This window comes from Mesorhizobium sp. M7D.F.Ca.US.005.01.1.1 (assembly GCF_003952545.1).
GTDB classification, from domain to species: Bacteria; Pseudomonadota; Alphaproteobacteria; order Rhizobiales; family Rhizobiaceae; genus Mesorhizobium; species Mesorhizobium loti.
Genome location: NZ_CP034453.1, coordinates 4,637,256 through 4,861,072 on the forward strand (window position 1 = coordinate 4,637,256; position 223,817 = coordinate 4,861,072).

227 protein-coding genes, 3 tRNA genes, 2 pseudogenes and 1 riboswitch (2 of these 233 cut by a window edge) are annotated in these 223,817 nt (G+C 62.6%); of the genes and pseudogenes, 117 read left to right on the forward strand and 115 right to left on the reverse strand.

Features of this window, described 5'->3' with window-relative positions; translation table 11 throughout:
• Together EJ076_RS22405 and EJ076_RS22410 are read left to right on the forward strand one after the other, a co-directional pair.
• Positions 1–360, forward strand: the 3' portion of a protein-coding gene (locus EJ076_RS22405) for a GNAT family N-acetyltransferase (protein WP_164548705.1). The gene continues 159 nt to the left of window position 1, outside the view; 360 of the gene's 519 nt are visible here — the last part of the coding sequence; its start codon lies off the left edge, out of view; it ends in the stop codon at positions 358–360.
• Complete coding sequence (locus tag EJ076_RS22410) at positions 357–1,385, forward strand: histone deacetylase family protein (protein ID WP_126069293.1); 1,029 nt, start codon at positions 357–359, stop codon at positions 1,383–1,385. Before EJ076_RS22405 ends, EJ076_RS22410 begins: the two co-directional genes overlap by 4 nt.
• Before the next feature lie 15 nt (positions 1,386–1,400).
• Here EJ076_RS22410 and EJ076_RS22415 read toward each other — a convergent pair whose 3' ends face one another.
• The 3 genes from EJ076_RS22415 to EJ076_RS22425 all read right to left on the reverse strand — a co-directional run bounded on the left by EJ076_RS22415 (position 1,401) and on the right by EJ076_RS22425 (position 4,392).
• Entirely contained in the window at positions 1,401–2,666 is a 1,266-nt protein-coding gene (locus tag EJ076_RS22415; protein WP_126069294.1) for a cysteine desulfurase-like protein, read from the reverse strand.
• Positions 2,667–2,718: 52 nt separating this feature from the next.
• Positions 2,719–3,786, reverse strand: a complete 1,068-nt coding sequence (locus tag EJ076_RS22420) for an aldo/keto reductase (RefSeq protein WP_126069295.1) — start codon at positions 3,784–3,786, stop codon at positions 2,719–2,721.
• A 117-nt stretch (positions 3,787–3,903) separates the two neighbouring features.
• The gene (locus tag EJ076_RS22425; RefSeq protein ID WP_126069296.1) at positions 3,904–4,392 is read right to left on the reverse strand and encodes a hypothetical protein; all 489 of its coding nucleotides are present in this window, start codon (positions 4,390–4,392) and stop codon (positions 3,904–3,906) included.
• Positions 4,393–4,789: 397 nt separating this feature from the next.
• Between EJ076_RS22425 and EJ076_RS22430 the strand changes: the two genes are divergently transcribed.
• Complete coding sequence (locus tag EJ076_RS22430) at positions 4,790–4,954, forward strand: hypothetical protein (protein ID WP_109669696.1); 165 nt, start codon at positions 4,790–4,792, stop codon at positions 4,952–4,954.
• Between the two features lie 59 nt (positions 4,955–5,013).
• Here EJ076_RS22430 and EJ076_RS22435 read toward each other — a convergent pair whose 3' ends face one another.
• Positions 5,014–5,520 carry a DUF1993 family protein gene (locus tag EJ076_RS22435; protein ID WP_109669693.1) on the reverse strand — a complete coding sequence of 169 codons (507 nt, stop codon included), beginning with the start codon at positions 5,518–5,520 and terminating at the stop codon, positions 5,014–5,016.
• A 138-nt stretch (positions 5,521–5,658) separates the two neighbouring features.
• Here EJ076_RS22435 and EJ076_RS22440 point away from each other — a divergent pair, with 138 nt between their 5' ends.
• A complete protein-coding gene (locus EJ076_RS22440; RefSeq protein WP_109669690.1) occupies positions 5,659–6,711 on the forward strand; it encodes a DUF1176 domain-containing protein in 1,053 nt (350 codons plus the stop codon).
• Positions 6,712–6,740: 29 nt separating this feature from the next.
• Here EJ076_RS22440 and EJ076_RS22445 read toward each other — a convergent pair whose 3' ends face one another.
• Genes EJ076_RS22445 through EJ076_RS22475 form a run of 7 tightly spaced genes read right to left on the reverse strand, consistent with a single transcriptional unit; the run spans position 6,741 to position 13,082 of the window.
• On the reverse strand, positions 6,741–7,631 hold the full coding sequence (locus EJ076_RS22445) for an alpha/beta hydrolase (RefSeq protein WP_126069297.1): 891 nt from the start codon (positions 7,629–7,631) through the stop codon (positions 6,741–6,743).
• Positions 7,632–7,663: 32 nt separating this feature from the next.
• Complete coding sequence (locus EJ076_RS22450; protein WP_126069298.1) at positions 7,664–9,274, reverse strand: molybdopterin-binding/glycosyltransferase family 2 protein; 1,611 nt, start codon at positions 9,272–9,274, stop codon at positions 7,664–7,666.
• The gene (locus EJ076_RS22455; RefSeq protein WP_126069299.1) at positions 9,271–9,975 is read right to left on the reverse strand and encodes an XdhC family protein; all 705 of its coding nucleotides are present in this window, start codon (positions 9,973–9,975) and stop codon (positions 9,271–9,273) included. Before EJ076_RS22455 ends, EJ076_RS22450 begins: the two co-directional genes overlap by 4 nt.
• Before the next feature lie 6 nt (positions 9,976–9,981).
• Entirely contained in the window at positions 9,982–10,320 is a 339-nt protein-coding gene (locus tag EJ076_RS22460; protein WP_056594403.1) for an XdhC family protein, read from the reverse strand.
• A gap of 60 nt (positions 10,321–10,380) precedes the next feature.
• Positions 10,381–11,625, reverse strand: a complete 1,245-nt coding sequence (locus tag EJ076_RS22465) for a VWA domain-containing protein (protein ID WP_126069300.1) — start codon at positions 11,623–11,625, stop codon at positions 10,381–10,383.
• 3 nt (positions 11,626–11,628) lie between these two features.
• The gene (locus EJ076_RS22470; RefSeq protein WP_023810354.1) at positions 11,629–12,558 is read right to left on the reverse strand and encodes a MoxR family ATPase; all 930 of its coding nucleotides are present in this window, start codon (positions 12,556–12,558) and stop codon (positions 11,629–11,631) included.
• A complete protein-coding gene (locus tag EJ076_RS22475; RefSeq protein ID WP_126069301.1) occupies positions 12,555–13,082 on the reverse strand; it encodes a flavin reductase in 528 nt (175 codons plus the stop codon). Before EJ076_RS22475 ends, EJ076_RS22470 begins: the two co-directional genes overlap by 4 nt.
• A gap of 179 nt (positions 13,083–13,261) precedes the next feature.
• Between EJ076_RS22475 and EJ076_RS22480 the strand changes: the two genes are divergently transcribed.
• Both EJ076_RS22480 and EJ076_RS22485 read left to right on the forward strand, forming a co-directional pair.
• A complete protein-coding gene (locus EJ076_RS22480) occupies positions 13,262–14,335 on the forward strand; it encodes an ABC transporter substrate-binding protein (protein WP_126069302.1) in 1,074 nt (357 codons plus the stop codon).
• Positions 14,335–15,360: a P1 family peptidase gene (locus tag EJ076_RS22485; protein ID WP_126069303.1), complete on the forward strand. Its 1,026-nt coding sequence runs from the start codon at positions 14,335–14,337 to the stop codon at positions 15,358–15,360. The genes EJ076_RS22480 and EJ076_RS22485 overlap by 1 nt, the downstream gene beginning before the upstream one ends.
• Positions 15,361–15,374: 14 nt before the next feature.
• Here EJ076_RS22485 and EJ076_RS22490 read toward each other — a convergent pair whose 3' ends face one another.
• Positions 15,375–15,629: a DUF2171 domain-containing protein gene (locus EJ076_RS22490; RefSeq protein WP_013532118.1), complete on the reverse strand. Its 255-nt coding sequence runs from the start codon at positions 15,627–15,629 to the stop codon at positions 15,375–15,377.
• 129 nt (positions 15,630–15,758) lie between these two features.
• Between EJ076_RS22490 and EJ076_RS22495 the strand changes: the two genes are divergently transcribed.
• From EJ076_RS22495 to purB, 3 genes are all read left to right on the forward strand, one after another.
• Positions 15,759–16,484, forward strand: coding sequence for a DUF2259 domain-containing protein (locus tag EJ076_RS22495; protein WP_126069304.1), 726 nt, complete (start codon positions 15,759–15,761; stop codon positions 16,482–16,484).
• 107 nt (positions 16,485–16,591) lie between these two features.
• Entirely contained in the window at positions 16,592–17,005 is a 414-nt protein-coding gene (locus tag EJ076_RS22500) for a hypothetical protein (RefSeq protein ID WP_109669836.1), read from the forward strand.
• Between the two features lie 59 nt (positions 17,006–17,064).
• Positions 17,065–18,372, forward strand: a complete 1,308-nt coding sequence (gene purB, locus EJ076_RS22505; RefSeq protein WP_126069305.1) for an adenylosuccinate lyase — start codon at positions 17,065–17,067, stop codon at positions 18,370–18,372.
• A gap of 76 nt (positions 18,373–18,448) precedes the next feature.
• Here the strand turns inward: purB and EJ076_RS22510 are convergent, their stop codons facing one another.
• The gene (locus tag EJ076_RS22510) at positions 18,449–19,261 is read right to left on the reverse strand and encodes a VOC family protein (protein ID WP_126069306.1); all 813 of its coding nucleotides are present in this window, start codon (positions 19,259–19,261) and stop codon (positions 18,449–18,451) included.
• A 249-nt stretch (positions 19,262–19,510) separates the two neighbouring features.
• On the opposite strand from EJ076_RS22510, the gene EJ076_RS22515 reads away from it, so the two are divergent.
• Positions 19,511–20,065, forward strand: coding sequence for an alpha/beta hydrolase (locus tag EJ076_RS22515; protein WP_126071115.1), 555 nt, complete (start codon positions 19,511–19,513; stop codon positions 20,063–20,065).
• Positions 20,066–20,071: 6 nt separating this feature from the next.
• Here the strand turns inward: EJ076_RS22515 and EJ076_RS22520 are convergent, their stop codons facing one another.
• Both EJ076_RS22520 and EJ076_RS22525 read right to left on the reverse strand, forming a co-directional pair.
• On the reverse strand, positions 20,072–20,845 hold the full coding sequence (locus EJ076_RS22520; protein ID WP_109669658.1) for an HpcH/HpaI aldolase/citrate lyase family protein: 774 nt from the start codon (positions 20,843–20,845) through the stop codon (positions 20,072–20,074).
• A 170-nt stretch (positions 20,846–21,015) separates the two neighbouring features.
• On the reverse strand, positions 21,016–21,336 hold the full coding sequence (locus EJ076_RS22525; protein ID WP_126069307.1) for a DUF1476 domain-containing protein: 321 nt from the start codon (positions 21,334–21,336) through the stop codon (positions 21,016–21,018).
• Positions 21,337–21,610: 274 nt separating this feature from the next.
• Here EJ076_RS22525 and purC point away from each other — a divergent pair, with 274 nt between their 5' ends.
• The 7 genes from purC to EJ076_RS22560 all read left to right on the forward strand — a co-directional run bounded on the left by purC (position 21,611) and on the right by EJ076_RS22560 (position 25,431).
• Positions 21,611–22,405 carry a phosphoribosylaminoimidazolesuccinocarboxamide synthase gene (purC, locus tag EJ076_RS22530; protein ID WP_056594372.1) on the forward strand — a complete coding sequence of 265 codons (795 nt, stop codon included), beginning with the start codon at positions 21,611–21,613 and terminating at the stop codon, positions 22,403–22,405.
• Between the two features lie 43 nt (positions 22,406–22,448).
• Positions 22,449–22,691 (forward strand): phosphoribosylformylglycinamidine synthase subunit PurS, encoded by a 243-nt coding sequence (purS, locus tag EJ076_RS22535; RefSeq protein ID WP_027028126.1) that lies wholly within the window; start codon positions 22,449–22,451, stop codon positions 22,689–22,691.
• Positions 22,692–22,709: 18 nt separating this feature from the next.
• Entirely contained in the window at positions 22,710–22,964 is a 255-nt protein-coding gene (locus tag EJ076_RS22540; RefSeq protein WP_126069308.1) for a hypothetical protein, read from the forward strand.
• The gene (gene purQ, locus EJ076_RS22545) at positions 22,961–23,629 is read left to right on the forward strand and encodes a phosphoribosylformylglycinamidine synthase subunit PurQ (protein ID WP_126069309.1); all 669 of its coding nucleotides are present in this window, start codon (positions 22,961–22,963) and stop codon (positions 23,627–23,629) included. Before EJ076_RS22540 ends, purQ begins: the two co-directional genes overlap by 4 nt.
• An 87-nt stretch (positions 23,630–23,716) precedes the next feature.
• Positions 23,717–24,382 carry a glutathione S-transferase family protein gene (locus tag EJ076_RS22550; protein ID WP_126069310.1) on the forward strand — a complete coding sequence of 222 codons (666 nt, stop codon included), beginning with the start codon at positions 23,717–23,719 and terminating at the stop codon, positions 24,380–24,382.
• Complete coding sequence (locus EJ076_RS22555; RefSeq protein WP_126069311.1) at positions 24,379–24,786, forward strand: hypothetical protein; 408 nt, start codon at positions 24,379–24,381, stop codon at positions 24,784–24,786. The genes EJ076_RS22550 and EJ076_RS22555 overlap by 4 nt, the downstream gene beginning before the upstream one ends.
• A gap of 3 nt (positions 24,787–24,789) precedes the next feature.
• Positions 24,790–25,431, forward strand: coding sequence for a Pr6Pr family membrane protein (locus EJ076_RS22560; RefSeq protein ID WP_126069312.1), 642 nt, complete (start codon positions 24,790–24,792; stop codon positions 25,429–25,431).
• A 2-nt stretch (positions 25,432–25,433) separates the two neighbouring features.
• Here the strand turns inward: EJ076_RS22560 and EJ076_RS22565 are convergent, their stop codons facing one another.
• On the reverse strand, positions 25,434–25,685 hold the full coding sequence (locus EJ076_RS22565; RefSeq protein WP_126069313.1) for a DUF1127 domain-containing protein: 252 nt from the start codon (positions 25,683–25,685) through the stop codon (positions 25,434–25,436).
• 93 nt (positions 25,686–25,778) lie between these two features.
• On the opposite strand from EJ076_RS22565, the gene EJ076_RS22570 reads away from it, so the two are divergent.
• Positions 25,779–27,197, forward strand: a complete 1,419-nt coding sequence (locus EJ076_RS22570; protein WP_126069314.1) for a PLP-dependent aminotransferase family protein — start codon at positions 25,779–25,781, stop codon at positions 27,195–27,197.
• A 76-nt stretch (positions 27,198–27,273) separates the two neighbouring features.
• Here the strand turns inward: EJ076_RS22570 and EJ076_RS35285 are convergent, their stop codons facing one another.
• Positions 27,274–27,438 carry a hypothetical protein gene (locus EJ076_RS35285; protein ID WP_164548706.1) on the reverse strand — a complete coding sequence of 55 codons (165 nt, stop codon included), beginning with the start codon at positions 27,436–27,438 and terminating at the stop codon, positions 27,274–27,276.
• 186 nt (positions 27,439–27,624) lie between these two features.
• On the opposite strand from EJ076_RS35285, the gene purL reads away from it, so the two are divergent.
• From purL to EJ076_RS22595, 5 genes are all read left to right on the forward strand, one after another.
• Positions 27,625–29,856, forward strand: coding sequence for a phosphoribosylformylglycinamidine synthase subunit PurL (gene purL / locus EJ076_RS22575; protein WP_126069315.1), 2,232 nt, complete (start codon positions 27,625–27,627; stop codon positions 29,854–29,856).
• A 46-nt stretch (positions 29,857–29,902) separates the two neighbouring features.
• Positions 29,903–30,424 (forward strand): hypothetical protein, encoded by a 522-nt coding sequence (locus EJ076_RS22580; protein ID WP_126069316.1) that lies wholly within the window; start codon positions 29,903–29,905, stop codon positions 30,422–30,424.
• Positions 30,425–30,558: 134 nt separating this feature from the next.
• The gene (locus EJ076_RS22585) at positions 30,559–30,792 is read left to right on the forward strand and encodes a BolA family transcriptional regulator (protein ID WP_010909092.1); all 234 of its coding nucleotides are present in this window, start codon (positions 30,559–30,561) and stop codon (positions 30,790–30,792) included.
• 183 nt (positions 30,793–30,975) lie between these two features.
• Positions 30,976–31,311, forward strand: a complete 336-nt coding sequence (gene grxD, locus EJ076_RS22590) for a Grx4 family monothiol glutaredoxin (protein ID WP_006332883.1) — start codon at positions 30,976–30,978, stop codon at positions 31,309–31,311.
• Between the two features lie 171 nt (positions 31,312–31,482).
• Positions 31,483–32,751 (forward strand): multidrug effflux MFS transporter, encoded by a 1,269-nt coding sequence (locus EJ076_RS22595; protein ID WP_126069317.1) that lies wholly within the window; start codon positions 31,483–31,485, stop codon positions 32,749–32,751.
• A 528-nt stretch (positions 32,752–33,279) separates the two neighbouring features.
• Here EJ076_RS22595 and EJ076_RS22605 read toward each other — a convergent pair.
• The 3 genes from EJ076_RS22605 to rpsD form a co-directional block, all read right to left on the reverse strand.
• Positions 33,280–34,107 (reverse strand): inositol monophosphatase family protein, encoded by an 828-nt coding sequence (locus EJ076_RS22605; RefSeq protein WP_126069319.1) that lies wholly within the window; start codon positions 34,105–34,107, stop codon positions 33,280–33,282.
• Positions 34,097–34,990, reverse strand: a complete 894-nt coding sequence (gene ttcA, locus EJ076_RS22610) for a tRNA 2-thiocytidine(32) synthetase TtcA (protein WP_126069320.1) — start codon at positions 34,988–34,990, stop codon at positions 34,097–34,099. The genes EJ076_RS22605 and ttcA overlap by 11 nt, the downstream gene beginning before the upstream one ends.
• 146 nt (positions 34,991–35,136) lie before the next feature.
• Complete coding sequence (gene rpsD / locus EJ076_RS22615; protein WP_023759539.1) at positions 35,137–35,754, reverse strand: 30S ribosomal protein S4; 618 nt, start codon at positions 35,752–35,754, stop codon at positions 35,137–35,139.
• 378 nt (positions 35,755–36,132) lie between these two features.
• Here rpsD and EJ076_RS22620 point away from each other — a divergent pair, with 378 nt between their 5' ends.
• A complete protein-coding gene (locus EJ076_RS22620; protein WP_027042433.1) occupies positions 36,133–36,330 on the forward strand; it encodes a hypothetical protein in 198 nt (65 codons plus the stop codon).
• A 98-nt stretch (positions 36,331–36,428) separates the two neighbouring features.
• Here EJ076_RS22620 and EJ076_RS22625 read toward each other — a convergent pair whose 3' ends face one another.
• On the reverse strand, positions 36,429–36,617 hold the full coding sequence (locus tag EJ076_RS22625; RefSeq protein ID WP_126069321.1) for a DUF3008 family protein: 189 nt from the start codon (positions 36,615–36,617) through the stop codon (positions 36,429–36,431).
• A gap of 164 nt (positions 36,618–36,781) precedes the next feature.
• On the opposite strand from EJ076_RS22625, the gene EJ076_RS22630 reads away from it, so the two are divergent.
• Positions 36,782–38,161: an RNB domain-containing ribonuclease gene (locus tag EJ076_RS22630; protein ID WP_126069322.1), complete on the forward strand. Its 1,380-nt coding sequence runs from the start codon at positions 36,782–36,784 to the stop codon at positions 38,159–38,161.
• A gap of 23 nt (positions 38,162–38,184) precedes the next feature.
• On the opposite strand, the gene murI is transcribed toward EJ076_RS22630, so the two are convergent.
• On the reverse strand, positions 38,185–38,973 hold the full coding sequence (murI, locus tag EJ076_RS22635) for a glutamate racemase (RefSeq protein WP_126069323.1): 789 nt from the start codon (positions 38,971–38,973) through the stop codon (positions 38,185–38,187).
• The gene (locus EJ076_RS22640; protein ID WP_164548708.1) at positions 38,966–39,880 is read right to left on the reverse strand and encodes an RNA methyltransferase; all 915 of its coding nucleotides are present in this window, start codon (positions 39,878–39,880) and stop codon (positions 38,966–38,968) included. Before EJ076_RS22640 ends, murI begins: the two co-directional genes overlap by 8 nt.
• A gap of 237 nt (positions 39,881–40,117) precedes the next feature.
• Between EJ076_RS22640 and EJ076_RS22645 the strand changes: the two genes are divergently transcribed.
• Together EJ076_RS22645 and EJ076_RS22650 are read left to right on the forward strand one after the other, a co-directional pair.
• Positions 40,118–41,329 (forward strand): NADP-dependent isocitrate dehydrogenase, encoded by a 1,212-nt coding sequence (locus tag EJ076_RS22645; protein WP_126069325.1) that lies wholly within the window; start codon positions 40,118–40,120, stop codon positions 41,327–41,329.
• Between the two features lie 12 nt (positions 41,330–41,341).
• On the forward strand, positions 41,342–41,968 hold the full coding sequence (locus EJ076_RS22650) for a glutathione S-transferase family protein (RefSeq protein WP_126069326.1): 627 nt from the start codon (positions 41,342–41,344) through the stop codon (positions 41,966–41,968).
• Here the strand turns inward: EJ076_RS22650 and EJ076_RS22655 are convergent.
• The 3 genes from EJ076_RS22655 to recA all read right to left on the reverse strand — a co-directional run bounded on the left by EJ076_RS22655 (position 41,927) and on the right by recA (position 46,732).
• A complete protein-coding gene (locus EJ076_RS22655) occupies positions 41,927–42,604 on the reverse strand; it encodes a PhzF family phenazine biosynthesis isomerase (RefSeq protein ID WP_245462860.1) in 678 nt (225 codons plus the stop codon). The two genes, EJ076_RS22650 and EJ076_RS22655, sit on opposite strands and share 42 nt — an antisense overlap.
• A gap of 65 nt (positions 42,605–42,669) precedes the next feature.
• Positions 42,670–45,339 carry an alanine--tRNA ligase gene (gene alaS, locus EJ076_RS22660; RefSeq protein ID WP_126069327.1) on the reverse strand — a complete coding sequence of 890 codons (2,670 nt, stop codon included), beginning with the start codon at positions 45,337–45,339 and terminating at the stop codon, positions 42,670–42,672.
• 295 nt (positions 45,340–45,634) lie between these two features.
• Positions 45,635–46,732, reverse strand: coding sequence for a recombinase RecA (gene recA / locus EJ076_RS22665; protein ID WP_057145834.1), 1,098 nt, complete (start codon positions 46,730–46,732; stop codon positions 45,635–45,637).
• A gap of 281 nt (positions 46,733–47,013) precedes the next feature.
• Between recA and EJ076_RS22670 the strand changes: the two genes are divergently transcribed.
• Positions 47,014–47,958, forward strand: coding sequence for a carbohydrate kinase family protein (locus EJ076_RS22670; RefSeq protein WP_126069328.1), 945 nt, complete (start codon positions 47,014–47,016; stop codon positions 47,956–47,958).
• A 75-nt stretch (positions 47,959–48,033) separates the two neighbouring features.
• Entirely contained in the window at positions 48,034–48,951 is a 918-nt protein-coding gene (locus tag EJ076_RS22675; protein ID WP_126069329.1) for a pseudouridine-5'-phosphate glycosidase, read from the forward strand.
• Positions 48,952–49,187: 236 nt separating this feature from the next.
• Here the strand turns inward: EJ076_RS22675 and EJ076_RS22685 are convergent, their stop codons facing one another.
• Entirely contained in the window at positions 49,188–49,511 is a 324-nt protein-coding gene (locus EJ076_RS22685; RefSeq protein ID WP_126069330.1) for a TfoX/Sxy family protein, read from the reverse strand.
• A gap of 91 nt (positions 49,512–49,602) precedes the next feature.
• Between EJ076_RS22685 and EJ076_RS22690 the strand changes: the two genes are divergently transcribed.
• Entirely contained in the window at positions 49,603–50,100 is a 498-nt protein-coding gene (locus tag EJ076_RS22690; protein ID WP_126069331.1) for a GFA family protein, read from the forward strand.
• 33 nt (positions 50,101–50,133) lie between these two features.
• On the opposite strand, the gene sufA is transcribed toward EJ076_RS22690, so the two are convergent.
• The 7 genes from sufA to EJ076_RS22725 all read right to left on the reverse strand — a co-directional run bounded on the left by sufA (position 50,134) and on the right by EJ076_RS22725 (position 57,217).
• Positions 50,134–50,514 (reverse strand): Fe-S cluster assembly scaffold SufA, encoded by a 381-nt coding sequence (gene sufA / locus EJ076_RS22695; RefSeq protein WP_013532156.1) that lies wholly within the window; start codon positions 50,512–50,514, stop codon positions 50,134–50,136.
• A gap of 100 nt (positions 50,515–50,614) precedes the next feature.
• Positions 50,615–51,007, reverse strand: coding sequence for an SUF system Fe-S cluster assembly protein (locus EJ076_RS22700; RefSeq protein ID WP_126069332.1), 393 nt, complete (start codon positions 51,005–51,007; stop codon positions 50,615–50,617).
• A gap of 21 nt (positions 51,008–51,028) precedes the next feature.
• Complete coding sequence (locus EJ076_RS22705; RefSeq protein ID WP_126069333.1) at positions 51,029–52,273, reverse strand: cysteine desulfurase; 1,245 nt, start codon at positions 52,271–52,273, stop codon at positions 51,029–51,031.
• 4 nt (positions 52,274–52,277) lie between these two features.
• Positions 52,278–53,546, reverse strand: a complete 1,269-nt coding sequence (gene sufD, locus EJ076_RS22710) for a Fe-S cluster assembly protein SufD (RefSeq protein ID WP_126069334.1) — start codon at positions 53,544–53,546, stop codon at positions 52,278–52,280.
• Positions 53,547–53,565: 19 nt separating this feature from the next.
• Entirely contained in the window at positions 53,566–54,321 is a 756-nt protein-coding gene (sufC, locus tag EJ076_RS22715) for a Fe-S cluster assembly ATPase SufC (RefSeq protein ID WP_126069335.1), read from the reverse strand.
• Between the two features lie 27 nt (positions 54,322–54,348).
• On the reverse strand, positions 54,349–55,866 hold the full coding sequence (gene sufB / locus EJ076_RS22720) for a Fe-S cluster assembly protein SufB (protein WP_109669585.1): 1,518 nt from the start codon (positions 55,864–55,866) through the stop codon (positions 54,349–54,351).
• Between the two features lie 187 nt (positions 55,867–56,053).
• Positions 56,054–57,217: a cysteine desulfurase family protein gene (locus tag EJ076_RS22725; RefSeq protein ID WP_126071116.1), complete on the reverse strand. Its 1,164-nt coding sequence runs from the start codon at positions 57,215–57,217 to the stop codon at positions 56,054–56,056.
• A gap of 238 nt (positions 57,218–57,455) precedes the next feature.
• On the opposite strand from EJ076_RS22725, the gene EJ076_RS22730 reads away from it, so the two are divergent.
• The 3 genes from EJ076_RS22730 to EJ076_RS22740 all read left to right on the forward strand — a co-directional run bounded on the left by EJ076_RS22730 (position 57,456) and on the right by EJ076_RS22740 (position 59,610).
• Complete coding sequence (locus EJ076_RS22730; protein WP_013532163.1) at positions 57,456–58,130, forward strand: alpha/beta hydrolase; 675 nt, start codon at positions 57,456–57,458, stop codon at positions 58,128–58,130.
• Between the two features lie 21 nt (positions 58,131–58,151).
• Positions 58,152–58,802 carry an FMN-binding negative transcriptional regulator gene (locus EJ076_RS22735; protein WP_126069336.1) on the forward strand — a complete coding sequence of 217 codons (651 nt, stop codon included), beginning with the start codon at positions 58,152–58,154 and terminating at the stop codon, positions 58,800–58,802.
• Between the two features lie 163 nt (positions 58,803–58,965).
• Positions 58,966–59,610: an ankyrin repeat domain-containing protein gene (locus tag EJ076_RS22740; RefSeq protein ID WP_126069337.1), complete on the forward strand. Its 645-nt coding sequence runs from the start codon at positions 58,966–58,968 to the stop codon at positions 59,608–59,610.
• A 142-nt stretch (positions 59,611–59,752) separates the two neighbouring features.
• On the opposite strand, the gene EJ076_RS22745 is transcribed toward EJ076_RS22740, so the two are convergent.
• Both EJ076_RS22745 and EJ076_RS22750 read right to left on the reverse strand, forming a co-directional pair.
• Positions 59,753–60,559, reverse strand: a complete 807-nt coding sequence (locus EJ076_RS22745; RefSeq protein WP_245462861.1) for a phosphatase PAP2 family protein — start codon at positions 60,557–60,559, stop codon at positions 59,753–59,755.
• 90 nt (positions 60,560–60,649) lie between these two features.
• A complete protein-coding gene (locus EJ076_RS22750) occupies positions 60,650–62,293 on the reverse strand; it encodes a glycosyltransferase family 39 protein (RefSeq protein ID WP_126069339.1) in 1,644 nt (547 codons plus the stop codon).
• Between the two features lie 287 nt (positions 62,294–62,580).
• On the opposite strand from EJ076_RS22750, the gene tyrS reads away from it, so the two are divergent.
• Positions 62,581–63,837 carry a tyrosine--tRNA ligase gene (gene tyrS, locus EJ076_RS22755; RefSeq protein WP_126069340.1) on the forward strand — a complete coding sequence of 419 codons (1,257 nt, stop codon included), beginning with the start codon at positions 62,581–62,583 and terminating at the stop codon, positions 63,835–63,837.
• Here tyrS and EJ076_RS22760 read toward each other — a convergent pair whose 3' ends face one another.
• Positions 63,838–67,218: a DUF3971 domain-containing protein gene (locus tag EJ076_RS22760; RefSeq protein WP_126069341.1), complete on the reverse strand. Its 3,381-nt coding sequence runs from the start codon at positions 67,216–67,218 to the stop codon at positions 63,838–63,840.
• 95 nt (positions 67,219–67,313) lie between these two features.
• Between EJ076_RS22760 and EJ076_RS22765 the strand changes: the two genes are divergently transcribed.
• Both EJ076_RS22765 and EJ076_RS22770 read left to right on the forward strand, forming a co-directional pair.
• Complete coding sequence (locus tag EJ076_RS22765; RefSeq protein WP_126069342.1) at positions 67,314–67,781, forward strand: peroxiredoxin; 468 nt, start codon at positions 67,314–67,316, stop codon at positions 67,779–67,781.
• Positions 67,782–67,925: 144 nt separating this feature from the next.
• Positions 67,926–69,230, forward strand: coding sequence for a M23 family metallopeptidase (locus EJ076_RS22770; RefSeq protein ID WP_126069343.1), 1,305 nt, complete (start codon positions 67,926–67,928; stop codon positions 69,228–69,230).
• A gap of 82 nt (positions 69,231–69,312) precedes the next feature.
• On the opposite strand, the gene EJ076_RS22775 is transcribed toward EJ076_RS22770, so the two are convergent.
• Both EJ076_RS22775 and EJ076_RS22780 read right to left on the reverse strand, forming a co-directional pair.
• The gene (locus EJ076_RS22775) at positions 69,313–70,521 is read right to left on the reverse strand and encodes an amidohydrolase (RefSeq protein ID WP_245462862.1); all 1,209 of its coding nucleotides are present in this window, start codon (positions 70,519–70,521) and stop codon (positions 69,313–69,315) included.
• Positions 70,522–70,531: 10 nt separating this feature from the next.
• Positions 70,532–71,710, reverse strand: a complete 1,179-nt coding sequence (locus EJ076_RS22780; RefSeq protein WP_126069345.1) for a M24 family metallopeptidase — start codon at positions 71,708–71,710, stop codon at positions 70,532–70,534.
• A gap of 220 nt (positions 71,711–71,930) precedes the next feature.
• On the opposite strand from EJ076_RS22780, the gene EJ076_RS22785 reads away from it, so the two are divergent.
• The 6 genes from EJ076_RS22785 to EJ076_RS22810 all read left to right on the forward strand — a co-directional run bounded on the left by EJ076_RS22785 (position 71,931) and on the right by EJ076_RS22810 (position 77,276).
• Positions 71,931–73,097: an ROK family transcriptional regulator gene (locus EJ076_RS22785; protein ID WP_109669563.1), complete on the forward strand. Its 1,167-nt coding sequence runs from the start codon at positions 71,931–71,933 to the stop codon at positions 73,095–73,097.
• Positions 73,094–73,858, forward strand: a complete 765-nt coding sequence (locus tag EJ076_RS22790) for an ATP-binding cassette domain-containing protein (RefSeq protein ID WP_109669560.1) — start codon at positions 73,094–73,096, stop codon at positions 73,856–73,858. Before EJ076_RS22785 ends, EJ076_RS22790 begins: the two co-directional genes overlap by 4 nt.
• Before the next feature lie 39 nt (positions 73,859–73,897).
• Positions 73,898–74,938 (forward strand): sugar ABC transporter substrate-binding protein, encoded by a 1,041-nt coding sequence (locus EJ076_RS22795; RefSeq protein WP_057145852.1) that lies wholly within the window; start codon positions 73,898–73,900, stop codon positions 74,936–74,938.
• A 147-nt stretch (positions 74,939–75,085) separates the two neighbouring features.
• A complete protein-coding gene (locus EJ076_RS22800) occupies positions 75,086–76,081 on the forward strand; it encodes an ABC transporter permease (protein ID WP_126069346.1) in 996 nt (331 codons plus the stop codon).
• Positions 76,082–76,094: 13 nt separating this feature from the next.
• A complete protein-coding gene (locus tag EJ076_RS22805) occupies positions 76,095–76,865 on the forward strand; it encodes an SDR family NAD(P)-dependent oxidoreductase (RefSeq protein ID WP_109669558.1) in 771 nt (256 codons plus the stop codon).
• Between the two features lie 183 nt (positions 76,866–77,048).
• Positions 77,049–77,276, forward strand: coding sequence for a hypothetical protein (locus EJ076_RS22810; RefSeq protein ID WP_126069347.1), 228 nt, complete (start codon positions 77,049–77,051; stop codon positions 77,274–77,276).
• A gap of 30 nt (positions 77,277–77,306) precedes the next feature.
• Here the strand turns inward: EJ076_RS22810 and EJ076_RS22815 are convergent.
• Positions 77,307–77,382, reverse strand: a tRNA-Val gene (locus EJ076_RS22815).
• A 216-nt stretch (positions 77,383–77,598) separates the two neighbouring features.
• Between EJ076_RS22815 and EJ076_RS22820 the strand changes: the two genes are divergently transcribed.
• A tRNA-Asp gene (locus EJ076_RS22820) sits at positions 77,599–77,675 on the forward strand.
• Positions 77,676–77,777: 102 nt separating this feature from the next.
• Positions 77,778–78,257, forward strand: a complete 480-nt coding sequence (locus tag EJ076_RS22825; RefSeq protein WP_245463105.1) for a Gfo/Idh/MocA family oxidoreductase — start codon at positions 77,778–77,780, stop codon at positions 78,255–78,257.
• Positions 78,258–78,640: 383 nt separating this feature from the next.
• Here EJ076_RS22825 and EJ076_RS22830 read toward each other — a convergent pair whose 3' ends face one another.
• The 5 genes from EJ076_RS22830 to EJ076_RS22850 all read right to left on the reverse strand — a co-directional run bounded on the left by EJ076_RS22830 (position 78,641) and on the right by EJ076_RS22850 (position 83,344).
• Complete coding sequence (locus EJ076_RS22830) at positions 78,641–79,762, reverse strand: ABC transporter permease (protein ID WP_126069349.1); 1,122 nt, start codon at positions 79,760–79,762, stop codon at positions 78,641–78,643.
• 3 nt (positions 79,763–79,765) lie between these two features.
• Positions 79,766–80,527, reverse strand: coding sequence for an ABC transporter ATP-binding protein (locus EJ076_RS22835; protein WP_206438731.1), 762 nt, complete (start codon positions 80,525–80,527; stop codon positions 79,766–79,768).
• Positions 80,496–80,870 carry an ABC transporter substrate-binding protein gene (locus EJ076_RS35290; protein ID WP_164548709.1) on the reverse strand — a complete coding sequence of 125 codons (375 nt, stop codon included), beginning with the start codon at positions 80,868–80,870 and terminating at the stop codon, positions 80,496–80,498. Before EJ076_RS35290 ends, EJ076_RS22835 begins: the two co-directional genes overlap by 32 nt.
• 249 nt (positions 80,871–81,119) lie before the next feature.
• Complete coding sequence (locus tag EJ076_RS22845; protein ID WP_126069351.1) at positions 81,120–82,328, reverse strand: sulfotransferase; 1,209 nt, start codon at positions 82,326–82,328, stop codon at positions 81,120–81,122.
• A complete protein-coding gene (locus EJ076_RS22850) occupies positions 82,328–83,344 on the reverse strand; it encodes a type III polyketide synthase (RefSeq protein ID WP_245462863.1) in 1,017 nt (338 codons plus the stop codon). The genes EJ076_RS22845 and EJ076_RS22850 overlap by 1 nt, the downstream gene beginning before the upstream one ends.
• A 345-nt stretch (positions 83,345–83,689) precedes the next feature.
• Between EJ076_RS22850 and EJ076_RS22855 the strand changes: the two genes are divergently transcribed.
• A complete protein-coding gene (locus EJ076_RS22855) occupies positions 83,690–84,394 on the forward strand; it encodes a class I SAM-dependent methyltransferase (RefSeq protein ID WP_126069353.1) in 705 nt (234 codons plus the stop codon).
• On the forward strand, positions 84,394–85,563 hold the full coding sequence (locus EJ076_RS22860) for an NAD(P)/FAD-dependent oxidoreductase (RefSeq protein ID WP_245462864.1): 1,170 nt from the start codon (positions 84,394–84,396) through the stop codon (positions 85,561–85,563). Before EJ076_RS22855 ends, EJ076_RS22860 begins: the two co-directional genes overlap by 1 nt.
• A 117-nt stretch (positions 85,564–85,680) precedes the next feature.
• Here EJ076_RS22860 and greA read toward each other — a convergent pair.
• Positions 85,681–86,123 (reverse strand): annotated as a pseudogene (gene greA, locus EJ076_RS22865) (transcription elongation factor GreA).
• A gap of 307 nt (positions 86,124–86,430) precedes the next feature.
• Positions 86,431–86,817: pseudogene (locus EJ076_RS22870) on the reverse strand (ATP-binding protein); the annotation flags it as partial.
• A 323-nt stretch (positions 86,818–87,140) separates the two neighbouring features.
• Here EJ076_RS22870 and EJ076_RS22875 point away from each other — a divergent pair.
• Genes EJ076_RS22875 through EJ076_RS22885 form a run of 3 tightly spaced genes read left to right on the forward strand, consistent with a single transcriptional unit; the run spans position 87,141 to position 91,684 of the window.
• Positions 87,141–88,565, forward strand: a complete 1,425-nt coding sequence (locus EJ076_RS22875) for a family 16 glycosylhydrolase (RefSeq protein WP_109669532.1) — start codon at positions 87,141–87,143, stop codon at positions 88,563–88,565.
• A 12-nt stretch (positions 88,566–88,577) separates the two neighbouring features.
• A complete protein-coding gene (locus tag EJ076_RS22880; protein ID WP_245462865.1) occupies positions 88,578–90,362 on the forward strand; it encodes a type I secretion system permease/ATPase in 1,785 nt (594 codons plus the stop codon).
• Between the two features lie 2 nt (positions 90,363–90,364).
• Positions 90,365–91,684: an HlyD family type I secretion periplasmic adaptor subunit gene (locus EJ076_RS22885; RefSeq protein ID WP_126069355.1), complete on the forward strand. Its 1,320-nt coding sequence runs from the start codon at positions 90,365–90,367 to the stop codon at positions 91,682–91,684.
• A gap of 296 nt (positions 91,685–91,980) precedes the next feature.
• Here EJ076_RS22885 and rbsK read toward each other — a convergent pair whose 3' ends face one another.
• Genes rbsK through ugpC form a run of 3 tightly spaced genes read right to left on the reverse strand, consistent with a single transcriptional unit; the run spans position 91,981 to position 94,453 of the window.
• Positions 91,981–92,910 (reverse strand): ribokinase, encoded by a 930-nt coding sequence (gene rbsK / locus EJ076_RS22895; protein ID WP_126069356.1) that lies wholly within the window; start codon positions 92,908–92,910, stop codon positions 91,981–91,983.
• 4 nt (positions 92,911–92,914) lie between these two features.
• Positions 92,915–93,367 (reverse strand): RbsD/FucU family protein, encoded by a 453-nt coding sequence (locus EJ076_RS22900; RefSeq protein WP_056594238.1) that lies wholly within the window; start codon positions 93,365–93,367, stop codon positions 92,915–92,917.
• 27 nt (positions 93,368–93,394) lie between these two features.
• A complete protein-coding gene (gene ugpC / locus EJ076_RS22905) occupies positions 93,395–94,453 on the reverse strand; it encodes a sn-glycerol-3-phosphate ABC transporter ATP-binding protein UgpC (protein WP_126069357.1) in 1,059 nt (352 codons plus the stop codon).
• Between the two features lie 295 nt (positions 94,454–94,748).
• Between ugpC and EJ076_RS22910 the strand changes: the two genes are divergently transcribed.
• The 3 genes from EJ076_RS22910 (at position 94,749) to EJ076_RS22920 (ending at position 98,534) form a co-directional block, all read left to right on the forward strand.
• Positions 94,749–96,413, forward strand: a complete 1,665-nt coding sequence (locus EJ076_RS22910; RefSeq protein ID WP_126069358.1) for a sugar ABC transporter substrate-binding protein — start codon at positions 94,749–94,751, stop codon at positions 96,411–96,413.
• Between the two features lie 90 nt (positions 96,414–96,503).
• Positions 96,504–97,610 (forward strand): sugar ABC transporter permease, encoded by a 1,107-nt coding sequence (locus EJ076_RS22915; RefSeq protein WP_126069359.1) that lies wholly within the window; start codon positions 96,504–96,506, stop codon positions 97,608–97,610.
• A 6-nt stretch (positions 97,611–97,616) separates the two neighbouring features.
• The gene (locus EJ076_RS22920; RefSeq protein WP_126069360.1) at positions 97,617–98,534 is read left to right on the forward strand and encodes a carbohydrate ABC transporter permease; all 918 of its coding nucleotides are present in this window, start codon (positions 97,617–97,619) and stop codon (positions 98,532–98,534) included.
• Between the two features lie 253 nt (positions 98,535–98,787).
• On the opposite strand, the gene EJ076_RS22925 is transcribed toward EJ076_RS22920, so the two are convergent.
• Both EJ076_RS22925 and EJ076_RS22930 read right to left on the reverse strand, forming a co-directional pair.
• Positions 98,788–99,531, reverse strand: a complete 744-nt coding sequence (locus EJ076_RS22925; RefSeq protein ID WP_109669512.1) for a creatininase family protein — start codon at positions 99,529–99,531, stop codon at positions 98,788–98,790.
• 3 nt (positions 99,532–99,534) lie between these two features.
• A complete protein-coding gene (locus EJ076_RS22930) occupies positions 99,535–100,101 on the reverse strand; it encodes an SIS domain-containing protein (RefSeq protein ID WP_126071119.1) in 567 nt (188 codons plus the stop codon).
• Between the two features lie 177 nt (positions 100,102–100,278).
• On the opposite strand from EJ076_RS22930, the gene EJ076_RS22935 reads away from it, so the two are divergent.
• On the forward strand, positions 100,279–101,301 hold the full coding sequence (locus EJ076_RS22935) for an aldo/keto reductase (RefSeq protein ID WP_126069361.1): 1,023 nt from the start codon (positions 100,279–100,281) through the stop codon (positions 101,299–101,301).
• A 143-nt stretch (positions 101,302–101,444) separates the two neighbouring features.
• Here EJ076_RS22935 and EJ076_RS22940 read toward each other — a convergent pair whose 3' ends face one another.
• From EJ076_RS22940 to clpP, 4 genes are all read right to left on the reverse strand, one after another.
• The gene (locus EJ076_RS22940) at positions 101,445–101,717 is read right to left on the reverse strand and encodes an HU family DNA-binding protein (protein WP_006201846.1); all 273 of its coding nucleotides are present in this window, start codon (positions 101,715–101,717) and stop codon (positions 101,445–101,447) included.
• A 296-nt stretch (positions 101,718–102,013) separates the two neighbouring features.
• Entirely contained in the window at positions 102,014–104,425 is a 2,412-nt protein-coding gene (gene lon, locus EJ076_RS22945) for an endopeptidase La (RefSeq protein WP_109669508.1), read from the reverse strand.
• 306 nt (positions 104,426–104,731) lie between these two features.
• Positions 104,732–106,006: an ATP-dependent Clp protease ATP-binding subunit ClpX gene (gene clpX / locus EJ076_RS22950; RefSeq protein WP_023759839.1), complete on the reverse strand. Its 1,275-nt coding sequence runs from the start codon at positions 106,004–106,006 to the stop codon at positions 104,732–104,734.
• 297 nt (positions 106,007–106,303) lie between these two features.
• Positions 106,304–106,933, reverse strand: a complete 630-nt coding sequence (gene clpP, locus EJ076_RS22955) for an ATP-dependent Clp endopeptidase proteolytic subunit ClpP (RefSeq protein WP_109669506.1) — start codon at positions 106,931–106,933, stop codon at positions 106,304–106,306.
• Between the two features lie 329 nt (positions 106,934–107,262).
• On the opposite strand from clpP, the gene EJ076_RS22960 reads away from it, so the two are divergent.
• The gene (locus tag EJ076_RS22960) at positions 107,263–107,856 is read left to right on the forward strand and encodes a hypothetical protein (RefSeq protein ID WP_126069362.1); all 594 of its coding nucleotides are present in this window, start codon (positions 107,263–107,265) and stop codon (positions 107,854–107,856) included.
• Positions 107,857–107,874: 18 nt separating this feature from the next.
• On the opposite strand, the gene EJ076_RS22965 is transcribed toward EJ076_RS22960, so the two are convergent.
• A complete protein-coding gene (locus EJ076_RS22965; protein ID WP_126069363.1) occupies positions 107,875–108,978 on the reverse strand; it encodes an FAD-dependent oxidoreductase in 1,104 nt (367 codons plus the stop codon).
• Positions 108,979–109,081: 103 nt separating this feature from the next.
• On the opposite strand from EJ076_RS22965, the gene EJ076_RS22970 reads away from it, so the two are divergent.
• The 3 genes from EJ076_RS22970 to EJ076_RS22980 are packed head-to-tail and all read left to right on the forward strand — an operon-like array spanning position 109,082 to position 112,162.
• Positions 109,082–110,332, forward strand: a complete 1,251-nt coding sequence (locus EJ076_RS22970) for a cytochrome P450 (protein WP_126069364.1) — start codon at positions 109,082–109,084, stop codon at positions 110,330–110,332.
• 24 nt (positions 110,333–110,356) lie between these two features.
• A complete protein-coding gene (locus tag EJ076_RS22975; RefSeq protein ID WP_126069365.1) occupies positions 110,357–111,424 on the forward strand; it encodes a hypothetical protein in 1,068 nt (355 codons plus the stop codon).
• A 21-nt stretch (positions 111,425–111,445) separates the two neighbouring features.
• Complete coding sequence (locus tag EJ076_RS22980; RefSeq protein ID WP_126071120.1) at positions 111,446–112,162, forward strand: transporter substrate-binding domain-containing protein; 717 nt, start codon at positions 111,446–111,448, stop codon at positions 112,160–112,162.
• Between the two features lie 14 nt (positions 112,163–112,176).
• Here EJ076_RS22980 and EJ076_RS22985 read toward each other — a convergent pair whose 3' ends face one another.
• The 7 genes from EJ076_RS22985 to EJ076_RS23015 form a co-directional block, all read right to left on the reverse strand.
• The gene (locus EJ076_RS22985) at positions 112,177–112,527 is read right to left on the reverse strand and encodes a cupin domain-containing protein (RefSeq protein WP_109669495.1); all 351 of its coding nucleotides are present in this window, start codon (positions 112,525–112,527) and stop codon (positions 112,177–112,179) included.
• A gap of 6 nt (positions 112,528–112,533) precedes the next feature.
• Positions 112,534–113,814, reverse strand: coding sequence for an O-acetylhomoserine aminocarboxypropyltransferase (locus tag EJ076_RS22990; RefSeq protein WP_024504598.1), 1,281 nt, complete (start codon positions 113,812–113,814; stop codon positions 112,534–112,536).
• 159 nt (positions 113,815–113,973) lie between these two features.
• A complete protein-coding gene (locus tag EJ076_RS22995; RefSeq protein WP_126069366.1) occupies positions 113,974–114,495 on the reverse strand; it encodes a CoA-binding protein in 522 nt (173 codons plus the stop codon).
• A complete protein-coding gene (locus EJ076_RS23000; RefSeq protein WP_126069367.1) occupies positions 114,482–115,246 on the reverse strand; it encodes a GNAT family N-acetyltransferase in 765 nt (254 codons plus the stop codon). Before EJ076_RS23000 ends, EJ076_RS22995 begins: the two co-directional genes overlap by 14 nt.
• Positions 115,243–116,025 carry an AAA family ATPase gene (locus tag EJ076_RS23005; protein WP_126069368.1) on the reverse strand — a complete coding sequence of 261 codons (783 nt, stop codon included), beginning with the start codon at positions 116,023–116,025 and terminating at the stop codon, positions 115,243–115,245. The genes EJ076_RS23000 and EJ076_RS23005 overlap by 4 nt, the downstream gene beginning before the upstream one ends.
• The gene (locus tag EJ076_RS23010; RefSeq protein ID WP_126069369.1) at positions 116,025–116,447 is read right to left on the reverse strand and encodes a VOC family protein; all 423 of its coding nucleotides are present in this window, start codon (positions 116,445–116,447) and stop codon (positions 116,025–116,027) included. Before EJ076_RS23010 ends, EJ076_RS23005 begins: the two co-directional genes overlap by 1 nt.
• Before the next feature lie 2 nt (positions 116,448–116,449).
• Entirely contained in the window at positions 116,450–117,271 is an 822-nt protein-coding gene (locus tag EJ076_RS23015; protein ID WP_109669481.1) for an enoyl-CoA hydratase, read from the reverse strand.
• Positions 117,272–117,420: 149 nt separating this feature from the next.
• Here EJ076_RS23015 and EJ076_RS23020 point away from each other — a divergent pair, with 149 nt between their 5' ends.
• The 3 genes from EJ076_RS23020 to rpsI all read left to right on the forward strand — a co-directional run bounded on the left by EJ076_RS23020 (position 117,421) and on the right by rpsI (position 119,049).
• A complete protein-coding gene (locus tag EJ076_RS23020) occupies positions 117,421–117,885 on the forward strand; it encodes a PaaI family thioesterase (protein ID WP_126069370.1) in 465 nt (154 codons plus the stop codon).
• 215 nt (positions 117,886–118,100) lie between these two features.
• Entirely contained in the window at positions 118,101–118,565 is a 465-nt protein-coding gene (rplM, locus tag EJ076_RS23025) for a 50S ribosomal protein L13 (RefSeq protein WP_013532205.1), read from the forward strand.
• Position 118,566: 1 nt separating this feature from the next.
• Positions 118,567–119,049, forward strand: a complete 483-nt coding sequence (rpsI, locus tag EJ076_RS23030) for a 30S ribosomal protein S9 (RefSeq protein ID WP_023810272.1) — start codon at positions 118,567–118,569, stop codon at positions 119,047–119,049.
• Between the two features lie 168 nt (positions 119,050–119,217).
• On the opposite strand, the gene EJ076_RS23035 is transcribed toward rpsI, so the two are convergent.
• Positions 119,218–120,117 (reverse strand): LysR family transcriptional regulator, encoded by a 900-nt coding sequence (locus tag EJ076_RS23035; RefSeq protein WP_109669478.1) that lies wholly within the window; start codon positions 120,115–120,117, stop codon positions 119,218–119,220.
• A gap of 91 nt (positions 120,118–120,208) precedes the next feature.
• On the opposite strand from EJ076_RS23035, the gene EJ076_RS23040 reads away from it, so the two are divergent.
• Positions 120,209–121,081: an aldo/keto reductase family oxidoreductase gene (locus tag EJ076_RS23040; protein ID WP_109669475.1), complete on the forward strand. Its 873-nt coding sequence runs from the start codon at positions 120,209–120,211 to the stop codon at positions 121,079–121,081.
• A 51-nt stretch (positions 121,082–121,132) separates the two neighbouring features.
• Here EJ076_RS23040 and EJ076_RS23045 read toward each other — a convergent pair whose 3' ends face one another.
• Both EJ076_RS23045 and EJ076_RS23050 read right to left on the reverse strand, forming a co-directional pair.
• Positions 121,133–122,191: a glycerophosphodiester phosphodiesterase family protein gene (locus EJ076_RS23045; RefSeq protein WP_109669472.1), complete on the reverse strand. Its 1,059-nt coding sequence runs from the start codon at positions 122,189–122,191 to the stop codon at positions 121,133–121,135.
• Between the two features lie 172 nt (positions 122,192–122,363).
• On the reverse strand, positions 122,364–123,572 hold the full coding sequence (locus EJ076_RS23050) for an acyltransferase (RefSeq protein WP_126069371.1): 1,209 nt from the start codon (positions 123,570–123,572) through the stop codon (positions 122,364–122,366).
• 124 nt (positions 123,573–123,696) lie between these two features.
• Between EJ076_RS23050 and speB the strand changes: the two genes are divergently transcribed.
• The 4 genes from speB (at position 123,697) to EJ076_RS23070 (ending at position 126,901) form a co-directional block, all read left to right on the forward strand.
• Positions 123,697–124,704, forward strand: coding sequence for an agmatinase (gene speB, locus EJ076_RS23055; RefSeq protein WP_109669467.1), 1,008 nt, complete (start codon positions 123,697–123,699; stop codon positions 124,702–124,704).
• Between the two features lie 30 nt (positions 124,705–124,734).
• Positions 124,735–125,661: an N-acetyl-gamma-glutamyl-phosphate reductase gene (gene argC, locus EJ076_RS23060; RefSeq protein WP_126069372.1), complete on the forward strand. Its 927-nt coding sequence runs from the start codon at positions 124,735–124,737 to the stop codon at positions 125,659–125,661.
• Positions 125,658–126,500, forward strand: a complete 843-nt coding sequence (locus EJ076_RS23065) for an aminoglycoside phosphotransferase family protein (RefSeq protein ID WP_206438826.1) — start codon at positions 125,658–125,660, stop codon at positions 126,498–126,500. Before argC ends, EJ076_RS23065 begins: the two co-directional genes overlap by 4 nt.
• A gap of 83 nt (positions 126,501–126,583) precedes the next feature.
• Positions 126,584–126,901 carry a hypothetical protein gene (locus tag EJ076_RS23070; RefSeq protein ID WP_109669458.1) on the forward strand — a complete coding sequence of 106 codons (318 nt, stop codon included), beginning with the start codon at positions 126,584–126,586 and terminating at the stop codon, positions 126,899–126,901.
• A gap of 39 nt (positions 126,902–126,940) precedes the next feature.
• On the opposite strand, the gene EJ076_RS23075 is transcribed toward EJ076_RS23070, so the two are convergent.
• A complete protein-coding gene (locus EJ076_RS23075; RefSeq protein ID WP_126069374.1) occupies positions 126,941–128,032 on the reverse strand; it encodes a COX15/CtaA family protein in 1,092 nt (363 codons plus the stop codon).
• Between the two features lie 198 nt (positions 128,033–128,230).
• Between EJ076_RS23075 and EJ076_RS23080 the strand changes: the two genes are divergently transcribed.
• Complete coding sequence (locus tag EJ076_RS23080; protein WP_109669806.1) at positions 128,231–128,446, forward strand: DUF2842 domain-containing protein; 216 nt, start codon at positions 128,231–128,233, stop codon at positions 128,444–128,446.
• Between the two features lie 16 nt (positions 128,447–128,462).
• Here EJ076_RS23080 and EJ076_RS23085 read toward each other — a convergent pair whose 3' ends face one another.
• Positions 128,463–129,521, reverse strand: coding sequence for a polysaccharide deacetylase family protein (locus tag EJ076_RS23085; RefSeq protein ID WP_109669456.1), 1,059 nt, complete (start codon positions 129,519–129,521; stop codon positions 128,463–128,465).
• A 91-nt stretch (positions 129,522–129,612) separates the two neighbouring features.
• Here EJ076_RS23085 and EJ076_RS23090 point away from each other — a divergent pair, with 91 nt between their 5' ends.
• Together EJ076_RS23090 and EJ076_RS23095 are read left to right on the forward strand one after the other, a co-directional pair.
• Complete coding sequence (locus EJ076_RS23090) at positions 129,613–130,836, forward strand: GNAT family N-acetyltransferase (protein ID WP_109669453.1); 1,224 nt, start codon at positions 129,613–129,615, stop codon at positions 130,834–130,836.
• Between the two features lie 4 nt (positions 130,837–130,840).
• Complete coding sequence (locus EJ076_RS23095; protein ID WP_126069375.1) at positions 130,841–131,677, forward strand: GNAT family N-acetyltransferase; 837 nt, start codon at positions 130,841–130,843, stop codon at positions 131,675–131,677.
• Between the two features lie 49 nt (positions 131,678–131,726).
• Here EJ076_RS23095 and EJ076_RS23100 read toward each other — a convergent pair whose 3' ends face one another.
• Positions 131,727–134,003 carry an exopolysaccharide transport family protein gene (locus EJ076_RS23100; RefSeq protein WP_126069376.1) on the reverse strand — a complete coding sequence of 759 codons (2,277 nt, stop codon included), beginning with the start codon at positions 134,001–134,003 and terminating at the stop codon, positions 131,727–131,729.
• Between the two features lie 258 nt (positions 134,004–134,261).
• Between EJ076_RS23100 and EJ076_RS23105 the strand changes: the two genes are divergently transcribed.
• From EJ076_RS23105 to EJ076_RS23140, 8 genes are all read left to right on the forward strand, one after another.
• Positions 134,262–134,825 (forward strand): polysaccharide biosynthesis/export family protein, encoded by a 564-nt coding sequence (locus tag EJ076_RS23105; protein WP_109669803.1) that lies wholly within the window; start codon positions 134,262–134,264, stop codon positions 134,823–134,825.
• Between the two features lie 10 nt (positions 134,826–134,835).
• Positions 134,836–135,966, forward strand: a complete 1,131-nt coding sequence (locus EJ076_RS23110; protein ID WP_109669446.1) for a glycosyltransferase family 4 protein — start codon at positions 134,836–134,838, stop codon at positions 135,964–135,966.
• A gap of 95 nt (positions 135,967–136,061) precedes the next feature.
• A complete protein-coding gene (locus tag EJ076_RS23115; RefSeq protein ID WP_126069377.1) occupies positions 136,062–137,597 on the forward strand; it encodes an undecaprenyl-phosphate glucose phosphotransferase in 1,536 nt (511 codons plus the stop codon).
• A complete protein-coding gene (locus EJ076_RS23120; protein ID WP_126069378.1) occupies positions 137,594–138,862 on the forward strand; it encodes an O-antigen ligase family protein in 1,269 nt (422 codons plus the stop codon). The genes EJ076_RS23115 and EJ076_RS23120 overlap by 4 nt, the downstream gene beginning before the upstream one ends.
• 56 nt (positions 138,863–138,918) lie before the next feature.
• A tRNA-Pro gene (locus EJ076_RS23125) sits at positions 138,919–138,995 on the forward strand.
• A gap of 114 nt (positions 138,996–139,109) precedes the next feature.
• Entirely contained in the window at positions 139,110–139,679 is a 570-nt protein-coding gene (locus tag EJ076_RS23130; protein WP_126069379.1) for a hypothetical protein, read from the forward strand.
• A gap of 471 nt (positions 139,680–140,150) precedes the next feature.
• Positions 140,151–140,651, forward strand: coding sequence for a hypothetical protein (locus EJ076_RS23135; RefSeq protein ID WP_126069380.1), 501 nt, complete (start codon positions 140,151–140,153; stop codon positions 140,649–140,651).
• 5 nt (positions 140,652–140,656) lie between these two features.
• Positions 140,657–140,992 (forward strand): hypothetical protein, encoded by a 336-nt coding sequence (locus EJ076_RS23140; protein ID WP_126069381.1) that lies wholly within the window; start codon positions 140,657–140,659, stop codon positions 140,990–140,992.
• Between the two features lie 416 nt (positions 140,993–141,408).
• On the opposite strand, the gene EJ076_RS23150 is transcribed toward EJ076_RS23140, so the two are convergent.
• Both EJ076_RS23150 and EJ076_RS23155 read right to left on the reverse strand, forming a co-directional pair.
• On the reverse strand, positions 141,409–141,870 hold the full coding sequence (locus EJ076_RS23150; RefSeq protein WP_126069383.1) for a YbaK/EbsC family protein: 462 nt from the start codon (positions 141,868–141,870) through the stop codon (positions 141,409–141,411).
• Positions 141,871–142,063: 193 nt separating this feature from the next.
• A complete protein-coding gene (locus EJ076_RS23155; protein ID WP_126069384.1) occupies positions 142,064–142,345 on the reverse strand; it encodes a helix-turn-helix transcriptional regulator in 282 nt (93 codons plus the stop codon).
• A gap of 282 nt (positions 142,346–142,627) precedes the next feature.
• On the opposite strand from EJ076_RS23155, the gene EJ076_RS23160 reads away from it, so the two are divergent.
• The 5 genes from EJ076_RS23160 to bmt all read left to right on the forward strand — a co-directional run bounded on the left by EJ076_RS23160 (position 142,628) and on the right by bmt (position 146,174).
• The gene (locus EJ076_RS23160) at positions 142,628–143,242 is read left to right on the forward strand and encodes a hypothetical protein (protein ID WP_126069385.1); all 615 of its coding nucleotides are present in this window, start codon (positions 142,628–142,630) and stop codon (positions 143,240–143,242) included.
• Between the two features lie 198 nt (positions 143,243–143,440).
• Positions 143,441–143,638, forward strand: a complete 198-nt coding sequence (locus EJ076_RS23165) for a hypothetical protein (protein ID WP_126069386.1) — start codon at positions 143,441–143,443, stop codon at positions 143,636–143,638.
• 228 nt (positions 143,639–143,866) lie between these two features.
• Positions 143,867–144,829, forward strand: coding sequence for an ATP-grasp fold amidoligase family protein (locus EJ076_RS23170; protein ID WP_126069387.1), 963 nt, complete (start codon positions 143,867–143,869; stop codon positions 144,827–144,829).
• Between the two features lie 29 nt (positions 144,830–144,858).
• Positions 144,859–145,047: a hypothetical protein gene (locus EJ076_RS23175; protein ID WP_206438732.1), complete on the forward strand. Its 189-nt coding sequence runs from the start codon at positions 144,859–144,861 to the stop codon at positions 145,045–145,047.
• A 104-nt stretch (positions 145,048–145,151) separates the two neighbouring features.
• On the forward strand, positions 145,152–146,174 hold the full coding sequence (gene bmt, locus EJ076_RS23180) for a betaine--homocysteine S-methyltransferase (RefSeq protein WP_164548712.1): 1,023 nt from the start codon (positions 145,152–145,154) through the stop codon (positions 146,172–146,174).
• Between the two features lie 16 nt (positions 146,175–146,190).
• Here the strand turns inward: bmt and EJ076_RS35295 are convergent, their stop codons facing one another.
• From EJ076_RS35295 to EJ076_RS23195, 3 genes are all read right to left on the reverse strand, one after another.
• Positions 146,191–146,472 carry a hypothetical protein gene (locus EJ076_RS35295; protein ID WP_164548713.1) on the reverse strand — a complete coding sequence of 94 codons (282 nt, stop codon included), beginning with the start codon at positions 146,470–146,472 and terminating at the stop codon, positions 146,191–146,193.
• Positions 146,473–146,681: 209 nt separating this feature from the next.
• A complete protein-coding gene (locus EJ076_RS23190) occupies positions 146,682–148,820 on the reverse strand; it encodes a von Willebrand factor type A domain-containing protein (protein WP_126069388.1) in 2,139 nt (712 codons plus the stop codon).
• A gap of 2 nt (positions 148,821–148,822) precedes the next feature.
• A complete protein-coding gene (locus EJ076_RS23195) occupies positions 148,823–149,383 on the reverse strand; it encodes an RNA polymerase sigma factor (protein ID WP_126069389.1) in 561 nt (186 codons plus the stop codon).
• Positions 149,384–149,539: 156 nt separating this feature from the next.
• On the opposite strand from EJ076_RS23195, the gene EJ076_RS23200 reads away from it, so the two are divergent.
• The 6 genes from EJ076_RS23200 to EJ076_RS23225 are packed head-to-tail and all read left to right on the forward strand — an operon-like array spanning position 149,540 to position 151,885.
• Positions 149,540–149,863: a metalloregulator ArsR/SmtB family transcription factor gene (locus EJ076_RS23200; protein ID WP_126069390.1), complete on the forward strand. Its 324-nt coding sequence runs from the start codon at positions 149,540–149,542 to the stop codon at positions 149,861–149,863.
• Positions 149,860–150,270, forward strand: coding sequence for an SRPBCC domain-containing protein (locus tag EJ076_RS23205; RefSeq protein ID WP_109669419.1), 411 nt, complete (start codon positions 149,860–149,862; stop codon positions 150,268–150,270). Before EJ076_RS23200 ends, EJ076_RS23205 begins: the two co-directional genes overlap by 4 nt.
• A 56-nt stretch (positions 150,271–150,326) precedes the next feature.
• Complete coding sequence (locus EJ076_RS23210; protein WP_126069391.1) at positions 150,327–150,548, forward strand: hypothetical protein; 222 nt, start codon at positions 150,327–150,329, stop codon at positions 150,546–150,548.
• 11 nt (positions 150,549–150,559) lie between these two features.
• Positions 150,560–151,003, forward strand: a complete 444-nt coding sequence (locus EJ076_RS23215) for a DUF1801 domain-containing protein (RefSeq protein WP_126069392.1) — start codon at positions 150,560–150,562, stop codon at positions 151,001–151,003.
• Positions 151,004–151,042: 39 nt separating this feature from the next.
• Positions 151,043–151,435: a VOC family protein gene (locus tag EJ076_RS23220; protein WP_126069393.1), complete on the forward strand. Its 393-nt coding sequence runs from the start codon at positions 151,043–151,045 to the stop codon at positions 151,433–151,435.
• Positions 151,436–151,477: 42 nt separating this feature from the next.
• Entirely contained in the window at positions 151,478–151,885 is a 408-nt protein-coding gene (locus EJ076_RS23225; RefSeq protein WP_109669409.1) for a DUF1801 domain-containing protein, read from the forward strand.
• A 36-nt stretch (positions 151,886–151,921) separates the two neighbouring features.
• Here EJ076_RS23225 and EJ076_RS23230 read toward each other — a convergent pair whose 3' ends face one another.
• The 6 genes from EJ076_RS23230 to EJ076_RS23255 all read right to left on the reverse strand — a co-directional run bounded on the left by EJ076_RS23230 (position 151,922) and on the right by EJ076_RS23255 (position 158,512).
• On the reverse strand, positions 151,922–153,100 hold the full coding sequence (locus EJ076_RS23230; RefSeq protein ID WP_126069394.1) for an NAD(P)/FAD-dependent oxidoreductase: 1,179 nt from the start codon (positions 153,098–153,100) through the stop codon (positions 151,922–151,924).
• A gap of 109 nt (positions 153,101–153,209) precedes the next feature.
• The gene (locus EJ076_RS23235; RefSeq protein WP_126069395.1) at positions 153,210–153,947 is read right to left on the reverse strand and encodes a dienelactone hydrolase family protein; all 738 of its coding nucleotides are present in this window, start codon (positions 153,945–153,947) and stop codon (positions 153,210–153,212) included.
• A gap of 106 nt (positions 153,948–154,053) precedes the next feature.
• Positions 154,054–155,358 carry an MFS transporter gene (locus tag EJ076_RS23240; RefSeq protein WP_126069396.1) on the reverse strand — a complete coding sequence of 435 codons (1,305 nt, stop codon included), beginning with the start codon at positions 155,356–155,358 and terminating at the stop codon, positions 154,054–154,056.
• Positions 155,355–156,032 (reverse strand): FadR/GntR family transcriptional regulator, encoded by a 678-nt coding sequence (locus EJ076_RS23245; RefSeq protein ID WP_126069397.1) that lies wholly within the window; start codon positions 156,030–156,032, stop codon positions 155,355–155,357. The genes EJ076_RS23240 and EJ076_RS23245 overlap by 4 nt, the downstream gene beginning before the upstream one ends.
• 120 nt (positions 156,033–156,152) lie before the next feature.
• Positions 156,153–156,848: a 4Fe-4S dicluster domain-containing protein gene (locus EJ076_RS23250; protein WP_126069398.1), complete on the reverse strand. Its 696-nt coding sequence runs from the start codon at positions 156,846–156,848 to the stop codon at positions 156,153–156,155.
• 89 nt (positions 156,849–156,937) lie between these two features.
• A complete protein-coding gene (locus EJ076_RS23255) occupies positions 156,938–158,512 on the reverse strand; it encodes a trimethylamine methyltransferase family protein (RefSeq protein ID WP_126069399.1) in 1,575 nt (524 codons plus the stop codon).
• A gap of 275 nt (positions 158,513–158,787) precedes the next feature.
• Here EJ076_RS23255 and EJ076_RS23260 point away from each other — a divergent pair, with 275 nt between their 5' ends.
• Positions 158,788–159,486: a B12-binding domain-containing protein gene (locus EJ076_RS23260; RefSeq protein ID WP_126069400.1), complete on the forward strand. Its 699-nt coding sequence runs from the start codon at positions 158,788–158,790 to the stop codon at positions 159,484–159,486.
• Between the two features lie 85 nt (positions 159,487–159,571).
• Here EJ076_RS23260 and EJ076_RS23265 read toward each other — a convergent pair whose 3' ends face one another.
• On the reverse strand, positions 159,572–159,709 hold the full coding sequence (locus EJ076_RS23265) for an entericidin A/B family lipoprotein (RefSeq protein ID WP_109668437.1): 138 nt from the start codon (positions 159,707–159,709) through the stop codon (positions 159,572–159,574).
• Positions 159,710–159,773: 64 nt separating this feature from the next.
• Here EJ076_RS23265 and EJ076_RS23270 point away from each other — a divergent pair, with 64 nt between their 5' ends.
• Positions 159,774–160,406, forward strand: a complete 633-nt coding sequence (locus tag EJ076_RS23270; RefSeq protein WP_109667798.1) for a DUF1638 domain-containing protein — start codon at positions 159,774–159,776, stop codon at positions 160,404–160,406.
• On the opposite strand, the gene EJ076_RS23275 is transcribed toward EJ076_RS23270, so the two are convergent.
• Positions 160,403–161,326 (reverse strand): NAD(P)-dependent oxidoreductase, encoded by a 924-nt coding sequence (locus EJ076_RS23275; RefSeq protein WP_126069401.1) that lies wholly within the window; start codon positions 161,324–161,326, stop codon positions 160,403–160,405. The genes EJ076_RS23270 and EJ076_RS23275 overlap by 4 nt on opposite strands.
• Before the next feature lie 114 nt (positions 161,327–161,440).
• On the opposite strand from EJ076_RS23275, the gene EJ076_RS23280 reads away from it, so the two are divergent.
• The 7 genes from EJ076_RS23280 (at position 161,441) to EJ076_RS23310 (ending at position 168,263) form a co-directional block, all read left to right on the forward strand.
• Positions 161,441–162,016: a DUF4893 domain-containing protein gene (locus EJ076_RS23280; RefSeq protein WP_126069402.1), complete on the forward strand. Its 576-nt coding sequence runs from the start codon at positions 161,441–161,443 to the stop codon at positions 162,014–162,016.
• A gap of 94 nt (positions 162,017–162,110) precedes the next feature.
• On the forward strand, positions 162,111–162,893 hold the full coding sequence (locus tag EJ076_RS23285; protein ID WP_126069403.1) for a formyl transferase: 783 nt from the start codon (positions 162,111–162,113) through the stop codon (positions 162,891–162,893).
• Positions 162,894–163,096: 203 nt separating this feature from the next.
• The gene (locus EJ076_RS23290; RefSeq protein WP_109667807.1) at positions 163,097–163,399 is read left to right on the forward strand and encodes a virulence factor; all 303 of its coding nucleotides are present in this window, start codon (positions 163,097–163,099) and stop codon (positions 163,397–163,399) included.
• A complete protein-coding gene (locus tag EJ076_RS23295) occupies positions 163,392–164,018 on the forward strand; it encodes a methylenetetrahydrofolate reductase C-terminal domain-containing protein (RefSeq protein WP_126069404.1) in 627 nt (208 codons plus the stop codon). The genes EJ076_RS23290 and EJ076_RS23295 overlap by 8 nt, the downstream gene beginning before the upstream one ends.
• Positions 164,015–165,106, forward strand: a complete 1,092-nt coding sequence (locus tag EJ076_RS23300) for a methylenetetrahydrofolate reductase (protein ID WP_109667811.1) — start codon at positions 164,015–164,017, stop codon at positions 165,104–165,106. The genes EJ076_RS23295 and EJ076_RS23300 overlap by 4 nt, the downstream gene beginning before the upstream one ends.
• A gap of 81 nt (positions 165,107–165,187) precedes the next feature.
• Entirely contained in the window at positions 165,188–166,162 is a 975-nt protein-coding gene (locus EJ076_RS23305; RefSeq protein ID WP_057142966.1) for a methyltetrahydrofolate cobalamin methyltransferase, read from the forward strand.
• The gene (locus EJ076_RS23310) at positions 166,113–168,263 is read left to right on the forward strand and encodes an ASKHA domain-containing protein (RefSeq protein WP_126069405.1); all 2,151 of its coding nucleotides are present in this window, start codon (positions 166,113–166,115) and stop codon (positions 168,261–168,263) included. Before EJ076_RS23305 ends, EJ076_RS23310 begins: the two co-directional genes overlap by 50 nt.
• Positions 168,264–168,299: 36 nt before the next feature.
• On the opposite strand, the gene EJ076_RS23315 is transcribed toward EJ076_RS23310, so the two are convergent.
• Entirely contained in the window at positions 168,300–169,331 is a 1,032-nt protein-coding gene (locus EJ076_RS23315; protein WP_245462866.1) for an acyltransferase, read from the reverse strand.
• Positions 169,332–169,621: 290 nt separating this feature from the next.
• Between EJ076_RS23315 and EJ076_RS23320 the strand changes: the two genes are divergently transcribed.
• Together EJ076_RS23320 and EJ076_RS23325 are read left to right on the forward strand one after the other, a co-directional pair.
• On the forward strand, positions 169,622–169,807 hold the full coding sequence (locus tag EJ076_RS23320) for a hypothetical protein (RefSeq protein ID WP_109667815.1): 186 nt from the start codon (positions 169,622–169,624) through the stop codon (positions 169,805–169,807).
• A gap of 232 nt (positions 169,808–170,039) precedes the next feature.
• A complete protein-coding gene (locus EJ076_RS23325; RefSeq protein WP_126071122.1) occupies positions 170,040–170,993 on the forward strand; it encodes an alpha/beta hydrolase in 954 nt (317 codons plus the stop codon).
• A gap of 38 nt (positions 170,994–171,031) precedes the next feature.
• On the opposite strand, the gene EJ076_RS23330 is transcribed toward EJ076_RS23325, so the two are convergent.
• Positions 171,032–171,931 (reverse strand): LysR substrate-binding domain-containing protein, encoded by a 900-nt coding sequence (locus EJ076_RS23330; RefSeq protein ID WP_013531163.1) that lies wholly within the window; start codon positions 171,929–171,931, stop codon positions 171,032–171,034.
• Between the two features lie 221 nt (positions 171,932–172,152).
• Here EJ076_RS23330 and EJ076_RS23335 point away from each other — a divergent pair, with 221 nt between their 5' ends.
• From EJ076_RS23335 to EJ076_RS23350, 3 genes are all read left to right on the forward strand, one after another.
• Positions 172,153–172,338 (forward strand): hypothetical protein, encoded by a 186-nt coding sequence (locus EJ076_RS23335; RefSeq protein WP_109667819.1) that lies wholly within the window; start codon positions 172,153–172,155, stop codon positions 172,336–172,338.
• A 337-nt stretch (positions 172,339–172,675) separates the two neighbouring features.
• Positions 172,676–172,810 carry a hypothetical protein gene (locus EJ076_RS36060; RefSeq protein WP_013531161.1) on the forward strand — a complete coding sequence of 45 codons (135 nt, stop codon included), beginning with the start codon at positions 172,676–172,678 and terminating at the stop codon, positions 172,808–172,810.
• Positions 172,811–173,155: 345 nt separating this feature from the next.
• Entirely contained in the window at positions 173,156–174,094 is a 939-nt protein-coding gene (locus EJ076_RS23350) for a GlxA family transcriptional regulator (RefSeq protein WP_348271741.1), read from the forward strand.
• Between the two features lie 19 nt (positions 174,095–174,113).
• On the opposite strand, the gene EJ076_RS23355 is transcribed toward EJ076_RS23350, so the two are convergent.
• The 15 genes from EJ076_RS23355 to EJ076_RS23430 form a co-directional block, all read right to left on the reverse strand.
• The gene (locus EJ076_RS23355) at positions 174,114–174,899 is read right to left on the reverse strand and encodes an ABC transporter ATP-binding protein (RefSeq protein WP_109668442.1); all 786 of its coding nucleotides are present in this window, start codon (positions 174,897–174,899) and stop codon (positions 174,114–174,116) included.
• Positions 174,896–175,669 carry an ABC transporter permease gene (locus EJ076_RS23360; protein ID WP_109667826.1) on the reverse strand — a complete coding sequence of 258 codons (774 nt, stop codon included), beginning with the start codon at positions 175,667–175,669 and terminating at the stop codon, positions 174,896–174,898. The genes EJ076_RS23355 and EJ076_RS23360 overlap by 4 nt, the downstream gene beginning before the upstream one ends.
• Positions 175,670–175,760: 91 nt before the next feature.
• Positions 175,761–176,711, reverse strand: a complete 951-nt coding sequence (locus tag EJ076_RS23365; protein WP_109667828.1) for an ABC transporter substrate-binding protein — start codon at positions 176,709–176,711, stop codon at positions 175,761–175,763.
• A gap of 165 nt (positions 176,712–176,876) precedes the next feature.
• Positions 176,877–177,221, reverse strand: coding sequence for a peptidase inhibitor family I36 protein (locus EJ076_RS23370; RefSeq protein WP_126069406.1), 345 nt, complete (start codon positions 177,219–177,221; stop codon positions 176,877–176,879).
• A 182-nt stretch (positions 177,222–177,403) separates the two neighbouring features.
• A complete protein-coding gene (locus EJ076_RS23380; RefSeq protein WP_164548714.1) occupies positions 177,404–178,252 on the reverse strand; it encodes a DUF1194 domain-containing protein in 849 nt (282 codons plus the stop codon).
• Between the two features lie 92 nt (positions 178,253–178,344).
• The gene (locus EJ076_RS23385) at positions 178,345–180,906 is read right to left on the reverse strand and encodes an FAD-dependent oxidoreductase (RefSeq protein ID WP_126069408.1); all 2,562 of its coding nucleotides are present in this window, start codon (positions 180,904–180,906) and stop codon (positions 178,345–178,347) included.
• A 156-nt stretch (positions 180,907–181,062) separates the two neighbouring features.
• Positions 181,063–181,821 carry an FkbM family methyltransferase gene (locus EJ076_RS23390; RefSeq protein WP_109667835.1) on the reverse strand — a complete coding sequence of 253 codons (759 nt, stop codon included), beginning with the start codon at positions 181,819–181,821 and terminating at the stop codon, positions 181,063–181,065.
• Positions 181,818–183,050: a glycosyltransferase 87 family protein gene (locus EJ076_RS23395; protein ID WP_126069409.1), complete on the reverse strand. Its 1,233-nt coding sequence runs from the start codon at positions 183,048–183,050 to the stop codon at positions 181,818–181,820. The genes EJ076_RS23390 and EJ076_RS23395 overlap by 4 nt, the downstream gene beginning before the upstream one ends.
• A gap of 24 nt (positions 183,051–183,074) precedes the next feature.
• Complete coding sequence (locus tag EJ076_RS23400) at positions 183,075–184,505, reverse strand: aspartate aminotransferase family protein (protein ID WP_245463106.1); 1,431 nt, start codon at positions 184,503–184,505, stop codon at positions 183,075–183,077.
• Positions 184,506–184,609: 104 nt separating this feature from the next.
• Positions 184,610–185,617, reverse strand: a complete 1,008-nt coding sequence (locus EJ076_RS23405; RefSeq protein WP_126069411.1) for an NAD(P)-dependent oxidoreductase — start codon at positions 185,615–185,617, stop codon at positions 184,610–184,612.
• Positions 185,614–186,048, reverse strand: a complete 435-nt coding sequence (locus EJ076_RS23410) for an EamA family transporter (protein ID WP_109667844.1) — start codon at positions 186,046–186,048, stop codon at positions 185,614–185,616. The genes EJ076_RS23405 and EJ076_RS23410 overlap by 4 nt, the downstream gene beginning before the upstream one ends.
• A gap of 124 nt (positions 186,049–186,172) precedes the next feature.
• A complete protein-coding gene (locus EJ076_RS23415; protein ID WP_126069412.1) occupies positions 186,173–187,525 on the reverse strand; it encodes an FAD-binding oxidoreductase in 1,353 nt (450 codons plus the stop codon).
• A 2-nt stretch (positions 187,526–187,527) separates the two neighbouring features.
• Positions 187,528–188,961: a UbiA family prenyltransferase gene (locus tag EJ076_RS23420; protein WP_126069413.1), complete on the reverse strand. Its 1,434-nt coding sequence runs from the start codon at positions 188,959–188,961 to the stop codon at positions 187,528–187,530.
• Positions 188,962–189,186: 225 nt separating this feature from the next.
• Positions 189,187–189,450 (reverse strand): hypothetical protein, encoded by a 264-nt coding sequence (locus tag EJ076_RS23425; protein ID WP_056596396.1) that lies wholly within the window; start codon positions 189,448–189,450, stop codon positions 189,187–189,189.
• A gap of 156 nt (positions 189,451–189,606) precedes the next feature.
• Entirely contained in the window at positions 189,607–192,093 is a 2,487-nt protein-coding gene (locus EJ076_RS23430) for a mechanosensitive ion channel family protein (RefSeq protein ID WP_126069414.1), read from the reverse strand.
• 245 nt (positions 192,094–192,338) lie between these two features.
• Here EJ076_RS23430 and EJ076_RS23435 point away from each other — a divergent pair, with 245 nt between their 5' ends.
• The 5 genes from EJ076_RS23435 to EJ076_RS23455 all read left to right on the forward strand — a co-directional run bounded on the left by EJ076_RS23435 (position 192,339) and on the right by EJ076_RS23455 (position 199,150).
• A complete protein-coding gene (locus EJ076_RS23435) occupies positions 192,339–193,598 on the forward strand; it encodes a sarcosine oxidase subunit beta (protein WP_126069415.1) in 1,260 nt (419 codons plus the stop codon).
• Positions 193,599–193,667: 69 nt separating this feature from the next.
• Positions 193,668–193,964, forward strand: a complete 297-nt coding sequence (locus EJ076_RS23440) for a sarcosine oxidase subunit delta (RefSeq protein WP_126069416.1) — start codon at positions 193,668–193,670, stop codon at positions 193,962–193,964.
• The gene (locus EJ076_RS23445) at positions 193,961–196,954 is read left to right on the forward strand and encodes a sarcosine oxidase subunit alpha (RefSeq protein ID WP_126069417.1); all 2,994 of its coding nucleotides are present in this window, start codon (positions 193,961–193,963) and stop codon (positions 196,952–196,954) included. Before EJ076_RS23440 ends, EJ076_RS23445 begins: the two co-directional genes overlap by 4 nt.
• A complete protein-coding gene (locus tag EJ076_RS23450) occupies positions 196,947–197,534 on the forward strand; it encodes a sarcosine oxidase subunit gamma (RefSeq protein ID WP_126069418.1) in 588 nt (195 codons plus the stop codon). Before EJ076_RS23445 ends, EJ076_RS23450 begins: the two co-directional genes overlap by 8 nt.
• Positions 197,535–197,707: 173 nt before the next feature.
• Entirely contained in the window at positions 197,708–199,150 is a 1,443-nt protein-coding gene (locus EJ076_RS23455; RefSeq protein ID WP_126069419.1) for an MFS transporter, read from the forward strand.
• Positions 199,151–199,188: 38 nt separating this feature from the next.
• On the opposite strand, the gene EJ076_RS23460 is transcribed toward EJ076_RS23455, so the two are convergent.
• Positions 199,189–199,893 carry a nitroreductase gene (locus EJ076_RS23460; RefSeq protein WP_164548715.1) on the reverse strand — a complete coding sequence of 235 codons (705 nt, stop codon included), beginning with the start codon at positions 199,891–199,893 and terminating at the stop codon, positions 199,189–199,191.
• A 171-nt stretch (positions 199,894–200,064) separates the two neighbouring features.
• On the opposite strand from EJ076_RS23460, the gene EJ076_RS23465 reads away from it, so the two are divergent.
• From EJ076_RS23465 to EJ076_RS23495, 7 genes are all read left to right on the forward strand, one after another.
• Positions 200,065–200,661: an XRE family transcriptional regulator gene (locus EJ076_RS23465; RefSeq protein WP_245462867.1), complete on the forward strand. Its 597-nt coding sequence runs from the start codon at positions 200,065–200,067 to the stop codon at positions 200,659–200,661.
• A 104-nt stretch (positions 200,662–200,765) separates the two neighbouring features.
• Positions 200,766–201,116, forward strand: a complete 351-nt coding sequence (locus EJ076_RS23470; RefSeq protein ID WP_126068667.1) for a transposase — start codon at positions 200,766–200,768, stop codon at positions 201,114–201,116.
• Entirely contained in the window at positions 201,095–201,913 is an 819-nt protein-coding gene (locus EJ076_RS23475) for an IS3 family transposase (RefSeq protein ID WP_245463093.1), read from the forward strand. Before EJ076_RS23470 ends, EJ076_RS23475 begins: the two co-directional genes overlap by 22 nt.
• Before the next feature lie 99 nt (positions 201,914–202,012).
• Complete coding sequence (locus tag EJ076_RS23480) at positions 202,013–204,466, forward strand: FAD-dependent oxidoreductase (RefSeq protein ID WP_126069421.1); 2,454 nt, start codon at positions 202,013–202,015, stop codon at positions 204,464–204,466.
• On the forward strand, positions 204,463–205,368 hold the full coding sequence (locus tag EJ076_RS23485) for a homocysteine S-methyltransferase family protein (protein ID WP_126069422.1): 906 nt from the start codon (positions 204,463–204,465) through the stop codon (positions 205,366–205,368). Before EJ076_RS23480 ends, EJ076_RS23485 begins: the two co-directional genes overlap by 4 nt.
• A complete protein-coding gene (locus tag EJ076_RS23490) occupies positions 205,361–206,542 on the forward strand; it encodes a pyridoxal phosphate-dependent aminotransferase (RefSeq protein ID WP_126069423.1) in 1,182 nt (393 codons plus the stop codon). The genes EJ076_RS23485 and EJ076_RS23490 overlap by 8 nt, the downstream gene beginning before the upstream one ends.
• Positions 206,539–208,989, forward strand: coding sequence for an FAD-dependent oxidoreductase (locus tag EJ076_RS23495; protein WP_126069424.1), 2,451 nt, complete (start codon positions 206,539–206,541; stop codon positions 208,987–208,989). Before EJ076_RS23490 ends, EJ076_RS23495 begins: the two co-directional genes overlap by 4 nt.
• 82 nt (positions 208,990–209,071) lie before the next feature.
• On the opposite strand, the gene EJ076_RS23500 is transcribed toward EJ076_RS23495, so the two are convergent.
• Genes EJ076_RS23500 through EJ076_RS23530 form a run of 7 tightly spaced genes read right to left on the reverse strand, consistent with a single transcriptional unit; the run spans position 209,072 to position 215,628 of the window.
• A complete protein-coding gene (locus EJ076_RS23500; RefSeq protein WP_126069425.1) occupies positions 209,072–209,659 on the reverse strand; it encodes an NAD(P)H-dependent oxidoreductase in 588 nt (195 codons plus the stop codon).
• Positions 209,659–210,240 (reverse strand): NAD(P)H-dependent oxidoreductase, encoded by a 582-nt coding sequence (locus EJ076_RS23505; RefSeq protein ID WP_164548716.1) that lies wholly within the window; start codon positions 210,238–210,240, stop codon positions 209,659–209,661. The genes EJ076_RS23500 and EJ076_RS23505 overlap by 1 nt, the downstream gene beginning before the upstream one ends.
• A complete protein-coding gene (locus EJ076_RS23510; protein ID WP_126071124.1) occupies positions 210,240–211,643 on the reverse strand; it encodes an FAD-binding oxidoreductase in 1,404 nt (467 codons plus the stop codon). Before EJ076_RS23510 ends, EJ076_RS23505 begins: the two co-directional genes overlap by 1 nt.
• Positions 211,643–212,944, reverse strand: a complete 1,302-nt coding sequence (locus EJ076_RS23515; RefSeq protein WP_126069427.1) for a cytosine deaminase — start codon at positions 212,942–212,944, stop codon at positions 211,643–211,645. Before EJ076_RS23515 ends, EJ076_RS23510 begins: the two co-directional genes overlap by 1 nt.
• Before the next feature lie 4 nt (positions 212,945–212,948).
• Positions 212,949–213,800 carry an ABC transporter permease gene (locus tag EJ076_RS23520; protein WP_109667888.1) on the reverse strand — a complete coding sequence of 284 codons (852 nt, stop codon included), beginning with the start codon at positions 213,798–213,800 and terminating at the stop codon, positions 212,949–212,951.
• On the reverse strand, positions 213,787–214,611 hold the full coding sequence (locus tag EJ076_RS23525; RefSeq protein ID WP_126069428.1) for an ABC transporter ATP-binding protein: 825 nt from the start codon (positions 214,609–214,611) through the stop codon (positions 213,787–213,789). Before EJ076_RS23525 ends, EJ076_RS23520 begins: the two co-directional genes overlap by 14 nt.
• Before the next feature lie 12 nt (positions 214,612–214,623).
• Positions 214,624–215,628 carry an ABC transporter substrate-binding protein gene (locus EJ076_RS23530; protein ID WP_109667892.1) on the reverse strand — a complete coding sequence of 335 codons (1,005 nt, stop codon included), beginning with the start codon at positions 215,626–215,628 and terminating at the stop codon, positions 214,624–214,626.
• A 265-nt stretch (positions 215,629–215,893) separates the two neighbouring features.
• Between EJ076_RS23530 and EJ076_RS23535 the strand changes: the two genes are divergently transcribed.
• Complete coding sequence (locus tag EJ076_RS23535; protein ID WP_126069429.1) at positions 215,894–216,277, forward strand: RidA family protein; 384 nt, start codon at positions 215,894–215,896, stop codon at positions 216,275–216,277.
• A 54-nt stretch (positions 216,278–216,331) separates the two neighbouring features.
• Positions 216,332–217,135 carry a creatininase family protein gene (locus EJ076_RS23540; RefSeq protein ID WP_126069430.1) on the forward strand — a complete coding sequence of 268 codons (804 nt, stop codon included), beginning with the start codon at positions 216,332–216,334 and terminating at the stop codon, positions 217,133–217,135.
• Here the strand turns inward: EJ076_RS23540 and EJ076_RS23545 are convergent, their stop codons facing one another.
• Complete coding sequence (locus EJ076_RS23545; RefSeq protein WP_126069431.1) at positions 217,136–217,645, reverse strand: tyrosine phosphatase family protein; 510 nt, start codon at positions 217,643–217,645, stop codon at positions 217,136–217,138.
• On the reverse strand, positions 217,642–218,688 hold the full coding sequence (cobD, locus tag EJ076_RS23550; RefSeq protein ID WP_126069432.1) for a threonine-phosphate decarboxylase CobD: 1,047 nt from the start codon (positions 218,686–218,688) through the stop codon (positions 217,642–217,644). The genes EJ076_RS23545 and cobD overlap by 4 nt, the downstream gene beginning before the upstream one ends.
• On the opposite strand from cobD, the gene cbiB reads away from it, so the two are divergent.
• On the forward strand, positions 218,687–219,655 hold the full coding sequence (gene cbiB / locus EJ076_RS23555; RefSeq protein ID WP_126069433.1) for an adenosylcobinamide-phosphate synthase CbiB: 969 nt from the start codon (positions 218,687–218,689) through the stop codon (positions 219,653–219,655). The genes cobD and cbiB overlap by 2 nt on opposite strands.
• Positions 219,656–219,689: 34 nt before the next feature.
• On the opposite strand, the gene cobO is transcribed toward cbiB, so the two are convergent.
• From cobO to EJ076_RS23575, 4 genes are read right to left on the reverse strand one after another with little or no spacing between them, the layout of a single operon-like run.
• Positions 219,690–220,304 (reverse strand): cob(I)yrinic acid a,c-diamide adenosyltransferase, encoded by a 615-nt coding sequence (gene cobO, locus EJ076_RS23560; RefSeq protein WP_109667906.1) that lies wholly within the window; start codon positions 220,302–220,304, stop codon positions 219,690–219,692.
• Position 220,305: 1 nt separating this feature from the next.
• A complete protein-coding gene (gene cobU / locus EJ076_RS23565; RefSeq protein ID WP_126069434.1) occupies positions 220,306–220,821 on the reverse strand; it encodes a bifunctional adenosylcobinamide kinase/adenosylcobinamide-phosphate guanylyltransferase in 516 nt (171 codons plus the stop codon).
• On the reverse strand, positions 220,814–221,626 hold the full coding sequence (locus tag EJ076_RS23570; RefSeq protein WP_126069435.1) for a CbtA family protein: 813 nt from the start codon (positions 221,624–221,626) through the stop codon (positions 220,814–220,816). Before EJ076_RS23570 ends, cobU begins: the two co-directional genes overlap by 8 nt.
• A 15-nt stretch (positions 221,627–221,641) precedes the next feature.
• Positions 221,642–221,821: a CbtB domain-containing protein gene (locus tag EJ076_RS23575; protein ID WP_109667912.1), complete on the reverse strand. Its 180-nt coding sequence runs from the start codon at positions 221,819–221,821 to the stop codon at positions 221,642–221,644.
• Between the two features lie 35 nt (positions 221,822–221,856).
• Positions 221,857–222,054: riboswitch (cobalamin riboswitch) on the reverse strand.
• A gap of 139 nt (positions 222,055–222,193) precedes the next feature.
• Here EJ076_RS23575 and EJ076_RS23580 point away from each other — a divergent pair.
• A complete protein-coding gene (locus tag EJ076_RS23580) occupies positions 222,194–223,369 on the forward strand; it encodes an aromatic ring-hydroxylating dioxygenase subunit alpha (RefSeq protein WP_126069436.1) in 1,176 nt (391 codons plus the stop codon).
• Between the two features lie 7 nt (positions 223,370–223,376).
• Here the strand turns inward: EJ076_RS23580 and EJ076_RS23585 are convergent, their stop codons facing one another.
• Positions 223,377–223,817 carry the end of an MFS transporter gene (locus EJ076_RS23585; protein ID WP_126069437.1) on the reverse strand. It continues 759 nt past the right edge of the window, so only the last 441 of its 1,200 coding nucleotides appear in the window; its start codon lies beyond the right edge, outside the window — the gene reads right to left on this strand; its stop codon occupies positions 223,377–223,379.

The window sequence follows — 223,817 nt, forward strand, 5'->3', positions numbered from 1 at the left end:
AAGCCCGCCTTCTCGACCCTGATCGCCGAAGTGGATGGGGAATTTGCCGGCCTGTGCCTGCATTTTCCGATCTTTTCGACCTGGATGGGGCGGCCTGGCGTCTATGTGCAGGATCTCTATGTCGAGGATCGGTTCCGCGGCCGCAAGATCGGCGAGCGGCTGCTGCGGCACGTTGCGGCGCAGTGCCGAAAGGAAGGTGGCGTCTATCTCCGGCTGTCCGTCGACACCGACAATGAAGGTGCCAAGGCCTTCTACGAGAGGCTGGGCATCGCCTGGTCGAGCTACGAGCAAACGCAGAAGATCATCGGCGAGGCGTTCTTTGCGTTCGCCGACGCGGCCGAAAATGGGGATCAGGAATGAAAGCCTTCTATGCCGAGGAACAGAAGCGCCACGACCCCAAGGCCTTTCTTTCGAGCGGTGCGGCACAGCCCAATCCGGAAAAGCCGGAGCGCGTCGAGAGATTATTAGCCGGCGCATTATCTGCAGGTTGCACAATCGAGCGGCCTCGGGATCACGAGCTCGGTCCTGTCTCAGCGGTGCACACGCCGGAATATCTGGATTTCCTCGAGCACATCTACACGCGCTGGCAGCGCATCGAAGGCGCGTCGGCTGAAGTGATCCCGAACATCCATCCGATTGCGCGCAACGGCTCCTATCCGGCCTCGGCGGTCGGCCAGGCCGGTTATCACATGGCCGACACCGCTTGCCCGATCTCGGGCGAAACATGGCAGAGCGCGCTGTGGAGCGCCTGGAGCGCGGTGGACGCGGCCGAGGCGGTGACGTCAGGCGCGCCGGCCGCCTACGCTCTGTGCCGCCCACCTGGCCACCATGCCTTCGCCGACGTCGCCGGCGGCTTCTGTTTCATCAACAACTCGGCCGTTGCCGCGCAGGTCTTGCGCAGGACGGCGTCGCGCGTGGCGATCCTCGATGTCGACTTGCATCACGGCAACGGCACGCAAGGGATCTTCTATATGCGGCCGGACGTACTCACCGTCTCGCTGCATGCCGATCCGGTGCGCTTCTATCCGTTCTTCTGGGGCCATGCCGACGAGCGCGGCGAAGGCCCCGGCCTCGGCTACAATTTCAACCTGCCACTGCCGCGCAAATCCGCCGACGCGGCGTTTCTCGCAGCGCTCGAGGTGGCGTTCCAGCGCATCCGTGCCTTTTCGCCGGACGCGCTGGTCGTGGCGCTCGGCCTCGATGCGTTCGAAGGCGATCCGTTCGGGGGGCTTTCGGTGTCGACGCCTGGCTTCTCGCGCATTGGCGAGGCCATCGCCAAGCTCGGCCTGCCGACGGTCATCGTCCAGGAGGGCGGCTACCTCTGCGACGAACTCGGTGACAACCTCACTGCGTTCCTCACCGGCTTCGGCGGCAAGACGCGATGAATGCTCAAGCCAGCGTCAGGAGCGCTGCTGCCTGAGCATGGCGATAACCCGGTGCACACTCTCCAGCGTCTCGTCGATTTCGGCTGTAGTGTTGTAGTGGGCAATGCCGATGCGCACGACGCCATGCTCGGCCGGAATGCCCAATTGGTGGACGATCTCCCAGGCGTAGTTGTGCCCCGACCACAGGAAGATGTTTTCGGCATTCATCTGCCGAACGATCGTCTCCGGCACGATACCGTCGACGGTGAAGGAAACCGTCGGCACGCGCTCGCTGAGCCGCTTCGAATCGGTGATGCCGTGGATGGTCAGACCTGAAATGTCGGAGAGGCCGTCGATCAGCTGTTGCGCCAGCGGGTTTTCATAGGCGATCGAAACCGCAAACGCCTTGGCAATCTTCTGCCTTCTTGAACCGCCCTCGCCTGCCGCCGCGCCAAGGTCGGCAAAGTAGTCGACCGCGGCGGTGAGCCCGGCCATCAGCTCGATCTGCGGTGTACCCAGTTCAAACCGCTCCGGCAGGCCATTGGACGAACAGCGGCATTTGTAGGGCTGCAAGTCATCGATGACGTCGCGCCGTCCCCACAAAATGCCCATGTGCGGACCGAAGAATTTGTAAGCCGAACAGATCAGGAAATCGCAGCCGAGTTCCCGAACATCGATCAAACCGTGCGGCGCGAACTGCACGGCATCGACATAGACCAGCGCGCCGGCGTTCCTGGCGATGGCGGTCAGCGCCTTCACGCGATTGATGGAACCGGTCAGGTTGCTGGCGTAGTTCAACGCAACCAACCGTGTCTTCTCGGAAAGCAGACCAGCCAGAGTCGCCTCTTCGACCTGCCAGCTCTTTTCGTCGAACGGCAGCCAGCGCACGACGAGGCCGAGGTCCTCGGCCAGCTGCAGCCAGGGCGATACGTTGCCCTCATGGTCCATGCGGGTGAGGATGATCTCGTCGCCGGGCTTCATCGTGCGGCCGAGCGTGCGCGACATGTGATAGGTCAGCGTCGTCATGTTGGCGCCGATGATGATTTCCTCGGGGCTTGCGGCGCCAAGGAAATCGGCCATTGCCTGATGCGCCTCATCGACGACAGCTTGCGCGGCAATCGTCGTTTCGAAATAGCCGCCAAGATTGGCATTGGTGGTCAAGAGACAGCGCGACACGGCCTCGGCGACCGCCTTTGGCACCTGCGTCCCGGCTGGGTTGTCGAGATAGATGCGGCGGCGGCCATTGTCGGCCAGGGACAGCGCCGGAAATCGTTCGCGGACCAGCTCTATCGGAAAATTCATGATTGCCCGGCTCCCTTGTAATAATTGAATAATCGGCCGCAGCCAATCCCGTTCAAGGACAGGGATTGCCGACCCGCTGGTGGATCGCGTCCACCGCTTTCTGCATCTCTTCGGTCCAGACGATTTCGACGGAAGACAGCGCCATGTCGAGCTGCGAAAGCGTCGTCGCGCCGATGATGTTGGAGGTCACGAACGGCCGGCTCGAGACATAGGCATTGGCAAACAGAGCCGGCTCCAGGCCAAACGAGCGCGCCAGCTCATTGTATTCGAGCTGTGCTTCGGCGGCGTTAGGCGTCTCGTAGCGCTGGCCGCGATTGAACAGCTGTGAGCGCGAGCCCTGCGGGCGCGCGCCATGGTCGTATTTGCCGGTGAGGTAGCCCTGCGCCAGTGGCGAATAGGGGAGCAACGACACCTGCTCGCGCTCGCAGACCTCGGCAAGATTCACCTCGAAGGTGCGGTTGACGAGATTGTAGGCGTTCTGGATCGACGCGACGCGGGGTCCGATCCCTTTGTCAGCCTCCGCAAGGAACCGCATCACACCCCAGGAACTCTCGTTCGACAGGCCGAAATGGCGGATCTTTCCGGCCTTCACCAGTTCGTCGAACACGGCGAGCGTCTCGGCAATCGGCGTTTCGTCAGCCGGAGCGCCGACAGAATCGGCGCGCGGCGATACGGCGCCGACGCGCGTCGGGTTAGCGCCCCAGGGAATGTCGCGTTCGGGCCAATGGATCTGATAGAGGTCGAGATAGTCGGTGCCGAGCTTGGCCAGTGACTTGTCGACGGCGTCAAAAATATCGGCGCGCACCAGCTGCGATGGCCTGTCGCCGCGAAACCAGCGGTTGGCCGTGCGGCCAACAACCTTGGAGGCCAGGATCACCTTGTCGCGGTTGCGATTGGCCTTCATCCAGCTGCCGATGATCTTTTCGGTCCGCCCTTGTGTCTCGGCCTTGGGCGGGATCGGGTAGAGCTCGGCAGTGTCGATGAAATTGACGCCGCGCGAAAAGGCCAGGTCCATCTGGGCGTGGCCCTCGGCCTCGGTGTTCTGCTGGCCCCAGGTCATGGAGCCCAGGCAGATCTGGGTAACAAGAAGATCGGTCCGACCGAGACGGCGCTTGTGCATGGAATTCTGCTCCGGAGGGAAAGCGTGCGCGGTAGCGCGGGAGGAAGCGCATCTATAGGCAAAGCAGAGGCGCTCTCCAAGCCTCGGCAGACCGACTTTTGCGTGAACCAGCTGCGTTTAGCGGCGAGCGCCGGCCAGCGCGCGGCGCTTCGCTTCGTCGATCAGCATGTTGGCCACCTGCATGCGGATCATGGCGCGCTGGCGCAGATGCGGGGCGACACGGTCGGGATGGTTGGCAAAGGCAAAGCTGCGGCGCATGCGGCTGAAGTCAGCGATCTGCTTGGGCTGGTTGAGACCAAGTTCAACCGCGATGGATTCGGGATCGATTGGCGGCAGCTTTTCCTCGGGCTTTGGTTCTTCGCCGGCGAGAGCCAGCCTGGCGTGTTCGAGCAAGGCGGCGAATTCGGTCGCCAGATCAGCACCCGCCTCGCGATATTCGGTGGCAAAGCCGCTGCCCGAAACCTTGATGCGGCCGGAATGGAGTTCATCGGCCACCGAGAGATAGTCGAACGGGATGGATGGACGAGCGCCGGCCTCTTCGCCCTCGATCTCGTCATCCCCAATTCCGTCGCCCTTGTCGGAAGCGACGAAGAGGTCGTCGAGCAACGAAGCGAAATCCCGCTTGGCGCCAGTAGCGATGTCAGCCTCCCTTGCCCGACCGTGCAAGCTTCAGAGCATAGAGCCGGCTCGTTAAAAATGCATGCCACCGATCTTAACGAATTTAGCCGTTGCGCGGGTTCGCCGCTTCAACCTCCTCAATCCCAAAAACAAAAAGCCGGACTGCACTTTCATGCAGTCCGGAATTCGCCAGGAGTGGCGAGGAAAAACCGGCCATGTAGCCAGCATTCGAGGCTACGGTGCGCGGCGCGCAAAAGTTTCGATCGATTCAGGAAATGGCGAAAAAAATTCGCCAAGACATGGCAGGCATGCAAATGCTGCACTGCACAATTGTCACGATTCACCTATACTGGCTGGCGTGGAGGACCAAACTGGAGCCTGAATCATGGGTTTCTTCACTGAAATGTTCGCACGGCCGCGCCCGCAGGAGCATCTGAGATACCGCTCGGCGCTCGCACTGCTCCATGCAATGAGCAATGCCGACCGCGCCGACATCGGCATCAAGCCGGCCGATTTTCCGCGCATCGCCCGCGAAATGTCCATTCGCTAACTGCCATCGGAGTCGTCAGATGTCCCGGATCAGTCCGGGACATCTCGAAAAGTCAATCCTCAGCGCGCTCCCAGGAACGTCGCCTTGCCCAACGGCACGCCATTGTGGCGAAGGATGTCGTAAGCCGTGGTGAGGTGGAAATAGAAGTTGGGCATGGCCACATGCAGCAGATACTGCATGCCAGGCATCGAACTTTCGCGTCCGCCAAGCTTCAGCTCGATGATCTTGTCGTCGGAGCCCTCGAACTCGGCCGCCGAAAACGTCGTCAGAAGGTCCAGGGTCTTCGTGATGCGTGCCTGGATATCGGCGAAACTCGCCTCATTGTCCTCGTATCTCGGCACTTCGCGACCGGCGAGCCGGGACGGCGCGCCCTTGGCGTGATCAGTGGCGATCTGCACCTGCCGGGTCAGAGCGTACATGTCGGGCGCCAGCCGAGAGGTCAAAAACACCTGCGGATCGATCTTGCGGTCAAGCGCATTCTGTTCGGCGGTCGCCAGCACATTGGAAAGTGCTTTCAGCCTGGCTGAAAACACAGGCACGGATGCCTCATACATCGATATCGTCACGTCAAATCTCCTGCCCGGCCGAACGCCGGCGGACGCGACGTAGCGCCTTCGCGCAGGATTTTTCAAGACTGCCGACGCCGCGTCACCACGTTGCCGCAATCGCCAGAGTAGAATCTGCCCATCGAGCGGAGATTCCCGATGAGACGCGCCCTTTTCGCAGCGACTGCCTTTCTCTCCCTTGCCCCGATCGGCCAGACGGCATTGGCCGCCGAAGATGCACCCGAAGCGCCTTATGTCGACGACCGGTCGAGCGCCGATGCGGTTGTCCGTTCGCTCTACAGCGCCATCAGCCGGCACGAATTCGCCCGTGCGTGGGGGTATTTCGGCGATACAAAGCCGGCAAAGGATTTCGACAGTTTCGTCAAGGGTTATGACGGCACTGACAAGGTCGAGGTCGCCACCGGAGCTGTCTCCGACGAAGGTGCGGCCGGCAGCATTTTCTACAACGTCCCCGTCGCCATCCGCGCCACCGACAAGAGCGGCGGCGAAAAGGTGTTTGCTGGCTGCTATACGCTGCGCCAGGTGAATGCCCAGATCCAGGCGGCTCCGCCCTTCGATCCGATCCACATCGAAAAAGGCGCGCTGAAACCCTCCACCGCCGATTTCGAGGAGGCGCTGCCGCCTAGCTGCGGCGACGGCCCACCACCGCCGAAGAAAGACACCGCACTGGAGCAGGCCAAGAAAGCCTTTCTGGCGACCTATGGCGACCAGTGCGACAAGCAGTTCCTCGCCGATGAGCCGACCGTTTTTTCGATCAAATACAAGGACAAGGATGCGCAGCCCGGCGATCCCGACAAGGAGACACGGCTGTTCCATTTTTCCTGCTCGGCCGCGGCCTACAATGAAAGCTCGATTTACTACATGACCGACGACGTCTCGGGCGTGCAGCAATTGCAGTTCGCCGAACCCAAGATGGACATCCGCTACGAAAACAATGACAGCGACGGCAAATTGCTGGGCATGACTATCGTCGGTTTCCAGACGTCCGGCTGGGCGGTCAATTCCGACTATGACGAGGCTGCCCACACGATCACCACGTTCAACAAGTGGCGCGGCGTCGGCGATGCGTCCGACGCGGGGACGTATCTGTTTAGCAACGGCAATTTCTCGCTGGTCCAGTACGACGTCGATGCGTCCTATGACGGCGAGCAAAATCCGCAGACGGTTGTCGACTACAACACCGCGCCTTGAGCGCCACACGGACTTGCCGGCAGCACCGATCAGGGCGCCTTCGACAGCATCCAGTTGAGCGTGCCGCGCCAGTCGGTCATGCGGATCGGCGTGCCGTGGGTACCGGTTTCGAAGCGAACGAAACGGGTCGGATAGGTCTTCGATTTGGCCAGGATCGAGCGAAAGAACGCCTCCTGGTTTGCCACTGGAAAGACCACGTCGTGGCTGCCCTGGCCGAAGAAGACCGGGACATGGCGCCTGAAGGCGGGGCTGGCGAGGAAACTCTCATCCCAAAGCGAGCCGAGCAGCAGCAGCCCATTGATGCGCCGGCCGGTGTCACTGCGGGCGGCAAGCTTCCAGCACAGCGCACCGCCCATCGAGCCGCAGGCGACGAAGATCTTCGCACCGGGCGATTGTTCGGCATAGTGACCGATCAGCGCCGCCACCTGCGCCGCTCCCGTATCGCCGAAATCGGTAAAATCCGGGCTGAGATAGAGGCCGCCATTGCCGGCCATCAAATTCTTCAGCCGGTTGAAATTGCCGCCGAAGGTGAAGTCGTCGACGCCTTGCTTGCGGCTGCCGCCCTGCCCGTGCAGGTAAAGCACGATGATGCCGGCGCCCTCGGTCTTGCCGACCGCAACATGCCTGACATCGCCGGCATCGGTCTTCAGGAGCAGATCCTGCTGCACCTTGCGAACGCTGGTGTCGGTGTATTGGGCGTTCACCCGGCGCTCGGGCACCTGGTCACGCTGGTTGATGTCGCGCATCTCGCGGTAATCGATGACGGTGTAGGCACCGTTGGCGTCTGACGACAAAGTGGCTGGATAGGCGAAGAGATCGTCCTTGAAGGGTTTTAAGGACGGCGTCTGACTTAGTGCGACCGACGGCAGCAGCGTGGTCGCGACTACAAAGGCACAGAAAAATTGGCGGCAAAAAAACATGCCCAAGGCATGCGTAATTCGGCTTGGGTTTGTCAATCCTGCAGCACGCCGCCGGCGCCTTCCAGCGCCTCGCGTGTATCGACATCGACAGACGCCGCCGCGCCGATCTCGACATCGATGACATCGAGCCCTTCGGTCTCGACCAGATGGCGTGCCCCGGTGTCGCCTTCGAGATGGGCGATCGCCGGAAACAGCGAACGCGGCAAAAGCACCGGGTTGCCGCGCTTGCCGTCATGCGAGGCGCGGACCACCGAATTGCCGCCGGCCTTGCGGAATGTATCGATCAACCTGTCGAGGTCATCGGACGTGATATCAGGCATGTCACCGAGAACGATCATCACACCGGCGGAATCGTCGGGCAGATAGGCAATGCCGGCCTTCAGCGAAGTGGAGAGGCCCTCGGTAAAATCGGGATTGTCGGCGAAGGTCACATCTAGGCCCGCCAGCGCCGTGCGCACCCGCTCGCGCTGGTGGCCGGTGACGACAATCGTGCTAGACGCCTTCGAGCCGAGTGCCCGCTCGGCAGTGCGGCGCACCAGCGGCTTGCCGTCGAACAGCGCCAGCAGCTTGTTCGGCCCGCCCATGCGGCTCGACCGTCCCGCCGCCAGAAGCACGATGCCAACCTTGAGCTGGCTTTTGACCGGCAGCGGTTCGCGCGGCTGCGGCCGTGTCGGGATTTCCATCAGCAGCCCGCCGACCCCCATGCCGGCAATATCCCTGGCGGTCACGTCGAGGCCGGCGATCAGCCTGTCGAGCACCCAGTCGAAGCCGTTCTCCTTGGGACTGCGGGCGCAGCCGGGTGCGCCGATGACGCGCTTGCCGTCGAGTGTACCCAGCACCAGCAGACTGCCGGGATCGACCGGCATGCCCGCACGGATGACGGTACCACCCGCTTTCTCGATCGCGGCCGGAACGACATCGGCGAAATCGCTCATTGCCGAGGCGCCGAAGATCACCACCATGTCGTTGTCGCGCGCCAGTGACGCCGCGGCCTCCGCGACGGGCGCGATCTCATGCGGCGTGCGGCGCTCCGCCGTCAGCCTGCCGCCGGTGCGCGCCAGCCGCGCTTCGGTGACGCGCAGTGTCTTGTCCAGCACACTTGGCTTGATGCCCGGCAGAACCGTCTGGATGACGCCGACACGCACCGGCTTGTAGGCATTGACGGCAAAGATCTCACCACCGGCGCAGATTTTTGTCGCCGCGTCGACCAACGCCGAACTGACCGCGAAGGGAATGATCTTCACCGTCGCGACCATCTGGCCCTTCTCGACCGGTGCATGCTGCGCCAGTGTGGCGATGGTGATGGCCGGATCGATGGCATTGATGGCATCGATCATAGCGGCATCGACCGTGAAGATGCCCGACGCTTTGGCATGGAGATTGACCCGCCCGGTCGCGGCCGACCTGGCCTCGATGCCGCGAAAGGTCATGCTTTCGGCTATTCGTTGAGCGGCGGCATCCTCGCCGAGGTCGTCGGCGGCCAGTACGGCTGCAACGACCTGCGAAATGCCGGCGGCCCGCAGCAGCGCCACATCTTCGGCGCTCAGCCTGTGCGCCTTGCGAAAGCGGCGTTCACCGGCGGTGGTGGCGTGCGCCAGCACCGCGCCTTCCGCCATCTCGACCGGGATCGGGCCGAATTTCACGCGACGGCGCCTTTTGCGTCCAGCCCGCGCGAACGGAAGGCGAGGATCGCTTGCGCCAACACCGCAACGGCGATCTCGGCCGGGCTGGCAGCACCAATATCGAGCCCGATCGGCGCATGGATACGGGCGATCTGGTCAGTGGTTGCGCCCAGCGCCAGCAGGCGTTCGACCCGCTTGGCGTGCGTCTTGCGGCTGCCCAGTGCGCCGACATAGAAGCAGTTGGCATCGAGCGCTGCTTTCAGAGCGAAATCATCGACCTTCGGGTCATGGGTGACAGCGACAAGTGCGGTGTAGCTGTCGAGCGGCTGGCGCTTCAGCACATCCTCCGGCCATTCGGCATGAAGCGCCACGTCAGGGAAGCGGTCCGGCGTGGCGAAGGCGGTGCGGGGGTCGATTATCTCCACGGGATAGCCGGCGATTTTCGCCATCGGCGCCAGCGCCTGGCTGATATGGACAGCGCCAATCACCACCAGACGCGGCTGCGGCAGATGCGCGTTGAGAAAGAAGGTTCGACCCTCTGCTTCGACCGATCCGGAATTGCCGGTGCGGAATGCTTTCGCGATGGCAGCGCCGAGATCGCCGGCGACCTGGTCGCCCTCGCGCACGATGCGGTCGCGACCATCACCAAGGTCGGTGACAAGGATCGCCGCGCGGCGGGCACGGCGTTCGGCATTGAGCGTTTTCAGCGCGTAGGGGTCCATTCGAGATCAGCCCAGCCTTTCCACGTACACCTTGATGCGGCCACCACAGGACAGGCCGACCTGCCAGGCGGTTTCGTCGGCGACACCGAACTCCAGCATCCTGGCCTTGCCGCTGTCGATGACGTCGATGGCCTCGGTGACAACAGCGCCTTCGACGCAGCCGCCCGAAACGGAGCCGTGGAAATTGCCGTCCGCGTCGATGACCAGATGGCTGCCTACAGGTCGGGGCGCCGAACCCCAGGTCTCGACCACTGTCGCGATGGCCACGTCCTTGCCGTCCTTCATCCAGCCTTCCGCGATGATCAGCGGATCGCGGGCCTCATCCAGATAAATGCTGTTTTCCATGACCGTTTCTCTAGGAGTCTGTTTTTCTTGAGGATCCGTTTTCGGATTGGAAAGATATGGTTATGCGGCGTGCCTCGCGCCAGCGTCCAGCCATCGGCGCGGATCGACGGATTGTATCGATTTCTTGTCCAGCGACGCGCAGAGATCGGCGAGCGCATCGAGATTGTGCACCGAGCGGAACTCGTCGACATGCGGCAGCATCGCCTTGACGCCACGGGCGCGCGCCTGGAAACCGTCGAAGCGCAGCAATGGGTTCAGCCAGATCAACCGCCGGCAGGATTTGTGCAAGCGCTCCATTTCCTCCGACAGGCCGCCGACATCGTCACGCTCCAACCCGTCGGTGATCAGAAGCACGACCGCGCCCTGCCCCAGCACGCGGCGCGACCATATCAGGTTGAACTCGGCCAGTGTGTCGCCGATGCGGGTGCCGCCCGACCAGTCCTTGACCGCCGCCGAACAGTCGGCAAGTGCGGCATCCGGGTCGCGATGGCGCATCTGCCGGGTCAGGTTGGTCAGCCTTGTGCCGAAGACGAACGTGTGCACGCGCCGGCGTTTTTCCGTGAGCGCGTGCAGGAAATGCAGGAAAATGCGCGTGTATTGGCTCATCGAGCCGGAAATGTCGGCCAGCACCACCAGCGGCGGATGAACTTCGCGCGGTGAGCGGAATTTTGGCAGGATCAGTTCGCCGCCGGTGCGCGCGGCCGAACGCATCATGGCGCGCGGATCGATGCGGCGCCCATGCGCATCGGCCTTGAAGCGCCGCGTCCGCACCATGTCGAAAGGCAGCCGCAGTTGCGCGATCGCCTTTTTCGCGTCGGCCATTTCGGCGGCGTTCATCTGGGCAAAATCCTTGGCCCGCAGCACCTCGTTGCCGGAGAAGGTGAAGCGGGCGTCGACCTCGATCTCGGGGATTTCTTGGCGCGGCTGGTTCTTCTGGTGGCCTTCGAACATCGCCTGACTGACGCGGTTTTCGGCCGTGCGGGGTTTTTGCTTTTCCCTGACATCAGGCGCCACCGGCGAAAACATCGCCAGCATCTTCTCGATCAGTTCGCGCGACTTCCAGAACAGCCGGAAGGCCTCGTCGAAAGTGGCGTGATCCTCATGCCTGGACACCAGCACGGCGTGCAGCGTCCAGTAGAAATCGTCGCGCGACCCTATGCCGGCGACCAGCACCGCCTCGATGGCATCCTTGACCGAGGCCGGCCCGACCCGCATGCCGGCCTTTCGCAAGGTGCGGGCGAAATAGACGATGTTGTCGGCGATCCGCCCATCCGCCGTCGCTTCTTTCGGTTCGGGGCGCGGCATCGCCTACTCCGCCGCCGAAAGCTCGGCCTTCACCTCGTTGAGGATGCGCCGGCCTTCGCCCTGTTCGATGCGGGCAATGTCGTCCTGGTATTTCAACAGCACGCCGATCGTGTCGGACACGGTTTCCGGATCGAGCGCCACCTTGTCGAGCTCGGTCAGCGCGCCGGCCCAATCGATGGTTTCGGCGACACCCGGCACCTTGAACAGCTCGATCTGGCGCAGCTTCTGGATGAAGGAGACCACTTCGGCCGAAAGCCGCTGGTTGGCCTGCGGCACCTTGCGGCGCACGATCTCCAGCTCGCGCTCGGCATTGGGATAGTCGACCCAGTGATAGAGGCAGCGCCGCTTCAGCGCATCGTGGATCTCTCGGGTGCGGTTGGTGGTGATGATGACGATCGGCGGTTCTTCCGCCTTGATGGTGCCGAGTTCGGGCACCGTCACCTGGAAGTCGGACAGGATTTCGAGCAGGAAAGCCTCGAACGCCTCGTCGGTGCGGTCGAGCTCGTCGATCAGGAAGACCGGGGCGGCGCCCGTCTTGCCGGTCAGCGCATCGAGCACCGGGCGGCGGATCAGGTATTTTTCGGAGAAGACGTTGCGCTCCATGGCGGAGCGCTCGACCTTGCCGGCTGCCTCCTCCATGCGGATCTCGATCATCTGCGCGGCGTAGTTCCACTCATAGACGGCGGACGAGACGTCGAGGCCTTCATAGCATTGCAGGCGGATCAGCCGGCGGCCGAGCGCCTGCGCCAACACCTTGGCGATCTCGGTCTTGCCGACGCCGGCCTCGCCCTCGAGGAACAGCGGCCGCTTCATGCGCAACGACAGGAACAGCACGGTCGCCAGCGACCGGTCCGCCACATAGTCCGCGCCGGTCAGGAGATCGAGCGTCTCGTCGATCGTCCGCGGCGCGGCGCGCGGTTTCAGCTCGGTCATTCTTTCTCCGTGAACGCCGCCGCTCCGCTTTCCAGTACGTGGTAGCCGCGGGCGTGGTAGATCAGCGGCCGCAAATTATCGCCCATCCGCAGGCCTGTCACCTTGCCAAAAAGCACACGATGGGTGGCCAGGTCCTTGGTGTCGATCAATTCGCAGTCGAACACGGCGAGCGCGCCCTTCAGCGTTGGCGCGCCAGTGGAGATCACGTCCCACTCGCCGAGCGCGAAGCGCTCCTCGACCGGCAGGCCGGTGATGCCGGAAAAGCCGACCGACAACGGCTCCTGGTGCGAAGCCAGCGTGTTCAAGGCAAATTTGCCGTTTTTAACGAACGGCTCGTTCTTGGCATTTTCGCGGTTGAGACAGACCAGAATGGTCGGCGGGGTATCCGACACCGAACAGGCCGCGATCACCGTCGCGCCGCGCTTGCCGGCCGGCCCGTCGGTGGTGACCACATGGACGTGGCCGGCAAAATGGCTCATCGCGTCGCGATAGGCCTGCGGCCCAATGTCGTTCTTCTTCAGCACCGTATTTCTTCCATGGTCAGGATCCTACCGACATATATGGCCAGACATAGCCCGCCACAAGCGAAGTGCCTGAGCTATATCCCGAAATTCGCGTGTTGCACCAAGGCCGGGCAGCCTTTAGGTCTTGGCGGCAATAGTGCCAGGACCTTAGAACCGGCACGGAGGACTTCATCGCTCGAATGCGACCCAGGACAAGAACAATAGCGGCGCTGTTCTGGCTGTTCATGGCCAGCGCCGCCAGCGCCCAGACGCTGCTGGTCGGCGTCGCCGCGCCCCTGTCGGGACCATCGGCCATTCTCGGCAAGCAGATCGAGGCCGGCACCGGTCTGGCGGCCGAAGCGAACGGCATCGCACTCAAGACCGTAGATGACGCCTGCACCGCCGACGGCGGCGCTGCGGCGGCCAGGGAATTCGTCGCGGCCAAGGTCAATATCGTGGTCGGCTTTCTCTGCACCGAGGCGATCGAGGCAGCGATGCCGATCCTGAAGGACGCCAACATTCCGGTCATAACCGTTGGCGTGCGAACCGAAAGCCTGACCGACCGCCGCGCCAAGACCGGCTGGCCGGTCTATCGCCTCGGGCCGCGCGGCGACGATGAGCGCAACACTGTCGCCTCTGCCCTCACCCATCTGTGGCAGAACGAGCTGTTCGCCATCATCGACGACGGCACCATCTATGGCCGTGAAATCGCCGAAACGTTGCGGGCTGCGGCCGAGCAGGCGGCGCTGAAACCGGTATTCACAGACACGTTCCGGCCACAGCTCGACAATCAGATCGGCATGATCGGTCGGCTGAAGAAGGCCGGCGCCACGCATGTTTTTGCCGGCGGCGACGGCGACGACATCGCTATCATGGGCCGCGATGCCGCACAGCTCCAGGCCGGTATCGTCTTTGCCGGCGGCGAAAATCTCCGCACACCGCCGGGCGATGTGCCTTATGCCGTGGGCACACTGATGATCGCACCGCCGGAATGGGCCGATGTCGCCGACCCCAAAGTTCTGGCGGCCTTTGCCACGCAGAAGATCGTGCCTGACGGCTATACGCTGCCCGCCTTTGCGGCGGTCGAAATCGCCAAGGCGGCGGCAGGCTTGTCTGAAAGCTCGGGCAAGCCGCTGGCTGAAGCCCTGACCGGACAGGATTTCACCACTGCGATCGGGCCGATCCGCTTTGATGCGAAAGGCGATCTCAGCCAGAGCCCCTATCGCGTCTTCCGCTTCGACGGCACACGCTTTGCGCCCTTGGAAAGCAACTGATGTTTCGCACCGGCCCGCGCAACCTGATCACCGACGTTGCCGGCCTGCGCGTCGGCAATGCGTCGGATGCCAGGCTGAAATCAGGCGTCACGACGATCCTTTGCGATGGGCCGACGGTGGCGGGCGTCCAGATCCTGGGCGGTGCGCCGGGCACCCGCGAGACCGATCTGCTCGAGCCGCACAATTCGGTCGAGGTGGTGCACGCCGTGGTGCTTTCTGGCGGCTCGGCTTTCGGCCTCGACGCGGCATCCGGGGTGCAGGCGGCGTTGCGCGAACGCGGCATCGGCCTGGAGGTCGGCGGTTTTCGCGTGCCGATCGTGCCATCGGCGATCCTGTTCGACCTGCGCAATGGCGGCGACAAGGATTGGGGCCGTTATCCACCCTACCGTGAGCTTGGCTATGAAGCAGTGCAAACCGCCACCGTCGATTTCCAACTCGGCACGATCGGCGCCGGCACCGGCGCGCTCACTTCGGGGCTGAAGGGCGGCCTCGGCTCCGCCTCGACGTTGCTGGACAGTGGCATCACCATCGGTGCGCTGGCCGCCGTCAATCCGACCGGTTCGGTAACCGTTAGCCGAACCCGCCATTTCTGGGCGGCGCCGTTCGAAATCGGCGACGAATTCGGCGGGCTTGGCTATCCCTCGCCTATGCCGGACGACGCGAAGCAGATTCTTTTGAAATATCGCGACAAGCATTTTGGCAGGCAGATGGAGACCGGCGGCAACACCACCATCGCCGTCATTGCCACCGATGCGGTTCTCACCAAGGCTGCCGCCAAGCGCCTGGCGATATCGGCGCATGACGGGTTCGTGCGCGCCATCTGGCCGACACACACGCCGGCCGACGGCGACCTTGTGTTCGCGCTGGCGACAGGCACGAGCGGCATCGAACTTTCCGCCGACGCGGCAATCGACCTTTACGCCGCTGCCGGTGCCACGATGGCGCGTGCCATCAGCCGCGGCGTCTATGCAGCAACGCCTGCCGAAAACGATCTGTTTCCGGTCTGGTCGTCACGCTTGGGGTGACGCGAAGGGGTTGATCAGACCGGATCGGACTTTTCTTCCTCGAACGTCACCGCGACATCGGAATTCGCCGACAGCCAGACCTTTTTGCCATCGACCTCGGCAATCAGGCTCAGGGGAATGTAATGGTGATGGCCCTTGTGAGCGCCCTCGCCGCTATCGGCCTTGGTCAGCTTGATGCGCTGGCCGTCGACCTTGTCGACGGTGCCGACATGCACGCCGTCGGCGCCGACGACTTCCATATGCTCACGAATTTTGCTGGTGTCGGTCATGGTGGTTCTCCATTGGGACTGCCGACATTAACAAATGACGGGCCGATTGGATGCATCGGCTTTCGCACTGCACGACGTTTTGATTTCGTCGTGCTAGGGGATTTGAAACGATCACGGGGGTGAAGACCGATGCGAATGCTCTTTCTGTTTGCCGTTGGCTTGCTTGCACATTTTGCGACCTCGATCGCCGCACGTGCCGGCGATGTCGCCGAGCTTGAAATCCTCGGCTTCACCAAGGACGGCGGCGTCTTCGCTTTCGAGGAATATGGCGTGCAGGATGGATCGGGCTTTCCCTATGCCAACCGCTACTACATCGACACCAGCACCGACAGCTTCCTCAAGGGCACGCCGATCCGGGTCCGGCTCGAGGACGAGAATGCCAAACTGGACGCGGCGCGCCTTCAGGCCCGGCAAAAAGGCGAAGCCATTGTCAGCCAGGCCGAGCTGAGCGCCAACCGCGGCATCACTGCGGGTTTCAACCCGGTGACCGAGCTTTCGGCCGATCCGCACCGGATGGCGGTCAACCCGCGCCCGATCTTTTCGCCGGTAGACCCACCGCTCGAGTTCCGCCTCGATGAGGTCGGCATGAACAACACCGATGGTTGCGAGAGCCAGGGCGAGATCAATGGTTTCCGGCTGCTGCGCATAGAGGCGCAGGATGGCGGCACCACCAAGCTGCTGCACGAGGACAAGGCGATACCGAAAAGCCGGGGTTGCCCGAACGGCTATCGCATCGGCGCCGTGCAGACCTTTTCAATCGACAGTCTGAGCACCTATGCGGTGCTGATCGCGGTGCGCCAATACGGCTTCGAGGGGCCGGACTTTCGCTGGATCGCGGTGACCGGCCGGCTGTGACACCGCTTGTTCAACCCGCCAGGCGCGATCGTGCGCTGAACCGCCTTCGCCACGCGATACCGACGCCGCGCACAGCGTTTTTCGGCGCCTTATTGTGGGCGGTGACGATGGGCGCCAGCGCGCTCGTCACCCTGTTTTTGGACGACTGGGAGACACCGGCGAAAATCCGCATTGTCACCTTGCTGTTCGCCGTGGGAGCTGCGCTGGCCTTTCCGATTGGCCTGTTTGCGGCGCGGCTGGTGTCGCAGGGAAGGCGCTGGGAAGTCGCCTTCGCGGCGGCGTTCGTGTGCCTCGCCGCGGCGACGATCGGCCTGACCGGCGGGCTGTTTGCCTTGCAGTACCGCTCCTACTATGCCGAGTGGCATGCACCTGCTTTCACCCACACCTGGGCCCTCCAGTTCGTCTTCACGACGTTGATCGCGCTCTATCAGTTCGTCGTGCTGGGCATCCGGCTTTATTTTCCGCTGGGTTTCGTCGCGTTGTTTGCCGCGGGCGTCTGGTTTGCGCGCCAGCAGCGTTGAGCATTTTGCCCGCCTCTGTTAGGACGCGGGCAAACTTCTCGATACGTCAGGACTGACCGATGATCCCTCGCTATTCCCGGCCGGAAATGGTCGCCATCTGGTCGCCCGAAACCCGGTTCCGCATCTGGTTCGAGATCGAAGCCTATGCGTGCGATGCATTGGCCGAACTCGGCGTCATCCCCAGGGAAGCGGCAAAAACCATCTGGGAAAAGGGCAGTGCGGCAAAATTCGATGTCGAGGCGATCGACGAGATCGAGCGCGTCACCAAGCATGACGTCATTGCCTTCCTCACTCATCTTGCCGAATTCGTCGGGCCGGATGCGCGCTTCATCCACCAGGGCATGACGTCTTCCGACGTTCTCGACACCTGCTTTGCCGTGCAGCTTACCCGCGCCAGCGACATCCTGCTCGCCAACATCGACGGCCTGCTTGCAGCACTGAAGCGCCGTGCCTTCGAGCACAAGGACACCGTCACCATTGGCCGCAGCCACGGCATCCATGCCGAGCCGACCACCTTCGGCGTCAAGCTGGCGCAGGCCTATGCCGAGTTCTCGCGGTGCCGCGAACGCCTGGTGCATGCGCGCGAAGACATCGCCACCTGCGCGATTTCGGGCGCGGTCGGCACCTTTGCCAACATCGACCCCTATGTCGAGGAACATGTGGCGGCAAAGCTTGGCCTGAAGCCCGAGCCGGTGTCGACGCAAGTGATTCCGCGCGACCGCCATGCCATGTTCTTCGCCACGCTCGGTGTCATCGCCTCGTCGGTCGAGCGGCTGTCGATCGAAATCCGGCATTTGCAGCGCACCGAAGTGCTGGAAGCGGAAGAGTATTTTTCGCCGGGCCAAAAGGGTTCATCGGCAATGCCGCACAAGCGCAACCCGGTGCTGACCGAAAACCTCACCGGCCTTGCCCGCATGGTGCGCTCCATGGCGCTCCCGGCGATGGAGAATGTGGCACTCTGGCACGAGCGCGACATCTCGCATTCCTCGGTCGAGCGCATGATCGGGCCGGACGCCACGGTGACGCTCGATTTCGCGCTGTCACGGCTGACCGGCGTCATCGACAAGCTGCTCGTCTATCCCGAGAACATGCTGAAGAACATGAACAAGTTCCGCGGTCTCGTGCATTCGCAGCGCGTCATGCTGGCGCTGACGCAGGCCGGCCTGTCACGTGAAGACTCCTACCGGCTGGTGCAGCGCAACGCCATGAAAGTTTGGGAGCAAGGCGCTGATTTTCTTGAAGAACTTTTGGCCGACAAGGAAGTGATCGCAGCGCTGCCGGAAGCCGAAATCCGCGAGAAATTCGACCTGGGCTATCACACCAAGCATGTCGACACGATCTTCAAGCGGGTGTTCGGGGAGGCCTGAGACACGTCCGGAATAAAAAGAGGTCCGCAGGCCATAGCCGGCGGACCTCTTTTTTGTTTGATGTTCCGGAGGCCGGTCAGGCCTTGCCGGGAACAGCCCTGATCACCGTGCCCCAGGGATCTTCACGGGTTACCGGGCTCGTCACATTGTCCGAACGCATTTCGACCCAGGCCAGACCAGACCGGGTGGAATCGCGGCGGCCGGCGCCCGAACTCTGCCAGGCGTTGGCGCCGATGTGATGGTGATAGCCGCCCGACGACAAGAACACCGCCTGGCCGCCATATTTGGCCATCGTGTCGAAGCCGAATTCCTGGTTCCACCAGGCTTCGGCGTCTTCCGGCCTGCCGACGCGCAGGTGGACATGGCCGACAATGCTGTTTTCCGGCGCGCCCTGCCAACCAGCGTCACCCGCCGGTACTTCGGCAACGACGGACGGGATGTTCAGCCGCTCCGTCGCCATGGCTATCTTGTCGCCATTCCACTTCCAGTCCTTGGGAAGGCGATCTGCATAGATCTCGATGCCATTGCCTTCGGGATCGGTCAGATAGAGCGCTTCGCTGACCAGATGGTCGGAAGCGCCCTCGATAGCGATCTTGTCTGATATGGCGTGGTTGATCCAGCGGCCGAGATCGGCGCGGCTGGGCAGCAGGAAGGCTGTATGGAAGAGGCCGGCGCTACGCGGATCATCCGGCTTGGCCGAAGGATCGGCCTCGATGACCAGCAGCGGACGGTTGGCGGCGCCCAGCGTGATCGCACCATCGGCGCGGCTCAACTCCTGCAGACCAACAACTTTGCGATAATATGCGGCAAGACTTTCGGCGTCGCGTGCCTTCAACCCGACGCGGGCAACGCTGACCGGGGTGGTGGCGGCAAAAGGCAGTTCACTCATCAGATGCTCCGTTCGACCGGCTTGCGATGAAACTCCCAGGGCGAGAAGCCCCGCGCCGCCAATCATTGTACGTCGTGTCAGTTCCAAAGTCAGGGTTCCCGCACACGGCTGTTTCTTTTCCTGACCACAGATCGTCCATCGGCATCGTTCACACAAGACGCGAAGAAGCGAACATCGTGTTCACTATTGTGATCAAGAGCGCTGTTCGTGCCCGTTGCACGAAGCGGCGCTGCTCGCTATCTCAGCGTCATGAAGGTTAGAGACGCAGATATTCTCATCGTGCCGGGTTACACCAATTCCGGCCCCGATCATTGGCAGAGCCGATGGCAGTCGAAGCTGTCGACGGCGCGCCGCGTCGAGCAAACGGAATGGTCGAAGCCGGTGCGTGAGGACTGGACGGCGAGCGTGGCCAAGGCCGTCAACGAGGCCGAGAAACCGGTCGTCCTGGTCGCGCACTCGCTTGGTGTCGCCGCGGCGGTGCAAGCCATTGCGCAGTTCAGGAAGCCGGTTGCCGGGGCCTTCTTCGTGGCGCCGCCCGATGTCGCCAATCCCAAGGTCAAGCCGAGGCATCTGATGACCTTCGGTCCCTACCCGCGCGAGCCGCTGCCTTTTCCATCCATCGTCATCGCCAGCCGCAACGACCCGTTCTGCGCCTTCGATGTCGCCGAGGACATCGCCGGGGCGTGGGGCTCACTGTTCATCGATGCCGGCGAGACCGGTCACCTCAACGCGGATTCGGGCTTCGGGCCGTGGCCCGAAGGTTCGATGACCTTCGCCAAATTCCTGACGGATCTGAAGGCCTGAGCGTCTTCAGGAGTCGATCGAATCCCTGACGCTCTTGATCAGGGTTTTTGCGCCGAGCCCGATCAGCGCGTGTTCCGAGCCCATGGCCAGCAGGCGGTAGCCCATCGACACGACACGGCCGGCAATTGCCGGCTCGACGACATAGATCGCGGCGTGCTTTCCGGCCTTGCGGGTGCGCTCGGCGACCGAAGCCACCGTCTCCATCATGCTTTCCAGCGTCGAATTGATCGTGGCGCCATTGCTCCAGGCGATCGAGAAATCCGATGGTCCGAGGAAGATGCCGTCGATGCCCGGCGTGTCGAGGATGCCATCGAGCGCATCAAGGGCCGCCCGCGTCTCGACCATGGCGAAAGCCATGGTGCGCTGGTTGGAGTCGCGCAGCCAGTCGGCCTGGTCGCCCTTGCCGTGGCGCGGAAAAGCGTAGGTTGGCCCCCAGGAGCGCTCGCCGAGCGGTGGATATTTCATCGCGGCCGCGAACAGTTTTGCATCGGCAACCGAGTTCACCATCGGAGCGATGACAGCCTCGGCGCCGAAGTCGAGCGCGCGGCTTGCCATGTCGAAACGGCCGACGGGAATGCGCACCAGCGCCGGCTTGCCGGCAGCGAGCACCGGCACCAGGCCACGCAGCACGCTGTCCTCGTGATGACCGCCATGCTGCATGTCGAGCGTAACGGCGTCGAAACCCTGCTTGGCGACGATTTCGACGGTCAAGGCATCCGGCACACCGGACCATGCGGTGAACAGCGTTTCATCGGCGGCAAGGCGGGACTTCAGGGACATGGACTCTTTCCTCGTTAACATCAGCAGTTTCAGCCGGAAACCGCGGCAAAGGCAAAGAAAAACCGCCCGGATAGGCCGGGCGGTCGATTGGTCCAGTCATTCTTTGTCTGTCGCAGGTTCTCTGTCGCAAAAACCGTGGGACACTTTTGCGGAACCGGCTTTGGCCCGGATCAGGTGTTCTTGATCTGCTCGATCGCCTGCGCCATCAGCTCGTCCATGGTGCGGCGGATCTGATGGTCAGACTGGTCGACGCCGGCCGCGTCGAAATCCTTGCGGATCTTGCGGAACACGTCGTGGTCGCCGGCTTCCTCGATGTCGGAAATAACCACTTCCTTGGCATAGGCGTCGGCGTCGGCGCCCGACTTTCCGAGCTTTTCGGCGGCCCACAGGCCGAGCGCCTTGTTGCGGCGCGCCGAGGCTTTGAACCGAAGTTCCTCGTCGAAAGCAAATTTGCGCTCGAAGCCCTCTTCGCGGTCTTTCATGCTGCTCATGGCGTCCCTCCGGGTCAAATTCGATTCGTTGGCAGTGAATATGTGTGTTGCCAAAGCACAAACCAAAAGGTCGCGGGCCGGTCAATACGCTTCATCGCATGCTGCGCTGCGGCATTTCAGTCCCGAAAGCGGTTGATTGGAAGGATTTGCCGATTGAGCAAACGATGTGATTGGGATAGACCCGGCATTGAACCCCACCGTAGCCGCACTATTTCAGGCAGACGGACAGAAAATGGTCTGATACCGCCTGTCCGAAACCCCAGAGAAAAATCAGATGAAAAATCGCCGCCGCATTTATGAAGGCAAGGCCAAGATCCTCTATGAGGGACCCGAACCGGGCACGCTTATCCAGTTCTTCAAGGATGATGCAACCGCGTTCAACAAGAAGAAGCATGAAGTCATCGACGGCAAGGGCGTCCTCAACAACCGCATTTCCGAGTACATCTTCAACCATCTCAACCGCATGGGCATCCCGACCCATTTCATCCGCCGGCTGAACATGCGCGAGCAGCTGATCAAGGAAGTCGAGATCATTCCGCTCGAAGTGGTGGTGCGCAATGTTGCCGCCGGTTCGCTGTCCAAGCGCCTCGGCATCGAGGAAGGCACCGTTTTGCCGCGCTCGATCATCGAATTCTATTACAAGGCCGATGCGCTCGACGACCCGATGGTTTCGGAAGAACACATCACCGCCTTCGGCTGGGCGAGCCCGCAGGAAATCGACGACGTCATGGCGCTGGCCATCCGTGTCAACGACTTCCTCTCCGGCCTGTTCATGGGCGTCGGCATCCAGCTCGTCGACTTCAAGATCGAATGCGGCCGCCTGTTCGAGGGCGACATGATGCGCATCGTCGTCGCCGATGAAATTTCGCCGGACTCGTGCCGGCTGTGGGACGTGGCGACGCAGGACAAGCTCGACAAGGACCGTTTCCGCCGCGACATGGGCGGCCTTGTCGAGGCCTACCAGGAAGTTGCCCGCCGCCTCGGCATCATGAACGAGAACGAGCCGCCGCGCCCGACCGGCCCTGTGCTTGTCGCCTCGACCGAAGGCATCAAAGGCAAGCCGCACTGATTGCGGCTTGCAACCCGATAGTCAGAACAGGAGCATGTCCAGCGTGATCAAGGCCCGCATTACCGTCACCCTTAAGAACGGCGTGCTCGACCCGCAAGGCAAGGCGATCGAACACGCATTGTCCGGCCTGGGCTTCGGCGGCGTCGGCGCGGTGCGGCAGGGCAAGGTGTTCGACGTCGAGCTGGCGGAAAGCGACAAGGCCAAGGCCGAAGCGGACCTCAAGGCCATGTGCGACAAGCTGCTGGCGAATACGGTGATTGAGAATTATAGTGTGACACTTACCTGAGGTTGTGTCGGAGGCACTATGCCGGAAGTCACGAATGAATTGATGTTCGAGCTTCTGAAGCGCGTGCATCACGAAATCGGTGAGCTTCGTCAGGATGTCTCCGAGACGAAACGGGAATTGAATGTGATGCGGGGTCACATGGTGGCCACGCAAAGCGACATTCATAACGTTTATGGCATTCTCGCCCGACAAGACGAGCGCCTTGAACGCATAGACAGACGTCTGGACCTGCGCGAACTCGCCGAAACACAGAGGCCTTACGAACCGAAATGAAATCAGCCGTCGTCCTCCTGCCTGGCCTCAACCGCGACCGCGATATGATCGCCGCCCTGACCAAGATTTCCGGAAAGCCGCCGGTCACCGTCTGGCAGACCGACACCGAAATCCCCGATGTCGACCTGATCGCCATTCCGGGCGGTTTTTCCTTCGGCGACTATCTGCGCTGCGGCGCGATTGCCGCGCGCATGCCGGTCATGCGGGCGGTTGCCGAAAAGGCGGCGCAAGGCGTTACGGTCATCGGCGTCTGCAACGGTTTCCAGATCCTGGTCGAGGCCGGCCTGCTGCCGGGCGCCTTGATGCGCAACACCTCGCTGAAATTCGTCTGCCGGCAGGTGAAGCTCGAGATCACCAATGCCAACACCATGTTCACCCGCCGTTATCAGCCGGGTCAGATCATCCGTTCGCCAGTCGCGCATCATGACGGCAATTATTTCGCCGATGCCGACACACTTGCCCGCCTCGAAGGCGAAGGCCAGGTGGTCTTCCGCTATGCCGACGGCACCAATCCCAACGGCTCGATCAACGACATTGCCGGCATCGTCAACAGCCAGGGCAACGTGCTCGGCCTGATGCCGCACCCGGAAAACCTGATCGAAGCAGCCCATGGCGGCACGGACGGCCGTGGACTGTTCGAAAGTGTCCTCGGCATCGCTGCCTGACGTCATCGAAGCGAACAGCTTGAAAACAGCCGGACATTCCTGTCTCTTTATCAGGGCAAGTCCGATTCATTGGGGAGAGAGACGGTCATGAAACTCTATTCGCGGCCGTTGTCGCCCTACTCGTCGATCGTGCGGGCACTAGCCTACATCAAGGATGTGCCGCTCAAGATCATCGCGCCGCCACCGGGTTTTCCGATCCCTGAAGCGTTTCGCGCCATCTCACCGATGAACCGGATTCCGGTGCTGATCACCGGTTCGGGCGAAACCATCGTCGAGTCGGTGGTCATCGCCGAATATCTCGAGGAACGGTTTCCGGAACCGGCGCTGCTGCCGCCCGACTCCAAGGACCGTGCGCTGGTGCGCATGTTCGCCCGCATCACCGATCTCGATGTGCTGACCCCAACTATGAAGCTTTTCGAACTTCATTTCGGGCCGAAGCGAAACACTGTCGAGATCGACGCCCAATTCGCCCGCCTGCATCACGGGCTGGCGGCTATCGAGGCGCGCATGGCGCAAGGGCCTTTCGCGCTCGGTGACGACATCAGTTTCGCCGATGCCTGGCTGACACCGACACGGTTCATCTTCAACAATTTCCGCGCCATGACAGGGCGCCACGACCTGCTCGACGCCTATCCCAAATTCGATGCCTATGAGCAGATCGCCTCGCAGCACCCGGCATTGTCGCGGGTGTGGGGCGAGATGACCGACGGTTCGAAGATCTTTCTGTCCGAACTTGAGATGGGTGCCGCTTGATCAGGAGCAAGACGATCGCGCTGGTTGCCGCGGCCGGTTTCGCCTTGGTGTCCTGCCAGTCGACCCCGAAGAGCACGCCAGTCCCGTCAGGCAAAAGTGCAGCGCTTCTGGCCATGGAACAAGTGGCGATAGCGGCCCACAAATGCTGGATCGCTAGCAAGGACCCGGCCTTCAAACAGTATCAGATGGCCAACGAACTGAATTCGTTCAGCGGCACACCGCGTTTCCTGCTGGTGCCGGCCAAGCACTATGGCGGCAAACCGCTGCTGGTCGTGCAGGCGCAAGGCAATTCAAGCCGCGTCGATGCCTTCGGCCCGCTGATGAACGACCCGCTCGGCGCCCGCATCGGCTCTGACATCGCCCGCTGGCAAGCCGGCAATCCGGCCTGCGCCGCGACAGCCTAGCCCATGGGCCGGTTCCTGCAGATCGCGGGTCTGGTCATCGGTCTGGCCGGGCTCGTCCTGCAGTTCTGCATCACCATTCCGGCGTCGATGGAAGCCGGTCGAAGCCTGCTTGGCTCCATCGTCTTCCTGTTCAGCTTCTTCACCATCCTGACCAACATCGGCGCGGTGCTGGTGCATACGTCGCTGCTGTCGCCCTCTGGCTATGCCTGGCTGCCGGCCTTCGCCGGGAGACGGATACGGGCCGGCGTTGCGGTTTCGATCACGCTGGTCTTCATCATCTATGCCACGGTGCTGGCACAACTCTGGCAACCGCAGGGACTGTTCCTGCTCTGCGATGTCCTGCTGCATTATGTGACGCCGGTGCTGTTCGTGCTGTGGTGGCTGATATCAGGCGCCGACGGCAGGACACGCTGGAGCGACATTTCCTGGTGGGTGCTCTATCCCATCGCCTATCTGATCTATGCGCTGGCGCGGGCGCCGCTTGCCGGCGAGGTGCCCTACCCGTTCCTTGACGTCGCCAAGAACGGCGCAGCCAGCGTCGCGATCTCGGCGCTGGCCATCACTGGACTTTTTCTCGTGCTGTGCGTGGTCGCCGTCCTTGCAGACCATGGCATTGCACGCACCAGGGCTCCAAAACTCCGCTAGCTTCAGTCCCAGAACGGCCTGATGCCCTCGAGGTGGGCATCGCAGCGCGAAATGCCGATATCCTTGAGCTGGTCGTCGGTCATTTCCAGCAGCGCCAGCCGGCTGCGGCGGCGCTCCAGCAGGTTGTCGATCCATCTCGCCAGCGATCTGACCAGGCGCACCAGACGGCTGACAAAGCCGCGCTGACCCGATGGGCGTGTCGATTGGCCTGATAACGCGGCGCCCGAATGACGAATTGTCGCGATTGTATTCATTTTCTTTCTACCAGAATTCTAAATTGCACCCTTTTTGGCACGCGATTGATATGTATTGACTCAGAATTCGACGCAATATAGAAAATTGTCACCATGACAAATTGGCTTCCAGATCTCACTGCCGGCTCCGGCCCGCTGTATCAGCGGCTGGCGGATTCCATCGAAACGGACATCGATCGGGGCGTGATCGATGCCGGCGCAAAGCTGCCGCCGCAGCGCGACCTCGCCTACGACATCGGCACCACCGTCGGCACCGTCGGCCGGGCCTATCAATTGCTGCGCGAGCGCGGGCTGGTCAGCGGCGAAGTCGGACGCGGAACCTATGTGCTCGGCCAGCGCGCCGATGGCGCAAAACCGGACTTCCTGGCTCCGGACGTCAGCGGCGAAGGCATACGCACGATCGATGCGCCGCGCGGCGAGCTGCGTTTCGACAGCATGGCGGCGCCCGACGTCGGCCAGGGCGCTGATGTCTCCGGTGTCCTGTCGCGCGTGGCGCAGGACCATCCACATGAGATTTCAAGCTACGTCAGGGATTTTCCCGACCGCTGGTACGAAGCCGGCGCCCGTTGGCTGTCGCGCAATTCGTTTCACCCAAATGCCGACGCCATTGTCCCGACGCTCGGCACCCATGCCGCGGTGATGGCAGCGATCGCCGCGCTGACCACGCCGGGCGAATATGTCGCCTTCGAGCACCTCACCTATTCACAGATTTCCCGCAGCGCCGGTCTGATCGGCCGGCGGACGGCCTTGGTGGCATCGGACGATGAAGGCATCGATCCCCAGGATTTCGAGCGCGTCTGCGCGCAAAAGCATCCCAAGATGATCTTCCTGATGCCGACGGTGCAGAATCCGACACTGGTGACCTTGTCGGCGGCGCGCCGCGAAGCAATCGCGCGCGTCGCACGCGAATACAATGTCGTTCTCATCGAGGACGATCTCTATGGCCACCTCACCGATGATCCGACGCCGTTGCTGGCCGAGTATGCCCCTGAACGCACCATTGTCGCCGGCGGCCTGTCGAAGTCGGTCGCGGCCGGTGTGCGCGGCGGCTGGCTCTCCTGCCCGCCCGCCTACCGCCACCGCATCCGTGTCGCCCACAAGATGATGACCGGCGGGATGCCCTTCCTGCTGGCGGAGCTGAATGCCCGCTTGGTGCTTTCCGGTCAGGCCGGCGATATCCGCAAGCGCAGCATCGCCGAAATCAGCGCCCGCATCGCGATCGTGCGCGAGACTTTGGCCGGCTTCGCGTTCAAGTCGCACGACAAGGTGCCCTTTGTCTGGCTGACTTTGCCCGACCCGTGGCTTTCCGGCACCTTCAAGAATGCTTGCCTCGAGCACGGGGTGCTGATCAATGACGAGGACCAGTTCAAGGCCGGTCGCTCCGAGCAGACTTTCCACGGCATCCGCTTCGGCATTTCACAGCCGAGACAACGCAAGGATATCGCCGAAGGCGTCGCGGTGATCCGGCGTCTGCTGGATGAAGGCCGCGCCGGCTACGACAGCTTCTCGTGAGAGAACTCGCGACTGACAGGCCTATCATTTCTTATGCGTCGGCTTGGCGCAGAGCAGCCCCTGCATGGCTCTCAGATCAGCCCTCTGCCTTGAAGTTCTTGGCTTCCTTCTCGGCGTTGTCTTTCCCGTGCTTCTCAGCCAGCTCCTTGGCCTGCCCAGGTGAAACGTCGGTGGTCTCCGCGATATGCATAGCCTCCTTGTCCGAGAGGCGATTGTCTTTCTTGCCCTGCTTGGTGGCCATGGTCCAAATCTCCTGATTGGTTGGAGACCTAACGGCCGGAATGTCATCCCGTTCCTCAATGGCGGTGCAGAAGCCGTTCCTTGTAGCTTTCCATTGTTTTTCAGCATTCGATGGGGTGTATTGGCTCCCAAGCTTGCGATAAGACGGGACTCAAAACCCCAACGCCCCGGACACAAATCGCCGCCCATGACCATTTCCAATTCCGTGCCGATCACCCCCGAGCTCATTGCCGCGCACGGGCTGAAGCCCGACGAGTATCAGCGCATTCTCGATCTTGTCGGCCGTGAGCCGAGCTTCACCGAACTCGGCATCTTCTCGGCGATGTGGAATGAGCACTGCTCCTACAAATCCTCGAAGAAGTGGCTGCGCACGCTGCCCACCACCGGCCCGCGGGTTATCCAGGGGCCGGGCGAGAATGCCGGCGTGGTCGACATTGGCGACGGCGACTGCGTCGTCTTCAAGATGGAGAGCCACAACCACCCGTCCTACATCGAGCCCTATCAGGGTGCTGCGACCGGCGTTGGCGGCATCCTGCGCGACGTCTTCACCATGGGCGCGCGGCCGATCGCGGCGATGAATGCGTTGCGCTTTGGCGCGCCTGACCACCCCAAGACCAGGCATCTCGTTTCGGGCGTGGTCTCCGGTGTCGGCGGCTATGGCAACGCCTTCGGCGTGCCGACGGTCGGCGGCGAGGTCAATTTCGACGCCCGCTACAACGGCAACATCCTGGTCAACGCTTTTGCAGCGGGCCTGGCCAAGACCGACGCGATTTTCCTGTCGGAAGCCAAGGGCGTCGGCCTGCCGGTCGTCTATCTCGGCGCCAAGACAGGCCGTGATGGCGTCGGCGGCGCCACAATGGCCTCGGCCGAATTCGACGACAAGATCGACGAGAAGCGCCCGACCGTGCAGGTCGGCGACCCCTTCACCGAAAAATGCCTGCTGGAAGCCTGCCTCGAACTGATGGCCTCGGGCGCCGTCATTGCCATCCAGGACATGGGTGCGGCCGGCCTCACCTGCTCGGCGGTCGAAATGGGCGCCAAGGGCGACCTCGGCATCGAGCTCGATCTCGACAAGGTGCCGGTGCGCGAAGAGCGCATGAGCGCCTACGAAATGATGCTTTCGGAAAGCCAGGAGCGCATGCTGATGGTGCTGCGCCCGGAAAAAGAAAAGGAAGCCGAGGCGATCTTCCACAAATGGGGGCTCGACTTCGCCATCGTCGGCAAGACCACCGACGATCTGCGCTTCCGCGTGCTGCACCAGGGCGACGAGGTCGCCAACCTGCCGATCAAGGATCTCGGCGACAAGGCTCCGGAATATGACCGGCCATGGGTCGAGCCGAAGAAGCCGGCGCCGCTGGCCGCCAATGACGTTCCACAGGCCGATGTTGCCGATGCGCTGCTGAAGCTGCTCGGCGGTCCCGACCTGTCCTCGCGCCGTTGGGTCTGGGAGCAGTATGACACGCTGATCCAGGGCAATTCGCTGCAGCTTCCCGGCGGCGATGCCGGTGTGGTCCGGGTCGAAGGCCATGCGACCAAGGCGCTCGCCTTCTCCTCCGATGTGACGCCGCGCTATTGCGAGGCTGATCCCTATGAGGGCGGCAAGCAGGCGGTGGCCGAATGCTGGCGCAACCTGACCGCCACCGGCGCTCTGCCGCTGGCTGCCACCGACAACCTCAATTTCGGCAATCCGGAACGGCCCGAGATCATGGGGCAGCTGGTTGGCGCGGTGAAAGGCATCGGCGATGCCTGCCGCGCTCTTGGCTTCCCGATCGTCTCCGGCAACGTCTCGCTCTACAACGAGACCAACGGCCAGGGCATTCTGCCGACACCGACCATCGGCGGCGTCGGCCTGATCGCCGACTGGTCGAAGATGGTGCGGACTGGCTTTGCGGCGCCAGGCCAGATGATCCTGCTGGTTGGCGCGCCCGCCTCCTGGGGAACGCATCTTGGCCAATCGGTCTATTTCAGGGACATCCACGGCCGCACGGATGGCCCGCCGCCGCCGGTCGACCTTGAGCATGAAAAACGCGTCGGCGACCACGTGCGTTCGCTGATCGCATCCGGCATCGTCACGGCGGCGCATGATGTTTCCGATGGCGGCATCGCCGTGGCTCTGGCCGAAATGGCGATGGCGTCAGGTATCGGCGCCACCGTTCCCGGGCTCGTCGGCACTGACCCGATCCCGGTCTGGTTCGGCGAGGACCAGGGTCGCTATTTGCTGACGCTGTCGATCGACCCGCATGGCGATGAATGGGACTCCATTCGCAAGCAGCAGAGCGAACTCGGCATCTTCGCGCCGTGGATCGGCTCAACCGGCGGCAGCGTGCTGAAGCTTGGCGAGGCGCGGTCAATCCCGGTCAGCGAATTGACCGGGGCCCACGAAGGCTGGTTCCCGCGCTTCATGGATCAGGCCAGTTGACGAGAGCATGATCCCGAAAAGTGGGAACCGGTTTTCGGAAAAGGTCATGCTCAATCACAGGAAACTGGCCGCCCGGGCGCTGCTTGCAGTCGTTTTCTGGCCGTCGCTGTTCTTCTTCTGGTTCCTCGGGCCGTTCGTCTTTTTCCTGCTGTCGACGACCTCGAGCGAGGTTTGCGCCCGGCTGGAAACGCGCGTGCAGTTTCTTGCCGCGGCCAACGGCGCCATCCCGATGCTGGCGCTGCAGAACCTCATCTACGCGGTCCCGATCGTCTGCCTGGTGCTGTGGGGCCGCCTCGCGCCGGATCCGGCACGGGCAAGGCATATCGTCACCTGCATCAAGCTTTTTGCCAGCGCGGCAGTCGTCGGGGCGTTGTGGGAGTACGGCTCGTCACTTGTCTGCGACGGTTACGGACAACCGTTCTTCTCGACCGCCTGGCAGATGACGAGTTATCTTCCCATCGTCAGCCTGGCTGTCAACGTTCCGCTCTATGTGCTGGCCTTCAGCCTTGGTCGCGCTTTCTCGACGCGCGAGGACGTTGCCGAGGATGAAGCAAGCCCACCGGCCTAGGTCTTCCCTGAAGTTCCCGGAACCGTCTTGCCCTTGGCGGGACAGAACGGCTTCAATCCGGACCGGAAAGGCTTTAGGCTCGCCCGACTCTCATCTTATGGCCGGCTACCGGCCGCTCGAAACAGGATTTTGCCATGGCAATGGATGCCCACGACATCGAAAAACTGATCAAGGACGGCATTCCGGACGCCAAGGTGACGATTCGCGACCTCGCCGGCGACGGCGACCATTATGCGGCCGAGGTGGTGGCCGAGAGCTTTCGGGGAAAAAGCCGCGTCCAGCAGCACCAGATGGTCTATGACGCGCTGAAGGGCAATATGGGCGGGGTGTTGCACGCACTCGCCTTGCAGACCAGCGTTCCTGACTGACCCGCAACGGACGTAGACTGCAACCACGCGAATCAGTGTTGCGACAGCCGCTTGGCCCAACACGGCCCATCCTTTGCGCCATTTCAGCCACGGCACGGCTAATGTCTTGTTTCGAGCAATCGTTGGGTTTATTTGAAGGGATATGTTTCGAGCCTGACTCCCACAGGCGGCAAAGGATATTCCATGAGCGGTATCAACGACTACATCGACAACGAAGTGAAGGGCAACGACGTCGTCCTTTTCATGAAGGGCACGCCCGGTTTCCCGCAATGCGGATTTTCCGGCCAGGTCGTCCAGATCCTCGACTATATCGGCGCCGACTATAAAGGCGTCAACGTTCTGGACTCCGCCGAACTGCGCCAGGGCATCAAGGAATATTCCAACTGGCCGACGATCCCGCAGCTCTACGTCAAGGGCGAATTCGTCGGCGGCTGCGATATCATCCGCGAGATGTTCCAGGCGGGCGAACTCCAGACATTCCTGGTCGAAAAGGGCGTCAGCGTCAAAGGCGCCGCCTGATTTCTGTTTTTCGTGCATGTCGTCTGCCTGAAACAGCCGTACAGTTTCGGCGACGTGCACCAAACGCCAGGGCAGCCCCACCTCGGCAATTTTTATGTCCTGAACCCAGGACCAAGACGAGCCAATGCGCCGGCCCGCCGGCGCATTTTCGTTTGAAAGATCGGACTTGCCGTGGACCAGCAAAAATCAGCGCCGCAATCGGCAAGCAAACTGCCTATTCCACGCTGGGAGTTCATCGCGTTGTGCGCGGCGCTGATGGCGCTGAATTCGCTGGCCATCGACATCATGCTGCCGGCTCTGCAGCAGATCGGCGCCTCGCTCGGCGTCGAAAATGAAAACCACCGGCAGTACGTCATAACGGCCTACATTCTGGGCTTCGGCGGCGGCCAACTGTTCTTCGGACCGATCTCGGATCGCTTCGGCCGTCGCGCACCGCTGGTCGCCGGGCTGGTGATCTATGTCGCCGCGGCCGCGGCGGCCGCCGTTGCACCAAGCTTTGAAACACTTCTACTGTGCCGGGCCGTGCAAGGTATCGGTGCGGCCGCGACCCGCGTCATCGCCGTCTCGATCGTGCGCGACACATTCGACGGCCGGCGCATGGCCGAGGTGATGTCGCTGATCTTCATGGTGTTCATGGCGATACCGGTCATTGCTCCCGGCATCGGCCAGTTCATCATGCTGTTTGCGACCTGGCATTGGATCTTCGTCACCATGGCCGTCGGTGCGCTCGTCGTCTCGACCTGGTCGCTGCTTCGCCTGCCTGAAACACTGCACCCCGAACATCGCCGACCGCTGAGCGTGAACTCGATTGTCGGTGGCTTTCGCATCGTGCTCACCAACCGCATTGCCATCTGCTATGCCTTCGCCAGCACCTTCGTTTTCGGCGCCATGTTCGGCTTCATCGCCTCGGCGCAGCAGATCTATGTCGACATATTCAACGTCGGCGAGATGTTCCCGGTCATCTTCGCCGGGGTTGCCGGCGTGCTTGCTTTCTCCAACTTTCTGAACTCGCGCCTTGTCGGCCGCATCGGCATGCGCCGTCTGTCGCAGAGCGCGCTGCTGCTGTTCCTGGTCATCAGCCTTGCCTGGCTGGTCGTTTCGCTGGAAATGAAGATGCCGCTGTGGCTGTTCATCGCCTTTTTTGCCAGCGCCATGCTTCCGTTCGGTGCGCTCGGCGCGAATTTCAACGCGTTGGCCATGGAGCCGCTCGGCCAACTGGCCGGCACGGCGTCGTCCATCCTGGGTTTCATGCAGACGTTTCTCGGCGGCATTCTCGGCACGCTGATCGGTCAGGCTTTCAACGGCACGGTAACACCACTGGCGGCCGGCTTCTGCAGCGTCTCTGTCGCAGCGCTGCTGATGATCTTCATCGCCGAGCGCGGCAAGATGTTCCAGCCACAGAACCCGCCCGTTCTAGGGCACATCACCGACTTGCACTAAATTGTTGTTTTGCGCATGTCGTTCTCCCAAAACCGACGCCACTTTTGGGCGACATGCATCAGGACGAACCTTCAAGGGCTGCCGTGAAGCGAGGCGCAAGCATACGCCCCGCGATTGCTCCACCCATGCTGTCCGAAAAGGGCAATGGCAAAGCGTCATCGAGTGCCCTGAGGATTGAAGCCACGAAGGCCCTGCTGAGCTGGGCATCGCTCCCCAGGTCGGAATATGTGGCGCGAGGCTTGCCGATCAGTGTGCCGTTGCGGCGAAGCGAGAACCGCAGCGTCAGGGACATGCCCGCGGTTCCGGGCGGCGGCTTCCAACAAGCATAGATAGCGTCCGACATCTCCTTTATCGTGTCGACGGGGTCGGGACTGCGGCAAGTGCGCTCCTGCGAACTTGCTTCGTGGGAGCTGGCAAACAGGGCGGCGGCAAGAGCCGCCGCGACAATTGCGAACCGAGGTTTCATTCGAGAGCCTCCGGATTTGCGTGAGATTGCATCGCGCTTTCAGCTGGCCGCAGGAATTGATCCTATTGCGCCCAGAGCTCGCGGCGCAATTCGTCCCAGCTTTCCCGATCGGGCGCGACAAGCAGGCCGCCGCCGAGATGCGAGGGCAGATAGCCGCTGCCGTCGAAGCGCGCGGCATGGCCGCCGGCCTCGGCATGGATCAGCACTCCGGCCAGATGGTCCCACGGCATCAGCTTGTTGTAGACGACGAAGTGGGCATGGCCGCTCGCCAACAGGCGATATTCGTGCGCCGCGCAGCGATAGGCGAATTGCGACAGGATTTTGGTCTGGTTGCGCGCCAGCCGCGACCGCTCCGGCTCGGGCATATATTGCCAGGAGACAGAGCCGGTCATTTCCGAGATCGGCGCGGGTGCTGCGACATGCACCCTCTCGATGCTGCCATGCGCATGCCGGATATGGCTGCCGGCGCCTCTTGCGCCGATCAGCCAGTCCTTGCCGACGGGATCGTGGATGATCCCGGCAACGGTCTCGCCCTTGATCACGACCGCCAGCATGACGCCGAACAAAGGCACGCCGGAGGCGAAGTTGAAAGTGCCGTCCACCGGGTCGATGACGAAAGCCAGATCGGCATCGCCCAACCCGTTCAACAGCGCTGGATTGTCGGAACAGGCCTCCTCGCCGACGACCATCGCCGAGGGGTAGCGCTCGCGCAGCCTGGCAGTGATGAGCCGCTCGGCGTTGACGTCGGCCTCGGTCACCAGGTCGGCGGCCGAGGTCTTCTGGCGGATGTCACCCTCGCCCAGCCGGCGAAAGCGCGGCATGATCTCGGCTTTTGCCGCATCGGACAGAAGGCCAGCGAGCCAGTCGATCGCAGTGTCGTCAAATGTCATCGGATATGTCTAGCCTTGTGCTGAGGGTCTCGTTGAGCGCCGCGAAATCGAACAGTTTTCTGTCAAGCAGATGCGAGGGCCTGCTGTTGGACAGTGCGCGTAGCATCGTGTCCTTGCGACCGGGCATGCGCTTTTCCAGGTCCTCGAGCATCGCCTTCATGGCGTTGCGCTGGAGACCTTCCTGGCTGCCGCAAAGATCGCAGGGAATGATCGGGAACTGCATTGCGGCAGCGAATCTTTCGAGGTCGACCTCGGCGCAGTAGCTCAACGGCCGCAGCACCATGACGTCGCCCTCGTCGTTGAGCAGCTTGGGCGGCATGGCGGCGAGACGGCCGCCATGGAACAGGTTCATGAAGAAGGTTTCGAGAATGTCCTCGCGATGGTGGCCGAGCACCAGCGCCGAGCACCCCTCCTCGCGCGCAATGCGGTAGAGATGGCCGCGCCTGAGACGCGAGCAGAGCGAGCAATAGGTGCTGCCCGCAGGCAGCTTGTCGGTGACGACGGAATAGGTGTCCTGATACTCGATGCGATGCGGGATGGCGTATCTGTCGAGATAGTCCGGCAGGATATGTTTGGGGAAATTCGGCTGGCCCTGATCGAGATTGCAGGCCAGCAGATCGACCGGCAGCAGCCCACGCCATTTGAGGTCGAGCAGCACGGCGAGCAGACCGTAGGAATCCTTGCCGCCCGACAGCGCGACCAGCCAGCGCTGGCCGGGCTTCACCATCGAGAAATCCTCGATCGCCTGTCGGGTCAGCCGCAGCAGCCGCTTGCGCAATTTGTTGAACTCGACCGAGGATGGCACATCGGCAAACAGCGGATGAAAGCCGCCCTCGATGTCGCTGGCTGGTTCAAGCGATTCGGCGTCTGGCAGCATGTTCATGGCGTCAGTTCCAAAATCCGGGAGCAACGACTGTCCGGCGCTTCGTTGCGCCCGGAATTAGCGGAGATGGCCGACAAAGAAAAGGCAGACAAAGAAAAGGCCGCCTCGACGGGCGGCCTTTGCATGGTATCGCAAAACGCGTTCGCTTAGCGCGAATAGAATTCGACGACCAGGTTCGGTTCCATCTGCACGGCGAACGGAACGTCCGCCAGGCCGGGGATGCGCGAGAAGGTCGCGACCATCTTGTTGTGATCGGCTTCGATGTAATCCGGCACGTCGCGTTCGGCCAGGCCGACCGCTTCGAGAACGATGACCAGCTGCTTCGACTTTTCGCGCACTTCGACGACATCGCCCGGCTTGCAGCGATACGAGCCGATGTTGACGCGCTTGCCGTTGACGTTGACGTGGCCGTGGTTGACGAACTGACGGGCGGCGAAAATGGTCGGCACGAACTTGGCGCGGTAGACGACCGCGTCGAGACGCGACTCGAGCAGGCCGATCAGGTTCTCCGAGGTGTCGCCCTTGCGGCGATCCGCCTCTTCATAGACCTTGCGGAACTGCTTTTCCGAAACGTCGCCATAGTGACCCTTCAGCTTCTGCTTGGCGCGCAGCTGCAGGCCGAAATCGGAAAGCTTGCCCTTGCGGCGCTGGCCATGCTGGCCGGGGCCGTATTCACGCTTGTTGACCGGGGACTTCGGGCGGCCCCAGATGTTTTCGCCAAGACGGCGGTCGATCTTGTACTTCGCGGATTCGCGCTTGCTCATCGCATTCCCTTTTCAAAACAACACACCCGGAACCTCATGGCCCGGGTGAAGGAAACGCGCCCTCCTCTGGCCCCCGTTTTCGAGACCTGACAGGGTTTTCCCACGCAACGCGGCGGAAAACCCACGGGACACGTCATTTCAAACAAGATAGTAGAATTGAGTTTCCACGCATCTTGCGCACATAAAGAAAACCACCGGGCATTGCGGCCCGGTGTTGGCGCGCTGATTAAACGGAGATTTAACCGGTGTCAAGCTTGTGGCTGGCGCGGCGCAACGCAACCCTATAGCGTTCACGACGTTGATGCGATGCCGGATGTGGCGGGAGGTTTGCGCCAACGGCACCAGGAAGGGATCTGGAGCTTGAGGAGTCCAATGAGCATGAAGAAGTTCTTCCTTACCTTGGCAGGCGCCGCGGTGCTTGCAGGTTCGATGGCGGTGGCGCCCGAACCGGCGATGGCGCGCCATTGGCATGGCCACAAACAAGTCTGCCGCATCATCGTCAAGAAGAGAGTGGTGTGGCGGCACGGCCATCGCAGGGTGATCGTCGAGCGGATACGGCGCTGCCATCGCTGGTAAGGCAAAACATTTGCCCGGAGATTCTGCTTAAGGAAACAAGGCCCGCAGTTCCGCTGCGGGCCTTGTTTCCTTGGGCCGGCGTTTCGCGAATGACACACTCAGTCTTTCGACTTCTTTTCCGGCAGCCCTTTGCGCTTGGTCTCGGCGAATTCCTCGAGCTGCTTTTCACTCATGGATTCGTACATTCCTCTGGAAGCGCCTTTGAGCTCGCTCTTTTTCGTCTCGCCGCGCTTGGCGGAGAGTGCGGCGCCGGCGGCTTTCTGCTGAGCTTTCGAGGTGGCTGGCATGGCGGTTTCTCCTTTGCTGTCAGGAGAAACGCGAGGCTTCGGCGGTGGTTCCAGCGCCGGCGATCCAGTCCCTCAGCCGGCTGTGCCAGCCCATCAGGCGGCCGGCTTTGGCGATTTTCGTTGGCAGCCTTCCCGCCTCCAGAGCCCTGGTGTAGGACGGCTGAATGAAATCACTGACCGATCCCTCGCAAGCACTCTCCACCGGCCTCGCGAAAATCCGCACCGAATTCCACGTGCCGGATGGATTTCCGGTAGCCGTAATGGCCGCCGCGGAGGCGGCGGCCAAACGTTTGCCCAACCAGCATGCCGATCGAACTGATATACCCTTCGTCACGCTCGATCCGGCAGCCTCCACCGATCTTGATCAGGCGTTTTCAATCGAGGCGAGCGGCAGCGATCTTCTGCTGCATTATGCCATTGCCGACGTAGCCTGGTTCGTCGAAGACGGCGACGCGATCGATCTCGAGGCCTGGACGCGAGGCGAGACGCTTTACTTGCCGGACGGCAAGGCCGGTCTATATCCGCCGGCACTTGCCGAGGGTGCGGCGAGCCTGTTGCCGGATGGACCGCGTCCAGCTGTCATCTTCACCGTTCGGGTCGCTGGGGACGGTCTGGTGAAATTGGACGGCGCGGAGCGGGCAATCATCCAAAGCCGCGCGAAGCTCGCCTATGACAGCGTGCGGGCCTCCGATGTCCCGGCCGGCTTTGCCGAAATGGCGCGACGCATGGCGATGAACGAAAAGGGTCGTGGCGCGTCCCGCGTCGACCCGCCCGAGCAGGAGGTGGAAAGGCTGGCCGATGGCACATTCCGGCTTTCGTTCAGACCGCTGCTGCAATCCGAGCAAGACAACGCCGCGCTTTCGCTGGCCGCCAACATGGCGATTGCCGATGCCATGCTTGCGCACCATACCGGGTTGTTCCGTGTGATGTCGGAGCCAGATGCTTTCAAGGTGCAAAGACTGCGCAACGCGGCACAGGCTCTGGGACTGTCTTGGCCGGCCTCCACCAGCTTGCGTGACTATCAGCGAACCCTTGACCCGGCCGATCCGCAACAGGCGGCGCTGATGCTGGAAATCCGCCATGCAAGCCCCGGCGCATCTTACCAACCCTACAAAGAGGGGGTTGTCCCCTGGCATGAGGCGATGGCTGCGACCTATGCTCATGCAACGGCGCCGCTCAGGCGGCTGGCCGATCGCTACGTCGTGCGCTGCGCGCTGGCGATCGCCAACGGCCAGCCCGTGCCGCAGGCCGTCACCGATGCGTTCGCTGGACTGCCGAAGGTGATGGGGCGTGCGGATGCCAGCGCTTCGCAGATCAACCATGCGGCCATCGACCTTGCCGAGGCGGTCATGCTCAGGGGACGCGAGGGAGAGACGTTCAGAGCCGTCGTGACCGACGTCAACCATGGCGTGCGCGTCCAACTTGCCGACATGCCTATCGTGGCCAACCTGAAGGCCTCCGGGCTCGAACAGGGTGATGGCCTGACTCTAAGGTTGGTCTCGGCCGATCCGGATCAACGCAGCATCGTGTTCGAACCTGCCTGAACGGCAGACGGTCCGGTCACGGCCTAGCGCACGACCAGTCCAAAGCCCTGCATCAGCCGGCTGGTTGCGAAGTCCACCTTGCCGGAGGTAAAGACGGCGATGTCGGGCTCGCCCATCGGCAGCGGTCGATCGACCGGCGCCAGCAGCGACATGGCGCGGCGGGCGATCGCTTCGGCCGGGTCGATCCAGTCGACCGGCCAGGGCGCGGTCTTGCGCATGCGATTGGCCAGGAACGGATAATGGGTGCAGCCGAGTACGATGATGTCGGTGCGGGCGCCGTCCTTCTCGACAAAGCATGGCGCGATCTCCTCGCGCACGATCTCCTCGTCGACGAACCCCTGGCGCATATAGATTTCGGCCAGCGGCGCCAGCCGGTCCGAGCCGACCAGCCGCACGTGGCATTTCTGCGCCCATTTGCTGATTAGGTCGCGCGTGTATTGACGCTTGACCGTGCCAGGCGTCGCCAGCACCGAGACGAGCCCGGAGCGGGTGCGTTCCGCCGCCGGCTTGATCGCTGGAACCGTGCCGACAAAGGGATGACCGGGGAATTTCTGGCGCAACGCGTCAATCACCAGCGTCGACGCCGTGTTGCAGGGAATGACCGAAATCTCGGGCCGGAATTTCTCCAGCAGCATGCCGAACAGCCCAAGGATATGGGCGTTAAGGGCCGGCTCCTCCCAGGCGCCATAGGGGAAAGCGGCATCGTCGGCGACGTAGACAAAGCGACGGTCAGGCATCAGCACCCGCGCCTCGCGCAGCACAGTAAGCCCGCCGATGCCCGAATCGAACATCAGGATCGGCCGCTCAGTCATTGTCGGTTCCCTTGCCGCCCAGCGGCGGCGTGTCACTGTCGTCACCATTGGCGGCGTCACCATTGGCGGCGGGCGGCTGGCGACCCACTTCCGCCTTGCGGGCACGCGCGGCGGCCGCGGGCAGGCGCCGTGGATCATCGCCAGGGGAACCATCGCCGCGCGGCATCGCCGGCGAAAACCGGTCGAGCGACGAGATGATGCCGCGCAGCACCTTCAACTCCGGTTCGGCAAAACCGGCGCGCGTCAGCACAGCGCGCAGATTGTCGATCATTTTCGGCTTCTTCGGTGCCGGCCGGAAATAGCCGCGCGCTTCCAGGGCGCCTTCGAGATAGGCGAACAGACCGTGTAGCTCTTCCTTGCTTGCCGGCTTCATGTCCGGACCGGAAAAATTGGTCTTCGTCTCGTCTTCCAGGCCGGACTTCATCCACTCGTAGGACATCAGCAGCGCGGCCTGGGCAATGTTGAGCGAGGAGAAATCGGGATCGACCGGAAAGGTCACGATCTCGTCGGCAAGGCCGACCTCGTCGTTGTAGAGACCAAAACGCTCGCGCCCGAACAGGATGCCGGTGCGCTGGCCCATTGCGTGACGGGTCCGCAGCACCCTGCCCGCTTCCACCGGCCCGCGCACGGATTTGAAGCCATCGCGTTGCCTGGCCGTGGTGGCGAAGACAAAGTTCAGGTCGGCGAGCGCCGAGGCCAGATCGTCGAAGACGGTGACGGCGTCGATGACATGATCGGCGCGGCTGGCCGCCGCGCGTGCCTTCTCGCTCGGCCAACCGTCACGAGGGTTGACGAGACGCAGCTCCGACAGACCGAAATTGGCCATGGCGCGCGCGACCATGCCGATGTTCTCACCGAGCTGCGGCTCGACCAGGATGATCGCCGGGCCGGTGGCTGGAATGGTCATGGCGTCTTCAGTGGCTGGCATGATTGTCAATGAACTGCTGTTTGCGGCATTTCAGCGTCCCCTGCCATATTCAGCCGCGAAAATGAAGCATTCGCAAATGATGGAGGCCAGGGCCTCACATTCGTGACCGATCGCCGTTTGCGTGGCCAAAAACGCTTTGATATACGGGCGGCATCTCCCGGTCGAACGCCACGTGGGCAAGGCCGTCCTATTTCCCAGCAACGAGGCATTCTTTCCATGGCGAAGATCAAGGTGGCGAACCCGGTCGTCGAACTCGACGGCGACGAGATGACCCGTATCATCTGGCAGTTCATCAAGGACAAGCTGATCCACCCTTATCTCGACCTGAAGCTGGAATATTACGACCTCGGCATCGAGCATCGTGACGCCACCAACGACCAGGTGACCATCGATTCGGCCAACGCCATCAAGAAATACGGCGTCGGCGTGAAATGCGCGACGATCACCCCCGACGAGCAGCGCGTCGAGGAGTTCAAGCTGAAGAAGATGTGGAAGTCGCCGAACGGCACCATCCGCAATATCCTCGGCGGCACCATCTTCCGCGAGCCGATCATCATGAAGAACGTGCCGCGCCTGGTGCCTGGCTGGACCAAGCCGATCATCGTCGGCCGTCATGCCTTCGGCGATCAGTACCGCGCCACCGATTTCCGCTTTCCCGGTAAGGGCAAGCTGACGATCAAGTTCGTCGGCGAGGACGGCAAGGTCATCGAGCATGACGTCTACGACGCACCGGGCGCCGGCGTCGCCATGGCCATGTACAATCTCGACGACTCGATCCGCGAATTCGCGCGGGCCTCGCTGAACTACGGCCTGCTGCGCAACTATCCGGTCTATCTGTCGACCAAGAACACCATCCTCAAGGCCTATGACGGCCGCTTCAAGGACATCTTCCAGGAAGTCTACGAGGCGGAATTCGAGGCCGAGTTCAAGTCGAAGAAACTGTGGTACGAGCACCGCCTGATCGACGACATGGTGGCCTCCGCCCTGAAATGGTCGGGCGGCTATGTCTGGGCCTGCAAGAACTATGACGGTGACGTCCAGTCCGACACGGTCGCGCAAGGCTTTGGCTCGCTCGGCCTGATGACCTCGGTGCTGATGACGCCGGACGGCAAGACGGTGGAAGCCGAGGCCGCGCACGGGACCGTCACCCGCCACTACCGCCAGCACCAGAAGGGCGAGGAAACCTCGACCAACTCGATCGCCTCGATCTTCGCCTGGACGCGTGGTCTCGCCCACCGCGCCAAGCTCGACGACAATGCCGAGTTGAAGCGCTTTGCCGAGACGCTGGAAAAGGTCTGCATCCAGACGGTCGAGTCCGGCTTCATGACCAAGGACCTGTCGCTGCTGATCGGCCCCGACCAGCCCTGGCTTTCGACCTCGGGTTTTCTCGACAAGATCGACGAGAACCTGCAGAAGGCGATGGCCTGACCGGCAACCGGCATGGGCAAGCCCACCGTCTACGGGGCGGATTACAGCGTCTATGTACGCATCGTCCGCCTCGCCCTCGCGGAAAAAGACATCGACTACGAGCTTGTGCCGGTCGATGTCTTTGCTGCCGAGGGCATTCCCGCCTGGTATTTCGAGCACCATCCGTTCGGTCGCATCCCGGCGTTCTCGTATGACGGGTTTCGGCTCTTCGAGACGAGCGCGATCGCGCGCTATGTCGACGAGGCTTTCGCAGGACCAGATCTCCAGCCAACGGACGCTCGCGCCCGCGCAACCATGAACCAGATCATCGGCATGCTCGACGCCTATGCCTACAGGTCGATGGTCTGGGATGTCGCCGTCGAGCGGCTGGAGAAGGAGGCGCCCGACGAGACGCTGATCGCCAACGGGCTTTCACAGGCGAGCAAAGCGCTTCAGACACTCGCCTCGCTGAAAGCGCCGGGGCCGTGGCTGTTGGGCGATCGGCTGACACTGGCCGATCTGCACGCAGCGCCGATCATCGGTTATTTTCTCAAAGTCAGTGAAGGGCAAAAGCTGCTGGCCGAATTTCCTGAAATCCAGGCTTGGTGGGACCGGATTTCAGCGCGCGCCAGCTTTGCCGCGACCACTCCGGCGGCCTGAGCCCACCTTCATTCCGGAAGGTAGATTTCCGCCTTCATGAAGGTCTTGGCGCGACCCAGGATCAGCACACGATCTCCGGCCAGGTCGCACAAAAGGTGCCCGCCGCGCTCCAAGCGGATGAAAGGCGCCGATCCTGAGCAAATCGGGAACGAAAGACCGCACGGACTGCTCATCGGCAAACTCGACGAACAGGTTCTCGAAATTACGAAAGCCTGCAACCGGATGCGGGGACAAAATATCCCGCAGCGCCGATACGGTTTCGCCATCGACAGGTTGCGGCGGAAAACAGGGCAGGTCGAGCTGATAGGCGCCCTGCCGCTGGGAGACCCGCAACTCGCCTACCCGTGTGGCAAAGGCCATGTCGTCAGCCACATTGTGTTGCGAAGCCAACACATGGGCAGTCGCCAGCGTGGCATGGCCACAGAAGTCGACTTCGTGAACCGGCGTGAACCAGCGCAAATCCCAGCCCTTGCCATTGCGCCGCGCAAAGGCGGTCTCGGCCAGATTGTTCTCGTTCGCGATGGCCTGCATGACATCGTCCGCCAGCCAGTCCTCCAGGATGAGGACGGCGGCGGGATTACCCTGAAAGGCCCGGTCGGCAAAAGCGTCTACCTGATACATGATCAGCGTGGGCACGGCACCCTCCAGATGTCAGCCAGGCAGCCGGCTGTCAGGCCGGCCACGCTTCGAGGGGTGCTGGTTTACGCCGCCTCGCTGATCGCAGCCCTCACCGCCGCAATCGCATCATTGGCCTTGGAAGCATCGGGGCCACCGGCCTGCGCCATATCGGGCCGACCGCCGCCGCCCTGCCCGCCCAGTGCGGCGGAGGCGACGCGCACCAGGTCGACGGCGCTGAAGCGGCCGACGAGATCGTCGGTGACGGCGACCACAACACTCGCCTTGTTGTCCTCACCGGCGCCGACGAAGACGACGACGCCGGAACCGAGCGAACTCTTGCCAGCATCGGCCAGCGGCTTCAAATCCTTGGGCGAGACCCCGGAGACCGCCTTGCCAAGGAAGCCGACACCGGCCACGGTCTCGTTCTCCGACGGCGCACCAGCGGCAGCACCGCCGCCCAGCGCCAGCTTCTTGCGCGCTTCGGTCAGTTCCTTTTCGAGCTTCTTTCGCTCATCGAGCAGCGCCTCGACACGCGCCGGCACGTCGGCCGGCGAGATCTTCAGTGTCGCGGCGACCGATTTCAGACGCCGGTCCTGCTCATCGAGATGCCTGCGCGCGGCTTCGCCGGTCAACGCCTCGATGCGGCGTACGCCGGCGGCGACCGCACTGTCCGACACGACACGCACCAGGCCAATGTCGCCGGTCGCCCTGACATGCGTGCCGCCGCAGAGCTCGACCGAATAGGGCCGGTTGGCCTTGGCGCCATGCACGCCGGTGCCCATCGACACGACGCGCACTTCGTCGCCATATTTCTCGCCAAACAGCGCCATGGCGCCTTCGGCGATGGCATCGTCGACCGACATCAGGCGCGTGGACACCGGGCTGTTCTGGACGACGATCTCGTTGGCCATGCGCTCGACCTCTTCGAGATCCTCTGGCGAAATGGGCTTGTTGTGCGAGATGTCGAAGCGCAGGCGCTCCGGCGCCACCAGCGAACCCTTCTGCGCGACATGGCTGCCCAGCACCTCGCGCAGCGCCTCATGGATCAGATGCGTCGCGGAATGGTTGGCGCGCAGCCTGGTGCGGCGCGCGTGATCGACCTTCAACTCGACGGCGGCGCCCGTCTTGACGGTGCCGCTGGCCACCTTGCCGACATGGACGAACAGCCCATCAGCCTTCTTTTGCGTATCCGAAACCTCGATCGAAAAACCTTCGCCTGAAATGATACCGGTGTCGCCCATCTGGCCGCCGGACTCGGCATAGAACGGCGTCTGGTTGACGACGATCGCCACCGCGTCGCCCTTGCCGGCGCTGTCGACAGTCTTGCCGTCCCGGACAAGCGCCTGGATGATGCCTTCCGCAGCTTCAGTCTCGTAGCCGAGGAACTCGGTGGCGCCTGCCTTCTCGCGCACGGAGAACCAGACGGTCTCGGTGGCCGCGTCGCCAGACCCGGCCCAATGCTTGCGCGCCTCGGCTTTCTGCTGCTCCATCGCATTGGTGAAGCCGGCAAGATCGACCGAGATGCTGCGCTGGCGCAGCGCATCCTGTGTCAGATCGAGCGGGAAGCCGTAGGTGTCGTAGAGCTTGAAGGCCGTTTCACCGTCCAGCATGTCGCCGGCATGCAGCGTTTCCGTCGCCTCGGAGAGCAGGCCGAGGCCGCGCACCAGCGTCTTGCGAAACCTGGTCTCCTCAAGCTTGAGGGTCTCGGTGATCAACTGTTCGCCGCGCAGCAATTCAGGATAGGCCTGGCCCATTTCGCGCACCAGCGCCGGCACCAGCTTCCACATCAGCGGCTCGCTGGCACCGAGTAACTGCGCATGGCGCATGGCGCGGCGCATGATGCGGCGCAGGACATAGCCCCGGCCTTCGTTCGACGGCAGCACGCCGTCGGCCACCAGGAAGGAGGACGAGCGCAGATGATCGGCAATGACGCGGAAGGACGCGACCGTCTCCTTGTCGGGACCATGCCCGATGGCGGACGAGGCCGCGTCGATCAGATGACGGAACAGATCGGTCTCGAAGACGCTTTCCACCCCCTGCAGGATGGACGCCATGCGCTCCAGGCCCATGCCGGTGTCGATCGACGGGCGCGGCAGGTCGATGCGCTCCTCCTTCGTCACCTGTTCATACTGCATGAACACCAGGTTCCAGAACTCGAGGAAACGGTCGCCATCCTCCTCCGGGCTGCCGGGAGGTCCGCCCCAGATGTGTTCGCCACGGTCGATGAATATCTCCGAGCACGGCCCGCAGGGTCCAGTATCGCCCATTGCCCAGAAATTGTCCGAGGTCGCGATGCGAATGATGCGATCGTCCGAAAACCCGGCGATCTTCTTCCAGATGCCGGCCGCCTCGTCGTCCGTGTGATAGACGGTGACCAGCAGCTTGTCCTTGTTCAGCCCGAACTCCTTGGTGATCAGGTTCCAGGCAAGCTCGATGGCGCGCTCCTTGAAATAATCGCCAAAGGAGAAATTGCCGAGCATTTCGAAAAAGGTCAGATGGCGCGCGGTATAGCCGACATTGTCGAGATCGTTGTGCTTGCCGCCGGCGCGAACGCTCTTCTGGGCGGTCGAGGCGCGCGAATAGGGCCGCTTCTCCAGGCCGGTGAAGACGTTCTTGAACTGCACCATGCCGGCGTTGGTGAACATCAGCGTCGGGTCGTTGCGCGGCACCAGCGGGCTCGACGCGACGATCTCGTGACCCTCCTTGCGGAAGTAGTCGAGAAATGTCGACCGGATTTCGTTCACGCCACTCATGAATGCTGCCTTTTCGGAAGAGCCGCCGGCAAACCGACGGAAATGGGCTCTGCGTTTTAGAAGATAGGACTTGGCCTTTTAGCCGCCGCGCTTCACCCTGTCCAGAAACACGGAATTGGTCCAATCCATGGCCCCTGCCGGCAGTTCGAACCCGCTTGGTTTTGCCGCCAAAACGCAAAACCGCCGGCACTGGGCCGACGGTTTCGAAACGCAATACTCGGAACTCGATTACATAAGCCTGAGATAATAGAACGCGATTATGGCCGAACTCCGGCCGGCATCGCGCACGAAGCTGTTACATCGCGCCGGATTCTTCCTCGAAACCGTCGTCGCCACCTTCAGAGCCGCCATTCTCAAGGAACTTCTCGGCGATCAGCCCGGCATTCTGCCTGAGCGCCAGTTCGATCTCGCGCGCGGTGTCGGGGTTATCACGCAGGAACAGCTTGGCATTCTCGCGACCCTGGCCGAGACGCTGCGAATTGTAGGAGAACCATGCGCCCGACTTCTCGACCACGCCGGCCTTGACTCCGAGATCGACCAGTTCGCCGGTCTTGGACACGCCTTCACCATACATGATGTCGAACTCAACCACCTTGAAGGGCGGTGCCAGCTTGTTCTTGACCACCTTGACACGGGTCTGGTTGCCGACGACCTCGTCGCGGTCCTTGACCGAACCGATGCGGCGGATATCGAGGCGCACCGAAGCGTAGAATTTCAGCGCGTTGCCGCCGGTGGTGGTTTCGGGCGAACCGAACATGACGCCGATCTTCATGCGGATCTGGTTGATGAAGATGACCATGGTGTTGGAGCGCGAGATCGAGGCCGTCAGCTTGCGCAGCGCCTGGCTCATCAAGCGGGCCTGCAGGCCGGGCAGCGAATCGCCCATCTCGCCTTCGATTTCGGCGCGTGGCGTCAACGCCGCGACCGAATCGACCACCAGCACGTCGATGGCGCCGGAGCGCACCAGCGTGTCGCAGATTTCCAGCGCCTGCTCACCAGTGTCGGGCTGCGAGATCAGGAGGTTTTCAAGATCGACGCCGAGCTTGCGGGCATAGACCGGGTCAAGTGCGTGCTCGGCATCGACGAAGGCGCAGATGCCGCCCTTCTTCTGAGCTTCGGCCACGGTGTGCAGGGCCAGCGTCGTCTTGCCCGAGCTTTCCGGCCCGTAGATCTCGACGATGCGGCCGCGCGGCAGGCCACCGACGCCAAGCGCGATGTCGAGCCCAAGCGAGCCGGTCGGCACCGTTTCGATCTCGACGACCTGCTCGTTCGCGCCGAGCCGCATGATCGAGCCCTTGCCGAAAGCCCGCTCGATCTGCGACAGCGCCGCATCCAGAGCCTTTGATTTGTCCACTGCCTTATCCTCTACAAGCCGCAAAGAATTCTGAGCCATGATACATCACCCCTTGGTCGTCAATGAAGGCCGGACAATCCGTAATCCCTGCCATTTTGTACCTTTTTTGTTCTCGTTTGGCAAGAGGGGTCAAATATCTGAAAAACAATCAATATCCAGATTTGTTCTTTTTTTGTCTCACGATTTCGTTTCACGATGCATCCCGCATTGGGCCAGACGGCTCGATTGTTTCGATCTGCCGAATCGCTGCCTTGCATGCGAAGCTTCGTCACGCAGCCTAGCGCTTGTGCGGCTGGAATAACAAAGGTCATATCGCCGGCATGCTGAAATCCGCGAAAATACTGGCCGTAGGCGGCGCCCATATCGACCGGCGCGGTCAGGTGTCCGGCCCCTACGTGCCTGCCGCCTCCAATCCCGGCACGATGCGCGAGGATGTCGGCGGCGGCGTCTTCAACGCTTTGCGCAGTGCGGTGCTTCGTGGCGTCTCCGCGTCGCTCATGTCGGTGCGCGGCGGCGATGCCGCCGCAGACACCGTTTCGCGAGCCATTGCCGAGGCAGGTATTGCCGACCTGTCCGCGGTGTTCCTCGACCGCACCACGCCGAGCTATACGGCGCTGATCGACCGCGAGGGCGAGCTGATCGTCGGCTTTGCCGACATGGCGCTCTATGACCTGGCGTTTCCCAAGCAGATCAGGCGCTCCAAGGTACGGGAGGTGATTGCTGCCGCCGATGCCGTCTTCTGCGACGCCAACCTGCCGACGGCGGCACTGGAGCGGCTGGTTTCGCTTGCCGCCGGCAAACCCGTCTTCGCCATTGCCATTTCGCCGGCCAAGATCGTGCGTTTGAAGCCGGTGCTTGGCGATCTGGCCGTCGTCTTCATGAACCGGCGCGAAGCGATCGCGCTGGCAGACCTGGACGCTGCGGCTTCTCCGCAAGACATCGTCGACGGGCTGAGACGCGCAGGGCTCAAAAGCGGCGTGGTGACGGCGGGCGGTGGCCCCATGCTGGGCTTCGATGAAGCCGGCGCCTTCTCGATCCTGCCGCCGCCGCCAAGAAAGGTCGCTGACGTCACCGGCGCCGGCGACGCGCTGGCGGGCTCAACCGTCGCTGCCTTGCTGCGCGGCCTGTCGCTGCGGGTCGCCCTGCGCGACGGCATTGCCGCGGCGACGCTTGCCATCGAAAGCGCCAACGCCGTTCCGGATTTCACCACGGCGAGCTTCGCGGAAGCGTTGGCTCTTGTGCCGGATGCGCAGGAAGTGGCATGAGACCGGCAAATTCATAGCGCCGCAGTGTTGCCGAGCGTCCCGATGGACGCGCCGCACTCCGGATTGGAGATCAAGATGACCCCAGAGACCGCCCGCCCCTTCATCGACATCCACGCGCCGGTGGCACAGGCCCTGGCCGCCGGTCGGTCGGTGGTGGCGCTGGAAAGCACCATCATCACCCATGGCATGCCCTACCCCGACAATGGCGCCATGGCGGCCGATGTCGAAAAGATCATCACCGATGGCGGCGCCGTGCCGGCGACGATCGCCGTGGTTGGCGGGCGCATCAAGATCGGGCTTTCGGACGGCGAACGCGAATCGCTGGCGATGACGGGCGACGCCATGAAGCTGTCGCGCGCCGATCTCGGTTTTGCCGTGGCGCAAGGGCGCACCGGCGGCACCACCGTCGCCGCCACGATGATCGCGGCCCATATGGTGGGCATAAAAGTGTTCGCCACCGGCGGCATCGGCGGCGTGCACAAGGGCGCCGAAAAGAGCTTTGACATTTCCGCCGATCTCGACGAGCTGGCGCGCACCCCGGTCATTGTCGTGTCGGCCGGTGCCAAGGCCATCCTCGACATCGAAAAGACGCTGGAGGTGCTGGAGACGCGCGGCGTGCCGGTGATCGGCCATGGCTGCGAGACGATGCCGGCCTTTTGGTCGCGGCATTCGCCATTCCGCGCGCCGCTAACCCTGCACAGGCCGGAAGAGATCGCGCATTTCTACCAGACGAGGGCAGCGCTGGGGCTCGCCGGCGGCATGCTGATCGCCAATCCGGTGCCTGAGAACCACGAAATCCCGGCTGAAGAGATGGCCGGCTACATCGAAGCCGCGCAAAAGGCCGCCGAGGCGCTCAAGGTGACCGGCAAGGCGGTGACGCCGTTCCTGCTGTCGAAAATCCTCGAACTGACCGGCGGCCGGAGCCTGAAGACCAACATCGCGCTGGTGGAGAACAATGCGCGGCTGGCGGCAAAGATCGCGAAGGCGCTGTAGGGAGGGAAGTTCGACTACAGCCGGCGCAAAGCTAAAAGCGAACGCCGCGTTCCGTCACGCCCCCCTCTGTCCTGCCGGACATCTCCCCCTCAAGGGGGGAGATTGGCAGCTTCGGCATTCAGCTCACTTCTTCACCGCTGAAGGTTGGCGAACGCCGCGATGACATCCGATCTCCCCCCTTGAGGGGGAGATGTCCGGCAGGACAGAGGGGGTGCCTGTCCCTCCAATGTTCCGAATTATTTCCCCGCCCGCCGCCCCGCCTCATAGGCCCGGCGCGCCCAGACAGTCATCTCGTCGGGATCATCGAAAGCGCTGTCGGGAATGCTCCAGTAGGGCATGGCCACCAGCTTGCCGTGGCGCGAGCCGGTATAGGTCCATTGGGTGCAGCCGGCTGCCTCAAACTCGGGCGCGCTTTGCTCGTCGGCCTTCAGCATCAATTCGCCACGCAGCACGATGGCGACGATGACACCGTCGAAATAGATGCCCTTGCCGCCGAACAGTTTTCGGATGCTGACTGGGCCCAGGCCTTCAAAGAGTTCGGCGATGCGTTCATTGTCCATGCCGCGATCATGTCACCAGCATTTGGCCTTGTCATCGCCGCAACCAAAATCATGCTGACAGGTTGAGAGCCATCCGTCGGAGTTTTTCATCATGCCGCTTCTGCTAAAAGGGTCCTGCCGCTGCAACGCCGTGCGTTTCGAGGTGGAGAGCCACACGCCGGCGCCATTCATGCTGTGCTACTGCTCGATCTGCCGCAAACAGCAAGGCGGTGGCGGTTTTGCCATCAATCTCGGCGCCGACAGCGCGACGTTGAACATCAGGGGCAAAAGGAGCCTTGGCGTCTACCGGGCTGAGATCGAGGATGACGAGCATCCGCGGTGCGAGATCTCGACCGGTGAACGCAATTTCTGCCGCAAATGCGGCTCGGCGCTGTGGCTCTACGATCCGACCTGGCCGGAGTTGGTGCATCCCTTCGCTTCGGCGATCGACAACGACCTGCCTATTCCGCCGAGCCGGGTGCACCTGATGCTGAAATACAAGGCGAACTGGGTCGAACCGGTGGTTGGCAAGCACGACAAGGTCTTCGACGTCTATCCCGAGGAATCGATCGCCGACTGGCACAAGCGGACGGGCATGTGGGTGGAGTAGCGTTCTTCGCCCCGTTTACAGGGCGAAGGAAGATCAAGCGGAAGCGCGTGCCTCTGCCAGCGCCTTCAGGTCGGCTGGCTTCAGTTCGACGGATTCGCCGCAGCCACAGGCCGAGCTCTGGTTCGGATTGTGGAAGGTGAAGCCGGTGCGCAGCGTCGTCTGCTCGAAATCCATCTCGGTGCCGAACAGGAACAGGGCAGCCTCGGGCGCCACATAGACATGCGCGCCGTCGCGCTCGATGTGGTCGTCCTTGGTGTTGGGCTCGGTCACCAGATCGACCGTATATTCCATGCCGGCGCAGCCGCCCTTCTTGATGCCGAGGCGAATGCCGTGCGCGTTGTCGCGGGTGGCGACGATCTCGCGCACCCGGTCGGCGGCCTTTTCGGTCATCGTGATGACGGCGAAGCGTCCCATTCTTTTTCCTTCCATTCCATGCAGGTTCAAGGCCTGCCGAATGATTCCTCACCTAAAATGGTGAAGTTTTACCACTGGCGCAAGTGTGCCAGGCTCGACGCTAGTACCAGCCCACCGCGACCTGCGCCTCTTCCGACATGCGGTCGGCCGACCAGGGCGGGTCGAAGGTCATGTTGACCTCGACGCCGGAAACGCCTTCGACGGCGCCGACGGCGTTCTCCACCCAGCCGGGCATTTCGCCGGCGACAGGGCATCCGGGCGCGGTCAGCGTCATGTCGATCTTGACCGAGCGATTGTCCTCGATGTCGATCTTGTAGATGAGCCCAAGCTCGTAGATATCGGCCGGGATTTCCGGATCGTAGACGGTCTTCAGCGCCGAGACGATGTCGTCGGTCAGCCGCGCCAGTTCGTCGGCTGGAATGGCTGATCCCGAAACCAGCGCATTGGGCGCGGTTTCCGGAGTGGTCTCGGCTGCGATGCTCACATCATCCATGGTCGTCACCCAAAAAAATCGTCATCCGAAGAATTTGCGCGCTTTTTCAAGCGCCTCGGCCAAAGCGTCGACTTCGGCCCTGGTATTATACATGCCGAACGATGCTCTGCATGTGGAGGTTACACCAAAACGTTTCAACAGCGGCTGGGCGCAATGGGTGCCCGCCCGCACCGCAACGCCCTGCCTGTCTATCACCATCGACACGTCATGGGCATGAATGCCTTGCAGTTCGAACGAGATGATGGCGCCCTTGCCGGGCGCATCGCCGAAGATGCGCAGCGAATTGATAGCGCGCAGCCGCTCATGCGCGTAATTCTTGAGGTCTTCCTCGTGGGCTGCAATGCGCTCGCGGCCGACGCTTTCCATATAGTCGAGCGCAGCACCGAGCCCGATCGCCTGCACGATCGGCGGCGTACCGGCCTCGAAACGATGCGGCGGCTCGTTGTAGGTGACGATGTCTTCCGTCACCTCCTCGATCATCTCGCCGCCGCCCATGAAGGGTCGCATACCCTGGAGAATGTCCTTCTTGCCGTAGAGCACGCCGATGCCCGAGGGGCCGTAGACCTTGTGGCCGGTGAAGACGAAGAAGTCGCAGTCGAGAGCCTGCACGTCGATCGGCATATGCACAGCGCTCTGGCTGCCATCGACGAGGACGGGAATTCCACGCGCATGCGCGATGCGCACGATCTCCTTGATCGGCGTCACCGTGCCCAGCGCATTCGACATCTGCGTGATGGCGACAAGTTTCGTGCGGTCGGTCAGCCGCTTCTCGAATTCCTCGATGTGGAAGACACCGAGATCGTCAACCGGCACCCAGACCAGTTTCGCGCCCTGCCGCTCGCGGATGAAATGCCAGGGAACAATGTTGGAGTGGTGCTCCATGATCGACAGTACGATCTCGTCGCCCTCGCTGATGTTGGGCATGCCATAGCCATAGGCGACCGTGTTGATGGCCGAGGTCGTGTTCGAAGTGAAGATGATGTTGTCGGTGCTGGGCGCGTTGAGAAAACGGCGCACCGTCTCGCGGGCCTTCTCGTAGGCATCGGTCGCCGCATTGGACAGGAAATGCAGGCCGCGATGGACGTTGGCATATTCCTGGGAATAGGCGTGCTGGATGGTGTCGAGCACAACCTGCGGCTTCTGAGCCGAGGCGCCATTGTCGAGATAGACCAGTGGCTTGCCATAGACTTCCCGCGACAGGATCGGGAAATCGCGGCGGATCGCCTCGACGTCGTAGAAATCTCCGATCTTGCCCGGTGCGTTCATCACTTCACCCGTGTGCCACAAACCAGTCGTCGAGCCGCGCTTCCAGCGCCTCGACGATCATCTCGTCGTCCAGTTCCTCGATCACCTCGGCGACGAAGGCTTTCACGAGTAGCCCCCGCGCGGTCTTTTCGTCGACGCCGCGCGCCATCAGGTAGAACAGATGGTCGTGGTCGATTTCGGTGACCGTGGCGCCATGGCCGCAGACGACGTCGTCGGCGAAGATTTCCAGCTCCGGCTTGGTCGAGAACTCACCATCATCCGACAGGAGCAGCGTGTTGCAAGCCATCTTGGCGTTGGTCTTCTGCGCATATTGATGGACGTTGATGCGGCCCTGGAAGACGCCGCGCGCCTTGCCCGTCACCACGTTGCGGATGACTTCCGTCGAGGTCGTGTGCGGCACCGCGTGGTCCAGCACCATGGTCACGTCCGTATGGGTGTCGCCGGCCAGAAGGTTGATGCCGCGCAGTTTGAAGTCGGCGCCTTCGCCGGTCGTCCTGATCACGATCTCCTGGCGCACGAGCTTGCCGCCGGCATTCATGAAGAACACGGTCAGCTTCGAATTCTTGCCGAGATGCGCCTTGAACTGCGCCAGATGCGTTGCCGTTTCCGGCTGTTCCTGCACGATCAGCCACGTCACCTCGGCGCCCTCGCCCAGCACGAGCTGGCTGACCGAGCTGACCAGAGCAGCCCCGTCACCTGTCTGGCGCTCGACGATAACGGCCTTGGCGCCAGCGCCGACACGCACTGGCAGGCGCACATGGGTCTGGCCGCCTGCCTGCAGGTTCTGCAGTTCGATCGGCTTTTCGAGTTCCGCACCATCAGCGATATCGACAAAATACCCGTCGGCGACGAAAGCCGTGTTCAGTGCGCCGATGGCGTCGTCGCTGCCATAGGGATCGAGCCCCGGCGCGATGCTGCCGTCGGTCAGCTTTTCCGACAGGCGCTGGAAGGTGACGCCTTCAAGAGCCGGCACCTTCGCGTCGGACTTGCCGTTCAGGATCGACACCACGGTGGAGCCGTCGACGATCGGTGCAATGGCCTTGGCCATGGCGGCCGGATCGAAGTCCGGCACCGCATTCAACAGCCGGCGCAGGTCGGTGTAATGCCAGGATTCGACACGCCGCGTCGGCAGGCCGTGCTTGATCGTCTCGATGGCGTCGTCGCGCTTCAGCATCACCGCGCCGTCGCCCGGCAGCAGCGACAGCCGGTCGCCGAACGCGTCGATCAACGCTGTTTCGGCCGGTGTCCGCTGCGGTTGTGTGTGCATGTTCATCGGTATTACCTCTGGCATCTCACGCGGCTTCGCCGATCACGCCGGCATAGCCATTGGCCTCGAGGTCGATCGCCAGCGACTTGTCGCCCGACTTGATGACCTGGCCCTTGTAGAGCACGTGCACGGTGTCGGGCACGATGTGTTCGAGCAGGCGCTGGTAGTGGGTGATGACCAGGAACGCCCGGTCCGGCGCGCGTAGCGCGTTGACGCCGTCCGAAACGATCTTCAGCGCATCGATGTCGAGGCCGGAATCGGTCTCGTCGAGCACGCAGAGCTTCGGCTCCAAGAGCTTCATTTGCAGGATCTCGGCGCGCTTCTTCTCGCCGCCGGAGAAACCGACATTGAGCGGCCGCTTCAGCATCGCCATGTCCATGCTCAGCGATGCGGCTGCTTCCTTCACCCGCTTGAGGAATTCCGGGATCTTCAGCGGCTCCTCGCCACGCGCCTTGCGCTGCTCGTTCATCGCCACTTTCAGGAATTCCATGGTCGCAACGCCCGGTATCTCCATCGGATACTGGAAGGCGAGGAAAATGCCTGACGTTGCGCGCTCGGCCGGATCCATTTCGAGGATCGACTGGCCGTTGTAGAGGATGTCGCCCTCGGTCACTTCATAGTCCTCGCGGCCGGCGAGGATGTAGGACAGCGTCGACTTGCCCGAGCCGTTCGGCCCCATGATCGCGGCGACCTCGCCGGCTTTCACCGTCAGGTTCAAGCCACGGATGATTTCGGTGCCGTCATCGACGATGCGGGCGTGCAGGTTTCTGATTTCAAGCATTCTTTTGTTTCCTGAATATTTGCCCGGTCAGCCGACCGAGCCCTCAAGGCTAATCCCGATCAGCTTCTGTGCCTCGACGGCGAATTCCATCGGCAGTTGCTGAATGACGTCCTTGACGAAGCCGTTGACAATCAGCGCGATCGCTTCCTCTTCAGGGATGCCGCGCTGCATGACGTAGAATTTCTGGTCCTCGGAAATCTTCGACGTCGTCGCTTCGTGCTCGAACTGCGCGGTCGAGTTCTTGGCTTCCATGTAGGGCACGGTGTGCGCGCCGCACTGGTCGCCGATCAGCAGGGAATCACAGTTGGTGAAGTTGCGGGCGTTGGTCGCCTTGCGATGCGCGGAAACCTGGCCGCGATAGGTGTTCTGCGAGAAGCCGGCGGCGATGCCCTTGGAGATGATGCGGCTCGACGTGTTCTTGCCGAGATGGATCATCTTGGTGCCGCTGTCGACCTGCTGATAGCCGTTCGACACGGCGATCGAATAGAACTCGCCCGAGGAATCGTCGCCGCGCAGGATGCAGCTCGGATATTTCCAGGTGATCGCCGAACCGGTCTCGACCTGGGTCCACGAGATCTTCGAGCGGTCGCCGCGGCAGTCGCCGCGCTTGGTGACGAAATTGTAGATGCCGCCTTTGCCCTCTGCGTCGCCGGGGTACCAGTTCTGCACCGTCGAATATTTGATCTCTGCATCGTCGAGCGCCACCAGTTCAACGACGGCGGCATGCAACTGGTTCTCGTCGCGCTGCGGCGCCGTGCAGCCTTCGAGATAGGAGACGTAAGCCCCCTCCTCGGCGATGATCAGCGTACGTTCGAACTGGCCGGTGTTCTTCTCGTTCATGCGGAAATAGGTCGACAGTTCCATCGGGCAGCGCACGCCCTTGGGCACAAAGACGAACGAGCCGTCGGTGAACACGGCCGAATTCAGCGTCGCGTAATAATTGTCGGAAGTCGGCACGACCGAGCCGAGATATTTCTTCACCAGCTCCGGATGCTCGCGGATGGCCTCCGAGATCGAGCAGAAGATGACGCCGGCCTGCGCCAGCTCCTTCTTGAAGGTGGTGACGACGGAGACGGAATCGAACACGGCATCGACGGCTACGCGGCCCGACTTGTAGACATTGTCGCTGACTTCCTCGAGCTCCGAAGCGTCGGTCTTCTGCACGCCGGCGAGGATTTCCTGCTCCCGCAGTGGAATGCCGAGCTTCTCGTAGACCTTCAAGAGTTCGGGATCGACATCGCTCAGCGAGGTCGGGCCGGGCGTGCTCTTGGGCGCCGCGTAGAAGTAGATGTCCTGGAAATCGATCTTGGGATAGTGGACGCGCGCCCAGGTCGGCTCGTCAAGCGTCAGCCAGCGGCGATACGCTTCCAGACGCCATTCCAGCATCCAGGACGGTTCGTCCTTCTTGGCCGAAATGAAACGGATGATGTCTTCGCTGAGGCCCTTGGGGGCCTTATCGACAGCGATTTCGGTCTGGAACCCGTATTTGTATTGGTCGACGTCGATCTTTCGGACCCGATCGATCGTGTCCTGCACAGCAGGCATATGCGTTCTCCATCCACGCCGGGGTCAAGGCCCGACAGTTTTCAAACTATGGCACCGCCAAAACGAACCCCAAAAAGGCGCTCGCGGCAGCGTAAGTTTCATATAGTGCGTCTCGACCGGAAATTCACCCGGCCAGCATGAAACGCACGGCTCTACCAGGCCGAAAGGCCCGAAATTGTCCAACCGCTCATGCGGCTTTTTCTCTGTCCGCCCTACGCGCGGCAATCCCCGCCAACGCGACGCGGAAAAGCTCGATGTCTTCCGCACCGGTCGCTGGACCGATCGACACGCGCAAGGCGCCAAGGCTGTCACCGTATCCCATGGCTTTCAGCACATGGCTCGGCCCGACCTTGCCCGACGAACAGGCGGAGCCGGCCGACAGCGCCACACCGGCCAGATCGAAGGCGATCTGCGCGGTTTCAGCTTTGACGCCCGCAATAGCGAAGAATGTCGTGTTGGCAAGCCTTGGCGCACCGGTTCCAAAGATTTCCGCGTCCGGCACCAGCGTTTTCATGATGGCCTCGATCTCGTCGCGGCGATGGCGCACCGCATCCATGGCCTGCAGTCCGGCAAGCGCCTCGCGTGCCGCGGCGCCAAAACCGGCAATGGCGGCGAGGTTTTCGGTGCCGCCGCGATGGCCCTTTTCCTGGCCACCGCCATTGATCAGCGGCTTCGGCATCATCAGATCGGAAGCGGCGACGATGGCGCCGACGCCCTTGGGACCGCCGATCTTGTGCGAAGATAGTATCAGATAATCGGCGTAACCCGCTGATAGATCGATCGAAACGCGGCCCGCGGCCTGGACCGCGTCGACGACAAGGATGCCGCCCGCAGCCTTGACGATCCCGGCGATGCGATCGATCGGCTGGATGACGCCGGTCTCGTTGTTGGCGGCATGGATGGCGACCAGCGGCAGGCCATCGGCCTTGTCATGGCGGCCGAGCGCCGCAGCCAGGGCACCGAGATCGGCAATGCCATTGGCATCGACGCCGATCCGCGTCACCTGTGCCGCCGGAAAGCGTCCGCCGTTCAGCAGGCAGGGATGGTCTGCCTCGGACACGTAGAGCCGGCTCATGCGCACAGTGCCGCGCCCCATCTGCCAGTCGGGTGCAAGCAGCGTCGAGGCGGCTTCCGTCGCGCCGGAGGTGAAAACGACATGCTCTGATTTGGTGTCGACCAGTGCCGCGACGTCACGCCTGGCGGTCTCGATCAGGCGGCGTGCGGCGCGCCCTTCGGCGTGGACCGATGACGGGTTGGCGGCGACATCAAGCGCCGCGACCATAGCCTCGCGGGCCGCGGCAAGCAGCGGTGCACTGGCATTATAGTCGAGATAGGCGCGTATTGCGGCCATTTTCGTCCAGTTGGTCCTGCTAGAAGCCATTCCGCTGTCGTATCGCGTTATTTCCTTGAAATTCCAAGGCGAGCCGTCCTATTTACGCGGCTTGCGGCGCGGGTGGCCGGGCTCGATGTCTTGCCACTCAGTTTTGAACAATTCTAAACTAGCTTCTAAGAAGACGCTCGCCCTGCGTCAAGGCCAGAGGAAGACACGTTCCGGGCGCCGCGCATTCGTATACCAAGTGGAGTATTTCATGCCTGAGGTCATTTTCACCGGTCCTGCCGGCCGCCTGGAGGGACGTTATCAGCCTTCCAAGGAAAAGAGCGCGCCGATTGCCATCGTCCTGCACCCGCACCCCCAGTTCGGCGGCACGATGAACAACAAGATCGTCTACGACCTCTTCTATATGTTCCAGAAGCGGGATTTCACCACGCTTCGCTTCAATTTCCGCGGCATCGGCCGCAGCCAGGGCGAGTTCGACCATGGCACCGGCGAGCTGTCGGATGCCGCCGCAGCGCTGGATTGGGTGCAGTCGCTGCACCCGGATTCCAAGAGCTGCTGGGTTGCCGGCTATTCCTTCGGCTCCTGGATCGGCATGCAGCTTTTGATGCGCCGGCCGGAGATCGAGGGCTTCATCTCGATCGCGCCGCAGCCTAACACCTATGATTTCTCGTTCCTGGCGCCCTGCCCGTCCTCGGGCCTGATCATCCATGGCGATGCCGACAAGGTGGCGCCGCCGAAGGATGTGCAGGGCCTGGTCGACAAGCTGCACACGCAAAAGGGCATCACCATCACGCAGAAGACCTTGCCCGGCGCCAACCATTTCTTCTCCAATGACGCCGACCTGCTGCTCGAGGAATGCGCTGATTATCTCGACCGCCGGCTGGCCGGTGAATTGTCGGATCCGCGCCCGAAGCGGTTGAGATAAGCAAAGGACGAAGCGGCGGCGATGTACCAGCCTCCTCATTTCAGGGAAACGCGGCCGGAGATCCTGCATGGGTTGATCCGGACGCATCCGCTGGGCCTGTTGGTTTCCAACGGGCCCGAGGGGCCGGTCGCCAACGCCATCCCGTTCCTGCTCGACGCGGACGTTGGGCCGAACGGCCGGCTGCGCGCCCATCTGGCGCGGGCCAACCCGCAATGGCGCCTGTTGGCCGACAATCCGGCTTCACCCGTGCTGATCGTCTTCCAGGGCAGCGACGCCTATGTGACGCCGTCCTGGTACGAGACCAAGCGCGAGACCGGCAAGGTGGTGCCGACCTGGAACTATGCCATCGTGCAGGTGCGCGGCACCGTGAAGGTGATGGATGACCAGGCCTGGCTGGCGCAGCAGATCGCCGATCTGACCGTGTCCCAGGAAGGCGCTCGCGCGGCACCCTGGGCGGTGACCGATGCGCCGGCGCCGTTCATCCAGTCGCAGATCAAGGGCATTATCGGGCTGGAAATCGAGATCAGCGAAATCCACGGCAAGTGGAAGGTCAGCCAGAACCGGCCTGTGGCCGATCGCGTCGGCGTTGCGCAAGGGCTCGAAAGCGAGGAGCACTCGTCGCCCGACATGGCCGGCCTGGTCAGATCCTATGGCGGGCTGGACGGCAATTAGCGCCAAGATCTGAGGCTTGGTACCCGGTGTGACGCTCCTCCATCGATCTCCGTAGATCGGCATCGACGCGTCGAGGTTTTGGCGGCAAGCGAACCCAACGAAGTTCTGAGGAGGGTGGTGAGCCGCCGTTGCTGGAGATACACTTCGCCGCGAATTCCGAACCGTGGACTTGAAGCAGGCGATGATTGATGACGCTGAACTCGTGCGCCTGATGAAGGCAATCGCATCGGCTGACGGCACGGTGGTGTTTGGCTTGCTGAACGCCTTTCCTGCCCTCGCCAAGGCGACCCTGAAAGAGGGCGCGATGGGCACGGCGACAGATCCCTTTCTGACCGAGATTAAGCACTACGTTTATGCTGGCGACACTGCGCTTCACGTCGCGGCGGCGGCCCATTGGCCTGAGGTTGCGCGCGCGCTAATCGGCCTTGGCGCAGACGTCACGGCGGGAAACCGACGGAGTGCGACGCCGCTTCACTACGCGGCCGATGGAATTCCGGGGTCGCCCAAGTGGAATCCGGTTCGCCAATCCGCGACCGTCGCCTTGCTGATCGCGTCAGGGGCCGATCCGAACGCCGTCGATCAAAACGGCGTCACGCCTTTGCATCGCGCCGTTAGAACTCGCTGCGCGGCAGCGGCGAGCACACTCCTTGACGGCGGCGCCGACGCTCTGCTCAAGAACGGGAATGGTTCGACGCCAATGTTTCTTGCGACGCGGCCGACCGGCCGCGGCGGCAGCGGCTCCCCAGAGGCAAAGGCGCAGCAGGCGGAGATCATCCGACTGCTTGAGCGCTATGGCGCGACGCCATAGACGCAATACCTTGTCTCAGACTGATCCTAGACTGCCCGCTATGGGCCGCGAACGGCCAGCGGCGCCCCCCGCCAGGAAGCCGCTATCTACGAGCCGGCGAAATTGCCTGTTTCGACGGGTAGCAAGCGTCTGATTTTAACCACTAGGCCCTGGCAGCGGGGTCTGCCCGTTTCACGTCGCCAAACCATACCAAGCGAAACGTCTTCTTGCGGGCCGGCAATCCCGACGGCATCGGCCGAAAGATGAAGCCGAGCCGGGCAAAGACCAACCCGCAAGCAAGCGCGAAAGCGCAGCCGAGGCCAAAGCCGGCGACGGTGTCGCTGGGATAGTGCGCGCCGACGAAGACCCGCGTCGAGGCGATGCAGGCGGTGACCGCCAGGGCGATGTACCAGCGCCTTGGGAACAACAGCAGGGCGACCCCGAACACGGCGCCCATTGTCGTTGCATGGCCGGACGGGAAGCCGGCGAAGCGTGCATCAAAAGCGAAGGGATGCAGCGACAACACCCCGAAATCATTGAAATACATCGGCCGAGCCCGGCCGATCGCGTATTTCAGCACATTGACGGCGAGGCCGGACAGGCCAACGGCGCCCAGCACCAGAAAAGCCAGGCAGGTCCAGTTGTAGGCGAGCATCAGCGAACGCCTTGAAAGGCTTCGCCAGTCCGTCAGGTTGGCGGCGACGAGCAGAAGCGCCGACGGAATGAGATACCAGCCACCCAGGCCGAACTGCGTGAAAAAATCGGCCAGATGGACGAACCCCGGCGACCATTGGTCGCGAAGCATTCCAGCCGGGGTGTCGAGGCGGACAAATGCCGCCGCCGTCAGCAAAATCCACACCAGCACCCAGACCGACCACAAAATGTTCGGGTATCTGGCGGGGCGAGCGGCAAAGCGCTTTCTTGCGATCTGGATCGTATCGCGAAAATTGTCGACCGATCGGCGCCCCACTCCAAGGAGCATAGCGGAAACGGAAGGACGCGATTTCACCAGCATTTGAAATTCGACCGCATTGTTGCCGTCATGGGCATCGACGAGCCGTCATGGGGCCACACGATAAAGGCCGAGCGACAGTTTGTCTCCCGACGAATAGTTGAGGCCGTCGACTTCGGCAACGCGGGTCGCCGACTTGCCTTGCGCCGCCAGCAGGCCATTCAGTTTCTGCTCGTCCCCGATTTGTGCCAGCGCCAGAGCGCAGGCCGGATCGCCAAGCAGATGTTTGGCAACGCCATCGACATCGGTCAGGACGGTCTTGGTGCCCACCAGGAACACCAGGCTCGGCTCGTGATATTCAGCCGAGGCGAGCACCGAGGTGTCGCAAGGCTTGTTCGCTTTGACCGCAGCCTCGATCGCCGGGCTCAGCCAGATCGGCTTCAGCGAAGGCGCGATGACGCCGAACAACAGCCCATAAGTGATGCCGGCACAGACCGCGATGGCGCCGATGCGGCGCAGCGGCACTTGCAGCTGCCGCGAAAAGGCGAAATAGCCCGCCCCCAGTGCCGCCGCGGCTGCCGGAATGCTCCACCAGGAGAAGGCGCCGGTAAGGTAGATCGGCGCTCCGATGCAGACCGCCGCCAGACCCAGGCTGACCACGGCAAGACCGAAGGCGGTCGACCACCACAACCAATCCTGCCAGCGCCTGAGCGGCGCATTCGCCTCCTGCGGCGGCAAAGTCAGAAGCCAGCCGATCAGCAGCGCCATGCCGGGATAGGCAGGCAGGACATAGTGCGGAAGCTTGGTCGGGATCAGTTCGAACACCAGCCAGAACGGAATGTACCAGGCGAGGCAGAAACGCAGCCGCGGATCGTCGCGCAGCCGGTTGAGGGCCTGGAGCCCGGCGCCGACCGCGATCAGCCCGAAGGGCCACATGAACAGCGAATAGGTCAGCATGTAGAAACCGGGCGGCAGTCCGTGCGATTCCTCGCCAGACGCCACCTTGGCCACCATGTCCTTGCCGACGGCATCCTGGAGAAAGGCGCCGCCGCTCTTCCAGGTGATGAGGACGACCCAGGGCAGCACGATGAGCAGCACCAGGGCGACACCGCGCACGAGCTTCAGCTTCAGGAGCCAGCGCCAATCACGTTCGAAGGCAAACAGCGTGGCGACCGTCAGCACCGACAACAGCGGGGCCACCGGCCCCTTGATAAGTATCCCCAAGCCTTGGGCCGCCCAGAATATCCACGGCAGATGGCTGGCTACCGGTTCGTTCCGGCGCGCTGCCAGATAGATCTGGGCGAGCGCGCCTTGCGCCGCCACGCAACAGGCCAGCAGCATGGCGTCGGTCTTGGCGTCGCGCCCCTCGAAGGCGGTGGCGAAGATCGCCGCCATCATCAGGCCGGCGGCGAGACCTGCATTGGCCCCGAACAGCTTCGTGCCCGTCCAGGCGATGCCGACGACGGCCAGGGCAATGCCAAACATGGAGACGAGGCGGTAGACCCAGATCGGCGCCGCCGCCCCCTCGCCGCTCAGCGCCACGGCCACCGATTGCAGCCAGTAGATGCCGATCGGCTTCTTGTAGCGCGAGGCATCCTGAAAACGGATGTCGACATAGTCGGAGGTTTCGACCATCTGCTTGGTGGCCTGGACAAAACGCGACTCGTCGCGGTCGACCGGTGGAAGGCTCATCAGCCCGCCGAAAGTCATCAGCAGGCTGAACAGAAAGAGGATGAGATAGTTCCTGTTCATCGCGGAGCTTTCCGGATCTGATCTGCGGGATGGCCCCGTCGCGGCGCTTCAGGCCCTGCCCTGCGCGGCGCCTCAATACGCCAGCCAAAAGAATGAGGCAAGAAGTGGCCTGGCCATCCCCGCACGCCGCGAAACCGGAAACCACTTTTGCCGATCGCTGGACCTTTGTCTGGCGCGCGATCAGACGCAAAACCGGAAACCACTTTTGCTGATCGCGCTTGGATGCTAAACGCCCGCGTTCATGCACGCCTGAGCCACAGCGGCCGGGCGCTTTCGGGAAAGAAACAATGTCCGCCTTCAAATCCGACTTCCTGCGCACGATGAGCGAGCGCGGTTTCATTCACCAGACTTCGGATGATGCCGGCCTCGACGCAATCTTCGCCAAGGAGACGGTGACGGCCTATATCGGCTTCGACGCGACCGCCAAGAGCCTGCACGCCGGCTCGCTGATCCAGATCATGATGCTGCACTGGCTGCAGCAGACGGGTCATCGGCCGATCGCGCTGATGGGCGGCGGCACCTCGATGATCGGCGATCCGTCGTTCAAGGACGAGGCGCGCAAGCTTTTGACCCCGCAGGACATCGACGACAACCTTGCCGGCATCCGCCGCAACTTCATGCCCTACCTCAAATTCGGCAGCGGTCCCAACGATGCCATCATGGTCAACAACGCCGACTGGCTGATGGAGATCAACTACGTCAATTTCCTGCGTGATGTTGGCCGCCACTTTTCCGTCAACCGCATGCTGGCCTTCGATTCCGTCAAGCTTCGGCTCGATCGCGAGCAGTCGCTGTCGTTCCTCGAATTCAACTACATGATCCTGCAGGCCTATGATTTCGTCGAGCTTTACAAGCGTCTCGGCTGCCGGCTGCAGATGGGCGGCTCCGACCAGTGGGGCAACATTATCAACGGCATCGATCTCGGCCGCCGCATGGAGGACGCGCAGCTTTATGCACTGACCACGCCGCTTCTCACAACCTCGTCCGGCGCCAAGATGGGCAAGTCTGCCTCGGGCGCGGTCTGGCTCGATGCGGAGATGCTGAGCCCTGAAGATTTTTACCAATACTGGCGCAACACCGAGGATGATGACGTCTCGCGCTTTCTGAAACTTTATACCACTTTGCCAATGGATGAGATTGCAGAACTATCAAAGGCTAGTGGCGCTGAATTAAACGACGTAAAGAAAAGGCTCGCCCGCGAGGTAACCGCATTGCTCCACGGCCGCGAGGCAGCAGAGAAAGCCGCGTCGCTTGCGCAGAAAGTTTTTGAAGAGGGAGGTTACTCCCTCAATCTCCCCACTCTTGAATATCCGCATGATATGTTCGTAAGAGGCATCGGAATATTGACAGCCAACGTTGAACTTGGTTTCGCAACATCCAACAGTGAATCAAGGAGGCAGGTCGCAAACAATGCAATTCGCATCAACGATAATCTAATTACAGATGAAAAATACATCATAACGGTAAAAGATTTAAACAATGACGGCGTTGTAAAAATATCTAACGGCAAGAAAAAGCATAAACTCCTTAGGGATAAAGGATAATTACCGGTACTCGAAGATCGACCTGAATATTCCAGGCGCGATCACCGACAGCGGATTGACGTCCAGCAGCGGCTTGTTGGCATTGCCTTTGAGCCGGTAGGTGACGCCGATCAGGCCACGGTCGCGGCCATTGCCGAGCAACGCGCCAACGATGGGCAATTCGCCGAAGATGCGATTGAGGCCATAGACCGGCATGAAGGTGCCGGTCATGTCCATGTTGTTGTTCTGGTCGTAGAGCGTGCCCTGGAACGTCGTGCCGATGCGGGGGCCGCGCAGCACGCCATTGGCGATTTTCAGGTAGCCGCTGCCCTTGTCGATCTCGGCGTAACCGCGTTCGAACTTCACCCGCGACGTGTCCAGCTTGCCCTTGACCGCCTGATTGAGGCTGCGGTTGTCGCCGGCCGGCGTGGTCGAGACAATGGAGGCCAGCTTCGGTTCGTTGACCACGAAAAAGTTGCTGGTGTCGACCTTGCCCTTCAGCGATCCGTCGCTCGGTCCCGCCAGCGCCAGGGTGATCGCTCCGCCTTCCATATGCTCGTAGATGTTGAGGAACCTGAGGATGGCGCCAGCGTCCGCGGACTGCATGTTGAGCGCGCGCTGGCCAGCGCCAGTGGTGTTGCTGATGCTGATCGCAGCGCCCGAACTTGCCGTGGCGCTGACCTTCAGCCCGTTCACCCGCGATCCGACCGCGCTGTAGTCGAGCTTCAGATTGGACAATTGCTCGTCGTGGAAACCGGTCAGCTGATCGACATCGGCGCTGACGGAAATGGCATCGGAACCGGTCGTCTTGGTGGCCGTGTCGACGTCCGAGGTGAACTGCTTGATGAGCGAGCGTGCATCCAGCGCGCTGCCTGATATGTCGACCGCATAGCCCTTGCCGGATCGCTTCACGGATACCGCAACGTCGTCGCCCCTGTTCAAGGTGACCTTGCTGAACCGCGCCGACGACAGCGCGCCATTGACCAGCACGATGCTGCCGTCGATGGAGAAGGTCTTTCCGTCGAGATTAAAGTCGGACAGCGTCGTGGTGTCGCCGGACTTGGTCATGACGAAGGTGACATTGGCGGGAACCCCTGCCCCCTTGCTCCAACCCGCCCAGGGAATGTCCAGCCTGGCATTGGTCAGATCGGCCGAGACGTTCTGGTCGCCGCTGCCGCTCTTGTCGATAGCGACCTTCACCGTTCCGCCAAGCAGCGGCTTCAAGCCGGGCATGGCGGCGGCGCGGATCTTGTCGTCGAGCACCAGGGTCACCTTGCGGCTGCGCGCCGGCCCGTCATCCCTGAGCGGCTCGATCAGATCGAGTTCGGCCGGAATGCCGTTCAGCAACGCCTTGGCGGAGATCACCGCCTTTGCAGGGTCGACCGTGATCGAACCGTCTGCATCCGTCACGACCTGCCCCTCGAAAGGCTTGGCCAAGGACATACCGGTGTAGTCGAGCGACACCAGCCAATCGAGTTTCGAACTGTCGACGCCGGACTGCAGCGGAATATCCGCCTTGACGTGGCCGGTGACGCTGCCCGACAGCTCTTCCGGCAGAATGCCGACATGGCGCATGGCGTTGATCGGCTCGTAGGATGCGAGCTCGGCAACAGCGGATGCGTCGCCATCGACGTCGATGTCGAGCGCGCCGACGACCGGCGGGCGGTTGGCCGCCTTGACCGTCAGCGTGCCATTGCTGGCTGCCACGGTGCGACCGCTGGGCATATAGACGGTACCCGAGGACAAGGAGATATCGACATCGTTGCCGTGGAAGCCGACGACGCCAACCGCATCGCGTATCGGCGGGATGCGGCCGGCGGTGTCGAAGCGCGATCCCTCGATCTGGAAGCGGCCGAACACCTCGTCGGCGGACAGCGGCACGCCGTTGCCCAGGCGGCCCGGCACGACCTGGAACTGGAGGTTGGCGTCGACGACGCGGCCGCCGAACAGATTGGCCAGCACCCACAGCCGGGCGTTGCGCGCTGAAAACCATGGCCACAGCTGCTTGACGTGAGAGACCTGCATGTTGTGGATGTTGAACGCCAGATTGATCCCCGGCGCCTTGCCGTCGACGAACGCCACGGCGGCGGTGCCGAGCACCTCGCCGGAGGCAGCGGACCGAAGCGCGATCTGCTCGGCGACCAGCCTGTGGCTCACCGTGTTGTAGACACCGGCAATCCGGGCGAGGAAGGTGAGCGCTGGCTCAGGCGACTCCGAAGGTGCCAGCGACGAACCGTCGCTGGTCAGGTCGTAGCGATAGGACGGCTCCTCGCCCGCCGCTCCGGTTGCCGGTTTCGGCCCGATCGAACCAGCGAAATCGAATGTCGAGCGGCCGGTCTTCAACAGCAATCTGTCGACCTGGACCTTGTTGCTGCCGGCAACCAGCGTCGCATTGACATCGACGTTGGCCGGAAGCAGCCCACGCGTGCCGAGATCGAGGATCGAGCCCGTCGATGACAACGCGGCCGTGAGCCGCGATGCATTCACGCCGAACCCTTCCGATCCTGTCAGTTTCAGCGTGACCGCGCCCAACTTGCCGGCAGCGGCCGTCGTGTCACCGGCATCCGCCAGATCGATGCTCGCATCCAGCGCCGTGACACGGTGCGCCGCGATATCGCGGGTGGCGGAAGCTGCAACGGTAACCGTCCTGCCGTCGACATCCGCCTTGGAGGAAAACTGCATGCCGCCCGGTCCCGACTGCACGACGGTGGCGTCGGTTATCTTGAAGAGCTTGATCGCTGCAGTTTCGGGCAGCACGAATTCGACATTGCGAAGATCGATCTGGCGCAGCGAATCTTCCCGCACGGCATCGAGTGCCCGGTTGACGTTTCCGAACACCGCAGTGGACAGCTTCTCCGGATCGATGAGGCCGTCCTCATTGCGCAGCGCGGCGGTCCAGTCGCCGCCTGACGGCATCGCGGCGACGACAATGTGGGCATCGGAGATCCTGGCGCTGGTCAGCCGCACATCGCCCCACAGCAGCGGGACCAGGCGCACGCCAAAGCGCACGCGGCCGGCATCGGCCATCGGCTTGCCGTCTGATGTCTTCAGGCTGACGTCGCTGACCTGGAGCGCGACGAAACTCGAACTGTCGAGCGTGATGCGGGCAGGCCCGACCGCGACACTGACATCGACACCGGCCAGTTTCTCAAGAGCCGTTTCCGCCTCGGTACGAAGCCGGTCGGCCCCGATGCCGGAGGCACCAACCAGATAAACGAGCACGGCCGCCAGCAGCACAAGAGCGACCAAGCCGGCAAACAGCCGCGACAGCATGCGAAAGCCGCGCCCGATCGACGCCTGACCGAGCGGCGGCACGCGGCAGGCGGACGGAAAGGCCGCCAGGTCGGTGATCTCATCACGCCTGAACCGGATCTTCTCGTGCTGCGGTTGCTCCTGATCCACGCAATTTTCCGTTGTACGAACTCGATCGTGGACGAATCCCCGTTCGACACTATATCGGTGTGGCTTGGCGCGTAACCACAAACAAGGGCATCGATATGGCTGACCTCGACGTAGGCGATCTGGCGCCGCAATTCGATCTGCCCCGCGATGGTGGTGGGTCGCTCAGCCTCGCTGCCTCGTCCGGAAAACCCGTCGTCCTCTATTTCTATCCTCAGGACGACACGACGAGCTGCACGCAAGAGGCAATAAGTTTTTCGCAGTTGAAGCCGGAGTTCGAGAAGGCCGGTGCCGTCGTGATCGGCCTCTCACCTGACAACGCCAAAAAGCACGACAAGTTCAAGTCGAAATACAATCTCACCGTCGACCTCGCCGCCGACGAGGAGCGCAAGGTGATCGAAGCCTACCATCTGTGGGTCGAGAAATCGATGTACGGCCGCAAATACATGGGCGTCGAGCGCGCGACGTTCCTGATCGGCCGCGACGGGCGGATCGCCAGGATCTGGCGCAAGGTCCGGGTCAAGGGCCATGCCGAGGACGTGCTCGAGGCCGTTCGCGCCCTTTGAGGTTTTGCCGGCACGGCTGACTTCCTACAACCCTACGCCCGTCTGGCGGGCAATCGCCGCCAGCAAGCCGGCGCCGCAAGCCTTTGTTAACCCTAATAATGTGTAATCGAGCTGTCGTGGTGTCGTAACCGAAAGCTTGGTCCCGTGAACGCAACCGGTCAGTCAGCAGTCTTCGGCAGGCGCAAGGAGCCCCATACGGTCATCATCGCCCGGGGCAACGAGATCAGGCACTTCACGATCCGCCCCTGGCTCGTGGCCTTTATTGGCTCGGCGCTCGCTGCCATTGCCATCGGCTACCTCATGGCCACCTCCTATCTCGTACTGCGCGACGACCTGATCGGCGCCACCACGGCGCGGCAGGCGCGCATGCAGCAAGCCTATGAAGACCGCATTTCGGCGCTTCGCGCCCAGGTCGACCGCATCACCAGTCGCCAGTTGCTCGACCAGCAATTGATGGAAACCAAGGTCAGCGAACTGCTTGAACGCCAGAGCCAGCTGAGTCAGCGCCACGGTCGGCTTGGCCCGCTGCTTGAACGCGCCGAGAACGAAGTCGGCGCGGCGCCGGCCGAAGATCCGGCAGCGGTTGCGAAGCCGGACAAACGCACCGAAGTGACCGGCAGCATCGCCCCACCTGCGCAGAGCTATGCGGTCGCCAGCCTGAGCGCCGACCTCGGCTCCGGCGACACCAGGCCATTCTCGCTGTGGTCGACGCGCTCCGATCCACTGCCCAACGATTCAGCCGCAGATCGTGCCGACAAGCTGTTCGTCTCGATCAACCAGTCGCTGAAATCCATCGAGAGCGACCAGCTCACCCGCATCAGCACGCTTGCCGACAACGCCTACAAGAGCGCCGACGCGATCACCCAGGCGCTTCAAGCAGCCGGGCTGCCCGTCGACAGCGACTTCGGCAAGGGCGATAGCGATGTCGGCGGACCGCTGATCCCACTCGACAGTTCGATGATGTTCGACAGCAAGGTCAAGGAGTTGGACGAAGCGCTTGACGCGCTCGACCACCTCAAGAAGGAAGCGCGCCAGCTGCCGCTCACCAATCCGGCGCCGGGCCACTCCGTCACCAGCCCGTTCGGCGTGCGCACCGACCCTATCCTCGGCACCGCGGCACTCCATTCCGGCATGGATTTCAGGGCGCCGATCGGTATGGCCGCAAAGGTCACGGCGCCCGGCATCGTCACCAAGGCAGGTTGGAACGGCGGCTATGGCCGCATGGTGGAAGTCGACCACGGCAATGGTTTTGCGACGCGCTACGGACATCTCAGCGAGATCGACGTGACTGTGGGCGAGAAACTGGACGCCGGCGCCGTCATCGGCAAGACCGGCAGCAGCGGCCGCTCGACCGGCCCGCATTTGCACTACGAGGTCCGCCACAATGGCGAAGCCATCGATCCCCTGCGCTTCCTGACTGTCGGCAAGAAGGTCGCCCAGTATCTGTAGGCGATTTCGGGATTCTGCTCGATGCGGCCGATGGCCGATCGTGGCCGTTGATGGACCATGAGCGCTTTCCACCGTCCGTTGGTCAGTTTTCCCGGTGCATCGACAGAAACGAGGTCGCTGCCGAAACCAGGGTGGCCGCGCCGACCTTCAAGGCGGCCTCATCGACGCGAAACCGGGCATGGTGAAGCGGAAACACCGATCCGACCGCCTCGTTGCGGATGCCGAGCCGGAAGTAGACCGACGGACACTTCTCGCTGTAGTAGCCAAAGTCGTCCGCGATCGTCCATCCAGGCGTGCTGAGAACATTGTCAACCCCGATGCAGGCCTTGGCACTGGCGACAATCAACTCCGTCATCTCGACGTCGTTGACGACGCCGGGTTCGCCCTTGTGGATGTCGAGCTGCACACTGGCGCCGTGGGCCGTTGCTATTGCCTCCAATATCGCACGAACGCGCCGCCAGGCCCGCTCGCGGGTGGCGTCGCTGCCGCTGCGGATGGTGCCTTTCAAGGTGACCTTGCCGGCGATCACGTTGTAGGCGTTGCCGCCGTTGATGCCGGTGACTGAAATGACCAGGGGATCGTAGGGATCGATCTCGCGCGAGACGATCTTCTGCAATTCCCCGACCATGGCGCAGGCTACGGCAATCGCGTCGATGCCCTCATACGGCTTTGCCGCATGCGCGGCCGAGCCGGTGACGAAAACATCAAATGTATCGCAGGCCAGAGTATAAGGGCCGGAACTCACGGCGATCTTGCCGGTCGGCGTGTACGGATCGACGTGGACGCAGATGGCGGCGTCGATGTCGTCGAGAAGCCCCTCCTCCACCACCCGCTTGCCGCCCGACGGTTCGTCTTCCTCCGCCGGCTGGAAGAACAGGCGGACGGTTCCGCCAAAGTCGTCCCTTGACTGGTGAAGATGCGCGGCGACCGCAAAGGCCATCGATGCGTGCGCATCATGGCCGCAGGCATGCATCACACCTGGGTTCATCGATGCGAATTCGACACCGGACTCCTCCTCGATCGGCAAGGCGTCGATGTCGGCGCGAATAGCCAGCTTTCGATTTGACGGCTTGCCGGTGCCGACAATGTCGACCGCGAGGCCAAAGCCCGCGACATCGCGAATGTCGGCAATTCCCTGATCCACCAGCATCTGCCTGAGATAACGCTGCGTGTTGGCTTCGCGGTTCGAAAGCTCCGGATTGCGGTGCAGATGGCGGCGGATCTCGATCATCCGGTCGAGAATTCCGGCATCGATATCGGTCGTGTCGGGATTCGCAGAACCGCTTGCCATGGCCGGACCCTCAGGATTTGACATGGATCTCTCGCGGGAACCTGGTCAGCGTCTCATGGCCGGTTTCGGTGACCAGGATGGTCTCGCTGATCTCGATGCCCCAGCCGTCCATCCACATGCCGAGGATGGAATGCACGACGTTGCCCGGTTCAAGCACAGTCTTGTCGCCCGGCCTGAGGCTGATCGTGTGCTCGCCCCAATCCGGCGGATAGGCGACGCCGATCGAATAGCCGATGCGCGACTCCTTCTTCAGTCCGTAGCGTTGAATGACCTTGCGCCAAGCGCCCTCGACCGCTTCGGCTGATGTTCCCGGCCTGACCGCATCGAGCACCGCATCCATGCCTTCGAGCACCGCTTTTGCCGTATCCGAGACATTTGTCGGTGTTTTGCCAAGCTGCAGGGTTCGCGCCAGCCCGGCGGCATAGCGGCGGCAGACGCCGGCAAGTTCGAGCGCAATCGTCTCGTTGTCCCCAAACCGCCTGTCGCTCCACATGATGTGCGGCGCGGACGCATTTTCGCCGCCGAGAATTGTCGGCGGCAGCGCGGTGATGTCACCCGCGAAGTCCGCACTACCGGCGATCTGCGCCGCCTGGATGGCGGCGATGGCATCGCACTCGCGAACACCCGGCGCGATCACTTCGAAGGCCCGCGTGACGGCCGCTTCGGCCAAGGTCGATGCCTTGCGCAAATAGGCGATCTCGGGCGCCGATTTGACCGCTCTGATCCAGTTCACCAGCAGATCGGCATCATGCCATTTTGCGTTGGGAAGTCCGGCGACAAGCCTGGCATGTGCTTTGGGAGAGAAATAATAGGCTTCGAGTTCGATGCCGATGTGTCTGAGACCCCAGCCCTTCGCGACGATCCAATCCGCGATCCAGTCCATGGGATGGCGGTCGACACGCTGGACGTGGTCCTCCGGGAAGCCAACCACGTTTTCCGGCTTCATCCAGGCTGTCAGAAGACCGCCGGCCGCATCCATGGCGCGCCCGATCCAGACCGGCTCAACGTCTTCGACTGGAACGAGCACCACCTGGGGCGTGTAGAATGACCAGCCATCATAGCCGGTGATGTAGTGCTGGTTGGCAACGTCGTTGACGACAAGGAGTTCGAGACCGCGTTTGGCCATCTCGGTGCGGATCTTGCGCAGCCGCTGTTGGTACTCGTCGCGGGCAAACGGCAATTCGATCATCTTTGCTCCATGCTTTGTCGGATCAACGGTCGGGTTCGCCACCTTTGAAACGGTTTCGACAAGCCGGCAATCAGCCAGCGCGGCGCGTAAGCAGGTCCTGAGCAGGATGCGTCCTTTCACGGCCTTCCATGGATTCGGGTTTCGCCACCATTTATTTTTGAATTCCATTTGACTGAATAAATAAGCGGTGCCAAGTTACCCTCTCCAAGGGGCGCACGTCATGGCACTGCGGGGGACCAATCAGGAGTTCGGGCGGCCGTACAACCGGCGCATCGTGCTTGAGTCCATCCGCCTGCATGGACCGATCGCCCGCGGCGAGATTGCCCGGCGTGTCGGCCTCACCGTCCAGACCGTGTCGACCATCGTCCGCGAACTGGAAGACCAAGGCTACATCCTGTCGCTGCGCGAAGAGCCGAAGGGGCGCGGCCTGCCCCCGGCGACCCTGCGCATCAACCCCGAGGGCGGCTATGCCGTCGGCGTCCACATCACCCCGCTCGGCATCAGTGCCGCCTTGATCAATCTGAGCGGCGACGTGATCGAGAGCAACTATCGCGAAGCTCCGAACGCGGCGCCGGACCATGCCTTCGACCTGATCGGGGCGATGGTGATCGAATTGACCAGACTGCGGGCTGGCGGACGGGTGCTCGGGGTCGGCCTGGCCCTGCCCGGACCGTTCGGCGTCGAATCCATGAGTTTTGTCGGCCCGACCACCATGACCGGCTGGAAGGATGTGGCGCTGCGCGAGCGGCTGGCTGCCTCGACCGGATTGCCGGCCTTCTTTGAAACCGACATGGCGGCAGCGGCCATGGGCGAGCGCCTCTACGGCCTCGGCGCCCAGTTTTCCGAATACTACTATCTCTATTTCGGCGTCGGCCTTGGCGGTGTCATGGTTCATGACGGCGGCGCCTTGCGCGGCGCCTGGGGAAATGCCGGCGAGATCGGACACATTCCCGTCGTTCCCGGCGGCGAGGCTTGCCCGTGCGGCAACAGCGGCTGTCTCGAAAGATACCTCTCGCTCGAGGCGCTTCGGCGCTGGAACGGCAGCGAGGCCGATTGGGTGGCTGAAGTCGGCCCGATCTTCCACAATGCCGTCGCCATCATCGAGAACCTGTTCGACCCGGAGACGGTCATCCTCGGCGGGCTGGCATCCGCCGATCTGCTCGAACGGCTGGCTGGTTCGGCCGGCGGCTTGCACAACTCCGTTTCCGCACGGAAGGACCGCACGACGCCTCGAATTCTCGTCGCGCGCGGCGGGCAACATTCGGTGTTGCGCGGTGCTGCCGCCCTTGCGGTTTCGGGGGTGCTGTCACCCCGCTTCGGGCAGATGTTCGCTGCCGAACGCGAGCGCGAGCGCGACCTTCTCAAAGCCAGGGAGATTGCGGCATGAACGAACCCCTGCTGGTGCTCGACAACGTCACCAAGAACTATGGCGCGATCGAAGCGCTCAAGGGGATCAGCTTCTCGATCGGCAAGGGCGAGGTCGTGGCGCTGCTGGGCGACAATGGCGCCGGCAAATCGACGCTGGTCAAGATCATCGCAGGCGGACTGGAGCCGACCTCGGGCCGTATGCTGTTCGAAGGCAAGGAATTTCTTGCCCGGTCGCCCGCCGAGGCCAAGGCGGCGGGCATCGAGACCGTCTACCAGGACCTGTCGCTGTGCACCAATGTCGACGTGGTCGCCAATTTCTTCATGGGCCGCGAGATCACCCGGAAGGTTCTCGGCATTCCCGTGCTCGACGAGCGCGCCATGGAAGCCGTCGTCGGAAAGGCGCTGGCCAGCGCCGGGACCCGCATTCCCTCGCTGCGCACCAATGTCGAGCATCTTTCGGGCGGCCAGCGGCAGGCCATCGAGCTGAACCGGTTCGTGCACTGGGGCGGCAAGCTGGTGCTGCTCGACGAACCGTTCGCAGCGCTTGGCGTCGAACAGACGCGGCGCGGCCTCGACATGATCCGCCAGGTGGCGAACCAGGGCATCGGCGTCGTCATCATCACCCATATCATGCAGCAGGCCTTCCAGGTCGCCGACCGGATCGTGGTGATCCGGCAAGGCGTCGTGGCCGGCGATGTCGCACGCAACAAAACAAGTCCCGATGCGGTGATCAACATGATCACCGGAGAGACGCTTGCCGGTGCCGGACCGGCGGGCTGAGGGACAAAAGAGGGGTCCGGCTTAAGAGGAGCGAACGACATGAAGCGAATACTTCTTGCTGTCTTCGGTATCCTGGCACTGGCCTTTGCCACGCTCACGCCGGCATTCGCCCAGTCCAAGGGTATCGTCTACTATATGGTGCCGACCCTGCTGGACGAGTTCCAGACCGGCTCGGTGAGCGCGCTGGAACTGTTCCTGAAGCAGACTGGCTACGAGATGAAGACGCTGAACGCCGACAACAAGACCGACGCCCAGCAGTCGCAGATGAACGACGTCATCGCGCTGAAGCCGGCGGCGATCATTCTTGCCGCCGTCGATTTCAATGCACTGAAGCCGTCCATTGAAGCCGCCCGCGCAGCCGGCATCCCGGTTGTCGAGTTCGACCGCCAGATCACGTCGACACCATCCGACTTCACCTCTGTCGCCGGAACGGTCGAGATCGGCTACGTCGCCGCCGACCAAGCCGAGAAGCTGCTGAAAGCAAAGAACGGCTCGGTGAAGGGCAAGGTCCTGCAGGTGCTCGGCGACCCCGGCGACCCCTACACGCTCGACATCCAGAAGGGCTTTGAAGAGAAGATGAAGGCGTTTCCGGACGTCAAGATCATCTCGCTTCCGGCCATGCAATGGGAAGCCAGCAATGCCGGCACCATCGTTGCCGACCAGATGCTGGCCAACCCCGACATCGACCTGATCTTCAGCCATGCCGCGCACCTTTCGGTGGCTGCCGTTGCCTCGCTCGAGGCCGCCGGCAAGAAGCCGGGCGACGTCATGCTGATGAGCTCGAACGGCGCTCCGGTCGGCCTCGACCTGATCCGCAAAGGCTGGCTCAACGTCGAAGTCGAGCAGCCGCTCTACGCGCAGGCCGCGGCTGTCGCCATGTTCATGGACAAGATCGCCAAGAAGGAAGAGATCAAGCCCGGCGAATACGACGTGCTCGGCCTGAAATCGACCGTCACCAAGGAAGCCTGGGGCCCGAACATCAAGATCCCGGGTGCCGCCATCACCAAGGAAAATGTCGACAACCCGGCCTTCTGGGGCAACCAGAAGCCACCGACGGACACCGTCAAATCAGTCGAATAGTCATTTGAAAGCGCTCCGGGCCGTAGCGGCCCGGAGCCTGCCCTTTCACAACGCCGCGTCCAAAGGGACGCCGTGGCGAATTTGAATCCGCGCCTTAACCCGACGAAATCGAGTTGATTTCGCGGGGGGCGCCAACCGGATCAGCCCATGAACCCGCGCACACGCAAAGCCCTGGAGTTCGTTCTCGACAACCTCGTCTGGTTCATGTTGCTGTTCGTGCTGGTGGTCTTCTCGATCTTCGTCCCGAACTATTTCCAGCTCGGTATCTTCGCTAACATCATCGAGGCGTCCAGCGTGCTCGGCGTCATGTCGATCGGCCTGGCACTGGTGATCATCGCCGGTCACATGGACCTGTCGGTCGAATCCGTGGCAGCGCTCAGCGCCATGGCGGTCGGCATCCTGTTCTGCTCGTCCGGAATAGGGCTTGGCGTTCAATTGCATCCCGAATGGCTGATGGTTCCGGTGTCGCTGCTGCTGGCGCTGGCCGTCGGCGGCCTCATCGGCGCTTTCAACGGCTATCTGGTGGTCAAGGTGAAGATGAGCGCCTTCATCATCACGCTGGCGTCCTACATCTGGGTGCGTGGCCTCGTGCTCGTGATTTCGGGCGGCCGCTCGGCGCAGGACCTGGCGCCGGCCATCCGCTGGTTCGGCATCCAGCGCCTTATCGGCCTGCCGCTCACCGCCTGGATCGCGGTGGCCTGTTTCGTCGTCTTCTCGCTGATCATGGCCAAGACGCCGTTCGGCCGGCATCTCGTGATGATCGGCGGCAACGAGACGGCCACCTTCCGCGCCGGCATCCGGGTGAACCGCAATCTCATCATCGCCTTCGTTCTCGCCGGCGCCATCGCCGGTCTTGCCGGCTGGCTGCTGGCGATCCGCACCTCAGGCGCCACCGCCAATCTCGGCGTCGGTCTGCTATTCAACGCCTTCGCCGCCGTCGTAATCGGCGGCGTCAGTCTGAAAGGCGGCGTCGGCACCCTGCCTGGCGTCTATGCCGGCGTGCTGTTGCTCTCAGCCATCAACACGGCGATCAACCTGATGGGCCTGCCGGCCAACTTCACCCAGGTGATCCATGGCCTGCTGGTGCTGGCCGCCGTGCTGCTCGACGCTTTCAAGCAAACCATCCGCCAAAGACTCGCATGACAGGACGGCTCGCATGACCGGACGACTGAAAGACAAGGTGGCGCTGATCGTCGGCAGCGCCCGCGGCATCGGCAAGGGCATTGCACTCCGCTTTGCCGAGGAAGGCGCGAGGCTGGTGCTGGCCGACACCGAAGTCGAGGCCGGGCAAGCGACCGCGCACGAGCTGGGCGTTCCCTTCATCCGCACCGATATCTCGCAAATGAGCGATGCCGAGGCAGCCGTCGCGCTGGCGCTCAAGCTCCATGGCCGCCTCGACATCATCGTGCAGAATGCCGGCATCTATCCCTGGCAGCTGATCGAAAACACCAGCGCCGACGACTGGGACCGCGTCATGGCGGTCAATCTGCGCGGCACCTTCAATGCCAGCCGCGCGGCCCTGGTGCCGATGAAGGCGCAAGGCTTTGGCCGCATGCTCTACACCTCCTCCATCACCGGCCCGCATGTCACCAGCCCCGGCCATGGCCATTATTCGGCCAGCAAGGCCGGCATCAACGGCTTCATCCGTGCGGCGGCGCTCGAATTCTCCGGTTACGGCATCACCGTCAACGGTGTCGAGCCCGGCAACATCCTCACCGAGGCCATCGAACTGCATCGGGGTGCTGCCTACATCAAGAACATGGAGGACTCCATTCCACTCGGCCGCCTCGGCAGCCCGCGCGACGTCGCCAACGCCTTCCTGTTCCTCGCCTCCGACGATGCCAGCTACATCACCGGCACGACCATCATCGTCGATGGCGGCCAACTGCTGCCGGAAGGTAACGACTTCCGGCTCCTGCCGCCGTGATCGTTGCAGGAATGACGATGGACCGCTGAGTCCCTGACAACAAGCGGGAATAAGAGCCGTACTTCAAGCGACAGATCCATCGCCCGCGCATTAGTTGCAAACATTCCCCCCACAAGTTGCAGCGGAACAACTTCGCATCTCAAAGGTTGTTCATCTAGTGCTGATCAAGGGGGATGTTTGGCAATGGCCAATAAAATCAGAACCAGTCATATCTACCAGCGGGCTCATGCTTTGGCCGAGGGTGGTGTCCACCACTCGCCAGCCGAGATCATTGCCGCATTGCTCGCCGAGGGCTACCCGGAAGCGGCCGAGTTGCTGAACTCCAGAAACATTCATGCCGATCTGCTGCGGGTTTGTGACGCGGCGGCGAATGGACAGCCAGGCACGCCATACCGTGGGCTTCGTCATTGACGCGGCCGTGGATGGGTCGTGTGATTGGAATGGTGGGCGATGACGGGCTCGAACCGCCGACATCTTCGGTGTAAACGAAGCGCTCTACCAACTGAGCTAATCGCCCGCTCCGGGCCGGACCTTTAAGCGGTCAGGATCGGCTTCGCAAGGCCAAATGAGCGCAAGACGCCTTGGTTGGATGCCGGTTTTGCCAACAAAACGCCGGCTGTCAAAAAACCTTCTCCTGTTTGCTGTTATGCTGTCCTGTCACGCTTGACACCCGGTGGCGAACCCCTTATCCAGCGCCCCAACGACGAACACGGCTGACACGTGTTCGCCATGCGCGGGTGTAGCTCAGTTGGTTAGAGTGCCGGCCTGTCACGCCGGAGGTCGCGGGTTCGAGCCCCGTCACTCGCGCCACCCTCCAACCCCTTGTTCTGCAAGGGTTTCAAGGAGGGTGGCGTTGAAGCAAGTTTGGTCAAGTTTCAATTTTTTTTTGCGCCAAGTTTCAACTTTTTGAACATGCTGACTGGCGGTCCCCTGAACTGGCGTTTCAGCAAGGCACAGGCCGGCCTCGGCGCGCTAGGCGATCTCGGCTCACACCATATTGACCAGGCGCGCTTCCTTGTCGGCGAGGTCGCCGAGGTCGCGGCCATGACTGGAACATGGAGCAAGGATTCCTCAAACCAGATCCTTGACGTCAACGACGATGCTTTCGTCTGCGCGGCACGGCTCGAAAACGGAGCGACGGCGGCGTTCGAAGCGACGCGCGTGGCTGGAGCCCACAATCTCGGCGGCTTCATCGAGTTCGACGGCACAAGAGGCTCCGTCGCTTTCCACATGGAGCGGCTGAACGAGTTGGTCATCTACGAGCCGAAGCGCGGTCCACGGGTGCAGATGGTGACGCAGGCCGGCCATCCTTACAGCGACTTCTGGCTGCCGATGGGCATCCAGGGCCAGCATCCGCTCGGCTGGAACGAGTGTTTCGCCCATCCAGGCTAGACACATGCTGGAGGCCGTGGAAGGCGGCAAGCCGATCGCACCGCGAGCCACGTTCGAGGACGGCTACCGTGTTGCCGAAACCGTCGATGCAATTGCTCGGTCGGCTGAATCGAGAACCTTCGAAGCCGTCAGGTTCCGGTCCTGAGTTCGCGGAATGCCGTTCTATGCAAATGCCGTTGGCAGCCCCCGACGCGGACTTTTCAACATCGGTCAGAAGCGGACTCTCCCAGGTGAAAGCGCACATGACAGCTTGGCGCCGCATATCGGCCGTCGAGAAGCGCTTTTTATTTCCTGAAGGCAGACATGGCCGACCACCACACTCCAGGTCCTCCAAAGCCTGCCCCGCATGATCCGCTTACTCAAATAATACTCGCCCCCCGGCGTCAGATCCTGCGAAGCGCGTCGGCGGGGAGAAGACGTGTAGCGCGCCAGGCCGGGTAGAGCGCGCCGAGGGGGCCAGCGATGAAGACGAAGATCAGCGCCTGCGCGATCGACCAGCCTGACAGGTACGGCACGATCAAGCCCGCCGCGAAGTTTGTCTTCGCCGCCATCTCCATCGTGAGGACGCCGAGAATGATCCCGATGACCCCGCCGGCTGCGCTCATGATCACGCCTTCGATGAGAATGAGCCGAAGAATTCGCCGCGGTGACCAGCCAAGCGCCGCGAGAACTCCAATCTCGAACGTCCGTTCGTTCACGGCCATCAGAAGTGTATTGGCGACGGCGACAGAGGCCATCGCCATGACAACCAGTGAAATTGTCTGGGCAATCGCCCGAAGCAGATCGAAGATACGGATGCTGCTGGAAAACTGCTCGGTGTCACCTACCTCAAACCCCTGTGCGGCTGCGATGAGCCGGGTTCGGGCAACGGCGATGTCATTCTTGTCGAGTGGGCGCTTCAACCTCACCTCGTACAAGGTAAAAACGTCCTCCCGCGACAGGAGTTGCTGCAGTCCTTCAAGCGGAACGATCGCGCTGTTCTGGTTCAGCACGGACGAGAACGACGCGATGCCGACAATCCTATAGGGCTGGAACTGCAGCTCGACGGTATCACCCACCCGCTTGTCCAATGCGCTGGCGATCGATTCGCCAAGGATCACGGACCACTGGTCCCCCGGTGCAGGGATTCGCCCCGCCAGGAGGTGCATGTCTTTCCACAGGAAGCTGTCGCTCGGCCAGCCGGCCATGACAATATTTGCAGCGTCGTCAGCGGTGGTGATGTTCAGGAGAATGCCCGACACGGCCTCGACGTTTGGTACCGCGGAAAGCCCGGAGCTCAGCGACTTGGGCACGGCGCTGCTCACGAGGTTGAACGCACTGCGTTGGCTCACCACCAAGTCCGCACCGTTCTCATTGATTCCTGAAGCAAATGAGTGCTGGACGCCAGCGGTCAGGCCGGTAAGCGCCACAAACCCCGCGACCGCCAGAGCGATGCCGAGAACCGTGAGGAGGGTGCGAAGCGGGCGCGAAATGAGACCGCGCAAGGGAAGGGTCAGCTCTGTCATGGGTTAGCGGATCCGCAACGTCGGCGCGGGCGTCGACATCGCCGTCATTCGGTTGTCCGAACGGATGCGGCCGTCGGATATCTCGACGCGCCGACCGCACAGCGCGGCCACGTCCTCGTCATGGGTCACCACGATCACTGCGGTACCGAACTCGCGATGCGCGTTGCCAATGATGCTCATCACGGACTGGCTCGTCTGCACGTCGAGACTTCCTGTCGGCTCGTCCGCAACGAGAAGCTTCGGACGGTTGGCAAGCGCCCGCGCAATTGCAAGCCGCTGACGTTCGCCGCCCGAAAGCTCGGCCGGCCGGAGCGTAGCGCGTTCGGCAAGACCGAAATGTGCCAGAAGTTCGAGCGCGCGAACGCGACGCTGCCGCGCTCCGCCGAGGTTTCCCAACAAAGCCACCTCGATATTCTCGCGCGCCGATAAGGACTGGAGCAGGAAGAAGTTCTGGAAAACGATGCCGATCCTGCTGGCCCGCACGGCTGCCCATGCTGCCCTCCCGTTGACGGCCCGTCCTTCGAACCGAACTTCGCCGCGCGTCGGCCGGTCGAGGCCGCAGACCAGGTTCAGGATCGTGGACTTGCCGCTCCCGCTGCGGCCGACAATGGCGACGGTCTCATCATCCTCGATCGCAAGCGACACACCGTCAACGGCGACAATACGACCGCCATCAAAGTCGCGGCCGACATTGCTCAATTCGACGAGGAGGGACATGAGCACAAGCGAGGCGTCATACCCGGCCTTTCCTGAGATCGGCGACAAGTGCTGGGATCGAGCCGCCGTTGCCGGCGAGCAGTTGGCCAACACGGTCCCGCTGCTGCACGGTCACGGAGCCGCCGTCGACAAAGACATCGCCGATGCAGAGCTGTCCGCGGCAGTGGCGGACACGCCAGTCCACTGGCGTTGGGCCGTGTAGCGGCCGGCGGAATTCGCTGCGCACCAGGATGTCGCCGTTAGCCAGAGCCTTTGTGCCGAGCACGGTGAAAGTCTTGTCCTGCGTCCGCTCCAGCCTTTCGGCCAGCCTGTGTGCAATAGCATACAGAAGCGCATCGACCACCGAGGCGCGGTCGTCTGCACTCGCCCGGCGCCAATACGTCCCGAGCACGGCTTGCGCGATCCCCCTACCGTCGAACGCCGCGGAGATCGAGCGGAGCTGCGACTCTGCAGGTCCACCGTGCCCAAGCACTATCGCCGCCTGGCGCACAGTCTCAACCAACTTGACCGCGTCACTCTGCTCATCGGCAGCTGCCGAAAGCGATGGGGCGCAGATCGCGAGTAGCACCGGGACAAGCAACAGCCGGGCCAAAGCTGCCCAGCTTGCGTACGACCATGGGCCTGCTGTCATGATCCTATGTCATCCAATGCGCTGTTGGCTGTCAACATCGAGCGTCTCGGGAGCCTGTAGAGACGCATGCCCAAAAGCGGCAGCCAGCGGTTCGAGGCGAGCGACCCGCGCTTTCTGCCTTTCCGTCAGGTCGGGATGGCGGCTACGCACCTGTTTGCCGAACGTCGCGGCGACCTGCAGTATCCGCTCCTCGCAGCCGCGGGAAAATGGCAGGCCCAGTTCACGGTAGATCCGCTTCATCTCACCCACGGGGTCGGCGGTGAGATCCTGCAGCCGCACTTCCGCGAGGTCGGCGGCTGGAATCTGAGCTCTATCGGCTAGATAGTGCATCTCTGTCGCGAGATATTCGCAGGTGATGATCTCCTCCTGCTCATCCTCGGGCAGTGGCGGCTGCAGGGCGAACGCACGTTGCAATTCGCGCGCCAGAAGGAGGTTGGACCGGAACACGACTTCCGGCGAACGGGAGATGTGGACAAACTTGGCGCCCGGAAACAGTTCCTGGAGGTAGCGGACGCGCGCCGTATGGCTCGGCGATTTGAGCAGAAGTCGCCGTCCGCCTGCAACGAGAGTAAGCTTCTGAACGAAACCGAACTGATGCGAGCGCCAGCGGCTTAACTCCCCCTTCGAAAGCGCGTCGAGATCGTGAAATCGATTAAAGAAGGCTTGCCGGCGGGGAAGTATGGCGCGTCCCGCGAGGACGGACATCCCTCCCAGATTGTTCAACGCGAAGTCGTCCTCCCCCGGCAGCTTGGCGCCCACTGGCACGACTGCGCCAAGGCGCGTCAACGGCAGCAACGGCACGAAAAGGTAGCGCAGGAGAAACCATCCAGGGACGAATGCCTGAGGGGCCAGGACCTGCGGCCAACTCGGCGATCTCAGGTCTGGGTCGGCTGCCAGCAGGTTCTGCAAAAACGTCGTTCCGGATCGGAAGTAGCCGAGGACGAACACGGGGGCATTATCCCTCCCCATCTGGGGAGGTCGTAGCCGCAGCCATGCCGCAAGGATCACGCGCTCCGGCAGGGAGGCGACTGTATTGACCCCCGAAAGCAGGAGCAGGAGCACCAGGCGCGGCCAGTAGGCGGGGGGAATGTTACCTTCCGCGCGCCATAGAATCCGCAGCACGGCGTCAAGAGGTGCCACGCACATGAAGTGCGGATACGGCAAATAGGGCGCCAGCCGACGGGCTGCGAGCGAGATGCTTTCGTGCAGGGCCTTCATCAGGCAGTCCGGAACATCATGGTCTCGGTGGTCAATCCCGGCCCAAACGCCATGCCGCAGCCGAGCAAGCCCGACGGCTCCTTCAGCATTTCAGCCATCACGAACATCACGGTCGCCGATGACATATTGCCGTATTGCCGGAGCACTTCGCGCGATACGGCGAGCGCGGTCGGCTCCAGTTTGAGTGCCCGCTCGACCGCGTCGAGCACAGAGCGGCCGCCGGGATGCACCGCCCACAAATCGATCTCCTTGGCGGGCCTGCCGCCGAGGATGGCCGCATGGTCGTTGCGCAGCGTCTCGCGAACCGCGCCGGGAACCTGGCCGGACAGCACCATCTCAAAACCGGCGTCGCGGATGTGCCAGCTCATCAACTCCTTGCGCTCCACTGCCACGATGGCGTGGAAGCTTTCCAGCAGGATGCCGTGCGGTTCGGCCGTTACCAGTGCGGCCGCGCAACCGTCGCCCCACAGGCAGAACGAGATCAGCTTCTCAAGCTCGGTGGCTTCCCTGAAATGCAGCGTGCACAATTCGATGTTGACGATCAGCACTCGGGCGTTCGGGTCGGAGCGCACGATATGGCGAGACAGCTTCAAGGCGTTGATGGCGGCATAGCATCCCATGAAGCCGACGATGGTGCGCTCGACCGACGTCGGCAGGCCGCATCGCTGCACCAGTTCGAGGTCGATGCCAGGCGCTGAAAAGCCGGTGCAGCTCGTCACGATCAAATGCGTGATCAGCGAGCGGTCGTCGTCGGCCAGCAGCGTGTCGACGGCCTTTTGCGCGAGCTCCGGCGCGGCGGCTTCGTACATCTGCATACGAATTGCTGTGCTGGCGAAGGAGCCCCTGACCGAGGTGCCGTCACGGTCGATTGCCCCGCCGCGCGGATCGTCGGCGGGCGCAAAGCAGGAATAGCGATGTTCGATGCCGGCGAGACTGACCATTCGCTCGAAAAGCGTAAGACGCTGGGCATCGTTTTCAAGCAGCGAAGCTCCATAGCGGAGGAAGAATTGATGCACGTCGTGTTCTGGAACTGACGTGGCAATACGGTTCAGATACGCTTGAGAGGACAAAATTGCTCCGACAATGAGCCCAATCGGGTCTCATAAGAGGTCTAGGAATTGGGGAAGCGTTTCCTAAGGCAAACGTCGGCATAAGGTATTTTATTGCGCGGTGCCGATATTTCTCATTAGCAAACTGTGATACCAGCCTCCGATCTTGTATGAAAGGGGCCGACCTTCGGCTTCGCCGTCCGGACTGAGTTCACATGCGAGTTCCGCCATGAACAGTGCGCGGCCATAAAGGTACGACCGAATTCTATTTGCCGGATTGCCGGCTGAAGCCTTAGATTTCCGATCCATCGCATGACCGACATAAACATCAGGCATCTGGAGCCAGAACTCCTCGACGGCCTCCCGGCCGACGATCCTGGTGCGATTGCATCCCGTCGTGATCTCGTTCGTATCAACGCATTGATGTTCCAGGCCAGGATCATGGCATCGCTCTTGCGAACGAACGTGCCGACAGCGCCGCTGCGCATCCTCGAACTCGGTGCCGGTGACGGAAAGTTCATGCTGAGAGTGGCGCGGCTGATGGCGCGGCGTTGGCCCGATGTGGAGATCGTCATGGTCGACAGGATCGACCTGATCAGCAAGGATGTGTGCAACTCTTTCGCTGAATTTGGTTGGCGGGCGCAACCTGTAACCGCCGATATATTCGATTGGACAGGGGACAGGCCCTTCGATCTTGTTTGCGCCAACCTCATCCTCCATCACTTCGACGACACGCGCCTCCTGGAGCTGTTTTCCCGGATCATGACGATGGCCCCGATGCTCGTCGCGACGGAGCCGCTCAGGGCCAAGGGGCCACTTGCCGCTACGCGGCTCCTGCGACTGATCGGCGCCTGCGCGGTTACACTGAACGACGCGACGCAAAGTGTCCGCTCCGGTTTTCGCGGCACGGAACTTTCACAATTGTGGCAGCTGTCAGGTGGAATGCCCGTGATGGAGGCCCGCAAAGGCCTATTCACTCAAGGTTTTGTAGGTGCCAGTATGCCCGGCACCAAATGATGCACGACGCAATTGTCATCGGTGCCGGCCCTGCCGGCAGTTCTACCGCCATTGCGCTGGCCCAACATGGTTGGTCGGTGGCGATGGTGGAGAAGGTCGCGTTTCCTCGCCGAAAGGTCTGCGGCGAATTCATGTCGGGCACCAGCCTTGCCTTGCTCGACCAGTTGGGCGTCGGCGAAACTTGGCGCGCGGAAGCCGGCCCCGAAATACGTCGCGTCGGGTTCTTTTCTGGCGATGTTTCAGCCGAGGCGCGAATGCCGAGCGCCAAGACGGGTCTCGGCCGCGCTCTCGGCCGCGATCGTTTGGATTACATGTTGTTACAGGCCGCCGAACGCGCGGGTGTCGAAATTCTCCAGCCTTGCAAGGCTGTCGCTATTCGTCGGCACGATGATTTGCAGTTTGTGACCGTGGAGGCGGGCCAGCAACAAAAGGTTGTTAGCGCACCTGTAATTATTGCCGCGCACGGATCCTGGGAAATCGGGAAACTCCCAAGCCAGTTTGAAAGAGCGAGCCAACCTTCTGACCTTTTCGGTTTCAAAGCGCATTTTACCGGCGCCGCGCTGGCGCCCGACCTGATGCCGCTGCTGGTATTCCAGGGCGGCTATGGGGGAATGGTAACGGCAGACCATGGCCGGGCTTCAATTTCCTGCTGCATCCGCCGAGATGTTCTATCCGGCCTGCGCCGGCGTTATGGAAACATTGCGGCGTCGGATGCATTGTGGCGCCACGTCGTGGCCTCGTGCCGAGGCGTGGAAACTGTGCTGGCCGGTGCCGAATTGGATGGCCCATGGCTCGCCGCGGGACCGATCCATCCCGGTATTCGAGCTGGCTATGATCAGGGCATCTTCCGCGTCGGCAACATCGCAGGTGAGTCACACCCTGTAATCGCGGAAGGGATTTCGATGGCGCTGCAATCCGGCTGGCTCCTTGCGAGAGAACTGATCGCGTTGGGTAAAGGTCACGAGGGCCACGACGAGGCCGGACGTCGCTACGAAAGGGAATGGCGTCGGCAATTCTCGACCCGTGTGCGTGCCGCAGCCTTGATTGCCCGAATAGCGCTTGGGCCTGGCAGCGGGATGGTGATGCGCGCCGTGATCAAGAACTTTCCGGCGGCTTTAACGCTTGGCGCTCGATTGAGTGGAAAGACCCGGCCTGTTCCGGGTTTTTGACGTCAAGCAGCGCGGCTCACTGGGCGTCACCTGACGGTGTACCAACGTGGCGGTTGACCGTGACGAGGTCTCAGAACACGCCCGCAATTCGATCGTGCGTTCTACACCGATCTTCCACTAAGAAATGGACAGGATCTCGAGTTCGCGCTGCCCCAGCTGGACAACGTCGCCAACGGTTTTGCCAGTCAGCGCGATGGCAACCGGCGAACCATACGATACGGAAGCCTGAGACGGGTTGGCCTCATCCTCACCGACGATGCGAAAGGTCTGAGTGCGGCCATCGTCACGCTCGAAGGTAATGGTGTGACCGAAGGCGATCACTTCGTTGGACGTCGGCACCGACATAAGCTGAGCCGTACGGACGCGCTCGGCATAGTAGCGCATATCTCGAACCGGGACCGCCGACTGCCGTCGCCTCTCGTTGATATCTTCCAGCACGTTAACGGCCTCGAGAGCCTGCTGAGCGCGAGCCAATTCCTCCTGCAGCATCTTGAGGCCCCCTCGGTGACGAGGTTGATCCGATCGGAGATAGCGCGAGCCGGCGCTTTCCTCCTTGGCAAATGCGACGCGCAATTGGTCTGGACTCCGTGTCGAACACTGTCGGCAATCCGAAAACCTACAGCCGACAATAAAGCAGCAACAAATTTGACGGCTGACTTTGGCGGAAACGGAATGTCCACAAAGGCTCGACGACAGCTCTGCTCCCTTGCCTTCAATGCCAGAACCGGACGGTCCTCTTCCGGCCCCAAACAAGACATTGGAAGTCGGTGCGCAGGCTGCCCGCTACTGGCACAAAGCAGACTTGGGCGCTGCATTTTGCCGTTTGGGAATAACCACGGCTTGAGGACATTTTCTTATTGCACCCCCTCACGGTGCCAAACTCCCCTGCTCCACCTCCCCGGCATTGGGATCACCAGGCGCCGTCGCCCAGGCGAGTTCCCCCAGCGTCACGGTGCGCCTTCAGGTCCCATCGAGCTGGCAGACGATGAGGCCCTGCTCCTCGATATAGGTCAAGAGGCGCGGGGCGCGGCGCAGTGAGTGCGAGCCATAGGCGCGGGCGATTGCGGCGTCGCTCGGGCATGGCCAGCCTTCCTTCGCCGCACGCGCGATCATCATGAACACGCCCTGCATATCGTCGGGCAGCAGCGAGGCGCGCACCGAGACGTCCTGCCAGGCGTCATCGCCCGCTGCCATGTCGGAGCCCAGCCCAGCGCGGGCGCGCGTCAGCATGCGGCGGAATTCGGCCAAATCGGGCCCGCAGCCCTCCGTCCTCGTGCGTCTCAAAGCGTTAGCGAAAACTAATATTAATCGGCATCGTCCAAGAAAATATGCCTATAATTTTGGCATATGTACAAAATTTTAATCAATTTTTTCTGGTCATCATGTCTTACTATCATCACCGGGGCTGACTCTTTGCTACTTATTCAGGGTATGTCTACAGAACGGTCGATGTTATGGTGGGTCGAGTGACGATTCCCTTGGAACGATATTGTTCGTTGCAACGTTGCTCGGGAAGCGGTAGCCGGGACTCTTATCGAATGATTTGAGAGGCCAGGCACCACGAGGAAGGATTTCTGATGAGCACCATCACGAACGCCAAAGGCATCCCTCTTCCCTACACCGGTGCTTCCACCCATTGGTTCTCGGCAACCGGGTCCGGACCGGAACTGCACGGCACGCCCGGCAACGACTCCTTCTGGGGAGACAGCAGTGTCAATGTCACAATGTACGGTGGCGCGGGCGACGACTACTATCATCTCTATTCCACGATCAACAAGGCGGTCGAGGATCCTGGGGCAGGTGTCGACACGATCGACACTTGGATGAGCTACAAGCTGCCCGCTAATTTCGAAAACCTCGTAGTCACCGGCGATGGCCGCTACGCGTTCGGCAATGCGCTGGACAACATCATCACGGGCGGCGCTGGCAGCCAGACGCTGGATGGCGGCAAGGGCAATGATGTCCTCATCGGCGGCGACGGTGCCGACGTCTTCATCGTCTCGAAGGGCAACGGAAGCGACCTGATCTTCGATTTCGGCGCGACGGACACCGTGCGTCTCAATGGCTACGCCCTCACCTCGTTCGAGGCCGTACAGGCCAACATGGTCCAGGCGGGAGCGAATGTGCAGCTCAACCTCGGCTCCAGCGAGGTTCTGGTGTTCAACAACACCACGATCGACAAGTTTCAGCCCGCCCAGTTCGAACTGCCGATCGACAAAACGGGCATGACAGTGTCCTTCGTCGACTACTTCAACACGCTGAATCTCTGGAACGGCCACAGCGGCACCTGGGATTCCAACTTCTGGTGGGGCGCTCCGAACGGCAGCACGCTGACCCAGAACGGCGAGCTGCAATGGTACATCGACGCCAATTACGGCCCGACGAGTTCCGTCCACCCGTTCAGCGTGGCAAACGGCGTTCTCACCATCACCGCGGCGCAGGCCCCGGACGACATCAAGCCGCTCATCAACAATTACGAATACACTTCCGGGATCCTGACGACGCACGACACCTTCTCGCAGACCTATGGCTATTTCGAAATGCGCGCCGACCTGCCCGAAACGGCCGGAGCATGGCCAGCCTTCTGGCTGCTGCCGGAAGACGGCTCGTGGCCGCCGGAGCTGGACGTGCTCGAAATGCGCGGCCAGGAACCGAACACGCTGCAGATGACGGCGCACACCAACGAGACGGGACAGCACACCAAGATTTCGTCCTCGGTGAATGTTTCGAACACCGATGGCTTCCACACCTACGGCGTGCTGTGGACGCCGGATCAGCTGATCTGGACCTACGATGGCGTCAAGGTCGCCGAGGCCGCGACGCCGTCGGATATGCATAGCCCGATGTATATGCTGGTCGATCTCGCGGTCGGCGGTTTCGCCGGGGCGCCTCCCGACCATCTGGCGACGCCGGCACAAATGAAGATCGACTATATCCGCGCCTACACGCTGGACGATGTGCAGCAGAGCCATCTGAGCATAACAGGCGAGCACACGGTCTAGGCGACCAGCGCGATGTTGCGGGATCATGTGCCATTGAGGGATGTGACGAGGCAGCAGGGCCTGCGGTCGGTGTTCATGCGCGCCATTGCCGATATCGGCGTCTTCTCGCTGCTGATCAACATCCTGCTGTTGGTGATCCCGCTCTATCTGCTGCAGGTGTATGATCGCGTGCTGCCATCCTCCAGCATCGAGACGCTGCTTTATTTGTCGGCCATGGCGGTTGTCGCGCTCGCCTTCCTCGGCTTGCTGGACGCGGTCCGCGCCATTTACACGCAGCGCGTCGCCGCTACGGTCGATCAGAAACTGGGGGCGACGACATTCGCCGTCTCGCTTGGCGCCAAATATGCCGGCGGCGGCCTGTCGCCGCTGCGCGACCTGGCCTCGGTCTGCGCCTTCATCAGGTCGCGCGGCGTGGCGGTGCTGTTCGACCTGCCCTTTGCTCCTGTCTTTCTCGCCCTGCTCTATCTCATCCATCCTGTTCTGTTCTGGCTGACGCTCGCCGGCGCGGTGCTTTTGTTTCTTCTGGTCGTGGCCAATCAGCTTGCCATTGGCAGGAACGATGCCCTGTCGGCGGAACGCTCGGCCGCCGCGAGCCAGGCGGAGCAGGCCTTTGCCCGCAATGCCGAAACGCTGCGCGCCATGGGCATGGTGCGGGCCGCCGCCGAGGTGTGGGGCAGGCACGTCGCGGAAGCGCTCACCCTGCATGACCGTTCATCGAGCGCCAACGCGATCTTCAGCGCGGCGTCGCGGGCGCTGCGCATGATGCTGCAGCTGGCAATACTGGGCGCCGGCGCATGGCTGGTGCTGCAGGGGCAGATGACAGCCGGCATGATCTTCGCGTCCTCGCTGGTGTCGTCGCGCGCGCTGCAGCCACTCGACCAGCTGATCGGATCATGGCGGCAGATCGTCGACGCCAGGCGTTCGTGGAAGCGGCTGGAGACCGCGCTTGCGGCACGTCCGGCGGAAGCGCGGAAGCTGACATTGCCGGACCCCTCCGGCGCGATCACCGCGCAGGACCTTTTCTTCATCGCGCCGAATGCCTCCTTCGGCACGGAACCCATCCTCAAGCGGCTGAATTTTGTGATCGGCGCCGGCGAGGCGGTGGCAATCATCGGCCCGAGCGGCGCCGGCAAATCCACGCTGGCGAAATTGCTTGTCGGCGCGCTCCAGCCGACCGGTGGCTCGGTCAGGATCGACGGTGCCGACCTCAGGACCTGGGACGAAAACCAGCTCGGAAAGCACATCGGCTACCTCGCGCAAGAAGTGGAGCTTTTTCCCGGATCGATCGCGCAGAATGTTGCCCGCTTCGACCCCGATGCCGATGACCCCGCGATCGTCGAAGCCGCCAGGCGCGCCGAGGCGCACGAGCTGATCCTGGCGCAGCGCGACGGCTACCAGGCCGCCATCGGTCTATCCAGCACGACGCTGTCGGGTGGCGAGCGCCAGCGGATCGGGCTGGCGCGCGCCTTCTACGGCAATCCGCGCATTCTCGTCCTGGACGAGCCCAGTACCCATCTCGACGGCAGCGGCGAAGCGGCGCTCGAAGCGGTGCTTTCCGCCGCCAAAGCGGCGGGCGTTACGGCAATCGTGATAACGCACCGCCCTTCGATCGCCGCGGCCTGCGACCGCGTGATGCTTCTGCGCGGTGGAGTGGTCGAAGCCTTCGGTCCAAGCGGCGACGTGTTGCGGCAGTCGACCGCCGGCAAGGGCCTTCCCCCACAGCGCAACACGGTGGTGACAGGGTCGTTCGCCACGACGATCCGCGGCACCTCGCATAACGTCTGCTTTGGATCGTGAGGATGGCGGCGCAGAGCTTGGCCTGGGAAGGCCGACCACGCACCGACCTCCGGCGGGTGGCCTTCACTGGCTACGCCGCAATAGCACTATTGGCGGGCTGCTTCGGCTATTGGGCCGTCAGCGCGCCCTTGGCCGGCGCGGTGATCACGCAAGGCACGATCTCGGCGGCGGGCGGAAACATTCTCATTCAGCATCCCGAAGGCGGCATCATCCAGGAGTTGCTGGTCCATGAAGGTGATCGCGTGCAACAGGCCCAGGATCTGATCCTGCTCGATCGAACAGCCGCGCAGGCCGAGTTCAACCGGCTGACGAGACAGTCGATCGCGCTCAAGGCGAGCGCCTCGCGGCTGGAGGCGGAACGCGACGGATTGGACCGGCTCGCGCCAATCACAGGGACCGCGCCAGCACCGTTCCAGCACGATTTCGAGACTCTGGTTCGAGAACAGCAGAAGGAATTCAGCGCCAGGCTCGCTCGGTTTCGATCGGAACAATCGATCCTCACGCAACGGGTTGCCATGCATCGCCAGTCGGTCGTGGGATTGCAGGCCCAGAAACTCGCCATCCAGCAACAGGCCGAAATCGTGAAGAAAGAGCTCGGCATCAAGACCAACCTGTTGGACAAGGGCCTCACCAATCGCAGCGAATATTCGCAGCTTTTGCGCAGCGAGGCAGATCTCGTCGGGCAGACCGGCGCGCTGGAGGCGGATCTTGCGGCGACCGCCACCCAGATCGTCGAAGCGCAGGCGCAGATCGAGCGTGCGACCACGCAACGCGTGGAGGAAGCGCTGACCAAGCTGGACGACGTCCGTACCAACCTGGCCGACATAGAGGAACAGATACGGGCAGCCGAGGCGGTGCTGAGGCGAACAACGATCAAGGCGCCGGCCGCGGGCATCGTGGTGTCGTCGACCTATAATTCCAAGGGAAGCGTGATTGCCCCCGGACAGAAGATCATGGAGATCCTGCCCACGGCATCGGGCCTGATCGTCGATGCACGGCTGCGGACGAAGGACATCGATCAGGTTCGTGTGGGCCAGCCGGCAAAACTGCGATTGTCCGCGTTGAACATGCGGCTCACCCCTGAGATTTCAGCCACGGTGACACAGGTTTCCGCGGACCGGCTTATCGACGAGGCTACGCACGAACCCTATTTCCGGGCCAAGCTGAAGATTGCCCCCGACCTACCGCCCGGCGTGATAGCGGAGCAGCTTTACCCTGGAATGCCGGTCGAGGCGTTCATCAGCACCGACGACCGGACTTTCTTCGAGTATCTCGCACGGCCGATGCTCGATTCCTTCGCTCGCGCTTTCACGGAACGGTAGATGTTGCGGGCCGCATAATCCGTCGGCACGCCGTCAATATCGCCAGGGGATGCCCACGCCAACTTGAATATATCCGCTCGGCTGGCCCCTGAGAGCTTCTCAGGGCGAATGATGCCGCAACCTTCGGCCTTCAGCTTTGCAACTTGGGTTTCAAGGTCCTTGTCGACGGTGCTGGAAGGTACCGCGCGCCTCTCGTGGCGCCAAACGCGACCCAGCACGTACCGAATTTGGTCCAGCCGGCGGTGCGCGACCTCACCAGGCGCTCTTTGACAATTTTGCCATGCGCTGCCCTAACCTCACCCCCTCGCCAGCAGCGCCTCGACCTCCTGCAGCGTCGGCATCGACGGCGCGGTCCCTGGTCGCGTCACCGAAATGCCGGCGACGGCACAAGCAAAGCGCACGGCTTGCAACGGCTCCACGCCCCGCGACAACGCGGCGGCAAGACCACCATTGAAGGCATCGCCCGCCCCTGTGGTTTCGACCACGGCTCCCGCACTGACGGCAGGTACATGGTCGGAGCGCTCCTTCGAGTGCAAAAGCGCGCCCTTGTCACCCAGTGTGACGATGACCGTGCCGACGCCCTTTTCGAGCAGCTTGTCCGCGGCGCGCCGCGCGTCGTCAACCGAGGAGACCTTCATCCCGGTCAATTCCTCCGTCTCCGTCTCGTTGGGCGTGAGGTAGTCGCACAGCGTGTAGATGCGGTCGGGAAGTTTTGCCGCCGGGGCCGGGTTGAGGATCGTCGTCACCCCTGCCCCACGCGCGATCTCCAGCGCCCGCATAGCGGCTTCGATCGGCTGTTCGAGCTGCGTGACGAAGACGCTGGCACTGCTGATCAGCGCGGCATTGGCTTCGATATCGGCTGGCGAGATCAGCATGGCAGCACCGGGGCTGACGATGATGGCGTTGTTGCCGGTGGTCTCCTCGACGAAGATGTAGGCCGCACCGGTATAGCTTTCCGGCGTGTCGATGACGGCATTCTTGACGCCCGCCTGCGCCCAGGTCTGCCTGGCCATGTCGGCGAAGGGGTCGACGCCGAGGCGGGTGAGGAAGGTGACGTCGGCGCCGAGCTTGCCGGCGGCGACCGCCTGGTTCGAGCCCTTGCCGCCCGGACCCAGCGTGAAGGATGTGCCGAGGATGGTTTCGCCCATGCGCGGCTGCCGCTGCGCCCTGTAGGCGGTGTCGGCGACGAACACACCCAGGATGACGACAGGCTTGCCCGAGGCCATGCCGCTACTCCGCATCCGGCGGCACGACGCCCTTGCGGAAGGCGAAGCAGCCATAGAAGCGGCGTTCGCCGGTCTGGATGACGCAATAGGCCTGTTTGGCGCGCTCGTAGAAGGCGTAGCGCTCGACCGCTATCATCGGCCAGGACTTGCCCTCGGCCTGGTCGACTTCCTTCTGCACCTCTTTCTGCACAGCCGGAATCTCGTCCGGCTTGCCGACGATCTCCATGCGCGCGGCGGAGTCGTCGACGAACGTGTCCAGCGGGTAGAGCGACAGCACCGCCTTTGCCACCTCGGCGGCCGAGGCATCGATGCGCAGCAGGCGGCCGAGCGCGGTCTGGCGCGCCACCGAATCGGACGGAAAATTGGTGTCGGCGATGATCAAATCATCGCCATGGCCCATCGCCCGCAATGCCTGCAGCACGTCGGCATTGAGCAGCGGGTTGATGCCTTTGAGCATGATAGTCCTCGTGAAGTCCGGTTGAGATCAGAGACGCTTGCCGGTGTCGGCGTCGAAAAGATGGATCTGGTCGAGCCGCGGCTTCAGGGTCAGCGTGTCGCCGGGCTTGAAGTCGTGGCGCTCGCGAAACAGCGCCACCATCTCGCCGTCGCCGAAGCGCAGGAACACCAGCGTTTCCGAGCCGGTCGGCTCAACCACCGAAATCTTCGCCGGCACGCCATCGGGATGGATCTCGAGATGTTCCGGGCGCACGCCATAGACGACCGCCTGGCCGTCCTGCGCGGCATTGCCTGGTGCAATCGGGAACAGCGTGCCCGCGATGTCGACACCGGGCTTGGCGCCCTTGCGCATGACGCCCTTGAGCAGGTTCATCGAAGGCGAGCCGATGAAGCCGGCGACAAACAGATTGGCCGGTCGGTCGAACAGTTCCAGCGGCGCGCCGACCTGCTCGATACGGCCGTCACGCATGACGACGATCTTGTCGGCCATGGTCATGGCCTCGATCTGGTCGTGGGTGACGTAGATGGTGGTGGTCTTCAGCCGCTGGTGCAGTTCCTTGATCTCGGTGCGCATCTGCACGCGCAGCTTGGCGTCGAGATTGGAGAGCGGCTCGTCGAACAGGAACACCTGCGGATTGCGCACGATCGCGCGGCCCATGGCAACGCGCTGGCGCTGGCCGCCGGAAAGCTGCCTGGGATAGCGCTTCAGATAGGGATTGAGGTCGAGGATGTCGGCGGCGCGCTTGACCCGCTGGGCCACCTCGGCCGGATCGGTTTTCCGCAGCTTGAGCGCAAAGGCCATGTTCTGCTCGACGGTCTTGTGCGGATAGAGCGCATAGTTCTGGAACACCATGGCGATGTCGCGCTTGGCCGGCGGCAAATGGTTGACGACGCGGTCGCCAATGGCGATCGTGCCGGCGGAGACGGTCTCCAGCCCGGCCACCATCCTGAGCAGCGTGGACTTGCCGCAACCCGAAGGGCCAACCAGCACCACGAACTGTCCGTCGGCGATGTCGACGCTGACTTCGTGCAGAACCTTGACCGTTCCGAACGCCTTGGCCACCTTGCTGATCGCGACTTGAGCCATATACTCCCCTTCCGGCTCCCACTGGCCGTAGGCGCAGAAGCTAACCAACGCGACCGGTCAGGGCAAGTCAGTCTCTTATAGATAAAAACCTGTTCTCGTTGACACGGCGTTTGGTTGTGAGAATAGTGGCGGACGCTGGTCCGAATGCCGGTTACCCGATCCGCAAAATCGGAACTTCAATCGAGCAGGTGGGGTCCTGCGCAGTTCGTTTCCGAGCCGGGAGAATCGTTGGCGCTCCAGCGTCCGACAAGGTTGGTCATATCCATTCACGCTGATGTTCTGGGAGGAATAGTCGATGAGAACAGGTCTTTACGATAAACTGATCCGTGCCGGCGCCACACGGCGCGACATATTGAAGGGTGCGGCCAGCATGGCCGCGATCGCCGCCGCATCCGGCGCCGGGCTTGGCGCCTTGACGCGCCCGGCTTCCGCGGCAAGCGAGTTGCGCTCCAAAATCCTGCAGATCCCCGGCGTCGGCAAGGGCCAGCCGACGGATGCCGATTTCCAGAAGGTCGGTGAACTCTGCCTCGAGGCCACCAAGGCCAACGTCAAGGAAGGCGAATTCGCCGGCGTCGAGCTGACCTTCATGGGTCTCAACAACCAGAACCTGCACAATGTGCTGTTCCGTGGCTTCCTGAAGCCATGGGAGACCTATACCGGCGCCAAGATCAACTGGATCGACCTGGCGCAGGCCGACTACAACGCCCGCCTGCAGCAGTCGATCGCTACCGGCACCGTCGATTTCGACATCATCGAAATGGGCGCACCGTTCGAAGGCGATGTCTGCGGCAAGGGCCTGACGTCGGAAATGCCCGACTGGGTCAAGAGCCAGATCGATTTCGACGATCTCGTCAACTATCTGAAGCCGCCGGTCGGCACGTGGGACGGCAAGCAGTATCGCGTGACCATTGACGGCGACGCGCACAATTTCAACTACCGCACCGACGTGTTCGCCGATGCCGACCTCGCCAAGGCCTGGAAGGACGGCGGCGGTGAAGGCGAGTGGGGCGTGCCGAAGACCTGGCAACAGGTGCAGGCGGCTACCAAGTTCCTCAAGGGCAAGAAATTCAAGGGCCAGGACGTCTATGGCTATCTCGATGCACCAAAGCCCTGGGGCGGTTTCGGCTTCTACTTCCTTGGCAGCCGCGCCACCGCCTATGCCAAGCATCCTGACGACAAGGCCTGGCTGTTCGACGCCGACACGATGAAGCCGCGCATCAACAACCCGGCCTGGGTGCGCGCCATCCAGGACGTCATTGACGCGTTGCCATCCGAACCCGCCGACCAGATCAATGCCGATCCGAATACGACTGCCTTCCAGCAGTTCCTGGCCGGCACCGGCTCGATGATCCCCTGGTGGGGTGACGTCGGCTCCAACGTCAAGACCAACGACTCGTCGGTCATTGGCGACGTCACCGGCTTCTCGATCCTGCCGGGCTCGGACGATGTCTACAATTCCAAGACCGGCAAGTGGGACAAGCTCGCCAGCGGCCCGAACTATGCGCCGAACTGCGCCTATCTCGGCTGGGGCGTCTATGTCATGGCCCGCGTCGATGCCGACGAGAAGAAGAAGAAGGCGGCATGGTCGGCTGCCGCCCATCTCGGCGGCAAGGACCTGTCGATCTGGACGGCGATGTATCCGTCGGGCTTCCAGCCCTACCGCAACTCGCATTTCGACATTCCGGAGTGGGTGGCGGCAGGCTATGACGAGGCCTTCATCACCTCGTATCTGAAGTCGGAAGGCGACTCGTACAACCATCCGAACGCGGCGATCGAGCCACGCATCCCCGGCATCTTCCAGTACTACAGCGCCGCCGAGGACATTCTGGCCAACACCTTCGCCGGCAAGATGAAGGCGCAGGAAGGCGCCGACGCCATTGCCGCGGCCTGGGAGAAGCTCACCGACCAGATCGGTCGCGAAAAGCAGGTCAAGCTCTACAAGGCCTCGCTCGGCATGTAGGCTGGCTGTGAACCCGTGGTCCGGCAGCGAAGGCTTGCCGGACCACAATAACCTGCTTCCTCGCGGAAGCCTCCTGAACGGGCGAGATTTGTGGCTGACCAGACTTCGACCGCAAACCAGTGGCCGGCAGACGCCGCCCCTTACGACCAGATTTCACCGGCCCGCAGACGGCTTGGCTTTGCATTGATGGCCGCGGCGACGCTTGGCCTGCTAGCGGTGATCGCGTTCGAGATTTTCTACAAGGCTGAAGCCGAAACCTGGCGCCCCGTCGTCTATGCCTATGTGTTGTGGGGCGTGGCGCTCGGCATCGGCCAGGTGCTGACGCGCGGCGAGGACGGCCAGCGTGCCCTGTTCCTGCTGCCGGCGCTGCTGTTTACCATCGCCATGGTGATCTTCCCGACGCTGTTCGGCTTCTATATCGCGCTCACCGACTGGAACCTCAGCTCCTTCAGCGGCCGCAGGTTCAACGGGCTCGACAATTTCTGGCAGATGCTGGACGATCCCTACTACCGCAATGCGCTGTTCAACATGGTGCTCTATGTGCTGGCGGTGGCGGTCGAATATGTGATTGCCTTTGGCCTGGCGCTGTTGCTCAACGCGCAGATCCGGGCGCGAAAATTCTTCCGCGTGGTCTTCCTGATGCCGCTGATGCTGTCGCCGGTCGCGGTGTCGTGGATGATCGGCAAATCGCTGATGGAATACCGGTTCGGACCGGCCGCAACGCTGGCGCGCCATCTCGGCTGGGAAAATCCAGCCTTCTTCTCTGACCCGATCATCGCGCGCATCGCCATCATGATGCTGGATGCCTGGACCTTCATTCCGTTCATGATGATCATGCTGCTGGCCGGGCTGCAGGCGATGTCGCGCGAGGTGTTGGAGGCCGCACGCGTCGACGGCGCCAATGCGTGGCAGACCTTCTGGCAGGTCACTTTCCCGCTAATGCTACCGGTTTCGGTGACGGCGTTGATCCTGCGCATCATCTTCAAGCTGAAGCTTGCCGACATCATCATCACGGTGACGTCGGGTGGCCCGGGCGGTGCGACCGATTCCGTGTCTAGCTTCATCTACCGCGAATATCGCGACCGCTCGAACGTCGGCTACGGAACCATGCTGGCGATGGCCTATCTGGTGATCATCGTCGTGTTCGTCACCTGGCTGCTGAAATTCGCCAACCGTTTTGTCCGCAATGTGAATTGAGCCAAGATGAGCGTTCAGACCACCGAATATGTAGCCTCGGAGATCCGCTCACCGGCGAGCTTCCTCGCCAGCCGCGTCTTCATCTATGGGGCGCTGGCCTTCTGGGCGTTCATCTGCCTGTTTCCGATCTACTGGACGATCACGACCTCGTTCAAGACCGCGGTTGATGTCACGCAAGGCCATCTCATCCCCTTCGTCGACTTCCAGCCGGACTGGAAGGGCTGGCGCTCGCTCGGCCTGTCGCCGGACTCGATCTTCCAGACCTCTACGGTGCGCGAGGAGTTCCTCAAGCGCTTCATGAATTCGGTGATCACCTCGGTCGGCGCGTCGAGCCTCGCCATCGTCATCGGCAGCCTCGCCGCCTACGGGCTCACCCGCTATCGCTACCATTTCGCCTGGTTCAAGAATGAGGACATCTCGTTCTTCTTCCTGTCGCAGCTGATCCTGCCGCCGGTGGTGCTGGCGCTGCCGTTCCTGGTGCTCTATCGCGAAGTCGGCCTGCTCGACACGCGCATCGGGCTGATCCTGCTCTACACGCTGATGGTGCTGCCGATCGTCATCTGGATCATGCGCGACCAATTCAACTCGATCCCGGTCGAGCTCGAGGAAGCAGCGCTCGTCGACGGGCTGTCGATCTGGGGCGCCTTCTTCCGCATCGTCATGCCGATCGCGCTGCCGGGCATGGTCGCCGCCTTCATCCTGGCAATGGTGCTGTGCTGGAATGAGTATTTCTTCGCCGCCCTTTTGACCTCGACCGACGCCAAGACCATCCCCGTCATGGTGGCGAGCCAGACCGGCTCGCAAGGCATCAACTGGTGGTCGATGGCGGCGCTTGCCACTGCCGCGATAGCGCCACTCGCCGTCATCGGCATTGCGCTCGAACGCTATCTGATCATGGGCATGACCGCGGGAGCGGTGAAGTAGCAGGGCCAGCCTTCCCTTCTCCCCTTGTGGGGTGAGCAGCCGGTTCGCCGAAGGCGAATTCATCGTGCCGGTGGCACGATGAAAGGCCGGCGAACGCCGGGACGCTGCCAAGCAGCGGGGACACGGTAGGTGGATCGGCCACCCCGGCCCTTCGCAGGCTCAGGGCGTTCGAAGCTCGAAAAGCCAAGCAATTGGCTTTTCGTCCGCTACGCAGACCGCTTCTCACCCCGCAAGGGGAGGAGGAAGAACCGCGCTAGGCTCTTAGAATTGTGCGCAGGTGATCCATGATCATGGCGACGCCCTTCTGCCCGAGTTCCGCTGAAGCATCCCTGGCACTCGCCGTATACCAGCTCTTGTTGTCTTCGAAGTGGCCAGCATCGACAGCCTCCGGGCATAGCGCCAGCATCAGTGAGGTCTCGCCGATGCCGGCATGGTCGAACGGGTACTTGCCGTTCATGTCAGCCGACATCAGCGGATGCACCTGCACCCAGTTGAAGAAATTCTCACCCGCAGCGTGTCCAGAATAGTAGTCGGCCATCGCCTGAGAGCCCCACCAGCCCTCGCCGCGTTCCTTCTCGAGAAAGCGGAAGATCGCCTGCCGACCGGCGGTCTTGAACGCCAGATCGGTCGGCATGCCGGCGGCGAAATTCTCGGTCTGGTGGTGGATGATGGCGTGGATGTTGCGAAAGCCGATGCGCAGCAGGCTGTAGAACAGCTCCTCGCCGAACGGCGCCAGCGCGTTGCCGCCGACCTGCACCGAGCCGCTGCCTTCCGGCGGCGCCACCGCATAGCTCGCAGCACCGTAGTAGAAGGGCGGCAGGATGACGACGTCCTTCTCCTTTTCGAACAGCTCCAGCGTCTTGACGACGGCCAGCGTGTCCATACCGACCGCCATGTGTTCGCCGTGGTATTCGAGCACGCCAAGCGGCAGAGCGACCGGCCAGTTCTCGGCGATCGCCTTGCGGATCTGGTGCGGCAGCATCAGTTCATAGCGCATGATCTATTCCATGTTGGTGTGGCGGGCGCGCATCGCTTCGGGCGACGCGCCGATCAAATCCTTAAGCTTCAGCACCATCGCCTCGAACAGCAGGAACAGCGCGCCTTCGAACACCGAGCCCATCGGCAGCACCGATGTCTTCTGTGCCCCCTGATCGTTGGCCATGGTCTGCGCGGGGATGAGCAGCGTGAAATCGGCGCGCTGTGCCGCACCGCTTTCGGCCTGGGCGGTCAGCAGCAGGTTGGTTGCACCGGCATCGTGCGCAACCTGCATGAGGGTCAGCACGGTCGAAGTCTCTCCCGGCCCGGAGCTGACCAGGAAAACATCCCCCTGCCCCAGCGGCGGCGTGGTCATGTCGCCGACCACGGCGACAGGCAGGCCCAGATGGTAGAGCCGCATCGCAAAACCCTTGACCTGCAAGGCCTCGCGGCCGCAGCCGTAGACGACGATCAGTCGGGCGCTCGCCAGCATCTTGCAGGCGGCGTCGATCCGGCTCTCATCGATGCGCGCCAGCACGCCGCCGAGTTCGTCAAGCGCGGTCTCGAACAGGCTTTTGCTCTTGTCGCTCACCGCAAACCTGCCATTGAAATCATCCTGGGATTTTGCCGCCCTTGCTGCCGCGAACAGCTTGATTTTGCTCATGCTAGCAACCGCGAAAATGCGTGTCCAACGCGCAGCTACGCTTTTGCCAGATCACAGGCATGATAGTGTCATGTCAGACAAATCAAACGAGGCAAACGGCAGGATATGAAGACACGGCATTTCGACCGCATCGGCAATGGCGGCATCAGTTTTACCGAACTCGGCTTCGGCACGGCGCCGCTCGGCAACCTCTATCGTGCCGTCTCGGACGAGGACGCCAACGCCACGCTGGAAGCCGCCTGGGCGACCGGCTGCCGCTACTACGACACCGCGCCGCTGTACGGGCTTGGCCTGTCGGAAACGCGGCTCAACCCGTTCCTGCGCGGCAAGAAGCGCGACGACTACGTGCTGTCGAGCAAGGTCGGTCGCATCATGCGCGCCTGCCCGCCGGAAGAGCGTACCGGCATCGGCAAGTTCTTCGACACGCCGTCGCGCCGCGAGGTGTACGACTACAGCTATGACGGCGTCATGCGCTCGTTCGAAGCCTCGCTGGAGCGTCTCGGCGTCGACCGTATCGACATCCTCTTCGTGCATGATGTCGACATCTTCACCCATGGCAGCAAGGAAGCGTCCGACCGGCGCATCGAGGAGTTCATGCGCTCGGGCTATTATGGCTTGCTCTCGCTCCGCGACCAGGGCGTCATCAAGGCGTTCGGTGGCGGCATCAACGAATGGCAGGTTGCGCAGACGCTGGCTGAGCGCGGCGACTTCGACCTGTTCTTGCTGGCCGGGCGCTATACGCTGCTGGAACAGGAGGCGCTGGCATCCTTCCTGCCGCTCTGCCAGGCACGCGGTATCGGCATCGTTCTCGGCGGGCCCTACAACTCCGGCATCCTTGCAACAGGGCCGAAGCCAGGCGCCTACTACAATTACTCCGAAGCACCGAAGGACATCCTCGACCGGGTCGCCGGCATCGAGAGCGTCTGCAAGCGCCATGGCGTGCGGCTGATCGAGGCCGCCCTGCAATTCCCGCTGCTGCACCCCTCGGTCGTCTCGGTGATCCCCGGTGGCCAGCGGCCGAGCGAAGTCGAGAGCAACCGCTCGCTGCTCGATGCGAAACTGCCCGCAGCGCTTTGGGCCGATCTCAAGAAGGAAGGTCTGATGCACCCTGAAGCGCCGACCGCATAAGCCGGCCGCCATCGCGTCAGCGTCGGGCACAAAAATGAAAAGCCGGGCAAGCCCGGCTTTTCTGGTCGCGTGTACCTGCGTAGGCCACGAAAATGAAAAGCCGGGCAAGCCCGGCTTTTCTGGTCTCTGAAAAGAAAAAGCGCTTAGTTGACTGCGTCCTTGAGGCCTTTGCCGGCCGAGAACTTCGGCACGGTGCGTGCCGGAATCTTCACTTCGGCGCCGGTCTGAGGATTGCGGCCGGTCGACGCCGCACGCTTTGACACGGTGAAATTGCCAAAGCCGACAAGCCGGACATCGCCGCCCTTCTTCAGTTCACCGGTGATCACGGAAAATACCGCATCGACCGCCGACTGCGCGTCACCCTTCGAAATGCTCGCGGCGTCGGCGACAGCGGATACCAGTTCGTTCTTGTTCATAAAAATTCCCTTCCATGAGAACACCGGAACTATCGACTCATCCGGCAGGAAACGGACTTTAGAAAGAAGCGTTCCCGCAACCAAGTCGAAAAGGCAGGAAAAAAGCGGAAAAAGCCCGGAAATGCTGGGTTTTTCACATGAAAAAGCCGGGCGCTAGGCCCGGCTCTCTGTTTGTGCACTGCAACCTTAGCGAAAACCAACGCATGGCCCCGAAAACCGTGGCCGGTTTTCGGAAAGGACCATACGCAAGTCCAAGGCACTAGAGCGTCCTTTGCGTCCAAGTGGACGGCGGCGCTCTAATGCGCCAGAGGCTTTCCAGCGTCGTCGGCACTGTCTGTCGCGGCCGGCGGATTGACCGGTTCGACCCATTCGATCGGCTCCGGCATACGCACCAGCGCGTGGCGCAAAACCTCACCGACCCGTGAGACCGGAATGATCTCCATGCCGTTCTTCACATTGTCCGGAATCTCCGCCAGGTCCTTGGCGTTGTCTTCCGGGATCAGCACCTTCTTGATGCCGCCGCGCAGTGCGGCGAGCAGCTTCTCCTTGAGCCCGCCGATCGGCAAGATGCGGCCGCGAAGCGTTATCTCGCCGGTCATCGCCACATCCGCCCGGACCGGAATACCCGTCAGTACCGACACAATGGCTGTCGCCATGGCAGCACCTGCGGACGGGCCGTCCTTCGGCGTGGCGCCTTCCGGCAAGTGCACGTGGATGTCGCGCTTGTCGAACAGAGGCGGCTCGATGCCGAAATCGACGGCGCGCGAGCGGACATAGGAGGCCGCCGCCGAAATCGATTCCTTCATCACGTCGCGCAGATTGCCGGTCACCGTCATGCGGCCCTTGCCGGGCATCATGACGCCTTCGACCGTCAGCAGCTCGCCGCCAACTTCCGTCCAGGCAAGACCTGTAACGACACCGACCTGATCGTCAGCCTCGACCTGACCGAAGCGGAAGCGCTGAACACCAAGGTAATCGGCAAGGTTCGCCGCCGTGATGCTCACCGTCTTCTTCTTCGTCTTCAGAATCTCGGTCACCGCCTTGCGCCCGAGCTTCATCAGCTCGCGCTCCAGGCTCCTGACGCCCGCTTCACGGGTGTAGGTCTGGACGATGGCACGGATCGCGTCCTCACCGACGGAAAACTCCTTCGGCTGCAGCGCGTGATCGCGGATCACCTTCGGCATCAGGTGCCGCTTGGCGATCTCGATCTTCTCGTCCTCGGTGTAGCCGGCGATACGGATGATCTCCATGCGGTCCATCAAGGGCGCCGGGATGTTCAGCGTATTCGCCGTCGTCACGAACATCACGCTCGACAGGTCGTACTCGACCTCAAGGTAGTGGTCCATGAACGTCGAGTTCTGTTCCGGATCGAGCACCTCGAGCAACGCCGACGACGGATCGCCACGGAAGTCCTGGCCCATCTTGTCGATCTCGTCGAGCAGGAAGAGCGGATTGGACTTCTTCGCCTTCTTCATCGACTGGATGACCTTGCCGGGCATCGAGCCGATATAGGTGCGGCGGTGGCCACGGATCTCGGCCTCGTCACGCACACCGCCCAGCGCCATGCGGATGAACTCACGTCCAGTCGCCTTGGCGATCGACTTGCCGAGCGAGGTCTTGCCGACGCCGGGAGGGCCGACGAGGCACAGGATCGGCCCCTTCAGCTTCTTCTGGCGGCTTTGCACGGCGAGATACTCGACGATGCGCTCCTTGACCTTGTCGAGGCCGAAATGATCGGTATCGAGCACGTTCTGCGCGAAAGCCAGGTCCTGTTTGACCTTGGAGTTCTTGCCCCACGGGATCGACAGGATCCAGTCGAGATAGTTGCGCACGACGGTCGATTCCGCCGACATCGGCGACATCGTCCTGAGCTTCTTCAACTCGGCTTCCGCCTTTTCGCGGGCCTCCTTGGAGAGCTTGGTCTTCTTGATGCGCGCCTCGATCTCGGCGGCTTCGTCGCGGCCGTCCTCGCCCTCGCCGAGCTCCTTCTGGATCGCCTTCATCTGCTCGTTGAGGTAGTATTCGCGCTGCGTCTTCTCCATCTGGCGCTTGACGCGTGAACGGATGCGCTTCTCCACCTGCAGGACGGAGATTTCGGCTTCCATGAAGCCCATCGCCTTTTCCAGCCGCTCCTTGACCGAGAGCGTGGCCAGCATTTCCTGCTTTTCAGGAATCTTGATGGCGAGATGCGAGGCAACCGTGTCGGCGAGCTTGGAATAGTCGTCGATCTGGCTGGCGGCACCCACCACTTCGGGCGAGATCTTCTTGTTCAGCTTGACGTAATTCTCGAAATCGGTGACGACCGAACGGGCCAGCGCCTCGACCTCGACCTCTTCCTCTTCCGGCTCGACCAGCGCCGCAGCGCGGGCCTCGTGGAAGTCGGGACGGTCGGTGAACGAGACGATTTTCGCGCGCGAGGCGCCCTCGACCAGAACCTTGACGGTGCCGTCGGGCAGCTTCAGCAATTGCAGCACGTTGGCGAGCGTGCCGATGTCAAAGATGGCATCGGGCTCGGGATCGTCGTCGGCGGCATTCATCTGGGTGGCAAGCAGAATCTGCTTTTCCTGACCCATCACCTCTTCCAGCGCCTTGATCGACTTCTCACGCCCGACGAAGAGTGGAACGATCATGTGCGGAAACACCACGATGTCGCGCAGTGGGAGGACTGCGAAGACGCCGTCGCTGGGAGCCTTGGATACTTTGGCCATTGTCCAACCTTTCATATCGCGGCCGCCAATCAGCCAACCGCGAATCCTATATTAACGACCGGGGATCGTTCCGCCTACCACCGTTTGTGACGGGAGTTTTACAGCACAGAAATCGGGCACCTCGGCCTTCTCCAATTAGTTGGATGCACGATCCACAAAGATCAAGGGGCGAGCACAAATCCGCACCTCCAACTTGCCCTGAAGTGACACATTTGCGACGCCAAGACCGGGCTCGCCCACAAAACCCTGGGCGACAGCAAAACGGCGCCTTGCGGCGCCGTTTCAGAATTTCGCTGCGGGCTCATGTCAGGCGCTGACATTGCCCTTCTTTTCCTTCTGCTCGGAGTAGATGTAGAGCGGCCGGGCACTGCCGGTCACCACCTCCTCCGAAATCACCACTTCGCGCACGCCTTCGAGCGCCGGAAGTTCGAACATCGTGTCGAGCAGGATCGCTTCCATGATCGAACGCAGGCCGCGGGCGCCGGTCTTGCGCTCGATGGCGCGCTTGGCGATCGCCGACAGGGCGTTCTCGTGGAAGGTCAGGTCGACATTCTCCATCTCGAACAGACGCTGGTACTGCTTGACCAGCGCGTTCTTCGGCTCGGTCAGGATCTGGATCAGCGCCGGCTCGTCGAGGTCCTCCAGCGTCGCCAGAACCGGCAGACGGCCGACAAACTCGGGGATGAGGCCGAACTTCAACAAATCCTCTGGCTCGACCAGGCGGAACACGTCACCGGTGCGGCGATCCTCGGGCGAAGCGACGATGGCGCCGAAGCCGATCGATGTCTTGCGGCCGCGATCGGAGATGATCTTGTCCAGGCCGGCGAAGGCGCCGCCGCAGATGAACAGGATGTTGGCGGTGTCGACCTGCAGGAATTCCTGCTGCGGATGCTTCCTGCCGCCCTGCGGCGGCACGGAGGCAACCGTGCCTTCCATGATCTTCAGCAAAGCCTGCTGCACGCCCTCGCCCGACACGTCGCGGGTGATCGAGGGATTGTCGGACTTGCGCGAGATCTTGTCGATTTCGTCGATGTAGACAATGCCGCGCTGGGCCCGCTCGACATTGTAGTCGGCCGACTGCAACAGCTTCAGGATGATGTTTTCGACGTCCTCGCCGACATAGCCGGCTTCGGTCAGCGTCGTGGCATCAGCCATGGTGAAGGGCACGTCGATGATGCGGGCCAACGTCTGCGCAAGCAGCGTCTTGCCGCAACCGGTCGGGCCGATCAGCAGGATATTCGACTTCGCCAGCTCGACATCGTTGTTCTTGCCGGCATGCGCGAGGCGCTTGTAGTGGTTGTGGACCGCCACCGACAGCACGCGTTTGGCGTAGGGCTGGCCGATGACGTAGTCGTCGAGAACCTTGAGGATCTCCTGCGGTGTCGGCACGCCCTCGCGCGACTTCACCATCGAGGTCTTGTTCTCCTCGCGGATGATGTCCATGCAGAGCTCGACGCACTCGTCGCAGATGAAGACCGTCGGACCGGCGATCAGCTTGCGCACTTCGTGCTGGCTTTTGCCGCAAAACGAGCAGTAAAGCGTGTTCTTGGAATCGCCGCTGTTGTTGCCGACCTTGCTCATTTTCATGTCCTTTCATGGCCGCCCGCCGATGGTCTGGCTGAAAGGGCGCATACTCTATCTATCGCGGGAATCCGCCGCCGCCAGTGTGTCCCGGCTCCCGCAACGCATTCCGTACGAAACACAAATCAGAAAACGTGGCAATGATTCGCGACAACCCCGCATAAAGCTAAGCCGCCGAAACTCAACATAGCCTTAACGTAGGCAATCCTGTCCCCCGAGGGAACAGCCAATTGTGGCCGAAATGCCGCAAGACGCACCAAAAGCGCGTGATGCCGCCATCCAACTGCCAACTAGCCCTTATGCCACAGCACCTTCAGCCGGCTCGCGCGACGAAATGACCTTGTCGATGAGGCCGAAATCCCTGGCTTCGTCGGCGGTCATGAAATGGTCGCGGTCGAGCGTCTTCTCGATCTCTTCGTAGCTCTTGCCGGTGTGCTTGACGTAGACCTCGTTGAGGCGACGCTTCAGCTTGATGATGTCCTGGGCATGGCGCTCGATGTCGGACGCCTGGCCCTGGAAGCCGCCGGAAGGCTGGTGAACCATGATACGGGCGTTCGGCGTGGCAAAGCGCATGTCCTTGTGGCCGGCAGTCAAGAGCAGCGAGCCCATCGAGGCCGCCTGGCCGATGCAGAGCGTCGACACCGCCGGCTTGATGAACTGCATGGTGTCGTAGATCGCCATGCCCGAGGTGACGACGCCGCCCGGCGAATTGATGTAGAGGTTGATTTCCTTCTTCGGATTCTCGGCTTCCAGGAACAGCAGCTGCGCGCAGACCAGCGTCGCCATGCCGTCCTCGACCGGACCGGTGATGAAAATGATGCGCTCCTTGAGGAGGCGAGAGAAAATGTCGTAGGCCCGCTCGCCACGATTGGTCTGTTCGACCACCATCGGAACGAGGTTCATGTAGGTTTCGACGGGGTTCTTCATCAGATATCTCTTATCTCGCGGTGGGATTCCGGCGCCGGGAATGCTGGCAGATCGGGCAGAATCGGTTCTGGATCGTTATTCCGTAAATAGGATGCCGGCTCATCCTTGTGCAAGGCCGACCCCTCCTAGCCATCTGGGTAAGTCGAATCAAGGTTACATTTCACGGGATTCATCGACCTGTGCCGTGATCGTTCGGCGGTGTCGTCACCACCGTAGCAATTTCTTAACCGCATCGCTTAACGAAATGCGCCGAAATCGCTTTTCTCCGAGGCGGCTTCCCCTACAATTCAGCGTTGAACCTACGCGTAGAGTTCAACAGGGGGAGTGCCATGTCTGGGAAAACCGCATGCTTCACCATTGCCGGGCTGACCATGCTCGGCACGATTTCGCAGACGGCGGCCGGCGGCCGCGCCGTCGAATGCTATGAACCCGTCCGAACGCCTGATGTCTACGACACCGTATACGAAGACGTGCTGGTCAGTCCGCCCGGCCAGCAGGTCGTCGACTATGTCCCTGCCATCTACGGCACCCGCGAACGCGTGGTGATGACCGTTCCGGCACATGTGACCTACGAGGTCGTGCCCGCCGTCACCCGCACCGTCTACCATACGGTCCGGGTCGATGGCGGCGGCTATTCCTGGGAATGGCGCGTCATCCATGGCCGCAAGGTGCTCTGCAAGATCTGGCACAAGGCGCGTTATGAGCGCGTCGCCGAAACCGTCGTGATCCAGCCCGAACGCACGCGCCGTGTCGTCATTCCCGCACAGTACGACAGCATCGCCGAGGAGGTGCTGGTGCAGCCGGAACAGAGACGCGTCATCGATGTTCCCGCCTCTTACCAGACCGTCGCGCGCCGCGTGCTGGTCCGTGAAGGGTCTTCAGGCTGGCGCCGCGTGCATATTCCCAGGCATTGCCAGGATTAGGTCAAGCGTCGGCGGCATTCAGGCCACCTCCGCCCGCAGCCATGCCTTCAGGCCGGCGATATCGCCATCACCAATGGCGGCGGCAACGCGCCGGCCGACCGCCGCCCCGAATTTGTAGCCATGGCCGGAGCAGGCCGAGACGATCAGGCACTTCCCCTTTTCATGCGCCATGAATTTCTCGTCGGCGGTGAAAGTGTAGGCGCAGGTAACGACTTCGATCACCCGGTACTCATCGATGCGGGCGATCGGCGGCGAAAACAGGTTGCGGATCGCCTCGCCCTCGCCGACCACCGGCTGACGGTTCCAGTCGGCGTCGCTGGTCGGCACCCTGTGCAATCCGGACCCGAATTTCATGCCGGCGCCGCCGGAGGGCGGGATCACATAGCCGTCGACCGTGCCACCGATATCGAGGACGACCGGTGACGCCTGCCAGGCGGCCTTGAGGTCGGCCGGCGGTTCGACATAGGCGAGTGCGGTTCGATATGTCTTCAGTTCGCCGTCCAGTTCCGGAAACAGTTTCAGCACCCAGGCACCTGCCGTGACGACGATGCGGTCGGCCTGCATCGTCTCGCCGCTTTCTAGCACGATATGGCCGGCCTCGGAGTCGATCGCGGTGACCTTGCTGTGTTCGTAGACATTGGCGCCGTTGGCGCGCAGCCACTTTGCCAGACCGGAGGCGATCTTGCGGCAATGCAGCGCGCCGCCTTCAGTCGAAAAATAGGCATAGCGGAACGAACCGGCTTCGAGAAACGGCCAGCGCTTCACGGCTGCATCCGGCTCCAGCAATTCGAAGGGAAAATTGCCCTCTTCCAGTCCCTCACGGTATTCCTCGGCCTCGTCGCCCGGCTCGCGCGAAATGCAGACAAATCCGCGCGCATCGAGATGGCTTTCGCCGAGATCGGCCCACATCTCGTCCCACGCCTGGTAAGCTTCGGTGATCAACCGGCCATAGCCGGTTCCCGCCCGGTAGGCGCGGCGGATGATGCGGTGGTGGTCGCCCGACGCTGCCAGCGGGTTGGGGATCGGCCCCTGCTCGACGATGGAAACGCTGTGACCGGCCTTGACCAGCGACCACGCCGTGGAGAGACCAGCGATACCCGCGCCGACAACGATCACATTCATCAAATCAGTCTTTCCGCAGCCGGTCGGCTGGCTCAACGCATTGGGTTGCGGGCGCCAACATACGGTCTGGAACCCGGCTGGCAAGCCGCGCTATTGGTCTGGCATGAGCAAATTGACGCCGCCCACCCTGGCCTTTGATCCAGCCACTCGTCACCTGCGGCTGGACCCGCACGAGCCGACCTTCTTCCAGAACCCTTACGAGGCCTATGCCTTTCTGCACGGCGCATCGAACGCATTCTTCTGGGAAGAATTCGGCTTCTGGTGCTTTGGCGGTTTCGATGACGTCAACCGGCTGCTGCGCGACCGCCGCTTCGGCCGCCAGAACCCGGCCGGCATTCCAGACAGCCGCGGCATCGGCCAGGATCGCAGCCATCTCAGCGCCTTTGACGGCATCGAAGCCAATTCCATGCTGGAGCTCGAGCCACCGGTGCACACGCGGCTGAGAACGCTGGTCAATCGTGCCTTCGTCTCGCGCCAGGTGGAACGGCTGCGGCCGCGTGTCGAAGCGCTCGCCAACGACCTGATCGACCGCTTCGAACCGGGCCAGGCCGTCGACCTGCTGCCCGCCTTCGCCGCGCCCTTGCCGATCACCATCATTGCCGAAATGCTCGGCGTGCCGGTCGAAATGGGGCCGCAACTGCTCGACTGGTCGCACCGGATGGTCGCCATGTACATCCACGGCCGCACACGCGAAACCGAGGAGGCGGCCAATCGCGCCGCGGGCGAATTTGCCGATTTCCTGCGTTTCCATGTCACCGAGCGGCGCAAGAACCCCGGCGACGACCTGCTGTCGCTGCTGATCTCGGCGCAGGAGGACGGTGAGAGGCTGTCGGAGGACGAGATGGTGTCCTCTGCGATCCTGCTGCTCAATGCCGGTCATGAAGCGACGGTGCATCAGACCGGCAACGCTGTCCGCTCCATCCTTATGCAAGGCGGCGATGTCAGCCGCTTCTTCGGTTCACCAGAAGCGGCCGCGGCAACGGTCGAGGAATGCCTGCGCTTCGACGCGCCGCTGCACATGTTCACGCGCTACGCCTATCAGGAGATCGAGGTCTCGCCCGGTATCGTGGTGCAGCCGGGCCAGACGATCGGGCTGCTGCTCGGCATGGCCAACCATGACCCGCGCGCCTTCGCCGAACCGCAAGCCTTCCGGCCGGATCGCGCGGACCAGAAGAATGTATCCTTCGGCGCCGGCATCCATTTCTGCATCGGTGCACCGCTGGCCCGGCTCGAATTGCAGGTGTCGCTGAAGACCCTGTTCGAGCGCCACCCAAAGCTCCATCTTGCCGAAAGGCCAAGCTTCCGCGACACTTACCACTTCCATGGGCTGGAAACGCTCGCCGTCGGCTTCTGACGATCGCGGGCCAGGGGCTGCGATATGAGGTTGTTTTCGAGACCGACGACGGCGTTCGCAGTGGCAATGCTTTGTCTATGCCTGGGGACAGCGCATGCCCAGGATCTGCCCGAAAACATCCCGTGGGCAAACAGCGTTGCGATCGCCGAGAAGATGGCGACCGGCCTGTTGGGGCAGAAGACCGGATCGAAGGACTTTCCCGCGGCATCCTTTGCCGTCGCGGTCGATCTCAACCTTGACGGATTTGCGGAAATCTTCGCCTATCGCCATGCGCCGGATTGCGACGGCATCCGTTGCGGCAACTTCATGTTCGTCCTGGAAGGCAACAGCTATCACGAGGTTCTCGGCGACATTCCAGGCGCAAGACTGGCGCCGCAGGACAAAATCGCGCTCGGGGCCTTCAAGCGAAACGGTTTTCTCGACATGCAGTTCGACCAGATGACGATAAGTTGGGACGGCAAGCGCTATGCCGACGCCTCCAGCTTTCCGGCCTCATCGCTCGACGGCGCGGCCTTCCTGACGGCTTGCCAGAAAAGCAAATCCAACGAGCAACCGGCCGACGGCGAAGCCGAGCGCGTGAGCGCTGAATGCCAATGCCAGCTTAACCGGTTTCAGGTGACCAGCTTCACGCAGGCCGATCTCGACATGTACACCGCGTCGCTGGGGGAGAATTTCGACTATCCGACGGGCGGGAAAGAGATTGCCTGGCAGGCGCTTCTGAAAAATGCCGAGGACGTCGGCACAGGCTGCAATGTCGCCAGCGGCAAGAGCCAATGGCCGCCAGCCTATTTCAACCATGGCGACCAGCCGCAGCAAAAGCTGAATTTCGACGGCTTTCTCGATGCCTGTCCGGCTCAGGCTTTCATCCTCACCAACCACAAGATTGGCTCGCCGGACCGTGCGCTCACCCTTTGCGGCTGCCTTGCGCGCGAAGTGCCGACCCAGGGCATTGGCCAGGAAGGGCTCGATCTGCTGACGCAATATTATCGCGACGAGATCTCCGACGCGGATGTCGAGGCACAGGATGCCGACGTCCTGGCCTTCCACGACAAGGCGTCGGAAGCTTGCCTCAGCCAGTTTCCGGCAAAATAGGATGGCGACACTTTGCCTGACATGACCGAGTTGAAATTCGCCTTCCTGGAAGAGCCGCCATTCTGCTTCACCGGCGCATCGGGCGAGGTTTCCGGCTGTGACGTCAAGCTTGCGCGCCGCCTCGGTGACATGCTCGGATTGGCGAGCTTCAGCCCGATCGAAACCGAATTCGCTGAACTGCTACCGGGGCTGGTCGCGGGCCGCTGGACCATGACGACCGGCCTGTTCGTCTCCGAAGAACGCAAGCAGCTTGTCGATTTCACACGGCCGATCTGGGCGTTGCAGGACGGGTTGCTGGTGGCGAAAGACAATCCGCGCGGCTTTCGCGGCTACCAATCCATCGCTGAGAACCAGAAGGCGTTGATTGGCGTCATAACCGATCAGGTTCAGCATCTTACCGCGTTGCACAACGGAATCGCGCCTGAGCAGGTCAGGATGTTTGCAACTCAGGCGGATGCGGCACAGGCTGTCGCCGATGGCACGGTGCACGCTTATGCCAGCGTTGCGATGGCGCATCGAGGTTATCTGGCGCAGCGGCCCGACATGCCGCTTGGGTTTGTCGAGATTCCTCCGATTGAAAAGCAACCGTCGGCCGGCGCCTTTGCGATCGCCAAGGGCAACAGCGCCCTGCTCCGGCACATCGATTCCTGTCTCGGCGAATTGCTGGGCAGCGACTGGCACCGGCAGATGATGGCCCGATACGGATTTTCGGACAGCGATATCGATCGCGTCGTCTGATCCGTTCCCGATGCCTACAACTTGATTACATATTCCTTGCGGGTCGTTTCAAGCACTTCCCAGCTTCCCCTAAAGCCGGGCCTCAGCACGAAGCTGTCGCCCGCCTTGACGGTGCGCGCTTGCCCGCCGTCCTCCGCGATCACCGAAACGCCGGACAGGATGTGGCAGAACTCCCACTCGTCATAGACGATGCGCCACTTGCCGGGAGTCGATTCCCAGATGCCGGCGTAAAGGCCGCCCTCCCGCTCCTCGACATTCCAGGTGCGGAATTTCGGATCACCCGAGATCAGCCGATCCGGCGCCGGCGCGCCCTGTTCGGCGTCGACAGTGTCGACGCCGATGGCAAGAAATTTTGGCTCGGCCATGATCGGTCAGACCTTGGCGAGCGCCTGTTCGAGGTCGGCGACGATGTCGTTGACGTCCTCGATGCCGATGGAGAGCCGCACGGTGTCCGGGCCCGCGCCGGCCTTGACCTTCTGCTCGTCGGAAAGCTGGCGGTGCGTGGTCGACGCCGGGTGGATAACCAGCGACTTGGTGTCGCCGACATTGGCGAGGTGTGAGAACAGTTCGAGCGCCTCGACGAATTTCACGCCGGCGTCATAGCCGCCCTTGAGAGCGAAGGTGAACACGGCGCCCGCGCCAAGCGGCGAGTACTTCTTCTGCAGCGCGTTGTTCTTGTCGCTGGGCAGGCCGGGGTAGTTCACCGAGGCAACCTTGGGGTGGTTGGACAGCCAGGCGGCGACCGTCACGGCGTTGTCGCAGTGGCGCTGCATGCGCAGAGGCAAGGTTTCCAGGCCGGTCAGGATGAGGAAGGCGTTGAACGGCGAGATCGCCGGGCCGAGATCGCGCAGGCCGAGCACGCGCGCGGCAATAGCGAAGGCGAAATTGCCGAAGGTTTCATGCAGGACGAGGCCGCCATATTCAGGGCGCGGTTCCGACAGCATCGGGTATTTTCCCGACTTCGACCAGTCGAAGGTGCCGCCATCGACAATGGCGCCGCCGATCGAATTGCCATGGCCGCCGATGAATTTGGTCAGCGAATGCACGACGATGTCGGCGCCATGCTCGATCGGCCGGATCAGGTAGGGCGAGGCCAGCGTGTTGTCGACGATCAGCGGCAGGCCGTGCTTGCGCGCGATGTCGCCGATCTTCTCGATATCGACGAAAGTGCCGCCCGGATTGGCGAGGCTCTCGATAAAGATCGCCTTGGTTCTGTCGTCGATCTGGCTCTCGAAGGTCGAGATGTCGTTGGTGTCGGCCCAGCGCACCTCCCAGCCATAATTCTTGAAGGCATGGCCGAACTGGTTGATCGAGCCGCCATAGAGCTTGTTGGCGGCAACGAAATTGTCGCCCGGCTGCATCAGATTGTGGAACACGATGACCTGCGCGGCATGGCCGGAGGCGACCGCTAGTGCCGCCGTGCCGCCTTCGAGGGCCGCCATGCGCTCTTCCAGCACCGCCTGCGTCGGGTTCATGATGCGGGTGTAGATGTTGCCGAAGGCCTTCAGCCCGAACAGCGAGGCGGCATGGTCGGCATCATCGAAGACGAAGGAGGTCGTCTGGTAGATCGGCGTGGCGCGTGCGCCGGTCGCCGGATCTGGCTTGGCGCCGGCATGGACGGCGAGCGTATTGAAACCTGGCGTGCGGGTCACTGAAAACCTCCCTGAAAAACCTTCTGAAATTCGCTGGGCATTCTTGGCGAAGCCCGGCCTCGAATGCAAAGAAGAAAATACCCTTCCGTGCGGGATCTTTTATGAAGCGGCAGGAAAATACTGCGTTTGTCGGAATAATTTTGCGCTTTCGCCCCTCGCCTATTTCTGGCGAACGCCGAAACTCTGGAATCCGGCGCGCATCAGCGGCTTCTTCGACGACAGCACACCGGAGTTGACGCCGGTCCAGCCGATCTCGCCGGACAGCTTGCCATATTCGATCTTGGGGCAGCGGTTCATCACCACCTTGATGCCGGCGGCCTCGGCGCGCGCGGCGGCCTCGTCATGGCGCACGCCGAGCTGCATCCAGATGACTTTCGGCAAGGGATCGAGCCGCAACGCCTCGTCGACGATGCCAGGCACTGCCGCCGGGGCACGAAAGATGTCGACCATATCGATCGGCTCCGGAATATCGGCCAACCTGGCATAGGTCATTCGACGGAGGATCTCCTTGCCGGCCTGACCAGGATTGATCGGAAACACCGAAAAGCCCTTGGCCAGCAGATATTTCAGCACGAAATAGCTCGGTCGCACATCGTTGGCGGATGCGCCGACCATGGCGACGGTCTTCACCGAATTGAGGATGCCGGCGATGTAGGTGTTGTCGTAACTATCGTGGTTCATGCGGCTTCCTGCGGTAGTGATAGCGGTAAAGTTCACGGCTGAACCCAAGCGAGGCGTAGAGTGCGCGGGCCGGCGCGTTGTCGGCCACCACCTGCAAGCATGCCCCCGACGCCCCTGCCCGCCGCGCCCAGTCGATGAGGCCGCCGACGGTCTTGCGGCCCAAGCCTTGCTGCCTGAAACGGCCATCGGTTTCAACCGATTCCACCACAAGCAGGCCATTGCGGATGACACCATAGGCCAAGGCGGCAATTTCGCTGTCGCGTTCACATGACACAAATGCCCGGTCCCCGAGGATCAGTCCGGTCATCTCGCGAAAGATGCGGCGCTCGGCGTCGTCAAAGGCCCCCATGTGGAACCGCGCCGCGAGCCAGTCCTCGTCCGGCACCTTCGAAACGGTGACCTGCTCGTCGCGGACTTCAGCCAGGTCGCCGATCCCGGCATGGAGATGGATCGTACCGCCTTCCGGCTGGTAGCCGCGATAGTCGAGTACGGCTTCGAGCTCGCCGGCGATGTCGGGAACCCGAAACAACGGCGTCTGGCCGTGGCCGATGTAGAAGGACTCGGCGGCGTCGATGACAGCATCAGGCGCGCCACGCTTGCCGCGCAAGGGATTGGCCGAATTGGTGCGCCGGATGCGTCCGCCCGATCGCCGCAGAAGCCAGCCATCAACAACCGTCTCGGCCGCCGCCGGCCAGCCTTCGCGGCACGCCTGCTCGATGCGCCAGTTGAGATCATCGTCGCCGGCGCTCACGCGTCATCCTCCCGCAGCGCTTCCTCCATAAAGGCCTGCGGATCGGTGCAGAAGTCGCGCATCATGCGAAAATGATCGGTATCGCTGAAATCGGTCGGGTCGAGTCCGAACCGGCTGATGCGGAACAGCCGTGCGCCGGGACAGGCCATCAGCAACGGCGAGTGCGTCGCCATGATCACTTGCGCGGCGCCCGACTGGTCCATGCGCCGCAGCATCTTCAACAGTTCGATCTGCCGCGACGGCGACAGCGCGCTTTCGGGCTCGTCGAGGATGTAGATGCCTTGCCGGCGGCAGCGTTCCTCGAAGAAGCGAATGAAGCCTTCGCCATGCGACCAGGACAGGAAATCCGGCGGCGGCGGCTTGAAGGGGTCTTCCAGCGCTGCCTGGTCGAGGTAGCGGGCGACCGAGTAAAAAGATTCGGCGCGAAAGAACCAACCGGCGGTGACTTTCGGCAGCCAGTGGCCGCGAAAAGTGTTCGCCAATGCGGCGCCGCTCTTGTCGATGGCGCTGGAATGGTCGACCGGGCGGTAGCCCTTGCCGCCGCCGGCCTCGTCATAGCCGGCCAGCGCGCCGATCGCCTCGAGCAGCGTCGATTTGCCGGTGCCGTTCTCGCCGACAATGATGGTGATCGGCGTGGTGAATTCGAGTTCGAAGTCATGGCCGCGAAACAGCGGCAGGTTCCAGGGGTATTTTTCCCAATCCTCGACCCGCGCGGGATCAAGCAGGATGCGCTTGAGGTAGGGAGCTTTGAGCCGCGTCAGCTGCTTGCGATGGGCCATCAGCCAGGCAGCGAAATCGTGCCGTCTTCCGCGATCGGAAAGGCCGGATTGTGCGCCACTTCCCAGACATGCCCGTCCGCATCGGCGAAATAGCCGTACCAGCCGCCCCAGAAGGCACGGCCGGCCGGCTTGACGATGCGGCCGCCGGCTTTTTGCGCCATGGCGAGCACCTCGTCGACCTCGGCGTCGGAGCGGGTGTTGTAGGCGAGATAGACGGCGGACGGCGCCCCAGCGAAGGCAATGCCGGAATCCTCCTCGGCGCTGGCGCGCGGGAACAGGCCGAGAATGACGCCGCCCATCTGGAAGAAGGCAACACCGTCGGTGATGCCGGCATGACGGGTCAGGCCCATCGCCTCATAGAAGCGCACCGCGCGGTCGAGATCGTCAGTCGCGATCGTTATGATGGAAATGCGTGGTTCCACGATTACTCGTCCGTCCATTCCGGCTTGCGCTTGCCGATGAAGGCGCCAATGCCTTCCTCCGCGTCGCGTGCCAGCATGTTCTCGACCATGATGCGGCCGGTATAGGCATAGGCGTCCGCCAATCCCATTTCGGCCTGCGCGTAAAACGCCTCCTTGCCAGTCTTGATCACCAAAGATGATTTGGAAGCAATGGTTTGCGCGTATTTGGTGACAATCTGATTCAGGTACTCGCGCGGCACGACTCGGTTGACCAGACCGAACTCCTTGGCGGTTGCCGCATCGATGGTCTCGCCGGTCAACAGCATCTCCATCGCATGCTTGCGCGAAACGTTGCGCGACAGCGCCACCATGGGCGTCGAACAGAACAGGCCGATGTTGACGCCCGGCGTGCAGAACGTTGCCTCGTGCGAGGCGATCGCCAGATCGCAACTGGCGACCAGTTGCAGCCCCGCCGCGGTGGCCAGGCCGTCGACCTCGGCGATGACAGGCAAGGGATGACGCACGATCGCCTGCATCAGCGTCGCACAAGCCGCAAACGTCTCTGCGAAGAAGGCCTTGCCATGATCGGCATCGGCGCGGCGCGCGGTCATTTCCTTGAGATCATGGCCGGCGCAGAACACCTTGCCGGCCGCCGACAAAACGATGACGCGAACGGCCTTGTTGGTCTTGGCGCGCTCAAGTTCGGCCGTCAGCGCCGCCATCACCATCAGCGACAGGGCGTTGGCGGGCGGATTGGCGAGCGTGAGGCGCAGCACGCCCTTGTCCAGTTGTGCGACAACCGGACCTTCAATGGCGGCAGGCTTGATGGCAAGGATTTCGGCCATGGATAAGGTCTCCGCGATTCCGCTCGGGGCTGCCAGAGTATCTAATACCGGATCGGATTTCGTCCAACACCCATCGCTTGCGCCAGGGGACGAAGGTTGCCAGAAATGCCGCGCTGCCCATACAGCTACGCACAAAACGAGAGACCGACATGCCCGCCCAAACCAACCTGAAGCCGGTGCTGACCGCGCAACAAGTCAATGCGCTGATGGAAACCGTCTATCCGCAGCTCAATGAGCAGTTCAAATATTTCGAGGCGATCGACGTGTTCCCTGGCGGCTGCACCGTGCGGCTCAATGCCGGCGAGCGGCACCTGCGTCCCGGCGGCACCGTATCCGGCCCCTCGCTGTTCACGCTGGCCGACATCGGCGGTTATGTCTGCGTGCTGTCGCATGCCGGGCCGGACGCGCTTTCCGTTACCGTCAACCTCGACATCAATTTCGTCCGCAAGGCCGAGGCTGGACCGATCGACGGCCATTGCCGCATTCTGAAGCTGGGAAAGAGCCTGATGGTGTTCGACATCGACATCGTCGCCGGCGCGGACGGACACACGGTGGCGCACGCCACCGGCACCTATTCGATCCCTCCGAAGAGAAATCACGATGTGGTAAAATAATACCTTTTACCTAAACTATTGTTTTTGCAGCCCTTTACCTGCTATCGACCGTTTCGCGCGTCTTGACGCCACAACCACCCTCGCCTATAAGCCCTCACGAAGCAGCGGCCCGCAAAGGCCGCCGTTTTGTTATTGGCGGCGGGCAAGCGCTTTTCGCCAATCCAAGCAACAAGAAACGCCTTCCCTCGTGAAGGTCAGAACCGAGAGCAGAAAACATGACAACCTTTTCGCAGAAGCCTGCGGATGTGGTGAAGAAGTGGATCCTGATCGACGCCGAAGGTCTCGTCGTCGGTCGTCTGGCCACTGTCATCGCCAATCATCTTCGCGGCAAGCACAAGCCGACCTTCACTCCGCATGTCGACGACGGCGACAACGTCATCGTCATCAATGCCGACAAGGTGGTGTTCACCGGCAAGAAGTTCACCGACAAGGTCTATTACTGGCACACCGGCCACCCAGGCGGCATCAAGGAGCGCACCGCGCGCCAGCTGCTCGAGGGTCGTTTCCCCGAGCGTGTCGTCGAGAAGGCCGTTGAGCGCATGGTCCCGCGTGGCCCGCTCGGCCGTCGCCAGATGAAGAACCTGCGCGTCTATGCAGGTGCCGAGCATCCGCATGTCGCCCAGCAGCCCGTTGTACTCGACGTGGCCAAGCTGAACGCCAAGAACAAGAAGGTCGCATAAGATGGCTGAGCTTTCCTCGCTCGCAGAACTGGGCGCCGCCACCGGCAACACCAACACCCAGCCGGCAGCCCCCGTCCACGTCCAGAAGCTCGACAAGTCGGGCCGCGCCTATGCCACCGGCAAGCGCAAGAACGCCATTGCGCGCGTCTGGGTGAAGCCGGGTTCCGGCAAGATCATCGTCAACGACAAGGAATTCGCGACCTATTTCGCGCGTCCGGTCCTGCAGATGATCCTCAACCAGCCGATCATCGCCTCCAACCGCGCCGGCCAGTACGACATCGTCGCGACCGTTGTCGGCGGCGGTCTCTCCGGCCAGGCCGGCGCCGTGCGCCACGGCATCTCCAAGGCGCTGACCTACTACGAGCCGACGCTGCGCGCCGTGCTCAAGAAGGGTGGCTTCCTGACCCGCGACAGCCGCGTCGTCGAGCGCAAGAAGTACGGCAAGGCGAAGGCCCGTCGTTCGTTCCAGTTCTCGAAGCGCTAAGCGTTCCGAAATTCAGACAATCGAAAGGCCGCCTCCGGGCGGCCTTTTTGTTTGCGGCTCGGCAGGGAGGTAGAAGAGCGCGGCACCCTACCTCCCTTCGATGAGGAGGTCGGCGCGCAGCGCCGGGTGGGGTGATGGCGCCGGGGCGGCAATGCCTGGCGGCAGACCTCAAGGCCTGCCGGCCTTGATGAAATCAATAAACGCTCGCAGCGGGGCTGGCACCAGGCGCCGGCCGGGATAGTAGAGGAACGGCCCGGGAAAACTCGGCCACCACGGTTCGAGAATGGGCTCAAGGGCGCCGCTTTCGAAGTAAGGGCGGAGCCAGCCCTCGAAGAGGCCGATGATGCCGGTGCCGGCGATGGCCGCGTCGACGGCAAGATCGGTCGCCCCGCCGATCCGCACGATCAACGGCCCCGTCGGATCGACCCGCACCACCTCGCCGTCGCGCTCGAATTCCCAGGGCAGCATCGCACCGCTGGCAAAGCGCCCGCGCACGCAAGAGTGGCCAAGCAGGTCGCTCGGGTGTTCCGGGCGCCCATGGCGAGCAAGATAGGCAGGGCTGGCGGCGGTCGCGAAATGCTGCACGCGCGGCCCGATCGGCACCGCGATCATGTCCTGTTCCAGCCGCTCGTCATAGCGGATGCCGGCGTCGCACCCGGCTGCCAGCACGTCGACAAAGTTCTCGTCGGCGATCACCTCCAGCCGGATACCGGGGTAAGCGGCGAGGAAACCCGGCACGATATCGGGCAATATCAGCCGCGCGGCGCTGACCGGCACATTGAGACGCAACGAGCCCGCCGGCCTGTCGCGAAAGCCGTTCACCACGTCCAGCGCCGCCTCCACCTCCGACAGCGCCGGGCCGAGCCGCTCCAGCAGGCTGAGGCCCGCCTCAGTCGGGACAACGCTCCGCGTCGTGCGGTTGAACAGCCTGACACCGAGCTGCACTTCCAGGCGACGCACCGCCTCACTCAAGCCGGAGGCGCTGCCGCCGCTCGCACGCGCGCCGTCGCGGAAGCCGCCAGCGCGCGCCACCGCCACGAAGGCGTTCAGGTCACTAAGGTCCATCATTGTCCGTAATTCCGCACAGCCTGTGTGAATTGTACCTGATTATCACGAGGTTGAGCAGCGCCTATCTCTGTCTCCTCAAAGGAGATCAATCATGTCCAACATCCAACAATCCGGCACCTTCACCCTTGGCAGCCACACCGTGAAACGGCTCGGCTACGGTGCCATGCAACTCGCCGGACCCGGCGTGTTCGGGCCGCCTAGGGACCATGACGCTGCATTGGCCGTGCTGCGCGAGGCCATTGCGCAAGGCGTCGACCACATCGATACCAGCGACTTTTACGGTCCGCACGTCACCAACCGGCTGATCCGCGAGGCCCTGGCACCCTACAAGGACGATCTCGTCATCGTCACCAAGATCGGCGCCCGCCGCGGCATGGATGGGTCGTGGTTGCCGGCCTTCTCTCCCGAAGCGCTGACCCAGGCGGTGCACGACAACCTAAGCAATCTCGGGCTCGAAGTGCTCGAAGTGGTCAATTTGCGCATCATGTTCGATACCCATGGTCCGGCCGAGGGATCGATCGAAGCGCCGCTCACCGTGCTGGCCGGGCTTCAACAACAGGGCCTGGTCCGGCACATCGGGCTGAGCAACGTGACGTCGGCGCAGATCGCCGAAGGGCGCCGGATCGCCGAGATCGTCTGCGTGCAGAACCAGTACAATCTGGCACATCGCGACGACGACGCCCTAATCGACGACCTTGCCCGCGACGGCATTGCCTATGTGCCGTTCTTCCCGCTCGGCGGCTTCAATCCACTGCAATCTTCCACCCTGTCGAAAGTCGCAGCGCGCCTCGGCGCCACACCCATGCAGGTCGCGCTCGCCTGGCTGCTGCGCCGCGCGCCCAACATCCTGCTGATCCCCGGCACATCGTCGGTCGGGCATCTCAGGGAAAACCTAGCGGCGGGTGAACTCGAATTGCCACAGGATGTGCTCAGCGAACTGGACGGCGTGGCGCTGGCGGCTTGAAGCTAGCCAATCTCCCCCCTCGTGGGGGAGATTGGCTGCCGCAGCCGCCGCTTAGTTGATACTCGCCGTATTCGCCGGCTCAGCCGGCCGCGCCTCATCAGCATAAGGCACGCGAAAACCGTTCGCCGCCAGCCAGTCGATGGCCGCCTTCGGCTCGTCGGTCTGGATGATGGTGGCGCCCCGATCAGCCCAAAAACCCCAGCTTTCGCGCGGCAGGCTGGCTTGCACTGCCAGTTCGTCGCCGCGGCCGCCAGCCAGGAAGCCGCCCGGCTTGTTGACGATGGCGTAGGTGTCGGCCCAGATGTGCCAGTTGCCCCTCACCGCGGCCGCGCGCATGCGCGTGCTGAACAGTGGTCCGCCGGTCTCGGTCAATTTCTCGGCGCCTGCCCGCCAGTTGATCAGCTCGATCGCACGCGGCGAAAAGGCACCGTCGACCGTCTCGGCGAAACCGGCATCATGCACCGCGTCGTCGGCGATGATGGGCATGAACTGGAAGCCGCCGCCGATGGCGCCCATGGCGGCCTTGACCGCGGAAATCCGCTGTGAATTCCACAGGTTCTCCTTGACGATGACCTGCTCGGCCATGCCGAGGTCGCGGGCGACCGCGATCATGCCTGGGAGGTCGCCGACTTCGAGCTTGTTGTCGAGATTGATGAGGATCCTGTCCCTGGTCGCCATGAGCATCTCGCGCAGCGTCGAGACTGTCTCGTCGGTGACGGCGCCGGTGCCCTCAATCACAAGCCTGCAGGTCTTGAGCTCGGCCAGCGTGTATTTGACCACCTCGCCCTTGCAGGTCGTGGTGCGGTCGAGCCAGCTGTCATGCATGACGACGAACTCACCGTCCTTCGAGCGCCGGATGTCGACCTCGACGATCTCGGCGCCCATGGCGATCGAACCTTCCACAGCGGCAATCGAATTCTCCGCATAAAGCGTCTTGCCAGCCTGCATGCTACCGGCGCGATGCGCGGCCACCATGACGTGGTCGCGCCACTGGTTGGCATGCTCGAAGCGGTCGAGGATCTGTCTGGCGCGGGTTTCGCCGGCCAAGGCTTGGCCAGAGGCAGCCGCCAAGGCCGCGGAAAACAGAAGGCTCAGCCAAAGGGTCCGCATCGAGAATCGCTCCTTGCCGGATCGAAACCCGGATAGGCGATGCCCGTGACATCTGGGTGAACGAAGCCGGCTAGCGGATTTCTGGTTTGAGCATGATCTCTGGACAAACGGTTTCCGTTTGTCCGAGAAAACCGGCTTCCACTTTTCGGGATCATGCTCGCAAAAGCTCTCCTCAGATGCGTTTCGAGAGCCGGCGGAACCACGCCATGGCCGGCATCTCGACGAAACGCCAGGTGATCCAGGATGCGGCGATGGTGGCGGCGAGCATGACGACGATCGCCACCGCTCCCGTCCAGCCGGCGCCGAAGCCGGTGGCAGGCTGGCCGCGCAGCATGAAGTCGCCAATCAGGCCGAGGCCGAGTTTGCGCTCGACGAGCCCAGCGACGTTGATCAGGCGCGCCTGGACGAAGATGTGGACCATGTAGATCGAATAGGACAGCGCGCCGAGCGTCAGCATGACCGGGGCTCTCAGCAAGGCGCTGATCCAGCCGCCTTCATGGGCGAACAGAAACAGCGCCAGCGCGAACACCAGGGGTGCCGCGATGCCGAAATCATTGCCGCCGGCCAGCGAAACAAAAAGCACGATGACGGCCACCATGACGATTTCGGCAAGGGTCCAGTCCATCCGTGGGCCGCTTCTGGCGAGGACCTGTCGTGCCCCTGCAATGGAATCATGCTGAAACCAGGCCAGCAAGGCGCCGAGCGAGAAGCCGTACAGGCAGCGGATAAAGCCGAAATCGAAGGACACATCCATATGATGGGTCGAGAAGCCGAGCAGGAACAGCGGCGCGGTGACGGCGGCGGCAACGAACCATATCCAGGCGCGTGCGCCAGCGACGAAGACCACGCCAGCGAACAGGAGATAGGCGAAGAACTCGGCCGAAATGCTCCAGCTTGGGGCATTCCAGGTCAATTGATCCTCGAAGCCGACACCCTGCAGCAGGAGAAGATTGGCAAGCAGACTCCTAGGGTCGAAGCCGCCGGTGAAGGGAGCAGCACCGGTGCCATGCAGTTGCGGCAACATCAGGCGCAGCAGCTCGAAGCCGGCAAAGGCGGCAAGCATGAGCAGATGCAGCGGGTAGATGCGACCGAAACGGACCAGGGCGAAGCGAGCAACCTGTTCCGGCTGATTGAGCCGATCGCCGTAGCTGCTGGCAATGACGAAACCGGACAGAACGAAGAAGAAATCGACGAAGAGATAGGACGAACCGATGAAGGCGCTTTGCGAAACCGTCGAACCGGTCGGGAAGTGAAACAGTGCCACCAGAAGCGCACAGATACCGCGCCACGAATCAAGGACCAGGAAGCGTTCACCGGCGATCGTACCGGTGTGGGTCGACGCCGCGGCACGCGTGGGGTTGAGAAATGCCGTCTGCGTCATGATGATACAAATCCTGTCTTGCCGTGGCACTCGCGCAGCGCCACTCCGTCTCGCCAAGCTGTGACTGGCATCTTCCGTGCCGGTTCTGTAGTTGTTGCACCCCGATGAAAAACGAGGATCCGTAATGGCGAACAACAACATCGACAACGCCTTCACCGCCCGTTCCAAAACGGGCGCCGCATTCGAGCCGACCTACTCCGGCGCGCTGTCGTTCATGCGGCGCAAATACACCAAGGACGTGAAGGGCGCGGATGCGGTGGTGTGGGGTATTCCCTTCGATGCCGCCGTCACCAACCGGCCCGGCGCCCGCTTCGGGCCGCAGGCGATTCGCCGCGCCTCGGCGATCCTCGACAACGACCCGCAATATCCGTTCTCACGCGATCTGTTCGAGCATCTGGCGGTCGTCGACTATGGCGATTGCCTGCTCGACTCGGGCAACCACCAGAAGACGCCCGGCACGATCGAGCGCGAAGCGGCGAAGATCCTCAAATCCGGCGCCTTCCTGCTGACGCTCGGCGGCGACCATTTCGTCACCTGGCCGCTGCTCAAGGCGCATGCCGCCATCCATGGGCCGCTCGCTTTGGTGCAATTCGACGCCCATCAGGATACCTGGCCGGACGACGGCAAGCGCATCGACCACGGATCCTTCGTCGGCCGCGCCGTCAAGGAAGGCATCATCGATCCCGACCGGTCGATCCAGATCGGCATCCGCACCCATGCGCCCGACACGTTCGGCATCAAGATCCTCTACGGTCATGAAATCGAGGAGATGCGGGCATCCGACATCGCCTACGCCATCGTCGACCGCACCGGCGGCAAGAAGACCTATCTCACCTTCGACATCGACTGCCTCGATCCGGCCTATGCGCCGGGAACCGGCACGCCGGTTGCCGGCGGACCGTCCTCGGCGAAGATCCTTTCGACGCTGCGCCAGCTCAACCAGATCGATATTGTCGGCGCCGATGTCGTAGAGGTTGCGCCGGCCTATGATCACGCCGATATAACGGCGATCGCCGGCTCCATGGTGGCCATGCAATATCTCGGCCTGCTGGCGGAGCGAAAGGCACGGCTTGAAGAGCTGAACAACGGCCATCACAACGGTGCCGCAGTGAACCACGGTAACGGCATATAGTCCTAGAATATCAGGGAATTTGATCAATCCATGAAACCGAAAATCTTCATCGACGGCGAACACGGCACCACCGGCCTGCAGATCCGGGCGCTGCTTGCCGAGCGCGGCGACCTGGAAATCATCTCGGTTCCCGCCGAGCGCCGCAAGGAAACGGCGGCGCGCGCCGAGCTCCTCAATGCCGCCGATGTCGCGATCCTGTGCCTGCCCGACGATGCGGCGAAGGAAAGCGTCTCGCTGATCGCCAACGACACCACCAAGGTCATCGATGCGTCGACCGCGCATCGCGTGGCGGAAGGCTGGGCGTATGGTTTCGCCGAGATGGACAAGACGCAGGCGAAGACGATTGCCTCGGCAAAACGCGTCGCCAACCCCGGCTGCTGGCCGCAAGGACCGATCGCAACGCTGCGGCCGCTGGTCACCGCCGGCCTGCTGCCGGCGGATTTCCCGATCACCGTCAACGGCATTTCGGGCTATTCGGGCGGCGGACGGCCGATGATCGAGGACTATGTCGCCAAGGGCGAGGACGCCTCGGAATTCCTGCCCTACGGCCTTACCCTGCAGCACAAGCACGTGCCGGAATTGAGGGCCTATGCCAGGCTGTCGCATGATCCGATCATGCAGCCGGCGGTCGGGAATTTCGCGCAAGGTATGATCACCGTCGTGCCGTTGCAGCTTGGTGGCCTCGACCATGTGCCGACCGGTGCGGAACTGCATGCGGCAATTGCCGACCATTTCGCCGCCATCAAGGGCGGCGTGGTCGAGGTGGCGCCCTATGCGCATTCGGAGCGGATGCCGGAGATCGATCCGGAGATCTACAACGGCACCAACCGGATGAAGGTCTATGTCTTCGCCAACGACAAACGGGCGCAGGCCCTGCTGCTGGCGGTCTATGACAATCTCGGCAAGGGCGCCTCGGGCGCTGCCGTCCAGAACATGGACCTGATGCTCGGCCTCTGATGGACGCGCCAGCCTTTCCGGTGCGCTGGAAGGTCAGCGCGCCCGAACTCATTGCCGAGACCTTTTCGAGCCGCATCTGGAAGGTTTTGCGCGAAGACGGCTCGCCGGCGATCGTCAAGGCACTCCAGCCTTTCGATGATATCGCCGACGAGTTGCGCGGAGAGCATTACCTCGCCTGGCGGCGCGGCGAAGGCGCGGTGCGCCTGCTCGGTCGCGACGGCCACAGCATGCTGCTCGAATATGCCGGTGAAACTCTTATGCGGCAGGTGCTCGACGAACAGGGCGACTTTGCGGCGACCGCAATTGCGGCCGACGTGATGGCAAAACTGTTTTCGCCTGGGAAAGACCCCTTCCCGCCCGATCTTCAACCGCTGAGGGAACGGTTCGCCAGCCTGTTCAGGAAAGCCGCATCCGATCGCGACGCCGGCCATGACAGCCTCTATGTCGAGGCCGCCATCGTTGCCGATCGGTTGCTGGCCAATCCGCACGATATCAGGCCCCTGCATGGCGACCTGCATCACGAAAACATCCTGCACGGGCCGCGCGGCTGGCTGGCGATCGATCCGAAGGGCGTTCTCGGCGACCCCGGCTTCGACGCCGCGAACATGTTCTACAACCCGCTCGACCGCGATGAACTTTGCCTCGATCCGGAGCGAACAGCACATATGGCGGAAGTCTTTGCCAGAACACTGGGCCAGACACCACCAGCCATCCTCGATCATGCCATCGCCTATGGGTGCCTGTCGGCGTCCTGGCATCATGAGGACGGCAACGCGGTCGAGGAGAATCGCGAATTGTCGATCGCCGGGGCGATCCGGGCGGTGCGGGCAAGCTTCTGATCGCACGGGGCACGGCGCGGTGCTAACCGCTTGTTCACCACAATGGGCTACTGACTGGTCTCGGCTCCACTTCGGGATTTGTCATGGTCAGCGCGATTTCGGGTTCCTCACCGGCAACCCAGCATTCCTCGTCCAGTTCGTCGAGCAATGCAGCCCAGGAGGCCGCGCTCGAAAAGCAGATTCAGGATTTGGAAGACCAGGCCAAGGCCATCAAGGATCAGGTCAAGGCCGCCCAGGTGCAGCAGGATATCGCCGTGGCCCAAGCCAAGCTCGATGCGCTCAAGGCCGCCGACAAGGCAGCCAAGGCCGATCAGGGGCAGTCTGCACCATCCGCCGCAGCGTTGCGTCAGGCGGAGTTCGACGGCGAGAAGACGACATCGTCAAACGAATTTTGGATGTAACTGGCGAATTCTGGATGTAATTGGCCGATCGGCTCGGGATCAGCTCCTGAGCGCGATATCGTGCGGCAAGGGATAGGCGCCCTTGGTGCCGCGCCAATGCGCTGATGCAAAGCCCAGCACGATCAGTGCAAAGGCTTGATGGGTCAGCGCCATATGCAGCGGCACATGCATCAGCAGCGTGCCGATGCCGATCGAGGCCTGCACCAGCACCAGCAGAAACAGCAACGTCGCGCGCCGCGCATGCGTTGAGCCTGGCAGCCGCCGGCGCGTGGCGATCATGTGCCACAAGGCCACGATGAACACCGTATAGGCGCCGAGCCGATGGATGAACTGCACTGTCTTCGGGCTTTCGAAGAAGTTGCGCCATGCCGGCTCGAGGATCAGCAGATCGCCAGGGATGATCTTGCCATCCATCAGCGGCCAGGTGTTGTAGCTCAAGCCGGCGTCGAGCCCGGCGACCAGGCCTCCGAGATAGATCTGGATCAGCGCCAGCAGCACGATGAAGCCAGCGAGCCTCTGTGTCGACCGATCGGCGGCGGGTTCGGAATGCGGCGCCAGTCCGCGCGCGACCACCATGGTCGCGGTGAAGATCAGCGCGGCAAGTGTCAGATGGGTCGCCAGCCGGTACTGGCTGACGGAGACCCGGTCGACCAGACCGGAGGCCACCATCCACCAGCCGATGGCGCCCTGCAGGCCGCCGAGCAAGAGAATGCCCACGAGTTTCGGTCCCAGGCCGCGCTCGACGCGGCGCGTCGCCCAGAAGAACAGCAGCGGCAGGGCAAAGACCAGGCCGACGCTGCGCGCCAGGATGCGGTGCGCCCATTCCCACCAGAAGATCGACTTGAAGGCCTCGATGCTCATGCCCTTGTTGAGCTCGGCATATTGCGGGATCTGCTGATAGAGCTGGAATTCCTCTTGCCACTCGGCGTCGTTGAGCGGCGGTATCACGCCGTGGATCGGCTGCCACTCCGTAATCGACAGGCCGGAATCGGTTAGCCTCGTGGCGCCGCCGACCAGCACCAGCGCAAACAGCACCAGAAGCACCACATAGAGCCAGCCGCGCAGCAGCGCCCGGTTATGCAGGTCGCGGTCGCGGGCGACGTATGGCGCGGCAGCTGATATGGCAGCCATGATCTTGTCCCGGCAGGTTGGTTTGGCGGATTGGTGGACCATCGCACCCGTGCTGGCAAGGCCATGCGGCGCGGCACGCCGTCGCGCCGCGCCTCACCGGTTGCACAGCTTCGCGTCAAGGCCTATGCGGGGCAACAGCCCTTGAGCTTGCCGGGCCGCCTGTGCGAATTGCCGGCATGCTCGACCAGGAGACCAACCATGCCCCTGCGCCTGAAAAAGCTGATCGGAATGTTCCTGCTGGTGGCGCTGGTCATCATCTATGCGCTGGTCGCATCGATCTTCGCTGTCGCCCGGCTATCGGAGTCCGGCCCGTGGGTGCATTTCCTGTTCTTCCTGCTCAGCGGCCTGCTCTGGGTGCTGCCGGCGATGGGCATCATCAAATGGCTGATGCTGGAGCCACGGACCAAGCGCTAGGCGGAACCCGACCCCATCAGATGGTAACGACCATCTTGCCGGCATTGGCGAGCGGCGTCGTCACGCCCGACAGCATGGTGCGGATATGGGCAAGGCTCTGGTAGCGGCCGTTGACTGAAATGCGCGGCAAGGCATGCAGGAAGCCGGCATGCTCGGCACGCAGCACACCGTGGCGCGTCGTCACGGCGGAGGTGTAGCCGGCGTCGCGGGCAAAGCCCACCTCGCGGCAGCCGACAGCGCTGGCATAACCATAGGGGTAGGCGAAATGGCTGGGCTTCTCGCCCAGTTCGGCCTGCAACATGCCGCGCACGGCGCCGATCTCGTGCCGGGCACCGGTTTCGGAAAGCCGCTTCAGATTGCTGTGGTTGATCGTGTGGGCGCCGATCGTCACCAGCGGATGCGCGGCCATGCCGCGGATCTCGTCCCAGCTCATCAATGTGCGCAATCGCGGGCCGTCGGCGTCGATGCCATTTGAGCGAGCCAGATCGCGCAACACCGCCTGCAGGTCCTCCTCGCGGACTTCGGAGGTGAGATAGGCGTGCAGGCGTGCATTGGCCTGCAGTTTCTTCGCAGGTGTCGAGCAATCGATCGTCAGGGGACCATTCGGTCGCGTCAGAGTGAGGCTATCGCGCGCTTTGACGATATCCTCGACCACATCCCACCACAGGTCGGCCGTGCCGTTGATCAGCCCCGGCGCTACATAGATGGTGATCGGCGCGCCGTGCTTCTCCAGCACCGGCAGCGCCTCGGTCATGTTGTCGCGATAAGCGTCGTCGGCGGTGATGGTGGCAAACTCGCCGCCCTTGCCGCCTGCCTTGATGCGCTCAACGGCTTCGTCCATGGAGACAAAGGCATAACCATGCGCCTTCATGTCGGCGATCATGGCATCGAGGAAACCGGGGGCAATGTTGAGATGCCGGTTGACGCTGTCGGGCCTTTCCGGCGTCGCGGTAACGCGATGCAGCATCAGGATGGCGCCGATGCCGCCGATGAACGGTTTGGCCAGCGGTGCGAGACCGGTATAGCGGGCGACGTTCAGCGCCAGTTTCCGGATTGCCTCCCCGCCGTCGATCATTCATTCACCTTTTGCGCCTAGGCTGATCCAAGCACGGAATGCGCCTACGCGAACCCCCAAATCGCGATCAATACGCCCTAAGGATTGAGGTATGGTTGACGCTGCAGCGTCATTTGACGGCAATCGGCTTGCGGCGACCGAGGCGTCGTCGCGCGCCTTGCCACGGAACCATGCCGGCCTGTCGATTTCAGTGGCGTCCACGGACGGACTGGTGGCCTATGCCGAGTTCTGCCGCTCGGCCCTGTTTGCACCGCCGCAGAGTGCTGCCTGGATCCTGAGCTGGGCTGCCGAGGTCCGACCGGATCTGCTCGTTGCGACACTGAGCACCGAAGGCAAGCCGGTTTTCTCGTTGGCCCTGGAGGTCACCGCCAGCGGTCCGTTCCGCGTCGCCCGCTTAATGGGTGGCCGCCACGCCAATGGCAACTTCGTCGCCGCGGATCCGCACTGGCTGGCCAGATCAGATGTTCCGGCCATCCGAGCGATGCTGACGGCCATCGCCAAGGCACGTCCGGACATCGATCTCGTCGCACTGGAACGATTGCTGCCCGATCTCGACGGCGTCGCCAATCCCCTAGGCGCGCTTGACCATTTTGCCAGCCCCAATCTGTCGCTGGCCGTTGACCTCGACGGCGGCTTCGATGCGCTGCTTTCTCGCGCCAGCGGCAAACGCAAGCGCAAGAAGCACCGTTCGCAGACACGCAAGTTCGAAGCCGTCGGCAGTCATCGCCGCATCGAAGCCAGAACCGCCGACGAGGCGAACAGGCTGCTCGACGCCTTTTTCGAGATGAAGGAATTCCGCTTCCGCAAGATGGGCATCGCCAACGTCTTCGGCGACAGGCAGGTGCGCGGCTTCTTCCGCGCGCTGTTTTCGCAAGCGCTTGCCGAGGACGAGCCCTCCTTCATGCTGCACGGGCTCGAGGTTGCCGGCAAGCTGCGCGCCATCACCGGGTCGAGCCGTTCAGGCAAGCGACTGATCTGCGAGTTCGGCGCGATCGCCGAGGACGATCTCGGCCACACCAGCCCCGGCGATTTCCTGTTCTTCGACAACATCCAGGAAGCCTGCGAGGCCGGTTTCAAGGTCTATGATTTCTCGGTCGGCGACGAGCCTTACAAGCGGCTGTGGTGTGATATCGAAACCCGGCATTTCGAAGTGCTGATACCGCTGACCCTGAAGGGCCGCGTGCTGGCGCTGGCGCTTCGGCAAGGCACAGGGCTCAAGGCCTTCATCAAGAACAGCCCGACGATCTGGAAGCTGACCAAGATGCTGCGCCGCAGGGCGGCCGGACAGGCAGCGCCCGCCGAAGACGATAGCTAAGGCCATGAAGCCGACCATCCGCACACTGTCGCTGCAGGAGCTGGCGGTTCTCGTCGACTGGGCGGCCGCAGAAGGCTGGAACCCAGGCCTTGAAGACGCGGCGATGTTCCAGGCCGCGGACCCGGAAGGCTTCATCGGCGCCTTTGTCGGCAACGAAATGGTCGCCGCAGTGTCGGCAGTGGCCTATGGAAGCGAGTTCGGTTTCATCGGCCTCTACATCTGCCGGCCGGACATGCGCGGCAAAGGCTACGGCAAGGCGGTGTGGAACGCTGGGATGACGAGACTTGCCGGCCGCACTATCGGCCTCGACGGCGTCGCCGAGCAGCAGGCCAATTACCGGAGCAAGGGCTTCAGGCCGGCTTACGAGACCATCCGCTACAGCGGGCGCACGGCAGGCCCGGCGGTCAACGCCGACGGACTGAGGACAGTGACGACTGAGCTCGTGCCCGACATCATCGCCTATGACACGCATTGTTTTCCGGGACCGCGGCGGGCGTTCCTGCATCGATGGCTGCAGGCACCGCATCACGGGCTGGCGGCGATCAGTTCACGCGGCACCACCGGCTACGCCGTGGCGCGGCCGTGCCGTTCCGGCTTCAAGATCGGCCCGCTGTTTGCCGACGACCTGAAAATCGCCCTGCAATTGCTGGATGGACTGGCTGGTACCTGCGGGAGCGGCGACCTGCATATCGACGTCCCCGCCGATAATATCGGTTTCATAGCCGCACTCGAGTCGGGCGGCTTTGCGCCGACCTTCGCCACCACCCGCATGTACAAGGGCCCGGCTCCGAAGCTTGGGCCGCAGCGGCTGTTCGGCGTAACGACCCTGGAACTGGGATAGAGATCAGACGCCGCCCGAACGGGCCTCCGCCAAGCGATCCGCGGCTCTCTCAGGCGGCGGCTGTGCGCCGTCCCGGCACCGGATTGCCGGGCGGTTCGTGGCCGAGCGGCGTCACCAGCGTCAGGTCGGGATAACCATTCTCGATCAGCCTGACCGCGGCCTGCGTCACCTCGTCGTCCGGCTCCAGCATGGAGAGAAAGACCTCGGTGGCATCGCCGGCCAGACGGCTGATGCCTTGCGCGTCGGCCGGTCCGCATTCGACCACGACCAGATCATAGGCCGTTGTCAGCGACTGCATGATGATCGGCAGCCGGTCGGCGGCGCGCATGGCGCGGACCGGATCGGCGGTGCCGACCGGAATGACGTGACAGTCCGAATAGAGATCGGCGTGGATGACGTCGCTGAACTGCGCTTCCGAAGCGAGCAGATTGGTGATGCCGGGGAAAAGCCCGCTGTCCAGCATCGGCCGCGAGGCCGCCCCCGAAGCGGTCAGGTCCAGCAACAGCACGCGCAGGCCGCCGTCCGCGACCTCGCGGGCCACCAGGATCGCCGATGCCGCCGCCTCGTCGCCCTCCGGCGAGACGAATATGGCGCGCGCCGCACCGCTGGCGATCAGCTTTTCGGCGGCCTTCTCGATGTCGATCTCGCCCAGAGTGGAACGCACCGGTTCGGGCTCGGCAACCGTCTGCTCGGTGGTCGCCGCATCGGGCATCGCACCCCTATCAGTCGCCTCGGCCCTATAGGGCATCGTGGCCGTGTGGAGCTCGGCCTCCGCTTCAACCAGACGGTCCCCCATTTCCTGGCGAACGACGGAATCCTGAGGGATCGCGGGTTCCGCGCGGACAGCCGGCATTGCGACCCTATCAGGTGCCTGCGCGACATGTGGCATTGCGACCTCATCGATCCGCTCGAAGCGGGAACCGGTCGCCGGCCGCATCGCGCGGCCTGAAAACAGCTCCCGCAGCAGCGTCACGATAGCCATGATCAGCAGCGATGCGGCGAAAGCGGCGCCAACGATCGGCCCGACCTTCGGGAAATAGGCCTCGGAGGGAACCGACGCTTTTGAGGCGATCCGGGCGTCGACCGGCAGATAGTTGCGATCCTGGCGCGAAGCCGCTTCGCGGTAGTTGGTCAGATACAGTTCGAGTTGCTGCCGTTTGGCAGTCGCGTCGCGCTGCAGCGCGTCGAGATCGACCTGCTGCTCACCGGCCTGCGCCGAAGCCGCCTTCAACGTGTTGACGTCGGCGACAAGCTGGTTCTCGCGGGCCTTTGCCGTCTCGGCCTGCATCAACAGGCCTTTCATGATCTTCTGGGCCTCGCTACGGATCTGCACGTCGAGATCGGCCAGTTGCGATTTCAGCGCGCGAATACGCGGATGATTGCCAAGCAGCGTCGTCGACAGATCGGCGATGTTGGAGCGCAATTCGACCTGGCGCTCGCGCAAACGCTGGATCAGATCCGATGACAAAACCTCCGGCACGGCATCCAGCGAACCGCCATTCTGCAGCGCCCTGCGCACGCCGTCGGCTGTCGCTTCGGCCGCGGCGCGATTGGCGCGCACTTTCGACAGTTCGCTCGACAGCTCCGAAAGCTGCTGGGTGGCCAGCACCGAATTGTTGCCACCCATCAGAAGATCGGACTGTGAGCGGTAGGCGGCGACTTTCGCCTCGGCGGTTTTGACCTGCTGCTGCAGATCGGCGATCTCCGGCGCCAGAAAGTCGGCGGCAGCGTTGTTCGATTCCAGCTTGGCCGCCCCTTGCCCCGCTATATAGGCGGCGGCAATGGCGTCCGGTATGGCGGCCGCCAGCTTGGGATCTTCCGATGAGAACTCGATAGCAATGATGCGGGTCTTCTCGACGCCATAGACGTTGAGCTTCTCGTGCATTTTCTTGAGGACGCGCTCTTCCGTCGGAATTTCCATCGGGTCGCTTTTCAGGCCAACTAGAACCAGAGCACGGCTCAACGGCGACATATCGAGCGCTTCGTCGAACTCGGGCAGCTTTTCCAGACCAAGCTTTTGCGCGACCTGCTTGAGGATTTCGTTGGAGGAAATTATCTGGACCTGGGTGGCGACGCCTTGTTCGTCGAGAATTGGCTTGTCGGTGTCGTTGTTGTTGCTGGCCGGCCGCGTATAGACGGATTCACGCGGAGCGATCTCCACCTGCGTCTCGGCCTTATAGTGCCGAGTCGCCAGCGAAGCGAAGGCGAACGCCAGCCCCGTCACCACCAGGACGACGACGACTATGCGCAGCCAGTTCCTCGCTAGGCTGGCGAAGAGCTGCCTGAGATCGACGTCGACATCTGCGGCCGCGGACTGAACGGACATGCATCCCTACTCCGATACTGGGTCAGCACGTACCGTAAACAACTATGGTAACTCAGCCGTTAAGATCGCGGTAAGTTCCCGTTAGGGTTTACTGGCGGGCGATAAACAAAACCGCCAAAAATCGTAAAACTCTTGTCGATGCGCCGCGTGTCGGCCGCTCCCTTTACCGGCCATTAACCCTAACAGGATGATAACGGGCCTCGATCCCTGATGTTTGCTGCGACGCTGCAGCGGCCAGTCGAAGGTACCTGTCCGGTCATGAAAAGCACTGCTTCCCTGTTTCGCGCTCTGCTTGCCGTATCGATGCTTGCTGGCTGTTCCAGTTACCGGCCGACGCCGGCAGCCTTCCATGAGGTGCTCGATCAGCCCTATCGTCTTGGCGCCGGCGACCGCGTCCGCGTCACCGTGTTCGAGCAGGACGGGCTGACCAACACCTACAGCGTCGACCAGTCCGGCTACCTCTCCTTCCCGCTTGTCGGCGCCATACCGGCGCGCGGCCACACCGCGCAGCAGATGGAAAAGGCAATCGCCGACAAATTGCGGCAAGGCTACCTGCGCGATCCCGACGTCTCGGTCGAGATCGACCGCTACCGGCCGATCTTCGTCATGGGCGAAGTCGGAGCCGCGGGGCAATACTCTTACGTCCCCGGCCTGACGGTGCAGAAGGCAATCGCCATTGCCGGCGGTTTCTCGCCGCGCGCCAATCAGGAAAGCGTCGACATCACCCGCGACATCAACGGCAAGGTGATGACCGGCCGCGTGGTCACCTCTGACCCGCTGCTGCCCGGCGATACCGTCTACGTCCGCGAACGTCTGTTCTGACAGATACCAAGTGGCGGACACACTCAGGATCGTCCATTGCTTTCGTTCACCCGTCGGAGGAATTTTCCGGCATGTGCGCGATCTGACCGAGGCGCAGGTCGCGGCCGGGCATTCCGTCGGTATCGTCTGCGATTCGACCACCGGCGGCGAGTTCGAGGAACATCTGTTCGAGCAGATGCAGGACATGCTGGCGCTCGGCATCCATCGCACGCCGATGCAGCGCCATGTCGGCCCGGGCGACCTTGCCTCGGCCTGGCGCACTTACAGGATCATCAAGGAATTGCGGCCGGACGTGTTGCACGGGCACGGCGCCAAGGGTGGCGCTTATGCCCGTCTGTTCGGCTCATTGTTGCGGGTATCAAGGTCTCGCGTAGCCCGCCTTTATTCACCGCATGGTGGCTCTCTCCACTATGACGAGAACACGACCACCGGAAAGCTGTTCTTCGCGCTCGAGCGCTTCATGGCCCGCTTCACCGACTACCTGCTGTTTGTCTCCGACTATGAACGGCGAACATATCGCAGGAAGGTCGGCGAGCCGCCCATTCCCAACGCCCTGGTCTATAACGGCCTGCGCGCCACCGAATTCGAACCGGTGGTCACGGAGCCCGACGCGGCCGATCTGCTCTATATCGGGATGATGCGCGACCTGAAGGGACCGGACATCTTCATCGATGCACTGGCCCTCGCCGGCCCCCAGTTCGGCCGCGCGCTGACCGCGGTGATGGTCGGCGACGGAGACGACCTGCCGCGTTACCACGCGCAAGTGAAACGCCTCGGGATTGAGCGCCATGTCCGCTTCCTGCCGCCGATGCCGGCCAGGGAGGCTTTTGCGCTGGCGGCGCTCGTCATCGTTCCCTCGCGCGCCGAGGCCATGCCCTATATCGTGCTGGAAACGCTTGCCGCGGGAAAGCCGATGATCGCAACCGCGGTCGGCGGCATTCCAGAGATCTTCGGCACCGGTTCCCCTGCCCTGATCCGCCCCGACCCGGTCGAGCTTGCCGACAAGATGAGCCAGGCGCTGGCCGACCCCGCCGCCTATCACGACCTGATGCCCGATGGCGCCGACCTCAAGGCGCGCTTCGGCGCCGATGTGATGGCCGCCGACATCGAGAAGGCCTACTTCGCCGCGCTCGGCAAATAGACGCAAAGGCCAAGCCGTTTCAAAGCCACGGGTTGTTTCAAGGGTTTCTTAGCTCTCTTTTGCTATTCACCGAAGGGAAGCTTGCGGAAAGCCCCATGAACGAGATCGACCCCGCGCGCCGCTTTTCACCAGAGGCGGTGCGTAAATTCGACGGCCCGGCCGATGGCGACACGCCAAGCGGCATGAACGATGTCGCCCGCCAGGTCGCTTCGCAGTACAGGCGCGATACCATGTCGCCGATCATGGTCAGCGGCGTCCTGCGCATGGTCGAATTCGGGTTGTTGCTGCTGTCCGGGCTCGGCGTCTATTTCCATTATGTCGGGTTCTTCAACTATCTCGCCTGGCAATATCCGCTGACGATCGCGGCCGCGTCGTTCCTTGCCGTGGTGCTGCTCGACGTCACCGACTGCTACCAGATCGTCGCCCTGATGCGGCCCATCGCCAATTTCAGCCGCATCCTGCTGGCCTGGGCTGGCGCCTTCGCGCTGATGGCGTTGACCGCGTTCGCCACGAAGATGTCGGAAGACTATTCGCGCCTTTTGTTCGGCACGTGGTTCGTCATCGGCTTCGTTCTCATCTTCGGCCTCAGGCTGGTGATGTCGAAGCTGATCCGGGCCTGGGCGCGTGATGGCCGCATGGAGCGGCGCGCCGTGATCGTCGGCGGCGGCAAGGCGGCGGAAGTCCTGATCCGCTCGGTCGAAAAACAGCCCTACAACGATATCCGCATCTGCGGCATCTTCGACGATCGCGGCGACAAGCGCTCGCCGCCCATCGTCGCTGGCTATCCCAAGCTCGGCACCATTTCGGAACTGATCGAATTCGCTCGCATCGCCCGCATCGACATGCTGATCGTATCGCTGCCGCTGACCGCCGAATCGCGCGTGCTGCAGTTGCTGAAGAAGCTGTGGGTGCTGCCGGTCGACATCCGGCTGTCGGCGCATTCCAACGCGCTGCAGTTTCGCCCGCGCGCCTATTCCTACATCGGCGCGGTGCCGATGCTCGACATCTTCGACAAGCCGATCAACGACTGGGATTCGGTTGCCAAGCGCGCCTTCGACATCGTCTTCAGTCTGATCGGCATCGTGGTGTTCTCGCCGGTGATGCTGGCGACCGCGATCGCTATCAAGCTCGACAGCAAGGGGCCGGTGCTGTTCCACCAGAAGCGGCACGGTTTCAACAACGAGATCATCGAGGTCTACAAGTTCCGCTCGATGTATACGGACAAGGCCGACCCGACCGCCAAGCAGACGGTGACCAAGAACGACCCGCGCGTCACCCGCGTCGGCCGCTTCATCCGCAAGACCTCGATCGACGAGCTGCCGCAGTTCTTCAACTCGCTCTTGGGTTCGCTGTCGTTGGTCGGTCCACGCCCGCATGCCATCGCCGCGCAGTCGCACAATCTGCTCTACAACGAAGTGGTCGACGGCTATTTCGCGCGCCACAAGGTCAAGCCCGGCGTCACCGGCTGGGCGCAGATCAATGGCTGGCGCGGCGAGATGGACACCAACGAGAAGATCCGCATGCGGACGGAATATGATCTCTACTACATCGAGAACTGGTCGCTGCTGTTCGATTTGCGGATCCTGTTCCTGACGCCGATCCGGCTCTTGAACACGGAAAACGCCTATTGACCGCGATTTCCCACGAGCTGCCGCAGGCTGCGGTCAACGCCAAGCTGACCGCGCTGATTTCCTCGGGCGCGGTCTTCCTCGGCATTCTGCTGTCCGGCTTCGTCATCAGCGAGCCGGCGCCTTATGAACTCTACATGGCCGGGCTGATCGCCATCTGGGCGCTTTTCGGCTTGAGGATTTCCCGCGCGGCCACGCCGCTCCTGGTGCTGCTGGTGACGATGAACATCGGCGGCATGATCTCCATGACGCAGATGGCGGACCTCGCCAACACGCCGCTCTATCTCGCCGTGTCGCTGTTTCTCGCCTTCAGCGCGGTGTTCTTCGCATCGATCACTGCTGTGCAGCCGAGCCTCTACCGACTGATCTTCATTGCCTACGTGGTTTCCGCCGTGGCGACCTCGCTGCTTGGCATTGCAGGCTATTTCCACGCCTTTCCGGGCGCCGAAATGTTCACCAAATACGACCGTGCCGCCGGCGCCTTCCAGGACCCGAACGTGTTCGGACCGTTCCTGGTGCTGCCCGGCATCTATCTGCTCTATCTGCTTTTGACCGGACCGGTCACGCGCATGCCGCTGCTGGCGGTGCCGCTGCTGATCATCACCGCGGGCATCTTCTTTTCCTTCTCGCGCGGCGCCTGGGGCATGTTCGCCGTCTCGGCTGTCCTGCTCACCGGCTGCCTGTTCCTGCAAAGCGCCAGCGGCATGTTCCGCCTGCGCGTGGTGGTGATGACGATTGCCGCGCTGGCATTGCTGGTCGTCGCCATGATCGTCATCCTGCAGTTGCCCGGCGTGTCGGAGATGTTTTCCAACCGCGCCCATCTCGAGCAGAGCTACGACACCGCCCGCCTCGGCCGCTTCGCCCGCTACGGCATCGGCTTCCAGATGGCGATGGAGCATCCGTTCGGCATCGGCCCGCTGGTCTTCGGCACGATCTTCGGTGAAGACACCCACGACATCTGGCTGAAGATGCTGATGGATTATGGCTGGCTTGGCTTCGTGTCGTTCCTCACGCTCGTCGCCTGGACGATGGCAGCCGGATTCCGCATCCTGCTGCGCGACCGGCCGTGGCAGCCCTATCTCCTGTGCGCCTATGTCGCCTTCATCGGCAATATCGGGCTCGGCACCTTCATCGACATCGACCACTGGCGCCATGTCTACCTGCTGCTCGGCCTGATCTGGGGCGCCATCGCGCTGGAATACCGCCACCAGCTGCTGTTGCGGCCTGCCTTGCAGCGCTCGTCAGCACCCGCAATCGCAGCGGGATAAAAGTCGCGGAATTCGGTTGACCCGCACGGGGTTATCACGATACATCGCGACCGGTCCGGAGTGTAGCGCAGCCCGGTAGCGCACTTGACTGGGGGTCAAGGGGTCGTCGGTTCGAATCCGGCCACTCCGACCAATTCAACGCAGGACTTGCCCCCGAAGTCCACCTCTATTTTCCACTCATTTTGCAGACAGGGTAACACTGAAGGTAACAACCACTCTCTTCTTCCGAGAGTGAAGGACGAAAGCGATGGCAACCGATACCGTAACACTTGGCGACAAACCGATCGACGTCGATGCTTTGTTTGCCCCGTTGCAGAAAGCCCTGGGCAAGATTGTCATCGAATGGGGTACGCTCCAGGACGACTTGGGCCAATTGTTCGCAGTTGTGATGCGCCATTTACCGGACGGCATGCACATCGCCTTTTCGGCTTGGCAGAGCCACAGCAACGATAGAGCGCAGCGCGAAATGCTGCGATCTGTAGCCAGCGCTCGATTCAACCCGGACCAGTCAAAGAAACCGGCCGACGCTCTTCTTCTAGAGATAGAGTGGCTGCTTGGTCGGTGTGACAGCGTCTCGGAAGCGCGAAACAACTTTGTGCATGCATCCTACACGATGACGCACACCCCGAACGGCCCCGAGCTCTCATCAAGCGTCTTCTTTGGAAATCGTCGCTCGAAGAAGCTGGTGGACAAAGATCTGCTCGCCGACGCGGATAAGTGTAGCAGAAACATCCATGCGCTCGACAGGTTTTGCCGTAACTTGGTTGCCAGCGCCGCCTTTGGCAAACCGCTTCCCGGAAGGCCGCAACTGAACTAGCTAGCAGCGTTTCTGCACCCCGCTCTCGGAACAGGTCGAGTCGCGCTGCTTCTCTGCCTCGCGCGCCCTCCGGCAATGGTTGCCAGTCGGCCGACTTGACCTTCATCGTCCATTTCTCTTTGCGATCTCCCCAATGCCAGATGCCGACGACTTCCGAACCGTCGAACCAGGTCGAGACGTTCAACTTGGGAAAATGCAGCACGCGGGCCGCCCACCAAACCTTTTCGATGTCGTGGTCGCCTGGACCCTTTGCCCATGGAGTCCAGCCCTTGCCTGGCCGTTCCGTCAATTCGCTGTCTCGCATCTTCAACCCCAAGGAGCGACGGATAATTACGGGGTATATCTGACGCTGCAGGCAAGTCTACGAAATGTCAGCAGGCATAATTTGGCAGAATTTACCAGATTTGTTCTTCACTCTTGCACCAAATTCAACTTTAGGAGATGCTAATTCGGCCTTGGGAGGGCTGGGGGATGAAAATAAATGCATTTGTGGCACTTGGTGCCGCCGCAGCGCTATTCGGCTGCCAAACAAGCAATCAAGCTGATTACATGCAGATTGGATACGGGCCCAGTTTCGACGTCGCCCATGCTCAGTGCGAAATGCAAAAGGGGTCGGTTGACCAAGGCTATATTGCCATCGGGTCTCCGGGCTTTGTTGCAGGCGCCGGGATCGGCAATGCCCTGGGCAACTTGGCTGCCGAAGACCAATATATGAAAAACTGCCTCATCCTAAACGGATGGAAGCGTGCCCCGCATGGCCAAGGCGCTACGGCTGCTGCAGCCGTGGCTGCTGGCGCGCCACCGACACCCTATGGGATCCAGCGCGCACCTGGCAGCTGGATCAATACGGCGCTGCTGGACTGGTCAGACGCGAATAACAAGTGCGTTGCCGGCGATAAGGCCGCGTGTGGAGCTCGAGCGAAGCTTGGTGCGGAACTGAGAGCCGCCGGCATAAACCCGGCGCCGGTCTAGGGGCCATGCAGCGGAACCTAGCGATTTGCCTTGGCATCGTTCTGGCACTGAGCGGCTGCGCAGCGGACTATCTCAATCACTACGACGGCGTGACGCTCGCTGTCGGCGACGCCAATCGCGCCAACAGCCTCGCCCAGACGGTCGACCCATTCAATCCGAATAGCCAGAACACGCACATCGAGGGCGACGGGCAGCGCATTGCTGGTGTCGTTCAACAATTGCGGGGACCGGCCAATGCCGCCCCAGCCGGGGGGAACTGTCCGAAGGACGGCAGCACGGCGGCCGATGGTTCGCGATGTGGCGGGCGCTCCGCCGAAAGCCGTCCAAGGGGAGCAATGTGATGAGCTTCCGATTTCGTCGCAGCTTCAAGATCGCCCCGGGCCTCAGGCTAAACGTTGACAGGAAAAGCTTGAGTGTTCGGGGCCGGAGTCAAAGGCTTTGGGCTGACGTCGGGAACAGCCGGTAGCCGCGTCCCTAGCGGAGTTCCCGGCACCGGACTCAGCTACACGAAAAGGATTCGCGCGAAGGATACCGCGCCAGCAGTGGACGAGGATGCGAGCCAGACACCCGGGTCGCGCCCACTTGACTGGGGGTCAAGGGGTCGTCGGTTCGAATCCGGCCACTCCGACCAATTCAAAGCAGGACTTTCCCCCGAAGTCCGCCTCTCCAGATGTCCCGGGCAGATTGGCCAGATCTCGGATCGGGGCAAAATGTCAGACCATGGCCTCTACTGCTTGAACTCCGGGTGTTCCTGACCTTACCCTTGGCAGACATCCACCCACTCCGCGCCGGTAATCTCAACCATGCGCTGCGGGCTGATCCTCACCGCCGCATTGGTGGCGCCTGCCGCAGGCACCACCTCTTCGAATTCGCGCAGCGATACGTCGCAGAAGACCGGCAGCGGCGCCGGCAGGCCGAACGGGCAGACACCGCCGACCGGATGGCTCGTCGCCTCGACAACCTCGGCGGCGTCGAGCATGCGCGGCTTGCCGCCGAACTGGTCCTTGAACTTGCGGTTGTCCAGCCTGGCGATGCCGCTGGTCACCACCAGCATGGTGCGGTCGCCGACGCGCAGGCAGATCGTCTTGGCGATCTGCGCCGGCAGCACGCCATGCGCCTCAGCCGCCAGGGTCACCGTGGCCGAGCTCGCCTGCGTGACGATGACATCGATGTCGGGTGCGTGGGCGGCGAAGAAGGCACGAACGGAGTCCAGGCTCATGTCGAAAACCCATGGTTCAAAACCGTGAAGGACGGCGGATTGCGGTCCGGCAGCCAAGGCCGCCGCGCGTATAAGGACGTGCGACATAGAAATCGGCAAGCGCCAGGCTGAAGCGGAACGCTGCGGCAGGTACGAGGAAACCCGCCAAGGGGCCTTGGCGGGTTTCTCTAGCTCTAGAATGCTTGGCGCGGATCTATGCCAGGGATCGACCTTGCGCCGCCGGCGTCGGCACAGGGCTGATCAGAGCCTCCTGGGAAAGTCGAAGCGCGGACACAATACGACGCAGCTTCGACGGATCCGTTATCCTGCCGTTCTCGATATCCTCAATCTCGTCGACCGACAGTCCGCATGTCAGGGACAGCTTTTCCACGCTGTAGCCGCGGGCCTCCCGCATCGCTCTGAGGGTGCTGTAATCTGGCCCGCTCCCGTTGGTTGCCGGTTCGGAGAGGGCTTCGCTTTTTGCATTATGGGGCATTGGCAACTCCATGACTGAAAGAGTTTGATCAAATGAGGAGTGTTGCCTGAGACGATCGGGAAGATGCCCGCTCGGCAGCGATTTGCCAAGAGCCAAACGGACCGTCACGGGATCGTGAACCGGGTGCCTCGCGGCCCTCTCGTGCACACGTCGCGATCAAGTTGTTTTGAAGGCCCGATCGGCCTTTTGCCGGCAGTTTCGCCGCGCCCGTTCGTTATCTCCGAGTCGCTGGCGTGAAAACCATTCGGTTCCAGCCAGCTCGTTCCCGGAAGGACCTCTGCAATGAACTTGAAGACAATCATAATCGTGCTCGGCACGGTCTCCAGCCTTTCCGTCGCCGGTATGGGCAGCGCTCAAGCGGCGGACGCGCAGCGCGTGCGCGGCACCGTGGTCAGTTTCGAGCCATCGCTGCTCACCGTGAAAACCCGCCAGGGCGATACTTCGGCAATCAAGCTTAATGCCGACTGGAAGATCTCAGGCGTCGCCAACGCATCCGTAAAGGACATCAAGCAGGGCGATTTCCTCGGCATCGCCTCCGTGTCGAAAGCGGATGGCGGCAGCGGTGCCCTGGAGGTGGTGGTTTTCCCGGCCGCGCTGAAAGGCACTGGCGAAGGTGACCGTCCCTGGGACCTGCAGCCAAACAGCCGGATGACCAACGGCACCGTCGCCGACGTCACCGATGTAAGCGGTCGAGCGGTCACGCTGACCTATGACAATGGCCAGACCAAGAAGATTTCGATCCCCGACAACACGCCTGTCGTCACCTTCGCGCCGGCCACGCCGACCGACCTCAAGCCGGGCGCTACGGTCTTCGTTACCGCTCAGCGGGCCAGTAACGGCACGCTGAGCAGCAGTCGCGTCGTGGTCGGAAACAATGGTGTCGTTCCGCCGATGTAGTCGAACAGGGCGGCCAAGTCGCCGCCCTTCGATCTTGCCGCGGATGGTGGTGGCAGCCCGGATTCCTCAGAAACAGTCCAGAAACAAAATTCTACAATCGGGAAATACTGACGAAAAAAATCGGGAGCGTAATCCCATCCGCGGCGGTCGGGCTATCGCCCCGATTCATAGACGGCCGCGAAAGAAAGGAAACGATCCATGAAGAAGTCCCTCCTCTCAGCCCTCGGGCTTGCAGTTGCGCTGGCTTTCACGGTGCCGGTGATCGGCGCAACGAGCGCGGATGCGGCTCCGATGGCCAAGCATCATCGTCATCATCATCGTCATCACCACCACGTCCGCCATCACCACCACCATCATCATCACCACGTGAAGAAGACGATGAAGAAGACCTACTAAGCACACCAGACTGCCAACGAGAAGACCGGCCTTGGCTTCTTGTTCCGAGGCTGGCCTTCTCCGATCCTCGAGCCGCGATCGCGGACTGGATCGACAATTCACGCAAATCCAACGCCGCGACGCCTGCAAAACCTTTTACGAAAACAACAAATCGCGATACGGAATGGGATATATCTGACCGGCGATCTGCCCGGATCGGACTCAGCCAACAACGGCCGGGTATCCCTGATGACGGCCAAGGCCAATTTTTCCTGGACAGGACGCATTATTCTGTCGGTTGCACGCTTGTTGCTGACCGTTCGCCATCCCGCGCTTACAGTGCGGTTCGTGAAAAAACTCGGCTATCTGCCCAATCCGGCCGCGCCCGAAACATACCATGAAATGTTGCTCTGGCGAAAAATCCTCGACCGCAATCCACTGTTCGTAACACTGACCGACAAGCTTGCTGCCAAGGCTCATATAAGCAGCGCCTGCCCCGAACTTGCCTTGCCACGGACGCTCTGGTCAGGGCGCGACCCTGCCGACATTCCTCTCGATCTGCTGGCCGGCGATGTCATCGTCAAGACAAACCACGGCTGCGCGATGAACATATTCGTTGCCGGCGGCGACCCCAATCGCGGCCACATCATCGCCAAGGTGAGGCACTGGCTGAGAAAACGTTATGGCCGCCGCGATGGCGAATGGGCCTATTGGCCTGTCGTTCGCACCGTTTTCGTGGAAGAGCGGCTGGCGCTGTCCGGCACAAGGATCGCAACCGACATCAAGGTGCATGTTTGCGGCGGCGTGGTCACGCATGCCTGGGTCGAGGATAAGGCCGCGCGGCGTTCGCTGCTTTTGGATCGGGAAGCCAATCCATTGCCCGGGCGCGATCCGGACTATCCCCGCGAGGATCAGGCCGTGCCCGTCAATGCGCGGCTTCTGGACTATGTCCGCCAGGCGATATCGATTGCCCCTGCCATCGCCGGCAATCTCGACTACATCCGCATCGACTTCCTGGTCACCGATCATCGTCTCTACGCCGGCGAGATCGTCGTCTATCCAGGCGCGGGCTATGGCACTACCACCAATCCGGCGTTCGCCGGCGAAATCGAGCGGCTCTGGCGGCTCGACCAATCCGCCTTCCTGCGGCGGCACCACAAAGGTGCTGTGGCCCTATATGCCGAAGCACTTCGCGCCAAGCTCGCGAACTAAATTAGTCCCGGCCACGGCATTTCCATTTTTTGAAGGACAGGTCATGCCAGACCCGCGCCGCATCGGTCTCCGCGTCGATCAACCCGCCGGGCGGCTATGTGACGTTGCGCACCGAGCAGAATCTCCTGCTGGTGGTCACCGCCTGCTCGGTTGACTATTATCCAACCAATGGCGGGATCTGCACCGAAATCCATGTCGAGATCACCTCGACACAATGAGGAACGGCCTCCGATCCTGGTGCCGACATCGCTGCAAAATCATTGACTACACATAAAGACTTCTTTATATCCTTATTCGACTTCGAAACATGAAAGCCAATCCGATGACGACCACCAACCCGATCGATGCGCTGCTGGCTGAAAAGGGCGTGCTGCTGGCCGATGGTGCCACCGGCACCAATTTGTTCGCCATGGGTCTGGAGGCCGGCGAGGCACCCGAGCTGCTGAACGAAACGGCGCCCGACACCATCACCAGCCTGCACCAGAATTTCGTCGATGCCGGCGCCGACATCATCCTCACCAACTCGTTCGGCGGCACCCGTCACCGCTTGAAGCTTCACCATGCGCAGGATCGCGTGCATGCGCTGAACAAGCGCGCCGCCGAGCTCGCACGCGCTGTCGCCGACAGAGCGGGCCGCAAGGTGATCGTCGCCGGCTCGGTCGGCCCGACCGGCGAATTGCTGGTGCCGCTTGGCGCCATGACCTATGACGAGGCGGTCGATGCCTTCGCCGAGCAGATCGAGGGCCTCAAGGAAGGCGGCGCCGAAGTCGCCTGGATCGAGACGATGTCGGCTCCCGACGAGATCCGCGCCGCCGCCGAGGCTGCCATTCGCGTCGGCCTGCCCTACACCTACACCGGTTCCTTCGACACCGCCGGCCGCACCATGATGGGCCTGCTGCCGAAGGATATCCACGGCGTCACCGACGGACTTTCGCAAGCGCCGCTCGGCGTTGGTGCCAATTGCGGCGTCGGCGCGTCCGACATCTTGGCCTCGCTGCTCGACATGACCGAGGCGAAGCCGGAGGCGACGGTGATCGTCAAGGGCAATTGCGGCATTCCTGAATTCCGCGGCACCGAAATCCATTATTCCGGCACACCCGAACTGATGGCCGATTATGTGCGCCTCGCTGTCGACGGCGGCGCCAAAATTATCGGCGGCTGCTGCGGCACCTCGTTCCAGCATCTGGCCGCCATGCGCAAGGCGCTCGATGCGCACACCAAGGCGGATCGTCCGACGGTTGCCGCAATTGTCGAGCGCATCGGTCCGATGCGCAACAAGGTGGCGACGGAAAACACCGCCGAGACCAGTGAAGCCCGCCGCGAGCGCCGCCGCAGCCGCGCCTGACCTTATCAGTCTTCGATTATTCGCTGTTGTCGGCGTAGCTCGACTGCGCCGACTTGAAGTCGACCACATTGTCGCCGCTCATCGTCATCAGCGCGCCAGATGAAACCGGATCGGTTATCTGCTCCAGCATGATGCGGAAGCGGTCGTTGGTCAGTGCCGACATGGCGGTGTTGCGGGCAGCGGTGACATTGTCGCTGATACGCCTGGATTCCGCCGACGGTGCCGACGAAGCGGCTGGCCCTTGAGCTGGAAGGTCTCGTGCCGGCGGTATCGAGTTGGCGATAGTCCTGATCTGCAATTTCGGCTCCCTCAAGCCCAGTACACCTGTCCCGTGTAGCAAGAGGGAGTTGCGATCCGGTACCGGAAATGCCGTGCAATTTAACGACCCGGAAAATTCTCCGAAAAAAAGGCCGGCAAGGTTTCCCTCGCCGGCCTGCCTCACCCGCCCGTTGGTCGGTTTCCCGTATCAGAACGATCCCATCTGAAAGAAACCGGCCGTCATCACCACTACCGGTTACCGCCCAGCGCCGAGGCAAGGCGCACAAGCGAGAGGAACTCGGACCTGTACCCAAACGGGTCGGCTCCTCGAGCGGCAGTGGCAATCTCCATGATCTTGTCGTAACCGAACTTCGCGGTCGCATCCTCGTCGCGCAGCTTCTGGCCGAAGGCAGCAACGGCGACGGAGAAACGCTGGTCGGTGCTGGCCTGGTCGAAGGACGAAATCTCGTTGGCCGAGGTCACCGGCGTGGTGATCAGCTTCGAGACGTCTTCATTCGGCAGCTTGTAGCGGATCTTGACGAAGGCATATTCGTCCGCATTGGCGACGCCGCCATTGTCCACCGACGCCTGGCCATAACGCAGCGGATCGATCTGCTCGCCACCGCTGCCCTTGGGCGTGATCTCGTAGATCGCGGTGACCGAGTGGCCCGAACCGATATCGCCGGCATCGACGCGGTCATTGTTGAAATCCTCGCGGTTCAAGGCGCGGGTCTCGTAGCCAATCAGGCGATATTCCGAGACCTTGTTCGGGTTGAACTCGACCTGGATCTTCACGTCCTTGGCAATGGTGAACAGTGTCGAGGAGGCATCCTCGACAAGCACCTTTTCAGCTTCGGCCAGCGTGTCGATATAGGCGGCGGTGCCGTTGCCATTCTGGGCGATGGTCTGCATCATCTGGTCGTTCAGATTGCCCCGGCCGAAGCCGAACACCGACAGGAAGACACCGGTCTTGCGCTCCTTTTCGATCAGCCGCTTCAGATCATCATCGTCGCTCTGGCCGACATTGAAGTCGCCGTCAGTGGCAAGCATCACCCGGTTGACGCCATCCTTGACGAAGGATTTTTGCGCCAGCCTGTAGGCTTCCTTGATGCCCGCCTCGCCGGCTGTGCTGCCGCCAGGCGTCAAATTGTCGATGGCACTGAGAATCTTGTCCTTTTCGGACGCCTTGGTCGGCTCCAGGACTGTGCCGGCATCACCCGCATAGGTGACGATCGAGATGGTGTCGTCCGCCTTCAGCTTGCTGACCAGCAGCCGGAAAGCCGATTTGAGCAGCGGCAGCTTGTCGGGCTCGTCCATCGAGCCCGAGACATCGATCAGGAACACCAGATTGGCCTTCGGCTGCTCGGTCGGCTTGACGTCAAACCCCTTGATGGCGACGTGCATCAGCCTGGTCTGCGTGTTCCACGGCGTCGGCATCACGCTGACGGTCGAGTTGAACGGCGTCGAGGCCGACTCCGGGCCCTTCCAGTCATAGGGGAAGTAGTTGATCATCTCCTCGACGCGCACCGTATCGGCCTGCGGCAGGGTGCCCTGCTTCAGCGAGCTGCGCACGAAGGAATAGGAGGCCGTGTCGACGTCGATCGAGAAGGTCGAGACCGGGTCCTCAAGTGCTGCATGCACCGGATTGGTCTTGAAATCCTCGACGCGGTCGCGGTTTTCCTCCTGCGGCTGCATCTGGTCGGCCGGCAAGGTAGACGGCGGCTGCACCATCAGCTTGGACTCGGCCGGCATGCGGGCGGCCCGAGAGGTGCTGGGCGCGCTTATGGAGCCGTCCAGCGCAAACTCGCCCGTCGGAGCTGGCGCAGGAGGTGCAACGTTCGTCTTTCCGGCGTCGGCAGCATCCTGGCGGGGAGCGCCCGTCGCCGATTCCTGCTGTGCCGTACCACCAGCAATGGTCGATTCGGATTTCGGCGGCGAGGCCGGCGCCACAAGCGCATCGGCGGCGTCGCGGCTTTCCACATCCGCGTCGGCCTTCTTGTCCTTCTCCAACCCGGTCGGAGTTTGCTTCGGCTCAGCCGGCTTCAAGGTCGCCGGCTTGTCGGCCAGCGTCTCGGTGATCTTCTCGTCGCCACCGAATTTCGGCGGCTGTTCCCTCAGCAAATGGAAGGTGGCGTATCCGGCGATCGGCAGGGCGACAAGCCCGGCAAGAGCCGGCGTGGCAATGAGTTTCTTTTGCATGATCTCGCTCCAGAGCTCTTGTGCTCGCTCTGTGAGACGAAGCCCGCCGACCGATCCTTGGGTGACGGCAGAAATATTTTCCTGATCGTATGCGCGCAGAGCAGCTTCGAAAGCACGTGCCTTGGCATCCTGAGCGGGCGCCGGTGCCGCGATATCGCGCAGTCTGTTGAGTTCGTTGTCGTCGACCATGGTCACACTTCCCCGGCCGAGCGCATCAGCGTCTTCAGCCGTTTCTTCGCTTCATGGATGTGCCAGGAAACCGTCGTCTCCGAGATCGCCATCGCCTCGGCGGCGGCCGCGTGGCTCAGGCCCTCGCCATAGACCAGCAGCACGGCGTCGCGTTGCTTGTCCGGCAATTGCCGAACCGCCGCCCACAGCGCTTCGGCCGGGTCTTCTGGTTCGACTGACGCCTCGCCCGAGATCAGCGCATGGACGCCATAGGCCTCGGTCTTGACCGTCTCGCGCGCGGTCTTTCGCATCATGTCGCGCGCGGCGTTCATCGTCACGGAATAGAGCCATGTCGTGAAGGCGGCGCCGCCGCGATAGTCGCGGATCGCCTTGCCTAATCGCACACAGACTTCCTGGGCGATGTCTTCGGCATCGGCCTTCCGGCCGCACCAGCGATAGGCGGCGCGATAGACGAAGTCGTAGTGACGCTCCAGCAATGTGCTGAAGGCCCCCCTGTCTCCGCCCTTCGCCCGTCCGATCAGTTCGGCGTCGGAGGCTTCGCTTTCATCCAGCATCATCGCCATCATTTGCCTGTTGGACGAAGGCTAATGGCTAATCCTTGGGACAATGGGAAGATTTTTTTGAAAACGGCCGGATCGTGACCACCCACGCTCCCGCTTGACACATACATATCTCGGCGGTTATATGTCAATCAATAGCCACCGGGTTATCAATCCCAAATGACCAACGCTCACGATGTCCTGTTCAGAACGCTCTCCGATCCGACGCGTCGCGCGATCTTCGAGCGCCTGTGCCGGCAAGGCGAGCAGACGGTTGGCGCTTTGACAGCTCAGTCGGGTGTCTCGCAGCCAGCGGTGTCGAAGCATCTCGGCGTGCTCCGGCAGGCCGGACTGGTGCGCGACCGCCATGAGGGACGGCAGACCCATTATAGCGCCCAGCTCGCAGCGCTTTCTCCCCTGACCGACTGGACGAACCAGATGAACGCGTTCTGGCAAAGCCGGTTCGACGACCTCGAGAATTTGCTCAAAAGAATGGACCAATGATCAACACTGCGACCGAAACGCGCTCCGTCATCGTCGAACGTGAAATCCCCTATCCGCCGGAGAAGATCTGGCGTGCCCTCACCCAACCGCATCTGATCGAGGAGTGGCTGATGAAGAACAACTTCAAGCCAGTCGTGGACCACCGTTTCAATCTCAGCGCGGACTGGGGCGGCGTCGACTGCCAGGTCCAGACGGTCGAGCCCAACAAGACACTGTCCTACACCTGGGACACCAAGGATCTCGAGAGCGTCGTCACCTGGACGCTCACCGCTACGAGCACGGGAACCCATCTGCGCATGGAGCAGACGGGCTTCCGGCCGGATCAACAGCCATATTTCCGCGGCGCCACGGTCGGCTGGCAAAGGTTCCTTACTGCCCTGGAGGACGTCCTGGCGCGGCTGGATTGAAACCGCCGGCAAGCGGATTGCTGGTCCGCTTCGGCTCTTTTTGACAGGAGGTGCCATTGGACTGGAACAAGTGGATCCGGCAAATTCATCGCTGGCTGTCGATCATCTTTACGGTGACCGTCATCGCCAACTTCGCCACCATGGCATTTGGGCAGCCTCCCGCCTGGGTGGTCTACTCGCCGCTCTTGCCGCTCTTCCTGCTGCTGTTCAGCGGCCTTTACATGTTCGTGCTGCCCTATGCCGCCAAGGGGCGCGGCGCGCAGCGTGCCGGCGGATAGGAGTGGGCAGAATGGCCAAGGCGCAGGGACAATCGACCACGGCCAAGGCTGCGCCGGTCCTGCTTTCGGGCGGCAACCCGCAAATCGCCAAGGGCGACGGCGACGCCCTGGTGCAGGCCTACATCGCTGCAATGCCGGGCCGGAAGCGTGGTCTCGGCGAGCGTCTCGACGCGCTCACCGTGCGCAACGTGCCTGACGTTCGCAAGGCCGTGCGATGGAACTCGCCGTTCTACGGCATCGAGGGTCAAGGCTGGTTCGTGTCGTTTCATGTCTTCACCCACTACGTGAAGGTAACCTTCTTCAGAGGCATGTCGTTGCAGCCGATTCCACCCGGCGGCACGGCGAAAAGCAAGGACGTTCGCTGGATCGACATCCGCGAAGACGATGCGTTCGACGAGGCGCAAATGGCGGACTGGATCAAGCAGGCCGCTGCCCTGCCCGGCTGGATTCCGTAGCGGTCACAGAGGCAAGAATACGACAGAGGAGAAAGTGCGATGAAGATCAAGCTAACCAGCGTGTATGTGGACAACCAGGAAAACGCGCTGCGCTTCTACACCGACGTGCTGGGCTTCACCAAGAAGGCCGATTTCAGCAACGGGCCCTATCGCTGGCTGACCGTGGCCTCAGCTGAAGAGCCTGATGGAACGGAGCTGCAGCTCGCGCTCAACGACAACCCGGCCGCCAAAGCCTATCAGGAAGCCATCTTCAAGCAGGGTCAGCCCGCGGTCATGTTCTTCACCGACGACGTCAAGGGCGACTATGAGCGCATCAAGGCGAAGGGTGGCGCGTTTATCAAGCCGCCGACCGAGGTGACCGGTTCGACCATCGCCCAGCTGAACGACAGCTGCGGCAACCTCGTTCAGATCACCCAGCTGGCGCGCTGGTAACGGGCGGCGGTTGAAACGCGTCGAGGCATAGGAAGGCACCCAATGAACCCATCCGAACAGATCGACCAGCTGATCGCCGGCCTCACGGACTGGCGCGCCGAGATGCTCGCTGGCATCCGCAAGACCATCCTTGCAGCCGACCCGGACATCGTCGAGGAGTGGAAGTGGATGGGCAGCCCGGTATGGTGCCTCGACGGGAACATCGTGGTCGGCAACGCCCACAAGGACAAGGTGAAGCTCACCTTTTCCCACGGCGCGAGCCTGCCGGACCCCGACAAGCTGTTCAACAACGGTTTTGGCGGCAAGGTGTGGCGGGCAATCGATATCCTTGAGGGCGATAAGCTCGATGAGCGTGCCCTGAAAGACCTCGTCCGTGCCGCGATCGACTACAACCAGGCCAAAAAGAAGAAGAAAGCGCCGGCGGTTACTCGGGCGAAGGCGCAGAAGTAAGACTATGAAGCCGGTCGTGGATCGGCGCTTTCGACCCTAAGCCGCCTGCCCCGCCACCCAGCCCGACGACCACGCCCACTGGAAATTATAGCCACCCAGCCAACCCGTGACATCGACGGCTTCGCCGATGAAGAACAGGCCCGGCACGGATTTCGCCTGCATCGTTTTCTGCTCCAATCCGTTGGTGTCGACGCCGCCCAGTGTCACTTCGGCGGTGCGGTAGCCCTCTGAACCGGCAGGCTTGATGCGCCAGTCATTGACCGCAGCGGCGACGGTTTTGATCTGGGCATCGGAAAGATCGGCGAGGTTGCCGTCGATCCCGGTTCGCTCGGCTATCGACTGCGCCAGCCGCTTCGGCAGATGATTTGCCAGCACGGTCTGCACCGCTTGCCGTCCATTGCCGCGCTTGGCGATACGAATGATTTCCGCCACATCAACTCCCGGCAGCATGGCAATGCAGATTTCATCGCCCTCGCGCCAATAGGAAGAGATCTGCAGGATGGACGGTCCGCTGACACCGCGATGCGTGAACAGCATCGCTTCGGAAAACCGCGTCTTGCCGCAGGCGACTTCCGCGTCCACGGCGTTGCCGGCCAGGGGCGCCAGGCGCTCGAGCATGTTTGCATCGAAGGTCAGTGGCACCAGCGCCGGCCGCGTTTCGACAACGGCAAGGCCGAACCGTTCGGCAAGCTCATAGCCGAAGCCGGTCGCCCCCATCTTGGGGATCGACTTGCCGCCGCAGGCCACGACAACGGACTGGCAAGTGACCGTGCCCGTGGAGAGGGTGAGCACAAACCCCTCCTCGGTCTTGCGGACGTCCTCAACCCTGGTCGACAGTGCCAGCTCCACGCCCCTGTCCTGCATTTCCGAGATCAGCATGTCGATGATCTGGCGAGCCGAGCCGTCGCAGAACAACTGCCCCAGTGTCTTTTCGTGATAGGCGATGCGGTGGCGTTCGACGAGCGCAATGAAATCGCGCTGCGTATAGCGGCTAAGCGCCGAGATGCAGAAATGGGGATTGTCCGAGAGAAAGTTCTTCGGGCTGGCATGGATGTTGGTGAAATTGCACCGGCCGCCGCCGGAGATGCGGATTTTTTCGCCGGGCATTGCCGCATGATCGAGGATCAGCACCGAACGGCCGCGCTTGGCCGCTTCCACGGCGCACATCATTCCGGCGGCACCCGCGCCGATGATCACGACATCATAGGATTGCATCAGGCTATTCGTTCCCGCTCGACCCGCTAATCCGGGGCCGCGCCATTAGTGCTGCCTGATAGCGCGAACGGGACGGGCAGCCAACAGGCAAGGACAGCCGCGGAAAGGCTTAGATCAGGGTCTCGGCGAACAGCGTCGTCAATCGCTTCCAGTGGCGTTCCGCACCCGCGGCATTGAAAACGCTATGATCGGGTACGCACCAGCCATGCGCCATGCCGACATAGTTCTCGATGACATGGTCGACTTCCGCAACCCGCAGCGCCTCGGCCAGTCGCGCGGACTGTTCCGGCGGGAAACTTCTGTCGACGCCGGATGTGCCGACATAGACACGCGCCTTGATGGAGGCCGCCTTGCGATGCGGGCTGTCGGCGGCGTCGCTGGCCAGATTGCCGCCATGGAAGCTCGCGGCCGCCTCTATCCTGTCGGGATAGGTTGCGGCGGCATTCAGTGCCCGGCCGCCACCCATGCAGTAACCAACGGTGCCGACCGGTCCGGTGACGCCCTCGGCAGCAAGTGCATCGAGGAATGCACCGCTGTCGCTGATAGTCATATCCTGCGAGGTGCCTGTGACCAGCGCCATCAGCGCCGCCTTGGTCTTTTCCTCGACGAAGGCGGTCTTGGCGTCGAACGGCCCGTAAGGCGCATTGCGGTAGAACAGGTCGGGCACCAGCACCGCATAACCTTCATTAGCCAGCCGCTCAGCCATGCTGCTGAGCGCCGGCCGCGGACCGAAAGCATCCTGATAAAGAATGACGCCGGCCTTGGCCGGAGATGCGTTTGCCGAGCGGAAAAGCCCTGCTTTGGCAACGCCATCCCTGGTCTTGATCTGAAGGTCCTGCTTCGTCATCGCCCGCTCCGTTCGATTGATGCGCGATACATATCCGGCCAAGCCGATACGGCAAGGCGTTCCCTGAACGCGGCAGTCAACATTTCGTGCAGGATTGCGTGACGCGTTATCGGTCGTCGGCGCGCACGGTCCGTGCACCCACATGCAGCGCACGGCCGGCGCCGAGCCCCATGATGGCTGCGCCAAGCCCGAGCGCGACGAACAGCAAGGCCGACGCCGAAAAACTGCCGGTCCAGCCACGGATCAACCCCACCAGCAGCGGGCCGAATGCCGCCAGAACATAGCCCACACCTTGCGCCATGCCCGAAAGATGGGCCGCCACATGCGAATCCGGCGAACGCAGCACGATCAGGCTCATGGCAGCCGCGATCAGGCCGCCCTGCCCGATGCCTTGCAGGACCGCCCAGAACAGCACGGTCGAGGTCGGAGCGAAAAGAATGCCGAGCAGCGCAATCACCGCTGTGGCAACAAGCGCCACATTGATGCCGCGCTGGTCTTTCAGCCGCATCGCAAAGGACGGCACGGCAAGACACGTGATGACCTGCGCCATCACCGATACCGAAACCATGGCGCCGGCGGTGGCCGCGTCGAAACCGCGCTCGCGCAGGATCGGCGCCAGCCAGCCGAAGATGCAATAGGCAAGCGCTGACTGCAGCCCCATGAACAGCGTCACCTGCCAGGCCAAGCGATCGCGCCAAAGCCCGACGACGCGAAACCCTTGATGGCTGACCTGCCGCCGGCTGCCGAGCGCCTGCGGAATCCATATCAACAGCACGACCAGCGTCGGCGCCGCCCAGGCAGCGAGCGCTCCCGACCATGAACCCGTGACCAAATGCTCGATCGGCAGTGTGAAACCCGCGGCAGCGGCCGAACCGGCGCAGAGCGCCATGGTGTAGAGTCCGGTCATGACGGCGGCCCTGTCGGCAAAATCACGCTTCACCAGGCCCGGCAGCAGGACGTTGCCGATGGCTATGGCACCGCCGGCAAGGAAGGTGGCGACAAACAGCAAGGGAACCGATTCGAACCAGCGCAGCCCGGTGCCCAGCACCAGCAAGGCGAGCGCGCCGAGCAGCGTGCGTTCAGCCCCATAGCGTTGGGCAAGTTTTGGCGCGAAGGGCGCAAACAGACCCAGGCACAAAACGGGCAGCGTCGTCAGCAGGCTGGCGCCGGTCGTCGAAAGCCCGGTTGCCTGCATCACCTCCGGCAACAGCACCGACAGGCTGGAAAACAGCGGCCGCAGGCTGAAGGCGATCAGCACAAGGCTCGCGCCAAGCACAATACGTGCTGCACGGCTGCGCAGTTCAGGCGGCTGCGGTGCGGGCAGGCTGTCGACTTCCGCATCGATGAGCTCCAGCCCCTTGATGGCCTCGGATTGCGCCTTCGGGTCAGGCTGACGAAAACTCTGGTTCATTGCGAAAGCAGTCTTTCAAGTTGGGCAAGCACCGGCGCCATGAAGGCGCGGACGGCGGCAACCGCGCGCTCGGGATCGCTAGCGGCAATGGCCTCGACAATTGCCGCATGCGCCTGCTGGTCCGGTTCGGGCAGATTGCCGTCGAGCGTGGCGTGGATGGTCTCGGTGATGGCGGCGGTGAAGAAGTCGTAGAGCTCCATCATCGCCCTGTTGCCGGACGCGGCGACGACGGACTTGTGGAAAGCAAGGTCGCGGCGGATGAAGGCATCGCTTCCGCCGTCCGCAACGGTGCCGCGCTCGGCAAGCAGTTGGCGCATCCCTTCGAGATCGGCTGGCGTGTGGCGCAAGGCGGCGAGCCGTGCCGCCTCCAGGTCCAGCGCTGCCCGCGCCTCCCACTGATCGCGCAGGCCGCTGCGCTTGACCCGGTCGAGCGCGGCAGAGGTATCGACGGCAGAGCGCACATAGGTGCCCGAGCCCTGGCGCGTATCGAGCAACCCTTGCGAGACCAGCACCCGCACCGCTTCACGCACTGTGCCACGGCTCACCGACAAAAGATTGGTAAGGGCTGCCTCATTGGGAATACGCTCGCCGACGCCCCAGCGGCCGCTGACGATCTCGGCACGCAGGCTTTCGGCGGCGCTGTCGGTAAGATTGGTTCTGATGGCGGGTTGCATCGGCCTATTCATCAAGTCATCTGATGACTTGATGAATAGGCCCGCTTCTGTCGATCGTCAAGGCGCTCTTTTGGAACCCACAGTCACGCACCGATGCAAAACCCGTAAGGCAGGTTTCGATCAGCCGGCCACCGCCGCAAAGCTTGCCATGTGAAACGCCTGGACCTCCGGCGGATAGCGATAGGCCGTGCCATAGGGACAGGCATTGCGGTCGAGGCAGCCGCTGCTGCGGCACGCTTCGCCATTTGCTCCCCGCACATGCGCCAGACAGGATTGATGGGCGAATCCTTGCCCGGAATAGGCGTCGACCGGGCACGATTTCAGGCAGGGTTTCTCGACACAGCTATCGCAAAGATGGGGCGCTGCCTCAGCGGCTTGAACCGAAAGCTCGTCGTCGAACAGCAGCGCACCGCGATAGGCATGCCAGAGCCCGTATCGCGGATGCATGAGGATACCGAGCGGTGACGGCCTCAACCCCTCCGCCCGCATCGCCCATTGCTGGAACGGCAGATAAGGTCTGTCGGAAGGCGAAACGGCCCGCGCCCCGAATGTCTCCGCCACAGCGCCGATCACGTCGCGCGACCAGCTGTCGAGCGGATCGGCGATGGTCCGTGGTTGCTTTTCGCGCCAACGCAGGAAATGCGGCCAAGGGGCAGCACCCGCCTGCCCCACCAGTAGGATGGCCGCTGCCGGCGCACCCGATGAGCCCGTTGGCGGCGCATCGCCTGGCGTAAAATTGAAGCCGCCACGAAGAATAAGACCGTTGGCGAAAAGCGCCGCAGCAATGCGGTCAACGCTGCCGGCAGGCGCAATCATTCCTTCTTGACCGGATCGGAGAACGCGCTCCGCCAGACTTCCTTGTGGATGATGTTGGCGACTTTAGCCCCGCCTGATTCGGGCTCCTTTCAAGTGAAGGCGTCGGGCATCGACCCCTTCTTCTTGGCGATGAACTCCTTCAACGCTTCGTCGATGCTCGGATCGAGATACGGCGCCTCGTAGCTTTCCAGCCAGCGGCGGGCGAGATCGTTGGCACGCTGCGGCGCGGTCTTCTCGCCTTCGGCCAGCCATTGCTCGTAGGAATTGTTGTCGGCGATGTTGGAACGGTAGAAGGCGGTCTGGAAATTGGCCTGGGTGTGGTCGCAGCCGAGATAGTGACTGCCCGGCCCGACCTGGCGGATGGCATCCATCGCCTGGCCATTTTCCGACAGATCGACGCCCTCGGAAAACTTCTGCGTCATGCCGAGCTGGTCGATGTCCATCATGAATTTTTCATAGCAGGACGCCAGCCCGCCCTCGAGCCAGCCGGCCGAATGCAGCACGAAATTGGTGCCGGCCAGGATGGTCGAGTTCAGCGTGTTGGCGCTTTCATAGGCCGCCTGAGCATCCGGAACCTTGGACGCGCAGAGCGAGCCGCCGGTGCGGAACGGCAGGCCGAGGCGACGCGCCAGCTGCGCCGCGCCATAAGACACCAGCGACGGCTCCGGCGTGCCGAAGGTCGGCGCGCCCGACTGCATCGAGATCGACGAGGCGAAGGTGCCGAACAGCACCGGCGCGCCCGGACGAATCAGCTGCGTAAACGAGGCGCCGGCCAGCACTTCGGCCAGAACCTGCGTCAGCGTGCCGGCCACAGTCACCGGGCTCATCGCGCCGGCAAGGATGAATGGCGTGACGATGCAGGCCTGGTTGTGGCGCGCATAGACCTTCAGCGCCCCGAGCATGGTCTCGTCGAACACCATCGGCGAATTGGCGTTGATCAGGCTGGTCAGCACCGTGTTGTTCTCGACGAAATCGTCGCCGAACACGATCTTGGCCATGGCGACGGTATCTTCGGCGCGCTCCGGCGCTGTTACCGAGCCCATGAACGGCTTGTCGGAATATTTGATGTGGCTGTAGATCATGTCGAGGTGGCGCTTGTTGACCGGCACATCGACCGGTTCGCACACTGTGCCGCCCGAATGGTGGATCGACGGCGCCATATAGGCGAGCTTCACGAAATTCTGGAAATCCTCGATCGTCGCATAGCGCCTGACGCCATCGAGGTCGCGCACGAAGGGCGGGCCGTAGACCGGCGCGAAGACGGTGGCATTGCCGCCGATCTGCACCGAGCGCTCGGAATTGCGGGCATGCTGGGTGTAGACGGACGGCGCGGTCTTGAGCAGCGAACGGCACAGACCCTTCGGAAAGTGCACGCGCTCGCCCTTGACGTCGGCGCCGGCCTCTTTCCACAGTTGCAGCGCTTCCGCGTCATCGCGGAAGATGATGCCGATCTCCTCGAGCACCGTGTCGGTGTTCTTCTCGATCAGCGCCAGGCCTTCCTCGTCCAGCACCTCATAAACGTTGATCTTGCGCTTGATGTAGGTGAGCTGCGTGCCCGGACCGCCGCCCGAACGTGCTGCCCGCCGGGCAGCAGCCCCGCCGCTGGCGCCGCGCCCACGTCGCGCGTTTGACGCTTCCTGATCGACTGCCGCGTGTTCGCTCATGGTGGTTCTTCCCTGAATCTGTTCTTGTCTGGAATCCATAGCGGCTGCCTCTCGCCGCTTCTTGCCAGATCGTAGCCATGCACCCTATTCGAAACGGCCCGCCAGCGCCAACGCCTGTCGCAAAATCGACAAGAATTCCAAGAGAGTTACGGTCGCTTTCCTTTTGCGGGAAGTCGCAAATCAGCTATGGATACATGCCCTCAGCGGGTTAGGTATGAACGCGAATATTTTGTGCTTTGCGACATGGTCGCGATGCCGGCAGGAGCTCGATACAAATGTCCGACGACGAGATCATCCTTTCCGAACTTTCCGACGACGAGTTGGTGCAGCAGATGCACGACGATCTCTATGACGGGCTGAAGGAAGAGATCGAGGAAGGCACCAACATCCTGCTCGAGCGCGGTTGGGTGCCTTACAAGGTGCTGACCGAGGCGCTGGTCGAAGGCATGCGCATCGTCGGCGAGGATTTTCGCGACGGCATCCTGTTCGTGCCGGAAGTGCTGCTGTCGGCCAACGCGATGAAGGCCGGCATGTTCATCCTGCGTCCGCTGCTCGCCGCCACCGGCGCGCCCAAGCAGGGCAAGATGGTCATCGGCACCGTCAAGGGCGACATCCACGACATCGGCAAGAACCTCGTCGGCATGATGATGGAGGGCGCCGGCTTCGACGTCATCGACCTCGGCATCAACAATGCGGTCGAGAAGTATCTCGATGCGATCGAGCAGCATCAGCCCGACATCATCGGCATGTCGGCCCTGCTGACCACGACCATGCCCTACATGAAGGTCGTCATCGACACGATGAAGGAAAAGGGCATCCGCGACGACTATGTCGTGCTGGTCGGCGGCGCGCCGCTGAACGAGGAATTCGGCAAGGCCGTCGGCGCCGACGCCTATTGCCGCGACGCCGCGGTGGCGGTCGAGACCGCCAAGGACTACATGAAGCGCAAACACAATGTGCGGGCTTCGGCCTGACCCAAGGCATCAGGATGGATCGACAAGAAAAGCCGCGCCTTGCAGCGCGGCTTTTTTGTTCCCAGATGATGGACGAGGCTGCCAATCAGTTGGCGACAGTGTCCTTGACCGCCCTGGCCGTCGATTTGACGTCCTTGCCGACGCCGCGAACGGTGTTCGCGCAAGCCGTAAGGGCAAGGACACAAGCAAGAATGGCAATCGGCGTGATGCGTAGCAGTTTCATGGACGGTGTCTCCCTCAATAGATAAATTAGCGCCACAGCAACGAAGGCCGGCTCGACGGGTTCCATGGCCAAGACGCAAAAAACGAAACCGAATCAAGACGACAGGCTGCTCGTTATCGCCTGCGGGATGATTGCGCGCGAAGTTCTGGCCGTCAAGGAACAGCTCGGACTGGATCACCTCGACCTGACCTGCCTGCCGGCAGAATTTCATTTTTACCCGGACCGCATCGCCCCGGCCATGGACAAGGCAATCGAAAAGGCCAAGGCCGAAGGCTACACAAACATCTTCGTCGGCTATGCCGATTGCGGCACCGGCGGCCTGCTCGACCGTATCTGCGAGAAGCATGGCGTCGAGCGCATGGCCGGCCCGCACTGTTTCGCCTTCTATCAAGGCATGGACGCTTACGCGAAAATCGCCGACGACGACATGATGTCGTTCTATATGACCGATTTCCTGTGCCGGCAGTTCGACGCCTTCTTCATGAAGCCGCTCGGACTCGACAAGCACCCGGAGCTGATCAAGGACTATTTCGGCAACTACGAAAAGCTGATCTACCTTGCCCAGACCAACGATCCGGAACTCGACAAGGTCGCCGAAAAGGCTGCCAAAATGCTCGGTCTCGTCTATGAACGCCGCGCGACCGGTTATGGCGACCTTACGGCCGGAATGGCGCAAGCCGCTGCTGTCGCGGGCTAAGCAGCCCCCTCTTCCGTCCGCAGCGCTGCAAGCACATCGGCAAAGCTCGTCTTGCAGACGAAACCCAGCCTATCCCTTGCCCGCGACGCGTCATAGACGCGGTCGATGGAGGAAAACATCGTCCAGCCCTTTCGCGCATAAAGTGCTGGAAAATCCGGAAAATAGCGCGCGACGACCGACGGCGCATCAGCGATCAAGGCTGCGCAATCATCCGGGTGGAACGGCGTCGGCGCCGAGACGATGAAAATGTCGAAACCCAGCTGTGGCGCCTTTTCGAGGGCAAGGATGTGAGCCTCCGCCGCGTCCTCCACCTTCAGGCGCCGGAATAGCAATTCATTCGCCTTGGTGTTGGCATCCGACTGTTCGATCGCATGCGCCATGTCGTCGGCTTCGGGGAAGAAGCGGGCCGTGCGCAGCACCACCACCGGCAGTCCATGCTGGATATGATAGAGGCGGCAGAGATGCTCGGCTGAAAGCTTCGTGACGCCATAAATGTTGCGCGGCTCTGGCGACATCGCCTCCGTCAACCAGGCCGCCTTGCGTGCGCCACCCTTGAAGCCGTCGCGTATCGCCTGCGAAATCATCAGCGACGTCGTCGAGGTGAAAACGAAGCGCTGCACGCCGGCCGCCACCGCCGCGTCGAGCAGGTTCAGCGTGCCTTGCACATTGGTGGCGACGAAATCGCTGTTGGCACGGTTCTCGATGTTGGGCTTGTGCAGCGCGCCGCTGTGGATGATCGCCTCGATCCGATTGTCGCCGACGGTGCGCAAGACAAGGTCACGGTCGGCGATCGAGCCGATCATCTGCGTTTCCGCCGATGGCACAGGATCGAGTCCGGTGACGTCGTGCCCAAGCGCGCGCAGACGCGGCGCCAGCGCGCTGCCCAGCCAACCCGACGATCCCGTGAGCAAGATTCGCATTCGTCACACCATGATTTTTGACCGTGACGCTGTTAAGCACGGATGACAGGCGCCAGCGACCCGATAAGTTATGCACCAGCGGCGCTGCGCCAGACATCAACCGGGAGGCTTCCGATGACACTTCGCCCGCTGTTCGCCCTTGTCGGCATGCTCTGCTGCACGCTCCCTGCCCTCGCCGATGGCGAGGTGCAGAAACTCATCACCCCAGCCGACAAGGCACGGCTCGACAAATATGGCGAGACCCGCAAGGCAGCGCTCGCCGAGGCGAAAGCGGGCGATCCCGCCGAGGTCAAGCAACTCGATGCCTTGCTGGCAAAGCCGCTGGTGGCCTTCTCCGACAAGGACCTGACCGGCAACTGGCGGTGCCGCACCATCAAGGCCGGCGGACCTTTGCCGCTTGTCATCTATGGCTGGTTCAAGTGCAAGGTGACCGACGACGGTTCTGGCTGGCGGCTGGAAAAGATCAGCGGCTCGCAGCGCACCAAGGGCCGTTTCTTCGACGACGGCGAGAAACGCGCGATCTATCTCGGCTCCTTCTATGTCAACAGCGATCCGGCAAAGCCCTATGGCAGCGGCCCGCAAACCGACCAGGTCGGCTATGCCTTCCGCAACAGCGCCAAGGAATGGCGCATCGAATTCCCGGCGCCCTATTACGAATCGAAGCTCGATATCATCGAATTCAAGCGCTGACCGTGTGTCGAAGAGCTGATCACCAAGGATTAACCCGGACGCCCTAGCATCCCGCCCATTGTCGAGAACGGGTTGCTTGGAGGGGGCAAGATCCATGGCAGCATCAGAATCCAATACGCGTCCGATCGTGATCGTCACCGGAGGCGGCGCGCATGTCTGGGCGATCGTCAATGCGATCGCCGACCGCATCGGCCCTGTCAGCGTCGTCCTCGAAACGCCTGAATCCAAAAAGCAATTGCTGTTTGGCCGCGCTCGCCGCCACGGCTGGATTTCCGCAATAGGCCAGCTCGGCACGATGGTGCTGAGCAGGCTGGGCAAACGGCTCCTTGCCAGCCATGCCGCGCGGCTGATTGCCGAAGAGAAGCTCGAGATCGAGCCGCGGCCGGACCAGGAGATCATCCATGTTGCTTCCGCCAACAGGCCGGAGTGCCTTGAGGCGATCGAGAAGATCCAGCCTGGCGTTGTCCTGCTTAACGGCTGCAGGCTGTTGTCGAAGGGCATGCTGGCCAGGATGCCTTGCCCGGTGCTCAACTATCACGCCGGCATCACGCCGAAATACCGCGGCATGAATGGCGGCTACTGGGCGCTGACATCAGGCGATCCGTACAATTTCGGCACCACCGTTCATCTGGTCGATGCCGGCGTCGATACCGGCGCCGTGCTGAAACAGGTGCGCGGTCAGCCGAAACGCGGCGACACCATCTCTAGCTATGCACTGCGCCAAGCCGCGTTCTCGCGCGACATCTGCGTCGAGGCGGTCAGCGACGTGCTGGCGGGAAGAATCGCCACCGTCGACCCGGGCCTGCCGTCGCAACAATGGTATCACCCGACGATTTGGTTCTATCTCTGGACGGGCCTGAAAACCGGCATCTGGTAACGCGTTCCTCGCCCGGATTCGCATGTCGCGTGCCGGCTATTCCGATACGCAAAACCTGCCGCTGGCACACGCTGCAGACGAATAAACCCACCTTTCATTTTACGACATCCAAATGCGTCGCTTTTGAATGCGCGCGCGTCGTCCCATAACAAGCGGCCCACCTGCGCTTCCGGCAATGCTCCGATATCGAGGAGTGAGAATTCATGGCCGATCTGATCGTCGTCTACTGGCGCGACATCCCTGCCCAGGTCATCGTCAAGAGGGGTCGGCAAAACGCCAAGCGCGAACTGCCGCTGCGCTTCACCGAGGCGATCGACATGTGCGCCATGCGCACCGGCGCCGGCGGCACTGACGATTATCTGGCCGAATGGCGCAAGGCCGATCCCATTCCGGTCGGCGACGACCTCGAAGCCGAGGTCGAGAAGGCATTCAACGACCTCGACACGAAATACGACCGCGAGCGGCTGGTTGCTCTGGTCAAGGCGGGCGGCAAAGAAGATGTCTGAAACCATTCCTACCAAGGATGGGCCGGCGGTTACCCAGGCCACTCTGGTCAAGAAGGCAGCGCCGAAATCCGATTACAAGCCGGCCGACGTATCGCCGCAGCGGCGCGTGCAGCGCTCCTTCGCGGTCCGGCTGTGGTCGATCAGGCATTCGCGCCTGCTCGAATGGTTCTACGCCAAATTCGCCGACATGTTCCTGCTCCTCCATCCCTTGTGGAAAGGCATAGGCTACGGCCGTGTCGAAGGGCCGATCAAATTTGTCGAGAAGCGCGTCAAGGGCTTCATGTTCGACTGCCGCATGTGCGGCCAGTGCATCTTGTCCTCGACCGGCATGTCGTGCCCGATGAACTGCCCCAAGCAATTGCGCAACGGCCCTTGCGGCGGCGTGCGTGCCAACGGCAATTGCGAGGTCGAGCCCGATATGCCCTGCGTCTGGGTCAAGGCCTGGGAAGGCTCGCAGAACATGGTGCACAGCGAGAAAATCCTCACCGTGCAGAAGCCTGTCGACCAGTCGCTGCGCGAAACCTCGGCGTGGCTGCGGGTGACAGCGCAAGCCGCCGCCGCGCGCGAAGCAGCCGCTGCCGCCAAGAATGGGGCGGCAAACACCGGGGCATCGGCATGATCGGACGCCAGCGCGACGAGAATCCGGCCGGCATCGATCTGCCGCTCGACCCCCTGCCCGGCCACACCTCGCGCGGCCGGCTGGAGCGCGTACTTCGGCGCGGCGAGTTCGCGGTGACGACCGAGCTCAACCCGCCCGACAGCGCCGATCCGGAAGACGTTTACAACAGGGCAAAAATCTTCGACGGCTGGGTCGACGCCATCAACGCCGTCGACGCATCGGGCGCCAACTGCCACATGTCGTCGGTCGGCATCTGTGCGCTTTTGACCCGCATGGGCTATGCGCCGATCATGCAGATCGCCTGCCGCGACAAGAACCGCATCGCCATCCAGGGCGACGTGCTGGGCGGGGCCGCGATGGGCGTCGCCAACATGCTGTGCCTGACCGGAGACGGCGTGCAGGCCGGCGACCAGCCCGGCGCCAAGCCAGTGTTCGACCTCGACTGCATGTCGCTGTTGGAAACCTGCCGCATCATGCGCGACAATGGCAAGTTCCTGTCCGGCCGCAAGCTGACGACGCCGCCGCAGCTGTTCCTGGGTGCTGCGATCAATCCTTTCGCGCCGCCGATCGACTTCCGTCCGCATCGGCTGGGCAAGAAGATCGCCTCCGGCGCGCAATTCGTACAGAGCCAGTATTGCTTCGACGTGCCGATGTTCCGCACCTACATGCAGAAGGTGCGCGACCTCGGCTATACCGAAAAATGCTTCATCCTGGTTGGCGTCGGACCGCTGGCCTCCGCCAAGACGGCCAAATGGATCCGCTCGAACGTGCCGGGCATCCATATTCCCGATTCGGTCATCAAGCGGCTGGAAGGCGCGCAGGACCAGAAGAAGGAAGGCAAGCAGCTCTGCATCGACATCATCAACGAAGTGAAGGAAATATCAGGCGTTTCCGGCGTCCATGTGATGGCCTACCGGCAGGAGGAATATGTCGCCGAGATCGTCGATGAATCGGGCGTGCTCAAGGGCCGCCAGCCATGGAAACGCGAGATTCGCCGCGACGACCAGATGGTCGCCGACCGGCTCGAGCACATACTGCACGACGATATTACCGAAACCCAGGTGGACATGGTGAAGACCGCGCACTGACGGCGCGGACGGCCACCCATTCGCTTGAACGAAAACAGACAACGATATAAAGAAATCTTTATATCACGGCGGAGAGACTTCATGACCCGTACCATTGTCGCCTCGGCGACACGAGAAATCATCATCGGCTTCGACCAGCCGTTCTGCGTGATTGGTGAACGCATCAACCCGACCGGCCGCAAGAAGCTGGCCGCGGAGATGATCGCGGGCAATTTCGAGACCGTCATCAGGGACGCACTCGAGCAGGCAGCCTGTGGCGCCACCATGCTCGACGTCAATGCCGGCGTCACCTCGGTCAACCCGAACGAGACCGAACCCGGCCTTTTGGTGCAGACGCTGGAGATCGTGCAAGGGCTCGTCGACCTGCCGCTGTCGATCGATAGCTCGGTCACCGCCGCGATCGAAGCGGCTCTCAAGGTCGCCAAGGGCCGTCCGCTGGTCAACTCCGTCACCGGCGAGGAAGAAAAGCTCGAAGCCATCCTGCCGCTGGTCAAGAAGTACAACGTGCCTGTCGTCGCCATCTCCAACGACGAGACCGGCATTTCGATGGACCCGGACGTGCGCTTCGCCGTCGCCAAGAAGATCGTGCAGCGCTGCGCCGATTTCGGCATTCCGGCGCATGACGTCGTCGTCGACCCGCTGGTGATGCCGATCGGCGCGCTGGGCGACGCCGGCCGCCAGGTGTTCGCGCTGCTGCGCCGCCTGCGCGAGGAGCTCAAGGTCAACACCACGTGCGGCCTGTCCAACATCTCCTTCGGCCTGCCGCACCGCCACGGCATCAACGCCGCCTTCATCCCGATGGTGATCGGCGCCGGCATGACATCAGCCATCATGAACCCGGTGCGTCCGCAGGAAATGGAAGCGGTGCGCGGCGCCAATGTGCTGAACGGCACCGACGAGAACTGCACCAACTGGATTCGCACCTACAAGGACTACAAGCCGGCCGAAGGCGGCCAGGCGGTCGCCGCCCCGACGCAGGTCAACGCGCCGGGCGACGGCGCCAGCAATGGCGGCCGCCGCCGTGGCGGCCGTGAAGCCCGGATGGGCCGAGGATAAGCGCGCAATCGTGAATTCACCTGCAAACATCACCGACCCGCTCGTGCTGTTCATGCCGTCGGGCAAGCGCGGGCGGTTTCCTGTGGGCACCCCGGTGCTCGATGCCGCGCGCCAGCTTGGCGTCTATGTCGAAAGCGTCTGCGGCGGACGCGCCACCTGCGGGCGCTGCCAGATCGAGGTGCAGGAAGGCAATTTCGCCAAGCACAAGATCGTTTCCTCCAACGACCACATCACGCCCAAGGGCGCTAAGGAAGAGCGCTATGAGCGCGTCCGTGGCCTGCCCGAACGGCGCCGCCTCTCCTGCTCGGCGCAGATCCTCGGCGACCTCGTCATCGACGTGCCGCAGGACACCGTCATCAACGCGCAGACCATCCGCAAGGATGCCGACACCAGGGTTATCGCCCGCGATTCAGCGATCCGCATGTGTTATGTCGAGATCGAAGAGCCCGACATGCACAAGCCGCTCGGCGATCTCGACCGCCTGAAGATCGCGCTGATGCACGACTGGGGTCTGAAAAGCCTCGATTTCGATTTCTATCTGCTGCCGCAGGTGCAAGGCATCCTGCGCAAGGGCAACTGGACCGCGACCGCCGCCATCTACAAGGATGCCGACAGCGAGACCGCGCGCGTCGTAGCACTTTGGCCCGGCCTCAAGAACGAAGCCTATGGGCTGGCCTGCGATATCGGCTCGACCACCATTGCCATGCATCTGGTGTCGCTGCTGTCGGGCCGCGTCGCCGCCTCGTCGGGCACGTCGAACCCGCAGATCCGCTTCGGCGAGGATCTGATGAGCCGCGTCTCCTATGTGATGATGAATCCGGATGGCCGCGAAGGCATGACGGTGGCCGTGCGCGAGGCCATCTCGGGTCTCGTCGACAAAGTCTGCGCCGAAGGCAATGTCCAGCGCAACGACATCCTGGATTCCGTCTTCGTCGGCAATCCGATCATGCACCATCTGTTCCTCGGCATCGATCCGACCGAGCTTGGCGGCGCCCCTTTCGCACTGGCCGTCTCGGGCGCGGTGCACATCAAGGCCTCCGACATCGGCCTGAAGCTCAACCAGGGCGCCAGGCTCTATATGCTGCCTTGCATCGCCGGCCATGTCGGCGCCGACGCGGCGTCGGTGACGCTGTCGGAAGGCCCGCATCGCCAGGACGAGATGATGCTGATCGTCGACGTCGGCACCAATGCCGAGATCGTGCTCGGCAATCGCCAGCGGGTGGTTGCGGCCTCCTCGCCCACCGGCCCTGCCTTCGAGGGTGCCGAAATCTCCGGCGGCCAGCGCGCAGCGCCCGGCGCCATCGAGCGCGTGCGCATCGATCCCGACACGCTGGAGCCGAAATACCGCGTCATCGGCTCTGAGCTATGGTCCGACGAGCCGGGCTTCCTGGAGAGCGTGCAGGCAACCGGCGTCACCGGCATCTGCGGTTCCGGCATCATCGAAGTGGTGGCCGAGATGTATCTCGCCGGCATCATCTCGGAAGACGGCGTCATCGACGGCGGACTTTCGGCCCGCTCGCCGCGCGTCACCGCCAACGGCCGCACCTTCTCCTACGTGCTGAAGGAAGGCTCCGCCGCATTGAAGGAAGATGGGCCGAAGATCACCATCACCCAGACCGACGTGCGCGCCATCCAGCTCGCCAAGGCAGCACTCTATGCCGGCACCAAGCTATTGATGGAAAAGCAGAACACCGAGCATGTCGACCGCATCCATTTCGCTGGCGCCTTCGGTTCCTTCATCGACCCGAAATACGCCATGGTGCTGGGCCTGATCCCGGATTGCGACCTCGACAAGGTTTCGGCGGTCGGCAATGCCGCCGGTGCCGGTGCGCGCATGGCGCTGCTCAATCGTGGCTATCGCCGCGAGATCGAGGACACGGTCAGCAAGATCGAGAAGATCGAGACGGCGCTGGAACCGAAATTCCAGGAGCATTTCGTCTACGCCATGGCGCTGCCCAACAAGGTCGATCCGTTCCCGAAACTGTCGGCGGCGGTGAAACTGCCGCCGCGCAAGACGGTCAGCGAGGATGGCATCGCCGGCGACGCCACCCCGCGCCGGCGTTCGCGCGAAGGCCACGCCGCGAGGCGCGGGCGGGAATAAATTAAGGCCCGTTGCAACGGATTCCGCCGAGGCGCCTTAGTCCTTTGTCTCATTCGACGGCAGCCGCGAGCCGGACCGCTGACCGACTGGCGGTATGCTTTTGGCGCGTGACGGGTTGAGATAGCCAGTCAGCGGCTTTTCAATCGCCAGATAAAGCATCGCGGAAAGCGAAATGCTGACAAAGGCAATCAGCGCCGGCTGCCAATTTGGCGGAACCCCAAGCCGCAGCATGATGCCAGTCACCACGACAACCACCAGCACATGCCAGATGTAGATCGAATACGAGGCACTGCCAAAAAATGTAAACAAGGCCATGGGGCTGAACGGTCTGGCACGCTCGGCAAAAACCGCTCCGGCAACGATCAGGGTTGCCGGAATACCCCAACGCAGGACACGAGGCATTTCAGGGTCAAGCATCTGGGCCGTCATCAACAGGAGAAATCCGCCGACAACCAGCGACAGCGCTAGCACAAGCTGGAGCCGGATATCCTCCATCCACAGCCGCCCGACGACAAGGCCGGCCGCGAACTCAAGCATCAGGGGAGAGGTAAAAGGATAGCCTCTGAGCAGCAGCAAGTTCAATGCGACCATTGCCGTCAGCACGCCGATCAGCGCGGCAAAACGCTGCCTCTCGCCGAGCAAGAGCGCCAAGGCGAAAATGACGTAAAACATCATTTCATAACACAGCGTCCAGCCCTGGATCACCACGGGGTGAAGTGACCCATCCTGCATGATCGGAACAAACAACAGCGAGCCGAAAAAATTTGCCGGGCTCAGCATATGTCCGAAGAGAAATTGCGGCTTGACGAAAATTGCCAGCGCGGTCAGCACCGTGACGATCCAATAAAGCGGCACGATACGAACAATCCGTCGCCACATGAAACGCTGCGGATCGACAGGGTGATCGACCGTGGTCACCCACATGATGAAACCGCTGATGACAAAAAAGAGGTCGACGCCTGCAGCGCCTACCGCGAACGGACCGCTGAACTGCTCGCTGATATGAAAGCAAACTACCGCGGAAGCGGCGAGTCCTCGAAGGTATTGAATACTGTGAATGTCATTCAAGCCGTACTCCTTACCAGCACCTCCTTACTAGCACCCTCAAAAATGCTGCAGTGCACAATAGCAGACGTCCGCCACCCGCTGTCAACCGGGCGAGGCCAAGAAGCGATCGCGCGGAGCGTCAATCACCTGCAATTTCGTTTGCATGCAAATGTTTCCGGATCGCCTGATCCGGAAACCAAAACGCTGTTTTCGTGAAATCGGCCAGATACATGGCAAGCGCATTTAACCGGCATCGAACGGCAGGCAGAAGATCGCTTTCAGCCGCCGCAACGCTCCAAGGGAGACAAAAGATGTCGATGCTCGAAAGCCTTGGCCGCTATGGCACGGCCATCAGGAATGCCCATGACCGCAGCAAGGCGCGGCGCCTGCTGAACAGCCTGCCGCCGGAGATCCAGAAGGATATTGGTTGGCCGGTGTCACCGCGATCCAGCGAAAAGGCAGCACTCATCAACACAATCTGGAGCGCCGCGCGCTGATGACCTTCGCCGACAAATGCAAATTGCTCGGCATGCGCCGGGGATCTCGCATGTCCTTGGCGACCGCCAGCAACCGGCTGCGTGCCGCACTTTTGCCGCGTCGCTGACCACTGCGGCGCGGATCACACCACCGTGTAGACATCGCGTAAAACTTGACATTTTCGGCCGCGGCACGATCTTCGAAGATAGTGGGGTTCTCTTAGTCGGCTTTGGCCGAAGTTCGTGTATTCGCATGCCAAGTTTGAAAAGCCATGTCGTGTCCTTCGTCCTGCGGCACAGCCGCAAGCAGGCGTTTGCCAGCCCGGAAAACCTGCAGCGCTGGATCGTGGCCGCGCGCAAGACCGAGAACCACCAGCCCCCTGCCTCGCTGCACCAGCGTCTCGGCATCGAGATGCATACGGTCGATGGCTTCCCCGTCTACGAAATCGCCCCCAGGACCGGCGAGCAGAAGCGGATTCTGTATCTGCACGGCGGCGCCTATGTCTTTGAAATCACGCCCTATCATTGGCATCTGATCGCCGACATGGCGGATCGGCTGGGTTATGGCATCACCGTGCCGATCTATCCCATCGCCCCCGAACACGATTTCCACGCCATGTTCGGCATGGTCGGCGATGTCTACCGGCAGATGCTCGACGAGACGGAGGCCGAAGACATCGTGTTCATGGGCGATTCCGCCGGCGGCAACATGGCCGTCGTGCTGACCATGATGGCCGCGGAAGAGGCCTTGCCGCTGCCGTCGCGCCATGTGCTTATTTCACCCGGTCTCGATATGTCGCTTTCGAACCCAAAACTCTTCGAGGCCGAACGCAACGACCCGTGGCTGGGCATTCCCGGCGGCCTGGAAGCGATCCGGATGTACAGCGCCGGCATCGACCGCAGCGACTGGCACATCAGCCCGGTCTACGGCGATCTGTCGGTGCTGCCGAAAACGCTGCTGTTGACCGGCTCGCGCGATCTTCTGACCCCCGACAATCTGATCTTCGCCGAGAAGGCGCGTGCCGCCGGCGTCGAGGTCGATGTCGTCCACGAGGAAGGCATGTTCCACGTCTGGCCGTTGATCGACATGCCGGAAGCACGCCGCGCCCGGCAGCACATCGTTGCTTTTCTCAGCGAGAACAGGGCCCCGATCAGGCAAGACATGAGGACAAGGTTCGAAGCGCCCTCCGCCGAAGCGGCGGAGTAGCGCTTTCTTTCTCTTCTGGATCGGCCCCTACTGGCGGATCAGAACTTGCCGGTTTCCCTAAACACTTCGAAGGTCGCGCGGATGTGGTCGGCAACCGCCTTGACCGGCGCGCTGGCGTCCGGCGCCACCACCATCGCCAGATTGTAGGTGCCGATGTCGGGCATGCCGTCCTTCGGGCAGAGTTCGACCATGTCGTTGCCGAGGAACGACTTCGGCAGCGGCGCCACCGCGAGATCGGACATGATCGCAGCGCGCTGGCCGGCCGTGTGCGCGCTCATATAGGCGATGCGATAATTGCGGCCTTCGCGGCCAAGCGCATCGAGCGCTCCGGCGCGCCAGGCGCAGCCCTCTTCCCACAGCGATACCGGCAAAGGCTCGCGCAGATGCGCGCAGCCGCCCTTGGCGCCGGCCCAGACGATCGGCTCCGTCAGCAGCACCTCGGCGCCAAGCGCACTGGTCTTGTAGGAATTGGTCAAGAGCGTGATGTCGAGCGCCCGGTCGTCCATGCGCCGGCGCAAATTGCTGCTCTGGTCGATGGTGACGTCGACGGCGATCGACGGATGCGACTGCGCAAAACGCTTCAGCACATGCGGCAGCACGCGCTCGCCGTAATCGTCCGGCGAACCAAGCCGCACCACACCGACAATCTCGGGAATGATGAACTTCGACACCACCTCGCGGTTGATCGACAGCAGCCGGCGGGCGTAGCCGAGCAGCATCTCGCCGTCCGTGGTCAGCGACACCGAGCGGGCGTCGCGCGCGAACACCGAACGGCCAAGAATGTCCTCCAGCTTCTTGATCTGCATGGAGACGGCCGATGGCGTGCGGAACACGGCATTGGCGGCGGTGGTGAAGCTGCCGGTCTCGGCAATCGCCACGAAAGTGCGCAAAACGTCGAGATCGAGCAGTGGCAGTGGATGATTGAGCGGGGCGTTCATGGGAACTGACCTTCAATTTTTCTGATACAAAGCATCATTCCATTTCGTTTGATTGAACATCAGATTGGGAGGATAGTCAACTCCATCGAAGCAGGTTGCTGCCACAAGCAGCCACGAAACGACCACGACACAAACCTGCAATCGACACGAAATGAAGCTGAAACAAACCTGACATAACCAACGCGCTGTCTGGCACCCGCCAGATGCCAAAGGAGAATGAAATGTCTATCCTGTCGTCCCTTGGTCGCATTGCGACCGAATTCAGCGCGGCCCGCGCCCGCTACCAGACCGAACGCGCCATCCGCTCCCTGCCGATCGAACTGCAGAAGGATATCGGCTGGCCTGAGGCTTCCGACACCAAGACCAATTCACGCAGTGGCGTCGGATCCTGGGCTGGAGCAAAGTAGATCGTGTGTAGCAAGTCCTGAAGGCCTGCCGCGCAATCGCCCGGCAGGCCTTCTCTGTTTTATTTGTATTCAAATGATTTTCGGAGCCATGCCGCCAGCGCATGACGCATATGAGAAAGCCGCATAGCAGCTCCTGTTTCCAATTAATGCCTTGTAAATAATCGCAAATTTCGGGCACCTTGCCCAAATTCTCCGCATTCGGTGTCGCATTTCATATCAAGCGCTTCGCTTTTGCGATTTAGTTTCTGCTTACACAAGCCTATATCAGCGCCAGCAAACGAGCTGCCCCACTCCATCAAGCGAAGGCGACCCGTCTGAGCAACAAATGGAGATGATTATGAAGCTTTTTGCACGCCTCTTTGCCCGCCGCGAAATGAACCTGACCACCGCTCTCGAGCGTCAGCGTCTTGCCAACACCATGCCCGGCCAGACCGGCGCCATGAATGCGGCGCGCCTCGGCTTCGTCGCCTGAAGATTTTCAAGGCAGCGCATCCCTGCCGCTGCTTTAAAATTGCAACGCCGCCTGGCTCCAGCCAGAGCGGCGTTTTTGTTCTGCCCGCAGGCCATATGTTGCCTGTCCCTTGAACAGTTGGTGCCACTTCCAGGGTTCGCTGCACGCCGATTGCCCATTTGCGACCCATGTCGCAAATATAATCTTGTCGCAGCGGCGTAGCCGATTGACAGACATGGTTTTTCCTGATGTCGCTATGCTATTCGCGACATCCTGTTCGCGTCATGGCTGCGTGAGGTTCCCTTGAACGCCGTAAAGCATCCGATCAAGCGATCGTTTGTATTCTTCCTTGTTCCCGATTTCACCATGATCGCTTTTGCGACCGCGCTCGACCCGCTGCGCTCGGCCAATCGCATGCTTGGCTACGAGGCCTATTGCTGGCGCCTTGCCAGCATCGACGGCAAGCCGGTGCGTGCCTCGAACGGGGTCGAATGCGCGGTCAACACCTCGCTCGAGGATGAACGCAAGAAGATGGCAGGCCCCGACCGGCCGAACATGGCCATCGTCTGCAGCGGCATCAATGTCGAGCGCTACCAGAACAAGTCCGCCTTCGCCTGGCTGCGCGAGGAATACAATCGCGGCGTTGCCGTCGGCGGCCTGTGCACCGGTGCGCATATCCTCGCCGCCGCCGGCCTGTTGTCCAACAAGCGCTGCGCCATCCACTGGGAGAACCTGCCGGGCTTTTCCGAGGCTTTCCCAAAGGCCAATGTCTTTGCCGACCTCTTCGAGATCGACCAGAACATCTACACCTGCGCCGGCGGCACCGCCGCACTCGACATGATGCTGAAGCTGATCGGCGACGACTTCGACGAAAATCTCGTCAACCGCGTCTGCGAGCAGGTGCTGACCGACCGCGTGCGCAGCCCGACCGACCGCCAGCGCCTGCCGCTGCGCGCTCGCCTCGGCGTCCAGAACTCGAAAGTGCTGACCATCATCGAACTGATGGAGGCAAACCTGTCCGAGCCGCTGTCGCTTATCGAGATCGCCGACCATGTCGACCTGTCGCGGCGTCAGATCGAACGACTGTTCCGCACCGAGATGGGCCGCTCCCCTGCCCGCTATTACCTCGAGATCCGGCTCGACCGCGCCAGGCACCTGCTGATCCAGTCGTCGATGCCGGTAGTCGAAGTGGCGGTCGCCTGCGGCTTCGTCTCGGCCTCGCATTTCTCAAAATGCTACCGCGAACTCTACGCCCGCTCGCCGCAGCAGGAGCGCGTCGACCGCAAGCAGCTGCTGGCGGCCTGATCCGATAGATCTGGGAAGCTTACGCCGTCTGCGCCGTGCGCATCGCTTCTACGCGGATGTCCTCGGTCAGCCGTGCCTTCAGCGCCGAGAATTCCGGGCTGGTCTTCAGCGTGTAGTGGCGCGGGTGCGGCAGGTCGACGGCGACATCCGACTTGATGCGGCCGGGCCGCGCCGTCATCACGATCACGCGCGAGGCCATGAAGATGGCTTCCTCGATGTCGTGAGTGACGAACAGCACCGTCTTCTTGCGCCGTTCCCAGATACCGAGCAAAAGCTCCTGCATCAGACCGCGGGTCTGGTTGTCGAGCGCGCCGAATGGCTCGTCCAGCAAAAGGATCTCGGGATCGTTGGCCAGCGCCCGTGCGATCGCCGTACGCTGCTGCATGCCGCCGGAGAGCTGCTTCGGCCAGTGGTTTTCGAACCCCTTCAGCCCGACAAGGTCAACATAGGAAGCAACGATCCCGTCCCGCTCCTCTTCGGGCATGCCGCGTTCGCGCAGGCCGAAGGCGATGTTTTCGGCGACTGTCAGCCAGGGAAACAGCGTGTAGGACTGGAAGACCATGCCGCGGTCCGGCCCCGGCCGGGTCACCGCCTTGCCGTCGAGCAGTACGCGGCCTTCGCTCGGCGCTTCCAAGCCGGCGACGATCCTGAGCAATGTCGACTTACCGCAGCCCGATGGTCCGAGGATGGTGATAAAGTCGTTGGCGGCGACTGCCAGGTCGATTGGCATCAAGGCCTTGACCGGTTCTCCGCCGCGCACGCCGGCGAAAGTGCGCGAGACGCCTTCGATGAGAAGCTTGCTCACGCCAGGCTCCACGGAAAGAGCCAGCGGTTGAAGGCCTTGAAGGCGAAATCGGACAACAGCCCGATCAGCCCGATGACGATGATGCCGAAGATGATCTGTCCCGTCGCCAGCCGCGACTGGCTGTTGATGATCATGTAGCCGATGCCGGATGACGAGCCGATCAGCTCGGCGACGATGACATAGGTCCAGGCCCAGCCGAGCACCAGACGCAGCGTCTCGGCGATCTCGGGCGCATTGGCCGGCATGATCACCCGTCTGACGATGCCGTTGTTGGTGGAGCCCAGCGTATAGGCAGCCTCGACCAGGTCGCGTCTTGTACTGCCGACCTTGACCGCGATGATCAGGATGATCTGGAACACCGAGCCGACGAAGATGACGAGCAGCTTCTCCAGCTCACCGATACCGGCCCACAAGATGAGCAGCGGAATGAAGGCCGAGGCCGGAAGATAGCGGGCGAAGGAGACGAATGGCTCCAGAAACGCCTCCACCGGCTTCCAGGCGCCCATCGCGATGCCGATCGGCACCGCGACAACCGACGCCAGCAGGAACCCGCCGAAAACCCGCCAGATGGTGATCAATATGTCGAGCCAGAAACGGTCCTCGACCAGCAGTCGCCAGCCGTCCCGCAGCATCGACAGCGGATCGGCGAGGAAGATGCGGTTGACGTGGCCGCCAAGCGTGATCCACGCCCAGAAGGCGACGAACAGCACGAAGAAGGAAATGCCGAGCACGGTCCGGATGCCCGGCGGTACTGGCTGCAAGGGGCGCATCGTCAAATCGTCCCCATCTTTCAAATCGTCATTTGTCCAGGAGAAGGCGGCGGCGCCAGGCGCCGCCGCATGATGGTCAAAGGCCGGACTGTCAGTTCGACACCGCGCTGGTGTCGGCCAGCGTGGTGACGTCGGGCGCTTCCTTGATCAGTCCCATCTGCAGCAGCAGCTCGCCGGCGGTCTTGGAAAAATCCTGGAATTCCTTGGTGAAGAACTGCTTGTTCTCCGCCTTGTCGGCCCATTTCAGGTACTTCGCCGAATCCTCGAACTCCTTGGCAGACTGCTTCACGTCGGCGCCCATGATCTCATAGGATTTCTGCGGATCGCTCTTGATCAGGTCGAGCGCGTCGAAATAGCTGTCGGCCAGCGCCTTGGCGGCATCCGGATTGGCCTTGAGGAATTCGGGCGTGCAGCCGACCGTGTCGAGCACCATCGGATAGTCGAGCGTCGTCGCCAGGATATGGCCCTGGTCGGACTTGTCGCGCACCGCCGAGATGAACGGCTCATAGGTGACGGCGGCATCATTCTGCCCGGCGAGGAAGGCCTGCGCCGCCGCGTCCGGCTCCAGATTGACGACGGTGACGTCCTTGGTCGACATGCCGGCCTTGTTCAGCACCCAGGCGAGCATGAAATAGGGCGACGTGCCCGGTGCCGAGGACGCGACATTCTTGCCCTTGAGATCGGCGACGGTCTTGATGTCGTTGCGGGCGACGATGCCGTCGGCGCCATAGGATTTGTCAAGCTGGAAGATCTGCTTGGTGGTGACGCCACTGGCGTTCCACACCAGCCAGGTCTCGACCGTGGTGGCCGCGCATTGCAGGTCGCCGCTGGCGATGGCGAGCGGCCGGCTCGCCTGCGGCACCTTCTTCAAGGTCACGTCGAGGCCGTGCTTCTCGAAGATGCCCGCCTGCTTGGCAAGCGTCAGCGGCGCGAAGCCGGTCCAGCCGCTGATGCCGATGGTGACTGAAGTGGCGGCCATCGCCGGTGCGGACAAGCCGGCGGCAAGTGTCAATGTTGCAGCAAGAACGGCGATCCTGGTCATGTCAGTTCCCCTTTTGTTTTCGCTGAGGAAATTGTCTCACAGACGCCAGTCAGCTTGTCAATGAACAGCTTGGTGAGGCACCCGGCCGGCCCGGCCGGTGAAGGCAGCTCGATCGGCGGCCCGTCCCGAAAACGGGTGCGTGCTGTCAGAAACCCAACATGGCCTTCAGTAGTCGTTGCAATAGCACTCCGCCGAAGAGATGCGGTCGTTCCAGTCGCTGCCACCAAAATCGCGGATCCTGCGCCTGATCTCGATGGAACGGCCGCCCATCCGGGAGTCCTCATAGGCAACGAGCGTGCAGCCGCGGCGCACGATCACCGACGACACACGGTCGTTCCAGAACTGGCCGCCACGAAAGTTTACGGAATCGTCAGGCCCCATACCGATGGACCGCCCGCGAAAATTCGCGTGCTCGAACATCATGCAGGCGGGCTCGTCATTGTATTGGGCGCAGGCGACGTCGGCAAAAAGCACGGACGCGACAGCAGTCAAGATGGCTAGACGTTTCATCTGATGTTTCCTCGGTTTTGACCGCGGCCCCCTCCGGTTGGATAGCGCGGTCCGGCCCTTTTGCCAATGCTTCGGCCGCCTAATGCATGTCGCCCAAAAGTGGCCCCGGTTTTGGGAGAACGACATGCATAAAAACAAAGAGCTAAAGCGCGTCGCCTGAATCCGTTCAAACGTGACGCGCTTTAGCGGCTGTCGAACATCCAGCTGCGGTTGCGCCACATTTTCTCGCCGACCAGGCAGTCGGTGGCGGGCCTGTCCTGCGCCAATACAACTGGCGGATGCGCGGCTTCTTCCGCCGCCCATTGCGGCGAGGCCGGACCGGCGAGTTCCAGCACCAGCTTGCGGCGGATGGCTTCGGGAAACTGCGTCCAATCGTTGACCGGGATCATGAAGGCTCCCGGACCACCAATGACGCAGTCGCTGTAGTAGCGATCGAGATTATTGACGTCGTAGGCGCCGGAAAAACCGCCTCGGGTCATCAGCGGCAGACCGTTGATGACGATGCCTTGCTTGATCAGCCCATCGCGGGTGAGGTTGACCGGCGCGCCCTGGTTGTTGGGACCGTCGCCCGAAATGTCGATGACCCGCTTCGTTCCCTGGTAGCCGCTTTCGGCGAACAGGTCGTTGCCGAACTCGAGCGCGCCGGAGATCGAGGTGCGTCGCGCGCTGTTGGGCGGCTGCGCGGACAATTGCGCAACCACGCGCTCCGCATCGGTGCGGCTGGCGATCACCGTCCACGGCACAATGACACGCTGCCAGGTGGTGCCGGCCCATTCGACATAGGTGACGGCGATCTTGCCATAGGCGCCATCGGCAATGGCCTGCAGCACATTGTCGTGCGTCAAGGCGGCTGCGTAGCCGTGACGCTGGATCTCGAGCTCCTCCGGCGACATCGACAGCGAAACGTCGACGGCCAGCACCAACTCGACATCGACAGGCTCATCCGCGAGGGACACTGGCGCCAGCCAGAGCGTCAGCGCGAACACGGCGCAGCCTAAAAGGAAATGTCTTGCGCACACAAAAGCAGACATGCCGCAAGGGTAGGCGAAAACAGCGTGTTTAAAAAGAGAAAAGCCCGGCCGATGCCAGGCTTTTGCTTCGTGCCTTTTGCGCCTGCGAGCACTCAGCTGCGCGGCTTCAAATTCTCCGGATCATAGAGCGGCTTGTAGCCGACAGCGGCCACTTCGACGGGATAGGTTTCGCCAAAATACTCGATGGTGAGCTTGCGGCCTTCCTGCGCGTACGCCCACGGCAGATAGGCAAGGCCGATGTTCTTGCCGATGGTCGGGCCGTACGCCATCGATGTGGTGAAGGACCGGCGGCCGAGTTCGTCGACCAGCGTCTCGCCGGTCTTCGGGTCCATCACCGGCATGGTACCGACGGGATAACGGGCAACGCCTTTTGAATCGACGTTTTCGGTCATCACCAGCGTACACAGCATGGCCGGCTGGTGCTCGCGGGCACGGAACTCGACATGCCTGGCCTTGCCGCAAAAGTCGTTCTCTTTGACCTTCGGACGGGCGAGATCCGCTTCGAGCAGATTGTACTCGGTCAAAAGGTCGGCGTTCTGCAGCCGCAGGCTCTTTTCCATGCGGCGCGTGTTGGCATAGGTCTCGACGCCGAAGGGCATGACGCCGGTCGAGCGCAAGGCATCCCAGACGGCCAGGCCGTCCTCGTAGCGCATGTGCAGCTCCCAGCCCTGCTCGCCGACATAGGAGATGCGGAAAGCGGTGACGTCCTTGCCGCCGATCCTGACCGGCTTGATCGCCGCGAACGGGAAGTTCTCGAGCGAAAGACCGTCCGGATTCTCGACCACCTTCTGCAAGGTCGCTCGGGCGTTCGGCCCCCAGATGCCGACGGTGACATACTTCTCGGTCACGTCGGTGATGGTGACATCAAAACCTTTGTCCTGCGCCGTGCGGCGCATGTACTGGAAGTCGCGTGGGCCGGCGTCCGCCCCGTCGATCAAACGACAGCGGTCGGCCATGCGGATGACGGTAAAGTCGGCGCGCACCATGCCTTCCTCGTCGAGGAAGTGGGTGTAGATGCCCTTGCCGATGTTGTTGTCGCCGCCGATCTTGGCCGCGCACAGCCATTCCAGCAGCGCGACATGGTCGGGACCTTCGATGTCGTACATGGCGAAATGCGACAGGTTGACGATGCCGCAATCCTCGCTCATGGCGAGATGTTCGGCATTGGAGACGCGCCAGAAATGGCGGTTGTCCCACTCGTTCTCACGCGCGGGCACCCGGTTGCCGTATTTCTCCAAGAGGTGCTCGTTGGCGGCGTAGCCATGGGCACGCTCCCAGCCGCCCAGCTCCATGAAATAGCCGCCGAGTTCCTTCTCGCGCTCCCAGAACGGCGAGCGCCGGATGTTGCGGGCTTTGGAGAAGGGTTCGCGCGGATGCACCGCCGGATTGTAGACCTTCATCGCCGTCTCGGTGCAGCGGTCCCAGATGAACTGCTCCTTCGTCTGGTGCGGATAGAAGCGCGCATAGTCGATGGCGTGATGATCGATCGCGGTGCGGCCGTCGGTCATCCAGTCGGCGATGAGCTTGCCCATGCCCGGGCCATCCTTGACCCAGATGGCGACGGCATACCACAGGCCTCGCACCTTCTGGCTTTCGCCCATCGACGGGCCGCCGTCGGCCGTCACCTGCAGCAAGCCGTTGAAGGAATGGCTTTCATTATAGCCGAGTTCGCCGAGGATCGGCGTCAGTTCCATGGCACGTTCGAGCGGCGCCAGGATCTGCTCCATGTCGAGATCGCGCTGCGAAGGCGAAAGCCGCGCCTGGTCCTTCTCCAAGAGGTCGCGCGGATGGCAAAGGCGCGGATTGGTCTCTTCATAATAACCCCATTCGATCTGCCCGCCCTCGGCGGTCTTGGGGTCGCCTGTGTCGCGCATATAGGCCGAGTTGCCCTGGTCGCGCAGCAGCGGCCAGCCGATCTCCTTGCCGGTGCCGGCGAACTCATTGTAGGGGCCAAAGAAGGTCAGCGGATGGTCGATCGGCATGACCGGCAGGTCTTCGCCGACCATCTCCGCGATCAGCCGGCCCCAAATGCCGGCGCAGACGACGACATAGTCTGCCTCGATGGTGCCGCGATCGGTCACCACGCCGGTGATACGGCCGTCCTTGACGACTAGCGACCTGGCCGATGTGTTGGCGAAGGATTTGAGCTTACCCGAGGCTTCCGCCTGGTCGACCAGCTTGCCGGCGACGGTCTGCGAGCGCGGAATGACGAGACCAGCATCGGGATCCCACAGGCCGCCCTGCACCATCGTTTCTTCGATCAGCGGAAATTTTTCCTTGATCTCTGCCGGTTCGATCAGCCGGGCGCGCGTGCCAAACGCCTTGGCCGAGGCGATCTTGCGCTTGATCTCCTCCATGCGGCTGTCATCGCCGACGCGCGCGACCTCGAGACCGCCGATGCGCGCGTAGTGGCCCAGCTTCTCGTAGAAATCGATGGAGTACAGCGTCGTCCAGCACGACAGGAAATCGTGGCTGGTCGTGTAGCAGAAGTCGGAGGCGTGCGCCGTCGAGCCGATATCGGTCGGGATGCCGGATTTGTCGATGCCGACGATATCATCCCAGCCGCGTTCGATCAGGTGATGGGCGATCGATGCGCCGACGATACCGCCCAGGCCGACGATGACGACCTTCGCCTTTTTCGGAAACTCTGCCATTGCCCGCGACTCCAAAGTGATAAAGCGGGGCGGACTATAGGGCGGAGCGGTGGCGCTGATGAAGCCTGTTTGCGACATTGGCAAAAAGCCGAGCGACCAGACGGCCGAATGGTTCACACCGGGCGCCTTGTGCGGCTCTCTTTTCGCTGGATCAGCTCAGGCGAAGGCCCAGACGTCCTCGGCCTGGAAGCCGACCTGGTAGCCCGCCGTCTTCAGCTTGACCACGACCTGGCCGATCTCCGGGGCGGGCAGCGCGCCGACCTCGACCTTGATCATGCCGGGGCGGTAGCGCTTGAGGTCGAGCTGTTCGAAGACGATCCAGTCGGCGCCCTCGCAATCGACGAGGAAGGCGTCGATATGGGTGATGCCGTTGCGATCGAGCAGCGTCTGCAGGGTCTCGGATGGCACCTCGATGTCCCTGAGATGTGGTGCGAACTTGTTGAAATTGGTGTCGGCCTCGCCCCAGGCATTCTTGCCCGACATCAGATTGGTGTCGGTGACCGACGAGCAGCCGATGAACTCGATCGGCAGCGTGCCGGCCTCGAGTGCGGCGGCATCGAAGGTATGGACGGTGATCGTGCCCTTGGCCTTTGTCACCGCCACCGGCTCGATGACGAAGCGGTCCGTGTCGGGATAATTGGCGCGCAGTCGTTTCTGATTGTACGGGATCGGCTCGACCAGCATGGCGCGTGCGCCAGCTATGCGGTGCAGCCACGGCGTCACATCGTCGAACAGTGCGCCGTCGCAGGCGCCGACATTGACCATCTGGAACGGTCGCCCTGCCCCACCAAAGCGCGCCTTCAGCGCCGCCTTGGCCAGGAACTTCGTGCCGCGCAGCGACGGGCCGCGATCGAGAACTCCCTTCGGAAGACCAAGCGACAGGGCAATGCGCGCCAGGCTGGATAGCGACCTCATGATTTGTCTCCGGGAATGATTTGCATGGCGGCGCGATTCTGGCCGCGAGCCACGGCTGCCCACAGCGCCATGAACTGCGTCGCCAGCAACAGGAATGGCGGGATCAGATGGGGGAAATAGATGCGGGTGTCGTGGATCGGGAAGACGGTGAACTTCGCCAGCGCACCGAGCACCAGTGCCGCAAACAGGATGCCGGCGCGGCGATCGAGGCGGAAGCCGGCGCGGGCGGCGGCAAACCAGCCGGCCAGTGCCAGCACCGACACACCGACCCAGCTGCTCAGGCTGACGGCGCGCAGCAGCGAGGTGGCGAAGGCCCTGAGATAGGCGACCACCGAGAATGGCGGCTCGAACCCGTCCATATTGTAGTGCTGTTCGATGCTGGAGAACCACAGATGTGGCCACCAGCCGGGATGATGGGCCCAGTGCGAAATGGCGAAATAGGCAACGAAGGAAGCGGCAAAACCGGCCAGCGCACCCCACGCCTTCTGCCGGTACGCGACCAGCAGCACAGCAAACACAGCAAGGAAAACAATATTGTCCGGCCGCACCATGAAGGCGAGAAAGAGCAGGATCGCCGTCGCCACCTCGCGGCCGCGGACATAGGCGTAGAGCCCGCCAAGCAACAGCGCTGAAGTGAGCAGATCCGGCGTCGAGGCACGCGCCGCATCGCCGAAATCAGCCATGATCAGCACCGCGCCGACTAAAGGCGCCAAGGCCAGCGCCCCCTCGGAGCGCAGCCACATCAGGGCGATCGCGCCGAACAGCAGCACGGAGAACACCTGTACCAGGCGCATCGCCTCGACCGGCGACATCACCGCGCTCATCGTCGACAGTATCTCGGCGTAGAGGAACTTGATCCGGTACATGCCGAGCAGAGAATGGAAATCGGCGGCATTCTCCGTCATGTGGCTGCGGAAGCCGCCGCCATCGTCGGTCAGCGCCTTGTAGTCGCCAGCTGAAACGCCGGCTTTCACGGTGCTATAGGCATAGTCGTGCAGTGCCTGGGCATCGGGATAGGTGCCCTGCTCTGCTATGGCGAGATAGGGCAGCATGTCCCAGTTGGCATCTGGCATCACCCAGGCGGTGAACGCAGTAAAAAGGATGTAGAGCGCGAAGGCCGCCGCGCCGATGGGTGCCGCCAGCCGAGCATAAGTCCCCTCGCCCCACGCCAGACCGGCCTCGGCGAGCCGGTCGAGTGGATTGTTCGGTGCGGGCGACCTGGTCAGCATTGTCGAACTCAGCGAGCTTCGTTTCTAACGGACTTGGCTTTTGACGAAGTCCTTCACGATCGACACGATGCCGCGCGACAGCAGGCCGTCGAAGGCATCGACGAAGCGGTCGACATGCTCACGCTGGCAGATCAGCGGCGGCTCGAGCCGGATGACGTTGCGGTTGTATTCGGTGAAGGCGACGAGCACGTCATAGTCGCGCAGCAGTAGCGCCCCGACGAAGCCCGACAGCGAGCCCTTCAGCTTGTCGTCGAGCACGCTGACGATCGGCCGCAGCACCATCGGCAAGGTCTGCGAGAAGTCGTGGAACTCCAGGCCGATCATAAAACCCTTGCCGCGCACATCCTTGATGATCTTCGGGTATTTTTCCCTAAGCGCCTGCAGCCGCTGCAACAGATAGTCGCCAGTGACGGCGGCATTGTCGATCAACCCCTCATCATAGAGCACGTTGAGCCCCTCGATCGAGGTGACGCAGGCCTCGCCCATGCCGCCGAAGGTCGCCATGGCATGGATCATCGCCGTCTTCGGCGTGCCATAGGCCTTCATATAGACCTCGCGCCGCGCAATCATCGCGCCGACCGCCGCCTTGCCGGCGCCGAGCGACTTGGCCAGCGCCGTCACATCGGGAATGACGCCGTAATGCTCGAAGGCATAGAAGCGGCCCGAACGGCCATAGCCGCACTGCACTTCGTCGGCGACCCACAGCACGCCGTACTGGTCGCACAGCGCGCGCAGCTTCTGCCAATATTCCGCCGGCGCCTGGATGATGCCGCCGCCGCCCTGGATGGTCTCGAGCACGATGACGCCGACCTCCGGGTCGGAGCGGAACAGGCGCTCGACCGCCTCGATGTCGGCGAACGGAATGCGGACGGTGTTATCGGCCATCTTGAAGTCGGCGCGGTAGAGCTGGCCGTCGGTGATGCCCAGCACGCCCTTGGTCTTGCCGTGGAAGGAATTCTCGGCATAGACGATCTTCGGCCGCTTTGGGCCGGCGGCGCGCTCGGCGAGCTTCACCGCCGCTTCCATGGCTTCCGAGCCGGACGAGCCCAAAAACACCATGTCGAGATCGCCGGGCGAGCACTTGGCGATGTTGTGCGCAAGTGCTGCCGCATATTGCGACATGAAGGCGATGGCGATTTCCTGGCGCTTCTCCTCCTGGAATTTCTTGCGTGCTTCCAGGATGCGCGGATGGTTGTGGCCGAAGGCCAGCGAACCGAAGCCGCCGAAGAAGTCGAGGATCTTGCGGCCGTTCTGGTCGATGTAGAACATGCCTTCGGCGCGCTCGATCTTGATCTTGTGGAAGCCGAGCAGCTTCATGAAATGCAGCTGGCCGGGGTTGAGATGCGCCTTGAACAGGTCGGTCATGCGGGCGACATCCATCGCCTTGGCCTGCTCGACACTGATCAGGTCGGGCTTGGCGATGGTGGCGGGCGACAGCGACGGCGCGCTGACCATGGTGCGCACGTTGGTCTGTTCGGGCTTGGCCATAACGGTCATTTCAATCTCCTGTCTGCACGCACGACCAGGATCGGGCGCAACGAAAGCTGTTTTGCGAGCCGCTATTCGGCGGGCACATGTGTGGTGACGACTGCGTGACCGGCCTTCTTGGCGCGGTACTCGCTATAGGCGGCGATCAGCATGTCCTCGTCGCGATACTGCGGCATCCAGCCGAGCTGACGCCCGGCCTTGGACACGTCGAGCACGCACTCCTCGTCGGCAATCAGATATTGCTCCGGATCCATGATCGGCATGTTCAAGAGGTCGAGCAGGTCGAGCGTGCGCTTGACCGCCCAGCCTGGCGTAGGCAACAGGATCGATTTCGAACCGGCATGTCTGATCAAATCGCCAAGTAACTTCTTCACCGGCGGCGGGTTGAGCGAACCCAGATTATAAGCCTCGTTTGGCACGCCGGCCTTCCAGGCCGCGCGGGCAGCTTCCGCACAATCGAAAACAGAAATGAACTGATAGGGGTTCCTGCCCGAACCGATCATCGGCACGGGAAGATTCCAGTCGATCAGCTTGAACAGTTTTTCCAGGATGCCGAGCCGGCCGGGGCCGATGATCAAACGCGGGCGAAACAGCGAGATCGACATGCCGCGCTTGCGCCATTCGGCCGCCAGCTCCTCGGTCTTCTGCTTCGACCAGCCATATTCGCCAAGCGGCGCGACCGGATGTTCTTCGGTCATCGGCTGGGTGACCGTGTGGCCGTAGATCATATCGGTCGTGTAGTGGACGAGCTTGGCTGCGCCGGCTCTGTCCATGGCCTGCATGATGTGCTCGGTGCCATGGAAATTCACCGGAAAGAAGAAATCGTGCCGCTTGGCGCGCACCTGGATCGGCGACAGCATCTTGGCCGACAGATTGTAGATCATGTCGTCGGCCTTGAGCCCAACCGAAGCGACCGACGCCGGATCGGTGACGTCGCATTGGATAAAGCGGACGCTACGGTAATGCGGCAGGTCGCTCTTGACGATGTCAGCGACGACAACCTCTTCACCATCGGCCACAAGCTTCGGGGCAAGGTGGCGGCCGACGAAACCGTCGCCGCCGAAAATCACATGTCTCATCGAACGATCTCGTTTGCTTGGATCTTGTCGGGCGTGATGGAAGCCGCCTGGTCCTCACGCTCTCGCCCGCTCTGCGCGATCAGCACCGTGCCGACGCAGATGAAGGCGATGCCGGCGATGCGCCAGCCATTGAGATCCTCGCGGAAGACGAAATAGGCGAAGATGGCGACGGCGACATAGGCGAGGCTGAGGAACGGATAGGCGAAGGAAAGCTCGACCTTGGACAGCACATAGAGATGCGAGGCCATCGAGATGACAAAGGTGCAGAGGCCCAGGAACACCCAAGGGCTGAAGACGATCTGCAACAGCTTGACGAGCGGATTGACGCCCTCGAACGAGATCGGCCCGAGCGACATCATGCCTTGCTTCAGCATCAGCTGTGCAGCAGCATTGGTCATGACCGTAAAGAGAATGAAGACGATGTATTTCATGTGTTCCAAGCCACCCCTTCACGTTTCCTATTACAAACCCGCAAACATTTCGTGAAGCCACAAGAATGTTTTGAGTGAACCGTTGATTTAACGATTCGGTAACCAATAATTACTCGAGTTTTATCTATTCCGCCGCCTCGACCGCACCTCGCCGCGTGTCCAGCTTCCTTGCCGTCCGCGCCCAGAAATCAGAAATGAAGGCGGGATCGCGCAGTGCTTCCAGCCGCTGCCATTCGGGAAAAGACGAAGCGAAGATGTCGGCGCCCATACGGGCGTCCTTGTAGGGGTTGACCGCGCCACCGGCCTCGACCGTGATCCGATCGAGGTCTCGCAACAAGGCGAGCGTCGCTGCCCCCCTGTTGGGGAAATCCAGCGTCAGCGTGTAGCCGGGGCGCGGGAACGAGAGCAGGGCCGGCGAGCGGATGGAGCCGAAGCGTTTCAGCACGGTGAGGAACGAGCCCTGCCCGGCTTGCCTTGCAGCCGCCAGCAGTGCCGGCACGGCCTCGCGCGCCGCCGCTTCCGGCACCACGCTCTGGTGCTGGAACAGCCCTTTAGGCCCGTATAGCCGGTTCCAGTCGCGCACGCCGTCAAGCGGAAAGAAGAAGCCCTGATATCCGGTCTGGCGCGCCACTGTTGCCCTGCCCTTCTTCCACCTGTAGGCGGCGTTGAAGGCTGTCAGGAACGGCCGGTTGAGCACATTGAACGGCGGCTGGACCGGCACCGAGAGATTGCCGCCGGCGCGCGAGGCGGCATGCGAGCCGTGCTCGGCGTGATTGCCTGACAACAGCAACCCGCGACCGCTGTTGCGACCGCCGGCAAGCTGATCGATCCAGGCGACCGCATACTCATTGGCCTGATCGGCCGCCGCGGCCAGGTCGAAGAATTCGCCGAGGTCGCGAAACGGCGTCGCCTTCTCGACGATGTCGAGGGAAGGAACCCGCATCAGCCGGATCGAGGCCGACAGGATGAGGCCGGTCAGCCCCATGCCGCCGATCGTCGCTGCAAACAGCCGCGCATTGCCCGATGCCGAGCAGCGAAGGGTCTTGCCGTCGGACCTGAGCAGCGTGAAGCTCTCGACATGGCAGCCGAATGTGCCGCGCCGGTGATGGTTCTTGCCATGCACGTCATTGGCGATGGCGCCGCCAAGCGTGACGAATTGGGTGCCTGGCACAACCGCCGGGAAGAAGCCGTAGGGGGCAGCGTGGGCGATGATGTCGGACAACAGCACGCCGGCATCCGCTTCGAGAACACCGGTTTCGGCGTTGAAGGCGCGGATCCGGTTCTGCGATCGCATATCGACGACCGCGCCGGCCTGGTTCTGGCAGGAATCGCCGTAGGAGCGGCCATTGCCATAGGCAAGCAAAGACGCTGGCTTCGCCTGACCGCCCTTCAGCAGCGCGATCCCCTCATCGGCACCGATGGCGCGTGGCGCCGATGGTGTGGCAAGGCCAAAGCTCGGGAACCGCTCCGTGGCCATGCCTACCAGCCCCCGACGACCAGCATCACCGCGCCGATCAGCACCACGATCTGGCTGCGCCAGTCGCGGATGATGAAGACGACCGGATCGTCATGCATCTCGTCGCGGCGCGCCAGGATCCAGACGCGTATGGTGAGATAAAGCACAATCGGCGCCAGCGGCCAGATCAGCCACGGATGCGGATAAAGCTGGCGCACCGCGACACTATCCATGTAGAGCGCCAGAACCAGCGCCGAGGAGAAGGCCGAGGCCATGCCGGCCTGGGCGACGATCTCCTGGTCTTCGGTGCGATAGCCGCGCCCGGCAATGCGCTCCCCAGGCGGAATGACGGTGGTGCGCAGTTCGACAAAGCGCTTCACCAGCGCCAGCGACAGGAAGAAGAAGATCGAGAAGGCAAGCAGCCAGAACGAGACATCGACGCCGGTCGCCGCCGCACCCGCCAGAACGCGGATGGTATAGAGACCGGCGAGCGTCAGCACGTCGACCAGCAGCATGCGCTTGAACGACAGCGAATAGGCCGTGGTGACGACCATGTAGCCGCCGAGCACAGCCAGGAATTCGGGCGGCAGAAACAGCCCCGTGCCGATGCCGATCGCCAAAAGCACCGCGATCGCGCCAAGCCCGAACGGGATCGACAGCGCACCGCTGGCGAACGGCCTGTTGCGCTTGGTGAGGTGCTTGCGGTCGAGCGCAAGGTCGAAGAAATCGTTGAGGATGTAGATGGCCGAGGCCACCGCGCTGAACGAGACGAATGCCAGCAGGCATTCCCAGATCATGTCCCAATTGAAGTATTCGTGCGAGAGCACCATCGGCACGGCGATCAGCGAGTTCTTCAGCCACTGATGCACGCGCAGCATCTTGACGATGGTCCGCAAATTCGGCTCCGGCGCCGGCATCGTCTCGGCGCCATGTGCTGCTTGCCAGCGCGCGGCATGACGGTCGGGTGCGACGACAATCGCGTTGCGCGCGGCGTCAAAGACCTGGAGATCATGGCGACTGTTGCCGGCGTAGTCGAAGCCGCCATCGCCATAGGCCGCGATCAGCGAGGCGCGCTTCCTGCCCGAGGTGAGATTGGCGAGACCGTCGGTGGCCAGCACCCGGTCGAATATGCCGAGATGGCTAGCGATTGCGTCTGCGAACTTGCGCGGCGTGCCGGTCGCCAGCACGATCTTGCGACCCTCGGCGTGCTCGGTCCGGAGGCGGCAAAGCAACACCTCGCGATAGGGCAGCGATGCCGGATCGATGTCGATGCGCTGCGCGATCGCCTGCTTCAGCCGCGCCGGCCCGCCGGCGGCCCAGAACGGCACGAGGAAGATATAGAGCGGGTTCTTCTTGAGAAGGATGAATAGCCCTTCCCACAACAGGTCGGTCGCGATCAGTGTGCCATCGAGATCGACCGCAAGCGGTATTGCGTTCCTGTCCGACCGCGCATCCATGTCCGTCCTGCCCTGCCAGCGTATGATCCGCAGAACGGATCTCGTTGCGCGCCGCGTTTCGGCGTCTTGAAGCTGGTATAGCCGGGAACGGCATATCGAACGTTAAAACGCCCGGTTGTAGGCGGCTGCCACCGCGGTATTTCCGGCGTCGTTGTTAAACAATCGCTACCGGAAACGATAAAAGGCCGAGCAAATTGCCCGGCCTTTCCAATCGTGCCGTCGGAATTACTTGATGCGGGCGACGCCGCCCGAGATTTCGACGGTTTCCGAACCGGTCAGGGCTTCGAGGTCGCCGTTCGGCAAGGTGACGAAACAGCCATTCGGGCAGAACTCAACCGTTTCGCCTCCGGCCAGCGCGAGGTCGGTCTTGCTGCCGCCCTCGGTCACGACCAGCGTGCGGGTCTCGGCGTCCTTGTTGACCGCGCTCGCGGCATGGGCCGAGCCGATGGCGGCGACCAGGGCGACGGCAGCGACGAGAGACTTCCACATGGTGCAATATCGGTGTTCCCACCGCCTCTGTTGCATTTCGCAAGGCATTTTCGCCTTTGCATGGGAGCTTATATGAGATGGAAGCTGAACCGCAACTGAATGCCGCATTCATGCCGCAATTGGCTTTCGGCGGGATTGCGGCCACAGATCCTGGGCCTAGTCCGGATCGGGTTTCTTGGTCTTGCGGGACTTGGCCAGTCGCTTCTTCTCCGCCTCGGCTTCGGCCTTCACCTGTTCCTGTTCGGCGAAGTCGGCCTCGATCTTGTCGTCGTCGGTCGGCCAGGCCTTGGGCTTGTGGATCTCGACGACGGCGCGCGGCGTCGAGGGAATTTCGATGTGCTCGCCGCTGAACCTTTCGAGCACGGCAAAACGGATGTCGTTTTGCGCGATGTTGCCGTTCATCACGTCGGCCAGGAACACGCGGATCTCGAACTCGAGCGCTGCTGTGCCGAAATTGGAAAACAGCACGAACGGTTCGGGGTTCTTCAGCACCAGCGGGTGGCTGCGTGCGATCTCCAGCAGGATGGCATGAACCTGCTTGACGTCGCTGCCATAGGCGACGCCGACCTTGATGTCGACGCGGCCGAGCTTGTTGCGGTGCGTCCAGTTGCCGACGGCGTTGTTGATCAGGTTCGAATTGGGCAGAATCACCGACTGCCGCTGGAAGGTCTCGATCTCGGTGGCGCGCACGCTGATCTTCTTGACCGTTCCGCTGACATCGCCGGCGACGATCCAGTCGCCGACCTTGAACGGCCGCTCGGCCAAAAGGATCAGGCCGGAGACGAAATTGGACACCACATTCTGCAGGCCAAAACCGATACCGAGGGAAAGAGCACCGGCGACCAGAGCAAGACTGGACAGGTCGATGCCCGCCGCCGAGATGCCGACGAGGGCCGCAAGCGCGACGCCGGCATAGCCGACCGCCAGCCGGATCGAATTGCGCACCCCGGTATCGACCTTGCCGCGCGCCATCACCGAACCGTCGAGCCAGCCCTGGAACCAGCGCGTCAGGAAATAGCCGATGACGAAGACGACGATGCCCGAAAGGATGCCGGTGACCGAAATCGTCACCGAGCCGATATTGATCCCGGTTGCGAGCTTGTAGGCCCAGGCCTCGATGTCGCCAGGCTGGAAGCCCCACATCAGCAGGATCAACGGCAGAAACACCAGCACGATCATCACATTGATAGCGACGCTGACGACAAGGCCGAGCTGGTCGAGCGCGGTATCCTCGTAGCTAGAATTGGCCGACAGCCAGCGCCCGACGGAGGTGTTGGCGAAAGCGCCCTCCTCGCCGATCGCCCGCGCCGACAGGAAGCCGATATAGGCGGTGATCAAGACGGTGCCCGTGACGACGACCTGCGAAGAGACAAACAGGCCAAGACCGATATAGCCGAGCAGTGCGGCGACTATGGTGAACAGGCCAAGCGCAAGTGATGTATATCGCAGCCACGCCGGCCACGGCCGCCAGCTTCCGTCACGCGCTTTGAAAGGCCTCAGCATCGCCATCAGGATCAGGATGACGCCGACGATGATGGTGGCGCCGAAACTGCGGGCGATGGTCAGCGAAAGCGGCGAGCCCATCTTGTCGTTAACGATCGACAGGAAATAGTTGAAGCCGATGACCACCGCCATGGCGGTCGTCAACCGCACCAACCAGCGCGCCGGCCCCGTTTCGACCGGTATAAGGCGCCAGTTCGGCAGTCGCGGCGACAGTGCTGCATTGGTCAGCCGGTTAACGCAGAACACAACCCCGATGACGGCCGCCAGCGCATTGAGGAACAGACCAATGTCGCCCCGCAAGACATTGTAATAATTGAAAAAGAAGATAGTCGAGCCGAGAAAGGCGCCGACCGCCAGCGTCGGCAGTAATGTCGACCAGAAGGCCACCGACAGGCGGCTGAGATAGGACGGGTCTTCATTGGTGGGGTCGGCCTCGAACACGCGCCCGAACAGGCGCCTGCCGCCAACCAGCAGCACCAGTGCCAGCCCGAGCGCCACGAAGGTTGCCGCCAGGATAGCCTGGAACTTGAACTTGAAGGCGAAGCTCAGCCAGGACGACACCGCCTTGTAGAAATTGCCGAATTCATCCCTGGCGTCGGAGAACACCTGCGGGCTCAGTGCATCGGACAGCACGTAGCGCTTGGTCAAAAGGTTACGGAACAGCTCGCTGCGCATGTTGCCGATCTTGTCGATTAGCCCGCTGATGCGGATAGAGAGCGTTTGCGCCACGGCGATGACCGAGTTGATTTCCGCCTTTTCCGACACCAGAGCCTGGCGTTCGCCGCTGACGATGTCAGGCTCCGGCGGCTGGCCGGCGGCGGGCGCAGCGCCAAGCTGCTCGAGCCGGCTGTTGATCTCGCCAAGGCGTGTGCGGAAGGCCAGCGCGCTGTTCAGCGATTGGTGTGACAGTTCCTCCAACTGCAAGCGGATATCGACGAGGCTGCCGTCGTCCTCGGCGTCCTGCTGGATCTGCTTCTCGAAATTGTCGGTCTTGGTCGTCAGGCTCTGCAGGATCTTCTGCTGGTCGGCGACCAGTCCGGCAGGCGCCTGGCCAAGCCCCTGTGCCACCGCATCGAACGACGGCGGCGCCGATACGACAAGCGTGAGGATCAAAATGAGACGAAGCAATCGGAAAAGCATGATTTGTTGGCGACTCATGGACGGCAAAGGCAATTTGAAAGCCTGTCCTTGATAAAGACGGCCATATCATGGGGCAAGCCGTCGCATCGATCACTCACCCCGGCCTGATCGGCGGCTCATCCGACCATTGTCCCCGTTGATCCCCGAGCAATGCGTCGGCCAGTCGAAAGGCAATGGCGCAATATTGGCTTTGCGGATGCGGCCTGCTCTATAGTCTGCCGCATCGCCCGAACCGGATGACAATGATGGCAGAGTACTCGGCCTTTTCGCTGCTCGCGAACGCGCTCAAGGGAAACAAGGACTGGAAACCGGCCTGGCGCAAGCCGGATCCGAAGGCGTCCTATGATGTCATCATTATCGGCGGCGGCGGCCACGGTCTGGCCACCGCCTACTATCTCGCCAAGGAACATGGCATAACCAATGTGGCGGTTGTGGAAAAGGGCTGGCTCGGCTCCGGCAATGTCGGCCGCAACACCACGGCCGTGCGCTCGAACTATCTGCTGCCGGCCAACACCCGCTTCTACGAACATTCGATGAAACTGTGGGAGAACCTATCGCACGAGCTCAACTACAACGTCATGTTCTCGCAACGCGGCTGCCTGAACCTGGCGCACACCCCGGCCCAGTTCGACGACTATGCCAGGCGCGGCAACGCCATGCGCCATCTCGGCGTCGACGCCGAACTGATGACGAAGGCTGAGATCAAACGCCTGATCCCGGCGCTCGATATCTCCGATGATGCACGCTTCCCCGTGGTCGGCGGCCTGATGCAACGGCGCGCCGGCACCGCCCGCCACGATGCGGTGGCCTGGGGCTATGCGCGCGGCGCCGATCGCCGCGGCGTCGACATCATCGAGAATTGCGAGGTCACCGGCTTCCTGCGCGACGGCGACCGCATCACCGGCGTGTCCACCTCGCGTGGCGACATCTGCGCCAAGAAGGTGGCGGTTGCGGTCGCCGGCAGCACCGGACGCGTCATGCAGCTGGCCGGCATCGAGACGATGCCGATCGAGAGCCATGTGCTGCAAGCCTTCGTCACCGAATCGCTGAAACCCTTCATCGACACGGTCGTGACCTTCGGCATGGGCCATTTCTACATGTCGCAGTCAGACAAGGGCGGTCTCATCTATGGCGGCGACATCGACGGCTACAATAGCTACGCCCAGCGCGGCAATTTGCCTGTTGTGGACGAGGTGATGAGCGAGATGCTGGCGCTGTTTCCGGGCCTTGCCCGCGTGCGCATGCTGCGCTCCTGGGGCGGTGTTTGCGATATGTCGATGGACGGCTCGCCGATCATCACCACCGGTCCCCTGCCCGGCATGTATCTCAACTGCGGCTGGTGCTATGGCGGCTTCAAGGCGACGCCGGCTTCCGGCTGGTGCTTTGCCTGGACCATCGCCAAGGACCAGCCACACGACCTCAACGCCCCCTTCACGCTCGACCGCTTCCACCGCGGCCTGGTGATCGACGACAAGGGCCAGGGTGCAAACCCCAGGCTGCATTAGACCTTGATCCGGAAAAGTGGATGCCGGTTTTCCGATAAGATCATGGTCAAACAAGAAGAATAGAATCCAATGTTGATCACTTGCCCCTATTGCGGCCCGCGCGACGTCATCGAATTCACCTATCAAGGTGACGGCAACCGTGAGCGTCCCGACCCCGCCTCGCAGAATTTCGAGGCGTGGAACGCCTATGTCTATGACCGGTTGAACCCGGCCGGCGACCACAACGAGATCTGGCAGCATTCCGGCGGTTGCCGCACGCATCTGCGGGTCGTGCGCAACACGCTGACGCATGAGATTTCCAGCGTTGCCTTTACGCGCGGCGATCATGGCTCGGCCGCGCGCCGCAAGGCGGAGGACAAGTCATGAGCCCCCGCCGCACCGACACTGGCGGCCGCATCGACCGGCTGAAAACCATCCGCTTCACCTTCGACGGGGCGCCCTACACCGGCCATGCCGGCGATACGCTGGCATCGGCGCTGCTGGCCAAGGGCGTCACGCTTTACGGACGTTCGTTCAAATACCACCGCCCGCGCGGCCTGCTCACCGCAGGTGTCGAGGAACCCAACGCCCTGGTGACGGTGCTGAAGGGCGAGGTCCGCGAGCCCAACATTCCGGCGACCATGGTCGAGATCCATGACGGGCTGGTCGCCGTCAGCCAGAACCGCTTTCCCTCGCTTGCCTGGGACATCAATGCCGTCAACCAGCTTGGCGGCAAGATCCTGTCGGCCGGGTTCTACTACAAGACCTTCATGGGACCTGTGTTCGGTCCGCTCAAAGGCACGCGCTTCTGGATGTTCTGCGAGCATTTCATCCGCCGCGCCGCCGGTCTCGGCAGCGCCGGATCGGCGAAGGACCCGGCCCGCTACGAACGCATGAACGCCTTTTGCGACGTGCTGGTGGTCGGCTCCGGGCCGGCCGGGCTGATGGCCGCCAAGACCGCCGCCGATCAGGGCGCGCGCGTCATGCTGGCCGATCTCGAGCCGCGTTTCGGCGGCTCGGCCAACTGGTCGGATGAAGCGATCGATGGCGCGCCGGCCGCCGATTGGGCCCGCCGTATCGTCGCCCAGCTCGCAGGCCGTGACAATGTCCGGCTTTTGCCGCGCACCACGGTGTGGGGCTACTACGACAACAACACGCTTGCCGCGCTCGAACGGGTCAGCGACCACAAGGAGCAGCTAGGCAAGGGCGAGCCGCGCCATCGCTACTGGGCGATCCGCGCCAAATCCGTGGTCCTGGCCACCGGCGCCTTTGAGCGGCCGCTCGTGTTCCCCGGCAATGACCGGCCAGGCGTGATGCTGGCGCATGCCGCCGAGCGCTATGCCAACGAATTCGGCGTGCTGTCGGGCGAGCGGATCGCACTGTTCACCAACAATGACAGCGCCTATCGCGCTGCCGTCGCCTTGAAGAAGGCGGGTGCCGCGGTCGTCGCCATCGCAGACATCAGGCCGGAACTTTCGTCGGAGATGCGCAAGCTGGCCGCGGAAGCCGAGGCCGAGATCTTTGCCGGCCATGCCGTCGTCGCCACCGAGGGCGGCAAGGCGCTGTCCGGCCTCAAGCTGCAACGCTTCGACATGACCAATGGCGCGCTGATCGGCGATGCGCGCAGCATCCATGCCGATTGCCTGCTGATGTCGGGCGGCTGGTCGCCGACCATCCATCTGGCCAGCCAGGCCGGCGCCAAGGCGGAATGGAACGCCGCGCGGCAGGCCTTCCTGCCACCGAAGCCGACACAGAGCTGGATCGGCGCCGGCGCCTTCACCGGTAGTTTTTCGACGCTCGAAGCGCTCGCCGAAGGACGCGCCGCCGGCCTTGCCGCCGCCGGCGGACAGAGCACACCGTCCGTGCTGCCGACCGTCGAAGCCGTACCCGGCGATCCCGATCCCGCGCCGGTGTTCGAGATCAGGGCCAAGGGCAAGAGCTTTGTCGATTTCCAGCACGACGTCACAGCCGAGGACGTGCGGCTGGCGCATCGCGAAGGCTTCGTTTCGGTCGAGCATCTGAAGCGCTACACCACGCTTGGCATGGCGACCGACCAGGGCAAGAGCTCCAACGTGCCCGGCCTTGCCATCATGGCCGAAGCGCTGGGCAAGCCGATCCCCGAGGTCGGCACGACGCGCTTCCGGCCACCCTTTGCGCCCGTGTCGATCGGCTCGCTGGCTGCGGAACGCTTCGGCGACCTGAAGCCCGAGCGGCTGACGCCGATGCATGACTGGCATCTCGCCAATGGCGCGACGATGTATTCCGCCGGCCTCTGGTACCGCCCGATGATCTATGGCCATGCCGGCGAGGCGGTCGAGCAGGCCTATGTGCGGGAAGCCAAGGCGACGCGCGAAAGCGCCGGCATCGTCGATGTCTCGACACTGGGCAAGATTGCCGTACAAGGGCCTGACGCCGCCCTATTCCTCGACCGCGTCTACACCAACATGTTTTCGACGCTGGCCGTCGGCAAGGCACGCTACGGTCTGATGCTGCGCGAGGACGGCCTAGCCTTCGACGACGGCACCACCTGGCGGCTCGGGGAGCAGGATTTCCTGATGACCACCACCACCGCCAATGCCGGCAAGGTGATGCAGCATCTGGAATATTTCCTCGACGTGATCTGGCCGGAGCTCAAGGTCCACGTCACCTCGGTGACCGACGAATGGGCAGGCGCCGCGATCGGCGGGCCAAAGGCTAGGGAGATCCTCGCCAAATGTGTCACCGGCACATCGGTCGACAATGCCACCCTGCCCTTTATGGGCATCGTGCGCGGCGAGATAGCAGGCGTGCCGGTAATGATCTGCCGGCTGTCCTTCTCCGGTGAAATGGCGTTCGAGGTCTATTCCGGCGCCGGCTACGGCACCCATGTCTGGGAAGCGCTTGTTGAAGCCGGCAAGCCGTTCGGGCTGGTCACCTACGGGCTCGAGGCGCTGGGCACGATGCGCATCGAAAAGGGTCATGTCACCGGCGCCGAGATCGACGGCCGCACCACGGCGCGCGACCTGCATCTCGACTGGATGCTGTCGAAGAAGAAGCCGTTCATCGGCTCGGCGATGATGGATCGCGAAGGCCTGATCGCGTCTGACCGTCTGGAACTGGTCGGCCTGATTTCGCTCGACAACAAGCCGCTCAACGGTGGCGCTCACATCGTCGAAGAGGTTGACGAAGCCAATCCGCACGGCTCGATCGGCCACATCACCGCCTGCTGCTACTCGCCGGCGCTCGGCAAGCATATCGCGCTGGCACTGGTCAAGGGCGGCAAGGCACGGCGCGGCACGCGCGCCCACGTCTCCGATCCCTTGCGCAACCGGTTCGGACCGGTCGAGATCGTCTCCAACCACTTCTTCGACCCGGACGGGAGCCGCATGCATGGTTGAGCGCCAATCACCGCTTGAGCCGGAATTTCACGTCGGCTCGCATGGCAATTTCGAGCACGGCGTCGAAATCATACTGACCGAGACCAGGCCCGGCTCGATTGTGCAGCTCGCCGCTTGGCCGGGCGAGGAGAAGAGGCTGATTGCAGCCATCCGCACCGTCACCGGGCTTGCTCTGCCCGATGGCGCCGGCGGTGGCCTGAGCGACGGCGTGAAGTCGGTGTTCGGCTTCGCGCCGGGAAAGTTCACTGTTGCCGACGAGGCCGAAGGGCTGGCCGCGGCCTTTGCCAAAGTGGTGACCCCGGCAATTGGTACGGTGACCGACCTGTCGCATGGTCGCACCGCCGTTCGTATTGCCGGGCCGAAGGCCGAATGGGTGCTGGCGAAATTCTTCGCCATCGACTTTTCGCTGCCGGCCTTTCCGGTTGGCGCCGGCCGCTCGACCACCCATCACGATGTCTTCGCCCAGATCCAGCGCACCGGCGCCGACCAGTTCGACATCTACGTCTTCCGCTCGTTCGCACGCTCGTTCTGGAAGGCGCTCTGCCATGCCAGCGAGGAAGTCGGCTACGAGGTGCAGTAGGCGGCGCGGCCCGACGGCCGCATCGCTTCTGCTTCTGGCATCAACGCCAGCCGGTTCTGCCGCTAGAGAATCGCGCCGCAGGCGCCCATGGTGGAAAAACGTGGCCGCCCAACCGGCCCAAGGGATGAAATCCCGTCTCACAGTCGGCACATTCGTTTGGTTCGAACATCTCCATGACCGCTGAACTATCCGCCGGCGCCACGGATCGCGCCGATGTGCCGGCCAGAGCCCTCCTCCTGCTGCCGCTGACGGTCGCCTGCGGTGTCTTCATGACCAGCCTAGACCAGAATGTCGTGGTGACGGCGCTGCCGGGTATCAGCGAAAGCCTCGGCCGTCCGCCCAGCCAGCTCGGCCTGCTTATCACCGTCTATGTCGCCAGCCTGATCATCTCGATGCCGCTTGGCGGTTGGGCCGCCGACCGCTTTGGCCTGCGCAACGTCTACTGCTTTGCCTTGCTGGCGTTCGCCGCCTCTTCGGCCCTGTGCGGACTGTCGAACGATATCTGGATGCTGGTCGGCGCGCGTGCACTGCAAGGCTTCGGCGGTGCCTTGATGGGCACGCTCGGCCAAGTCGTCATCCTATCGACCTTTCCGCGTAGCCGCACGCTCAAGATCAACATGTACATCTCGCTGGCCGGCCAGTCCGGACCGCTGGTCGGCCCGCTCGTCGGCGGCGCTCTGACCACCTACATTTCCTGGCGCTGGATCTTCTTCATCAATGTGCCGTTCGCGCTGGCGGCGGCAATTCTTGCCGCCTCGCTGTTTCCGACGATGACCAAGCCGGTGCGCACGCCGTTCGACTTTCCAGGCTTCCTGCTGGTTGGCAGCGGCATGGTGCTGCTCGTCTTCGGCATGGATTCGCTTGCCGCCAAGGACGCTGCCGGCGGCATCATTGCCGGCGAACTGGCGCTGGCGCTCGTCATCCTGACCGTCGCCTCGTTCTACTGCCTGCGCGTGCGCAATCCGCTGCTCGATCTCAAGCTCTTGCGCATCCGCACCTTCCGCATTTCGTTCCTCACCGGCGGCGGGCTGGACACGATCGGTCTCAGCTCCGTCGTCTTCCTGCTGCCGCTGATGTTCCAGCTCGGCTTCGGCATGAGCGCGGTGCAGGCGGGATCGCTGACCTTCGTCGCCGCGGTCGGCTCGGTGGCGATGCGCTTCTTCATGCCGCGCGTCCTCAACCGCTTCGGCTTCCGCCGCGTGCTGGTTTACAACACGCCGATCGTCGCCCTTATGGTCGCCGGCTTCGCCTTGATGCAGACGACCACGCCGGTCTGGATCGTGCTCGCCTACATCTTCGTCTTCGGCGTCTTCCGCTCCGCGCAATGGGCCTCGACCGGCAACCTCGCCTATTCCGACATCGCGCCCGAACAGCTCGCACGCTTCAGCGCGCTCTATTACATTTTGTGGCAGTTGGCAGTGGCGATCAGCGTCGGCCTGGCTGCCGCGGCACTGTCGTTTCTGGCCGGAGGTGGTCCAGCCATCGCCGACGACTTCCGCATCCTGTTCGTGATCGAGGGCGTCATCACGCTCTGCGCGCTGCTTGCCTACCTCAAGCTGACGCCGCAGGACGGCGCCCATGTCAGCGGCCACGGCGCCCAGATGAACACGGAATAGTGCATGCCGCCCATGTCGGTCGACTGGCCAGGCAGCCGCTATTCGCTGAACGTCACCCACTCTTCCAGAGGCACGCGGTCGGTGCGGAAGGTGTTTTCAGGTTTTGACGTGTCTTCATGGCCAAGCGCCATACCGCAGACGACGATCTCTTCGTCCGGAATGTTGAGCACCGGCCTGATCTGCCGGTGATAGGGGGCGAAGGCCGCTTGCGGACAGGTGTGCAGACCCCTGCCCCGCGCCGCGACCATGATGTTCTGCAGGAACATGCCGTAGTCGATCCATGAGCCCTGGTTGAGCCGGCGGTCGATGGTGAAGATCATACCGACCGGCGCATCGAAGAAGACGAAGTTGCGGTCGTGCTGGGCGCGCATCTTGTCGACCTCGCGGCGGCCGATGCCAAGCGCGCCATAGAGGCCGAAACCGTTGGCGCGGCGGCGGGTCAAATACGGCTCGAAGAACTGCGTGGGATAGTAGCGGTACTCGTCCCAATCGGCTTTTTCGGCGCGAATGCCGGAATTGAGAATGGCGTCTGATATCCGCTGCTTGGTCTCGCCCTTGGTGACGTAGACCTTCCACGGCTGCATGTTGGTGCCGGACGGAGCCCGCGCCGCAACCGCCAGGATGGCCCGGATGGTGTCGTCGTCGACCATGTCGGGCAGAAATGCGCGCACCGAACGGCGCGACAGGATTGCCTCGTCGACAATCTCGGCATCGCTCGCAATTCGGGTGTTGTTTTTCAGCATGGGCCGTCCCTTAACCCTCGTCTCGACCGGACGTCCCCACTCGCCGTTCGTGCCCGAGCCTTTGCATGAACCGCCAAAATCGCGCAAGCAAATCTTGTGCATCCGTGAAAATCCACTTGATTTTTTCACGAGCTTGATTTCTCATGAAATTTGACTGGATTTTTTCATGAAGTGAGCGTTTTGCCTTCGCCTACAGCAAGAACATTACAGGGACCTGACGAGCGCGTGCTGGCCGGCGATATCAGGGCCTTGCGCAGGGCGCGCGGGCTGACGCTCGCCGAGATCGGCCTGAAGCTTGGCCGTTCGGTCGGCTGGGTCAGCCAGGTCGAGCGTGGCCTGTCGACGCCGTCGCTCGGCGACCTCAGAGCCTTCGCCGAACTGTTCGGCGTGCCGATCAGCCTGTTCTTCAGCCATGACGTGCCTGTCGAAAGCGAGCGCGGCGTGATTGTACGCGCCGGCAGGCGCCGTACGCTTGGCACAAGCGAAACCGGCCTGGTGGAGGAGCTTCTGTCGCCCGACCTCGGCGGTAGTTTCGAGATGGTGCGTTCGGTCTTCGCGCCCGGCGCTGAGCTGAAGGCCGAGGCGCAGCGGCCGACCGAGGAAGCCGGATATGTCGCGTCCGGGCTGTTCGACATCGAGATAGCGGGCGTCTGGCATCGGCTTGGCGAAGGCGATTCCTTTCGCTTCGAAGGCAAGCCTTACCGCTGGCGAAATCCGGGAGCCGAACCGGCAATTGTCATCTGGGTGGTTTCGCCGCCGGTTTATTGAATGCATGTCGCCCAAAAGTGTGCAGCGGTTGGAGTGCGCCCCTAGGGGTGGACAGATCGTCCTGAGGAATTGACCATGGCTGTCGGGTTTTCGGAGAGAGAACCATGGCAAGACATCGTAGTTACAGCATCACGTTCAAGCGTCAGGTGGTGCAGGAATATCTGTCGGGCGAGACGCTGCACAGTTTGGCGAAACGGCATGACGTCACCCGCACCCTGATCCGTGTCTGGATTGGCAAGTATGAGGCAGGCGGCTTCGATGAAGATACGGCTTCTGCCACTCTGATCACGGAATATGAGGCGCGGATCGCCGCGCTTGAGCGGCTGGTCGGCAAGCAGGCTCTGGAGCTGGAGTTTCTAAAGGGGGCTCTGAAGAATGCTCCGCGGCCGAAAAGCGGGATTACATCCGCCATCATCGGCCCCCCGGCCTCTCTATCGCCGAAGGATGCCGGCTGATGGATCTGGCGCGTTCGACCTTTTATGACCGTCCGCAATGGCCGGCCGATGACACCGCTATCGTCGAGACGATGTTCGCGATCTGCGACGAATTCGAGTTTTATGGCTATCGCCGCGTGGGCGCGGCCTTGCGCCAGCAAGGCTTTGTGGTGAACCACAAGAAGATCCGCCGCCTGATGCGCGATCACGGCCTGCAACCGAAGGTCAGACGCCGGTTCGTCGCCACGACCGACAGCAATCACAACAGTCCGATCTTCCCCAATCTGGCAAAGGACATCGTCCCGACCGGTCCGAACCAACTCTGGGTCGGCGACATCACCTATGTCGCGCTGCCGGTCCGCTTCGTCTACGTCGCCATCATTCTCGATGTCTGGTCGCGCATGATCGTCGGCTACGCCATCAGCCGCGCCATCGATGCCCGCCTGACGGGCGCCGCCTTGCGCGCCGCAATCGAGCGCAGAAAGCCACCGCCAGGCTGCGTTCACCATTCCGATCGCGGCTCCCAATATGCCGCCGAGACTTACCGGCAGCTTCTCACCGGCCACGGTCTGGCCGGCTCGATGGGCCGCAAGGGCAATCCTTATGACAATGCCAAAGCGGAGAGCTTCATGAAGACCCTGAAGCTCGAGGCGGTTTATCCGATGGCGCTTGAAACCTTCGAGGAGGTTGCCGAGCACCTTCCCCACTTCATCGACCAAGTCTACAACAAACGCAGGCTCCATTCGGCGCTGGGATATCTCAGCCCGCAACAGTTCGAGGATCAACACATCCGGCAGACGGGCAAAACTGCAGCCTGATCAGTGTCCATCCCAAGGGGCGCACTCCAGGTTTTGGGACAACGACATGCATCAAAACAAAAATAAAAGCGCAACGCGCTGAAGATTTGGGAGAAGAACATGGCGGGTTTGCCGAGCACGGCGCGCGTGGTGATCATCGGAGGCGGTGCCGTCGGCACCTCCTCGCTCTATCATCTCGCCAAGGCAGGCTGGACCGACTGCGTGCTGCTCGAAAAGAACGAGCTGACCTCCGGCTCGACCTGGCATGCCGCCGGCAATGTGCCGACCTTCTCCTCGTCCTGGTCGCTGATGAACATGCAGCGCTATTCGACCGAGCTTTATCGCGGGCTGGCCGACGCGGTCGACTATCCCATGAACTATCACGTCACCGGCTCGCTGCGCCTTGCTCATACAAAAGAGCGCATGCAGGAATTTCAGCGCGCCAAGGGCATGGGCCGCTACCAGGGTATGGACATCGATATTGTCGGCGTCGACGAGATCAAGCGCCGTTATCCCTTCATCGAGACTCATGATCTGAAAGGCGCGCTCTACGATCCAAGCGACGGCGACATCGATCCGGCGCAGCTCACCCAGGCGCTGGCCAAGGGCGCGCGCGACATGGGTGCGAAGATCATCCGCTTCTGCCCGGTCACGGGCGTGCGCCGTGAGAACGACGAGTGGGTGGTCGAGACGGCACAAGGCGAGATCCGCTGCGAGATCGTCGTCAATGCCGCCGGCTACCGCGCCGCCGAAGTGGGCCGGATGTTCGGCCGCCACGTGCCGATGATGGTGATGAGCCATCAGTACATCCTGTTCGAGGAGATCCCCGAACTGGCGGCATGGTCGAAGGAACAGGGCAAAAAGCTGCCGCTGCTGCGCGACGTCGATACCTCCTACTATCTGCGTCAGGAAAAGAACGGCATGAACCTCGGCCCCTATGAGCGCAATTGCCGCGCGCATTGGGCCACCCACAACGATCCGATGCCGGAGGATTTTTCCTTCCAGCTGTTCCCCGACGATCTCGACCGGCTGGAACATTATCTGGCCGACGCCGTCGCCCGCGTGCCGATCCTGGGCACGGCTGGCCTGTCGAAAGTCATCAATGGGCCGATCCCCTATACGCCGGACGGCAACCCGCTGATCGGGCCGATGCCCGGCGTTCCCAATGCCTTCGAGGCCTGCGTCTTCACCTTCGGCATCGCCCAGGGCGGCGGCGCCGGCAAAGTGCTGGCCGAATGGGTGACTGAGGGCCAGACCGAATGGGACATGTGGTCGTGCGACCCGCGCCGCTTCACGTCCTTTGCCTCGGCGCCGGACTATTGCGTCGCGAAGGGCATGGAGATCTACGGCAACGAATACGCCATCCAGTTTCCGCGCCATGCCTGGCCTGAAGGCCGCGACCGCAAGCTGTCGCCGATCCACGATCGCATCAAGGCGATCGGCGGCCGCTTCGACGCTTACAATGGCTGGGAGCGCGCCACCTGGTACGCGCAAGACGGCGACGACATCTCCGAGGAGGCGACGCTGACCTTCCGCCGCGACGGGCCATGGCACCATCGCGTACGCGAGGAGTGCCTGGCCGTGCGTGACGCCGCCGGCATCTTGGACCTGCCGGGCTTCTCCCGCTTCAACCTCGAGGGTCCGGGCGCCGCCGAATGGCTCAGCCTGCAGGTCACCGGGCTGGTGCCGAAGCCCGGCCGCATCGGTCTTGTCTATTTTGCCGACGACAAGGGCCGCATCGTCACCGAAATGTCCGTCGTGCGCCACGACGAGAATGTAATGACGCTGATCACCGCAGCGGTCGCGCAATGGCATGATTTCGAGTGGCTGAAATCGCGCCTGCCCAAGGACGCACCGTTCAGGCTGATCGATCGGACCGAGGAATTCTCGACCCAGATCCTGGCCGGCCCCAACTCGCGAAAAATCCTCGCCGATGTCTGCGAAGCCGATCTCACTTTGCCATGGCTGACGCATCAGGAGACAAAGATCGCCGGTCGCTGGGCCAAACTGGTGCGCGTCTCCTTCGCCGGCGAACTCGGCTGGGAAATCCACACCAGGGTGGACGACACTGCAGCCATTTTCGACACCGTCTGTGCTTCAGGACAACAGCACGGACTGAAGCCGTTCGGCATGTATGCGCTGGATTCGCTGCGGCTCGAAAAGGGCTACCGCACCTGGAAAGGTGACCTGTCGACCGACTATTCGATCCTGCAGGGCGGGCTCGAGCGCTTCGTCAAATGGGACAAGCCCGACTTCCGTGGCAAGGCAGCGCTCCAGAACGAAAAGCAGCAAGGCGTGAAGAAACGCTTCGTCACGCTGGTCGTCGAGAACCCCGGCGACTGCGACGCCCCATCGGTGTCGACGTTGTGGCACGACGGCCAGATCGTCGGCGAGACGACCTCAGGCGGCTGGGGTCATCGCATCGACAAATCGATCGCACTCGGCATGCTGCGTGCGGACCTCGCCGAGCCGGGCACAGCAATCGAAGTCGAAATCTTCGGCGACCGTTTTCAGGCGATCGTGCAGAAGGACGAGCCACTGTGGGATCCGAAGAACGAGAGGCTGCGTGCATGAAGAAGGTCATCCTCACCGATGGCGGCATGGGCCAGGAGCTGGTCCGTCGCAGCCAATCCGAGCCGACACCGCTATGGTCGGCCAGGGTGCTGATCGATGAGCCGGATCTGGTGCGCGACCTGCATGCGGAATTCATCCGTGCCGGCGCCCGCGTCATCACCATCAACACCTATTCGGCGACACCCGAACGCCTGGCGCGTGAGGGCGCGGAAGATCTCTTCAAGCCATTGCAGAAGCGCGGCATCGAATTGGCCAGGCAAGCTTGCGAGCAGGCCGGTGAGGCAACCATCGCCGGCTGCCTGTCGCCGCTGTTCGGCAGCTACGCGCCGGCATTGACCATTTCGTATCAGGACACGCTCGACATCTACCGCCGCATCGTCTCCGAGCAGGCGGATGGTGTCGACCTGTTCCTCTGCGAAACCATGGCGTCCACCGAGGAAGCACGCGCTGCCGTCACCGCCGCATCTGAAAGCGGCAAGCCGGTATGGGTGTCGTGGACGCTGGCCGACCACGGCAAGCCGCGGCTGCGCAGCGGCGAGGCAATAGCCACCGCGGCAGGCGCGCTCGACGGCTTGGCTGTCGCCGCGCGGCTGCTCAACTGCTGCCGGCCCGAAGCGATCACCGCGGCCTTGCCTGAACTGATCGATCTCGGCGGCCCGGTCGGCGCCTATGCCAATGGCTTCACCTCCACCGAAGCGCTCAAGCACGGCGGCACAGTCGATGTGCTGCATGCCCGCCATGATCTCGGCCCGGACGCCTATGCCGACCAGGCGATCGGCTGGGTCGAGGCCGGCGCCGACATTGTCGGCGGCTGCTGCGAAGTCGGACCACAGCATATCGCCGCTCTGCGCGACCGGCTCGAACAGGCCGGCTACGAAATTTCGGGAGAAATACATGCCTAGACCATCGTCGCGCATTTCCGGCATCGTGCCTTCGGGCAAGGACGGCTGGGAAGTCCATTCGGCCGCCTGGGCCCGCAAGGCGGCCGGCGAAGACATCATCATGCTGTCGGTCGGCGATCACGACTTCGACACACCTTCTGAAACGATCGAGGCGTGCGTGACCGCGGTTCGCGGCAGCAACCACCACTACACGCCGCTTTCCGGCCTGCCGCGCCTGCGCAAGGCCATGGCGGCAGCCTCGAGCGCCTGCACCGGCGTCGAGACGACGCCGGATCAGGTCATCGCCACGCCGGGTGGCCAGGCGGCCCTCTACGCGGCCGTGCAAGCCGTGCTCGACCAAGGCGACCACGCGATCGTGGTGGCGCCCTATTACGCCACCTATCCCAACACGTTCAGCGCCGCCGGCGCCAGTTTCACCGTGGTCGAGACACCCGCCGAGGACGGCTTCCAACCACGTGCCGAGATGATCCGCGCAGCACTCCGGCCCAACACGCGCGCCATTCTCATCAACACACCGAACAACCCCACCGGTGCAGTCTATTCGCGAGAGCGGCTGGAGCAACTTGCCGAGATTTGCCGGGAGCATGACCTCTGGCTGCTGTCGGACGAAGTCTATTGGACGCTGGGTGGCGGCGAGCACGTCTCGCCGCGCTCCCTGCCAGAGATGGCCGAGCGCACTCTGGTCATCAATTCGATGTCCAAGAGCCACGGCATGACCGGCTGGCGCATGGGCTGGCTGACAGGCCCTGAAGCGATGATCACGTTGCTCACCAATCTCAATCTGGTGACCACTTACGGCCTGCCGGCCTTCATCTCGATCGCCTGCGCCGAGGCGCTTGAAAACCGCTATGGCGTCAAGGATATCGCCGAACGCTATGCGGCGCGTCGCTCCGTCTTCCTCGATGCCGTGCGCGGCATGAACGATGTCACCGTGCGCGGCTCCGAAGGCGGCATGTATGTCATGCTCGACATTTCGGCCGTCGAACCCGACGACGAGAAATTCGCCTTCGCTTTCCTCGACAAGGAGAACGTCGGCGTGATGCCGGGTTCCAGCTTCGGCGAGGCAGCCGCCGGCCACATCCGCATCAGCCTCTGCCAGCCCGAACCCATGCTGCAGGAAGCAGCGCTCCGGCTGCGCCGTTTCGCTTCCAGCTACCGTCGCGAGGCAGCATGACCGCCAAAGCCATCCCTACCAAAGCGAGGGCCGTCATCATCGGCGGCGGTGTTTCCGGCTGTTCGGTGGCCTATCACCTGGCAAAGCTCGGCTGGACCGACATCGTGCTGCTGGAACGCAAGCAGCTGACATCGGGCACGACATGGCATGCCGCCGGCCTGATCGGCCAGTTGCGCGGCTCCCAGAACATGACCCGGCTGGCGAAATATTCAGCCGACCTCTACGTCAAGCTGGAAGCCGAGACCGAAGTCGGCACCGGCATGCGCCAGGTCGGCTCCATCACCGTGGCGCTGACCGAAGAACGCAAGCACGAGATTTACAGACAGGCATCGCTCGCTCGCGCCTTCGATGTCGATGTCCGCGAAATTTCGCCCAATGAAGTCAAGCAGATGTACCCGCATCTGAATGTCTCGGACGTCGTCGGCGCCGTGCATCTGCCGCTCGACGGCCAGTGCGACCCTGCCAATATCGCGATGGCGCTGGCCAAGGGCGCGCGCCAGCGCGGCGCCACCATCGTCGAGAATGTGAAGGTCACCAAGGTCCACACCAGGGCTGGCCGCGTCACCGGGGTGTCCTGGGCACAGGGTGAAGACCAAGGCACCATCGAAGCCGACATCGTCGTCAACTGCGCCGGCATGTGGGCGCGCGAACTGGGAGCACAGAACGGCGTCACCATCCCGCTGCACGCCTGCGAGCATTTTTATCTCGTCACCGAGCCGATCCCCGGTCTCACCCGTCTGCCCGTGCTGCGCGTGCCTGACGAGTGCGCCTACTACAAGGAGGACGCCGGCAAGATGATGCTGGGCGCCTTCGAACCGGTGGCAAAGCCCTGGGGCATGGACGGCATCCGCGAGGATTTCTGCTTCGACCAACTGCCGGAGGATATGGACCATTTCGAGCCGATCCTCGAAATGGGCGTCAACCGCATGCCGATGCTGGCGACCGCCGGCATCCACACCTTCTTCAACGGTCCCGAGAGTTTTACCCCCGACGACCGCTACTATCTCGGCGAGGCGCCGGAGCTGTCCGGCTACTGGATGGCGACCGGCTACAATTCGATCGGCATCGTCTCCTCCGGCGGCGCCGGCATGGCGCTGGCGCAGTGGATCAATGACGGCGAAGCCCCCTTCGATCTGTGGGAAGTCGACATTCGCCGCGCCCAGCCGTTCCAGAAGAACCGCCGCTATCTCAAGGAGCGCGTCTCCGAAACGCTCGGCCTGCTCTATGCCGACCATTTCCCCTATCGTCAGATGGCGACCTCGAGGAATGTCAGGCGTTCGCCGCTGCACGAGCATCTGAAGGCGCGCGGCGCCGTCTTCGGCGAAGTCGCCGGCTGGGAGCGCGCCAACTGGTTTGCCCGTGAAGGCCAGGAGCGCGAATACCGCTATTCCTGGAAGCGCCAGAACTGGTTCGACAACCAGCGCGAAGAACACCTCGCGGTCAGGAAAAGCGTCGGCCTGTTCGACATGACTTCGTTCGGCAAGATCCGGGTTGAGGGCCGCGACGCCTGCGCCTTCCTGCAAAGACTGTGCGCCAACGACATGGACGTGGCCCCGGGCAAGATCGTCTACACCCAGATGCTCAACCAGCGCGGCGGCATCGAGAGCGACCTGACGGTGTCGCGGCTGTCGGAGACGGCGTTCTTTCTCGTCGTTCCAGGCGCCACGCTGCAGCGCGATCTCGCCTGGGTGCGCAAACATCTGACCGACGAATTCGTCGTCGTCACCGATGTGACGGCGGCCGAAAGCGTGCTCTGCCTGATGGGGCCGGATGCGCGAAAGCTGATCCAGAAGGTCAGCCCCAACGATTTCTCCAACGAAACCAACCCGTTCGGCACGTTCCAGGAGATCGAGATCGGCATGGGCCTGGCCCGCGCCCACCGCGTCACCTATGTCGGAGAACTCGGCTGGGAGCTCTATGTCTCGACCGACCAGGCGGCCCATGTCTTCGAAGCGATCGAAGAGGCAGGCGCCGATGTCGGCCTGAAACTCTGCGGCCTGCACACGCTGGATTCCTGCCGCATCGAAAAGGCGTTTCGGCATTTCGGCCACGACATCACCGACGAGGACAATGTTCTGGAAGCAGGCCTTGGCTTCGCTGTGAAGACGGCCAAGGGCGACTTCATCGGCCGCGATGCCGTGCTGCGCAAGAAGGAAGCCGGGCTGAACCGCAGGCTGGTCCAGTTCCGGCTGAAAGACCCGCAACCCCTGCTCTTCCACAACGAGGCGATCCTGCGTGACGGCAAGATCGTCGGTCCGATCACGTCTGGCAATTACGGCCATCACCTCGGCGGCGCCGTCGGGCTGGGATACGTGCCGTGCCAGGGCGAGAGCGAGGCGGATGTGCTGGGCTCATCCTACGAGATCGAGATCGCCGGCGAGCGCTTTGCGGCGGAAGCGTCGCTGAAGCCGATGTATGATCCGAAGGCCGAGCGGGTGAAGATGTAGCGCAGTCTTTCTGCAAGTGAGGCGCCGCCCCTCATCTGCCTGCCGGCATCTTCTCCCCGTAAACGGGGCGAAGAAAGCTCTCCTAAAACCGCTCGAGCTTCCCTCGCACCTTCGCCAGAAATGCAGCCCGTGTCGCCGGCGTCGAGGAATCCATCAGATAGTGCGCTAGGAAAAAAGTCCGGCAACGTGTCGCGCACAGCGCCCGCATGCCGCGCAGCAGGGTCTTGCGTCCCGGCTGGCCGACGACCACGCTCCACCAGGTCGGCGCGCCGCAGGTGGTGATGACGCCGACCCTGGTCACATGCGTCATCAGCGACTTGATCCGACCCTTGCCGGCCGGCAGCTTGAAGGCGACGTCCGTCGCCCACACCCGGTCGAGCCAGCCCTTCAGCATCGCCGGCAACCCGTACCACCAGGTCGGATAGACGAACAGAATCGCTTCGGCCCAGTTGAGCAGCTCGAAATGCGGCTTCAGCGCCGGGTCCTGCGGCGCCTGGTCGTTGTAGGAGCGCCGCTCGTCGCAGCCCATCACCGGGTCGAATTTCTCGGCATAGAGGTCGAGCAGCCGCACCTCCCAGCCTCTTCGTGTCAGCACGTCGACGGCAGCGTCGCGAATTGCCGCACAGAAGCTTTCCGGCACCGGATGGCAGTAGACCACCAGCGCGCGCATCAGAACGCCTCCATGCGTGCCGCGACCTTGGCCATGAAAGCCTTGCGCGTGCGGTCGGTAGACAGGTTCATCGCGTAATGCGCGAGATAGCTCACCGGCGCGCCGGGTTTTACGGTGGCGCGCAGCATCCGCTTGATCAGCCTGCGCGGCGGATCGCCCATCAGCATGGCGCGGAACCGGCTGCCGCCATAAGTAGTCACCGCTGCAACCTTGCTTATGTTGTGCAGCGACGGCTGCACCTTGCCGTCGACCAGCTTGAACGACACGCCGGGCAGGAAGACGCGATCGAAAAAGCCTTTCAGGATGGCTGGAAAACCATAATTCCAGACCGGATAGGACAGCACCAGCGCATCCGCCCGCAGCAGGCGTTCGACATAGGGCGCCACAGCGTCGGCGGGGCCACGCTGGTTGTGATAGTCCAGCCGCTCCTGGCGTGTCAGCCGCGGATCGAAATCCTCGGCATAGAGATCGCAGTCGTCGACCGTATGGCCCGCCGCGGTCAACCGCTCGACGATCATCCGGTGCAGGCCGGCGTTGAAGCTGGTCTCGACCGGATGGGCGTAGAGCACGAGGATGTTCATCAGCCTGCCTTCTGCAGCCCCTTGAACAGGAATGTCCGGCCGGAACGATAGTCGTAGTCCGGGTTTTCCCAGGCGATCATCTTGCCGGGGTTGAGCAACCCTTGCGGATCGGTCTCGCGCTTGAAGGCAAGCTGCACCGCATCCGTCTGCTTCATGCCGCCCTCTTCCAGCGTGTAGCGATGCGGGTTGAAGATCGGGCAGCCATTCTCCTCATGCAGCCGCACGATCTCGTCGAGCCGCGCCTCGGTGGTGAACTTGACCAGCGGCAGGCCAAAGCAGGTGATGTTGCCGTCCAGCCGCACGAATTCGAGGTGCGAGAAAACCTCGCCCGGAAACATCGCATCCATCTTTTCGACCAGCGCCAACTGGTTAGGAAAGGGATAGAGCGACTGCAGATAGGTAATCGAAGGGTCGACGCGCAGCGCCCGGAGCGTCGTATGATTCCAGGCCAGCTCATAGGCCGGCGGCAGGCCCTTTTTCTCGTCCGGCGTCGCCGTGGCCGCATTGTAGATCACCTCGCCGCCGACGCGGCGGGTGAAGGCCAGGAAGGCATCGAGCCCATGCTGGGCCACCATGACGACGCAGATGCTTTGCCCTTCCCGGAGGAATTTCTGGTGCCGCTTGAAATAGAGCTGCGGCACGGGTGCCGCTATCGGCGTGATCAGCTTGGTCAGGATGCCGTCCTGGCACGCCAGCGTATTTCCGTAGCGGGCGGCATCCATGAAGCCGTCGAAACCGACAATGACGTCGACCCAGTCATAGGCTGCAGTCAGCGGCATCTCGACTTCCGATATGACGCCGTTGGTGCCGTAGGCGTGGGTGACCTTGTGCAGATCCTCGCCGGTGAGCTCGAGCACTTTCGGCTCGGCTTCCATGGTCACCACGCGCAGGCGAAGCACATTGCCGAAATCGCGCAGGCCGCCGAAATTGATCGAGCCGACGCCGCCCGAACCGCCGGCGATGAAGCCGCCGATCGAGGCCGTGTTGTAGGTGGACGGCGACAGCCGTAGCTCCTGCCCGGAATGCGCCCGCGTCGCCTTGTCGATATCGGCCAGGATCGCGCCTGGTCCGGTCACAACGCGACCTGGCGCGATCGACTTGATCTCGTTCATCTCGGCAAGGTTGAGCACCACACCGCCGGAGAGCGGCATCGCCTGGCCATAATTGCCGGTGCCGCTGCCGCGCGGCGTCACCGGCACACCATGCCGATGGCAGGCGGCAAGCACGCGGATCAGTTCGGCCTCGGTCTTCGGCGTCACGATCAGATCGCCGGTGACATGGTCGAGCTGCTGCTTCAGCACCGGGCTGTACCAGTAGAAGTCGCGGCTCTTCTGCTGGACGATGGCCGGATTGTCGTCGATCTTCAGGCCTTCGAGATCGCGTTTGAGCGCCGAAACGTCCATCATTCCACCATCAGTTCGTCGAGTTCGGCATAGTCGGGCAATTGCCGCTCGATCGCGCGCCCGGCGCGCACGACGATGCGATCCGATTCGGGCCGCGACAGCAATTCCGTCCAGCTTCGACCTTTGAACAGGATGAAATCGGCATCGCCGCCGCTGGCCAGTGTGCCGAAGCGGTCAAGCCGCATCACCTTGGCCGGCGTCGCGGTGACCGCTTGCGGCCAGTCGGAGACCGGATGGTCCAAATGCAGGATGCGCGTCGCCATGCGGTAGACCTCCAGCATGTCGAGATCGCCATAGGCGTAGAAGGGATCGCGCGTGTTGTCGGAAGCGACCGCCACAGGAATGCCCCTCGCCTTCATCTCGTGCAGCAGCGTCACGCCACGCCAGCGCGGCGTGGTTTGGTCAGCGCGCCGGTCCTGCAGATAGAGATTGCACATCGGCAGTGAGACGACGGCCAACCCGGCTTTCGCCACCTTGTCCAGCGTATCGAGCACGTCGAGGTCAGGCTGGCGCGCCAGCGAACAGCAATGGCCGACGAGGATCTTTCCTTCGAAACCGTTCCAGAGTGCGGCCTCGGCGATCTTCTTCAGCGAGATCGCGGCGATGTCATCGGTCTCGTCGGCATGGAAATCGAGATCGAGGCCATGCTTGATGGCTTGCGCGAAGACGTGGTCGAGCAGCTCTTCGAGATCCGGCACCATATAGGTGACAACACCGAGCACGCCCTTGGCCGCGGCAACCCTTTTTGCCAGCCGGTCGAACCATTTCCTGTCGCGAACGCCCTCGATGCCGAGCAGGCAGGCGCCCTGCAACTCGATGCGGCCGCGCCATGCCTCGCGCATCGCCTCGAACACCGGCCAAGAGATTTCCTCCTGCGGCGCGACGCTGTCGAGGTGGGTGCGCAGCGCCCTGGTGCCATGCGCGTAGGCGCAGCGCAGCGAAAAATCCATGCGCCGGGCAACGTCTTCGGCGCTCCAGCGTGCCGCACGATCGGCACCGGCGGCATTCAGCGCGCCCATGAAGGTGCCGTCGGGATTGGGTTTTCGCGGCCAGATATGGCCCTTGTCGATATGCGTGTGGCAGTCGACGAAACACGGCAGCACAATGCGGCCGCCAAGGTCGACAGCGTCCAGGGGCGTCGCTGCACGACGATGTGCGGAGATGGCTGCGATCTTGCCCTCGGTGACAGTGATGTCGGCAAGCGCAAAGCCATCGCGATCGAAACCAGCGCCAAGGCCTGGGCTCAGGGACGCGTGAAGCCTGACATTGGCGAGCCGGTATGAACCTGTGTTCGGAATCAAGGACCTAGCGCTCCTGCTTCAGTGCGCTTTCGTGCCAGCGCCGCAAAATGAGATGCGAAATCAGCGACAGCACGAGGAAAATCAAAATGCCGGTGAGCGAGATCAAGAACAGTGCCGCGAACAGCCGCGGCGCGTTGAGCCGGTAGCCAGCCTCGATGATGCGTGAGGCAAGGCCGGACGACTGGCCGGTGGTGCCGGCGACGAACTCGGCCACCACGGCGCCGATCAGCGACAGGCCGCCGGCGATCTTCAACCCGCCGAGGAAATAGGGCATCGCCGCCGGCAGTCTGAGATAGCGCAATTGCTGCCAGCGCGTCGCACCATTGAGCTTGAACATGTCGCGCAGATTGCGGTCGACGGAGTTGAGGCCAAGCGTGGTGTTGGACAGGATCGGAAAGAAAGCGACGATCCAGGCGCACAACAGAAGCTTGGTCGTCTGGTCGTTTACATAGATGTTGATCAGCGGAAAGATCGCCACGATCGGCGTCACCTGCAGCACGATGGCGAATGGGAAGAACGACATCTCGACCCATTTCGATTGCGCGAACAGCACCGCCAGCCCGACCCCGCCAATGACCGCCAGAGCCAGGCTGAGGAAGGTGATGCGCAAGGTGACGAGCAGTGAGGAAAACAGCAGGCCGGCATCGTTGTAGAGTGTCCACAGCACCACGCCGGGACGCGGCAGGATGTATTGCGGGATCGCGTTCCAGACGCATATGCGATCCCACAGCCATATCGCCAGGATCATGATCGCCAGCGGCAGCACCCAGCGGCCGATCCGTTCGAACCGCTCCTGGCGCACGCGGCGCGCTTCCTCGGGGTCGAGTTCGAGCACGCGCTCGTCAATGGCCGTCATGATGAGCGCCTGCTGTTGAATTGATGGCCTTGACCAACACATCGGAGGCCTGACGGCAGAGTGCCGCATAGTCGGGCGAGGTGCGAAACGCCTCGTCGCGCGGATAGGAGGCCTCGATGGCGAGTTCGTCGAACACCCTGCCCGGCCGCGCCGCCATGACGACGACACGGTTGGAGAGGAACACGCTTTCGAAGACGCTGTGGGTGACGAAGACGACGGTGAAACGTTCGTCCTGCCACAGTTCCAGCAGATCGTTGTTGAGCTTGAAGCGGGTGATCTCGTCGAGTGCCGCGAACGGCTCGTCCATCAACAGCACGCGCGGTTTGGTCACCATGGCCCGCGCGATCGAGACGCGCATCTTCATGCCGCCGGACAGTTCGCGCGGCACCGCGTCTTCGAAGCCGGTCAGATGCACCCGCGCCAGCATTTCCGTCACCGCCGGCGCGGCCTTGGCGCGGGAAATGCCTTTCAGCCGAAGCGGCAGCCAGACATTGTCGAAGACGCTGGCCCAGGGCAGCAGCGTCGGCTCCTGGAAAACGAAGCCGATGTTCGAGCGGTCAAGCGAGCCGCCGCCGCGCCAATCGAGCACGCCGGAGGTCGGCGTCGACAGGCCGGCGATCAGCCGCAGCGCCGTGGACTTGCCGCAACCCGACGGCCCGAGCAGGCTGAGGAAATCACCTTCCCGGATCGTCAGATTGACATCGCTCAGCGCAGTCACGCCGTTGGAGAAGACCTTGCCGACGCCCCTCAGCGCCAGCAATGTCGATGCCACGTCCGAGGCCGGCGCTTGCGCCACCTTTTCCCTTATCATGCCGGGACCGGCCTATTTCTTCAGGTCGAGCCCGACGCCCTTGTTGACGAAGGTCAGTGTGTAGGCCTTTTTGATGTCGATGCCGTCAGGCGTGACCTTGGCCTTGACCATCTTGTCGTAGAAACTTTTGATCCGCTCGTCGGTCATGGCGCCGATGCCGAGCTTCTCAGTGTCGCCGGAATCGGCAAGGCCGAACTTCTTCATCTGCTCGATCGAGAACGCGATCTGCTCGTCGCTCATGTCGGGATTGTCTTTCTTGATCAGGTCGTTGGCGGCCTTGTTGTCGCCGTAGAGATATTTGTACCAGCCCTTGGCCGAACCATCGACGAAGCACTGGACCACCTCCGGCTTCTTGTCGATCGTTTCCTGCATCACCTCGATCGTCGTCGAGTAGGTGTCCCAGCCATAGTCGGCAAGCAGGAACTGGTTCGGCACGAAGCCGCCTTCCTTCTTGACCGCGAACGGCTCGGAGGTGACGTAGCCCTGCTGGATCGACTTCTTGTTGGCGAGGAAGGGAGCGGTGTTGTAGGTGTAGGGCGCGCGCTTTGAGGCGTCGAAGCCGAGTTCGATGACCATCCACTGGAAGAAGGTCTGCACGCCCTCGTCGCCCAATATGTACTGGTCGGCGTTCTTCAGGTCTTCCCATTTGTCGAGCCCCTCGCCGGGGTGGGACATGATGACCTGCGGGTCTTTCTGGAAGTCGGCCGCCACCACGCGCATGGGAATGCCTTGCTGGACGGCATCGAAAGCCGACAGCAGATTGCCGCCCATGTAGAAATCGATCTTGCCGGCCAGCAGCATCGGCCGGCCGCTAACCTGCGGACCGCCCTGCATGATGGTGACGTCGAGGCCGCAGGCGGCGTAGGTGCCGTCCGCCACGGACTGATAATATCCGCCATGTTCCGGCTCGGCCAACCAGTTGGTGCCGAAGGTGACTTTTTCATTCGCAGCCGCACCCAGCGTGCTGGCTGCAAGCAAGGCCACAACCGCCACCGAGATCTTCTGTCTTCCGTACATCGACACCACCCTTTGTTTGCTCCGGCGCGCCACGCGCCAGGCTCGACACCAAAGATTCAAGAAGCAAGACACATGCCACCGGCGCCTTGCGCCGGGACCGCCCGCTGGAACGACATTGCACTGCCAAGGGCGGACGGGTCATGCTGTACGGAAGGCATCGTGCCTATTTTTTGAACGCCTGTCCACAATCGCTCGGGCAACATGCACCGCCATCTTGAAGGTGCAATGGGTCAGGCCTTAGGCTGGCGCTATCCAGGAGAATGCCATGTTCAAATTCCTCACCCCGAAGTCGATCAAGCCGCCCTTTGCCCGCTACAGCCACGGCGTCGAGGTGCCGCTCGGCAAGCGACTGGTGCTGTGCTCGGGTCAGGTCGCCATCACCGCGGACGACCAGATACCGGAAGACGCCGGCGCACAGGCCGAACTCTGCTTTCAAAACATCGCCGCGATTCTCGGCGAAGCCGGCCTGGGTCTGCAGGACATCGTCCGCATCAATGCCTATGTCACCGACCGCGCGCATCTGCGGCCGTATATGGACGTTCGCGACCGGCTGTTTTCCAGCCCCGCGCCGGCCTCGACTCTGATGGTCGTCTCGGGATTTGCCCGACCCGAATTCAAGGTCGAAGTTGAGGCCATCGCAGCCGGGTGATCGACAGACAAGTTCTGTCGCGCTAGGTCTGCCCGTCCATTGAAGAGGCATGACATGACTGTTGCGAAGAAACGTGTGTGGTGGGGCGACTACAGGACCACCGAATACGCCTCGATCGACCCCGAGGCGACGATCGCCGTGTTGCCGGTGGCGGCGATCGAGCAGCACGGGCCGCATCTGCCTGTCTCGACCGACACCTCGATCATGAATGGCATGCTCGACACGGTCATTTCGCGCCTGCCCGATGATCTCGACATCCGCATCCTGCCAGTGCAGGCGGTGGGCAAGTCGAACGAGCACCTGCACGCGCCGGGCACCCTCACTTTGCCGGCAACCACGTTGATCGAAGCCTGGACCGAACTCGGCCTGTCGATCGCGCGCGCCGGCGTGCGCAAGCTGATCGTTGTCAATTCGCATGGCGGCAACGAAGAGATCATGGGCATCGTCACGCGCGAACTGCGCGTGCGTGAAAACATGCTGGCGGTGAAGACCAGCTGGCAGCGCTTCGGCCGCCCGGCTGGCATGTACACCGAGCTCGAGGACCGCCACGGCATCCATGGCGGCGATGTCGAGACCTCGCTGATGCTGCATTTCCGGCCGGACCTTGTCGATATGGGCAAGGCCGACAATTTCGTCTCCAATGTCGCCAAGGCCGAGAAGGAATTCTCGCTGCTGCGCCACACCGGCACCCACGCCTTCGCCTGGATCGCCAGCGACCTCAACCCGAACGGCGTGGTCGGCGACGCCAGCATCGCGACGGCGGAGAAAGGCCGGCTGACATCGGAACATCAGGCCGATGGTTTCATCAGCCTGCTGCGGGATGTGCGCAAGGCGAAGCTCGCCGACTGGCTGAAGTAGCTAACCGTCTATCCTAAGCGCGAACGGCGTTCCTTCGAAGGCGTCGGCGCCGCGTCCGATTGCCTCGATCGCCTGGATCATGCGGCCGTTGCGATCTAGCAGTGCGTCGGCCACCGCAATCAGCCGCGGATTGGGTGTCGCCGATGGCGACAGCGCCCGCAGCGTCCGCGCCAGGTCGGCCTCGTCACGCTTCGGCGCCAGTGCGGCGGCGATGATGTAGGCCGAGGCGGTCGAGCGACTGATCCCGGCATAGCAGTGCACGACCATCGGCCTTGCCCGGTCCCAGCGGCGCGCAAAATCGAGCAGGTTGCGGACATGATCCTCGCCCGGCATGGTCATGCCGTCCTGCGCCACCGCTATGTCATGCATGACCAGATGTAAGTGGTTTTCCCTCGAGATCGAGGCCGGCCGCACCACTTCCGTGCCAGCGGCGAGCAGCGACAGCATGCGGTCGGCGCCGGTCCTGGCCACCGTTTCCTCGATCTTTGCCAGCGAGCAGACATGGATCATTGTTTTGAACCCTTCGATTGATCCTCGCGCCGCGCCGCCCATTCGGCAAGAGCGGATTCGAGCCGCTGCCATTCCTCCTGACTTCCCGGCAGGCCGGCGCGCAGGACATGCGGCCGGTCGGCAAAATGGCGAAGCAGGATGCCGTGCTCACCAAGGGCTGCAAACAGGCCGGCCGCATCGACCAGGCGGAGATAGCGGAACAGCGTGGTGCCACCAGCAACGGGAACGCCGAAGCGGCCGAACAGCACATCGAGCCGCGCCGATGCATCCGCAAGGGATGCCCGCACCGCGTTCTGCCAGCCGATATCGGCAAGCGCGCGGATGCCGTATTCCAGCGCCGGCCCGGCGACGGCCCATGGCCCGAACTGCGTTTCCAGCCGGTCGACCGTCACTGCATCGGAAAGTGCAAAGCCGAGCCGCAAGCCGGCCAGGCCGAAGAACTTGCCGAACGAGCGCAGCACGACGATGCCGCCCTGGCCAACGTCGCCCGCGAGGCTGTGCTCGCGTGGGCCGACATCCATGAACGCCTCGTCGACGACCAGCAGTCCACCCTTGGCGCGCAGTCCGGCGGCCAGCGCCAGCAAACAGTCGCGCTCGACGATGCGCCCATCCGGATTGTTCGGATTGACGATGATGGCAAGGTCGGCGTCCGCCAGATCAGCGAAATCGCTGACCTCGGTCACCTCGTGCCCGGCAATAGCCGCTGCGCGGGCATGTTCGGCATAGGTCGGACCCAGCACCAGCGCCTTGCCGGGCGCGATCAGCGAAGCGACGCGCGGCAACAGGATCTGCGTGCCCGGAGCCGCCGCGACGTTGGCTGGCGACGGCGCGCCATAGGCGCTGGCCGCGATCTCTATCAGGTCACGCGTGCGCGCGGCTTCCGGCAACCGCGACAGGGTGGTGGCGGGCAGGTCGAAAAGCGGATAGGAGTGCGGATTGATACCGGTCGAGAGGTCGACGAAAGGCCGCGAAGCGTTGGGGAAAAGCGCCCTCGCCCGGCCAAGACTTCCACCATGGTCCACCGCTCCTTCAAGAAGCTTCATGTCAGTCCTGATCGCTTTCCTGTCATTGGCCGTCGAATTCGCCCTCGGTTACCCGGACTGGCTGTTTCGCGCCATCGGCCATCCGGTGACGTGGTTCGGCAGGCTGATATCCTTTCTTGACCGCAGGCTCAACCACGCCACTGATCCCGACGCGCTGCGTCGCAAGCGTGGTGTCCAGGCGCTGCTGGTCATCGTGCTGGTGCCGGCGATAGTTGGCCTCGGCGTGCAGGTCCTGCTCTGGTTCGTTCCCATTGGGCTATTCATCACTGCCCTTCTGGCTACGTCGCTTCTGTCGCAGAAGAGCCTTTACGAGCATGTCGAGGCGGTGGCGGACGCACTCGATACCGGTGGCCTCGCTTTGGGTCGCGTGGCCGTCTCGCGAATCGTCGGCCGCGATCCCGAAACACTGGACAGGGCCGGTGTCTGCCGCGCGGCGATCGAGAGCCTGGCCGAGAATTTTTCCGACGGCATCGTTGCCCCCGCCTTCTGGACCGGCGTCGGCGGCCTGGGCGGCGGCGCTGCCTACAAGGCCGCCAACACCGCCGATTCGATGATCGGCCACCGCACCCCGCGCCACGAGGCCTTCGGCTGGGCGGCGGCGCGCTTCGACGATTGGATCAACCTGCCGGCGTCGCGGGTGACGGCGCTGCTGATCGTGCTGGCGGCTTTCCTGGTCAGGGGCGCCGATCCGCGCAATGCCTGGCATGCGGTGTGGCGCGACGCGAAAAAACACCGCTCGCCCAATGCCGGCTGGCCCGAAGCGGCGATGGCCGGTGCGCTCGGCCTGGCGCTCGCCGGGCCGCGCTTCTATGGCGGCGTCCTGGTCGACGACGTCTTCATGGGCGAAGGCGGGCGGCGCGAAGCCGACAGCGCCGACATAAGGCAGGCGCTGAAACTCTATCGCGTCGCCGACTATCTGCTGATCGCGTTGTTTGGGCTGGTCGCGGTTATTTTCATGGTGGCCTGATCTCACCCTCCCTTTTTTTGGGGGGTAAAAGCTCTCAGAACTCGATACCTTGCTGGGCCTTCACGCCTGCGGAAAAATGGTGCTTGGTCACGCCCATTTCGGTGACGAGGTCGGCGGCCTCGACCAGCGCCGGCTTGGCGTTGCGGCCGGTGACGACCACGTGCAGGCCCTCGCGCCGCGCTTTCAGCGCTGCAACCACCTTGTCGAGATCGAGATAGTCGTAGCGCAGCGCAATGTTGAGTTCATCGAGCACCAGAAGGCTGATCGACGGATCGGCCATCAGCTCAAGCACCTTGGCCCACGCGGCTTCGGCCGCGGCGATGTCGCGCTTCAGATCCTGCGTTTCCCAGGTGAACCCCTCGCCCATCGCGTGCCAGACGACGCGATCGCCGAAGGCGGCGAAGGCGTCTTTCTCGCCGGTATGCCATTTGCCCTTGATGAACTGGACGACTCCGACGCGCTTGCCGTAGCCGAGCATCCGCAGCGCGAGACCGAAGGCGGCTGTCGTCTTGCCTTTGCCCGGGCCGGTGTTGACGATGAGCAATCCCTTCTCGACCGTCTTGCTCGCCACTTCGGCATCCTGCACCGCCTTGCGCTTGGCCATCTTGGCGCGGTGGCGTTCTTCGTCCTTATCGTCGATGTCGGTCATATCATTTCACCTTGAGCGGCAGCCCCGCCACCATCAGCAGCACCGTATCGGCGACAGCAGCGACCTGCTGGTTGAGCCGTCCGGCGGCGTCGCGGAAACGGCGTGCCAGTGCATTATCCGGCACGATACCCTGGCCGACTTCATTGGACACCACGAACCAGGGTCCGCGCGGCCGAGACAGCACATCCGCCAGCCGACGGCATTCAAGCTCGATATCGTGATCGGCCAGCATATGATTGGTCAGCCACAGCGTCAGGCAGTCGACAAGCACAGGCTGGTTGTCAGGCAAGGCCCCGAGCGCGCCGGCGAGATCGAGCGGTGCGTCGATGGTCGTCCAGCCTTCGTCGCGCCGCGACCGGTGCAACGCGATGCGCTCATGCATCTCGTCGTCATAGGCTTGCGCCGTGGCGATATAGGTCCATGGCGGCAGCAAACCCGTCGCCAAGGTCTCGGCGTGCGCGCTCTTGCCGGAGCGCGCACCGCCGATGAGGAAGGTCAGGGCCTTGCTGTCAGGCAAAGCTGTCGCGCAGGCTGGTCGCCGTGCCGGTGAAGCGGCCGCGCACCACGCCGACGACCGCGCCGAGCACCAGCCAGAACACCAGATTGGTCACCGTCACCGCCACCACGAACTGGTGATGCAAGCCTTCCGGAATCGCCGTCTCGAAACTGTCGGGCTGCGGCGCGCCGACAATATGCGGTGCGACGATCAACGCTACGGCCAGGATCGCCAGCGGCAGCGACTTGCGGAACGCGATCAGGCCAAGGCCGATGGCGGTCGCCACCACGGTTGCCGTCCACCAGATCTGGCGCTGGGTGAGGTCGGCAGCCGGCATGGCCGGCAGTTCCGGCGGCAGGCCGAGGCCAGGCGCCAGCGTAAACACGGCAAAGCCGGCCAGGCCCCAGAACACGCCCTGGCGCCAATTGCCGATGCCGCCGGCGAATTCCGAAACCGCGACCAGGATCAAGGCGAAGCCGATGCCGGTGACGATATTGGCAAGCACGCTGAAGGCAAAACGCTCGAAACCGTCTGCCGGCGCCCAGCCTTCGTCTTCCGCCGGAGCCGCCGCTTCCGCCGGTGCCGGCGTGGCAGCGCTCATGGAGTTTGTTGCCGGCGCGGCCGAGTTCATCGCGTTGCCGCTGGCATCGGCAGGCACCGCTGGCGCGGCGGCATGGTCATGGCTGTGGCCGCCGCCGGCCTGTTCGTAGACTTCCGCCTTCAGGATCAGCGGCACGGTGGCATAGGCCTGCATGCAGGCGAGAGCGACGCCGGCCACGAGCCCTGCGATCGCCGCGATGAACACGACGTTGCGAAACAGGTTCATGATGTCAGATCCTCGTCAGTGGCAGGGAAACGCCATCGAATGGCGATAGTCGTGAGCCGCATTGTGGACCGCATCGATATGCGAGAAGCCGACAAAGCCCATCACGAAAATGCCGAGAAACGCAGCAAGAGCGAGCTGCATGAAGCGCGACTGCGAGGAGACGGAGGCGCCGAGGGAGACGGAAGCGGTAGTCATATCTTGTCCTTTCGCCCTCCACCCGAGGGCATCGAAGTCAGTTTCCTGTCGCCGGCAGGTCTCCTGGCTCGCGGATCAGCGCCCTTCCCCACCTTCCCGAAGAAAAAATCTTCAGTGGCATATGGAGAGGACTACCGCACACAGTTGCGGGGGCAGCCACGGCATTGGGCGAAACTCGCCCGCACCGCATTCCCTCTTGGCTCCAAAATGGAACCGACGACATTGGTGACTATAGGCAGAATCCTCGCCCCCGGCAAACCAAATTCCGCCGGCAACCATCGCGAATGCGTCGTACCAGCCGAGAGCTGCCGGTGCCGCAATTGACAATTTTCCTGGCCGGGTGTCGGCTGGCATCTCTAGAGGAAGCCAGCCATGCAGCCCATTGCCAGCGAGCGCGATCCCTACAATGGCCTGACCCGGGCCGAACCGACGCTGCCGTCATCAGCCTATTGGGATGCAGGCAGCTATCAAAAAGATCTCGACGCCATCTGGTATCGAAGCTGGCTGCTCGTCTGCCGCGAGGCCGACCTTGCGCAACCACTGGCTTTCCGCAGATTCCGCATCGGCACGCAAGACATCGTCGTGCTGCGGGACGAGACCGGCGAGCTGCGCGCCTTTCACAACACCTGCCGCCATCGCGGCTCGCAGCTTTGCCAGGAAAGCGAAGGCCGGCTGAAGGCGCGACTGATCACCTGCCCCTACCACGCCTGGTCCTATTCCCTGCGTGGCGACCTCGTGCGCGTGCCGTCGAAATCGCTGCCGCAAGGCTTCGACAAGGCCGACCACTCGCTCTATCGCGTCGCACTCTCGGTGTGGCGAGGTTTTGTTTTCGTCAATCTGCAGGAGGACGCGGCCGGTTCGGCGCAGGCATCCTTCGATCCGGCCTCCGGCGATCTCGGCAACTGGCCGCTGGAGACGCTGGTGAGCGGCCATGTGCTGCGCAAGGTGATGAACTGCAACTGGAAGATTTTTTGGGAAAACTTCAACGAGTGCCTGCATTGCCCGGGCGTCCACAAGGAGCTGTCGCGGCTGGTGCCAATCTATGGCCGCGGCCTGATGGGCCGTCACGACGATCCCGAATGGGTTCGCCATGCCGACAATGGCGCGCCGGAGTTTTCCGGCGGCCTGCGCGCCGGCGCCGAAACCTGGTCGCGCGACGGCCAGGCGCATGGGCCGGTCTTCTCGAGCTTGACACCGGCCGAGCGCACTGCGGGCCAGACATACGCCACCAGCCTGCCGTCGATGTTCGTCGTCGGCCATGTCGACTATGTCAGGTCAGTCCGGCTGGTGCCGCTCGGCCCCGAGCAGACCGAGCTTGTCGCGGAATGGCTGTTTTCGCCCGAAGCGCTCGCCACGACCGACATCGACAACATTGTCGCCTTCGGCACGCAGGTGCTGGAGGAGGATGCGACGATCTGCGAGGTCAACCAGAGAGGCCTGCACTCGATGCGCCACATGGCGGGCGTGCTGATGCCCGAGGAATACGACCTGCACCGTTTCCACAACTGGGTGCGCGAGCGGCATGCGGCACGCGAGGCAAGCGCCTAGCCGGCGACTAAAGCGATTTCGGCAGATAGCGCCACGTCACAAAGCCGCAAACCGCTGCCAGCAGGCCGAGCGTGACGAACACCGAGCCCAGGCCGAAAAAGGCCAGCACCACGGAATAGACCAGCGGCGGCGTCAGCTCGGAAAAGTCGAGATAGGTGCGATAGACCGCCGCCATCTGCGATCTTTCATAGGAGCGCACCGAGCGCATGAAGGCGGTCGAGCCGAGGGCGTCGAGCGCAATGGTGAAGAAGGCGCCGCAGAGCAGGAAGGCGCCGGTGAGCAGCGGCACGGTTTCGCCGACGAAGCCCGCCGCCAGCAGCGTGGCAGACATGGCGAAATAGGCAAATGTCATGGTCCTGCGGCCGCCGAAGCGCTTTCCTGCCTTGCCCCAGAAGATGGCCATGAACAGCAGCGCGTTGCCGGCCGAAACCAGCAGGCCGCCGGCCAG

Excerpts from the sequence above, each read along its gene's own strand:
- EJ076_RS23370 (WP_126069406.1), bottom strand. The coding sequence starts at position 177,221 with ATGAAACGTCTAGCCATCTTGACTGCTGTCGCGTCCGTGCTTTTTGCC.
- EJ076_RS22670 (WP_126069328.1), top strand. The coding sequence starts at position 47,014 with ATGCTGAAATCCGCGAAAATACTGGCCGTAGGCGGCGCCCATATCGAC.
- EJ076_RS23220 (WP_126069393.1), top strand. The coding sequence starts at position 151,043 with ATGAAGATCAAGCTAACCAGCGTGTATGTGGACAACCAGGAAAACGCG.
- EJ076_RS23275 (WP_126069401.1), bottom strand. The coding sequence starts at position 161,326 with ATGCGAATCTTGCTCACGGGATCGTCGGGTTGGCTGGGCAGCGCGCTG.
- EJ076_RS23045 (WP_109669472.1), bottom strand. The coding sequence starts at position 122,191 with ATGCGGACCCTTTGGCTGAGCCTTCTGTTTTCCGCGGCCTTGGCGGCT.
- clpX (WP_023759839.1), bottom strand. The coding sequence starts at position 106,006 with ATGAGCAAGGTCGGCAACAACAGCGGCGATTCCAAGAACACGCTTTAC.
- EJ076_RS22540 (WP_126069308.1), top strand. The coding sequence starts at position 22,710 with ATGCCGGAAGTCACGAATGAATTGATGTTCGAGCTTCTGAAGCGCGTG.
- purL (WP_126069315.1), top strand. The coding sequence starts at position 27,625 with ATGACCATTTCCAATTCCGTGCCGATCACCCCCGAGCTCATTGCCGCG.
- EJ076_RS22560 (WP_126069312.1), top strand. The coding sequence starts at position 24,790 with ATGGGCCGGTTCCTGCAGATCGCGGGTCTGGTCATCGGTCTGGCCGGG.
- EJ076_RS23170 (WP_126069387.1), top strand. The coding sequence starts at position 143,867 with ATGACGGCCAAGGCCAATTTTTCCTGGACAGGACGCATTATTCTGTCG.
- EJ076_RS23350 (WP_348271741.1), top strand. The coding sequence starts at position 173,156 with ATGATCGCTTTTGCGACCGCGCTCGACCCGCTGCGCTCGGCCAATCGC.
- EJ076_RS22735 (WP_126069336.1), top strand. The coding sequence starts at position 58,152 with ATGTACCAGCCTCCTCATTTCAGGGAAACGCGGCCGGAGATCCTGCAT.
- EJ076_RS23310 (WP_126069405.1), top strand. The coding sequence starts at position 166,113 with ATGGCGGCCGCCGCCGTGGCGGCCGTGAAGCCCGGATGGGCCGAGGAT.
- EJ076_RS22995 (WP_126069366.1), bottom strand. The coding sequence starts at position 114,495 with ATGAACCACGATAGTTACGACAACACCTACATCGCCGGCATCCTCAAT.
- murI (WP_126069323.1), bottom strand. The coding sequence starts at position 38,973 with ATGACTGAGCGGCCGATCCTGATGTTCGATTCGGGCATCGGCGGGCTT.
- EJ076_RS22725 (WP_126071116.1), bottom strand. The coding sequence starts at position 57,217 with ATGGCCGCAATACGCGCCTATCTCGACTATAATGCCAGTGCACCGCTG.
- EJ076_RS22690 (WP_126069331.1), top strand. The coding sequence starts at position 49,603 with ATGCCGCTTCTGCTAAAAGGGTCCTGCCGCTGCAACGCCGTGCGTTTC.
- EJ076_RS23530 (WP_109667892.1), bottom strand. The coding sequence starts at position 215,628 with ATGTACGGAAGACAGAAGATCTCGGTGGCGGTTGTGGCCTTGCTTGCA.
- EJ076_RS23325 (WP_126071122.1), top strand. The coding sequence starts at position 170,040 with ATGCCAAGTTTGAAAAGCCATGTCGTGTCCTTCGTCCTGCGGCACAGC.
- EJ076_RS23495 (WP_126069424.1), top strand. The coding sequence starts at position 206,539 with ATGACCGCCAAAGCCATCCCTACCAAAGCGAGGGCCGTCATCATCGGC.
- speB (WP_109669467.1), top strand. The coding sequence starts at position 123,697 with ATGGCGAACAACAACATCGACAACGCCTTCACCGCCCGTTCCAAAACG.
- EJ076_RS23500 (WP_126069425.1), bottom strand. The coding sequence starts at position 209,659 with ATGCGCGCGCTGGTGGTCTACTGCCATCCGGTGCCGGAAAGCTTCTGT.
- EJ076_RS23155 (WP_126069384.1), bottom strand. The coding sequence starts at position 142,345 with ATGCCCCATAATGCAAAAAGCGAAGCCCTCTCCGAACCGGCAACCAAC.
- EJ076_RS23205 (WP_109669419.1), top strand. The coding sequence starts at position 149,860 with ATGATCAACACTGCGACCGAAACGCGCTCCGTCATCGTCGAACGTGAA.
- EJ076_RS22520 (WP_109669658.1), bottom strand. The coding sequence starts at position 20,845 with ATGTCCCTGAAGTCCCGCCTTGCCGCCGATGAAACGCTGTTCACCGCA.
- EJ076_RS22805 (WP_109669558.1), top strand. The coding sequence starts at position 76,095 with ATGACCGGACGACTGAAAGACAAGGTGGCGCTGATCGTCGGCAGCGCC.
- EJ076_RS22625 (WP_126069321.1), bottom strand. The coding sequence starts at position 36,617 with ATGCCAGCCACCTCGAAAGCTCAGCAGAAAGCCGCCGGCGCCGCACTC.
- EJ076_RS23320 (WP_109667815.1), top strand. The coding sequence starts at position 169,622 with ATGTCGATGCTCGAAAGCCTTGGCCGCTATGGCACGGCCATCAGGAAT.
- EJ076_RS23015 (WP_109669481.1), bottom strand. The coding sequence starts at position 117,271 with ATGGCCGAAATCCTTGCCATCAAGCCTGCCGCCATTGAAGGTCCGGTT.
- EJ076_RS22960 (WP_126069362.1), top strand. The coding sequence starts at position 107,263 with ATGTCTGGGAAAACCGCATGCTTCACCATTGCCGGGCTGACCATGCTC.
- EJ076_RS22775 (WP_245462862.1), bottom strand. The coding sequence starts at position 70,521 with ATGGCAAGCGGTTCTGCGAATCCCGACACGACCGATATCGATGCCGGA.
- EJ076_RS23190 (WP_126069388.1), bottom strand. The coding sequence starts at position 148,820 with ATGGTCGACGACAACGAACTCAACAGACTGCGCGATATCGCGGCACCG.
- EJ076_RS23540 (WP_126069430.1), top strand. The coding sequence starts at position 216,332 with ATGACTGTTGCGAAGAAACGTGTGTGGTGGGGCGACTACAGGACCACC.
- EJ076_RS23445 (WP_126069417.1), top strand. The coding sequence starts at position 193,961 with ATGAGCCCCCGCCGCACCGACACTGGCGGCCGCATCGACCGGCTGAAA.
- EJ076_RS36060 (WP_013531161.1), top strand. The coding sequence starts at position 172,676 with ATGAAGCTTTTTGCACGCCTCTTTGCCCGCCGCGAAATGAACCTGACC.
- EJ076_RS22640 (WP_164548708.1), bottom strand. The coding sequence starts at position 39,880 with ATGACCATTCCAGCCACCGGCCCGGCGATCATCCTGGTCGAGCCGCAG.
- sufA (WP_013532156.1), bottom strand. The coding sequence starts at position 50,514 with ATGGGACGCTTCGCCGTCATCACGATGACCGAAAAGGCCGCCGACCGG.
- EJ076_RS22420 (WP_126069295.1), bottom strand. The coding sequence starts at position 3,786 with ATGCACAAGCGCCGTCTCGGTCGGACCGATCTTCTTGTTACCCAGATC.
- EJ076_RS23230 (WP_126069394.1), bottom strand. The coding sequence starts at position 153,100 with ATGCAATCCTATGATGTCGTGATCATCGGCGCGGGTGCCGCCGGAATG.
- EJ076_RS23520 (WP_109667888.1), bottom strand. The coding sequence starts at position 213,800 with ATGACGGCCATTGACGAGCGCGTGCTCGAACTCGACCCCGAGGAAGCG.
- EJ076_RS22585 (WP_010909092.1), top strand. The coding sequence starts at position 30,559 with ATGGCAATGGATGCCCACGACATCGAAAAACTGATCAAGGACGGCATT.
- EJ076_RS22920 (WP_126069360.1), top strand. The coding sequence starts at position 97,617 with ATGAGCGTTCAGACCACCGAATATGTAGCCTCGGAGATCCGCTCACCG.
- EJ076_RS23270 (WP_109667798.1), top strand. The coding sequence starts at position 159,774 with ATGGCCAAGACGCAAAAAACGAAACCGAATCAAGACGACAGGCTGCTC.
- EJ076_RS23250 (WP_126069398.1), bottom strand. The coding sequence starts at position 156,848 with ATGATTGCGCCTGCCGGCAGCGTTGACCGCATTGCTGCGGCGCTTTTC.
- EJ076_RS23330 (WP_013531163.1), bottom strand. The coding sequence starts at position 171,931 with ATGAACGCCCCGCTCAATCATCCACTGCCACTGCTCGATCTCGACGTT.
- EJ076_RS23420 (WP_126069413.1), bottom strand. The coding sequence starts at position 188,961 with ATGGATGCGCGGTCGGACAGGAACGCAATACCGCTTGCGGTCGATCTC.
- EJ076_RS23395 (WP_126069409.1), bottom strand. The coding sequence starts at position 183,050 with ATGCTGACCAGGTCGCCCGCACCGAACAATCCACTCGACCGGCTCGCC.
- EJ076_RS22810 (WP_126069347.1), top strand. The coding sequence starts at position 77,049 with ATGGCCAATAAAATCAGAACCAGTCATATCTACCAGCGGGCTCATGCT.
- EJ076_RS23505 (WP_164548716.1), bottom strand. The coding sequence starts at position 210,240 with ATGAACATCCTCGTGCTCTACGCCCATCCGGTCGAGACCAGCTTCAAC.
- EJ076_RS23285 (WP_126069403.1), top strand. The coding sequence starts at position 162,111 with ATGGCAGCATCAGAATCCAATACGCGTCCGATCGTGATCGTCACCGGA.
- EJ076_RS23570 (WP_126069435.1), bottom strand. The coding sequence starts at position 221,626 with ATGAACCTGTTTCGCAACGTCGTGTTCATCGCGGCGATCGCAGGGCTC.
- EJ076_RS23365 (WP_109667828.1), bottom strand. The coding sequence starts at position 176,711 with ATGACCAGGATCGCCGTTCTTGCTGCAACATTGACACTTGCCGCCGGC.
- EJ076_RS23265 (WP_109668437.1), bottom strand. The coding sequence starts at position 159,709 with ATGAAACTGCTACGCATCACGCCGATTGCCATTCTTGCTTGTGTCCTT.
- EJ076_RS23405 (WP_126069411.1), bottom strand. The coding sequence starts at position 185,617 with ATGAGACATGTGATTTTCGGCGGCGACGGTTTCGTCGGCCGCCACCTT.
- EJ076_RS23415 (WP_126069412.1), bottom strand. The coding sequence starts at position 187,525 with ATGGCCACGGAGCGGTTCCCGAGCTTTGGCCTTGCCACACCATCGGCG.
- EJ076_RS22940 (WP_006201846.1), bottom strand. The coding sequence starts at position 101,717 with ATGAACAAGAACGAACTGGTATCCGCTGTCGCCGACGCCGCGAGCATT.
- cobO (WP_109667906.1), bottom strand. The coding sequence starts at position 220,304 with ATGACCGACATCGACGATAAGGACGAAGAACGCCACCGCGCCAAGATG.
- tyrS (WP_126069340.1), top strand. The coding sequence starts at position 62,581 with ATGTCCGCCTTCAAATCCGACTTCCTGCGCACGATGAGCGAGCGCGGT.
- EJ076_RS23450 (WP_126069418.1), top strand. The coding sequence starts at position 196,947 with ATGGTTGAGCGCCAATCACCGCTTGAGCCGGAATTTCACGTCGGCTCG.
- bmt (WP_164548712.1), top strand. The coding sequence starts at position 145,152 with ATGACGACCACCAACCCGATCGATGCGCTGCTGGCTGAAAAGGGCGTG.
- EJ076_RS23070 (WP_109669458.1), top strand. The coding sequence starts at position 126,584 with ATGGTCAGCGCGATTTCGGGTTCCTCACCGGCAACCCAGCATTCCTCG.
- cbiB (WP_126069433.1), top strand. The coding sequence starts at position 218,687 with ATGTCAGTCCTGATCGCTTTCCTGTCATTGGCCGTCGAATTCGCCCTC.
- EJ076_RS22510 (WP_126069306.1), bottom strand. The coding sequence starts at position 19,261 with ATGAGTGAACTGCCTTTTGCCGCCACCACCCCGGTCAGCGTTGCCCGC.
- EJ076_RS23400 (WP_245463106.1), bottom strand. The coding sequence starts at position 184,505 with ATGGTCAGCGCGCCGTCGCTGTCGCCCGCCACCATCGCCAAGCCCGAC.
- EJ076_RS22790 (WP_109669560.1), top strand. The coding sequence starts at position 73,094 with ATGAACGAACCCCTGCTGGTGCTCGACAACGTCACCAAGAACTATGGC.
- EJ076_RS23040 (WP_109669475.1), top strand. The coding sequence starts at position 120,209 with ATGTCCAACATCCAACAATCCGGCACCTTCACCCTTGGCAGCCACACC.
- EJ076_RS23335 (WP_109667819.1), top strand. The coding sequence starts at position 172,153 with ATGTCTATCCTGTCGTCCCTTGGTCGCATTGCGACCGAATTCAGCGCG.
- EJ076_RS22440 (WP_109669690.1), top strand. The coding sequence starts at position 5,659 with ATGAGACGCGCCCTTTTCGCAGCGACTGCCTTTCTCTCCCTTGCCCCG.
- EJ076_RS23260 (WP_126069400.1), top strand. The coding sequence starts at position 158,788 with ATGTCCGACGACGAGATCATCCTTTCCGAACTTTCCGACGACGAGTTG.
- EJ076_RS22480 (WP_126069302.1), top strand. The coding sequence starts at position 13,262 with ATGCGACCCAGGACAAGAACAATAGCGGCGCTGTTCTGGCTGTTCATG.
- EJ076_RS23100 (WP_126069376.1), bottom strand. The coding sequence starts at position 134,003 with ATGTCCGTTCAGTCCGCGGCCGCAGATGTCGACGTCGATCTCAGGCAG.
- EJ076_RS23095 (WP_126069375.1), top strand. The coding sequence starts at position 130,841 with ATGAAGCCGACCATCCGCACACTGTCGCTGCAGGAGCTGGCGGTTCTC.
- EJ076_RS22935 (WP_126069361.1), top strand. The coding sequence starts at position 100,279 with ATGAAGACACGGCATTTCGACCGCATCGGCAATGGCGGCATCAGTTTT.
- EJ076_RS23140 (WP_126069381.1), top strand. The coding sequence starts at position 140,657 with ATGCAGCGGAACCTAGCGATTTGCCTTGGCATCGTTCTGGCACTGAGC.
- EJ076_RS23115 (WP_126069377.1), top strand. The coding sequence starts at position 136,062 with ATGAACGAGATCGACCCCGCGCGCCGCTTTTCACCAGAGGCGGTGCGT.
- EJ076_RS22705 (WP_126069333.1), bottom strand. The coding sequence starts at position 52,273 with ATGAACGCACCGGGCAAGATCGGAGATTTCTACGACGTCGAGGCGATC.
- argC (WP_126069372.1), top strand. The coding sequence starts at position 124,735 with ATGAAACCGAAAATCTTCATCGACGGCGAACACGGCACCACCGGCCTG.
- EJ076_RS23075 (WP_126069374.1), bottom strand. The coding sequence starts at position 128,032 with ATGGCTGCCATATCAGCTGCCGCGCCATACGTCGCCCGCGACCGCGAC.
- EJ076_RS23105 (WP_109669803.1), top strand. The coding sequence starts at position 134,262 with ATGAAAAGCACTGCTTCCCTGTTTCGCGCTCTGCTTGCCGTATCGATG.
- EJ076_RS23455 (WP_126069419.1), top strand. The coding sequence starts at position 197,708 with ATGACCGCTGAACTATCCGCCGGCGCCACGGATCGCGCCGATGTGCCG.
- EJ076_RS22550 (WP_126069310.1), top strand. The coding sequence starts at position 23,717 with ATGAAACTCTATTCGCGGCCGTTGTCGCCCTACTCGTCGATCGTGCGG.
- EJ076_RS23150 (WP_126069383.1), bottom strand. The coding sequence starts at position 141,870 with ATGAGCCTGGACTCCGTTCGTGCCTTCTTCGCCGCCCACGCACCCGAC.
- EJ076_RS22700 (WP_126069332.1), bottom strand. The coding sequence starts at position 51,007 with ATGGATGATGTGAGCATCGCAGCCGAGACCACTCCGGAAACCGCGCCC.
- EJ076_RS23485 (WP_126069422.1), top strand. The coding sequence starts at position 204,463 with ATGAAGAAGGTCATCCTCACCGATGGCGGCATGGGCCAGGAGCTGGTC.
- rpsD (WP_023759539.1), bottom strand. The coding sequence starts at position 35,754 with ATGAGCAAGCGCGAATCCGCGAAGTACAAGATCGACCGCCGTCTTGGC.
- EJ076_RS23435 (WP_126069415.1), top strand. The coding sequence starts at position 192,339 with ATGGCAGAGTACTCGGCCTTTTCGCTGCTCGCGAACGCGCTCAAGGGA.
- EJ076_RS23200 (WP_126069390.1), top strand. The coding sequence starts at position 149,540 with ATGACCAACGCTCACGATGTCCTGTTCAGAACGCTCTCCGATCCGACG.
- EJ076_RS23235 (WP_126069395.1), bottom strand. The coding sequence starts at position 153,947 with ATGACGAAGCAGGACCTTCAGATCAAGACCAGGGATGGCGTTGCCAAA.
- EJ076_RS22900 (WP_056594238.1), bottom strand. The coding sequence starts at position 93,367 with ATGCTCAAAGGCATCAACCCGCTGCTCAATGCCGACGTGCTGCAGGCA.
- ugpC (WP_126069357.1), bottom strand. The coding sequence starts at position 94,453 with ATGGCTCAAGTCGCGATCAGCAAGGTGGCCAAGGCGTTCGGAACGGTC.
- sufD (WP_126069334.1), bottom strand. The coding sequence starts at position 53,546 with ATGAACATGCACACACAACCGCAGCGGACACCGGCCGAAACAGCGTTG.
- EJ076_RS22845 (WP_126069351.1), bottom strand. The coding sequence starts at position 82,328 with ATGAAGGCCCTGCACGAAAGCATCTCGCTCGCAGCCCGTCGGCTGGCG.
- EJ076_RS22855 (WP_126069353.1), top strand. The coding sequence starts at position 83,690 with ATGACCGACATAAACATCAGGCATCTGGAGCCAGAACTCCTCGACGGC.
- EJ076_RS22985 (WP_109669495.1), bottom strand. The coding sequence starts at position 112,527 with ATGGCCGAGCCAAAATTTCTTGCCATCGGCGTCGACACTGTCGACGCC.
- purC (WP_056594372.1), top strand. The coding sequence starts at position 21,611 with ATGAAAAATCGCCGCCGCATTTATGAAGGCAAGGCCAAGATCCTCTAT.
- EJ076_RS22465 (WP_126069300.1), bottom strand. The coding sequence starts at position 11,625 with ATGCCGCGCCCCGAACCGAAAGAAGCGACGGCGGATGGGCGGATCGCC.
- EJ076_RS22620 (WP_027042433.1), top strand. The coding sequence starts at position 36,133 with ATGAAGAAGTTCTTCCTTACCTTGGCAGGCGCCGCGGTGCTTGCAGGT.
- EJ076_RS22730 (WP_013532163.1), top strand. The coding sequence starts at position 57,456 with ATGCCTGAGGTCATTTTCACCGGTCCTGCCGGCCGCCTGGAGGGACGT.
- EJ076_RS23410 (WP_109667844.1), bottom strand. The coding sequence starts at position 186,048 with ATGAAATACATCGTCTTCATTCTCTTTACGGTCATGACCAATGCTGCT.
- EJ076_RS22570 (WP_126069314.1), top strand. The coding sequence starts at position 25,779 with ATGACAAATTGGCTTCCAGATCTCACTGCCGGCTCCGGCCCGCTGTAT.
- EJ076_RS22785 (WP_109669563.1), top strand. The coding sequence starts at position 71,931 with ATGGCACTGCGGGGGACCAATCAGGAGTTCGGGCGGCCGTACAACCGG.
- EJ076_RS22580 (WP_126069316.1), top strand. The coding sequence starts at position 29,903 with ATGCTCAATCACAGGAAACTGGCCGCCCGGGCGCTGCTTGCAGTCGTT.
- EJ076_RS23215 (WP_126069392.1), top strand. The coding sequence starts at position 150,560 with ATGGCCAAGGCGCAGGGACAATCGACCACGGCCAAGGCTGCGCCGGTC.
- EJ076_RS23545 (WP_126069431.1), bottom strand. The coding sequence starts at position 217,645 with ATGATCCATGTCTGCTCGCTGGCAAAGATCGAGGAAACGGTGGCCAGG.
- EJ076_RS23245 (WP_126069397.1), bottom strand. The coding sequence starts at position 156,032 with ATGCAACCCGCCATCAGAACCAATCTTACCGACAGCGCCGCCGAAAGC.
- recA (WP_057145834.1), bottom strand. The coding sequence starts at position 46,732 with ATGGCTCAGAATTCTTTGCGGCTTGTAGAGGATAAGGCAGTGGACAAA.
- EJ076_RS23425 (WP_056596396.1), bottom strand. The coding sequence starts at position 189,450 with ATGTGGAAGTCTCTCGTCGCTGCCGTCGCCCTGGTCGCCGCCATCGGC.
- EJ076_RS22490 (WP_013532118.1), bottom strand. The coding sequence starts at position 15,629 with ATGACCGACACCAGCAAAATTCGTGAGCATATGGAAGTCGTCGGCGCC.
- sufC (WP_126069335.1), bottom strand. The coding sequence starts at position 54,321 with ATGCTTGAAATCAGAAACCTGCACGCCCGCATCGTCGATGACGGCACC.
- EJ076_RS22470 (WP_023810354.1), bottom strand. The coding sequence starts at position 12,558 with ATGACCGAGCTGAAACCGCGCGCCGCGCCGCGGACGATCGACGAGACG.
- cobD (WP_126069432.1), bottom strand. The coding sequence starts at position 218,688 with ATGAAGCTTCTTGAAGGAGCGGTGGACCATGGTGGAAGTCTTGGCCGG.
- EJ076_RS22830 (WP_126069349.1), bottom strand. The coding sequence starts at position 79,762 with ATGACAGAGCTGACCCTTCCCTTGCGCGGTCTCATTTCGCGCCCGCTT.
- purQ (WP_126069309.1), top strand. The coding sequence starts at position 22,961 with ATGAAATCAGCCGTCGTCCTCCTGCCTGGCCTCAACCGCGACCGCGAT.
- rpsI (WP_023810272.1), top strand. The coding sequence starts at position 118,567 with ATGGCTGAGCTTTCCTCGCTCGCAGAACTGGGCGCCGCCACCGGCAAC.
- EJ076_RS22970 (WP_126069364.1), top strand. The coding sequence starts at position 109,082 with ATGAGCAAATTGACGCCGCCCACCCTGGCCTTTGATCCAGCCACTCGT.
- EJ076_RS22565 (WP_126069313.1), bottom strand. The coding sequence starts at position 25,685 with ATGAATACAATCGCGACAATTCGTCATTCGGGCGCCGCGTTATCAGGC.
- ttcA (WP_126069320.1), bottom strand. The coding sequence starts at position 34,990 with ATGAACATGCTGCCAGACGCCGAATCGCTTGAACCAGCCAGCGACATC.
- EJ076_RS22685 (WP_126069330.1), bottom strand. The coding sequence starts at position 49,511 with ATGGACAATGAACGCATCGCCGAACTCTTTGAAGGCCTGGGCCCAGTC.
- alaS (WP_126069327.1), bottom strand. The coding sequence starts at position 45,339 with ATGAGTGGCGTGAACGAAATCCGGTCGACATTTCTCGACTACTTCCGC.
- EJ076_RS23510 (WP_126071124.1), bottom strand. The coding sequence starts at position 211,643 with ATGGACGTTTCGGCGCTCAAACGCGATCTCGAAGGCCTGAAGATCGAC.
- EJ076_RS22525 (WP_126069307.1), bottom strand. The coding sequence starts at position 21,336 with ATGAGCAGCATGAAAGACCGCGAAGAGGGCTTCGAGCGCAAATTTGCT.
- EJ076_RS23305 (WP_057142966.1), top strand. The coding sequence starts at position 165,188 with ATGACCCGTACCATTGTCGCCTCGGCGACACGAGAAATCATCATCGGC.
- EJ076_RS22445 (WP_126069297.1), bottom strand. The coding sequence starts at position 7,631 with ATGTTTTTTTGCCGCCAATTTTTCTGTGCCTTTGTAGTCGCGACCACG.
- EJ076_RS23080 (WP_109669806.1), top strand. The coding sequence starts at position 128,231 with ATGCCCCTGCGCCTGAAAAAGCTGATCGGAATGTTCCTGCTGGTGGCG.
- EJ076_RS23050 (WP_126069371.1), bottom strand. The coding sequence starts at position 123,572 with ATGACGCAGACGGCATTTCTCAACCCCACGCGTGCCGCGGCGTCGACC.
- EJ076_RS23290 (WP_109667807.1), top strand. The coding sequence starts at position 163,097 with ATGGCCGATCTGATCGTCGTCTACTGGCGCGACATCCCTGCCCAGGTC.
- EJ076_RS23460 (WP_164548715.1), bottom strand. The coding sequence starts at position 199,893 with ATGCTGAAAAACAACACCCGAATTGCGAGCGATGCCGAGATTGTCGAC.
- EJ076_RS23480 (WP_126069421.1), top strand. The coding sequence starts at position 202,013 with ATGGCGGGTTTGCCGAGCACGGCGCGCGTGGTGATCATCGGAGGCGGT.
- EJ076_RS22605 (WP_126069319.1), bottom strand. The coding sequence starts at position 34,107 with ATGACATTTGACGACACTGCGATCGACTGGCTCGCTGGCCTTCTGTCC.
- EJ076_RS23535 (WP_126069429.1), top strand. The coding sequence starts at position 215,894 with ATGTTCAAATTCCTCACCCCGAAGTCGATCAAGCCGCCCTTTGCCCGC.
- EJ076_RS22455 (WP_126069299.1), bottom strand. The coding sequence starts at position 9,975 with ATGGACCCCTACGCGCTGAAAACGCTCAATGCCGAACGCCGTGCCCGC.
- EJ076_RS22485 (WP_126069303.1), top strand. The coding sequence starts at position 14,335 with ATGTTTCGCACCGGCCCGCGCAACCTGATCACCGACGTTGCCGGCCTG.
- EJ076_RS22460 (WP_056594403.1), bottom strand. The coding sequence starts at position 10,320 with ATGGAAAACAGCATTTATCTGGATGAGGCCCGCGATCCGCTGATCATC.
- EJ076_RS23280 (WP_126069402.1), top strand. The coding sequence starts at position 161,441 with ATGACACTTCGCCCGCTGTTCGCCCTTGTCGGCATGCTCTGCTGCACG.
- EJ076_RS23135 (WP_126069380.1), top strand. The coding sequence starts at position 140,151 with ATGAAAATAAATGCATTTGTGGCACTTGGTGCCGCCGCAGCGCTATTC.
- EJ076_RS22650 (WP_126069326.1), top strand. The coding sequence starts at position 41,342 with ATGGGCAAGCCCACCGTCTACGGGGCGGATTACAGCGTCTATGTACGC.
- EJ076_RS23440 (WP_126069416.1), top strand. The coding sequence starts at position 193,668 with ATGTTGATCACTTGCCCCTATTGCGGCCCGCGCGACGTCATCGAATTC.
- EJ076_RS22630 (WP_126069322.1), top strand. The coding sequence starts at position 36,782 with ATGAAATCACTGACCGATCCCTCGCAAGCACTCTCCACCGGCCTCGCG.
- EJ076_RS23020 (WP_126069370.1), top strand. The coding sequence starts at position 117,421 with ATGCCCGCCCAAACCAACCTGAAGCCGGTGCTGACCGCGCAACAAGTC.
- EJ076_RS22675 (WP_126069329.1), top strand. The coding sequence starts at position 48,034 with ATGACCCCAGAGACCGCCCGCCCCTTCATCGACATCCACGCGCCGGTG.
- EJ076_RS22800 (WP_126069346.1), top strand. The coding sequence starts at position 75,086 with ATGAACCCGCGCACACGCAAAGCCCTGGAGTTCGTTCTCGACAACCTC.
- grxD (WP_006332883.1), top strand. The coding sequence starts at position 30,976 with ATGAGCGGTATCAACGACTACATCGACAACGAAGTGAAGGGCAACGAC.
- EJ076_RS22880 (WP_245462865.1), top strand. The coding sequence starts at position 88,578 with ATGTTGCGGGATCATGTGCCATTGAGGGATGTGACGAGGCAGCAGGGC.
- EJ076_RS23005 (WP_126069368.1), bottom strand. The coding sequence starts at position 116,025 with ATGGCCCATCGCAAGCAGCTGACGCGGCTCAAAGCTCCCTACCTCAAG.
- lon (WP_109669508.1), bottom strand. The coding sequence starts at position 104,425 with ATGGCCAAAGTATCCAAGGCTCCCAGCGACGGCGTCTTCGCAGTCCTC.
- EJ076_RS22515 (WP_126071115.1), top strand. The coding sequence starts at position 19,511 with ATGAAGGTTAGAGACGCAGATATTCTCATCGTGCCGGGTTACACCAAT.
- EJ076_RS23195 (WP_126069389.1), bottom strand. The coding sequence starts at position 149,383 with ATGGCGATGATGCTGGATGAAAGCGAAGCCTCCGACGCCGAACTGATC.
- EJ076_RS22795 (WP_057145852.1), top strand. The coding sequence starts at position 73,898 with ATGAAGCGAATACTTCTTGCTGTCTTCGGTATCCTGGCACTGGCCTTT.
- EJ076_RS23490 (WP_126069423.1), top strand. The coding sequence starts at position 205,361 with ATGCCTAGACCATCGTCGCGCATTTCCGGCATCGTGCCTTCGGGCAAG.
- clpP (WP_109669506.1), bottom strand. The coding sequence starts at position 106,933 with ATGAAGAACCCCGTCGAAACCTACATGAACCTCGTTCCGATGGTGGTC.
- EJ076_RS23360 (WP_109667826.1), bottom strand. The coding sequence starts at position 175,669 with ATGCGCCCCTTGCAGCCAGTACCGCCGGGCATCCGGACCGTGCTCGGC.
- EJ076_RS23300 (WP_109667811.1), top strand. The coding sequence starts at position 164,015 with ATGATCGGACGCCAGCGCGACGAGAATCCGGCCGGCATCGATCTGCCG.
- EJ076_RS22875 (WP_109669532.1), top strand. The coding sequence starts at position 87,141 with ATGAGCACCATCACGAACGCCAAAGGCATCCCTCTTCCCTACACCGGT.
- EJ076_RS23390 (WP_109667835.1), bottom strand. The coding sequence starts at position 181,821 with ATGAGGTCGCTATCCAGCCTGGCGCGCATTGCCCTGTCGCTTGGTCTT.
- EJ076_RS23575 (WP_109667912.1), bottom strand. The coding sequence starts at position 221,821 with ATGACTACCGCTTCCGTCTCCCTCGGCGCCTCCGTCTCCTCGCAGTCG.
- rbsK (WP_126069356.1), bottom strand. The coding sequence starts at position 92,910 with ATGGCCTCGGGCAAGCCTGTCGTCATCCTGGGTGTGTTCGTCGCCGAC.
- rplM (WP_013532205.1), top strand. The coding sequence starts at position 118,101 with ATGACAACCTTTTCGCAGAAGCCTGCGGATGTGGTGAAGAAGTGGATC.
- EJ076_RS23130 (WP_126069379.1), top strand. The coding sequence starts at position 139,110 with ATGGCAACCGATACCGTAACACTTGGCGACAAACCGATCGACGTCGAT.
- purB (WP_126069305.1), top strand. The coding sequence starts at position 17,065 with ATGATCCCTCGCTATTCCCGGCCGGAAATGGTCGCCATCTGGTCGCCC.
- EJ076_RS23385 (WP_126069408.1), bottom strand. The coding sequence starts at position 180,906 with ATGGCAGAGTTTCCGAAAAAGGCGAAGGTCGTCATCGTCGGCCTGGGC.
- EJ076_RS23525 (WP_126069428.1), bottom strand. The coding sequence starts at position 214,611 with ATGATAAGGGAAAAGGTGGCGCAAGCGCCGGCCTCGGACGTGGCATCG.
- EJ076_RS23240 (WP_126069396.1), bottom strand. The coding sequence starts at position 155,358 with ATGAACCAGAGTTTTCGTCAGCCTGACCCGAAGGCGCAATCCGAGGCC.
- EJ076_RS23225 (WP_109669409.1), top strand. The coding sequence starts at position 151,478 with ATGAACCCATCCGAACAGATCGACCAGCTGATCGCCGGCCTCACGGAC.
- EJ076_RS22415 (WP_126069294.1), bottom strand. The coding sequence starts at position 2,666 with ATGAATTTTCCGATAGAGCTGGTCCGCGAACGATTTCCGGCGCTGTCC.
- EJ076_RS22910 (WP_126069358.1), top strand. The coding sequence starts at position 94,749 with ATGAGAACAGGTCTTTACGATAAACTGATCCGTGCCGGCGCCACACGG.
- EJ076_RS23035 (WP_109669478.1), bottom strand. The coding sequence starts at position 120,117 with ATGATGGACCTTAGTGACCTGAACGCCTTCGTGGCGGTGGCGCGCGCT.
- EJ076_RS22965 (WP_126069363.1), bottom strand. The coding sequence starts at position 108,978 with ATGAATGTGATCGTTGTCGGCGCGGGTATCGCTGGTCTCTCCACGGCG.
- EJ076_RS23160 (WP_126069385.1), top strand. The coding sequence starts at position 142,628 with ATGAACTTGAAGACAATCATAATCGTGCTCGGCACGGTCTCCAGCCTT.
- EJ076_RS22885 (WP_126069355.1), top strand. The coding sequence starts at position 90,365 with ATGGCGGCGCAGAGCTTGGCCTGGGAAGGCCGACCACGCACCGACCTC.
- EJ076_RS23165 (WP_126069386.1), top strand. The coding sequence starts at position 143,441 with ATGAAGAAGTCCCTCCTCTCAGCCCTCGGGCTTGCAGTTGCGCTGGCT.
- EJ076_RS23580 (WP_126069436.1), top strand. The coding sequence starts at position 222,194 with ATGCAGCCCATTGCCAGCGAGCGCGATCCCTACAATGGCCTGACCCGG.
- EJ076_RS22975 (WP_126069365.1), top strand. The coding sequence starts at position 110,357 with ATGAGGTTGTTTTCGAGACCGACGACGGCGTTCGCAGTGGCAATGCTT.
- EJ076_RS23090 (WP_109669453.1), top strand. The coding sequence starts at position 129,613 with ATGGTTGACGCTGCAGCGTCATTTGACGGCAATCGGCTTGCGGCGACC.
- EJ076_RS22860 (WP_245462864.1), top strand. The coding sequence starts at position 84,394 with ATGCACGACGCAATTGTCATCGGTGCCGGCCCTGCCGGCAGTTCTACC.
- EJ076_RS22430 (WP_109669696.1), top strand. The coding sequence starts at position 4,790 with ATGGGTTTCTTCACTGAAATGTTCGCACGGCCGCGCCCGCAGGAGCAT.
- EJ076_RS23085 (WP_109669456.1), bottom strand. The coding sequence starts at position 129,521 with ATGATCGACGGCGGGGAGGCAATCCGGAAACTGGCGCTGAACGTCGCC.
- EJ076_RS22410 (WP_126069293.1), top strand. The coding sequence starts at position 357 with ATGAAAGCCTTCTATGCCGAGGAACAGAAGCGCCACGACCCCAAGGCC.
- EJ076_RS22925 (WP_109669512.1), bottom strand. The coding sequence starts at position 99,531 with ATGCGCTATGAACTGATGCTGCCGCACCAGATCCGCAAGGCGATCGCC.
- EJ076_RS23470 (WP_126068667.1), top strand. The coding sequence starts at position 200,766 with ATGGCAAGACATCGTAGTTACAGCATCACGTTCAAGCGTCAGGTGGTG.
- EJ076_RS22495 (WP_126069304.1), top strand. The coding sequence starts at position 15,759 with ATGCGAATGCTCTTTCTGTTTGCCGTTGGCTTGCTTGCACATTTTGCG.
- EJ076_RS23255 (WP_126069399.1), bottom strand. The coding sequence starts at position 158,512 with ATGAGCGAACACGCGGCAGTCGATCAGGAAGCGTCAAACGCGCGACGT.
- sufB (WP_109669585.1), bottom strand. The coding sequence starts at position 55,866 with ATGCCTGCTGTGCAGGACACGATCGATCGGGTCCGAAAGATCGACGTC.
- EJ076_RS22750 (WP_126069339.1), bottom strand. The coding sequence starts at position 62,293 with ATGAACAGGAACTATCTCATCCTCTTTCTGTTCAGCCTGCTGATGACT.
- EJ076_RS23295 (WP_126069404.1), top strand. The coding sequence starts at position 163,392 with ATGTCTGAAACCATTCCTACCAAGGATGGGCCGGCGGTTACCCAGGCC.
- EJ076_RS22645 (WP_126069325.1), top strand. The coding sequence starts at position 40,118 with ATGGCGAAGATCAAGGTGGCGAACCCGGTCGTCGAACTCGACGGCGAC.
- EJ076_RS35285 (WP_164548706.1), bottom strand. The coding sequence starts at position 27,438 with ATGGCCACCAAGCAGGGCAAGAAAGACAATCGCCTCTCGGACAAGGAG.
- EJ076_RS22980 (WP_126071120.1), top strand. The coding sequence starts at position 111,446 with ATGACCGAGTTGAAATTCGCCTTCCTGGAAGAGCCGCCATTCTGCTTC.
- EJ076_RS23380 (WP_164548714.1), bottom strand. The coding sequence starts at position 178,252 with ATGTCTGCTTTTGTGTGCGCAAGACATTTCCTTTTAGGCTGCGCCGTG.
- EJ076_RS22765 (WP_126069342.1), top strand. The coding sequence starts at position 67,314 with ATGGCTGACCTCGACGTAGGCGATCTGGCGCCGCAATTCGATCTGCCC.
- EJ076_RS22500 (WP_109669836.1), top strand. The coding sequence starts at position 16,592 with ATGGGCGCCAGCGCGCTCGTCACCCTGTTTTTGGACGACTGGGAGACA.
- EJ076_RS22780 (WP_126069345.1), bottom strand. The coding sequence starts at position 71,710 with ATGATCGAATTGCCGTTTGCCCGCGACGAGTACCAACAGCGGCTGCGC.
- EJ076_RS22825 (WP_245463105.1), top strand. The coding sequence starts at position 77,778 with ATGCTGACTGGCGGTCCCCTGAACTGGCGTTTCAGCAAGGCACAGGCC.
- EJ076_RS23430 (WP_126069414.1), bottom strand. The coding sequence starts at position 192,093 with ATGCTTTTCCGATTGCTTCGTCTCATTTTGATCCTCACGCTTGTCGTA.